The sequence below is a fragment of the Bradyrhizobium sp. 62B genome, from assembly GCF_030272265.2.
Lineage (GTDB): Bacteria > Pseudomonadota > Alphaproteobacteria > Rhizobiales > Xanthobacteraceae > Bradyrhizobium.
Window position 1 is genome coordinate 3,590,464 of record NZ_CP092841.2, and the last position, 226,455, is coordinate 3,816,918.

At 64.5% G+C, this 226,455-nt stretch carries 214 protein-coding genes, 5 tRNA genes and 2 pseudogenes (1 of these 221 only partly in view); 106 read left to right on the forward strand and 115 right to left on the reverse strand.

The genetic code is table 11. The features are described from left to right. Positions 1-661: the 3' portion of a ribonuclease activity regulator RraA gene (locus ML401_RS16850; RefSeq protein WP_008564879.1), read on the forward strand. Its footprint begins 38 nt before the window's first position; the window shows 661 of its 699 coding nt (coding positions 39-699); the start codon falls outside the window, past its left edge; it ends in the stop codon at positions 659-661. Positions 662-685: 24 nt separating this feature from the next. After that, the gene (locus ML401_RS16855) at positions 686-1,090 is read left to right on the forward strand and encodes a cupin domain-containing protein (protein ID WP_028144578.1); all 405 of its coding nucleotides are present in this window, start codon (positions 686-688) and stop codon (positions 1,088-1,090) included. A gap of 139 nt (positions 1,091-1,229) precedes the next feature. On the opposite strand, the gene ML401_RS16860 is transcribed toward ML401_RS16855, so the two are convergent. The 6 genes from ML401_RS16860 to ML401_RS16885 form a co-directional block, all read right to left on the reverse strand. Continuing rightward, a complete protein-coding gene (locus ML401_RS16860) occupies positions 1,230-1,586 on the reverse strand; it encodes a hypothetical protein (RefSeq protein WP_212068629.1) in 357 nt (118 codons plus the stop codon). Between the two features lie 148 nt (positions 1,587-1,734). Continuing rightward, positions 1,735-2,976, reverse strand: coding sequence for a hypothetical protein (locus tag ML401_RS16865; RefSeq protein ID WP_285812501.1), 1,242 nt, complete (start codon positions 2,974-2,976; stop codon positions 1,735-1,737). Between the two features lie 23 nt (positions 2,977-2,999). Continuing rightward, complete coding sequence (locus ML401_RS16870) at positions 3,000-4,577, reverse strand: CHAT domain-containing protein (RefSeq protein ID WP_212068631.1); 1,578 nt, start codon at positions 4,575-4,577, stop codon at positions 3,000-3,002. After that, entirely contained in the window at positions 4,574-7,429 is a 2,856-nt protein-coding gene (locus tag ML401_RS16875) for a PAS domain-containing protein (protein WP_285812502.1), read from the reverse strand. Before ML401_RS16875 ends, ML401_RS16870 begins: the two co-directional genes overlap by 4 nt. A gap of 380 nt (positions 7,430-7,809) precedes the next feature. After that, positions 7,810-8,661, reverse strand: a complete 852-nt coding sequence (locus ML401_RS16880) for a DUF2147 domain-containing protein (RefSeq protein WP_285812503.1) — start codon at positions 8,659-8,661, stop codon at positions 7,810-7,812. Between the two features lie 259 nt (positions 8,662-8,920). After that, the gene (locus ML401_RS16885) at positions 8,921-9,700 is read right to left on the reverse strand and encodes a transporter substrate-binding domain-containing protein (protein ID WP_285812504.1); all 780 of its coding nucleotides are present in this window, start codon (positions 9,698-9,700) and stop codon (positions 8,921-8,923) included. 115 nt (positions 9,701-9,815) lie between these two features. On the opposite strand from ML401_RS16885, the gene ML401_RS16890 reads away from it, so the two are divergent. Beyond that, positions 9,816-10,313 carry a DUF1993 family protein gene (locus ML401_RS16890; protein WP_285812691.1) on the forward strand — a complete coding sequence of 166 codons (498 nt, stop codon included), beginning with the start codon at positions 9,816-9,818 and terminating at the stop codon, positions 10,311-10,313. 55 nt (positions 10,314-10,368) lie between these two features. Here the strand turns inward: ML401_RS16890 and ML401_RS16895 are convergent, their stop codons facing one another. The 6 genes from ML401_RS16895 to ML401_RS16920 all read right to left on the reverse strand — a co-directional run bounded on the left by ML401_RS16895 (position 10,369) and on the right by ML401_RS16920 (position 16,531). After that, positions 10,369-10,884 carry a hypothetical protein gene (locus tag ML401_RS16895; protein ID WP_285812505.1) on the reverse strand — a complete coding sequence of 172 codons (516 nt, stop codon included), beginning with the start codon at positions 10,882-10,884 and terminating at the stop codon, positions 10,369-10,371. Between the two features lie 170 nt (positions 10,885-11,054). Continuing rightward, positions 11,055-12,044: a hydroxyacid dehydrogenase gene (locus tag ML401_RS16900; RefSeq protein WP_285812506.1), complete on the reverse strand. Its 990-nt coding sequence runs from the start codon at positions 12,042-12,044 to the stop codon at positions 11,055-11,057. A 34-nt stretch (positions 12,045-12,078) separates the two neighbouring features. Beyond that, positions 12,079-13,179: an ABC transporter ATP-binding protein gene (locus ML401_RS16905; RefSeq protein WP_211417004.1), complete on the reverse strand. Its 1,101-nt coding sequence runs from the start codon at positions 13,177-13,179 to the stop codon at positions 12,079-12,081. Positions 13,180-13,185: 6 nt separating this feature from the next. Continuing rightward, complete coding sequence (locus ML401_RS16910) at positions 13,186-14,097, reverse strand: carbohydrate ABC transporter permease (RefSeq protein WP_025036339.1); 912 nt, start codon at positions 14,095-14,097, stop codon at positions 13,186-13,188. Continuing rightward, on the reverse strand, positions 14,097-15,035 hold the full coding sequence (locus tag ML401_RS16915) for a carbohydrate ABC transporter permease (protein ID WP_211417005.1): 939 nt from the start codon (positions 15,033-15,035) through the stop codon (positions 14,097-14,099). The genes ML401_RS16910 and ML401_RS16915 overlap by 1 nt, the downstream gene beginning before the upstream one ends. 155 nt (positions 15,036-15,190) lie before the next feature. Beyond that, the gene (locus ML401_RS16920) at positions 15,191-16,531 is read right to left on the reverse strand and encodes an ABC transporter substrate-binding protein (protein WP_212068636.1); all 1,341 of its coding nucleotides are present in this window, start codon (positions 16,529-16,531) and stop codon (positions 15,191-15,193) included. A gap of 465 nt (positions 16,532-16,996) precedes the next feature. On the opposite strand from ML401_RS16920, the gene ML401_RS16925 reads away from it, so the two are divergent. After that, positions 16,997-17,803: a Spy/CpxP family protein refolding chaperone gene (locus tag ML401_RS16925; RefSeq protein ID WP_211417007.1), complete on the forward strand. Its 807-nt coding sequence runs from the start codon at positions 16,997-16,999 to the stop codon at positions 17,801-17,803. Positions 17,804-17,915: 112 nt separating this feature from the next. Next, complete coding sequence (locus ML401_RS16930; RefSeq protein ID WP_285812507.1) at positions 17,916-18,293, forward strand: response regulator; 378 nt, start codon at positions 17,916-17,918, stop codon at positions 18,291-18,293. A 75-nt stretch (positions 18,294-18,368) separates the two neighbouring features. Here the strand turns inward: ML401_RS16930 and ML401_RS16935 are convergent, their stop codons facing one another. The 3 genes from ML401_RS16935 to glk form a co-directional block, all read right to left on the reverse strand. Further along, positions 18,369-18,524, reverse strand: coding sequence for a hypothetical protein (locus ML401_RS16935; RefSeq protein WP_211417009.1), 156 nt, complete (start codon positions 18,522-18,524; stop codon positions 18,369-18,371). Between the two features lie 143 nt (positions 18,525-18,667). Continuing rightward, on the reverse strand, positions 18,668-18,871 hold the full coding sequence (locus tag ML401_RS16940) for a hypothetical protein (protein WP_285812508.1): 204 nt from the start codon (positions 18,869-18,871) through the stop codon (positions 18,668-18,670). A gap of 147 nt (positions 18,872-19,018) precedes the next feature. Then, the gene (glk, locus tag ML401_RS16945) at positions 19,019-20,005 is read right to left on the reverse strand and encodes a glucokinase (RefSeq protein ID WP_194408296.1); all 987 of its coding nucleotides are present in this window, start codon (positions 20,003-20,005) and stop codon (positions 19,019-19,021) included. A 260-nt stretch (positions 20,006-20,265) separates the two neighbouring features. On the opposite strand from glk, the gene pncA reads away from it, so the two are divergent. The 15 genes from pncA to ML401_RS17020 all read left to right on the forward strand — a co-directional run bounded on the left by pncA (position 20,266) and on the right by ML401_RS17020 (position 36,562). Continuing rightward, entirely contained in the window at positions 20,266-20,904 is a 639-nt protein-coding gene (pncA, locus tag ML401_RS16950) for a bifunctional nicotinamidase/pyrazinamidase (protein ID WP_285812509.1), read from the forward strand. 16 nt (positions 20,905-20,920) lie between these two features. Beyond that, a complete protein-coding gene (locus tag ML401_RS16955) occupies positions 20,921-22,036 on the forward strand; it encodes an alpha/beta fold hydrolase (RefSeq protein ID WP_285812510.1) in 1,116 nt (371 codons plus the stop codon). A gap of 140 nt (positions 22,037-22,176) precedes the next feature. Beyond that, positions 22,177-24,210, forward strand: coding sequence for an NAD(+) synthase (locus ML401_RS16960; protein ID WP_285812511.1), 2,034 nt, complete (start codon positions 22,177-22,179; stop codon positions 24,208-24,210). A 33-nt stretch (positions 24,211-24,243) separates the two neighbouring features. After that, on the forward strand, positions 24,244-24,627 hold the full coding sequence (locus ML401_RS16965; RefSeq protein WP_211417014.1) for a GrlR family regulatory protein: 384 nt from the start codon (positions 24,244-24,246) through the stop codon (positions 24,625-24,627). 87 nt (positions 24,628-24,714) lie between these two features. Next, entirely contained in the window at positions 24,715-25,995 is a 1,281-nt protein-coding gene (locus ML401_RS16970; protein ID WP_285812512.1) for a DUF1236 domain-containing protein, read from the forward strand. 446 nt (positions 25,996-26,441) lie between these two features. Beyond that, positions 26,442-27,257, forward strand: coding sequence for a sugar phosphate isomerase/epimerase (locus ML401_RS16975; protein WP_285812513.1), 816 nt, complete (start codon positions 26,442-26,444; stop codon positions 27,255-27,257). Between the two features lie 29 nt (positions 27,258-27,286). Beyond that, a complete protein-coding gene (locus ML401_RS16980; protein WP_285812514.1) occupies positions 27,287-28,924 on the forward strand; it encodes an ABC transporter substrate-binding protein in 1,638 nt (545 codons plus the stop codon). A 3-nt stretch (positions 28,925-28,927) separates the two neighbouring features. Further along, a complete protein-coding gene (locus ML401_RS16985; protein ID WP_285812515.1) occupies positions 28,928-29,911 on the forward strand; it encodes an ABC transporter ATP-binding protein in 984 nt (327 codons plus the stop codon). Further along, positions 29,908-30,894 (forward strand): ABC transporter ATP-binding protein, encoded by a 987-nt coding sequence (locus ML401_RS16990; protein ID WP_285812516.1) that lies wholly within the window; start codon positions 29,908-29,910, stop codon positions 30,892-30,894. The genes ML401_RS16985 and ML401_RS16990 overlap by 4 nt, the downstream gene beginning before the upstream one ends. Further along, a complete protein-coding gene (locus ML401_RS16995) occupies positions 30,894-31,823 on the forward strand; it encodes an ABC transporter permease (RefSeq protein ID WP_285812517.1) in 930 nt (309 codons plus the stop codon). The genes ML401_RS16990 and ML401_RS16995 overlap by 1 nt, the downstream gene beginning before the upstream one ends. Then, complete coding sequence (locus ML401_RS17000) at positions 31,820-32,680, forward strand: ABC transporter permease (RefSeq protein ID WP_211417021.1); 861 nt, start codon at positions 31,820-31,822, stop codon at positions 32,678-32,680. The genes ML401_RS16995 and ML401_RS17000 overlap by 4 nt, the downstream gene beginning before the upstream one ends. A 275-nt stretch (positions 32,681-32,955) precedes the next feature. Continuing rightward, complete coding sequence (gene ilvD / locus ML401_RS17005) at positions 32,956-34,806, forward strand: dihydroxy-acid dehydratase (protein ID WP_285812518.1); 1,851 nt, start codon at positions 32,956-32,958, stop codon at positions 34,804-34,806. A 222-nt stretch (positions 34,807-35,028) separates the two neighbouring features. Next, positions 35,029-35,352, forward strand: a complete 324-nt coding sequence (locus ML401_RS17010) for a hypothetical protein (RefSeq protein ID WP_194408298.1) — start codon at positions 35,029-35,031, stop codon at positions 35,350-35,352. 157 nt (positions 35,353-35,509) lie between these two features. Further along, a tRNA-Ser gene (locus ML401_RS17015) sits at positions 35,510-35,599 on the forward strand. 507 nt (positions 35,600-36,106) lie between these two features. Beyond that, a complete protein-coding gene (locus ML401_RS17020) occupies positions 36,107-36,562 on the forward strand; it encodes a potassium channel family protein (protein ID WP_285812519.1) in 456 nt (151 codons plus the stop codon). 29 nt (positions 36,563-36,591) lie between these two features. Here the strand turns inward: ML401_RS17020 and ML401_RS17025 are convergent, their stop codons facing one another. Further along, positions 36,592-37,275, reverse strand: coding sequence for a helix-turn-helix domain-containing protein (locus ML401_RS17025; protein WP_194402043.1), 684 nt, complete (start codon positions 37,273-37,275; stop codon positions 36,592-36,594). Positions 37,276-37,580: 305 nt separating this feature from the next. Here ML401_RS17025 and ML401_RS17030 point away from each other — a divergent pair, with 305 nt between their 5' ends. Next, a complete protein-coding gene (locus tag ML401_RS17030) occupies positions 37,581-38,204 on the forward strand; it encodes a response regulator transcription factor (RefSeq protein ID WP_285812520.1) in 624 nt (207 codons plus the stop codon). 230 nt (positions 38,205-38,434) lie between these two features. Beyond that, complete coding sequence (locus ML401_RS17035; RefSeq protein ID WP_376717366.1) at positions 38,435-38,758, forward strand: response regulator; 324 nt, start codon at positions 38,435-38,437, stop codon at positions 38,756-38,758. A 12-nt stretch (positions 38,759-38,770) separates the two neighbouring features. Here the strand turns inward: ML401_RS17035 and ML401_RS17040 are convergent, their stop codons facing one another. From ML401_RS17040 to ML401_RS17050, 3 genes are read right to left on the reverse strand one after another with little or no spacing between them, the layout of a single operon-like run. After that, positions 38,771-39,355, reverse strand: a complete 585-nt coding sequence (locus ML401_RS17040) for an invasion associated locus B family protein (RefSeq protein WP_285812522.1) — start codon at positions 39,353-39,355, stop codon at positions 38,771-38,773. Positions 39,356-39,378: 23 nt separating this feature from the next. Beyond that, positions 39,379-40,266: a S9 family peptidase gene (locus ML401_RS17045; protein WP_285812523.1), complete on the reverse strand. Its 888-nt coding sequence runs from the start codon at positions 40,264-40,266 to the stop codon at positions 39,379-39,381. A 10-nt stretch (positions 40,267-40,276) separates the two neighbouring features. Further along, on the reverse strand, positions 40,277-41,965 hold the full coding sequence (locus ML401_RS17050; protein ID WP_285812524.1) for an aspartate:alanine exchanger family transporter: 1,689 nt from the start codon (positions 41,963-41,965) through the stop codon (positions 40,277-40,279). Positions 41,966-42,102: 137 nt separating this feature from the next. On the opposite strand from ML401_RS17050, the gene ML401_RS17055 reads away from it, so the two are divergent. From ML401_RS17055 to ML401_RS17075, 5 genes are all read left to right on the forward strand, one after another. Continuing rightward, the gene (locus ML401_RS17055; RefSeq protein ID WP_285812692.1) at positions 42,103-42,783 is read left to right on the forward strand and encodes a YoaK family protein; all 681 of its coding nucleotides are present in this window, start codon (positions 42,103-42,105) and stop codon (positions 42,781-42,783) included. After that, a complete protein-coding gene (locus tag ML401_RS17060; RefSeq protein ID WP_285812525.1) occupies positions 42,780-44,483 on the forward strand; it encodes a SulP family inorganic anion transporter in 1,704 nt (567 codons plus the stop codon). The genes ML401_RS17055 and ML401_RS17060 overlap by 4 nt, the downstream gene beginning before the upstream one ends. Before the next feature lie 135 nt (positions 44,484-44,618). Then, the gene (locus ML401_RS17065; RefSeq protein ID WP_285812526.1) at positions 44,619-47,372 is read left to right on the forward strand and encodes a decarboxylase; all 2,754 of its coding nucleotides are present in this window, start codon (positions 44,619-44,621) and stop codon (positions 47,370-47,372) included. A gap of 18 nt (positions 47,373-47,390) precedes the next feature. Continuing rightward, on the forward strand, positions 47,391-49,091 hold the full coding sequence (locus ML401_RS17070; protein WP_212066595.1) for an aspartate:alanine exchanger family transporter: 1,701 nt from the start codon (positions 47,391-47,393) through the stop codon (positions 49,089-49,091). A gap of 20 nt (positions 49,092-49,111) precedes the next feature. Beyond that, positions 49,112-49,546 carry a hypothetical protein gene (locus ML401_RS17075; RefSeq protein WP_194402052.1) on the forward strand — a complete coding sequence of 145 codons (435 nt, stop codon included), beginning with the start codon at positions 49,112-49,114 and terminating at the stop codon, positions 49,544-49,546. A gap of 71 nt (positions 49,547-49,617) precedes the next feature. Here the strand turns inward: ML401_RS17075 and ppk2 are convergent, their stop codons facing one another. Continuing rightward, positions 49,618-50,418, reverse strand: a complete 801-nt coding sequence (gene ppk2, locus ML401_RS17080; protein WP_194402053.1) for a polyphosphate kinase 2 — start codon at positions 50,416-50,418, stop codon at positions 49,618-49,620. Positions 50,419-50,439: 21 nt separating this feature from the next. After that, positions 50,440-50,892 carry a hypothetical protein gene (locus ML401_RS17085; RefSeq protein ID WP_211417032.1) on the reverse strand — a complete coding sequence of 151 codons (453 nt, stop codon included), beginning with the start codon at positions 50,890-50,892 and terminating at the stop codon, positions 50,440-50,442. A gap of 166 nt (positions 50,893-51,058) precedes the next feature. On the opposite strand from ML401_RS17085, the gene ML401_RS17090 reads away from it, so the two are divergent. The 6 genes from ML401_RS17090 (at position 51,059) to ML401_RS17115 (ending at position 57,983) form a co-directional block, all read left to right on the forward strand. Then, a complete protein-coding gene (locus tag ML401_RS17090; protein WP_285812693.1) occupies positions 51,059-51,484 on the forward strand; it encodes a hypothetical protein in 426 nt (141 codons plus the stop codon). After that, entirely contained in the window at positions 51,477-52,709 is a 1,233-nt protein-coding gene (locus tag ML401_RS17095) for an HlyD family secretion protein (RefSeq protein WP_285812527.1), read from the forward strand. Before ML401_RS17090 ends, ML401_RS17095 begins: the two co-directional genes overlap by 8 nt. A gap of 104 nt (positions 52,710-52,813) precedes the next feature. Continuing rightward, positions 52,814-54,697, forward strand: coding sequence for a HAMP domain-containing sensor histidine kinase (locus tag ML401_RS17100; RefSeq protein WP_285812528.1), 1,884 nt, complete (start codon positions 52,814-52,816; stop codon positions 54,695-54,697). A 250-nt stretch (positions 54,698-54,947) separates the two neighbouring features. Further along, complete coding sequence (locus ML401_RS17105) at positions 54,948-56,621, forward strand: DUF3300 domain-containing protein (protein ID WP_285812529.1); 1,674 nt, start codon at positions 54,948-54,950, stop codon at positions 56,619-56,621. Then, positions 56,618-57,535 carry a DUF2950 domain-containing protein gene (locus ML401_RS17110; RefSeq protein ID WP_285812530.1) on the forward strand — a complete coding sequence of 306 codons (918 nt, stop codon included), beginning with the start codon at positions 56,618-56,620 and terminating at the stop codon, positions 57,533-57,535. The genes ML401_RS17105 and ML401_RS17110 overlap by 4 nt, the downstream gene beginning before the upstream one ends. After that, on the forward strand, positions 57,519-57,983 hold the full coding sequence (locus tag ML401_RS17115) for a hypothetical protein (RefSeq protein ID WP_285812531.1): 465 nt from the start codon (positions 57,519-57,521) through the stop codon (positions 57,981-57,983). The genes ML401_RS17110 and ML401_RS17115 overlap by 17 nt, the downstream gene beginning before the upstream one ends. Before the next feature lie 245 nt (positions 57,984-58,228). On the opposite strand, the gene ML401_RS17120 is transcribed toward ML401_RS17115, so the two are convergent. Then, the gene (locus ML401_RS17120) at positions 58,229-58,645 is read right to left on the reverse strand and encodes a hypothetical protein (RefSeq protein ID WP_285812532.1); all 417 of its coding nucleotides are present in this window, start codon (positions 58,643-58,645) and stop codon (positions 58,229-58,231) included. A gap of 1 nt (position 58,646) precedes the next feature. Beyond that, positions 58,647-58,952 carry a hypothetical protein gene (locus ML401_RS17125; protein ID WP_285812533.1) on the reverse strand — a complete coding sequence of 102 codons (306 nt, stop codon included), beginning with the start codon at positions 58,950-58,952 and terminating at the stop codon, positions 58,647-58,649. 298 nt (positions 58,953-59,250) lie between these two features. Here ML401_RS17125 and ML401_RS17130 point away from each other — a divergent pair, with 298 nt between their 5' ends. The 3 genes from ML401_RS17130 (at position 59,251) to ML401_RS17140 (ending at position 62,266) form a co-directional block, all read left to right on the forward strand. Beyond that, positions 59,251-61,284, forward strand: coding sequence for a VTT domain-containing protein (locus ML401_RS17130; protein WP_285812534.1), 2,034 nt, complete (start codon positions 59,251-59,253; stop codon positions 61,282-61,284). Then, on the forward strand, positions 61,284-61,949 hold the full coding sequence (locus tag ML401_RS17135) for an endonuclease/exonuclease/phosphatase family protein (protein WP_285812535.1): 666 nt from the start codon (positions 61,284-61,286) through the stop codon (positions 61,947-61,949). The genes ML401_RS17130 and ML401_RS17135 overlap by 1 nt, the downstream gene beginning before the upstream one ends. 125 nt (positions 61,950-62,074) lie before the next feature. Then, positions 62,075-62,266: a hypothetical protein gene (locus tag ML401_RS17140; RefSeq protein ID WP_194402062.1), complete on the forward strand. Its 192-nt coding sequence runs from the start codon at positions 62,075-62,077 to the stop codon at positions 62,264-62,266. Between the two features lie 54 nt (positions 62,267-62,320). Here the strand turns inward: ML401_RS17140 and ML401_RS17145 are convergent, their stop codons facing one another. Next, complete coding sequence (locus ML401_RS17145) at positions 62,321-62,545, reverse strand: hypothetical protein (protein ID WP_212066579.1); 225 nt, start codon at positions 62,543-62,545, stop codon at positions 62,321-62,323. Between the two features lie 253 nt (positions 62,546-62,798). On the opposite strand from ML401_RS17145, the gene ML401_RS17150 reads away from it, so the two are divergent. Beyond that, positions 62,799-63,116, forward strand: a complete 318-nt coding sequence (locus ML401_RS17150) for a DUF1476 domain-containing protein (RefSeq protein WP_285812536.1) — start codon at positions 62,799-62,801, stop codon at positions 63,114-63,116. A 15-nt stretch (positions 63,117-63,131) separates the two neighbouring features. Here ML401_RS17150 and ML401_RS17155 read toward each other — a convergent pair whose 3' ends face one another. Next, positions 63,132-63,710 carry a TIGR00645 family protein gene (locus tag ML401_RS17155; protein ID WP_211417044.1) on the reverse strand — a complete coding sequence of 193 codons (579 nt, stop codon included), beginning with the start codon at positions 63,708-63,710 and terminating at the stop codon, positions 63,132-63,134. A 188-nt stretch (positions 63,711-63,898) separates the two neighbouring features. On the opposite strand from ML401_RS17155, the gene ML401_RS17160 reads away from it, so the two are divergent. Next, entirely contained in the window at positions 63,899-64,153 is a 255-nt protein-coding gene (locus ML401_RS17160) for a hypothetical protein (protein WP_211417497.1), read from the forward strand. A gap of 752 nt (positions 64,154-64,905) precedes the next feature. Further along, a complete protein-coding gene (locus ML401_RS17165) occupies positions 64,906-65,832 on the forward strand; it encodes a septal ring lytic transglycosylase RlpA family protein (protein ID WP_211417045.1) in 927 nt (308 codons plus the stop codon). Here ML401_RS17165 and ML401_RS17170 read toward each other — a convergent pair. Next, a complete protein-coding gene (locus ML401_RS17170) occupies positions 65,829-66,782 on the reverse strand; it encodes an alpha/beta fold hydrolase (protein WP_285812537.1) in 954 nt (317 codons plus the stop codon). The genes ML401_RS17165 and ML401_RS17170 overlap by 4 nt on opposite strands. A gap of 153 nt (positions 66,783-66,935) precedes the next feature. Here ML401_RS17170 and ML401_RS17175 point away from each other — a divergent pair, with 153 nt between their 5' ends. The 9 genes from ML401_RS17175 (at position 66,936) to ML401_RS17215 (ending at position 76,760) form a co-directional block, all read left to right on the forward strand. Next, a complete protein-coding gene (locus ML401_RS17175; protein WP_285812538.1) occupies positions 66,936-68,198 on the forward strand; it encodes a D-alanyl-D-alanine carboxypeptidase family protein in 1,263 nt (420 codons plus the stop codon). A 2-nt stretch (positions 68,199-68,200) separates the two neighbouring features. After that, positions 68,201-68,887: a dTMP kinase gene (gene tmk, locus ML401_RS17180; protein ID WP_194402070.1), complete on the forward strand. Its 687-nt coding sequence runs from the start codon at positions 68,201-68,203 to the stop codon at positions 68,885-68,887. Next, positions 68,884-69,930: a DNA polymerase III subunit delta' gene (locus ML401_RS17185; protein WP_212066573.1), complete on the forward strand. Its 1,047-nt coding sequence runs from the start codon at positions 68,884-68,886 to the stop codon at positions 69,928-69,930. Before tmk ends, ML401_RS17185 begins: the two co-directional genes overlap by 4 nt. Positions 69,931-70,037: 107 nt before the next feature. Beyond that, complete coding sequence (gene metG / locus ML401_RS17190) at positions 70,038-72,068, forward strand: methionine--tRNA ligase (RefSeq protein ID WP_285812539.1); 2,031 nt, start codon at positions 70,038-70,040, stop codon at positions 72,066-72,068. 11 nt (positions 72,069-72,079) lie between these two features. Continuing rightward, positions 72,080-72,856, forward strand: coding sequence for a TatD family hydrolase (locus ML401_RS17195; protein WP_285812540.1), 777 nt, complete (start codon positions 72,080-72,082; stop codon positions 72,854-72,856). Positions 72,857-72,869: 13 nt separating this feature from the next. Further along, positions 72,870-73,667, forward strand: coding sequence for an MBL fold metallo-hydrolase (locus ML401_RS17200; protein WP_194402074.1), 798 nt, complete (start codon positions 72,870-72,872; stop codon positions 73,665-73,667). A 178-nt stretch (positions 73,668-73,845) separates the two neighbouring features. Next, a complete protein-coding gene (locus tag ML401_RS17205) occupies positions 73,846-74,427 on the forward strand; it encodes a TRAP transporter small permease (RefSeq protein WP_194402075.1) in 582 nt (193 codons plus the stop codon). A 2-nt stretch (positions 74,428-74,429) separates the two neighbouring features. Then, positions 74,430-75,743: a TRAP transporter large permease gene (locus ML401_RS17210; RefSeq protein ID WP_211417051.1), complete on the forward strand. Its 1,314-nt coding sequence runs from the start codon at positions 74,430-74,432 to the stop codon at positions 75,741-75,743. Positions 75,744-75,782: 39 nt separating this feature from the next. Further along, positions 75,783-76,760, forward strand: coding sequence for a TRAP transporter substrate-binding protein (locus ML401_RS17215; RefSeq protein WP_285812541.1), 978 nt, complete (start codon positions 75,783-75,785; stop codon positions 76,758-76,760). A 69-nt stretch (positions 76,761-76,829) separates the two neighbouring features. Here ML401_RS17215 and ML401_RS17220 read toward each other — a convergent pair whose 3' ends face one another. The 4 genes from ML401_RS17220 to ML401_RS17235 all read right to left on the reverse strand — a co-directional run bounded on the left by ML401_RS17220 (position 76,830) and on the right by ML401_RS17235 (position 83,045). Continuing rightward, positions 76,830-78,188, reverse strand: a complete 1,359-nt coding sequence (locus tag ML401_RS17220; RefSeq protein ID WP_285812542.1) for an autotransporter outer membrane beta-barrel domain-containing protein — start codon at positions 78,186-78,188, stop codon at positions 76,830-76,832. A gap of 249 nt (positions 78,189-78,437) precedes the next feature. Beyond that, entirely contained in the window at positions 78,438-80,087 is a 1,650-nt protein-coding gene (locus ML401_RS17225; protein WP_285812543.1) for an acyl-CoA synthetase, read from the reverse strand. 21 nt (positions 80,088-80,108) lie between these two features. Continuing rightward, the gene (locus ML401_RS17230; protein ID WP_285812544.1) at positions 80,109-81,998 is read right to left on the reverse strand and encodes a TRAP transporter large permease subunit; all 1,890 of its coding nucleotides are present in this window, start codon (positions 81,996-81,998) and stop codon (positions 80,109-80,111) included. 15 nt (positions 81,999-82,013) lie between these two features. After that, on the reverse strand, positions 82,014-83,045 hold the full coding sequence (locus ML401_RS17235) for a TRAP transporter substrate-binding protein (RefSeq protein WP_285812545.1): 1,032 nt from the start codon (positions 83,043-83,045) through the stop codon (positions 82,014-82,016). Positions 83,046-83,524: 479 nt separating this feature from the next. Between ML401_RS17235 and ML401_RS17240 the strand changes: the two genes are divergently transcribed. Beyond that, on the forward strand, positions 83,525-84,721 hold the full coding sequence (locus tag ML401_RS17240) for a Xaa-Pro peptidase family protein (protein WP_285812546.1): 1,197 nt from the start codon (positions 83,525-83,527) through the stop codon (positions 84,719-84,721). A gap of 38 nt (positions 84,722-84,759) precedes the next feature. Here the strand turns inward: ML401_RS17240 and ML401_RS17245 are convergent, their stop codons facing one another. After that, complete coding sequence (locus tag ML401_RS17245; RefSeq protein WP_259210060.1) at positions 84,760-85,635, reverse strand: ferritin family protein; 876 nt, start codon at positions 85,633-85,635, stop codon at positions 84,760-84,762. 179 nt (positions 85,636-85,814) lie between these two features. Here ML401_RS17245 and ML401_RS17250 point away from each other — a divergent pair, with 179 nt between their 5' ends. Genes ML401_RS17250 through ML401_RS17280 form a run of 7 tightly spaced genes read left to right on the forward strand, consistent with a single transcriptional unit; the run spans position 85,815 to position 94,752 of the window. Then, positions 85,815-88,109 (forward strand): NosR/NirI family protein, encoded by a 2,295-nt coding sequence (locus ML401_RS17250; RefSeq protein WP_285812547.1) that lies wholly within the window; start codon positions 85,815-85,817, stop codon positions 88,107-88,109. A 22-nt stretch (positions 88,110-88,131) separates the two neighbouring features. After that, positions 88,132-90,078 (forward strand): TAT-dependent nitrous-oxide reductase, encoded by a 1,947-nt coding sequence (gene nosZ, locus ML401_RS17255; RefSeq protein WP_212066555.1) that lies wholly within the window; start codon positions 88,132-88,134, stop codon positions 90,076-90,078. Positions 90,079-90,109: 31 nt separating this feature from the next. After that, positions 90,110-91,450, forward strand: a complete 1,341-nt coding sequence (locus tag ML401_RS17260) for a nitrous oxide reductase family maturation protein NosD (RefSeq protein WP_376717372.1) — start codon at positions 90,110-90,112, stop codon at positions 91,448-91,450. Further along, positions 91,447-92,367 (forward strand): ABC transporter ATP-binding protein, encoded by a 921-nt coding sequence (locus ML401_RS17265; RefSeq protein WP_285812549.1) that lies wholly within the window; start codon positions 91,447-91,449, stop codon positions 92,365-92,367. The genes ML401_RS17260 and ML401_RS17265 overlap by 4 nt, the downstream gene beginning before the upstream one ends. After that, positions 92,364-93,191: an ABC transporter permease gene (locus ML401_RS17270; protein ID WP_194402087.1), complete on the forward strand. Its 828-nt coding sequence runs from the start codon at positions 92,364-92,366 to the stop codon at positions 93,189-93,191. The genes ML401_RS17265 and ML401_RS17270 overlap by 4 nt, the downstream gene beginning before the upstream one ends. Beyond that, the gene (locus tag ML401_RS17275; RefSeq protein ID WP_285812550.1) at positions 93,188-93,760 is read left to right on the forward strand and encodes a nitrous oxide reductase accessory protein NosL; all 573 of its coding nucleotides are present in this window, start codon (positions 93,188-93,190) and stop codon (positions 93,758-93,760) included. The genes ML401_RS17270 and ML401_RS17275 overlap by 4 nt, the downstream gene beginning before the upstream one ends. Next, a complete protein-coding gene (locus ML401_RS17280) occupies positions 93,757-94,752 on the forward strand; it encodes an FAD:protein FMN transferase (RefSeq protein WP_285812551.1) in 996 nt (331 codons plus the stop codon). The genes ML401_RS17275 and ML401_RS17280 overlap by 4 nt, the downstream gene beginning before the upstream one ends. A 17-nt stretch (positions 94,753-94,769) precedes the next feature. Here the strand turns inward: ML401_RS17280 and ML401_RS17285 are convergent, their stop codons facing one another. The 5 genes from ML401_RS17285 to ML401_RS17305 all read right to left on the reverse strand — a co-directional run bounded on the left by ML401_RS17285 (position 94,770) and on the right by ML401_RS17305 (position 102,796). Then, positions 94,770-95,585, reverse strand: coding sequence for a hypothetical protein (locus ML401_RS17285; RefSeq protein WP_285812552.1), 816 nt, complete (start codon positions 95,583-95,585; stop codon positions 94,770-94,772). Between the two features lie 82 nt (positions 95,586-95,667). After that, positions 95,668-96,957 (reverse strand): siderophore utilization protein FsrB, encoded by a 1,290-nt coding sequence (fsrB, locus tag ML401_RS17290; protein WP_285812553.1) that lies wholly within the window; start codon positions 96,955-96,957, stop codon positions 95,668-95,670. Between the two features lie 54 nt (positions 96,958-97,011). After that, complete coding sequence (locus ML401_RS17295) at positions 97,012-99,006, reverse strand: TonB-dependent siderophore receptor (protein ID WP_285812694.1); 1,995 nt, start codon at positions 99,004-99,006, stop codon at positions 97,012-97,014. Between the two features lie 583 nt (positions 99,007-99,589). Then, positions 99,590-101,584, reverse strand: coding sequence for a primary-amine oxidase (locus ML401_RS17300; RefSeq protein WP_285812695.1), 1,995 nt, complete (start codon positions 101,582-101,584; stop codon positions 99,590-99,592). A 15-nt stretch (positions 101,585-101,599) separates the two neighbouring features. Then, positions 101,600-102,796, reverse strand: coding sequence for a serine hydrolase (locus ML401_RS17305; protein ID WP_285812554.1), 1,197 nt, complete (start codon positions 102,794-102,796; stop codon positions 101,600-101,602). A gap of 180 nt (positions 102,797-102,976) precedes the next feature. On the opposite strand from ML401_RS17305, the gene ML401_RS17310 reads away from it, so the two are divergent. Next, positions 102,977-103,966 carry a helix-turn-helix domain-containing protein gene (locus ML401_RS17310; RefSeq protein WP_285812555.1) on the forward strand — a complete coding sequence of 330 codons (990 nt, stop codon included), beginning with the start codon at positions 102,977-102,979 and terminating at the stop codon, positions 103,964-103,966. Positions 103,967-103,972: 6 nt separating this feature from the next. Here ML401_RS17310 and ML401_RS17315 read toward each other — a convergent pair whose 3' ends face one another. The 5 genes and pseudogenes from ML401_RS17315 to ML401_RS17335 all read right to left on the reverse strand — a co-directional run bounded on the left by ML401_RS17315 (position 103,973) and on the right by ML401_RS17335 (position 109,195). Further along, positions 103,973-104,638 (reverse strand): methionine ABC transporter permease, encoded by a 666-nt coding sequence (locus tag ML401_RS17315; RefSeq protein ID WP_285812556.1) that lies wholly within the window; start codon positions 104,636-104,638, stop codon positions 103,973-103,975. Next, positions 104,628-105,779, reverse strand: coding sequence for a methionine ABC transporter ATP-binding protein (locus ML401_RS17320; RefSeq protein ID WP_285812557.1), 1,152 nt, complete (start codon positions 105,777-105,779; stop codon positions 104,628-104,630). The genes ML401_RS17315 and ML401_RS17320 overlap by 11 nt, the downstream gene beginning before the upstream one ends. 237 nt (positions 105,780-106,016) lie before the next feature. After that, positions 106,017-107,488: pseudogene (locus tag ML401_RS17325) on the reverse strand (DASS family sodium-coupled anion symporter). A gap of 111 nt (positions 107,489-107,599) precedes the next feature. Then, entirely contained in the window at positions 107,600-108,406 is an 807-nt protein-coding gene (locus ML401_RS17330; protein ID WP_194402097.1) for an enoyl-CoA hydratase/isomerase family protein, read from the reverse strand. Between the two features lie 30 nt (positions 108,407-108,436). After that, on the reverse strand, positions 108,437-109,195 hold the full coding sequence (locus ML401_RS17335) for a hypothetical protein (RefSeq protein ID WP_376717277.1): 759 nt from the start codon (positions 109,193-109,195) through the stop codon (positions 108,437-108,439). A 62-nt stretch (positions 109,196-109,257) separates the two neighbouring features. On the opposite strand from ML401_RS17335, the gene nthA reads away from it, so the two are divergent. The 3 genes from nthA to ML401_RS17350 are packed head-to-tail and all read left to right on the forward strand — an operon-like array spanning position 109,258 to position 110,917. After that, complete coding sequence (gene nthA / locus ML401_RS17340; protein ID WP_285812559.1) at positions 109,258-109,884, forward strand: nitrile hydratase subunit alpha; 627 nt, start codon at positions 109,258-109,260, stop codon at positions 109,882-109,884. Next, positions 109,881-110,540, forward strand: a complete 660-nt coding sequence (gene nthB, locus ML401_RS17345; RefSeq protein WP_285812560.1) for a nitrile hydratase subunit beta — start codon at positions 109,881-109,883, stop codon at positions 110,538-110,540. The genes nthA and nthB overlap by 4 nt, the downstream gene beginning before the upstream one ends. Then, positions 110,540-110,917, forward strand: coding sequence for a nitrile hydratase accessory protein (locus ML401_RS17350; protein ID WP_285812561.1), 378 nt, complete (start codon positions 110,540-110,542; stop codon positions 110,915-110,917). Before nthB ends, ML401_RS17350 begins: the two co-directional genes overlap by 1 nt. A gap of 115 nt (positions 110,918-111,032) precedes the next feature. On the opposite strand, the gene queC is transcribed toward ML401_RS17350, so the two are convergent. Further along, positions 111,033-111,746, reverse strand: a complete 714-nt coding sequence (gene queC / locus ML401_RS17355) for a 7-cyano-7-deazaguanine synthase QueC (RefSeq protein WP_285812562.1) — start codon at positions 111,744-111,746, stop codon at positions 111,033-111,035. 127 nt (positions 111,747-111,873) lie between these two features. Here queC and mazG point away from each other — a divergent pair, with 127 nt between their 5' ends. Both mazG and ML401_RS17365 read left to right on the forward strand, forming a co-directional pair. After that, a complete protein-coding gene (gene mazG, locus ML401_RS17360; RefSeq protein ID WP_285812563.1) occupies positions 111,874-112,692 on the forward strand; it encodes a nucleoside triphosphate pyrophosphohydrolase in 819 nt (272 codons plus the stop codon). Beyond that, positions 112,658-113,164: a GNAT family N-acetyltransferase gene (locus tag ML401_RS17365; RefSeq protein ID WP_285812564.1), complete on the forward strand. Its 507-nt coding sequence runs from the start codon at positions 112,658-112,660 to the stop codon at positions 113,162-113,164. Before mazG ends, ML401_RS17365 begins: the two co-directional genes overlap by 35 nt. Before the next feature lie 12 nt (positions 113,165-113,176). On the opposite strand, the gene hflX is transcribed toward ML401_RS17365, so the two are convergent. The 4 genes from hflX to ML401_RS17385 all read right to left on the reverse strand — a co-directional run bounded on the left by hflX (position 113,177) and on the right by ML401_RS17385 (position 118,844). Continuing rightward, positions 113,177-114,559, reverse strand: coding sequence for a GTPase HflX (hflX, locus tag ML401_RS17370; protein ID WP_285812565.1), 1,383 nt, complete (start codon positions 114,557-114,559; stop codon positions 113,177-113,179). A gap of 11 nt (positions 114,560-114,570) precedes the next feature. After that, positions 114,571-114,819 carry an RNA chaperone Hfq gene (hfq, locus tag ML401_RS17375; RefSeq protein ID WP_007591126.1) on the reverse strand — a complete coding sequence of 83 codons (249 nt, stop codon included), beginning with the start codon at positions 114,817-114,819 and terminating at the stop codon, positions 114,571-114,573. Positions 114,820-115,068: 249 nt separating this feature from the next. After that, positions 115,069-116,439, reverse strand: coding sequence for a sigma-54 dependent transcriptional regulator (locus ML401_RS17380; protein WP_194402106.1), 1,371 nt, complete (start codon positions 116,437-116,439; stop codon positions 115,069-115,071). A 17-nt stretch (positions 116,440-116,456) separates the two neighbouring features. Next, entirely contained in the window at positions 116,457-118,844 is a 2,388-nt protein-coding gene (locus ML401_RS17385; RefSeq protein ID WP_285812566.1) for a PAS domain-containing sensor histidine kinase, read from the reverse strand. A gap of 177 nt (positions 118,845-119,021) precedes the next feature. Between ML401_RS17385 and ML401_RS17390 the strand changes: the two genes are divergently transcribed. Next, positions 119,022-119,168, forward strand: a complete 147-nt coding sequence (locus tag ML401_RS17390; protein ID WP_211417520.1) for a hypothetical protein — start codon at positions 119,022-119,024, stop codon at positions 119,166-119,168. 170 nt (positions 119,169-119,338) lie between these two features. Here the strand turns inward: ML401_RS17390 and ntrC are convergent, their stop codons facing one another. From ntrC to dusB, 3 genes are read right to left on the reverse strand one after another with little or no spacing between them, the layout of a single operon-like run. Next, positions 119,339-120,781, reverse strand: coding sequence for a nitrogen regulation protein NR(I) (gene ntrC, locus ML401_RS17395; protein ID WP_097662565.1), 1,443 nt, complete (start codon positions 120,779-120,781; stop codon positions 119,339-119,341). Positions 120,782-120,790: 9 nt separating this feature from the next. Next, positions 120,791-121,960: a nitrogen regulation protein NR(II) gene (locus tag ML401_RS17400; RefSeq protein ID WP_194402108.1), complete on the reverse strand. Its 1,170-nt coding sequence runs from the start codon at positions 121,958-121,960 to the stop codon at positions 120,791-120,793. Then, entirely contained in the window at positions 121,957-122,958 is a 1,002-nt protein-coding gene (gene dusB, locus ML401_RS17405; RefSeq protein WP_285812567.1) for a tRNA dihydrouridine synthase DusB, read from the reverse strand. Before dusB ends, ML401_RS17400 begins: the two co-directional genes overlap by 4 nt. A 280-nt stretch (positions 122,959-123,238) precedes the next feature. Here dusB and ML401_RS17410 point away from each other — a divergent pair, with 280 nt between their 5' ends. After that, positions 123,239-124,420 (forward strand): bifunctional 2-C-methyl-D-erythritol 4-phosphate cytidylyltransferase/2-C-methyl-D-erythritol 2,4-cyclodiphosphate synthase, encoded by a 1,182-nt coding sequence (locus tag ML401_RS17410; protein ID WP_285812568.1) that lies wholly within the window; start codon positions 123,239-123,241, stop codon positions 124,418-124,420. A 3-nt stretch (positions 124,421-124,423) separates the two neighbouring features. Further along, positions 124,424-125,029: a CinA family protein gene (locus ML401_RS17415; protein WP_194402110.1), complete on the forward strand. Its 606-nt coding sequence runs from the start codon at positions 124,424-124,426 to the stop codon at positions 125,027-125,029. A 6-nt stretch (positions 125,030-125,035) separates the two neighbouring features. Here the strand turns inward: ML401_RS17415 and ML401_RS17420 are convergent, their stop codons facing one another. Beyond that, entirely contained in the window at positions 125,036-125,815 is a 780-nt protein-coding gene (locus ML401_RS17420; RefSeq protein WP_212066534.1) for a mechanosensitive ion channel family protein, read from the reverse strand. A gap of 940 nt (positions 125,816-126,755) precedes the next feature. Between ML401_RS17420 and ML401_RS17425 the strand changes: the two genes are divergently transcribed. From ML401_RS17425 to ML401_RS17450, 6 genes are read left to right on the forward strand one after another with little or no spacing between them, the layout of a single operon-like run. After that, complete coding sequence (locus ML401_RS17425) at positions 126,756-127,463, forward strand: c-type cytochrome (protein ID WP_211417082.1); 708 nt, start codon at positions 126,756-126,758, stop codon at positions 127,461-127,463. 11 nt (positions 127,464-127,474) lie between these two features. Then, positions 127,475-128,713, forward strand: a complete 1,239-nt coding sequence (locus ML401_RS17430; RefSeq protein WP_211417501.1) for a cytochrome c — start codon at positions 127,475-127,477, stop codon at positions 128,711-128,713. A gap of 8 nt (positions 128,714-128,721) precedes the next feature. Further along, on the forward strand, positions 128,722-128,898 hold the full coding sequence (locus tag ML401_RS17435; protein ID WP_194402114.1) for a hypothetical protein: 177 nt from the start codon (positions 128,722-128,724) through the stop codon (positions 128,896-128,898). After that, a complete protein-coding gene (locus ML401_RS17440; protein WP_285812569.1) occupies positions 128,895-129,464 on the forward strand; it encodes a cytochrome C oxidase subunit II in 570 nt (189 codons plus the stop codon). The genes ML401_RS17435 and ML401_RS17440 overlap by 4 nt, the downstream gene beginning before the upstream one ends. Continuing rightward, positions 129,451-131,073, forward strand: a complete 1,623-nt coding sequence (locus tag ML401_RS17445; protein WP_259210274.1) for a b(o/a)3-type cytochrome-c oxidase subunit 1 — start codon at positions 129,451-129,453, stop codon at positions 131,071-131,073. The genes ML401_RS17440 and ML401_RS17445 overlap by 14 nt, the downstream gene beginning before the upstream one ends. After that, positions 131,073-131,888 (forward strand): cytochrome c, encoded by an 816-nt coding sequence (locus ML401_RS17450; RefSeq protein ID WP_211417085.1) that lies wholly within the window; start codon positions 131,073-131,075, stop codon positions 131,886-131,888. Before ML401_RS17445 ends, ML401_RS17450 begins: the two co-directional genes overlap by 1 nt. 183 nt (positions 131,889-132,071) lie before the next feature. On the opposite strand, the gene ML401_RS17455 is transcribed toward ML401_RS17450, so the two are convergent. Both ML401_RS17455 and lipA read right to left on the reverse strand, forming a co-directional pair. Continuing rightward, entirely contained in the window at positions 132,072-132,542 is a 471-nt protein-coding gene (locus ML401_RS17455) for a type II toxin-antitoxin system RatA family toxin (RefSeq protein ID WP_211417086.1), read from the reverse strand. An 18-nt stretch (positions 132,543-132,560) separates the two neighbouring features. Further along, a complete protein-coding gene (gene lipA, locus ML401_RS17460; protein ID WP_211417087.1) occupies positions 132,561-133,517 on the reverse strand; it encodes a lipoyl synthase in 957 nt (318 codons plus the stop codon). 130 nt (positions 133,518-133,647) lie between these two features. Here lipA and ML401_RS17465 point away from each other — a divergent pair, with 130 nt between their 5' ends. Beyond that, on the forward strand, positions 133,648-134,250 hold the full coding sequence (locus ML401_RS17465; RefSeq protein WP_212066525.1) for a DNA-3-methyladenine glycosylase: 603 nt from the start codon (positions 133,648-133,650) through the stop codon (positions 134,248-134,250). Positions 134,251-134,252: 2 nt separating this feature from the next. Here ML401_RS17465 and ML401_RS17470 read toward each other — a convergent pair whose 3' ends face one another. The 11 genes from ML401_RS17470 to ML401_RS17520 form a co-directional block, all read right to left on the reverse strand. Next, a complete protein-coding gene (locus ML401_RS17470; protein WP_285812570.1) occupies positions 134,253-137,129 on the reverse strand; it encodes a valine--tRNA ligase in 2,877 nt (958 codons plus the stop codon). Positions 137,130-137,255: 126 nt separating this feature from the next. Then, complete coding sequence (locus ML401_RS17475) at positions 137,256-138,029, reverse strand: PopZ family protein (protein ID WP_212066521.1); 774 nt, start codon at positions 138,027-138,029, stop codon at positions 137,256-137,258. 303 nt (positions 138,030-138,332) lie between these two features. Then, on the reverse strand, positions 138,333-139,718 hold the full coding sequence (locus ML401_RS17480; protein WP_194402123.1) for a TolC family outer membrane protein: 1,386 nt from the start codon (positions 139,716-139,718) through the stop codon (positions 138,333-138,335). A gap of 204 nt (positions 139,719-139,922) precedes the next feature. Beyond that, positions 139,923-140,555: a protein-L-isoaspartate O-methyltransferase gene (locus tag ML401_RS17485; RefSeq protein WP_212066658.1), complete on the reverse strand. Its 633-nt coding sequence runs from the start codon at positions 140,553-140,555 to the stop codon at positions 139,923-139,925. Positions 140,556-140,843: 288 nt separating this feature from the next. Next, positions 140,844-141,023 carry a hypothetical protein gene (locus tag ML401_RS17490; protein WP_211417091.1) on the reverse strand — a complete coding sequence of 60 codons (180 nt, stop codon included), beginning with the start codon at positions 141,021-141,023 and terminating at the stop codon, positions 140,844-140,846. A 214-nt stretch (positions 141,024-141,237) separates the two neighbouring features. Next, positions 141,238-141,312: transfer RNA gene (locus ML401_RS17495), tRNA-Asn, on the reverse strand. Between the two features lie 136 nt (positions 141,313-141,448). Then, positions 141,449-141,817, reverse strand: coding sequence for a hypothetical protein (locus tag ML401_RS17500; RefSeq protein WP_194402125.1), 369 nt, complete (start codon positions 141,815-141,817; stop codon positions 141,449-141,451). A gap of 208 nt (positions 141,818-142,025) precedes the next feature. Further along, the gene (locus ML401_RS17505) at positions 142,026-143,732 is read right to left on the reverse strand and encodes a flotillin family protein (protein ID WP_212066517.1); all 1,707 of its coding nucleotides are present in this window, start codon (positions 143,730-143,732) and stop codon (positions 142,026-142,028) included. 20 nt (positions 143,733-143,752) lie between these two features. Further along, on the reverse strand, positions 143,753-144,415 hold the full coding sequence (locus ML401_RS17510) for an OB-fold-containig protein (protein ID WP_194402127.1): 663 nt from the start codon (positions 144,413-144,415) through the stop codon (positions 143,753-143,755). A gap of 10 nt (positions 144,416-144,425) precedes the next feature. Further along, positions 144,426-145,589, reverse strand: a complete 1,164-nt coding sequence (locus ML401_RS17515; RefSeq protein ID WP_285812571.1) for a PspA/IM30 family protein — start codon at positions 145,587-145,589, stop codon at positions 144,426-144,428. A 405-nt stretch (positions 145,590-145,994) separates the two neighbouring features. Further along, positions 145,995-146,255 (reverse strand): hypothetical protein, encoded by a 261-nt coding sequence (locus tag ML401_RS17520; RefSeq protein WP_194402129.1) that lies wholly within the window; start codon positions 146,253-146,255, stop codon positions 145,995-145,997. A gap of 263 nt (positions 146,256-146,518) precedes the next feature. Between ML401_RS17520 and ML401_RS17525 the strand changes: the two genes are divergently transcribed. Further along, positions 146,519-146,716 (forward strand): hypothetical protein, encoded by a 198-nt coding sequence (locus ML401_RS17525; protein ID WP_259210345.1) that lies wholly within the window; start codon positions 146,519-146,521, stop codon positions 146,714-146,716. Between the two features lie 85 nt (positions 146,717-146,801). On the opposite strand, the gene ML401_RS17530 is transcribed toward ML401_RS17525, so the two are convergent. The 7 genes from ML401_RS17530 to ML401_RS17560 all read right to left on the reverse strand — a co-directional run bounded on the left by ML401_RS17530 (position 146,802) and on the right by ML401_RS17560 (position 157,268). After that, complete coding sequence (locus ML401_RS17530; protein WP_194402131.1) at positions 146,802-146,948, reverse strand: hypothetical protein; 147 nt, start codon at positions 146,946-146,948, stop codon at positions 146,802-146,804. A 204-nt stretch (positions 146,949-147,152) separates the two neighbouring features. Continuing rightward, positions 147,153-147,226, reverse strand: a tRNA-Cys gene (locus ML401_RS17535). A gap of 98 nt (positions 147,227-147,324) precedes the next feature. Next, positions 147,325-148,056, reverse strand: a complete 732-nt coding sequence (locus ML401_RS17540; protein WP_194402132.1) for a tRNA-uridine aminocarboxypropyltransferase — start codon at positions 148,054-148,056, stop codon at positions 147,325-147,327. Between the two features lie 37 nt (positions 148,057-148,093). Next, entirely contained in the window at positions 148,094-151,198 is a 3,105-nt protein-coding gene (locus tag ML401_RS17545) for an efflux RND transporter permease subunit (protein ID WP_285812572.1), read from the reverse strand. Beyond that, the gene (locus ML401_RS17550) at positions 151,198-154,347 is read right to left on the reverse strand and encodes an efflux RND transporter permease subunit (RefSeq protein ID WP_212066505.1); all 3,150 of its coding nucleotides are present in this window, start codon (positions 154,345-154,347) and stop codon (positions 151,198-151,200) included. The genes ML401_RS17545 and ML401_RS17550 overlap by 1 nt, the downstream gene beginning before the upstream one ends. A gap of 37 nt (positions 154,348-154,384) precedes the next feature. Beyond that, positions 154,385-155,794 carry an efflux RND transporter periplasmic adaptor subunit gene (locus ML401_RS17555; protein WP_285812573.1) on the reverse strand — a complete coding sequence of 470 codons (1,410 nt, stop codon included), beginning with the start codon at positions 155,792-155,794 and terminating at the stop codon, positions 154,385-154,387. Then, on the reverse strand, positions 155,784-157,268 hold the full coding sequence (locus ML401_RS17560; RefSeq protein ID WP_285812574.1) for an efflux transporter outer membrane subunit: 1,485 nt from the start codon (positions 157,266-157,268) through the stop codon (positions 155,784-155,786). Before ML401_RS17560 ends, ML401_RS17555 begins: the two co-directional genes overlap by 11 nt. Positions 157,269-157,990: 722 nt before the next feature. Between ML401_RS17560 and ML401_RS17565 the strand changes: the two genes are divergently transcribed. After that, a complete protein-coding gene (locus ML401_RS17565; protein WP_285812575.1) occupies positions 157,991-159,025 on the forward strand; it encodes a cysteine synthase A in 1,035 nt (344 codons plus the stop codon). A gap of 61 nt (positions 159,026-159,086) precedes the next feature. Here ML401_RS17565 and ML401_RS17570 read toward each other — a convergent pair whose 3' ends face one another. The 7 genes from ML401_RS17570 to ML401_RS17600 form a co-directional block, all read right to left on the reverse strand. Next, positions 159,087-161,324 (reverse strand): tetratricopeptide repeat protein, encoded by a 2,238-nt coding sequence (locus tag ML401_RS17570; RefSeq protein ID WP_285812696.1) that lies wholly within the window; start codon positions 161,322-161,324, stop codon positions 159,087-159,089. Positions 161,325-161,460: 136 nt separating this feature from the next. Continuing rightward, positions 161,461-163,704: a glycosyltransferase family 41 protein gene (locus ML401_RS17575; RefSeq protein WP_285812576.1), complete on the reverse strand. Its 2,244-nt coding sequence runs from the start codon at positions 163,702-163,704 to the stop codon at positions 161,461-161,463. 115 nt (positions 163,705-163,819) lie between these two features. After that, positions 163,820-166,060 (reverse strand): tetratricopeptide repeat protein, encoded by a 2,241-nt coding sequence (locus tag ML401_RS17580; protein WP_285812577.1) that lies wholly within the window; start codon positions 166,058-166,060, stop codon positions 163,820-163,822. Positions 166,061-166,160: 100 nt separating this feature from the next. Then, positions 166,161-166,898: an amino acid ABC transporter ATP-binding protein gene (locus ML401_RS17585; RefSeq protein WP_194402140.1), complete on the reverse strand. Its 738-nt coding sequence runs from the start codon at positions 166,896-166,898 to the stop codon at positions 166,161-166,163. Positions 166,899-166,909: 11 nt separating this feature from the next. Beyond that, on the reverse strand, positions 166,910-168,430 hold the full coding sequence (locus ML401_RS17590) for an amino acid ABC transporter permease (RefSeq protein ID WP_285812578.1): 1,521 nt from the start codon (positions 168,428-168,430) through the stop codon (positions 166,910-166,912). Beyond that, a complete protein-coding gene (locus tag ML401_RS17595) occupies positions 168,427-169,632 on the reverse strand; it encodes an amino acid ABC transporter permease (RefSeq protein WP_285812579.1) in 1,206 nt (401 codons plus the stop codon). The genes ML401_RS17590 and ML401_RS17595 overlap by 4 nt, the downstream gene beginning before the upstream one ends. Before the next feature lie 24 nt (positions 169,633-169,656). Then, on the reverse strand, positions 169,657-170,673 hold the full coding sequence (locus ML401_RS17600) for an amino acid ABC transporter substrate-binding protein (protein ID WP_211417106.1): 1,017 nt from the start codon (positions 170,671-170,673) through the stop codon (positions 169,657-169,659). A 392-nt stretch (positions 170,674-171,065) separates the two neighbouring features. Here ML401_RS17600 and metC point away from each other — a divergent pair, with 392 nt between their 5' ends. Together metC and ML401_RS17610 are read left to right on the forward strand one after the other, a co-directional pair. Continuing rightward, entirely contained in the window at positions 171,066-172,250 is a 1,185-nt protein-coding gene (metC, locus tag ML401_RS17605) for a cystathionine beta-lyase (protein WP_211417107.1), read from the forward strand. Positions 172,251-172,452: 202 nt separating this feature from the next. Then, on the forward strand, positions 172,453-174,144 hold the full coding sequence (locus ML401_RS17610) for a Na/Pi cotransporter family protein (RefSeq protein ID WP_194402145.1): 1,692 nt from the start codon (positions 172,453-172,455) through the stop codon (positions 174,142-174,144). Between the two features lie 9 nt (positions 174,145-174,153). On the opposite strand, the gene ML401_RS17615 is transcribed toward ML401_RS17610, so the two are convergent. From ML401_RS17615 to ML401_RS17645, 7 genes are all read right to left on the reverse strand, one after another. Next, complete coding sequence (locus tag ML401_RS17615) at positions 174,154-174,492, reverse strand: lipid-A-disaccharide synthase N-terminal domain-containing protein (protein ID WP_038957186.1); 339 nt, start codon at positions 174,490-174,492, stop codon at positions 174,154-174,156. After that, complete coding sequence (locus ML401_RS17620; protein ID WP_211417108.1) at positions 174,489-175,226, reverse strand: glycosyltransferase family 2 protein; 738 nt, start codon at positions 175,224-175,226, stop codon at positions 174,489-174,491. Before ML401_RS17620 ends, ML401_RS17615 begins: the two co-directional genes overlap by 4 nt. A 66-nt stretch (positions 175,227-175,292) precedes the next feature. Further along, the gene (locus ML401_RS17625) at positions 175,293-176,138 is read right to left on the reverse strand and encodes a phosphatase PAP2 family protein (RefSeq protein ID WP_211417109.1); all 846 of its coding nucleotides are present in this window, start codon (positions 176,136-176,138) and stop codon (positions 175,293-175,295) included. Between the two features lies 1 nt (position 176,139). Continuing rightward, a complete protein-coding gene (locus ML401_RS17630) occupies positions 176,140-177,882 on the reverse strand; it encodes a glycosyltransferase family 39 protein (RefSeq protein ID WP_194402148.1) in 1,743 nt (580 codons plus the stop codon). 50 nt (positions 177,883-177,932) lie between these two features. Next, entirely contained in the window at positions 177,933-180,155 is a 2,223-nt protein-coding gene (pbpC, locus tag ML401_RS17635; RefSeq protein ID WP_376717278.1) for a penicillin-binding protein 1C, read from the reverse strand. Positions 180,156-180,182: 27 nt separating this feature from the next. Continuing rightward, positions 180,183-185,387 (reverse strand): alpha-2-macroglobulin, encoded by a 5,205-nt coding sequence (locus ML401_RS17640; protein WP_285812581.1) that lies wholly within the window; start codon positions 185,385-185,387, stop codon positions 180,183-180,185. Next, complete coding sequence (locus ML401_RS17645) at positions 185,384-185,629, reverse strand: hypothetical protein (RefSeq protein ID WP_211417111.1); 246 nt, start codon at positions 185,627-185,629, stop codon at positions 185,384-185,386. Before ML401_RS17645 ends, ML401_RS17640 begins: the two co-directional genes overlap by 4 nt. Positions 185,630-185,786: 157 nt before the next feature. On the opposite strand from ML401_RS17645, the gene ML401_RS17650 reads away from it, so the two are divergent. Together ML401_RS17650 and ML401_RS17655 are read left to right on the forward strand one after the other, a co-directional pair. Next, a tRNA-Arg gene (locus ML401_RS17650) sits at positions 185,787-185,863 on the forward strand. A 140-nt stretch (positions 185,864-186,003) separates the two neighbouring features. Next, complete coding sequence (locus tag ML401_RS17655; protein WP_285812582.1) at positions 186,004-186,240, forward strand: hypothetical protein; 237 nt, start codon at positions 186,004-186,006, stop codon at positions 186,238-186,240. Between the two features lie 34 nt (positions 186,241-186,274). On the opposite strand, the gene ML401_RS17660 is transcribed toward ML401_RS17655, so the two are convergent. After that, positions 186,275-187,558 (reverse strand): hypothetical protein, encoded by a 1,284-nt coding sequence (locus tag ML401_RS17660; RefSeq protein WP_285812583.1) that lies wholly within the window; start codon positions 187,556-187,558, stop codon positions 186,275-186,277. A 116-nt stretch (positions 187,559-187,674) separates the two neighbouring features. Between ML401_RS17660 and ML401_RS17665 the strand changes: the two genes are divergently transcribed. Beyond that, positions 187,675-187,902 (forward strand): DUF2171 domain-containing protein, encoded by a 228-nt coding sequence (locus tag ML401_RS17665; RefSeq protein WP_028136547.1) that lies wholly within the window; start codon positions 187,675-187,677, stop codon positions 187,900-187,902. A 131-nt stretch (positions 187,903-188,033) separates the two neighbouring features. On the opposite strand, the gene ML401_RS17670 is transcribed toward ML401_RS17665, so the two are convergent. Both ML401_RS17670 and ML401_RS17675 read right to left on the reverse strand, forming a co-directional pair. Next, positions 188,034-188,252, reverse strand: coding sequence for a hypothetical protein (locus ML401_RS17670; RefSeq protein WP_285812584.1), 219 nt, complete (start codon positions 188,250-188,252; stop codon positions 188,034-188,036). Positions 188,253-188,528: 276 nt separating this feature from the next. Next, the gene (locus ML401_RS17675; protein WP_376717279.1) at positions 188,529-188,714 is read right to left on the reverse strand and encodes a hypothetical protein; all 186 of its coding nucleotides are present in this window, start codon (positions 188,712-188,714) and stop codon (positions 188,529-188,531) included. A gap of 222 nt (positions 188,715-188,936) precedes the next feature. On the opposite strand from ML401_RS17675, the gene ML401_RS17680 reads away from it, so the two are divergent. Beyond that, positions 188,937-189,098 (forward strand): hypothetical protein, encoded by a 162-nt coding sequence (locus ML401_RS17680; protein ID WP_211417116.1) that lies wholly within the window; start codon positions 188,937-188,939, stop codon positions 189,096-189,098. 386 nt (positions 189,099-189,484) lie between these two features. Here the strand turns inward: ML401_RS17680 and ML401_RS17685 are convergent, their stop codons facing one another. The 3 genes from ML401_RS17685 to ML401_RS17695 all read right to left on the reverse strand — a co-directional run bounded on the left by ML401_RS17685 (position 189,485) and on the right by ML401_RS17695 (position 190,995). Further along, positions 189,485-190,255, reverse strand: a complete 771-nt coding sequence (locus ML401_RS17685) for a hypothetical protein (RefSeq protein ID WP_259210380.1) — start codon at positions 190,253-190,255, stop codon at positions 189,485-189,487. 197 nt (positions 190,256-190,452) lie between these two features. Further along, positions 190,453-190,671: a DUF2273 domain-containing protein gene (locus tag ML401_RS17690; RefSeq protein WP_212066480.1), complete on the reverse strand. Its 219-nt coding sequence runs from the start codon at positions 190,669-190,671 to the stop codon at positions 190,453-190,455. Positions 190,672-190,758: 87 nt separating this feature from the next. Next, the gene (locus ML401_RS17695; protein ID WP_194402156.1) at positions 190,759-190,995 is read right to left on the reverse strand and encodes a hypothetical protein; all 237 of its coding nucleotides are present in this window, start codon (positions 190,993-190,995) and stop codon (positions 190,759-190,761) included. 259 nt (positions 190,996-191,254) lie between these two features. Here ML401_RS17695 and ML401_RS17700 point away from each other — a divergent pair, with 259 nt between their 5' ends. Then, on the forward strand, positions 191,255-191,602 hold the full coding sequence (locus ML401_RS17700; RefSeq protein ID WP_194402157.1) for a DUF6481 family protein: 348 nt from the start codon (positions 191,255-191,257) through the stop codon (positions 191,600-191,602). A 136-nt stretch (positions 191,603-191,738) separates the two neighbouring features. Here the strand turns inward: ML401_RS17700 and ML401_RS17705 are convergent, their stop codons facing one another. Further along, positions 191,739-191,984: a pentapeptide MXKDX repeat protein gene (locus tag ML401_RS17705; RefSeq protein ID WP_097662615.1), complete on the reverse strand. Its 246-nt coding sequence runs from the start codon at positions 191,982-191,984 to the stop codon at positions 191,739-191,741. A 332-nt stretch (positions 191,985-192,316) separates the two neighbouring features. Between ML401_RS17705 and dctP the strand changes: the two genes are divergently transcribed. Genes dctP through ML401_RS17720 form a run of 3 tightly spaced genes read left to right on the forward strand, consistent with a single transcriptional unit; the run spans position 192,317 to position 195,245 of the window. Further along, positions 192,317-193,339, forward strand: a complete 1,023-nt coding sequence (gene dctP / locus ML401_RS17710; RefSeq protein WP_285812586.1) for a TRAP transporter substrate-binding protein DctP — start codon at positions 192,317-192,319, stop codon at positions 193,337-193,339. Then, on the forward strand, positions 193,336-193,890 hold the full coding sequence (locus ML401_RS17715) for a TRAP transporter small permease (RefSeq protein ID WP_194402162.1): 555 nt from the start codon (positions 193,336-193,338) through the stop codon (positions 193,888-193,890). Before dctP ends, ML401_RS17715 begins: the two co-directional genes overlap by 4 nt. Further along, positions 193,887-195,245 carry a TRAP transporter large permease gene (locus ML401_RS17720; protein ID WP_194402163.1) on the forward strand — a complete coding sequence of 453 codons (1,359 nt, stop codon included), beginning with the start codon at positions 193,887-193,889 and terminating at the stop codon, positions 195,243-195,245. Before ML401_RS17715 ends, ML401_RS17720 begins: the two co-directional genes overlap by 4 nt. Positions 195,246-195,375: 130 nt before the next feature. Here ML401_RS17720 and ML401_RS17725 read toward each other — a convergent pair whose 3' ends face one another. Beyond that, positions 195,376-196,059 (reverse strand): GntR family transcriptional regulator, encoded by a 684-nt coding sequence (locus ML401_RS17725; protein ID WP_285812587.1) that lies wholly within the window; start codon positions 196,057-196,059, stop codon positions 195,376-195,378. Positions 196,060-196,292: 233 nt separating this feature from the next. On the opposite strand from ML401_RS17725, the gene ML401_RS17730 reads away from it, so the two are divergent. The 4 genes from ML401_RS17730 to ML401_RS17745 all read left to right on the forward strand — a co-directional run bounded on the left by ML401_RS17730 (position 196,293) and on the right by ML401_RS17745 (position 200,174). Beyond that, positions 196,293-196,901 carry a TRAP transporter small permease gene (locus tag ML401_RS17730; protein WP_285812697.1) on the forward strand — a complete coding sequence of 203 codons (609 nt, stop codon included), beginning with the start codon at positions 196,293-196,295 and terminating at the stop codon, positions 196,899-196,901. Further along, positions 196,901-198,166 carry a TRAP transporter large permease gene (locus ML401_RS17735; RefSeq protein WP_285812588.1) on the forward strand — a complete coding sequence of 422 codons (1,266 nt, stop codon included), beginning with the start codon at positions 196,901-196,903 and terminating at the stop codon, positions 198,164-198,166. Before ML401_RS17730 ends, ML401_RS17735 begins: the two co-directional genes overlap by 1 nt. A gap of 24 nt (positions 198,167-198,190) precedes the next feature. Next, positions 198,191-199,174, forward strand: a complete 984-nt coding sequence (locus ML401_RS17740; RefSeq protein ID WP_285812589.1) for a TRAP transporter substrate-binding protein — start codon at positions 198,191-198,193, stop codon at positions 199,172-199,174. A 73-nt stretch (positions 199,175-199,247) separates the two neighbouring features. Beyond that, a complete protein-coding gene (locus ML401_RS17745) occupies positions 199,248-200,174 on the forward strand; it encodes a dihydrodipicolinate synthase family protein (protein WP_211417124.1) in 927 nt (308 codons plus the stop codon). A gap of 159 nt (positions 200,175-200,333) precedes the next feature. On the opposite strand, the gene ML401_RS17750 is transcribed toward ML401_RS17745, so the two are convergent. From ML401_RS17750 to ML401_RS17765, 4 genes are read right to left on the reverse strand one after another with little or no spacing between them, the layout of a single operon-like run. After that, entirely contained in the window at positions 200,334-201,245 is a 912-nt protein-coding gene (locus ML401_RS17750) for a hydroxymethylglutaryl-CoA lyase (RefSeq protein WP_285812590.1), read from the reverse strand. Position 201,246: 1 nt separating this feature from the next. Next, a complete protein-coding gene (locus tag ML401_RS17755; RefSeq protein WP_285812591.1) occupies positions 201,247-203,250 on the reverse strand; it encodes an acetyl/propionyl/methylcrotonyl-CoA carboxylase subunit alpha in 2,004 nt (667 codons plus the stop codon). A 4-nt stretch (positions 203,251-203,254) separates the two neighbouring features. Then, entirely contained in the window at positions 203,255-204,859 is a 1,605-nt protein-coding gene (locus ML401_RS17760) for a carboxyl transferase domain-containing protein (protein ID WP_285812592.1), read from the reverse strand. Between the two features lie 24 nt (positions 204,860-204,883). Beyond that, complete coding sequence (locus ML401_RS17765; RefSeq protein ID WP_174719194.1) at positions 204,884-206,056, reverse strand: isovaleryl-CoA dehydrogenase; 1,173 nt, start codon at positions 206,054-206,056, stop codon at positions 204,884-204,886. Between the two features lie 100 nt (positions 206,057-206,156). Here ML401_RS17765 and ML401_RS17770 point away from each other — a divergent pair, with 100 nt between their 5' ends. After that, on the forward strand, positions 206,157-207,185 hold the full coding sequence (locus ML401_RS17770; protein ID WP_285812593.1) for an AraC family transcriptional regulator: 1,029 nt from the start codon (positions 206,157-206,159) through the stop codon (positions 207,183-207,185). Positions 207,186-207,331: 146 nt separating this feature from the next. Here ML401_RS17770 and ML401_RS17775 read toward each other — a convergent pair whose 3' ends face one another. The 3 genes from ML401_RS17775 to ML401_RS17785 all read right to left on the reverse strand — a co-directional run bounded on the left by ML401_RS17775 (position 207,332) and on the right by ML401_RS17785 (position 208,958). After that, positions 207,332-207,625 (reverse strand): DUF3551 domain-containing protein, encoded by a 294-nt coding sequence (locus ML401_RS17775; protein WP_211417129.1) that lies wholly within the window; start codon positions 207,623-207,625, stop codon positions 207,332-207,334. 277 nt (positions 207,626-207,902) lie between these two features. After that, positions 207,903-208,394 (reverse strand): Lrp/AsnC family transcriptional regulator, encoded by a 492-nt coding sequence (locus tag ML401_RS17780; RefSeq protein ID WP_194402174.1) that lies wholly within the window; start codon positions 208,392-208,394, stop codon positions 207,903-207,905. A gap of 258 nt (positions 208,395-208,652) precedes the next feature. Beyond that, a complete protein-coding gene (locus tag ML401_RS17785) occupies positions 208,653-208,958 on the reverse strand; it encodes an ETC complex I subunit (RefSeq protein ID WP_014495449.1) in 306 nt (101 codons plus the stop codon). Positions 208,959-209,214: 256 nt separating this feature from the next. Between ML401_RS17785 and ML401_RS17790 the strand changes: the two genes are divergently transcribed. Both ML401_RS17790 and ML401_RS17795 read left to right on the forward strand, forming a co-directional pair. Then, positions 209,215-210,378, forward strand: a complete 1,164-nt coding sequence (locus ML401_RS17790) for an OpgC domain-containing protein (RefSeq protein ID WP_259210401.1) — start codon at positions 209,215-209,217, stop codon at positions 210,376-210,378. Between the two features lie 190 nt (positions 210,379-210,568). Next, positions 210,569-210,946: a translational machinery protein gene (locus ML401_RS17795; RefSeq protein ID WP_285812594.1), complete on the forward strand. Its 378-nt coding sequence runs from the start codon at positions 210,569-210,571 to the stop codon at positions 210,944-210,946. Positions 210,947-211,030: 84 nt separating this feature from the next. Here ML401_RS17795 and ML401_RS17800 read toward each other — a convergent pair whose 3' ends face one another. From ML401_RS17800 to ML401_RS17820, 5 genes are all read right to left on the reverse strand, one after another. Further along, the gene (locus tag ML401_RS17800; protein WP_194402177.1) at positions 211,031-211,225 is read right to left on the reverse strand and encodes a hypothetical protein; all 195 of its coding nucleotides are present in this window, start codon (positions 211,223-211,225) and stop codon (positions 211,031-211,033) included. A gap of 787 nt (positions 211,226-212,012) precedes the next feature. Then, positions 212,013-212,089, reverse strand: a tRNA-Pro gene (locus ML401_RS17805). 97 nt (positions 212,090-212,186) lie between these two features. After that, the gene (locus ML401_RS17810) at positions 212,187-212,672 is read right to left on the reverse strand and encodes a DUF192 domain-containing protein (protein WP_259210404.1); all 486 of its coding nucleotides are present in this window, start codon (positions 212,670-212,672) and stop codon (positions 212,187-212,189) included. A gap of 145 nt (positions 212,673-212,817) precedes the next feature. Then, positions 212,818-213,480 carry a cold-shock protein gene (locus ML401_RS17815; RefSeq protein ID WP_194402179.1) on the reverse strand — a complete coding sequence of 221 codons (663 nt, stop codon included), beginning with the start codon at positions 213,478-213,480 and terminating at the stop codon, positions 212,818-212,820. 197 nt (positions 213,481-213,677) lie between these two features. Then, positions 213,678-214,439, reverse strand: coding sequence for an NAD-dependent protein deacetylase (locus ML401_RS17820; protein WP_212066443.1), 762 nt, complete (start codon positions 214,437-214,439; stop codon positions 213,678-213,680). A gap of 242 nt (positions 214,440-214,681) precedes the next feature. Here ML401_RS17820 and ML401_RS17825 point away from each other — a divergent pair, with 242 nt between their 5' ends. Beyond that, positions 214,682-214,846, forward strand: coding sequence for a hypothetical protein (locus ML401_RS17825; RefSeq protein ID WP_194402181.1), 165 nt, complete (start codon positions 214,682-214,684; stop codon positions 214,844-214,846). 81 nt (positions 214,847-214,927) lie between these two features. Here the strand turns inward: ML401_RS17825 and ML401_RS17830 are convergent, their stop codons facing one another. After that, positions 214,928-215,218, reverse strand: coding sequence for a hypothetical protein (locus ML401_RS17830; protein WP_038946706.1), 291 nt, complete (start codon positions 215,216-215,218; stop codon positions 214,928-214,930). Between the two features lie 147 nt (positions 215,219-215,365). Here ML401_RS17830 and ML401_RS17835 point away from each other — a divergent pair, with 147 nt between their 5' ends. Together ML401_RS17835 and ML401_RS17840 are read left to right on the forward strand one after the other, a co-directional pair. Then, positions 215,366-215,722 carry a hypothetical protein gene (locus ML401_RS17835; RefSeq protein ID WP_285812595.1) on the forward strand — a complete coding sequence of 119 codons (357 nt, stop codon included), beginning with the start codon at positions 215,366-215,368 and terminating at the stop codon, positions 215,720-215,722. Positions 215,723-215,809: 87 nt separating this feature from the next. Next, the gene (locus tag ML401_RS17840) at positions 215,810-215,935 is read left to right on the forward strand and encodes a hypothetical protein (RefSeq protein WP_256438845.1); all 126 of its coding nucleotides are present in this window, start codon (positions 215,810-215,812) and stop codon (positions 215,933-215,935) included. 15 nt (positions 215,936-215,950) lie between these two features. Here the strand turns inward: ML401_RS17840 and ML401_RS17845 are convergent, their stop codons facing one another. Continuing rightward, complete coding sequence (locus ML401_RS17845; RefSeq protein ID WP_194402182.1) at positions 215,951-216,148, reverse strand: hypothetical protein; 198 nt, start codon at positions 216,146-216,148, stop codon at positions 215,951-215,953. Positions 216,149-216,475: 327 nt separating this feature from the next. Further along, positions 216,476-216,658, reverse strand: a complete 183-nt coding sequence (locus ML401_RS17850; protein ID WP_285812596.1) for a hypothetical protein — start codon at positions 216,656-216,658, stop codon at positions 216,476-216,478. 193 nt (positions 216,659-216,851) lie between these two features. Here ML401_RS17850 and ML401_RS17855 point away from each other — a divergent pair, with 193 nt between their 5' ends. Continuing rightward, positions 216,852-217,040, forward strand: coding sequence for a hypothetical protein (locus tag ML401_RS17855; protein ID WP_285812597.1), 189 nt, complete (start codon positions 216,852-216,854; stop codon positions 217,038-217,040). Positions 217,041-217,101: 61 nt separating this feature from the next. Here ML401_RS17855 and ML401_RS17860 read toward each other — a convergent pair whose 3' ends face one another. Further along, positions 217,102-217,239 (reverse strand): hypothetical protein, encoded by a 138-nt coding sequence (locus ML401_RS17860; RefSeq protein ID WP_194402184.1) that lies wholly within the window; start codon positions 217,237-217,239, stop codon positions 217,102-217,104. Between the two features lie 491 nt (positions 217,240-217,730). Between ML401_RS17860 and ML401_RS17865 the strand changes: the two genes are divergently transcribed. After that, positions 217,731-217,907: a hypothetical protein gene (locus ML401_RS17865; RefSeq protein ID WP_285812598.1), complete on the forward strand. Its 177-nt coding sequence runs from the start codon at positions 217,731-217,733 to the stop codon at positions 217,905-217,907. Positions 217,908-217,957: 50 nt separating this feature from the next. Here the strand turns inward: ML401_RS17865 and ML401_RS17870 are convergent, their stop codons facing one another. Then, on the reverse strand, positions 217,958-218,254 hold the full coding sequence (locus ML401_RS17870; RefSeq protein ID WP_018323108.1) for an HU family DNA-binding protein: 297 nt from the start codon (positions 218,252-218,254) through the stop codon (positions 217,958-217,960). Positions 218,255-218,611: 357 nt separating this feature from the next. Here ML401_RS17870 and ML401_RS17875 point away from each other — a divergent pair, with 357 nt between their 5' ends. Together ML401_RS17875 and ML401_RS17880 are read left to right on the forward strand one after the other, a co-directional pair. Next, complete coding sequence (locus ML401_RS17875; RefSeq protein ID WP_211417136.1) at positions 218,612-219,103, forward strand: hypothetical protein; 492 nt, start codon at positions 218,612-218,614, stop codon at positions 219,101-219,103. 112 nt (positions 219,104-219,215) lie between these two features. Beyond that, positions 219,216-219,518 (forward strand): hypothetical protein, encoded by a 303-nt coding sequence (locus ML401_RS17880; protein ID WP_194402187.1) that lies wholly within the window; start codon positions 219,216-219,218, stop codon positions 219,516-219,518. A gap of 148 nt (positions 219,519-219,666) precedes the next feature. Here the strand turns inward: ML401_RS17880 and ML401_RS17885 are convergent, their stop codons facing one another. The 6 genes from ML401_RS17885 to ML401_RS17910 form a co-directional block, all read right to left on the reverse strand. Beyond that, positions 219,667-220,044: a hypothetical protein gene (locus ML401_RS17885; protein WP_212066437.1), complete on the reverse strand. Its 378-nt coding sequence runs from the start codon at positions 220,042-220,044 to the stop codon at positions 219,667-219,669. 10 nt (positions 220,045-220,054) lie between these two features. Further along, positions 220,055-220,222: a hypothetical protein gene (locus tag ML401_RS17890; protein ID WP_285812599.1), complete on the reverse strand. Its 168-nt coding sequence runs from the start codon at positions 220,220-220,222 to the stop codon at positions 220,055-220,057. Positions 220,223-220,363: 141 nt separating this feature from the next. Then, positions 220,364-220,489: a hypothetical protein gene (locus tag ML401_RS17895; RefSeq protein WP_285812600.1), complete on the reverse strand. Its 126-nt coding sequence runs from the start codon at positions 220,487-220,489 to the stop codon at positions 220,364-220,366. Next, positions 220,489-220,623 carry a hypothetical protein gene (locus ML401_RS17900; protein WP_285812601.1) on the reverse strand — a complete coding sequence of 45 codons (135 nt, stop codon included), beginning with the start codon at positions 220,621-220,623 and terminating at the stop codon, positions 220,489-220,491. Before ML401_RS17900 ends, ML401_RS17895 begins: the two co-directional genes overlap by 1 nt. A gap of 108 nt (positions 220,624-220,731) precedes the next feature. Next, positions 220,732-220,956, reverse strand: coding sequence for a hypothetical protein (locus ML401_RS17905; protein ID WP_194402190.1), 225 nt, complete (start codon positions 220,954-220,956; stop codon positions 220,732-220,734). Beyond that, positions 220,953-221,147 (reverse strand): hypothetical protein, encoded by a 195-nt coding sequence (locus ML401_RS17910; RefSeq protein ID WP_376717280.1) that lies wholly within the window; start codon positions 221,145-221,147, stop codon positions 220,953-220,955. Before ML401_RS17910 ends, ML401_RS17905 begins: the two co-directional genes overlap by 4 nt. Positions 221,148-221,283: 136 nt before the next feature. On the opposite strand from ML401_RS17910, the gene ML401_RS17915 reads away from it, so the two are divergent. From ML401_RS17915 to ML401_RS17950, 8 genes and pseudogenes are all read left to right on the forward strand, one after another. Next, on the forward strand, positions 221,284-221,475 hold the full coding sequence (locus tag ML401_RS17915) for a DUF3072 domain-containing protein (protein ID WP_194402192.1): 192 nt from the start codon (positions 221,284-221,286) through the stop codon (positions 221,473-221,475). Between the two features lie 58 nt (positions 221,476-221,533). Then, entirely contained in the window at positions 221,534-221,686 is a 153-nt protein-coding gene (locus tag ML401_RS17920) for a hypothetical protein (RefSeq protein ID WP_165935832.1), read from the forward strand. Positions 221,687-221,721: 35 nt separating this feature from the next. Then, a complete protein-coding gene (locus ML401_RS17925) occupies positions 221,722-221,871 on the forward strand; it encodes a hypothetical protein (RefSeq protein ID WP_285812602.1) in 150 nt (49 codons plus the stop codon). 724 nt (positions 221,872-222,595) lie between these two features. Next, positions 222,596-223,477 (forward strand): annotated as a pseudogene (locus ML401_RS17930) (tannase/feruloyl esterase family alpha/beta hydrolase); the annotation flags it as partial. Positions 223,478-223,711: 234 nt separating this feature from the next. Further along, positions 223,712-224,062, forward strand: coding sequence for a tannase/feruloyl esterase family alpha/beta hydrolase (locus ML401_RS17935; RefSeq protein ID WP_376717373.1), 351 nt, complete (start codon positions 223,712-223,714; stop codon positions 224,060-224,062). A gap of 142 nt (positions 224,063-224,204) precedes the next feature. Continuing rightward, entirely contained in the window at positions 224,205-224,861 is a 657-nt protein-coding gene (locus ML401_RS17940) for a hypothetical protein (protein WP_285812604.1), read from the forward strand. Positions 224,862-225,177: 316 nt separating this feature from the next. Continuing rightward, the gene (locus ML401_RS17945) at positions 225,178-225,837 is read left to right on the forward strand and encodes an oxidoreductase (RefSeq protein WP_285812605.1); all 660 of its coding nucleotides are present in this window, start codon (positions 225,178-225,180) and stop codon (positions 225,835-225,837) included. Positions 225,838-225,971: 134 nt separating this feature from the next. Then, positions 225,972-226,424 carry a VOC family protein gene (locus ML401_RS17950; protein WP_106950805.1) on the forward strand — a complete coding sequence of 151 codons (453 nt, stop codon included), beginning with the start codon at positions 225,972-225,974 and terminating at the stop codon, positions 226,422-226,424. The last annotated feature ends 31 nt before the right edge of the window (positions 226,425-226,455 follow it).

Genomic DNA, 226,455 nt, shown 5'->3' on the forward strand with positions numbered 1-226,455 from the left:
CATCACCACTGCCACCATCACCACGGTCCTGCTGAAGAAGGGCCTGCGCAATGTGTGGATGCGCGGCGCGCGGCCGCTGCGCCCCGGGCTGCCGCGGCTGGTGGGACCGGCCTTCACGCTGCGCTTCGTACCGGCGCGCGAGGACCTGGCGACGCCGGAATCCTGGTCCTCGCCGATCTCCACCCGCACCGCGATCGAGGCGATGCCCGACGGCTGCATCGCCGTGGTCGACGCCATGGGCATCACCGATGCCGGCATCTTCGGCGACATCCTCTGCGCCCGCATGGTCAAGCGCGGCGTCACTGCGCTCGTCACCGACGGCGTGGTGCGTGACGTCGAGGGCGTGCTCGGCACCAATCTGCCGGTGTGGTGCGACGGCTATGCCGCGCCGCCGTCAGTTGCGGGCCTGACTTTCGTCGGCTGGGGCGAGCCGATCGGCTGCGGCGGCGTTGCCGTGTTTCCCAACGACATCGTGGTCGCCGACCAGGACGGCTGCGTGCTGATCCCGCAGGCAATGCTCGACCACGTGCTCAACGAGGGCGTCGAGCAGGAGCGCATGGAAGCCTGGATCGTCAACGAGGTGAACAACGGCGCGGTGCTGCCGGGCCTCTATCCCATGAACGCCGAGACCAAGGCGCGCTACGCCGCCAGCAAGAAGTAACCGTGAAGCAAGCGAGGTAATCCCATGGAGATCACTGTTGCAGGCACGCGGCCGACCCGCCGCGCGCCCAAGGAAAACTTCACCGGCACCGTATGGCAGGACCCCGTGATCATGGCGCCCGCGCCGGCACGGCTGAACTGCTCGCGCGTTGCGTTCGAGCCGGGCGCCCGCACCAATTGGCACCATCATCCGCTGGGGCAGACGCTCTACGTGATTTCGGGCGTCGGCCGCGTCCAGACCAAGGGCGGTCCGGTCAGGGAGATCCGCCCCGGCGACACCGTCTGGATTCCGCCGGGCGAATTGCACTGGCACGGCGCCTCGCCGACCAACGGCATGTGCCACATTGCCATGCAGGAAGCGCTCGACGGCGTGTACTCGACCTGGCTGGAGCCTGTCACCGACGCGGAGTATGGCGCGGCGCTGGGCTAATTCGGGTGCCCCGGACAAGACGCATCGCCCGAAGGCGATGCGTCGCTGAGCCGGGCCCAGAGATTTTAGTGACCAAGATGCTGGGTCCCGGCTCTGCGCAGCAGCGCCAACGCGCTGAAGCACGTCCGGGACGCAGCGACTACATCCTCTCCGCCGTCCACGTGCCCGTGCACAGCGCGCCGCGCCACGTGCCGGAGCCCGAGGTGCCGCTGAGGCGGCCGAAGCCGACGGCGCGCTTGATGCCCGTGCTCAAGGTGACGTTGATGCTGCCGGCATCGGCCACGCGGCCCGATGCCGTCACCGCCGCGCTCGTCGATGCGATCTGCCCATTGTTGATACCGATCGCGACGGTGGCGCCGTTGCCGCAGGTCTCGCTCGAGGACGAGATCCGCACATTCCAGGCGCCGTCGAAGCTGGTCGATGCCGCATTCGCTTGGCCGCAGAGCAGGGGGACGGCGCAGATCGTGGCGAAGATACCCTTGTAGAGATGTCTCATGACACGCCCCATTGGCTGAACCTGCCGGGCATCGTGTCACGACACGGAAGGGACCGATGTGAGGGGGGTCACGCATGCGGACGGTGCCAGCGCCCGCGTCCGGACGCCGTCTCATCGGCCAGGCAGAGCCTCGAAAGGCTCGTGCACCTCACTGTCTTGCTGTCACGGCACGATTGATCACGCGCGCCAGTGAGATGGCGGAGTCCGTACCGACCGGGGCGGCCTTGCCGACCGTCTTTCGCAGTGCGAAGGCCTCGGACGCAAACAGCCTGTCCGGGTCCTCCGGGGCGTCCTTGATGCCGGTCAGCAGGCGGATCTGCATGCCCTTCAGAAGCTCCGTCACGGCCGGTTTGGCGGTCGCCTTGTCGGCTGCGTCGGCCAGAAGAGCCTCCTGCCAGCCGCGGTGGGCATTCTTCGGCGTCACGCGCTCCACGAGCTTGTCGTAGCTGGTCTGGTAGGCGCCGATGGCGACGAGACGATCGTTCTCGGCAAGTTCCGGCGATGTGATCACCTCGGAGCGCAGAGCCAGCATCTGCTCGTCCGCATGCTCCAACTCACGCTTCATGATGCTGCCTGCAACACCTTGCCAGTGTCGATGAAATCCGAGCTGGGTGAGGGGATTGATCGTATCAGGCCCCTCGGGCAGCAGGCTGGCCGTGAACTCGATGGCCAGGAGGCAATAGTCCAATCCGGAGACACGTTGGCCGTCGAGCAGCAACCTGTCGTCGGTCACCACCAGCCGCTTGGCAACCGCCTCGTCGAGATCCGAGCCGGCAACCAGGAGATAGCCGCTGCGGCCGAGCGCATTGCCGTCGGCATACGAGAACAAGGGCGTGACGATGTTGAGCGCGAACAGGCCGGCGACTCGGTCGTAGATCTTTTCAGCCACGCGCAACCCCTCGGAAACCCCAGGCGCGAGCCCGGTCTGCGTGGTCAGGTCGGCGGCCAATTGCAGGACCTGCTGAGCGACGTCGTGAAAGGGAAGGCGGAACAGGCCGACGAACAGCGACAGATTGTCCTGCTTCATGGGCGCGCGCCTGACGGCGTAGATGTTCTTGAAATCGACATAGCCAGGAGCGGCGCCGGCCGCCTTCAGCTGGGCGGCGATCTCGTCATTGCTCAAGATCGTGGGCCGGCGCTGGCGCCCGTCGCCGAAGCTGAACTCGGTGAGCACGACGCCGAGCGGAAGGAACGAGCTGAAGAACTTGCCGCCTTCCCGCAAGCCCATTTCGACCATGCGCACCCCGAAGTAACTCGCTTCGGGCACGAAGGTCTGTCCAGCCGTCATTGCATTGCCGCCGCCCGAAGCGACGTAGCCGACATAGGGGCGCCGCAGCTCGCGGCTCGCCCAATGCTCCACGACGTTCTTGAGTGTGGTCCAGACGGTCATGACAATCATCCACTACGAGCGGTTCACAGGCAGCGTGCTGCCCAATCGGTCGACTGCGCCAGCAGGATCGGCGAGAGCCAGATCGGGCTTTCCTCGTCGTAGTTCAGGCTTTCCCACGATGCGCGGCACGCCTTCCGGAACGCGACGCAAACCGACCGCGTCTTGTGGAGTTCGTCATAGAACTCCTTGGCGAACTGCGGCGCGCGTTCGTCCTCGACATTCCATCGAAAGCCCAACGCATAGGGGATTCCGTTCATCACCAATTGCTGAACGCAGCCCTTCGAGATGCCACGGCAGGCCGAGAGGTAGACCAGCGTCGTCGCTGACAGGCCGTCGGAGGCCGCCACCCTATCGAGTTTCAGGCCGATCGCCTGCTCCGGCTGCATCCCGGGAAGGACCAGGGTCGCGGTCTGCTGGCCATCGCTGAAGGCGTGACCGGCATAGTGCAGAATGGTCGGCCGGAATGCGTCGAGCTGCTTCAGCAAATAGGCGGCCGCCTCGCCCGGAGGGGCATCCGACAGGTTGACGACCTTCAAATCGAAGCAGCCCGCGGCGCCCAGCTCTTCCACGTGCTTCAGCTCGATGTCGATATTGCCGAGCTTGTCGAATCTCTTGCCGGCGCAAATCGCGCTGTCGAGTTTCATATCGGGATGCTCGCCGATCTGCGAACGCACGAACATCAGTTTTGCGCCCGGCTTGATCCGCGCTCGCTCGCTGGCCCTTCCACGGACGAACGAGGGAATGCGCCGGACAATCGGCGCATAGAGAAGCACGAATGGTCCGTTTTCCTCCGAAAGATATCGGACGCTCGCCTCGAAGGGCACCGGGTAGAAGCCTGCGTCGCTGATGACAAATCGGAACGACAATCCCACCAGTCCACCCGCGGACTTCTCGATCTGCGAGAACAGATGTTCGCCGATCGCTTTGACGACGAAGCTCTTGAACAGGCGTGTTCCGACGTCGCGCGTCTGGCCGAGCCAATTGTTCGGCGGCATCTCATCGCGCGCATAGGCCAGAGCTGCAGACTTGAGGTCATCGAGATCGCTGATGGTGTTCCAGCGAAGCATCGAGCAGCCGTCCTCACCCGTTCCGAGCCGGCATTCCACCTTGGCGCTGTGGATTTCGATCTCGACCACCCGGAATGCGCCCGGAATGGCGTTCGTCTCGTCGGGGTGACCAGTGAGCATCGCAATGAACGGGCGCAGGATCCGGTGCCGGTGCAGCTGCAGCGCGTCCATCGGCAGGATCAACGCATTGCCGGCGGCTCTGCACTCTTCCTCCAGGTCCGCGCAGGTCCCGAACGAGGGGGCGACCACCAGCACGGAGGTGTGCGGGTCCTGTGCCAAAACCACGGTGTTGAGCAAGTGCTTTGCACCGAGAGTCGTGCGGGTGTCGTAGCCTGCGCTCGGGTCGATCGGCAACCGGGCATCGAGCACGAGCAGTTCGGTCTCGTTCGCGATGAGCCACTCGCTCGTCTGCGCCGGGGTCATCAAGGGCTTGTCGTACAAGTCCTCCGGGGCCACGCCTGCCGCGAGCAGATGTCCCCGCAGGGTTTCGAACATGTTTGGCTCGGCGGTGGCGATCGCAATCTTGGCTGTCATACCGGTGCCTCCTGCGCGCACAATGGCAGTTCGAACTCGAATCCCGTGCCGTCCAGCTCGGCCAGGGTGCCGTCGTGCTGCTCGACGGTCTTGCGTATCGCCTCGACTGCGATGCTGGCCATCTGCCGTGCCCGGTGCTGGCTCTGCTCGATCGGGTCCACAGCCGACGGAGCGACGGTGTCGGCAATCGTCGCGGGCAAGCGCATGGATACCGAGAGGCGATGCGGCTGCCGTTCTGAGATCGTGACGGTCAGCTTGTCGTTCGGCGTGATGCGCAACGACAAGAGGGAGCTGAGGGCGGAGCGAAACGCAAAGCTCAACCGCTTCGTCCAGCCCCTGACCAATAGGGCGCGTCGGATCGCAATCTCGTCGACGAGGTGGATGGCCTCACGATCCTCGACGGGAAGGCCCTCGACCTCGTGATAGAGGACTTCCAGGACGTCGAACTGTTCGGGCGCTTCCTGCGGGGTCTGCTGAACGACAAGACGCTCGGCCAGGCGCTCGAAGGTCAGATCGGCCCGAAGCAAATGGTTGGCCGCCTGCTCGAGCAGACCGGAGCAGTTTCTCATGAGGTCCGGCTTGCCGAGGAGCGAGGCGGCGCTGCGCAGCAGGCCATCGGCCATCAACAGCGGAGCGCGGGTCTCGCGCGCGACAGCCGTGACGGTTTCCTCCAGATAGCCCCAGTCGCTCTCCCGGCTTTGGTCGGCGAGGCTGGTGAATAGCCAGAGCTGATGACCATAGTCGTCGTTCAACGGCTCGCGATTGGCGAGAACCGTCAGCTCGGTGCGCGGCGCATCTCCAATCGCCAAATGGACCCGCAGCCGGTGCTGGATGCCGGTTTCCGCCAGTTGGACGGAGTCTTCGTCCCGAGCGCCAAATGACGAGAGCTTCTTGTCACGTGCCTGGCCGAAGATGTTCGCCGCGGCACCATTCATGTGGCAGATCGTGCCGACGGCATCCACGATGACGGCTGCCTGCTCGATCCTGTTCATGAGCGCATACTCGATCGCTTCGTGCCAGCGAGCCGCAAAGATCTGTTCGCAGTCGGCGGCAAGCCCGCTTGCCGCGTCCCGATCAGGTCCGCGGAACGCGTTCAGCTCCGACGATTCCATGTCCAGAATGAGCTCGATCTTGCCGTTCACGAACAGAGGCACCGTCATGGCCGATCGTTGATCGGGGGCGGTCTGGATGAAGCCGTAATTCCGCTCGGTGTCGCTGATATCAGGAACGACAAGAATGTCCCGCGCGGTCAGGCAGCTGCCGAGCATGCCGCTGGACAGCTCCTGAGTGTATTCGGCCTTGCGGTCGGCCGATTTCACCAAAAGGTTTCTGTCGTTCTTGACGTGCTCGGAAACCAGCACGAACCTGCTGCGCAGGCGATCGACCCGGAACACGCCGACATATTCCCAGCCCAGGCATTTCGTGGTGCCGGTAGCCAGCAGTTCGGCGATGGCGCGCGCACTCGGCGCCTTGTTCAAGTCATCCTTGAGCTTGCGCAAGGCGTGCGCCTGAGCATGTTCCATGGCCGCGTTTGCGGCCTGCAAGATCTCCTCGACGCCGAGATTTTGCAGCGTGCGCAGGTCAGCGGCGGTGTATTTGTGCTTGCGGGACAGCAGAGCCAGCGAGCTTCCGAACCGGCCTCCCGCCTTGCGTATCGGCAGCACGAGCATCGACTCGAACTTGTCGTCGATGATGGCCTTGCTCACCGGATTGTCTTTTTCCTCCGGATTGCGGCTCTCGACGAACCCGGCCAGATCATTGTCCCACGTCTTGCCCTGCTCGAGCCACTCGATCACGCCAGGCGGCACCTTGAACCAACGCGTGCTCCACTCCCAGCTGGGTCGTGGAGAGATAGTGACGGCTCGCCAATAATCGTTGAGATCGTTGTAGACCCCGAACGTGCTCATCTCGAATGGGATGACCTTGCCGATGGCCTGAAGCGTCGCCTCGATGATCTCTTGCGGATCATCGTGCCCGGCGAGAATCGTCTTAAGCTCTTGACGCGCGCGATCCTCGGCAAGAGGAGCGAACAGCACCAACAGCCCTGCCGAGCTGTTGGGTGCTTCCATGTAGGGCGTTCCGCTGACCCTTGCCAGAACGGAACGACCGTCTTTTGGACGGAGCCGGACGAAGCTGGAGAAGCCGGTCTGCTTGGTGATCCATTCGGCGAACAGCTTTGTCGTTCCGTCGTCGTCTGGCCCGAAAACGTGAGAGAGCGACATCTCCTTGAGCTCTGATTCCGAGAACCCCAGGACCTGCGCGGCTCGCTCGTTCGCGAACCGGATCTTGCCGGTGAGGTCGGTGCGCAGCACGCCATCCTGCAAGGCATCGAGGCGGCTCTGTTCCGCGCTCTGATCGAGCAGGAGGGCGTAATTGCCCGGCTTGCCGTCTTCGTCGCGCAACGGGCCGATCTCGACTCTAACCTGACGAACCGTTTCGCCGGTCTGGATGTCGGCCCGCAAGCTCGTGTTGTGATTTGCCCGGAGCGCCATGTACACATCGGCCGCACGGGATCCGAACAAGCCGGAGAAGGGAGCGCCGCGTTTGCCGGGAATAAGCTTGTCGAATGCCGCATTGGAATAGACGATGCGACCGTCATTCGCCAGTTCGACGAAGGGAATCTCGCTGTAATGCGCGGCTTCATCAAGCGCGTCATACCGCTCCGACAATACGTTCAGCACGGTGTTTTGCGATTGCAGGATTTTGCCGACGGTGTGAGCGTCGAAGCCGAATTCCGAGACGAGCATTCGCGCTTGCTCGTTGACCAGAGGCTGCAGCGCGGTGGTCAGGCTGGTCTGCCGATTTCGGAGCGCGCCGATGACATGGCGCCTGATGACTTCCTCCGACGTCAATGAGCGAGGGCCCCAGTCACCTGAGACTAGCGATGGCGTCGCACGGAGTTCCTCCATAACAACCTCGCTCGCTTACGCATACCGGCGCCGACAGAGCGTCGAGAAACGGCTCTTTTCGGTCTACTCATCTCGGCGAAACGGTGCCTACTGCGTAGTATGAAAGTCGCAAATAGTCTGGCTATCAATCCAGACTAGAAGCAACGACCGCGTGCGGAGTATGAAATGGTTCACAATGGAGCCCTTGAATCGAGCAAGCGCACGACATCGGGCTCCGGCTCATGGGCGGGAGATCGCGACTGACATCTGACAGTCGCGTCATCCATTGCAGCGAGAATCGAAAGAAGGTCAGCCGAGCTGTGCCATATTGACTTCGGCGCCGCCTAGTTGACCCGTGTCCAGGTCTGGCCGCCGCAGAACATGCCGCCGAAGGCGCAGCCCTGCACGCGCAGGCGATCGGTGCCTTTCATCGCGATCGTCGAATCATAGGTCGAGCCGGAGTTCGGATCGAGGATGCGCCCGGACCACTTCTGGTCCTTGCCGGGCTTCATGTTGATCAGAACCTGCTCGCCGTTCTGGTTCGATTTGCCGTCGACCGAATAGCCGCACAGATTGGTGCCGCATTGCTCGATGCGGACCTTGCCTTCCTTCTCCTCGGTGAGCCAGACGCCGAGCGGTGAATTGAGATCCCGCGTGGGCGCGGCTGCTGGAGCGGGCGGGGCGACGGCAGCGGCCTGAACGGGGGCAGGGGCCGGCGCGGGCGGCGGAGGCGGAGCCGGTGGCGCCGCAGCAACTGCCGGGGCCGGCGGCGGCGCGGCGGGCGCTGCCTGCTGCTCGACTGGCGCAGGTGCCGGAGGAGGCGCGGGCGGCGGCAACACGGCCGTCTCGGCCGGCGCGTTGCTCGCCGTTGCCGCCGCAGGCGGAGCCGGCGGTGGGGCTGCGGCAGCGGGTGCGGGCGCCTGCACGGCGGCGGCGGGCGGTGTGGTGACGGGCGCGGGGGCTGGCGCTTGCGGCTCGACCGTGGCTTGCTGCGGCGGCTGCTGGCCCGGAGACGCCTCGTTCTTCTTGGCCTTCTTGGCCTTGGGCTGGCTGGTGTTGTCGTACACGCCGGGGATTTGCACCGTGCCGCGGTCCGGGTCGATGCGAATGGTGCGCCCGCCATATTCGAAAGTGTACTGCGCCTGCGCGGCGGTGCTCGCCAAAAGGAATGCGGCCGTGGCCAACAGCTTCCTCATTTCCATCTCCTGAACAGGTGGTCCCCGTACCGACGGCTTACGCACCGACGGCATTCCAAAACGTGATCTAGATCACTGTCACGGTATGAGTCGCCGTCCTGCGGTGTCGGGTTCAATAGGCCAGCGGTCGGTCCAAAGTTGGGCCGGGGCAAGCGACAGGAGGACGCGGCCTGAAGCGCCGTTCCACCGCAGTCGGAACGGGATTCCGGCTCCTCGCGTCACCGCGTCTGTCCTGACGCGACCGGTCCTTGAGATCGCTCTAGTCGAACCAGGCGGCGTAAATCTTCCTGTAGCTGCCGTCTTCCATGGAAATGTGCAGCCACTGGTCGACGAAGGCCTTCAGCGCCATGTCGCGCTGCAGCCAATAGGCCTTCTCGGAAAAATCGAAGGGCTTTTCCGGATGCACGGCGCACAGCACGCCCTGATGCTGCTTCTGCTGGTAGCGCGTCTCCGAGGCGTCCGTCATCATGAGATCGGCATTGCCCTTGGCGATCTCGTCGAAGATCACGGTGTTGTCGGGGAAGACGGTGATGTCGGCATCCTTGATGTTGGCGCGTGCGAAGCGCTCGTTGGTGCCGCCGGGATTGACGATGACGCGAGTGCCCTTCTTGTCGATGTCGGCGATGCTCTGGTACTTGCCGACGTCGGCGCAGCGGGCGATCGGCGTTTTGCCCTCGCGCATGGTCGGCGTCGAGAAGAAGCCCTTCTTCTGTCGGTCGAGCGTGACCGAGACGCCGCCCATCGCGATGTCGAACTGGTCGGCCTCGAAATCCTTCATCAGCTTCGGCCAGGCGGTCGGCACGAACTCGACCTTGACCCCGAGCGCCTTGCCGAGCGCCTCCGCCATGTCGACGTCGAAGCCGCTGAATTTCTGCGTCGCCTTGTCCAGATAGGTGAAGGGCTTGTAGTCGCCGGTCATGCCGACGCGCAAGGTGCCGCGCTTGACGATCTCATCCAGGCGCGAGGGCGCCTGCTGCGCATGGGCCGAAAGGGTTGCCAGCAGTGCGACGGCCATAGCCAATGCGATTCGAACGATCATCTCTTCTCCACCCCTGCGCAAGCTGTCATGGTGCAGCTCATTACGGCGTGGATTTAGACCAGATGGGAGCTTCTGGCGAGGCGGAATTGAAAGGAATCTCGACGTGACAATCTCGATGTACGAGGCCTCGGTCGGCCTCTTCGTGCCGTACTTGCGTAACCTGTCGGTTCTGCTCGACAAGGGTGTCGCGTATGCGGAGGCCCGCAAGTTCAACCCGGCGGTCTTGCTCGGCAGGCGCCTTGCGCCGAACATGTACGATTTGGCGCAGCAGGTCGGCGAGGCCTGCCGCCACGCCACTGTCGCGCCGGCCTTGCTGGCAGAGTGCGAGCCGGTGGCGCTGCCGGCACTGGAGCACGACATGGCCGGGCTTCAGGCGCGCATCGCGACCTCGCTCGAGTTCATTGGAAGCCTGCCCCGCGCGGAGATCGAGGCGGCGGCGGAGCGCAATGTCTTCTTCAAACTGAAGAACGGGACCGAGCTGCCCTTTACCGGGCGGACGCTGCTGCTGACGTTCAGCATCCCGCAGTTCTTCTTTCACGTCACGACCGCCTACGACCTGTTGCGGCACGCCGGCGTCGAACTCGTGAAGAAGGATTATCTCGGAAGAAAATAGAGGCTTGGCGTGCACTCTCCCAGCGGGGAGAGGTGCACGGAGAAAGGCGGCAGCGCTAGGCTTCGCCCTTCCGCTCGTAATCGGCAAGTGAGCTGCGGCCAGCGATCTCGCTGCGCAGCAGCTCGAAGCGCCGCTGCGCCTCATCTTCCTGGGTGTCGACGAAATGCACCGCGGCCTCGCTCGTCATGGGGCCGCTGACCACGGGGGCGGATTGTTCGCCGATGGTCTCGTGGACGTAATACTGGCCGTCATGGCCGCGATGGACCGTCCATTTGAGACGGATCGCCACCATCGGGCCGGGTCCCACCTTGCTGTAGCCGTCGGCATCGGTGTGCTCCGGCACCAGCGGCTGCTCCTCGACAACAGGATGTTGTTCGAGAGCCGGCTGCTCGTCGATCACTGCCTGCTCATCGGAAGCCAGATGCCCACGGTCTCCAGCGACCACGATTTCGGTCTCGGTGTGACGGACCACTTCGGTCTCGGTCTGGCGGACCACGAGGACGGGCTCGGGGTTCTCCAAAATGCTGGCGATGGTCGCCAGCGCGTGGTCGGTCGGGTCGATCTCTGACAAGGGTCCATCCTCCAGCTCGACGCGGCCGGCTAGTTTTGTCCCACTGCCGCCGCGGCCTCGCTTATTACGCGCGTTTGATTAAGGCTGAGTTGGGGCTCGATCTGCACCAAAATGGGACGCTTTCTGGCGTTCCGAAGGCGGGCCCTTGCTTCGCCCGGCCGGAGCTCGGCTCAGCCCAGCACGTCCTGATTGATCACGTTCTGCCGGATCGGATCGCCGTCCAGCACACTCAGGATGTTGCGCGCGGTCTGCTCGCTCATGCGCTGGACCGCCTCGACCGTGACGCCCGCGACATGTGGGGCGATGATGACGTTGGGCAGGGCGAACAGCGCGTTGCTAACCGGCGGCGGCTCCACCTCGAAAACGTCGATGCCGGCGCCGGCGAGCTTGCCGGAGACCAGGGCGTCGTAGAGCGCCGCTTCCTTCACGATACCGCCGCGTGCGGTGTTGATGAGATAGGATCTCGGCTTCATCCGGCCGATCCTGTCAGCATCGAACAGGCCGATCGTCTCCGGCGTCTTCGGGCAGTGGATGGTGACGAAATCGGCATGAGGCAGCGCGGCATCGAGGTCGGCGACGGGCTCGCAGCCCGCGGCCTTGATCTCCGCGGCAGGCTTGTAGGGATCGTAGACCTGCACCTTCATTTCCAATGCCAGGCAGCGCTTGGCGGTACGGCTGCCGATGCGGCCGAAGCCGATGACCAGCAGGGTCTTGCCGTAGAGATCGAATGGCAGCATGCCGAGCCGGTCGGCCCATTTGCCGTCCTTGACGCAGGCATGCAGCTCCTGTGCGCGCTTGGCCAGCGTCAGCATCATGAACAGCGCCGCCTCCGCAACCGAGGGCGAGTTTGCGCTGCCCGCGACCATAAGCGGCACCTTGCGGCGGGAGAGGGCGGGCACGTCGACGGCGTCGTAGCCGACACCGATGCGGGTCACCACCTTCATGTCTTTCGACGCTTCGAGCTCGGTCTCGCCGAAGGCGGTGGCGCCGAGGGCGACACCGTGGACCGGCGCATGGCTCTTGAGCAAGGCCTCGAAGTCTTTCGCCGAGATCAGGTTCGGAAACTCGACGAGCTCGATATCGTCGCGCTGGGTGAGGAGGGCGCGTGCCCCTTGCGACAAAGTTTGCGTAACGAAAATTTTCTTCTTGTTGGTCGCCATCGTCCCCTGCCTGCGTGAGTTTCTTGAACCGGCGTCACAACACGACGCCGGTCGCCTCGTTTAGCAGGTGCATATTGTTGAGGTCCATCGCCAAACGCATGGGTGCCCCGTCCTTGGCGCCGGCATTGGGATTGACACGGCCGCAAACCGGCGTGCCCTCGAGCCCGAAATAGACCAGCGTCTCCATTCCCATCGGCTCGGTGACGTCGAGCACGGTGTCGAAGGTCTCGACGCCAGGCTCGAGATGCGCGTGCGCCTCGGTGAGATGCTCGGGCCGGAGGCCGAGCAGCAGCTTCTCGGTGCGCGGCAGCGCGTTATAGCGCGCGGCCCGGGCCGGCGGCAGCGCGAAGGCGATGCGGTCGGTGAGGCGGATCTGCAGCGTGCCGGCGACATCCTCGAGCCGGCACGGGATGAAGTTCATCGCGGGCGAGCCGATGAAGCCGGCGACGAAGCGTGTGGCTGGCTTGTGATAGAGCTCGTTAGGCGTGCCGATCTGCTCGATCCGTCCCTTGTTCATCACGACGACGCGGTCGGCCAGCGTCATCGCCTCGACCTGGTCGTGGGTGACGTAGACCGTGGTGGTGCGCACCTTTTGATGCACTTTCTTGATCTCGATCCGCATCTGCACGCGCAGCTTGGCGTCGAGATTGGACAGCGGCTCGTCGAACAAGAAGACTTTTGGGTTGCGCACGATGGCCCGGCCCATCGCGACGCGCTGGCGCTGGCCGCCGGAGAGCTGCTTCGGCTTGCGGTCGATCAGGTCGGTGATGTCGAGGAGGCGAGCGGCCTCCGTCACCCGCGCCGTGATCTCGGCCTTGGGATAATGCTTCAGGCGCAGCCCGAAGGACATGTTCTCCGCGACCGTCATGTGCGGATAGAGTGCGTAGTTCTGGAACACCATCGCGATGTCGCGGTCCTTCGGCGGCACGTCGTTGACGACGTCGCCGCCGATCATGATGTCGCCGTCGCTGATGTCCTCGAGCCCCGCGATCATGCGCAGCGTCGTCGACTTGCCGCAGCCGGAGGGACCGACCAGCACGATGAACTCATGGTCTGCGATGTCGAGATCGATGCCGCGCACGGCTTCGACGTCGTCGTAACGCTTAACTACCTTCCGCAAAGCAACGTCAGCCATGAGATATCAACCCTTTGTCGCACCGGCGGTCAGGCCGGCAATGTAGTAATCCATCAGGAATGCGTAGATGATTAGCGGCGGCGCCGCGCCGAGCAGCGCCCCGGTCATGATCTGTCCCCAGTTGAACACGTCGCCCTTGATCAGCGTCGTGATGATGCCGACCGGCAGCACGAGTTGGTCCGTGGAGGTCGTGAACACGAGCGGATAGAGGAATTGCGCCCACGACACCGTAAAGGCGAAGATGGTCGCGGCGATCAACCCAGGGAGCGCCACCGGAATGAAGATGCGCGTCAGCGTCTGGAACCAGGACGCGCCGTCGATGATGGCGGCCTCGTCAAGCTCCTTGGGAATCGAGGCGAAGTACCCGATCATGATCCAGGTGCAGAACGGCACCGTCAGAGTCGGATAGATGAAGAGCAGCACGTACCAGCGATTGATGAGCTGGATGCCGGTCCAGTCGCCGAACAGGGCAAACACCTTGAACAACGGTATGAACAACAGGCTGTCCGGAATGAGGTAGGTCAGGAACACTCCGGTCGCGAGCGTAGCCGAACCCCAGAACCGCATCCGCGCCAGCGCAAATGCCGCCGGCACGCTGATCAGCATCGTGATGGTGACGACGAAAATCGAGACCAGCGCGGAATTCCAGAAGAATCGCAGGAATTGGTTCGACGTCAGCAGGCCGACATAGTTCTCAAGAGTCGGGTGGAAAACCCACCATGGATTGGTCGCCGCCGAGATTTCGGCGCTGCTCTTGAGCGAGGTGATCAGCATGTAGATCGGCGGCAGCAGCGAGAAGATCGCAAACAGCGTCAGAAAGAAATACGACCATCGCAGCGCCCATTTGCGGTCGCGGCTCATGCTTCCATATTTGACCGTACGCGTCGGCGCGGCCTTGTCTATCGTGACTGAGCTCATCAGGCTTCATTCCCGCGCTTGTTGACATCCCGCAGGATGAATATCGCTGCGACCGCCAGTATGGGCACCATGAACAGGGAGACGCTGGCGCCAAGCGGAATATCGCTTCCTTCGATGCCGATCCTGAAGGCCCAGGTGGCAAAGATATGGGTGTGGTCGAGAGGGCCACCGGCGGTCAGGATTCGTACGATGTCGAAATTGGCGAAGGTCACGATCAGCGAGAACAGTGTCGTGATCGCGATGATGTTGCGCATCATCGGCAGTGTGACGTACCAGATGCGCTGCCACCAATTGGCGCCGTCGATCGCCGCGGCTTCATAGAGCTGGTCGGGCACCGATTTGAGGGACGCCAGATACATGATCATGAAGAACGGTGCGCCGTACCAGACGTTGACCAGAATGACGGAGAAGCGCGCCCAGGCGGCGTCGCCCGTCCACGGGATCGGTCCGATTCCGAAAAACGACAGCGTATAGTTGAACGCCGAGTAGGAGGGATCGAACAACCACAGCCATGCGAGCGTGCTCATCGCGGGCGGGATCACCCAAGGCACCAGCAGCATGCCGCGCCATTTGCGCTGGCCTTTGGCCGGAATGTTATGGACGAAGTGGGCGACAATGAACCCGATCAGCGCCTTGAACAGAACAGCGGTGATCGCGAAGATGCAAGATTGCTTGACGACCAGCCAGAACGTGTCGCGCTTGAACAGGAACTCGAAGTTGCCAAGCCCGACGAACCTCTGCATCGACTTGTTGAGGGTCGCCAGATGAAGCGAGTAGAACGCAGGATAAAGCACCAGAAGCGTGATGAGGATGATCAGCGGCAGCGTCATCAGGAACGCCGCAGTCGATTTGCGTTTGAGCGCTTTTTGCAGACTGGATCGTTTTCGCGCCGGTTGCGCTACGCCAACCCTGTCCGGCTGCAATGCGACATCCGCCATGATGCATTTCCTTGCGCGGTTTGGTCAGTGAACCCGACTTTTTGGAAGGTTCGAGAGCCGAAGCTGTCGGCTCTCGCCAGTGAGTGAGCCGGAGGCTCCGCCGCAAACAGCCTAAGGCGTCGCGGCGAGCCTTCCGCCTAGCTCCGCTTTCCGGCCTAGCTCCGCATGAAGCCTTCGCACTCGCCTTCGGCCCAGGCGAGCGTTTTTTCCATCGCTTCGCCCTGATGATACCGCAGGCACATCTTGGTGAGTGTGGCCTGCGCATAGATCTGCTGGGCGATCTTCGGCGGCGCGGGAGAGGCTGCGATCGACAGCGTCTGATGCTTGTAGGGATTTGGATAGTGGAAGAGTGTCCCTTTCGGCGGGCCCTCTTCCTGCCAAACCTTCAGCGTGGTCAGCTTCTCATACGCCGGCAAATCGTAACCGCCGCTGGCCGTGACCATCTTTTCGATGGATGCCGGCTTCGACAATGCGATGAGGAGGCTCTTCGCTGCCTCCTTGTTCTTGGAGAAGTTCCATATGCTCCAGAAATACGGCAGGTAGGGTGCAAAGCGCCCCTTCGGCCCAGCCGGGAATCCGTGAGTCCAGCACTGCTCCGCGACCTGCGGCGCGTCGCGTTTGGCGACGGCCCAGGCGCTCGGCGGGTTCATGATCATGGCGCCCCTGCCGGAGACCAGCCATTTGTTGTTGGACGCGTCGTCCCAGGCCGCGACGTCGGGCGGCAGGAAGCCGATCAGCTTCTTGTAGAAGTCGAGTGCTTGGCGAACCGCGTCGGTCTTGACGGTGAGATTGCCCTTGGCGTCGACGAGCTGGGCGCCGAACGAAAGGAAAATCGCGCCCGCGGTATCGACGTTGTCGGTGGTCTCGCCGAGGCCGATGCCGAACGGGAAGCCGGCCTTGTGACAGGCTTCGGCAGCCTTCAGGAATGTTTCCAGCGTCCAGTTGTCGGCCTTTGGTTCAGAACCGGCCGGATACATCTCCTGGACGTCGATTCCCGCGTGCTTCTTCATCAGATCGATGCGAGAGCAGGGACCCTTGATCTGACTGCCGACGCAGGCCGGAACCCCGAGCCATTTGCTCCCGGCAGTGCCCAGATACTTGGCTGTGCCGTTCACCTCGCCGTTCTCAGCGATGATCGGCCCCATGATGTCGGCAACGTCCTCCAATTGGTCGGCATTGGAATGCGCCCACCACGTTGGCATCGCGAAAATATCATGGCCAGACTTTGCCTGCGCTTCGGCGGCAATGGTCAGCAGGTTCTTGTTGCCCTGGCTTGGGATGTAGTCGATCGTAACTTCGACCTTCTCTTTCGCAGCCCATTCATTGACCAGATCGGTCGAGGCCTTGTTGGCGCCTGGCACCCAATGGTCCCAGAAGCCGATCGAGAGTTTGCCGGCGGCGTTGGCGCGCCGGACATAGGGCGCTGTGATCAGCGCCGCGGAGGACATTGCAGTGGCAGCCACAAATTGACGTCGCGTCAGTCTCTTGCGTGACATCTCGTTTCCTCGCCTGGGTGTTTGTTGTTGGAGTTTCCTCTAAAACTTCTTTTCCGAGTTTCTTGCTGTTCGATTTTCTTATTGATGCCGTCGGCCCACATGGCAATTCACGAAGGCCGCAGCAAATTGGTAGCGCGATCAGATCATGATTGATCGCGTCTGTCGAGAAAGCCGAACGGCTCGCGCCTAGAACTAACGTTGTGTCCCGGAAGGTCGGCGTGCTGTGCCGGTCGTGAGCTGCGCGCATGTTTTTGCGACGCACACTTGGCATGAACCGGCCAGGACCGCGCCGTGCGCAATTACGCCGCAGTTTCGAATAAGCCTGCATAAACGCTTCGCGCGAAAGACTTTTCCAGCGTGGACAGCAATTGGCTGCGGCTGGACCGCGAAGCGGCGGAAACGATAGAGTTGCGGCGGGCGGCCCGGCTGCCCAACAGGCGAGTCAGATCGAGGATGGAGACGAGAATGATCAACCCGGCGCCGTCAGCGCGGCTTCACATGCGGCGATGCTTCGCGCTGGGGGCTGTGCTCGCGCTGCTGCTCGGTGCCTCCGCGGTGTCCAATGCCCAAGGTTTGGTCAAGGGCGTTCAGGATGGTGCGGCGGCCGGCAACAAGGCGGCGGGTCCGGTCGGTGGCGTGCTGGGCGGCGCAATTGGCGGCGTGGTTGGCGTTTTCACCGGTGTGCTCGGCGTCGGCAACAACAATGGCAATCAGGCCCCGGCCGCCAAGGACGCCAGCAAGGATGCGGGCAAGGACGCCAAGCAGGGCGCCGCCAAGGACAAGGATGCCAAGGGGGCCAAAGCGGGCAAGGGCTCCAAGGCGAGCAAGGAGGCGAAGAACGCACCGCAAGGCAAGGACAATCAAGGCAAAGACAATAAGGACGTCACGGTCCTCACCCAGCCTGGCGCGCCGCAGCAGACCGCCGAACAGATCGTCGCCAACAGCGATGCCTATATCGAGCGGATCAAGACCGAGCTGAATCTCACGCCCGATCAGGAGAAGCACTGGTACGGCTTTTCGAGCGCTATGCACTACCTGGGGCATAATGGCGCGGAGCGGCTCAACTTGCGGGTCGCGCGCGCCAAGCGGGATCCGCCCGACGACATCATCGAGCAGATGCGCAACGAGTCGCAATTCCTGATCGACCGGGCCGCCGATCAGCGCAATGTCGCGGATGCCGCCGAGCCGCTGTTTTCGAGCCTCGACGACAAGCAGAAGCAGGTCTTCATTCAGGAGATGGTGCGCCTGAGCCACGAGCGCGGATTGGATTGATCAAGTTGAATCGGATCGGGCGCGTCTGAATTAACGGCGCCCGCCACGATTTCGTGAATCCTTTCCGCAATTGATGTATGGTTAGCTTCGCAAGGCTGACTGCGGGGTTGATATGGCGGACGGACTCTCCGTTTTCCTGGTCGAAGACGAGGCGTTGATCCGGATGATGATCGCCGAAATGGTGGTGGAACTCGGCCATCACGTCGTCGCGGAGGCGGACAATGTACGGGACGCGAGCGCGTTCGCCATGACCGCGCAATACGATCTGGCGATCCTCGACATCAATCTCATGGGCGTCTACGTCGATCCCGTCGCCGATCTGATCGAACGTCGCGGAAAGCCGTTTCTGTTCGCCACCGGTTACGGACCTGAATTGCTGCCGTCCTTGCTCCGGCGCCGGCCGATCCTGCGCAAGCCGATCGCCATGGATCAGCTCAAGGCGATGATCGATTCGATGTTTCCGGGAGCGCCGGTCAACGCGCCGCATTAAGTTATGGCGAGAACGCCGCCAACGAAAATGGCCGCCCTTTTGGGCGGCCATTTGGCGACGGATCTTGTCGCAATTTCACATCAGGCCGGCACCGAGGTCGATGCCATGTGCCATCAGGCCGAACGAGGCGACCAGGCCCGTGCAGCAAAACAGCAAGATGGTCTTGAAGGACGAATCGGCGAAACGCGTTTCGACGACGGCCGGCATCGCGGCGATCGAAATCATGCTCATGTTCATTGCCCCCTTGTTGATCCTGAATTGCATCAGGTGAGGGAACTTCTAGAGCAAAAAGTTTGACGTGAGATTGCGAGGCGTCGTTAACGGAGTCGCAATCCAATCCCGCGTTCTCATCGGCCCCGGCCGGACTGCAAGTCTCAGTTGCGGCCGTTCTTCAGCACCGTGGCAATGGTGTGGGCCGTCATGGCCGCGCGGTCCGAAGCGCGCTGGGCGGCCAGCCGGTCTCGCGCCTTTTCCTCGATCAGGAGGTCGATCAGCGCCAGCCGCTTGTTTTCGTCATCCGCCTCGCTCAGCAGGCGATGATAGCGGTGATAGTCGAAACGAAGATCCTGCTTACGCATGTTACGCCCCCGCAACCACGCCACACACAAGGCAGGATTGTTTCTCATCTGGAACACGCACGCAAGCAGGATCCCGTGGGGAACCACGCGTGCACCGCATTCAACTGTGAATTGCTTGGAACCGGAAGCAGGACCGATAACCTGATCTTAATCCAGATTGGACTCGGCAAACATCTTCAGGCCGACGAAGCTGGCATCGGGCTTGGTCACCAGCCTGGTCGGGATGTTGCGCAAATAGTCCTGGAACCGGCCTTTGGCTTCGAAACGCGCCCGGAACGGGGAGTCCATCAGAAACTCGGGAAAGCGCGGGACGATTCCCCCGGCGATATAGACGCCACCACGGGCGCCGAACGTCACCGCGAGATTGCCGGCGACCGAGCCGAGGATGGCGCAGAACATATCGAGCGTTGCGCGGCTGACGGGACAACTGCCTTCGAGGGCGGCTTTGGTGATGGCGGCAGCGTCGCGATGCGGCACCTGAGCGCCGTCGACCTCCGCCAAGGCTTCGTAGAGATTCTGTAGTCCGGAACCCGAGAGCGCGCCACGCTCGATCGAGACGTGGCCGAGACGTCGGCGCAAGCACGCGATCACGCGTTCCTCGCGCTCGTTCTCCGCCGGCAGGGTCGCGTGTCCGGCTTCGGTGACAACGGCAAGGCGCGCGCCATGGCGTTCGACCAGACAGGAGACGCCAAAGCCGGTTCCAGGTCCGACCACCAGCAAGGGCTCTCCGGGCAGGCCCTCCTGGCCGCCGAGCGAGATCAGATCGGCAGGCTGCAAGGCGGGCAGGGACCACGCCACCACCTCGAAATCGTTGAGCACGTGGACGCTCTCGAAGCCCAAGGCCGGTTGCAGCTCGTTGCCGTCGATGACCCAGGGACTGTTGGTCATGACGCAGCGGTTGTTGGTGACGGGACCCGCCACGGCCAGCACGGCCCTGCGGGGCTGCTCGCCACCGGCCCGGCGCGCCAGGACGTCCGCGATGGCCTCCCGGACGGTCGGGAAGTCGGCAACCTTCACATACTCGATCGGTCCGTCTTGATCGCCTTGAGCCAATTCGCTCCGGCTCAGCGCGAAGCGCGCATTGGTGCCGCCGATATCGGCGAGAAGAATCTGTCCTGTCTTGCCGATATTCATGCCGCCCTCGTGGCTGCCCCCGCCTTGCGGCCGCGGCACCCCTGTCCTCCACTTTTCGACCCGATCCGCCTGCGCGAACAGTGCGAGAATCCGCCCTCGGGTGCGCCTAGTCAACACGGACGAGGCCAAAGCGTTGCATCCTTGCGGTCCTCCGGTGACCAATTCGCGCAGGCTTTGCACGGTGCCGGCGGTTGCGAAGCTGCGCGGGAAGACCGACACTCAGGCAGCTTGTCCTGGCGCAGGCGCGCCGGGCACATCGAATGAGACAGGCGATGAAGATTTCCGACCGCGACGTGCTGCTGGCGATCGACGTGCAGAACGACTTCTGCTCCGGCGGAGCGCTTGCCGTTCCCGGCGGTGAGAAGGTCGTCCCCGCCATCAACCGGATCGCCCAAAAATTCGCCAATGTGGCGCTGACCCAGGACTGGCATCCGCGCGACCACGTTTCGTTCGCGTCGAACCATGCGGGCAAGCAGCCGTTCCAGACGATCGAGCTCGACTACGGCACCCAGGTGCTCTGGCCGGCGCATTGCGTGCAGGGCACTTCGGGCGCCGAATTCCATCGCGATCTCGACGTCGTCAAAGCGAGCCTGGTGGTGCGCAAGGGATTTCGCCGCGGCATCGATTCCTATTCGGCATTGTTCGAGAACGACCATCAGACGCCGACGGGCCTGCTCGGCTATTTGCGCGAACGTGAGCTGAAGACCGTCTTCCTCGCCGGTCTCGCGCTGGATTTCTGCGTCCGCTTCTCGGCGGAGGATGCGCGCAAGGCTGGGTTGCAGGTGGCCGTGATCGAGGATGCCTGCCGCGGCATCGATCTCGACGGTTCGGTGGCCGCGGCCCATCGCAGCTTTCGCGACCTCGGCATGTCCGTCGTCAGCCTCGAGGCGTTTCTATAAGGATCTTGAGAACGTCATGGTGGACAAGATCGGCAAACAGCCGGGCGGACCGGATCACGCTCCTGATGAGCCGCTGCTCTGGCCCTTCACGGCAGCCCGGCTGGCCATGGACGCTTGTTTCTGGTGGGTCGAGCGCGGCCGGGCCGAGCAGGATGAGAGCAACCTGCCGTGGACGACGCCCAACCGCGTTGCGCTGGAGCTCGCGACGATGCACCTGCGCGATTGCTCGCGAGAGCACTCCGGTCAGCCAGTGCTGGTCTGTGCGCCCTATGCGCTGCATCGGGCCTTGATCGCCGATTTCGCGCCGGGCCACAGTGTGGTGGGGTCCCTGCAGGACGGCGGCATCGGCCGGATCTACCTCACCGATTGGCGGTCAGCCAAACCTGACATGCGCTATCTCTCGATCGACAGCTATCTCGGCGATCTCAACGTCGCCGTCGACGAGATCGGCGCGCCGGTCGATCTGGTCGGCCTGTGCCAGGGCGGCTGGCTGTCGCTGCTCTATGCGGCGCGCTTCCCGGCCAAGGTGCGGCGGCTGGTGCTGGTCGGCGCGCCCGTCGACCTCTCGATCGAGTCCTCGCTCTCCCGGCTCACCCGTAACGCGCCGGACGTGGTCTACGACCAGCTCGTCGCGCGCGGCGGCGGCAATGTCAGCGGCGGGGAGATGCTTCGCTTGTGGTCCAAAGCGCCGAACCGCGACGACATCGCGGCAGCGTTGCAGAGAGACCTGTCGGACGAGGAGGGCGCGGCGCTGCTCGCGCGCTTCGAGCGCTGGAACGCGGAGACGCTCGATCTGCCGGGCACCTATTATCTGGAGATCGTCAACCGGATCTTCCGGGAGAACCAGATCGCCGGCGGCAGCTTCAAGGCTCTTGGCCGCACGGTCGATCTGAAGGATGTCAAGGTGCCGGTGTTCCTGCTTGCCGGGCTCGACGACGACGTCGTGCCGGCTGCGCAGGCGCTCGCCACAGCCGGTCTCCTCGGCACACCGCCGGCCTTCATTGCTGCGGCTTCCGAGCCGAGCAATCACCTCGGCCTGTTCATGGGCGCGCGCACCCACGCGCATGCCTGGCCGCGGATCGCCAAATGGCTGCGCGACGACCTGTCGGGCGTGCTGGCCCGCAGCGCCTGAGCTCGGCGGGCGCAGAACCGGCGGCCCTGCAAATCCGTTATGCATGACGGCGGATGGCCTGCACGGGACCCGGCCAATGGGCTACATATGATCCGGAGCTGACGGCTTCGGCAGCGAAGAGATCAAAGGTACTGCGCTCGATGACTTTCCACTCGATCTACGCCCACGGATTTGCGCGCGTGGCCGCCTGTGTCACCACGTCCCACGTCGCCGACCCCTCGGCCAACGCCAAGGCCGTGCTGGCGGCGGCCTATGCCTGCCACGAGCAGTCGGTGGCGGTCGCCGTGTTTCCCGAGCTGTGCCTGTCCGGTTATGCGATCGAGGATCTGGTCAAGCAGGATCCGCTGCTCGATGCGGTCGAGCGCGGCCTCGCGGGCCTCGTTGAGGCCTCCGCGGGTCTGATGCCGGTCCTAGTCGTCGGCGCGCCGCTGCGCTTTGGCCATCGCATCTACAATTGCGCCGTCGTCATCCATCGCGGCAACGTTCTCGGCGTGGTGCCGAAGTCTTACCTGCCGACCTACCGCGAATTCTACGAGGGCCGGCATTTCGCCTCCGGGGCCGGCATGGTCGGAGAGACGATCTCATTTGGCGGGGGGCATGCGCCGTTCGGCGTCGACTTGCTGTTTTCGGCCGAAGACGTCCCGGGCCTCACCATCGGCGTCGAGATCTGCGAGGACATGTGGATCCCGGTGACGCCGTCCGCCGAGCTCGCGCTTGCGGGCGCGAGCGTGCTGATCAATCTCTCGGGCAGTCCGATCACGATTGGCCGGGCGCGCTCGCGCGCGCTGCTGTGCCAGTCGACATCGGCGCGCTGTCTCGCGGCTTACGTCTACGCGGCCGCTGGCGCCGGGGAATCGACCACGGATCTGTCCTGGGACGGTCAGACCTCGATCTACGAAAACGGCGTGCTGCTGGCCGAGGGCGAGCGGTTCCGCCAGGGCGGCCAGATCACCACTGCCGATGTCGATCTCGATCTGCTCAGGCAGGAACGTGTGCTGATGGGCACGTTCGACGACAACCGCAGGCAGCGCGAGTCGTTCTATCGCAAGGTGACGTTCGCGCTGAAGCCGCCGGCCGCCGACATCGGCTTCCTGCGCAAGATCGAGCGCTTTCCATTCGTACCGAGCGACGAAAGCCTGCTCGAGCAGGATTGCTACGAGGCCTACAACATCCAGGTCGCCGGCCTCGTGCAGCGTATGCGCGCCACCGGCACCAAGCGCGTGGTGATCGGCGTCTCGGGCGGGCTCGATTCCACCCACGCCCTGATCGTCGCCGCAAAGGCGGTCGATCTGCTCGGCCTGCCGCGCGAGAACATCCTGGCCTACACCATGCCGGGCTTTGCCACCGGCAGCGAGAGCAAGACCCATGCGCTGGCGCTGATGCAGGCGTTGCAGACGAGCTGGCAGGAGCTCGACATCCGCACCACCGCGACGCAGATGCTGAAGGACATCGGCCATCCCTTCGGCAAGGGCGAGAAGGTCTACGACGTCACCTTCGAGAACGTGCAGGCGGGCCTGCGCACGGACTATCTGTTCCGGCTCGCCAACCATCACGGCGGCATCGTGATCGGAACGGGTGACCTCTCAGAGCTCGCGCTCGGCTGGTGCACCTATGGCGTCGGCGACCAGATGGCGCATTACAACGTCAATGCCGGCGTGCCGAAGACGCTGATCCAGCATTTGATCCGCTGGGTGATCTCCTCGAAGCAGTTCAGCGACAACGTCAACCGCACGCTCGGCGCGATCCTCGTCGCCGAGATCTCGCCCGAGCTGGTGCCGGTGGAGCCCGGCCAGAAGCCGCAGAGCACGGAAGCGTCGGTCGGGCCGTACGAGCTGCAGGATTTCAACCTGTTCTACACGCTGCGCTTCGGCATGCGGCCGTCCAAGATCGCCTTCATGGCGCAGCACGCCTGGAAGGACGTGGCCAAGGGCGAATGGCCACCGGCGTTCCCGAACGACCGGCGCAAGGCCTATGACCTCAAGGATATCAGGCGCTGGCTCGAGGTGTTCCTGCGCCGCTTTTTCGCCTTCAGTCAGTTCAAGCGCTCGGCGATGCCGAACGGCCCCAAGGTCTCGGCGGGGGGCTCGTTGTCGCCCCGCGGCGATTGGCGTGCGCCGTCGGATTCGAGCGCGGCGGCATGGCTAGAAGATCTCGAGCGGAACGTGCCGAACTGATCGAGGCGGCGGAGCGGTGGGGGAGATAATCGGATGGCGGCGGGGACCGGAGCACAAGCGGAGGGAGAGGCCCGCGTCGTCAACGGCCTCTACATCTTCGACATCGAGATGCGCGACGGCAAACGCGGGCAGGCGCGGGGAGTCGTCGTGCTCTGCGACGGGCGCATCATGGGCGGCGACAGCTATTTCTACTACACCGGCAGCTACACGTTCCGGAACGGCAAGTGGCGCGGCGACATGATCGTCAATCAGCATACCGAAGCCGTCGGCAGGACGCTCGCATTCGGCGGCCGGGAGGTCACCTGCGGTTTCTCGGGCGATTATTCCGCCGGCGGCGCCGAGGTCGAAGGCATGGCGCTGGTCGGCAAGACCAGCGTGACATTCACGGCACGCCTCACACTCAAGGACGCGATGTAATCCCATCCTCCTTCGTTCCTTCTGAGGAACCTTCGTCGCGACAGAGCGTTCGCGTCTGTTGCTGCGACATTGTCGAGGAGAGGGATCATGCGTAAACACTTGATGTTATCGACTGCGGCCGTCGGGCTTATGCTCGCGTCCGGCTTGGCCTATGCCCAGGCCCCCGGTGAGCGCCGAGATGAGCCGCGCCGGACCGAAGAACCGGCGAAGGGCGCTGCCCAGCGCGGCGGCGCCCAAGAACGAGTTCAAGAACGCGTTCAGGAACGAGTCCCGGAGCGCGCACAAGGTGCCCAGGAGCGCCTGCAGGGCGCGGGCCGCGAGGAGAAGGGCGGCGCTGCCAAGCAGGAAGCGGCCGACGACAAGCGCCAGCCGGCCAATTCCGCCGAGCGCAACCAGCCCAAGACGAAGGATCAGGCACAAGAATCCCGCGAGCCTGCGCGTGATCGCAACCGCGAGGCCGAGAGCGCCAAGCCGAGCCGCGACAGCGGCAAGAGCAGCGCCGAGACCAAGCAGGACAAGTCTGCGCCGCAGAAATCGACGGCCGAGTCCGAGAAATCCAAGACCGGTCCTGCTGCTCAACAGAACGAGCGGACTGGCGCTGCAGCCAACCAGAAAGAGCAGAACCAGCCGCCGCGCAATGCAGCCGAGCAACAGCCGGCGCAGCAGAACAACCGGCCGGCGACCGCGACCGACACCAACCGGACGGCTCCGACCAACAATGCGCAGACCGCGCCCGCCACCTCGGGCACGCAGACCAATCAAGCCAATCAGACCACGCAGACCAACACGCAGGTCAATCAGCAGACCCAGGTGACGTCCGAGAAGCAGGTGCGGATCTCCGAAACGGTGAGCCGTACACGCCTGGCGCAGCCGGAGCGCAACCTGAACATCTCGATCCGGATCGGCGAGACGATCCCGCCACGCGTCCGTCTCTACCGGGTTCCGCCGGAGATCGTCTCGATCGAGCCGGAATATCGGGACTACGAATATTTCGCCACGGAGGACGAGGTCGTCATCGTGGAGCCGCGCACGCATCGCATCGTCAGCCAGGTGCCGCGCGATCCGTCGCGGGCCCGGGCGCAGATGAGCGGCGGCGCTGCCTCGTCGAGTGTGGCCGCCGCCGGCAGCGCGACGGGCAACAACGTGAACTGTCAGGTCATGCGGCGTGACCCGTCGGGCAATGTCGCCCAGGCAGAACCGTCGACCGTCGGCTCGACCGCGCGCACGGATTCGCTGAGCGTGATTGTCCAGATGCCCGGCGGCGGCTCGTCAGCCCCGATCGCCCTCGGTGCCCCCGCAGGCAACATCGTCGTCGCGACGCAAGGGCAGGGCGATTGCACCGTGACGCTCGAGCCGCAGACGCGCTGATCGAACAACCAGGCCGAAACGACAACGCGCCGCCCGGATGCCCCACCGGACGGCGCGTTGCTGCGTTCGATTAGAAAGTTTCGAGGTCCGGAGTGCCTAGGAGTCCGGACCTCGTCACCTTGCCCCAGCCTTCAATCCCCCGCCCCATGTGGTCCCCCAACCCCATGTAGCGCGATCAGAGGGTGATGCCCGTGGAAGTGGCCGCCGATCGATGTCCCGCGATGTACGCGAAGGCTGGTTAGGATTCCATTCCGGATCACTACGGACACGAATACCGATTGCCATGTCGTTCGACATTGGCATCGCGGCGCGGTCGTCTAAATCCAGAGCGCGCGACCGGCAGGATGTCCACATCTCATAGTGCTACCAGAACCCAGGTTTCACCGGCCTGTCATTGAATTGGTCTAGCGCTGCTCCCGTCATCGCTGACGGCCAAGGAGCAAGCCATGTCGAAGCCGGTGCTGGGCGCCGCATTGTCCATCAAATCGATCCCTGCGCATCGCGACTGGCTTCTGGAGCGGCAGCGCGATCTCGAAATCCAGGACTTCTTCCGCGCGGATCTTCTGGACAGCGACTGGCGCAGTACGGCCGGGGAGATCAAGCAGATGCTGTCGGGCCATACCGGACGGCTCGGCATCCACGGCCCGTTCTGGGGCTTCAAGATCGACAGCCACGATCCCATGATCCGCCAGGCGGTGACCAAGCGCCTGCTTCAAGGCCTGGATGCCGCAGAATTCCTTGGCGCGACCCAGATGGTGATCCATTCGCCGTTCACGACCTGGGACCACAACAATCTCGATCTTTATCCCGATAACCGCGCCAACATCGTGGAACGCGTGAAGGCGACGCTGGCGGAGGTGATCGCGCGCGCGGAGACCATCGGTTGCGAAATCGTCATCGAGAACATCGAGGACAAGGATCCGCGCGACCGCGTGCGTCTCGCCAAGGCGCTCGAAAGCGCCAAGGTCCGCGTCTCGCTCGATACGGGTCACGCCAATTACGCCCACATTTCCACCGGCGCGCCGCCTGTCGACTATTACGTCGAGACCGCCGGCGACATGCTGGCCCACGTGCATCTGCAGGACACTGACGGCTTTGCTGACCGGCACTGGGCGCCGGGCGAGGGCAACATCCCCTGGGTCGCCGTATTCCGCGCGCTGGGACGGCTGACGTCGAACCCGCGCCTGATCCTCGAGCTTCGCAATCACGACGACGTCCGCGCCGGCGCAGCCCATCTCGCCGCGCTCGGCCTCGCTGAATAACCGCAACATCCAGGGCAGGGATCACCGCCATGAGCAGACTTACCCGTCGTATCATCCTGAAATCCGGCGGCGCGGCCGCCAGCACATTCCTGCTGCCGCGCTTTGCCATCGCGCAAGGAGACAACCGTCCGACGGTGACGATCGCCGTGCAGAAGGTCACCAACGCGAATGTGCTCGACGTGCTGCGCGAGCAGTCCAATGTCGGCGAGCGCGTGTTCTTTTCCTCGATCTGGGAAGGCCTGATCTCGAAGAACTGGCGCGGCAACCTCGAAGCCGTGCCGGGCCTTGCCACCGAATGGCGCCGTATCGACGACCAGACCGTCGAGGTGAAGCTGCGCCAGGGCGTCAAATTCCACAATGGCGATGAGCTCACGGCCGAAGACGTCGTCTTCACCTTCAGCCGCGAGCGCATGTTCGGCGAGACCGAGGCCAAGAGCCGCTCCACCATCCAGGCCTTCGAGAAGATTCCGACGCCGCGGCCCGGCAAGGAGCTGCCGCCTGACGTGCCCGCCGTCGCGCGCCGCATCTGGCCGGACCTCGTGCGCGTCGATGCCGTCGATAAATACACCGTGCGCTTCTACAACGCGACGCCCGACGTCACGATCGAAGGCCGGTTGTCGCGCTACGGCTCCGACATCATGAACCGCCGCGCCTGGGACGAGTCTGCGAGCTATCTCGACTGGGCGCGCAAGCCGGTCACGACTGGTCCCTACAGGGTCGTCGAGCTCAAGCCCGACGTGTCGCTGACCCTGGAAGCGCACGACGAATATTGGGGCGGCCGTCCGCCGCTCAAGCGCATCCGCTTCCTCGAAGTGCCTGAGGTCGCGAGCCGCATCAACGGGCTCTTGTCGGGCGAATACCAGTTCGCCTGCGACATCCCGCCGGACCAGATCGCCGGCATTGAGAAGAATGCCGCGTTCGAAGTGCGGGGCGGCACCATCCTCAATCACCGCCTGACCGTGTTCGACAAGAACCACGCCGTGCTCGCCAACCCGCTGGTGCGCCGCGCCTTCACCCACGCGATCGACCGCCAGGCCATCGTGGACAGCCTGTGGGCCGGCCGAACCCGCGTGCCGAAAGGGCTGCAATGGGAGTTCTACGGCGACATGTTCAATGCCGACTGGAGCGTGCCGGCTTACGATCCGAAGCTCGCGCAGGATCTGTTGAAGCAGGCCAATTACAAGGGTGATCCGATTCCGTATCGCCTGCTCAACAACTACTACACCAACCAGGTCGCGACTGCGCAGGTGCTGGTCGAGATGTGGAAATCGGTCGGCCTCAACGTCCAGATCGAGACCAAGGAAAACTGGTCGCAGATCATGGAGCGTGCGCCGACCCGCGCCGTGCGCGACTGGTCGAACTCGGCGGCCTTCAACGATCCGGTCTCCTCGCTGGTCGCCCAGCACGGCCCGAACGGCCAGCAGCAGCAGATCGGCGAATGGACCAATGCCGAGCTGAACAAGCTCTCGGAGTTCCTGGAGACCTCGACCGACCGCGCGGCGCGCAAGAAGGCGTTCCGCCGCATGCTGGAGATCGCCGAGCGCGAGGACCCCGCCTACACGGTGCTGCACCAGAACGCGACCTTCACGGCCAAGCCGAAATCGATCAAGTGGAAGGCATCGCCGGCCTTCGCGATGGATTTCCGCGCCGGCAATTTCGAGGCCTAGGCCGTGACGTCGCTGGTCAGCATTCAGGATCTGCGCGTCGCCTTTGGCGGCGTGCCGGTCCTGCGCGGGATCGATCTCGCGCTTGGCAAAGGCGAGGCCGTCGGCCTCGTCGGCGAGTCCGGCTCCGGCAAGTCGGTCACTTGGCTTGCCGCCCTCGGGCTTCTGCCACGGCATGCGCAGGTCTCCGGCTCGGTGCGGCTCGAGGGGCGCGAGATCCTCGGCGCGCCCGCGGCTGCGCTTGACGAGGTCAGGGGCGGGCGCATGGCCATGATCTTCCAGGATCCGGCGAGCGCGCTCAACCCGGTGCTGACCATCCGCAGGCAGCTTTGCGAGGCGCTGGCCTTGCATCGCGATCTCCAAGGCAATGCCGTGAAGGCGGAAGCGCGGCGGCTGCTCGATCTCGTCGGCATCCCCGATGCAGGCCGGAGGCTGGAAGCCTATCCGCACGAATTCTCCGGCGGCCAGGTCCAGCGCATCATGATCGCGATGGCCCTCGCCGGAAATCCGGACCTCTTGATCGCGGACGAGCCGACCACCGCCCTCGATGCCACCATCCAGGCGCAAATCCTGGAGCTGCTCTCGACAGTCCGCCGCGAGTTCGGCATGGCAATGGTCCTGATCAGCCACGATCTCGGCGTCGTCGCGGAAAACTGCGACCGCGTCGCGGTGATGTATGCCGGCCGCATCGTCGAGGAAGCTCCCAGCAACCAGCTCTTTGCCGATCCCTTCCATCCCTATGCGCAGGGCCTGATCGGCGCGCTGCCGCCGCTCGACGGACCCCGCCGGCGCCTCACCGCCATTCCCGGTACGGTGCCTGATCCTGCGAAGATGCCGTCCGGTTGCGCCTTTGCGCCGCGTTGCACGTTGGCCGCAGAGTCGTGCGGCCTTGCGGCACCAACCCTTGCACCGATCGCGAATGACCGCAGCGTTGCCTGCATCCGCGCCGAGGCCTCGCGCCGTGCACTGCTCGGGATCGCTGCCGAATGAGCGCGCCGCTCGTTGAGGTGTCTGCGATCTCGCGCAGCTACGCGATGCGCTCCGGCATGTTCGGCCGCGCTACGGCCGTGCACGCCGTCGACGGCGTATCGCTGACGATTGCCAGGGGCGAGACGCTGGGTCTCGTGGGCGAGTCCGGCTCGGGCAAGTCGACCACCGGCCGCATCGTGCTCGGCCTCGAGCCGCCCGATCGCGGCGAGGTGCACTTCGACGGCAAGCCGATGGCCGTGCAGGGAACGGCCGCGTGGCGTGCGCAGCGGGCAAGCATGCAGATGATCTTTCAGGACCCGCTCGGCGCGCTGGACCGGCGCCTGCCGGTCGCGGCGCAAATCTGCGAGCCCCTCGACATTCACGGCGTCGGCACGCCGGCGATGCGCGACGAGCGTGTCCGCGAGCTCCTGCGCGCGGTCGAGCTGACGCCCGCGCATGGCGCGCGCTATCCCGGCGCGCTGTCCGGCGGCCAGCGTCAGCGCATCGTGCTGGCGCGGGCGCTCGCCACGAAGCCCGATTTCCTGGTCTGCGACGAGCCGGTCAGCGCGCTCGACGTCTCGATCCAGGCCCAGGTGGTGAACCTGCTCTGCGATCTCCAGGCCGAGCTGTCGCTGACGCTGCTGTTCATCAGCCACGATCTGCGCGTCGTCAGGCAAATCAGCGATGTCGTCGCCGTGATGTATCTCGGCCGCATCGTCGAGATCGGCAGCGCCGATGATCTCTTTGCTCGTCCCGAGCACCCCTACACCCAGGCGCTCGTCTCGGCATCGCCGGCGCCGGGCCGCCGCAGCGCCGGCCGCGTCGTGCTTTCAGGCGATCCGCCGAATCCGGCGGCGCGCCCACACGGCTGCGCTTTCCATCCGCGCTGCCCGCGCGCCATCGCGCGCTGCGCAAGCGAGGTGCCGGCGCTGTCTGCCGTCGGCGGTGACAGGCAGGTGGCCTGCCATCTCGTGAAAGGCGCCCAAACGCAGGACGCCGCGTGATGGGACGCTATGTCGCCATTCGCATTGGACGGGCCGCGCTCACGATCGTGCTTGTCGTCACCTTCGCCTTCGTCGTGCTGCGGCTGTCAGGCGATCCCGCGCTGATGATCCTGGGGCCCGAGGCGCCGCCCGAGGTGCTCGCTGCGTTCCGCAAGGCCTGGGGCCTCGACGATCCCATCTGGTTTCAATATCTCGATTATTTCGGCGCCATCGCCAAGGGCGAGCTTGGCCGCTCCATGCGTGATGGCCGGCCCGCGATCGAGCTGGTGCTGGAGCGGATCCCGGCGACGCTGGCGCTGACGCTGCCGGCGTTCTTTTTAAAGGTCGCGCTCGGCGTTCCCGCCGGCATCTACGCCGCGCTGCACCGGGGCTCCGCCATCGACCGAGCCGTGATGACGACGGCGGTTGCGGGCTTTACCGTGCCGAGCTTCGTGCTCGCGCTGATCCTGGTGCTCGTCTTCGCCGTGCAACTCGGCTGGCTGCCCTCGGGCGGGCAGGACAGCTGGCGTCACGCCATCCTGCCGATCGCGACACTGAGCCTGGGGGGCGCCGCCGTGCTGGCGCGCTTTACCCGCAGCGCGATGCTGGAGGTGCTGGGCCAGCCCTATATCCGCACCGCATCTGCCAAGGGCGTGCCGTGGCGCAACGTGGTGACGTCGCACTCGTTGCCGAATGCAGCGATCCCGACCGTGACCATTTTGGGATTCATGGTGGGCACCCTGATCGCGGGCGCGGTGGTGGTGGAGAGCGTGTTTTCCTGGCCGGGAGTAGGGCGCCTGCTCGTCGTTGCCGTTGCCAACCGCGACCTCGCTGTCGTGCAATGCATCCTCTTGCTGGTCGCGATGACCATGGTCACCTCGAACCTGGTCGTCGATTTCCTCTATGGCTTCCTCGATCCGCGCCTGCGCGCCAAGGGGGCGCACGCATGACCGACGCCACGTTGAAGGACGCAGGCGTACGTCGCCGCATCAGCCTGCCGGCGATCCCGGTCTCGGTTGCGCTCGCCATCACCTGGATCGTCGCGATGCTGGTGATCGCGGCCTTCGCCGAGAAGATCGCGCCCTACGGCTATACCCAGCTCGATTTGCGCAACCGGCTGGCGGCGCCCGGCAATTTCGCGCATTGGCTCGGCACCGACGAGCTCGGCCGGGACGTGCTGTCGCGTCTGCTTGTCTCGATCCGCATCTCGCTGCTGATCGCCTTCGGCGCAACCGCGATCTCGGCCGTCGTCGGCACCATGCTTGGCTTCCTCGCCGCGCATTTCCGCGGGGGTGTCGAGCAGCTCGTGCTGATGCTGACCGACTTCCAGGCCAGCATGCCCTTTCTGATCATGGCGCTGGCCGTGCTCGCCTTCTTCGGCAATTCGCTGCCGCTCTTGATCGGCCTGATGGGATTGTTCGGCTGGGAGCGCTACGCCCGCATCGCGCGCGGCCTTGCCATCTCCGCCAACGCGCAAGGCTACGCCGCCGCGGTCCGCCAACTGGGCGCGACACCGCCGCGGATTTACCTTCGCCACATCCTGCCCAACATCGCCTCCACCCTGATCGTCTCGACGACGCTGGTCTTTCCCGAGGTGATCCTGATGGAATCGGGCCTGTCCTTCCTCGGCCTCGGCGTGCAACCGCCGATGACCAGCCTCGGCAACATGGTCGGCTATGGCCGGGAATACTTGACGAGGGCGCCCTGGATCATGCTGGCCCCGGCGACCACGATCGTGGTCACGACGCTGGCGGTCTCCGTCATCGGCGACTGGCTGCGCGACCGGCTGGACCCGACCTTGCAGTAGGTCTGGTCTCCCGGACGCGGTGCGGCGCGTAGTGCCGCTCCGCTGGGCCGGGACCCATGCCTCCGCGAGTTTCTGGGCCCCGGCTCAGCAGCGCACCGTCGAAGTGACGCTGCGCTGCGTCCGGGGCACGACAGAGAGCCCGCGCCGGGAGCAGGGGAGCCCTGTCATGCCCAAGTTCCCGTTGCGCGCGTTCCCCGGCTGCGCTATCCGGCCACAAAGGCCTGAGGCGGCTTCCATTTTCCCGCTCAGGCACCAACCCGAGGACGGAAACCGCCATGCCAGCCTATCGCTCCCGCACCACCACCCACGGCCGCAACATGGCGGGCGCCCGCGGCCTCTGGCGCGCGACCGGCATGAAGGACGCGGATTTCGGCAAGCCGATCATCGCCGTCGTCAACTCCTTCACCCAGTTCGTGCCCGGCCACGTCCATCTGAAGGACCTCGGCCAGCTCGTCGCCCGCGAGATCGAGCAGGCCGGCGGCGTCGCCAAGGAGTTCAACACCATCGCGGTCGACGACGGTATCGCCATGGGTCATGACGGCATGCTCTACAGCCTGCCGTCGCGCGAGCTGATCGCCGACAGCGTCGAGTACATGGCCAATGCGCATTGCGCCGACGGTCTCGTCTGCATCTCCAATTGCGACAAGATCACGCCGGGCATGCTGATGGCAGCGCTGCGGCTCAACATCCCCGCCGTGTTCGTCTCGGGCGGCCCGATGGAGGCCGGCAAGGTCAAGCTGGCCGGCAAGACCAAGGCCGTCGATCTCATCGACGCCATGGTCGCCGCCGCGGACTCCAAGGTCAGCGACGAGGACGTCAAGGTTATCGAGCGCTCGGCGTGCCCGACCTGCGGCTCCTGTTCGGGCATGTTCACCGCCAATTCGATGAACTGCCTGACCGAAGCGCTCGGCTTGGCGCTCCCCGGCAACGGCACGGTCGTCGCGACCCATGCGGACCGCAAGCGCCTGTTCGTCGAGGCCGGCCACACCATCGTCGATCTGGTCCGCCGCTATTACGAGCAGGACGACGCATCCGTGCTGCCGCGCAACGTCGCGAACTTCAGGGCGTTCGAGAACGCGATGACGCTCGACATCGCGATGGGCGGCTCGACCAACACCGTGCTGCATCTGCTCGCCGCCGCCCACGAAGGCGAGGTGAAGTTCTCCATGCAGGACATCGATCGTCTCTCGCGCCGCGTGCCCGTGCTCTGCAAGGTCGCGCCCTCGGTCGCCGACGTGCATGTCGAGGACGTGCATCGCGCCGGCGGCATCATGGGTATACTGGGCGAGCTCGATCGCGCCGGCCTGATCGACACCTCGGTCTCGACCGTGCACGCGCCGACCATGAACGAGGCGCTGGAGCGCTGGGACATCAAGCGCACCAAGAGCGATGCGGTGCGCACCTTCTTCCGCGCCTCGCCCGGCGGCATCCCGACCCAGGTCGCCTTCAGCCAGGAGCGCCGCTACGACGAGCTCGATGCCGACCGCGAGAAGGGCGTCGTGCGCGATCTCGAGCACGCCTTCAGCAAGGACGGCGGTCTCGCCGTGCTTTACGGCAACCTCGCGCAGGACGGCTGCATCGTGAAGACCGCGGGCGTCGACGCCTCGATCCTGAAGTTTTCCGGCCCCGCGCGCGTATTCGAAAGCCAGGACGCAGCGGTGGAGGGCATTCTCGGCGGCAAGGTCGTCGCCGGCGAGGTCGTGGTCATCATCTATGAGGGGCCGCGCGGCGGTCCCGGCATGCAGGAGATGCTCTATCCCACGAGCTACCTGAAATCGATGGGCCTCGGCAAAGCCTGCGCGCTCGTCACTGACGGCCGTTTCTCCGGCGGCTCGTCGGGCCTCTCAATCGGCCATCTGTCGCCGGAAGCGGCCGAAGGCGGCAACATCGGTCTCGTCCGCACCGGCGACATCATCGCGATCGACATCCCGAACCGCAGCATCAGCCTGGAGGTCTCCGACGAGGAGCTCGCCGAGCGCCGCGTGGCGGAAGAGGCGAAGGGCGATGCGGCCTGGCAGGCGCAGGGGCGCAAGCGCAACGTCTCGACCGCGCTGCAGGCTTACGCCGCGCTCACCACCAGCGCCGCGCGCGGCGCGGTGCGGGAGGTAAAGCGTCGCTCGAAGTAAGCTTCGCATCATCCGCGCAGGGCTGCGGATGGTCAACAAGTCCTGAACGGCCGGCGCAAGCCGGCCGTTCGCGTTAAGGATGCCCCGATGAACTTCGGCGGCCCTGGATTTTGCGGCGTATAATGCGGCCACCTTCGCAAATCCATTTCGGGCAACTGGGGCACCATCGCAATGTCTCGTACTCTCGCCGTTGTTTTCTCGACCGCCGTCGCAGCAATTTCCATGACGGGCGCGGCTTCCGCCGGCTGCTACAATTGCTACGCGCCGCCGCCGTGCCAGACCTGCTATCAGCAGCAATACGTCGCGCCGCAATACCGCACCGTCGACGAGACCGTGATGGTCTCGCCGGGCTCCGTCGTCGCGCACCGCACGCCCGCGCAATACCGCACCGTGATGGTGCCGCAGACCGTGATGGTCGCGCCGCCCAGCGTCCAGTATCAGCGCATCCCGCCGCAATACGCCACGCGCCAGCGCGTCGAGATGGTCTCGCCCGGCTATTCCTATTACGCCCCGGTGCAGATGAACTGCGCGTCCTGCGGGTACTGAGCCCGTCGCAACGACTTACGGATTTTGCGTGGCGCTCCCCACGGGGCGCCGCGTTTCCTTTTGCCAAACCGATACCGGTCCGGGCAGGGGTGCCATCCCGCCAACTTCGCGTTGCCTTGCGCGCCCGATTGCGTTAAGCGACAGCCGTTCCGGACTTGGAAGGGTGGCCGAGTGGTTTAAGGCACCGGTCTTGAAAACCGGCGTGCCCGCAAGGGTACCGTGGGTTCGAATCCCACCCCTTCCGCCAATACGGTCCCCCTCCAAGCGGGAAGGGCTAAGCCATTGAGTTGACGCCAATTTGCGCCAGCTTGCCCAAGAACAACGTGAGCAGCCACGGCGAGAAGCTTCAGATCGGGGCGCGGCGAATTCCGACATTGCACGGAATTGAAGGAGAGTTGGGCGCTTTGGTCCGCCTGAGCTTGGGCGCTCGCGTCCGATGCAGCGGTGCAACAGCGATGATGGTCGTGCGGTAACTGTCGATCCTGCAGATCGGAGTTGCCATCGTTCTCCTGCCTGAGGTCGTCTGGATCTTGATCGACAAGCAAGTCGTCGTGGCCTTGCTCTTCATCATATCTCGTGGTCGTAGGCCTTCTCGACAACATTCTGGAACCGCTCGTCATGGAGCGCTGGCTGACGACGCCGACGCTCGTTATCCTGATTGACGTGATTGGCGGAGCACTGGCGACCGCCGCATTCGCCGGTTGGCAGGCGTTGCTATCCAAGACATCGATCGTCAGGCCACAAGGGCTGAGCTATGCTCCTACAGTTGCTGGTCGGCACGCTTGTCAGCGTCATCAATATCGGCCTTCATGCACTCGTTACGGTTCTGGCGGTGGCAATTGCCCGCCGTGCCGGTCTGCGGCCGAGCAGACGGCCGAGGCTACATCTGATGGGTGTGATGATTGCGACTGCGGTCGTCCTGATGATCTCGCATGCGTTCGAAATCCTGGTGTGGGCCGCGACATACCTCGCTCTGCGCGCTGTCGCGGCCGATAGCGATATTCTCTACTTCGCCTTCGTCAATTACACGACGCTCGGCTACGGCGATATCACGCCTGTACCTGAATGGCGGCTGATTGGGCCCATGACAGCCATGAACGGCGTTCTGCTGTTCGGCTGGTCCGCCGCGATCCTGTTCGAGGTGCTGCGCAAGACACTGGAGCACCTCGGGATCACCGAAGTTCACGGATATCGGTCCCCGAAGGCCTAAACGAGCACCATCGCCGCGAGCCCGGCCATTCACGACTGCAGATCGAGAGTGGCGAGCTGTTGTCGATCGAGCAGCACGATCTGGCGCTGGGTGTTGCCCACGAAGCCGAGAACGCCGAGTTCATGCAGGCGTGACAGCGCGCGCGAGACGGTTTCGAGCGTCAGGCCGAGATAGTCGGCGATATCGCGCCGCGACATCGGCAGCGCCAGCACACCCGCCGCCGTCAATCGCTTGTCCATTTCCAGCAGGAAGGCCGCAACTCGCTCCAGCGAGGTTTTGCGTCCCAAGAGCAGCATGTGGTCTTCGGCATGTTGGAGATTGTTGGTGGTCATGCTCAACAGATTCTTGGCAACCATTGCGTCGCTGTCGGCGACCGTCTCCAGACTCTGCCGCTTCACGAGGCGCACGGTGGTGTTGACGATCGCCTCGGTCGTGAAACGGTGTTCGCTGCCATTTTCGAGCCCGAAGATGTCGCCTGCAAGGTGGAATGCTCCGATCTGCCGCCGGCCGTCCGTTAGCAGCTTGTAACTTCGTACGGCTCCGGACTTGACCTGGTAGACATATTCCGCCGGCTCTTTCTCGCCGTAGATCTCGGTGCCCTTCCGATAGGAAAATTCGCTTAAACTGACCCGCGCATTTGATTCACTATCCATGCCAAAGACGCGAAGAGAATGAGGGCGGAGCGGGGAATCCGTTGTGATGCGAACAAACATAGGCCAACTCCTCAGCTCATCGCCGAATTGGTCCGTAAGACGAAAATATCCCAAGCGCGAAACGCGCCGGGCAGTCCCACTCCCGCCGAAGTTGATTTACGCCGTCGGTAGTGGTTCAATCCATTGTTCCAAGGTTCATCGTACCAAGGGACAGGAAGAGATTTTGATGCGCAGGATGAGAAGGCGCTGCCCCTGCGAGATATTGGCTCATTGCCAGGCAGGAATTTTATCCTCCAATCTGTTGGAAATGACTGCTCCAAGATGAGAGGACCTCAACGGTCCCATTGGAAGGCTGGAGGTGGAAGGTGCCGGGCCTCGTTCACGTTGTTGATGACGACGAGTCCTTTCGTACGGCGATCGAACGCCGCCTGAAGCTTGCGGGCTACGACGTCGTCACTTACGCGTCGTCACAAGCGTTGCTGGAGATGACACCGAACGACGAACAGGCGGGCTGCATCCTGCTCGACGTACGGATACCGGGACTGAGCGGCCCCGAATTGCAGACCCGGTTGATCGAGTCGGGCTCGCATTTGCCGATCATCTTCCTGACGGGGCATGCAGACACGCCGACCACCGTGCGAGCGATCAAGGCAGGTGCGGAAGACTTCCTGACCAAACCGATAAGCTCCGAGCAATTGATCGATGCAATCGAGCGCGCGTTGGCAACCCAACGGGCGGCGCGGGTTCGCCGCAACAGGCTCGATGCACTTCGCGGTGATCTGGCCAGGCTGACGCACCGTGAGCGACAGGTATTCGATCTCATCGTGCGCGGCCGGATCAACAAGCAGGCCGCGCATGAGCTTGGGACAACCGAACGTACAGTGAAGGCGCATCGCCAGCAGGTGATGGAGAAGATGCAGGTTCATTCACTTGCGGAACTCGTTTCGATCGCGGAGCGGCTTGGAATGCTTGATCCGAACGAGAATTAACTGGCGCGTTGGCCAGGTTCCCACCACACAAACCTGCACCAAAGGACAATCCTGAGGCGCGTTGACAGCGTTGGGCCTGCCGTGTGCAATAGTGCACAGATGGTGCGCTCGGAATGCGAAGCCTTCAAAGTTGATGTCTCGTAACCGCCGCCGCTTTTCATTGATTTGACGAAAGGCAGCTTGCCTTGCCCCTGCGAAAGTCCGTCTTTATCGTTGATGACGATCCGTCCGTGCGTGCCAGCATGGACCGGCTTTTGCGTGGCCGCGGCTTCGACACCAAGTTGTTCGGCAATGCGGCGGCCTTGCTCGATCATGGCAGGTTCAACACCGCGGTCTGCATCATCCTCGACGTCAATCTTGGTGAAAAGTCCGGCATCGACTTGCGGCGAACATTGGCCGAGAAGGGCGTCGAAGCGCCTGTGATCTATGTGACCGGCAACGAGTGCCCCGCAAACCGCGCGGCGGCCCTTGCGTCCGGCTGCGTTGCCTATCTGACCAAACCATTTGCCGCGCAGTCGTTGATCGATTCCGTCGAGCGCGCTCGCGTCTCGTAGCTGCTCGAGCCGTCATTCGTCGATATATTGCTCGAGAGTCCTGGCCGGCGCACCCCGGTGGACGGAGGCGAATTGCGCCAACGGGATCGAGGTCGTCAGAGCGAGAAGATTTGAATCGACGACTTCCAGCACAAGCGCCTTGCCGGTTTCCATCTCCTTGATCATTGTTGGCGTTGCGATGTCAGCAGCGACACACAGATTGGCGAGACACCAGGTATAGGGCAGGCGGACGACCCCGCCGTTGTCGACGCTCAATTTCGGCACGTGTTGCAGATACATGCCGGCAGGTACGAACAGTTGCAGGCGGGCCGTGGGGGCGTCCTCACGCTGGATCAGATCGAGGCGAACGGCCGTCTGTCCGGTCGCGAATTGGCCGGTGATGGAGGTCCGGCACAGGATGGGCGCACCGCCCGCCCTGAAGCAGAGTTTCTCCCAACTGCCGTAGGTAATGTCCTTTGCTTCGCGCTGGCCGCGCGTTGCGACTTCGCCGGGTTTGCCGGCTTGCGCCGTCTTCGGCGCGGCGGCGCCCGAACTCGTCGCAGCTCCGGCGATTGCAGCCATCAGGAGGCCAGAGAGACAATCAAGCGGGCGGGGCATCGGCGTATCTCCGGGGTCTGAACTCATTTCGGCGCATCGAGGAATGTCGTGACCAGCGGCGACCAGAGCGGGATCGCATCAGGCGAGCCGATGAAGAAGTGGCCTTCATTGCCGAACGGCGGCATCAGATGGTATTCGGCCCGGCCGCCCGCGGCGGTGAATGCGTCATGCATGCGCTTTGACAGGTCGGGCCCGAAAAACGTGTCGTTCTCGATGTAGATCCACAGCATCGGCACGCGCGAGGTGCGGCCGAAATCCGCAGTGGCTTCAACGAGCTTGTCCGGCGCGCAATTGTTGTTCGGCTTGCCGCCGACGCGCCCCCCACGGCCGGCGGCGAAGGTGATGATCGCCTTCACCTGGGGCGGGTTCACGCTCGATAACGCGATCGACGCCCAGCCGCCGGCGGACTGTCCGACCACGATCACGTCCTTTGGGATGATCCGCTTTTCCGCATCCAAATAATCGATGATCCAGAGATCGACCTGGGCGACGGCCATGCCTGCATCACGGAAGTTCGGATTGCTGCACTTGCCGATCTTGGAGAAGAACGGACCGAAGATCGCACGCTCTGGAATGTCGATGGCGGCTGCGCCATAGCCGCTACCGACCGGCGCCACCACGAGATAGCCGCGCCTTGCGAACCACGTGGCGGCATCGCGAAACTCCACCAGCGGAAAGAAGCTGCGATCGGTCGGATTGAGCGAGACGCCATGGTTCATGATCACCAGCGGGAAGGGACCGTCACCGACCGGGCGGACCAGATAGGCGAACATCGGCAGCGGCAGCGGCAGGGCCCAGATCTCCTCCTGGATGCGGATCTCGTCCTCCGCATGCGCCGGTGCCGCAAGCGCGCCGAGAAGGGACAGGATGACTGCAAGGACTTGTCCGATTGCGGGGAGAGGGGAGTGCATGCCGGCCTCGTCACCCGTTGAACGTGGCGGCCACGACGATCGGGCCCAGCACAGTGAGGACGACATTGCCGACCGCATAGGGCACGGCGACGCCGAGCACCGGCGTCTGGCTCTCGGCAACGTCACATGCGCCGGTGACGGCGGCATCGACGGTCATGGCACCGGCCAGCGCACCGCAGGTCACCACAGGGTTCATGCGCAGCAGATGATAGGCGACGAGCGTCCCGATCGTCATCGGGACGAGCGTGACGACGGTGCCCATCCCGACCAGCAGCAGACCGTGCGCCTGGATCGCAGACCAGGCGGCAAGCCCGTTGCCGAGTCCGATCGCCGCGATGAAGCCGCCAAGCCCGAGATCGCTCAAGGTTTGCTGCGCCGCCGGCGGAATGGCGCCGATACCGGGCCTGCGCGTCCGCAGCCAGCCGCAGACGAGCCCCGCGATCAATGCACCACCACCGCCGCCGAGCGTCAGAGCGACAGTGCCGACCTTGAAGCTGGCAAGTCCGGCCAGCAGGCCCACCGCGATGCCCGCGGCAACGAAGGCGATGTCGGTCCGGTCGCTGGTATTGAGGGCATGTCCGACCTTCGCCGTGGCCCGCGCGATGTTGCCGGTGCTGCCAACCAGCGTCATGACATCGCCGATATAGACCCGCGTATCGGGACCGAGCGGGACCTCCCGACCCATCCGCGTGAGCGCTCGCAGGAAGACGCCACGCGCATTGTCGCCAAGCCGCTCAACGATGTCGCGGAGCGAGCGGCCGTGCAGGTGGCGACTTTCCACGAGCACCTCGATCACATTGCCCGGGAGGCTGCGCAGCAATTCCCCCGCGTCGATTTCGTCCCCGATGACGGGTTCGGCGGCGACGATCGCGGCGGTTGGACCGGTAATGACGAGGTCGTCGCCGGCCTCGAGCAAGGTGTCATGCTGCGGCTTGAGGTCAGCTCCGCGGCGCACGATGCGTTCCACGACCGTGCGGCTGCCGATCTCGTCCTCGATCTCAGCAATGCTACGGCCCGCCCCCGCCGAGACGCGATAGGCGCGCGCCTGGAATTTGCGATAGGAAAGGTTTTCCGTCTTCGGCGGCGCGCCGCCGGCGAGCTCGGCTTCGAGCTTCTTCGCCTCCGCCTTCAGATCGATGCCCATCAGCCGGGGGGCAACGAACGGGACGAACAGCAGCGTCAGGATGTAGCCGAGCACGTAGGTCACGGCGTAGCCGGCGGCGATATTGGCTTCCTGCTGCTTCAGCACGTCGGGGGGCAGTCCGAGCTGGGACAGCGCGCCCGAGGCCGTCCCGATCACGGAGGACTGTGTCAGCGCGCCGGCGGTCAAGCCTGCGGCCGTCCCGGTATCCAGCGCGAAGACGCGCGCGAAGATAAGGACAATGACGAGACCGGTCCCTCCGATCACCAGCGTCAGCACGACCTGCGCCAGGGTCCGCACGCTCAGGGAGGCGAAGAACTCCGGCCCGGAACGGTAGCCAATCGTGAACACGAACAGGCTGAACAGGAGCGCTCTGAGGATCGGCGGGAATGAGAAACTCCCGAGCTGGCCGATCAGCACCGCGACGACCAAGATGCAGGCGGTGGTCCCGATCGAGAAGCCGCGCACCTTGATCCGGCCGAGGAGGGTACCGATCGCGATGGCGAGCAGCAGGAAAATTTCCGGTGCGGCGGAGATGATCCACCTGACGGTATCCATGGTCGCAGTTCCCCCGGCGCTCTGCTGCGATTTGATTGCTCGCGCACGGAACATTGCTTGATCCAGATCAAGCTTTAGGCAGCACGGGGCGATCCCTATGACTTGATGATGCGTTTGCGACAGCCCTCATGACGGACATGACGACGTTGGACGCCGCTGCCGACGCGATCCGTCGCGATGAGACGGTCGAGATCGTGCTGCTGCTCGCCTTCGCCGGCGGCTTCATCGACGCCTATACTTGGATCATCCATGGCGTGTTGGCCAATGCGCAGACCGCCAATCTGATCTTCCTCTGGGTCTATGCGATGGCCGGCAATTGGGTGAAGGCCTTGCACTTCGTGCCGCCGATCCTGGCCTTCGCAGTCGGCATCGTGATCGCGGCCTGGCTGCGCCGTGTCGCCGGCCAGCGTGCCGGGGCCATTAGTACCGTCGTCGAGATCGTGCTCTTGATCGCGATCGCCGTTCTGCACAACCGGTTGCCGGACCTCGCGGGAACGCTTGGCATTTCCGTGGTCGCAGCCATGCAATCGGCGATGTTCGCAAGGGTCGAAGGCACTCTTTGCAGCACGGTGATGATTACGGGAAACATGCGTCAAGCCATCGAGAACGTTTTCTCGGTTGTGCATGGCGGTGCACCGCTCGGGACGTTGCGCAAGTCGGCAATCTTTTTTGCGTTGTGTGCGGTTTTCGGTTTCGGCGCGGCGGCCGGCGCATACGCGACAAAGATCATTCCTGATCTCGCACTCGGGATTCCCGTGGTCGCGCTGTTGATCGTTCTGTTGCGTTGCGAAGCGACCCCGCAGGAGGTGACCAGATGAACTCGCCTTCGGAGCCGACCGGGATGCGATTCTTTCCACCGGCTCAGTGGCTTGCAGCATATCGAAGCGAATGGTTGCGGTCCGACGCGATCGCCGGCATCACGCTCGCCGCTTACGCGATCCCGGTCTCGCTCGCCTATGCCGCGCTCGCCGGCTTGCCGCCGCAGATCGGCGTCTACGGCTACATGCTCGGCGGCATCGGCTACGCCTTGCTCGGGACGTCGCGCCAACTCGCGATCGGTCCGACGTCGGCGATTTCCCTGATGATCGCGGGGACCGTGGGCGCGCTCGCGGGGGGCGATGCGGTCCGCTATGCGCAGATCGCGAGCCTTGCGGCGTTTGCCGTGGCGGTGCTGTGCCTCATCGCCTGGCTGTTCAAGCTCAGCGTCCTCGTCCGGCTGGTCAGCGACAGTATTCTGGTCGGCTTCAAGGCGGGGGCGGGGCTCACCATCATCATGAGCCAGTTGCCGAGCCTGCTCGGAGTTGCCGGTGGCGGCCACAATTTTTTCGATCGCGCCGTCAAGCTGGCCGGGCAGCTCGGCGGCATTGACCCGCTTGTGCTCGCCATTGGGGCCGTCGCGCTGATGTTGCTGCTACTCGGCGAGCGGCTCCTGCCCGGCAAGCCGGTTGGCATCACCGTCGTTGCGCTCGCGATCCTTCTGGCAACGCTGCTGGGCCTCCCGGCCTTGGGTGTGCCCGTTACGGGGAAGATACCGGAAGGGCTGCCAGCGCTGGGAATTCCGACGTTCGGTTTGCTGGAATTCAACGATCTGTTTCCGCTCGCAGCCGGTTGCGTCCTGCTGGCTTATATCGAGGGCGTATCGGCGGCCCGCAGCTTTGCTGCCAAGCACGGTTATCCGCTCGATGTTCGCCAGGAGTTTCTGGGCTTGGGCGCGGCAAACCTCGCCGCTGCGTTCGGCCATGGTTATCCCGTCGCCGGGGGCTTATCGCAATCGGCCGTCAACGACAACGCGGGAGCGCGGACGCCGCTCGCGCTGGTCATCTGCTCGGTGACGCTCGGGCTGTGCCTGTTGTTCTTCACGGGGCTGCTGACCAATCTGCCCAAGGCGGTGCTCGCGGCAATCGTCTTCGCCGCCGTCTACAGGCTGGTCGACGTTCGTGCGCTGCTCCGAATGTGGCGTGTCAGCCGGATCGATTTCCACGCGGCAGCGATCGCGCTGATCGCCGTGCTGCTGCTCGGCATTCTCCAGGGCGTCCTGCTGGCGTCGATCGCGTCGATTTTCCTGCTGCTGGCGCGCGCTTCGCGACCGAACGTCGCGTTCCTGGGCCGGTTGCCGGGCAGCGGCCGCTATTCGGACAGCGCCAGACATGAGGACGTGGAGCCCTTGGAGGGCGTCATCGCATTCCGGCCCGAAGCCTCGCTGCTCTACATCAACGCCGAGACGATCCTGGACACCGTCCTGACGGCGTTGCGGACCTCACCGGCCGTGCGCCTGGTCGCCTGCGACCTCTCGGCCTCACCCTATATCGATTTGGCTGGCGCCCGCATGCTGCGTGATCTCCACGACGAACTTGCGTCACGCAAGGTGACGTTCTGCATCGTCGGCGCCCACGCGCAGCTGCGCGACCTCCTGCGCGCCGAAGGACTTGCGGACAGGACCGACAGCACCCAGTGGCTGCGGTCGCTCGACACGCTGCTTGCCGATGATCGGGCAAGGAGCGGGCAAGGAACAGCCTGACGCCTCGTATTGCGTCGCGAGCGGCATGGCATCGTCCGTCAGAATGCACGGGACCGTTGACTTGGATCAATGGAACGACCGGTGCCGCACTCACGATCCGGCATCACCTTCGCCTTCATGGATCGGGAGAGATACATGTCCAAAGAGCCCAAGGCCGCGCTGAAGCGCATTGACCAGTTCTTCTCCGGACCCGGCGCACGGGCAGACGACTGGCGCGATCTGGTCGAAGCCGCCAAGACCTGGGCTCGGGTCGGCAATCGCGCGGCCTACGACGCAGCGCTGGCCGATCTCTCAGTGACCGAGGAGTTTCACGGCTATCCCGGCCTGCAACTGATGGCAACGCTGCGGGAGGCCGCGTCCGCGGGCGACGGCGCAGCCTCGTTCGCCCTTGCAACGCGGATCGCCCAGGCGCTGGCGACGCGATCCTTTCGCCAGCATGCCGGCGACTGGAGCGCCAAGGACGACGGCAATGGCGATACGCCCGAGCTGGTGCCGCCGTCTTTTGGCGCGCACAGCGCGCGTCGCCCCTATTTCGAGACGCTGATCGTCACCGGCCTGTCGCCCGGCCAATGGCCTGCGCTCGCGGCCGAATGGCGCAAGCTGCGGCGCCCGGTCGATGCCTTCATCTATGAACCGGTCATCGTCGGAAGCTTGGAGGACGCCTTCTGCGCGACGATGCTCAATCCCAACCTCGGCGCTGTGATCATCAACGAAGGCTTCGGGCTGCGCTCACGCCACGATGCGCCGGTCCTGCGTTCGATCATGGCTGGGGCAGGGCTCAACGACGAAACCGACGCCTCGGCGCTGCGGCTCGCCCAGATCATCAAGCGCGTCCGGCCCGAGCTCGATCTCTACATGATCTCGAATCGCGACGTCGAGGAACTGGCAGGCAATCCCGAGGCGGCCGTGGTGCGCCGCATCTTCTACTCGGTGGAAGAGCTCCTGGAGCTGCACCTGTCGATCCTCGAGGGCATCCAGGATCGATACGACACGCCATTTTTCGACAATCTCAAGAAATACGCGCAACGCCCGATCGGCACGTTCCACGCGTTGCCGATCGCGCGCGGCAAGTCGATCTTCAAGTCCGACTGGATCCGCGACATGGGCGAGTTCTACGGCCCGAACCTGTTCCTGGCCGAGAGCAGTGCCACCACGGGCGGCCTCGACAGCATGCTCGAGCCGACCGGCAACATCAAGAAGGCGCAGGAGAAGGCGGCGAGGGCGCTCGGCGCCGACCGCGTCTTCTTCGTCACCAACGGCACCTCGACCTCGAACAAGATGGCGGTGCAGGCGCTGCTCGCGCCGGGCGACATCGCGATCGTCGACCGCAACTGCCACAAGTCGCATCACTACGGCATGGTGCTGGCCGGTGCGCAGCCGCTCTATGTCGAGGCCTTCCCGATGACGGAATATTCGATGTACGGCGCGGTACCGCTGAAGACCATCAAGCAGGCGCTCCTGAGCGCCAAGGCCGACGGCCGGCTCGACCGCGTCAAGATGGTCGATCTCACCAATTGCACGTTCGACGGCCACATCTACAACACCCGCCGGGTCATGGAGGAATGTCTCGCCATCAAGCCCGACCTGATCTTCCTGTGGGACGAGGCCTGGTTCGGCTTCGCGCGTTTCTCGCCCTTCCTGCGCCGACGCACCGCCATGGGTGCCGCCAACGAGATCGAGTCGTGGATGCGGGATCCGAAGTCGGTCGCGACTTATGAGAAGCAGCAGGCCGAGCTTGGCAAGACCCCGTCCAACGAGGTGCTGCTCAAGACCCGGCTGATCCCGGATCCGCGACAGATTCGGCTGCGCGTCTACCAGACCAATTCGACCCATAAGTCGATGTCGGCGATCCGCCAGGGCTCAATGCTGTCGGTCAAGGACGTCGAATTCCACACCGTCGAGCAGCAGTTCAAGGAGGCGGTGTTCACCCATGCCTCGACCAGCCCGAACCAGCAGCTGATCGCGAGCCTCGACATCTCGCGGCGGCAGATGGAGCTCGAAGGCTATGGCCTTGTCGCCAATGCCATCGAGATTGCGTTCGCGATCCGCCAGGCGGTCAACAACAATCCGCTGATCTCGAAATACTTCCGCATTCTCGGCGCCGATGCCATGGTGCCGGCGCAATACCGCCAGAGCGGCTTCACCGATTTTCTGGCACCCGGCGTCAACTGGGCCAATACGCTCAAGAGCCTGGACGAGGACGAGTTCTGCCTCGATCCGACCCGCATGACGCTGGTGTGCGGCACGGCCGGCTATGACGGGACGCAGTTCAAGGGCATTCTCGCCAACGATTACAACATCCAGGTCAACAAGACGTCGCGCAACTCGGTCCTGGTCCAGTCCAACATCAACAATACCCGCAGTGACGTCGCGCATCTCATCCGCGTACTCGCCGAGATCGCGGGCGAGATCGACCGCGGCCTTACCCAGGGCGGTGCCAATGCCAGGAAGACGTTCGAAGCTCGGGTCACGAGCCTGATGAAAGATGTGCCGGATCTGCCGAACTTCTCGCATTTCCACCCGAGCTTCCGCGGCGATGCCGGCACCAAGACCAACGAGGGCGATATTCGCACCGGCTTCTATGCGGCCTACGACGCCGCGGGCTGCGAGCACATCCGCCTCAGCGATCCCGAGATCGACCGGCGGCTGAAGGCCGGCCCCGAACTCGTCTCCGCCAACTTCGTGATCCCGTATCCGCCGGGCTTCCCGATCATGGTGCCGGGCCAAGTGATCACTCAGGAGACCATCGACTTCATGCGCAAGCTCGATGTGAAGGAGATCCATGGCTACGACGCCAAGGAAGGGTTGAAGCTCGTGCGCAGCGAAGCTTTGGCGAAGCTCGGCCGGCCGAAGGCCGACGCGAAGCCGAAGCTCAAGGCCGCATCTTAGCGCTTGGAGGGGACCAACATGCAGGCATTTTTCGAGTTTCTGCGGCAGTATCCGTATCTGCTGCTGTTCTTTGTCGTCGGTCTCGCCGTCTATATCGGCCGGGCCAGCATCAAGGGTTATGGCCTCGGCATGGTTGCCGGAGCCATCGTGGTGGGGGCGGGCCTGTCGGTTTGGGCCTCGACTTACGGCGTGAAGCTCGAGCTCAACAACTTCGCCAAGAGCCTGTTTTACTATCTGTTCATGTACGGTGTGGGCTTGCGCGTCGGCCCCTCCTTTATCAACAGCCTGAAGGGCGATGGCCTCAAGTTCTGCATCCTCGCCCTCGTATCGAGCGTGCTCGGCCTGGCGCTTGTGGTCATCGGCGCCAAGCTGTTTGCGCTTCCGCCCGGCGCTGCCGGCGGCATGCTGGCGGGTTCCCAGACCATGTCGGCGGCGATCGGCTCCGCCGAGCAGGCCGTCACGTCCGGCGTCGTAAAGCTGCCCGCTGGCATGAAGCCTGAGGACGCATCCGGCATGATCGCGCTGTCCTACGGCATCACCTATATCTGGGGCACCGTCGGCATCATCCTGATCTGCAAATATCTGCCGCGCTGGTGGGGCGTCGACGCCAAGGCCGCCGCGAAACAGTATGAGCAGGAGTTCGGCGTCAAGGATCTCGAAGGTGGCGGCCTGACCGGCTATCGCCAGTTCGGCCTGCGCGCGTACCGGCTGGAGAACCCGGCAACCGTCGGGATGAGCATCGCAAAATTCCGGACGGTCAATCCCGAGTACCGGATCGTCAATGTGGGGCGGAACGGCGAGCCCCAAGGCGCCGATCCCGACTTTGTGCTGCAAAAGGGCGATATCGTCGCCCTTGGTGGATCGACCGAGCACCTCACGGAAAAGATGGGCATTATCGGCCCGGAGGTCGCTGACGCCAAGACGCTGGGCATTCCCATGGACCAGGCGGACATCCTCGTCATTAACAAGGACATGGTGGGGCGGACGTTCGAGTCCTTCCGCGACACGGCGATCGCCGGCCAGCTGCAGGTCACCAAGGTCGAACGCGGTGGTGTGCAGATTCCGGCTGGTCTCAAGACCAAGCTGGAACGCATGGACATCGTCTCGGTGGTCGGCCTGAAGTCGGCCGTCAACGAGCTCGGGGAGATGTGGGGCCGCATCGCGCGCGCCAATACGTCGACCGATCTTTTGACCCTGTCCCTCGGCATGATCATCGGCTTCCTGATCGGCATGATCGAGTTTCCGGCTTTCGGCGCCAAGGTCGGCCTTGGCAACGCAGGTGGCTTGCTCCTCTCGGGCGTGATCGTGTCCTCGGTCGTGTCGCGGCTGCGCTTCTTCGGCAACACGCCGAATGCGGCGCGGAACGTCCTCGAGGATCTCGGCCTCGTCGTCTTCGTCGCCATCGTCGGCGTCAATGCGGGCGCAGGACTGTTGTCGCAGTTGACGGGCGCCATCGCCTTGAAGATCTTCATCGTCGGCTTCATCGCCTGCACCATCCCGCCGTTCATCGTCTGGGCGATCGGCTTCCACGTCTTCAAGATCAACCCGGCCGTCTTGATGGGCGGCGTTGCCGGCGCGCGATCGCATTCCGGTCCGTGCCGCGAAGCTGCGGTCGAGATCCAGAGCTCGGTGCCATGGATCGGATTCCCGGTCGGCTATGCCGTCTCGGGCATCCTCCTGACGATCTTCGGCTACTTCGCGATGCTCCTGGCGCAATGATGAAATGGGAAAACAGACTCATGAGAAAAGTCAGCTTCGGTGCGGTTGCGGCCGCCATGCTCGTAACGGCCATCACCGTGAGTACGCCGGCGCGTGCCGATACCGGCCAGGTCGCGGTCGTCTTCACCAAAGGCGGTTTCATCGTCGGCGTCGGCGGAGGGGAAGGCGTGCTGCTCTACAGGGGCAAGAAGTATCCGTTCACCGTCTCCGGCATGAGCGTCGGCCTCACGGTCGGCGCCTCGACGACGAAGTTCGTCGGCAAGGCCATCGGTTTGAAGGGGCCCGCGTCGATCGAAGGATCGTATGCGGTTGGAGGCGCCGGCGGTGCGGTCGCGGCCGGCGCGGGCGCGGTTCAGCTGCAGAACGCCAATGGCGTGATCCTTCAGCTCAGCGGACCCAGGGTCGGCGCGGAAGTGTCGGCCGCGGTTGGCGGCGTCACGATAAAGCTCAAATAGTCCCAGCCGGAGGTCGCAAATAGAACGGGCTGCGTCGTCGCAGCCCGTTTCGTATTTCATCATGCTGCGTTTCAGTAACGCTCTTCCACGAACTTGAGACCGCGCAGGCTTGCCTGGTCGTTGTAGCGTCCCTTGTGAGACCGCGGCGGCAGCTTGACCTTGTCCCGCTTGACTTTCTTGTAGGGGATCGTCCTCAAGACGTGCGAGATGCCGTTGAGCCGCGCGCGGCGCTTGTCGTCGGAGCGGATCAATCGCCACGGCGCATGCTTGGTGTCGGTCGCCTCGAACATCATGTCGCGCGCGCGCGAATAATCGTACCAGCGCCCGAACGATTCGGTGTCCATCGGGCTCAGCTTCCACTGCCGCAGCGGGTCCTCGATCCGTGCCATGAAGCGGCGTTCCTGCTCCTCCATCCCGACCTCCAGCCAGAGCTTGATCAGGATGATGCCGGCGTCGACGGCGAATTTCTCCACCAGCGGGCACAATTCCAGGAAACGCTTGTGCTCGGTCGGCGAGCAGAAGCCCATGACGTATTCGACCCCGGCGCGATTGTACCAACTGCGATCAAAGATCACGATTTCGCCGCCGGCGGGAAATTGCTCGATATAGCGCTGCATGAACAGCTGGGACTTCTGCCGGTCCGAGGGGGCGGGCAGGGCGCAGACACGGAAGACGCGCGGTGACACCTTCTCGGTCAGGGCCTTGATGGTGCCGCCCTTGCCGGCGGCGTCGCGCCCTTCGAAGATGATGATCACTTTCAGCTTCTGGACCTTGACCCATTCCTGCAGGTGACAAAGCTCGACCTGGAGTTTGCCGAGCTCCTTCTCGTAGTCCTTGCGCTTCATCCGCTCCGCAGGCGCGTCCTTGGCCATGCCGTTGCCTCCTGTTGCGCGTCATTCGTCCCAGGAGATGGTCACGCCGATATCGCCGGGCACGCCGCCGGGAAAATCGATGACCTGATAGGAAATGCGATAGCCGCGCGGTTTGAGATAGTCGACCCACAGCTGGAATATTTCCTTTGGAATTCCGGTCAGGGTGTTCTCCCAGCCTTTTTCCATCTGATTGATGGCGCGGCCCTTGTCCGTGCAGAGCGAGTTGGGGAAGCGATAGACCAGCACTTCGGTCAGGCCATTTCGCACCGCACGCTTGATGATGGTGGAGGCGAGCTGGATCTTCTCCTCCTCGCTCTTGCCCGAGGGCTTGCTCAGACGCTCGATCAGAGCGCGCTTCTCCGCATCGGCCGCCGCAGCGAGGCGGACATATTCGTCAGCCTTCTCCGCCTCCTTGAGAGCGGCTTCTTGTCGAATCTGGGCGGCGTTGGGGATGAGATCGTCGAGACCCGGCATGGCTGGCGGCTCCTGATGATTATCCAATCAGCATCGGGAAGACGCTAGGTCGGGCGAAAGGCGTTCCCTTGATTCAAATCAAGCAAACAGCGAGACTACCTGAACAGGGTACCAGAAGTGCCGTTTCACTGACCGGGAGAGACGTTTGAGCGACCAACTTCACCCGATGGCTCCGCACCATTTGCCGTTTTTTCTCGCGCCGGGAAGCGGGATCGACACGCTCATGGTCGTCATGGGAATTTTCCTGCTCGGTACCGTGTTCTGGGTCGGTACGCTCTATTGGAAGCTGCACAGCCTGCCGGAGCGGATGGCGCACAAGTCGCAGAAGCTGCAATTCGAGTTCGTCGCCGTGCTCGGTCTGATCTCGCTGTTCACGCATATGCACATCTTCTGGATCGCAGGACTCTTGCTCGCAATGATCGATCTGCCCGATTTTGGCACGCCGCTGCGCAGCATTGCCGGCTCTGTCGAGCGGATCGCGGACGCCACGCCGGCCGGCGAGGACGTTGAGCCGGAGAGGGAGGCTGTGACCACGCCGCCTCCGGCAGACAAGCCGGTGCCGGCCAAGGCGAAGGAGCCCGGCCATGCTTGAGCTCCTGATCTGCTCCCTGGTCACGATCCTGCCGGACTACCTCTACCGCCGCTATGCTCAGGGCAAACGGTTCGGCAAGGAGATCACCTTCTTCTCCATCTGGTACGAACTGCGCTGGGGCATCACCGGCTGCCTGATGCTGACGGTGTCGCTGATCACCATGATCTTCTATTTCCATCCGGCGACGTCGTCGGCGACGCTGTATTTCCGCACGGTTCCAATCCTGCCTGAAGGCTCCGGGCGCGTGGCCGAGGTCAAGGTCGGCTTCAGCGCGCCGGTCAAGAAGGGGGACGTGCTGTTCACCCTGGACAGCTCGAAGCAGCAGGCCGCGCTCGAAACCGCCAAACGGAAGGTTGCGGAGGTCGATGCGACCATGCAGACGGCGCAAGCCGATGTGGCCAAGGCCGAGGCGCAGGTCGGGGAGGCGAGAGCCAACTATCAGCAGGCCAGGGACGAGTTGGAGACCAAGAGCGAACTCCAGCGCCGCAATCCCGGAATCGTTCCGCAGCGCGACATCGACAAGCTCCAGGTCCTGGTCGACCAGCGTCAGTCTGGCATCGATGCGGCGACGGCCGCGAAACAATCGGCGTCGCTGCAGATCTCGATTCTGCTGCCGGCGCAGAAGGCGAGTGCGGAGGCTGCGCTGGCCCAGGCTCAGGTCGATCTCGACAAGACGCTCGTCCGCGCCGGCGTGGATGGGCGCGTCGAGCAGTTCCTGGTTCGACCGGGCGACGTCGTCAACCAACTGATGCGGCCGGCCGGCGTGCTCGTTCCGGAAGGCGCCGGCCGCAAGGCGCTGCAAGCGGGTTTCGGCCAGATCGAGGCCCAGGTGATGAAGGAAGGTATGGTGGCGGAGGTAACCTGTATTTCGAAGCCATGGGTGATCATCCCCATGGTGATCACGACAGTGCAGGACTACATCGCGGCCGGGCAGTTTCGATCCGGCGAGCAACTGATCGATCCGCAGAACGCCGTGCGTCCCGGCACCATCCTTGTGTTCCTCGAGCCGCTCTACAAAGGGGGCCTGGACGGGGTCACACCGGGCTCGAGCTGCATCGTCAATGCCTATACCAGCAATCATGAGGAGATCTCCGCCAAGGGCACGTCGACCAGCCGGAAGATCGCGCTCCACGTCGTGGATGGCGTCGGCCTCGTCCACGCGCTGCTGCTGCGTATCCAGGCGCTGCTGCTGCCCATCCAGACGCTGGTACTGAGCGGGCATTGAACGGAGCGCATCGCACTTTCAAGCCTGTCCGCGTGCCGCAATACTCGCTAGACTTGCCTGAAAAGCAGCCGTCGGAAGCTGCGGCAATGGAGCTGAGCAGGCGCATGAGCGGTGTTTCCGTCAGGCCGTGGCCAGCCGTGGCCGCACTGCTGTATCTCGGCCTGTTCGTCGCCGTGAGCCTGCTGTCCTGGCGCGCGGAAGCCGGCGAGCGAAGCCGGCGCGGCGAGCTCAAGCGCGTGCTGGTGTTGCACTCTTTCGGCCGCGAGTTTCGGCCGTGGAGCGAATATGCCCGCGACATCAAGAATGAACTCGAGCGACAGTCGCCCTGGCCGCTGGATATCCAGGAGCACGCGCTGCTCACAGCGCGCTTCAACAATCCTGGCCCCGAGGCGCCATTCGTCGAATATCTGCAGTCGCTGTATCAGGGCGCGAAGCCCGACGTGGTGTTGAGCATCGGCGCGCCTGCCGCCCGGTTTGCGCAGAGATACCGAGCAAGACTGTTCCCAGATGCGCCGCTCATTCTCACCGCGGTCGAGAATCGGCTGATTGATCGCGCAGGTCTCGGCTCCAACGATGTGGTCGTGGCAATTCGCAACGATTTTATGGCCTCATTTGAGAACATCCTGCAGCTTCTGCCGGGCACCAAGTCCGTTGCCGTCGTGGTTGGAGCCTCGCCACTCGAGAAGTTCTGGGTCGAGGAGGTCAAGCGGGAGCTGAAACCTCTCGACGGGCGAGTCGAGCTGGTCTGGTATTCGGATCTGTCATTCGAGGAGATCCTGAGGCGCGCATCGAAGCTCCCGCCGGAGACCGTGCTGTTCTGGGGGCTGATGTCGGTCGATGCGGCCGGCGTCGTCCACGAGAGCGACATTGCCCTGCGCAGCCTTCATGCAGTCGCGAATGCTCCGATCTTCTCCTACCAGGAGCCTTTTTTCGGTGACGGTCCCGTCGGAGGACCGATGCATTTGATCGCGGAAACGAGTTCAAGGACTGTTCGCGCCGCGATCGGCATCCTCGGCGGCGCGAAACCTGCGAACATCAATTACGAGACGATCGGCTTCTCCGCGCCCCGATACGACTGGCGGGAATTGCAGCGCTGGGGCATCAGCGAGAGCCGTTTGCCTCCTGACAGTCAGATCCTGTTTCGCGAGCCGAACATCTGGGAGCGCTATCGCTGGGAGATGTTGATGATCGCTGCTGCGTTCCTCGTGCAGGGCGGTCTCATCAGCGGGCTGCTGCACGAGCGGCGACGACGGAGGGTTGCCGAGGTCGAATCGCGCCAGCGTCTCGCCGAGCTCGCTCACGCCAATCGCTATTCCGCCGTCGGCGAGTTGACCACGTCCATCGCCCACGAACTGAACCAGCCACTCGGCTCCATCCTGACCAATGCCGAGACGGCAGAACTCATGCTGAGCGCCAAGGCGCCCGACATCAACGAGGTTCGTCAGATTCTCGCCGACATCAGGCGCGACGACCAACGGGCAAGCGAGGTGATCCGCCGGCTGCGCTCCATCCTGAAAAAGACGCCGTTCGAAATCAAGGACATCGAGCTCAATGGTACCGTTCGCGAAGCGCTCGACCTTCTGAAGGCCGTCGCCGACGGACGCCGCATCGCCTTGACCTACGCGCCTGTCCTGAGCGATCTCCATGTCAAGGGCGATCCAGTCCAGCTTCAGCAGGTCATCCTCAACCTGGTCATCAACGCGATGGATGCGGTGTCGGATGCGAACGCCGGAAGGCGGGAGATCTGCGTCTCGACCCTTCGGGCCGGCAATCAGGCCGAGATCAGGATCGCCGATACCGGACCCGGAATAGCCCCGGCCGACCTCGCTCAGGTTTTCGATCCGTTTTTCACGACCAAGCCGCAAGGCATGGGAATGGGACTGGCGATCGTCAAAACCATCATCGAGGCCCATCACGGCGAAATTGTCGCGGCAAACCGCGCCGCTGGCGGCGCCTTGTTCACGATGCGGCTCCCGATTGCGGGCTGAAGAGGCGATACCCTTGATCTTGATCGAGCCTCCGGGGCGCCGCGGCCGTTCCTCTTCCGCGGTCGCGGAAGTGACGATTACCCTGTTGGCGCAGCGCCGCGTGCCGGCTCATGATGGATGCCGAACTGATCGAATGAGGGTTTGGTCTTGCGCTGCAGCAGTCCCGAGGATCTCGTTTCGTTGATCTCGATCAACGAACGCCTCCGATCCGGCTCGATCTTCCCCAGTTGGAAGTACGAAGGAGGGTGTGATGTTTCGCTGCGGCAAGATCCTGATGGCGCTTGCGTTCATAATTGCGACCTCGTTCGCTGCAATGGCGCAGACCCCAACGACGCCTGCGGCCCCGGCTCCGCAGGCGCAGCCGGCAAGTCCCGCGGCGCCGTCGGCCGAGCTTCTGAAACCCGAGCAGCTCGAGGCCCTCGTTGCGCCGATTGCGCTCTATCCGGATGAACTCCTCGCCAACGTTCTGGCCGCCTCGACCTATCCGCTCGAGGTGGTGCAGGCTGACCGCTGGCTGAAGGAGCGCAAGACCCTCAAGGGTGACGCAGTGAAGGCGGAGGTGGACAAGCAGGCCTGGGACGACAGCGTCAAGGCGCTCGCCAGCACCGCCGACGTCCTGACCATGATGAGCGACCAGCTCGAGTGGACCAAGAAGCTCGGCGATGCCTTTCTCGCGCAGCAGCCCGATGTGATGGATGCGATCCAGCGCCTGCGCACCAAGGCCTATGACAACAAGAAGCTGGTTACCACCAAGCAGCAGAAGGTCACCGTTCAGTCTCAGGAAGGCAAGCAGGTCGTCGTGATCCAGCAGGCCAATCCCTCGGAGATGTATGTGCCGTACTACGATCCGGCCACGGTCTATGGCGGCTGGCCCTATGCGGAATATCCGCCCTATTACTGGGGCTATCCGTCCTATATCGGCGCGGGCGTGGTCGCGGCGGGGCTTGCTTTCGGCACCGCATGGGCGATCGGGCGGTGGGGCAATTACTGGGGCGGCGGCTGCAACTGGGGCAATCGCAACGTATACGTCAACCACCGCACCACCAACATCGGCAATGGCTGGCAGCACAATCCGGCGCATCGCGGCGGCGTCCGCTACAACAACAGCAACGTTCAGCAGCGCTTCGGCAACAACAATTTGAAGGCCGGCGTGTCGGACCGCATGGATTTCCGCGGTCGTGATGGCAACCAGGTGCTGCGTCCCAATCAGGGCGCGGGAGATCGGGCAGGCGACCGTGCCGGCGATCGTGCTGGTGATCGCGGTGACCGGGCAGGAGACCGCGCGGGCGATCGTGCCGGCAACCGCGGTGATCGGCCCGGCGGAGGTGATCGTGCTGGAGCTGCGGATCGCGCCAAGGGCGGCGGCGACCGCGCCAAGGCCGCAAACAAGGGTGGTGGAGATCGCGCAAAGGCTGCTAACCGCGCCGGCGGCGCTGCGGCCAATCGTGGCAGCGGCGGCAATCGTGGCGGTGCCATGAACGTCTCCTCCGGCCGCTCGGCAGCTGCAGCATCCGCCCGTGGACGGTCGAGCATGGCGAGCATGCCGCGCGGTGGCGGCGGCGGCCCGAGCTTTGCTGGCCGCGGCGGCGGTGGCGGAGCGGCGATGCGTGGAGGCGGTGGCGGGGGCGGCTTCCGTGGCGGTGGCGGCGGTGGTCGGCGCTCCGATATCGCGCTGAAGCACGACATCACGCTCCTCGGCCATCTCTCGAGCGGCATCGGCTACTATCGCTTCAGCTACATCGGCAGCGACAAGGCCTATGTCGGCGTCATGGCGCAGGAGGTCGAGCAGGTGATGCCTGCCGCCGTGACGCGCGGCAGCGATGGCTATCTGCGGGTCCATTACGAAAAGCTCGGGCTGACATTCCGCACCTACCGCGACTGGCTCGCCGGCGGCGCGAAGGTCCCTGCGGAGGTGACGCCATGACTGTCCTAGACTCATTCCGTCGCGCAATGTTGCCGGGCATCATTACGCTGGTGTTGCTCGGCTCTGCATCGCAGGCGCAGCAATCGTTCAAAACGCCGGAGGATGCGGCGGCTGCGCTCGCCGCCGCGGTCAAGAGCGGACCGGACGACATCCTGAAAGTGCTTGGGCGTGCCGCCGACGACATCGTGTCCTCCGGCGACGAGATCGCCGACAACGACATCCGAGCGCGCTTCACGTCGATGTATGACGCCAGTCATGCCATCAAGGCCGAAGGCAACAAGACCGCGACGTTGGTGCTGGGTCCGGATGACTTCCCGTTCCCCATTCCGCTGGTCAACACCAAGGCCGGCTGGGAATTCGACACCGACGAGGGACGCATCGAAGTGCTGCGCCGGCGTATCGGCCGCAACGAACTCGATGCGATCCAGACCGCGCTCGCCTTTGTCGACGCGCAGAATGAATATGCCGACAAGGACCGCGGCGAGGGCGCCGGCGTCTATGCGCAGCGCATCGTCTCCTCGCCGGGCAAGAAGGACGGCCTGTTCTGGCGCGACGACAACGACCCGAGCCCGCTCGGCGCGCTGGCGGCCGAGGCATCGAAGGAGGGCTACCGCGCCGGCGATGTCGGACCTGCGCCCTATCACGGCTACTACTTCCGGATTCTCAAAGGGCAGGGCCGGGATGCTCCCGGCGGTGCGCTCAATTACGTCGTCAAGGGCAAGATGATCGGGGGCTTCGCCTTGATCGCCTGGCCTGCCGAATACGGCAATTCGGGCATCATGACCTTCCTGGTCAATCACGCGGGCACCGTCTACCAGAAGGATCTCGGCAAGCGCACGGCCTTCGTCGCCGAGCGCACCTCGCTGTTCGATCCTGATGAGACCTGGAAGAAGGTCGATGCCCCGGCAAAGTGAGGTGAGAGCAGCCCTTCTGTCGATCGCGCGTTATCTTGCTGCGGGCGCGCTGCTCGCCTTTGCCGCGCCTGCCACCCCGTCGTTCGCCCAAGCAGCGGGTCATGTGCGCGTCAAGATTGCGAAGGCCGGCCTGCTGATCGGAGGCGGCGCCGGCAACGGCGTTCTGACCTATCGCGGCCGCAATTATCCATTCCGCGTAACGGGAGCGAGCCTTGGTATCACGGCGGGGGCAAGTGTCGCACGGCTGGAGGGCTGGGCCTCTGGCATAAAGGATGTGAGCGACTTCGCCGGCGTCTATAGCTCGGTCGGCGGTGGTGCGGCTGTTGTCGGGGGCATCAACGGCGCTCACCTGCGGAACGACAAAGGGGTGACAATGGTCCTGCAAGGAGGAAAGCTGGGCGCAGAATTCGCCGCCAATCTGAGCGCGATCATGATTTCCATGAGATGAGGAAGTATTCGTCGTCATGGCGGTACGAGAGCCGCCGGGGAACATGGTGACGCAACGCCGGGCTTCGCCCGGCCAGTGCGACCCAGCCTCGTCTGCGCCGAAGAAGCTCGACAGCGCCGCCGGTCTGCCGCCGCTCCCCAGCATCAGGCGGACTTTTTGGCCCTCGATCAGCGGAGGTGGAAACGCGACAGGGGCGCGTGAAACCGTTCGCCTGCAGTGCCGGTTCAGAACACAAAGCGCTGGCTCTAGACCCCGGCTGGTCCTTGCGAAATATCAATTACGTGCCGATCGCTCCCGACCGTTATCACGATCGTGTACGTCTTGGGACCACCGCCTTGGTCGGTCGGTGGTGCAATGTGGAGCTGTCCACCATACCATTCCCCCGGCATCATGGTGTTGTCCTTGATCACCGCTTGCTCCAGCACCGCCATGTTTCGCTGCCCTGTCTCGACAGTGGTTGCAATCATGGCTTCGTTTTGAGCGGCCGCGTTGTTCTGGGCTATCGCAGCTGCTGTGGGACTATAAAACGTTCCGGTACGCCCGCCGGGCGTAGTGTAGTGGCCGTAACCGGCTCGGGAAGCGCTATACGCGTTGCCGGCGGCGGCAACACCCGTAAGGAGTGCGGCCGCGACCTGGCGGTTCTTTTCCTCCTGCACCAGCATCTCAGGTCACCACCTTCATCTCGAAATCCGACCCGGCTGCGTGCTGCACGGCCTCAACCTGGGAGACTCGGAAGTCGACGGGCTGCTTGCCAAGATTATTGATGCCGACAACGAAGACTGGCCGGCCATTTGCCTGCATTTGACGGGCTGCTGGACGGACCAGCACCAGTGATGTCTTCTGCCGCGATACCAGGGCGGGCTGGCCATCGCGCATCAGCGCCTGTTGTTGCGGATTGGAAGCCTTGAATTGCACGGTCTCGGCGGTGACACAGCCGCCCAATAACGCGCAAAGCGCGAGTATGCTCAAACAACGCATTTTGGCCCCCCAGCCGTAAAGCCATCATCCAAGCGCAACCCTTGCGGGACATCAATAGAACTCGCGCGTTATCGACTTCCGTGAGAATACGGGGCGGCGGAATTTCGGCTGTGCAGTGCTGCTGCGCTTGCAGGTCGCGGCCCCACCGAACCGCCCCTCGCAAGCTCTGGAACCCCTTGAGCGTTCAGTGCGTTTAGACGCGAACGCGAATTGCGAGGTCAACCTGCTTCAGAGCTCATCGACCCTGATCCCCGGCGATACCGTCTGGCGACGGTGCAAGACGCGGCGCGTGGCGGTTTTGAACGATGCTGCCGCATATTTTGCGGCCCTGCGCGAGGCGCTGCTCGATGCGCAGGATCTCGTCTACATCGTCGGGTGGGACATCCATAGCGAGACGACGTTGGTCGGGGCCGCCGGACGTGCGGATGACGGCTTGCCCGAGCAGTTGGGTCCATTTCTGCGCGCGCTCGTGCATCGCCGCCGCGAGTTGCGGATCAACATTCTGGTCTGGGATTTCGTCTCGTTCTACGCCTCCGAAAGGGAATGGAATTCCGCGGCGAAATTCACCGCCGACACCGACGGCCGCGTCCAATTCCAGCTGGATTCCACGCTTCCGTTCGGCTCGGCGCAGCACCAGAAGATCGTCTGCATCGACGGTTCACTGGCGTTCGTCGGCGGGCTCGATCTGACGATCAGGCGCTGGGACACGAGCGAGCATTGCGCCGATCAACCGTTGCGCTGCGATCCGCAAGGCAAGCCATATCCGCCGTTTCATGATGTTCAATGCCTGGTCGACGGCGATGCCGCCGCCTCGCTGTTCGAACTGGCGGAGGAGCGCTGGCGTGCGGCAGGCCAACTGACGCATGAGCGGCGCGGGCGGAGTCGTGCGCGCTGGCCGTCGCATGTGCCGGTCGAGGCCGAGCACATGCCCGTGGGCATCGCCAGGACCGATGTCGTCTGCCCCATCGACTCGACCATCAGGGAGGTCGAGCGTTCGCTGATCGCAGCGATCAGGTCCGCGACGAGCTTCATCTACATCGAAAATCAGTTCACCAGCGCCAACAAGATTGCTCAGGAATTGGCCGCGCAGATGCAGCGCGTGCCGGCGCTGCGGGTCTTGGTCGTTGCGCCGAAACTGCATTCCTCGTGGCTGGAATCCCAGGCCATGCAGAACGGCCGCGGCGCCTTCATCGCCTGTTTCAGCGAGGCCGGGATCGCCGATCGTATCCGCTTCGTCTACCCGGTCTCGCGCGATGGGGAGACGGAGGCGGCCGTCATGGTGCACAGCAAGCTCATGATCGTCGACGACAGGATCTTGCGGATCGGATCGGCCAATCTCAACAACCGGTCGATGGGGGCCGATAGCGAATGTGACCTGATCTTTGAAGCCGCGTCCGATGAGCATCGGGATTTCGTCGCTTCAGTTCGCCATCGCCTGGTCGCCCATTTCTGTGGCGTCGACGAACACACCATCGCGCAAAACGACGATCGTCTCCTTGCTCTCCTGGACGAGGTCTCGGGAACCGATAGAGCGAAGACGCTGCGGGACGTGGAGGCCTCGGTCCTCAACAGCACGCTGGCCACGATGGTCCAGCCGGTGGCGGATCCCGAGCGGCCCCTTCACCTCGAGCGGGCGGCCTCTCGCATGTGGAGCACCAAGACCATCATCGGGATCGTCTCGATCGCCGTGGCGCTCCTTGGCCTCGCCATGGCGTGGTCATACACGTCCTTGAGCGGCTTCGCCGACACGGGACGCATCTCGAATTTGCTGTCCGCCTATTCGCACTCGGTCTGGGGGCCTCCACTTGCGGTCGTGGCTTTTGTCGTCGGCGGCCTGGTGGTGTTTCCGGTGCTCGTGCTCATTGCGGCCACGGCGGCCGCGCTTGGGCCATGGCTGGGCTTCGTCACGGCGATCGCCGGGGTCTTGCTCAGCGCCTTCATCCTGTTCGTGATCGGACGGGCACTCGGACGACAGCGGCTCCAGCAACTGCTCGGACGGCGTGCGGCGCGGATCCAGGACCGCGTTGTCGGCAAGGGCATCCTGGCTGTCGTCGTAATCCGGATGATTCCCATCGCACCGTTCTCGGTGGTGAATGTCGTGGCCGGTGCGAGCACGCTGCCTCTGCGTGACTTCCTGGTCGGAACCCTGCTGGGCATGACCCCTGGCATCCTTGCCATGGCGGTTCTCGGGGCGCAGATCGCGGATGTGGCCCGCAATGCGTCCTGGAGCAGCATGTTGCTGCTCGTGCTGGCGTTCCTGGGCTGGCTCGGCATCTGCGCCGGCGCGCAATTCGTCGCGACCTGGCTCGCCGGGAGGCGCTGATGCGCTTCATGACCTGGAACGTGCATGGCACGTTCAACCTCAATCCGAAGTTCGATCTGGAGGGCGTGTGCTCCATTATTCGCAAATGGGCTCCCGATGTCGTCGCGCTCCAGGAGGTGGATTCGCGATCGAGGTCGGACGATCCGTTTTCGAAGCTCGCAAGTGTCGTCGGCGATCACCGCGTTCACGCCAAGTCGATCGTCACTGCGGATGGCGATTACGGTCAGATGCTCCTAAGCCGCTTTCCGTTCTCCGGTGCGCCCGAGATCGCCGACGTGTCGTATCGAGAGCGTGAGCCGCGCAGAGCCATTGCGACAAGCCTGCTGACCCCCTCCGGCGATGTGCGGGTGGTCGCCACGCATCTGGGCTTGAGCATCCACGAGCGCTATGCGCAGGCTCAGGCCTTGGTGAGCCTCGTCAAGCCGGCGAGGACCGTCGTCCTCGGCGACTTCAACGACTGGTTTTGGGTCAAGTCAGTGCGGCGCGTGCTCGCACAGGTCTGCCCGAACCGTACGCGGTTGCGGACTTTCCCGTCGCGTTTGCCGCTCCTGCGGCTTGACCGGATCTATGCGACGTCCGACAGCGAAATCGTGAAAGTTTGGACCGACGAGGAGGCACGAGCTTTCTCGGACCATCTGCCCGTCATTGCCGAAATCGAGCTTTAGGGCATGTAGAAAGGCTTTATTTTACAACAGCATAGCTACTGTGCATGGGGTTGTTTTTCCACATTTGCGTCAGGCGCGTTCAGAGGGGGTAAGGAACTCTTTCCTCACAGCGGCGTTATCTTCCCATGGCTGAAGATCTTTCCTTCCGACGCAAACCCCTGACCCCCGAGCAGCGCCAGGCGCGCGATGCGACTCGCCGGATCGAGGCCGAAAAGGCCATGCGCGATCATGAAGAGGCGCAAAAGGCGTTTTACGCCAACAAGGAGCGGCTGAAAGCCGAACGACTGGCGCGTGAAGCCGCGGCGGCAAAGGACTGAGCTCGCGCGGGCTCTCGTCCGCAATCCTCCGACACGATCGTCCGGACGGCGGCGCTAGTGCCGGGGGGAGATCCGCGCGGTGCTCAGAACCAGCATGAGCGCCTGGACGGCCCCTGTGAAGGCGCGGCGCGGCATTTGCGCTTCGATCGCCTCGGCTGCGATGCGACAATCGTCGGCGACCTTGAGCAGCCCGCTTCGCGTGAGATCCATGTTGGAGAGGGCAGCCTGCTCAAGGCAGACCCGTTCAAGCCGTCGAAATTCCCGAAGCTCTCTGTTCATGCGCCAGCTCCCGGTGTGCCCAAGGCCATGCGGCGCTGAGTCTGCTTAACGAACGGTAAACGACCTCGACTTCCGGGCTGGCTGGCGCTGAGCTTGTGCAGCCATGCGCACGCCGGGCCAAGGGGCATTGGTAGGCTTGACGGCGTCTTCCTTCCGCCGGAAGCTTCAAATGATCTTAAACCAGCGTGAACCGCGGAGACGTTCGTCCCCAGCCAGTCCGACCCTCATCAGCGAAAGCGCAATGGAGCTGACCATGACCACGTTCGACAAGCGCGAGCAGGGCTTTGAGGCCAAATTCGTCCACGACGAGGAACTCATGTTCAGGGCCACGGCCCGGTCCAACAAGCTGCTCGGTCTCTGGGCCGCAAGCCGGCTCGGTCTGAACGGCGATGCCGCGACGAGCTACGCAACGACGCTGGTGACGGACCATCTGCAAGACAGGACGATGGACGAGGTGCTCGACAAGGTGTCGGGCGATCTTGCCGGCACGGGCCTTGGGCGCGAGCAGATCGCGGTCAAGCTGCAGGAATGCCTGCATCGGGCCATGCAGCAGCTCGAGACAGATAGGTAAGGCGGTCGTCAGGCGCTATTCGGCCTGCTTGCGCGCGCCGGAATCGCCGAGCTTGTCGACATAGGCAATGCCGATCGCCGAGACCACGAAGGTGAGGTGGATCAGCACCTGCCACATCACGCCGGTCTCGGTGTAGCCGGCGCGGTTCGAGCCGAGATTGCCGGCCTCGATGAAGGTGCGCAGCAGCGCGATCGAGGAGATGCCGATGATGGCCATGGCGAGCTTGATCTTGAGGACGCTCGCGTTGACGTGGCCGAGCCATTCCGGCTCGTCGGGATGGCCCTGCAGGTCGAGCCGCGAGACGAAGGTCTCGTAGCCGCCGACGATCACCATCACGAGCAAATTGGAGATCATCACGACGTCGATCAGCGCAAGCACGCTCATCATGATCTGCTGCTCGGTGAGATCGATCGCGTGCCACGAGAGGTGCCAAAGCTCCTTCAGGAACAGAACGATGTAGACGCATTGCGCCACGATCAGTCCGAGATAGAGCGGGAGCTGCAGCCAGCGCGAGCCGAAGATGATCATCGGCAGCACGCCGAGGCGCGGCAAGGGCGGGCGCGGTTCGGATTGGGGTGAAGGCTCAACCGACATTCAGGCCGCATCCTCGCAATCGAGACGATCGCTTTCTAACCCGGCAAGATGGCCGGCGGAAGACGCGGCGCCAGCCGCCTTCGGCGGATCGCGCCATCCGTGATAGCGTGCCGCGCGGCTGTCGTGCGACGGCCCGGATTGGGAGGCGGGGAGTGAGGGGAAGTGGCTTGGGCAGATGGGCCAGTGGGATGGCGCTCGCCGGCGCGATCATGGTGGGCGCTGGCTCTGCGGAGGTGTCGGCGACACCGCTGACGCCGTTTCGCTACGAGGCGCAGGCGCAGCGTCATTGTCCGCACGACAAGGTGGTCTGGCTCGATTTCAGGAAGGGCGTCTACTACCGCAAGGGTCAGAAGCGGTACGGCCAGGGCTTCGACGGCAGCTTCGTCTGCCAGAACGAAGCCCGCGGCGGCCTCTATCGCCGCTCCCTGCTGGGCCTGCGCTGAACGGCGCCTGGGCAGTCCAAATTCAAGTGGAGGTGAGATCGGCAACGTTGCGAGCTGAGCCGCGGCGGTGCCGCGGATGGAAAATGCCGAGGAGAGGAGGGGCTCAGGCGAAGGCCAGGGCCACGAGGCTCGAGCACAGCAGGACCAAACCGCCGGCGGTCAATGCCAGGAAGCCGTCAGATACCAGGTCATGGTTGCGCATGGGACACCTGCCGCTCTCGTCTTCGATGCTCGGTCGGATCGATTAAAATTGTCCGAACATGCCGTCTTGAAAGAGGTGATGCTTGTCTCCCGCGCGAGTGCCCTCAGGCCCGCGTGCGGTAGCCTTCAAACGCATGGGCCAGGAAGATCCCCGCGCTTACCAGACCCATCAGTGCCGAAACCGTCTCGATCATCGTTAAATTCCAAATCCCGCCCTTGCATCCGAGAGAACGCGTGCGGCCTTGCACAGTCAAAAGAATTCCAGTGAAGGCAGCGACAATGGGGGTGGAGTGAGGATTTGGCGCAACAGAATGTCCAGCCCTGAGACAGCGCGGGCGCCATCGCTCCGTAGAACAACGGAAAAATGCGAACGTCTCGTTTACCATCCCGGCGGGATCGCTGAGGCCTCCCCATTTCCGCCGCGTTCGGGTTGCGTTATCGTTACCGCTTCCGAGACGGTGGTGGGCCGCCTTGGATCAGATGACCGGACGGCGCTCCCCGTAGCCAAAGCGGGGTTGGGTTCGTCTCCGGCAAAGTGGTATTTGGGGCGAATGGGGATCCGACGGTCAGATTCGGTTTTGCGGGCCGCGCGCGGTGTTGCGGCGGTCGCGGCCTGCGTTGCGCTTGCCAATTGCGCCTCCTCCAACAAATTCGCCAGCCGCGTCGATCCCAAATACGGCGTGTCATCGAGCCCCCGGGTTGTGGCGTTCGGGGAGCCGGTCCCGAAGGGCGGCGGCACCTACCGCGTCGGCAAGCCCTATGTCGTGGCAGGCAGGACCTACGTGCCGGAGGAGGACGTCAATTATCGCGCCGAGGGCATGGCGTCATGGTATGGCGATGATTTCCACGGTCGCCTGACCGCCAATGGCGAGGTGTTCGACATGACGTCGCTGACCGCGGCGCATCCGACCCTGCCAATGCCGTCCTACGCGCGGGTGACCAACGTCTCGAACGGCAAGTCGCTGATCGTCCGCGTCAATGACCGCGGACCCTATCACGGCAACCGCCTCATCGACGTCTCGAACAAGGCCGCCGAACTCCTTGAATTCAAAGGAAATGGTGTCGCCAAGGTCCGCGTCGAATATGTCGGCCGGGCGCCGTTGGAAGGCTCCGACGACCGCCAGCTCCTGGCGACCCTGCGCACCGGCGTTCCGGCGCCGTCGCCCTCGATGGTCAGGGTCGCTTCGGCAAAGCCGTTCGTGCCGGAATTGCCGGGATCGAGCCGCGGCGCCATTCGCGGCGACGTGCCGATGCCGGAGGGGCGGCCCTATAATCTCGGCAACACCTCGGCCGACATGGCCTCGCTCAATGCGACCTCGGAAATGTCGGCCTCGAGCCGTAGCCGGGGCCGGGCGGTGCAGAACGCCCGCGCGGTGTCCTATGACGAGGACGGCCGTTACGCGCCGGAGCGCGCTGCTTCGTCGACCGACGGCGCCGCCGAGGCTCGCAGCATCCTGAGCGGCCGCGGGCTCTACTAGGCCGCGCCGGCCTTCAGGAACGCTACCAGCGCCGCGTTCACCTCGTCGGGCCGTTCCTGCTGGATCCAATGGCCGGCACCCTCGATGATCAGCTTTTGCTTCAGGTTGGGCAGGACGCGCTCGAGCTCGTTGACGCGCTTGGCGCCGATCAGGCCGGTGATGACGGCGTCCTTGGAGCCGGCGATGAACAGCGAGGGCTGACGGATCTGCGCGTCCTGCCAGGGCGCCGTCAGCTCCCAATTGCGGTCGATGTTGCGGTACCAGTTCAGCCCGCCGCGAAAGCCGGACTTGCGGAAGCTTTCGGTGAAGTAGGCGAGATCAGCCTCGCTGAGCCAGTCGGGCAGTGGTTCCTCTGTCGTCGCGTGGCTGAGAAAGCCCTTGCCCTCCTGCACGAACATGGCGGCGGTGGGGTCGGCAAGGCCTCGTCCCCCGAGCACGATGCGCATGGTGCGGGCGACGTCGCGCTCCAGCTCGGCCTCGGCGACACCAGGGGCCTGGAAATACTGCCAGTAGAAATTGGTGACGCCCCCCTGCCGCAGCAGGTCGAGCGGCTTGCCGCGGCCGCGGAACGGCGGCGGCACGCTCAGGCCAGCGACCGCCGTGAAGATGTCGGGCCGGAACAGCGCCGCATGCCAGGCGACCGGGGCGCCCCAATCGTGGCCGACCACCATCGCCTTGCTCTCGCCCAGCGCCTGCACCAGGCCGACCACGTCGCCGACCGTGTCGAAGATCGAATAGGCGGCAGCGTCAGGCGGCGCCGCGCTCTGGCCGTAGCCGCGCATGTCGGGGGCGACGACGTGAAACCCGGCCGCGGCGAGAGCGGAGATCTGGTGGCGCCAGGAATAGGACAGCTCCGGCCAGCCATGGCACAGCACGACCAGTGGACCCTGGCCGGCTTCGCGGATGAAGAGATCGATGCCGTTGGCCTTGATCACGCGGGTGGATGACATCGCTTTTCCGCCTTGTTTCAGGGGTTTGGTCGAAAAACATAAGACGCCACGATAGGGGCGCGGCGAGAATCGTGCAATCTCGGGGACAGGTATCGAACCGCGTGTTGTTCGCATCTGTTCCAACTGTTAGAACGCCTCTCTCAGGGCTTCGCCATGGCATTTCGTCTTCCTTCGCTTTGTCGCAACCGGCTCACCGCCGGAACGCTGGCGCGCGGGCTGGTCGCTGCGGTTCTGGTTGTCGGCATCGGCTGGAGCGGGGCGCTTCTGGCCGCCAACCAGAGCATCCAGGGCGCCAAGAAAACGGAAGATGCCGGCTTCGACGGCGATGCTCCGACCGCGATCCTGATCGAAGCCTCCTCGGGCAGCGTGCTGTTCGAGAAGAACGCCGACGAACTGCGCGCGCCTTCCAGCATGATGAAGCTGATGACGGCAGAGGTCGTCTTCAACGCCATCAAGAAGGGCGACATCAAGCTGACCGACGAGTACCGCATCAGCGAGAACGCGTGGCGGCGGGGCGGTGCGCCCTCGGGCGGCTCGACCATGTTCGCCGCCATCAACAGCAAGGTCTCGGTCGACGACCTCCTGCACGGCGCGATCATCCAGAGCGGCAACGACGCCTGCATCGCGCTCGCCGAGGCCATGGCCGGCAACGAGAAGATCTTCGCGGCCGACTTCATGACCAAGCGCGCCCGCGAGCTCGGCATGACCAGGTCGACCTTCGGCAATTCGAACGGGCTGCCCGACCCCGCCAACAAGATGACCGTCCGCGAGCTCGGCATCCTCGCCCGGCACATCATCCTGGACTTCCCGGAGTTCTACAAACTGTTCGGCGAGAAGGAGTACACCTGGAACAAGATCCGCCAGCCCAACCGCAATCCGCTGCTCAATTCGATGGAAGGCGCCGACGGCCTCAAGACCGGCTACACCAAGGAAGGCGGCTACGGCATGGTTGGCTCGGCCGTGCAGAACGGCACGCGGCTGATCGTCGTCGTCAACGGGCTGGAAGACCCCGAGGATCGCGCCACGGAAGCCAAGAAGATGCTGGAATGGGGTTTTCGCAATTTCGAGACGCGCACGCTGATCGCGGCCGACCAGGCTGTCGGTTACGCCAAGGTGTTCGGCGGCGAGAGCCGCTCGGTCAAGCTCGTCGCCAAGACGCCGGTGAAGGTGATGGTGCACAAGAACGGCAGCGACAAGCTGATCGCGCGCGTCGTCTATAGCGGTCCGGTACGAGCGCCGGTCGAGGCCGGCCAGCAGGTCGGCGTGGTCAGGGTCTGGCGCAGCGGCAACATCGCGGTGGAGACGCCGGTCTACGCGGCCGAAGCGATCGGTACCGGCTCGACCGTGCGACGCGCGATCGACGGCGCCAGCGAGCTCGTGATCGGCATGTTCCGCGCAGGCGCCGAGAAGCTCTGATCATGAGTGAGAGCGCGGGACAGCGGCCGTCCGGACGCGGACGCTTCATCACCTTTGAAGGCGGCGAGGGCACCGGCAAGTCGACCCAGATCAAGAAGCTTGCCGACCGCCTCAAGGCCGCCAAGCTCCGCATCCGCGTCACCCGTGAGCCGGGCGGCTCGCCGGGCGCCGAGATCATGCGTCATCTGGTGCTGTCGGGCATGGGCAGGCTGCTCGGTCCCGAGGCGGAGACGCTGCTGTTCGCCGCCGCGCGCGATGACCATGTCCGTACCGTGATCCTGCCTGCGCTGAACCAGGGCACCTGGGTGCTGTGCGACCGTTTCGCGGATTCGACGCGGGCCTATCAGGGCAGCCTCGGCCGCGTGCCCGAAGGACTGATCAACGCGATGCAGCGGGTCACGATCGGCGATCTCAAGCCGGATCTCACCATCATCCTCGATTTGCCGGTCGAGATCGGCCTGCAGCGCGCCGCCGCGCGCCGCGGCAACGGCACGCCCGACAGGTTCGAGGGCGAGAAGCTCAGCTTCCACCAGGGCCTGCGCGAGGCTTATCGCAAGATCGCCGCGCAGGACCCAGCGCGCTGCGTGCTGATCGACGCCAATTCCGACCCTGACACGGTCGCGGCCCGGGTTTGGGCGGCGCTGCGCGATCGTCTCCTGCCCACACCGGCCTCGGTGGTTTCCGCATGAGCCGGCGTCCGACCGAGCGCGAAAGCGCCATTCCGCATCCGCGCGAGACCAGCCGTCTGTTCGGCCATCGCGAGGCCGAGACGGCACTGCTGACGGCCTATCGCAGTGGGCGGATCCCGCATGCCTGGCTGATCGGCGGGCCGCAAGGGATCGGCAAGGCGACGCTGGCCTATCGCATGGCGCGCTTCGTGCTCGCCCACGGCCAGCCGCTCGCAAATGCCGTGCAGCGGGCCGAAGACCTTGCGATCGATCCTGATGACGCCGTGGCGCGCCAGGTCGCGGCGAGTTCGCATGGCGGCCTCTTGACGCTGGAGCGTACCGCCAACGACCGCGGCGTGATGCGCACCGTGATCACCGTGGACGAGACGCGCGAGACGATCGGTTTCTTCGGCTCGACCGCGGCGGCCGAAGGCTGGCGCGTCTGCATCGTCGACACCGTCGACGAACTCAATCCGAACGCCGCCAACGCGCTTCTGAAGATTCTCGAGGAGCCGCCGCAGCAATCGCTGTTCCTGCTGGTGAGCCACGCGCCCGCGCGCGTGCTCGCCACCATCCAGTCGCGTTGCCGCAAGCTGCGCCTGCGGCCGCTCGCGACGGACGACGTGATCAGCGCCGCGGCTTCGGCCGCCGAGCTCGATCCGAAAGACCCCGCGCTGCGCGAGGCGGCGGAGGCCTCCGAGGGCAGCGTTGCACGGGCCCTGACGCTGCTCGGCGGCGACGCGCTGAAGCTTCAGCAACGCACGGCCGCACTGCTGGCGCGCCTGCCGCAAGTCGATCCGCGCGAATTGCACACGCTCGGCGATTCGCTCGGCAGCAGCGACCGCGTCGCGCTCGCCGCCTTCATCGACGGCATCGATCGCTGGATCGCGGAACGCCTGCACGCGGACGAGGCCAATGCCAACCAGAACCTGCCGCGCCTTGCGCGGCTAGCTGAGGTATGGGAAAAGATCGTCCGCGCCGCGCGCGACACCGAAACCTACAATCTGGAGCGCAAGCCCTTGGTTTTCTCGGTGTTCGGCTGGCTGGCGGACGCAACGCGCTAAAGCATGATCCGGAAAGGTGCGCAGCGGTTTTCCGACGGGATCATGTGCAAACAACGGCCTGACGCAGGCTCGTTTCCAATTTTGAGAAGCCGGTAAAGGAATTCGTCGTGGCAACGCGAGCTAAGAAAACAGCTAAAGGCAAGAGCCGCAAGAGGGCTGCGAAGAAGGCCGCAAAGACGGCGGTGAAGGCGCGTGCGCGCAAAGCTGCCAAGGCCGTCAAGAAGGCCGCGAAGCCGAAGAAGGCTGCCGCCAGGAAGGGCGTGAAGAAGAGCGCCGCCAAGGCGTCAAAGAAGGCAGGCAAGAAGTCCGCGAAGAAGCAGGCCGTCGCCTCGAAGGCGGTTAAGAAAGCGGTCAAAACGCCAACCAAGAAACCAGCCAAGAAACCAGCCAAGAAGCCGACCAAGACTCCGGCAAGGAAAGTGGCCGAGAAGGCCAGAGTGACGCCGCCCGCTGCGATCGCAGCGCCGGCGCCCGTCGTCGCACCGCCGAAGGCTGCCAAGCGGAAGGCGCCGCGCGCGCCGAAGCCCGCGGCGGCTCCGCAAGCCTCAGCGCCCGTAGCTGCACCGAAGCCTGCCGCGCCCGTTGCCGCCCCCGCGCGCGACAACGTCTTCTACGTCACGACCGCGATCGCCTATCCCAACGGCAGCCCGCATATCGGTCACGCCTACGAGGCGATCGCGACCGACGTGCTGGCGCGCTTTGCGCGGCTCGACGGCAAGGACGTGTTCTTCCTGACCGGCACCGACGAGCACGGCCAGAAGATGGTGCAGACGGCGGCCGGCGAGGGCATGTCCGCAGCAGCCCTCGCAACCCGCAATGCCGGCCGCTTCAAGGAGATGGACGAGCGTCTGAACGTATCGTTCGATCGCTTCATCCGCACCACCGAAGAGCAGCATCATCGCTCCAGCCAGGAGATCTGGCGGCGCATGGAGGCGAATGGCGACATCTATGCCGACACCTATGCCGGCTGGTATTCGGTGCGCGATGAGGCCTATTACGCCGAGGACGAGACGCGCCTGAATGACGACGGCGTGCGGCTCGGACCGCAGGGCACGCCGGTCGAATGGGTGGAGGAGAAGAGCTATTTCTTCCGCCTGTCGGCGTACCAGGACAAGCTGCTCGAGCTGTACGCGGATCACCCCGATTTCATCGGCCCGGACTCGCGCCGCAACGAGGTGGTGAGCTTCGTAAAGGGTGGCCTGCGCGACCTCTCGATCTCGCGCACCACGTTCGACTGGGGCGTGAAGGTGCCCGGCGACGAAGACCATGTGATGTATGTCTGGGTCGATGCGCTGACCAACTACATCACCGGCGTCGGCTTCCCCGACGAGAGCGACAAGAACTGGCGCTATTGGCCGGCCGACGTGCACATCATCGGCAAGGACATCATCCGTTTCCACGCGGTGTATTGGCCGGCTTTCCTGCTGTCGGCCGGGATTCCGCTGCCGAAGCGGGTCTATGCCCACGGCTTCCTGTTCAACAGGGGCGAGAAGATGTCGAAGTCGGTCGGCAACGTCGTCGATCCCTTCAACCTTGCCGACCAGTACGGCGTCGACCAGATGCGCTATTTCTTCCTGCGCGAAGTGCCGTTCGGGCAGGATGGCAATTACAACCACGAGGCCATCGTCGCGCGCATCAATGCCGACCTCGCCAATGATCTCGGTAACCTCGCGCAACGCTCGCTGTCGATGATCGCCAAGCAGCTCGGCGGTGTGTTGCCCGAGCCCGGCGAATTCAGCGACAGCGACAAGGCGATCCTGGCGATGGCCGACGGCATGATCGCGGCGTCACGTGAGGCGATGGCGACGCAGCAGATCCATCATTGGCTCAACGCCGTCTGGGCCGTGGTCGCGGAGGCGAACCGTTATTTCGCGGGCGAGGCGCCGTGGGCGCTCGCCAAGACCGATCCGGCCAGGCAGAAGACAGTGCTCTACGTCACCGCTGAAGTCGTGCGCCAGATTGCGATCCTGGCTCAGCCCGCGATGCCCGTCGCGTCCAACAAGCTGCTCGACTCTCTTGGTATCCCCGAGGGCGAGCGCAGCTTTGCCATGCTCGGCGGGGCCAAGCGGATCGCGCCGGGCTCGACGCTGCCGGCGCCGACGCCGGCGTTCCCGCGCTACATCGAGCCGGCGGCCTGAAGGCGCTCGCGATGCTGGTCGACAGCCACTGCCATCTGGATTTTCCGGACTTTGCGGAAGATCTCGACGGGATCGTGTCGCGGGCACGCGCGGCCGGCATCGGGCGCATGGTCACGATCTCGACGCGGGTGCGAAAGCTGGAGGGCCTGCTCGCGATCGCGGAGCGCTATGACGACGTCTACTGCTCGGTCGGCACTCACCCGCACAACGCGGACGAGGAGGACGGCATCGCACCGGAGGAGCTGATCGCGCTCACGGAGCATCCCAAGGTCGTCGCGCTCGGCGAGGCCGGGCTCGACTATTTCTACGACAACGGCTCGCCGGAGGCGCAGGCGAGGGGCTTTCGCGCCCACATCGCCGCGGCCCGCGCCACCGGCCTGCCGCTCGTGATCCACACCCGCGAAGCCGACGAGGACTGCGCCCGTATCCTGGAAGAGGAGGCGGGACGCGGATCGTTTCGCGCCGTGCTGCATTGTTACACAGGCGGGCGCGAGCTGGCGCTGAAGGCGGTGTCGCTCGGGCTCTATATCGGTTTCACGGGCATCCTGACCTTCAAGAAGTCGGAAGCGTTGCGCGCGCTCGCGGCCGAACTGGCGGCCGATCGTATCCTGGTCGAAACGGACTCGCCCTATCTTGCGCCAGGCAAGTTCCGCGGCAAACGCAACGAGCCTGCCTATGTGGTGGAGGTCGCAAAGGTGCTGGCAGAGACGCGCGGGGTGTCGTTCGACGAGATCTCGCGCCAGACCAGCGAAAACTTCTTCCGCCTGTTCTCGAAGGTGAAGGCTTGAAACTGGAAACCGCATGACGCTGACGCTGACGATCCTGGGCTGCGGCTCCTCTGCCGGCGTGCCGCGTCCGGCGCTCGGCTGGGGCGCCTGCGATCCCGACAATCCCAAAAACCGCCGCCGGCGCTGCTCGCTGCTGGTCGAACGGATCTCCGAGCATGGCACCACGCGCATCCTGATCGACACCTCGCCGGACCTGCGCGAGCAATTGCTCTCGACCAATGTCGATCACATCGACGCGGTGTTCCTGACGCATGAGCACGCCGATCAGACCCACGGCATGGACGATCTGCGCCCGGTCGTGATGCACATGCGCCGGCGGATCCCGACCTATCTCAACCAGTCGACGGCCAAGGATATCCTGGCGCGCTTCTCCTACTGCTTCATTTCGCCGGAGGGCAGCGACTACCCGCCGATCCTGACGCGGCATTCGATCGAGGCGGGCGAAAGCCAGACCATCCTGGGGAAGGGAGGCGCCGTGACGATGACGGCCTTCCTGGTGCAGCATGGCGCCATTCCCGCGCTGGGCTATCGGATCGGGGATGCCGCCTACACACCCGATCTCAACGACATCCCGCGCGAGAGCTGGGGCGCCCTGGAAAACCTCGACCTCTGGATCGTCGACGGCCTGCGCTACACCAGCCATGTCAGCCATTTCAGCATCAACGACGCGCTGTCCTGGATCGAGCGGTTCAAACCGAAGCGCGCGGTCATCACCAACATGACGGCCGACGTCGACTACGAGGTGATCCGGCAATCGTTGCCTGCGGGCGTCGTGCCCGCCTTTGACGGGCTGCGGCTGGAGACGCATTGAACCTGCGGTAGAAATTCCGCTGCGAGCAGGCATAGTCCTTGCTTGCACCGGCTGCATCATGTTGATCTAACGTCTGAAAGACAGGCGGTTGGCCAGGGGCGATATTGAGGCGGATCGGCGGCGAGCGACATGCGATCGCCGGGCCGGCTGAATCGCCTCGTGCGATGATGGGGATGGTGTGGCAGGGAACGACGTAAAGGCCGGGGGACCAGTGCGCCGCGCGCTCGACCTCCTTTATCTCGGGGCAGGCTACGCCGCCGGCGTCTTCCTGGTTGCGATCTTTGCAATCATGATGATCATGTCGGTCGGGCGCCAATTTGCGATCAACATCCCCGCAGGTGATGATTTCGCCTCCTGGTGCATGGCCGCGCTGGCTTTCCTCGGCCTTGCGCATACCTTCAAGCGCGGAGAGATGATCCGTGTCGGCCTTCTGCTCGAACGGCTGCGCGGGCGGACCAAGTGGATCGCGGAGATCGTGGCGCTCGGGATCGCGACCGCTTTCGTCCTCTATTTCACCCGCTATGCCGTGCAGATGACGTACGATTCCTGGCGCTTCAACGATGTGGCGCAGGGCGTCGTCGCGCTTCCGCTCTGGATTCCGCAGCTCGGTTTTGCCGGCGGTCTTGCGATCCTGTCGATCGCGCTGATCGACGAGATGGTCAATGTCATCGGCGGTAACCGGCCGACCTACGAGAGGGGCTCGCCGGACGAGACGCCGGAAGAATTCGTCGAACGCATCTCGCAAGGCGGCGGAGGTTGACCATGGCCAATCTCGGCATGATCGAGCTGTCATTCGTCCTGCTCGGCGTCATGATCCTGCTGCTGGGAAGCGGCGTCTGGATCGCCGTCTCGCTCGGGCTCGTCGGCTTCGTCGCGATGGCGCTGACCACCAGCCTGCCACTCGGCGCCGTGCTCGCGACCACCACCTGGAGCGCCAGCTCGTCGTGGACACTGGCCGCGCTGCCGCTGTTCATCTGGATGGGTGAGATCCTCTTCCGCACCAAATTGTCAGAAGAGATGTTCCGTGGCCTGTCGCCCTGGGTTCAGTGGCTGCCCGGGCGCCTGACCCATGTCAATGTGATCGGCTGCGGAATCTTCGCGGCGGTCTCGGGCTCGTCGGCCGCGACCTGCGCAACGATCGGCAAGATCGCGCTGCCCGAACTCGACAAGCGCGGCTATGACAAGGGCCTGAGCCTGGGCTCGCTGGCGGGCTCCGGCACCCTCGGCCTGCTGATTCCGCCATCAATTCCGATGGTCGTCTATGCCGTCACGGCCAACGTCTCGGTGCTTCAGGTCTTCCTCGGCGGCTTCCTGCCGGGCCTGCTCGTGATCGTGCTCTATTCGGGCTACATCATCATCTGGTCGCTGCTGAACCCGACGAAGATCCCGCCGCGCGACCCGCCGATGCCGTTCCGGGAGAAGCTGCGGCAATCCGCCAAGCTCGCACCGTGTCTGCTGCTGATCCTCGGGGTCTTTCTGTCACTCGTGCTGGGCTTCGCGACGGCGACGGAATGCGCTGCATGGGGTGTGTCGGGCGCTTTGCTGCTGGCGTGGTGGAGCGGCACGCTGACGCGCAAGACCCTGTTTGAGAGCATCATGAGCGCAACGCGCTTGACGTGCATGATCATGCTGATCCTGGCCGGCGCGGCCTACACCACTGCGGCGATGGCCTATACCGGCATCCCCGCGGCGCTCGCCACCTGGGTACAGGGGCAGGAGCTGACGCCCGGCATGCTCGCGCTGTATCTAAGCATCATGTACATCATCCTCGGATGCCTGATCGACGGCATCTCGATGATCGTCCTCACTGCCGTCATCGTGCTGCCGATGGTCAAGCAGGCCGGGCTCGATCTGGTCTGGTTCGGCGTCTATCTCATCATCCATGTCGAGATGGCGCAGATCACGCCGCCCGTCGGGTTCAATCTCTTCGTGCTGCAGAACATGAGCGGTCGCGATACGTTGACGGTCGCGCGGGCGGCGTTTCCGTTCTTCGTGCTGCTGCTGGCCGCCGTATTCATCATCACCGAGTATCCGCAGATCGTGATGTTCCTGCCGAAGCTTGCCTTTCCAGATTGATCACGCCACGCTTTCAATTCGACCGTGAGGAGAAGTCCGATGAAGTCTCGTTTAGTTCGCGCAGGTCTGATTGCCGGCGCCATGCTGGCCGCAACGCCCGCTTTGGCCCAAACCAAATGGAATCTGCCGGCCGCGTATCCTGCGGATAATCCGCACTCCGAAAACCTGGTCGCCTTCGCCAAGGACGTGGAAGCCGCCACGTCCGGAAGACTTCAGATCACGGTTCATCCCGGCGCCTCGCTGTTCAAGGCACCCGACATCAAGCGCGCGGTGGTGACCGGGCAGGCGCAGATGGGCGAGGTGCTGCTCTCGATCCACGAGAACGAGGATCCGCTGTTCGGCGTCGACGTCGTGCCGTTCCTCGCGACCAGCTTCCCGGACGCGATGAAGCTGTATCAGGCATCCAAGCCCGCGATCGCCAAGAAGCTCGATGCGCAGGGTCTCAAGCTGCTGTTCGTAGTGCCGTGGGCGCCGCAAGGCGTCTATGTCAACAAGCCGCTCGCCTCCATCGATGACATGAAGGGCCTGAAATGGCGGGCCTATAACGTCGGGACGGCGCGCATCGGCGAGCTGGTCGGGGCGCAATCGGTCACGATCCAGGCCGCCGAACTGCCGCAGGCGCTTGCGACCGGCGTCGTGAATTCCTTCATGTCGTCGGGCGGCACCGGCTACGACGCGAAGGCCTGGGAGTCGCTGAAGTATTTCTACGACGTGCAGGCCTGGATCCCCAAGGACTACACCTTCGTCAACAAGGCCGCGTTCGACGCGCTCGACAAGCCGACCCAGGAGGCCATCCTCAAGGCGGCGGCAACGGCGGAAACCCGCGGCTGGAAGGCCTGGCAGGACAAGAGCACCTGGTACCTCGACCAGCTCAAGGCGAAAGGCATGAACGTCGAGCCGCCGAGCCCGGCGCTCAAGGCCGGCTTCCAGAAGATCGGCGAACAGCTCACGGCCGACTGGCTCAAGAAGGCCGGCGCCGACGGTCAGGCCATCGTCGACGCCTACAAGAAGATGTGAGGACGAGCCGCTTTTCGTCCGGCATGTTCCGGCACCGGCGGACATCGGTCACTTGATCGCAGGGCAGGGTCACCAGGCGTAACGCAGCGTGGCCCTGCCGGTGTAAGAGCGCACCAGGTCCGACACTTCGCTGTCGAAGTTCGCAACGGCAGACCAGCCGTTCAAATCGCGTAGCTCGACCGCAACGCCTGCCAGCGCTGCGTTGGGCGCCAATGACACGCCGCCCGCGACAAGCCGCTGGCCCGGCAACGACTGGAACGCCGCTGGAATCGACTGTCCCGCGCTGAAATCATGGGCCCAGGCGAGCCGTCCGCGCAGGCCAATCAGGCTGCCGAACAGCGCAACGGAGGTGCTCACGCGCAGACCGAGCTCGGTGCGGCTGTCGGTGAAGCTGTTGCCGCCGGCGGTCGTCGGGAATCTGTCGGCCACGGAGGCGGGCTGCGGCGTGTCGGAGGGCAGGCGGAAATTGGTGATCTGCGCAGCCGCATAGGGCGTGATGCCAAGCCAGCGCGTGGCCAAACGATAACCGCCTTCGAGGCGGCCGGAATAGGCATGGGCGTTGACCGCCGTGTTGAGCTGGTCGGTGCCGGCCGGCGTGACCTGATAGTCGCCGGTGATGGCCTGCCAGCCGTAAGCGAGCGCGGTCGTGACATAGGTCGACCCAGCCGAGTGCCTGACGAAGCCGCCGGCCTGGAACAGGTCGGAGCGACCGCTCGAGAAATTGCTGGCAAAGCCGGTGCCGCCGCCGGCGAGGGCAAAGCCGATCCGCGTCTGCGGCGAGAGCGAATAATCCGCGCCGGCCACCGTGCCAAAACTCCGAGTGGCCGATCCGTTGCCGCCGGTCGACATCTGCGAACCGCCAAAGCCGGCAGCCCAGACACGCCATTGCGGGGCCGCGAGCGAGGGCTTGCCGTAGAGCGCCCCAGAGGCCTCGCGGCCGATGCCGCCATGCGTCCGCTCGTTTCCGATATCGGCGTAGGCCGTGAGCTCCGCATCGACCTCGGCGGGCCCGATGTCGCGCCCGTCGATGGCAGGATCGAGCAGGGTCTGCGTGAACTGCGTCATCGCAAGAAATGTCGCCTGTGCCGTCTCGGCCTGCGGGACGCGATCGGCGCGGCCGCCGAAGGCCTGCCGCATGTCGAAGCGTGCCGCGCTGGCAAGTCCGGGCGGTTCGGCATTCCAGCCATAGGCCGACTGCACGCCGCCTCCGCTGCCATTGCCGAACGAAGCTCCCGGGAAACCTGCCGGCTGCGGTCCGCCAAATGCTCCGACCGAGAAACTGTTGAACCCTGCTGGGGCATTCGGACTGCCGGGGCCAAACCCTTGCGTGCCCGCGAATGCGCCGAACTCGCGCGTGGCTTGCGCAGCGGCCGCGTCCGGCAGCAGCAGCCAGGCCGCCGATAGCAGCAGCGCCAGACGCACACGCACGTCCGTGCTCACGACACCAACCGCATGAAGCGCCCCAACCGCGCCGGTCGCCAGCCGCGCAGCCCGCACGGCGAATCATCTGGAATCAGCGAATCCGGTGAAGTGGAATCGTAAATGCGTCTCTAACGCTTTCCAATCTTTTCCTGGCGTGTCGCGATGTCGTCGAAGCCGCACAATCGATGTCGGACGACGCATGCTTGCCGCGAACACGCGGCTTATGTTTCCAAATGTTTCTACGACCGAACGACCTCAGGCCGTAATCGCCTTCGCGGATCCCACTTCGTTGCGCAGCAGGAATTTCTGGATCTTGCCCGTGGACGTCTTCGGGATCGGTCCGAACACGACGGCCTTCGGCGTCTTGAAACCACTCATGTGCGAGCGGCAGAACGCGATGATGTCGGCTTCGCTGGCGTTGGCGCCGTCCTTCAGCTCGACGAAGGCGCAGGGCACTTCGCCCCATTTCGGATCGGGCTTTGCGACCACGGCGGCGAACAGCACGGCCGGGTGCTTGTAGAGAATGTCCTCGACCTCGACGGAGGAGATGTTCTCGCCGCCGGAGATGATGATGTCCTTGGAACGATCCTTGATGATGACGTAGCCATGCTCGTCGAGCACGCCGAGATCGCCGGTGTGAAACCAGCCGCCCTCGAACGCTTCCTTGGTCGCCTTCTCGTTCTTGAGATAGCCCTTCATCACGATGTTGCCGCGGAACATGACCTCGCCGATGGTCTCGCCGTCGCGCGGCACCTCCTGCATGGTCTGCGGGTTGATGACGGTGACGCCTTCCTCGAGCGGGTAGGGTACGCCCTGCCGGCGCTTCATGCGCGCGCGCTCGGCGGGCGGAAGCTCGTCCCAGCCGGGCTGCTCGGCGCAGACGGAGGCGGGGCCGTAGACCTCGGTCAGGCCATAGACGTGTGTCAGCTTGATGCCGATGCTCTCGGCGCCTTCCAGCACCGCGACCGGCGGCGCGGCGCCGGCGATCAGGCCGACGACGCGGCGGGCCGCATTGCCTTTGGGCGCGTCCGGCGCGTTGATCAGCGTGTTGTAGACGATCGGCGCACCACACATGTGGGTGACGCCGTGGCGCTTGATCAGCTCGAAGATCCTGGTCGGCTCGACCTTGCGCAGGCAGACATTGATGCCGGCCGCGGCCGCGATGGTCCAGGGGAAGCACCAGCCGTTGCAGTGGAACATCGGCAGCGTCCAGAGATAGACCGGATGCTGGCCGAGATTGCCGGCGAGGATGTTGCTGACGGCGTTGAGATACGCGCCTCGATGATGGGTGACGACACCCTTGGGATTGCCCGTGGTGCCCGAGGTGTAGCTCAGCGCGATCGCGTCCCATTCATCGCTCGGCGGGATCGCCGTGAAAGCGGGATCGCCTTCCGCGACCGCCGCCTCATACTCGATCTCACCGATGCGGCTGCCGCCCTTGAACGATGCGTCGTCGACGTCGACCACGAACGGCCTGGGGCCTGTCATCTGCGCCAGCGCGTCGGTGATCACACCCGAAAACTCGGGATCGACCAGGATGATTTTCGCGCCGCCATGGTCGAGCTGAAACGCGATCGATGGCGCATCGAGGCGGATGTTGAGCGCGTTGAGCACGGCGCCGGTCATGGGCACCGCGAAATGCGCCTCGTTCATCGCCGGGATGTTCGGCAGCATCGCTGCTACGGTGTCGCCGACGCCGATGCCCTTGCGCGCAAGCCAGGACGCAAAGCGCCTGCAGCGCTCATAGGTCTGCGCCCACGTGAAGCTGCGGCCCTCATAGACCGTGCTGACATGATCGGGATAGACGGCGGCGCTGCGCGCGAGGAAGCTTAGGGGGCTCAGCGGCACGTAGTTGGCGGGCGTCTTGTCGAGGCCGATATTGTACTGGTTCTGCCGCTCACTCATCGACACCCTCCGTCAAACGTCTCAAAGGAATCCGATCGAGATCCAGGGGAAGATCGCGACGATGATCAATCCCACCAGCAGCGCCAGCAGATAACCCCAGATCGGCCGGATACCCTCTGCCGGATCGACGCGTCCGATGGCGCAGGCGGCATAATAGCCGACGCCGAAGGGCGGCGCGAATAGTCCGATGCCCATGGCGAGGATGATCACCATGGCGTAGTGCACCTCGTGCACCCCGACAGCGCGGGCGATCGGAAACAGCAGCGGTCCGAACAGCACGATCGCCGGGATGCCTTCCAGCACGCTGCCGAGAATGGTGAAGGCCAGGATCGAGACGGCGATGAAGGTCGCGGATCCCCCGGGCAATCCGGTCATGGCCGCAGCCAGCGAGCGCGAGAAGCCGGATTGGGTCAACCCCCAGGCCATGCCGGTCGCCGTGCCGATGATCAGCAGGATGGCGCCCGACAGCGCGGCCGTCTCGACCAGCATCGGAAGCAGCCGCCGCCAGTCGAAGCGGCGATAGACGAGGAGGCCGACGATCGCGCCATAGACGATGCCGATGGTGGAAACCTCGGTCGCGGTGGCGATGCCCTCGACCACGGCGTAGCGGATCACGAAGGGTAGCGCGAGCGCGGGCAGGGCGACGATGAAGGTCTTGCCGATCTCGCCACCCGTGGCGCGGCGGACATGGCTCATGTCCTCGTGGCGGTAGCGCCACCATACCAGCATGCAAAGCGTGAACGCGAGCACGACGCCGGGCAGAAGACCGCCGGTGAACAGGGCGGCGATCGACACGCCGGTGACCGAGCCGATCGTGATCAGCACGAGGCTCGGCGGAATCGTCTCGGTCTGGGCGCCGGTCGCCGCCAGCAGCGCGACGAGATCGCCGGGCTTGGCGCCGCGCTGCTTCATCTCCGGAAACAGCACGGGCGCGACGGCCGCCATGTCCGCGGCCTTGGCGCCTGATATGCCCGAGACCAGGTACATGGCGCCGACCAGCACGTAATGCAGGCCGCCGCGGACATGGCCGAGCAGGCTCGCCAGGAACGCCACCATGGCGCGCGCCATGCCGGTCATCTCGATCAGCAGCCCGAGGAAGACGAACAGCGGCACCGAGAGCAGGATGAGGTGGCTCATGCCCTCGTCCATCCGCCCGACCAGCACCATGACAGGCGTGCGCGTGGTCAGTGCGAGATAGCCGAAGATCGCAAGGCCAAAGCCGAACGCAATGGGAACGCCGGCGAAGACGCAGAAGCCGGCGACGCCGACGAAGAAGATGACGAGGTTGAGATTGCCGAGCGGCCGCAGCGACGGTTCCGCCAGCCAGAACAGGCCGATCACGACGGCAACGGTGGCGACGGCCGTCGCGACCATCCGCCAATCGGCGGCGCGCATCAGCCGCAGCAAGGCAAAGGCCGCCATCAAGCCGATGCCGGCCGGCAGCGCGGCGGCGCGCCACATGTTGGAGATCTGCAGCGCCGGCGTCGTGATGTAGCTTTCCTCATAGGCGTAGTCGCAGGCGGGCCAGACGATCAGGGCCAGGAACGCCAGGGCCGCACAGGTTGCGACCAGATCGAGATAGGCCCGCATGGCTGGCCGCGCGCTGGCGACGACCGCGGTCATGCGCATGTGCTCGGAGCGGCGGAACGCAACCGCCGCGCCCAGCATGGCGAGCCAGAGGAACAGGATCGAGGCGAGCTCGTCCGACCAGATCAGCGGCCGGTGCAGGCCGTAGCGCGCGACCACGCCGGCAAACAGGATCACGATCTCGGCGACGACCAGGATCGCCGCCGGGATTTCGACGAGGAGACCGAGCGCGCGCTCGACCGAAGTCAGCAACGAAGGTCGGCGAGGGGACTGCAACGCCGCCTCGCCCACCACTGCGGTCACCTCGACCTCGACATGAGCCATGATGGCCCCAACGCGTTACGACAGCTTGCCGACGGCCTTCTCCAGGAGGTCCCAGGCCTGATCGCCATACTTGCTCTTCCACTCGGCATAGAAGCCGGCGGTGCGCAGCTTGTCGCGGAACGGCGCCACGGCGGGCTGGTTGAAGGTCAGGCCTTTGCCCGCGAGCTCCTGCTGCAAATTGGCATTGAGCTTGGCGGTATCCTCACGCTCCTTGACCGCGGCGGCGTTGATGTTCTTGGCAACGATGGTGCGCACGTCCTGCGGCAGCTTTTCCCAGGCTCTGCGGTTCGCCAGGAACCAGAAGCCGTCCCACATGTGGTTGGTCAGCGAGCAGTATTTCTGGACCTCGTAGAGCTTGGCGGTCGAGATGATCGCCAGCGGGTTCTCCTGGCCTTCGACGATCTTGGTCTGCAGCGCCGAATACACTTCGCTGAAATTGATCGAGGCGGGCGCCGCGTCGAACGCCTTGAACATCGAGGTCCACAGCGGCGACACCGGCACGCGGATCTTGAAACCCTTGAGGTCGTCGGGACCGGTGATGGGCTTGCTCGACGACGTGGTCTGGCGGAAGCCGTTGTCCCAGATCTTGTCCATGACCTCGAGGCCGGCCTTCTTGATCTCGCCGCGGACATGGGCGCCGAGGTCGCCGTCCATGGCCTTCCAGACCGTGTCGTAGTCCGGGAACGCGAAGCCGATGCCGTTGATGGACGCGGCCGGCACCAGGGTCGACAGGATCAGACCGGACAGCGTGAAGAACTCGACGCCGCCGGAGCGGATCTGGCTCAGCATGTCGGTGTCGGACCCGAGCTGGTTGTTCGGGAAGATCTGGAGGTCGAACTTGCCGTTGGTCTCGCTCTTGATCGCCGCCGCCATCTCCTTGGCGCGGACGTTCAGCGGATGGGTGTCGGGCAGGTTATTGGCGTATTTGTAGGTGAACTCGGCGCTCTGGGCGAGGGCCACATGGGGCGCGCCGAGGCCGCCCAGGACCGCGGTCGCGGCGGAGGCCTTGAGAAGCGTGCGTCGGGAAAAGCGCGTCGAAAAGACCATGGGTCTGCTTCCTCGGAAAGTTTGTTGTTGTTCTGAGATGCAAACCTATACGGACGTCAGGTCAGAAGGTCATCTGCGATCTCGCGGAAGCCTCGCTTATTGCAGCCGGACAAGGTCACGGCAATATCGGCTTTCGGAGGCATTCGGGCCGATTCAAAATCTGGAAAACAACCCCATGCACAGTAGCCGCCGACGACCGGGACGAGGCGCGAGGCGCGGTGCGATAAACCAGCGGAAAAGCGAAGGCGCCATGGCAGGAAATACGCCTAAATATCTGATCTGATTGTGTATAAATATATTCCATAATATACCTTATGCGAATTACAGATTGGGCGTAGAATGAATCGATCGGCCGGCTGCCTGGGTCTCCAGCATCCCTCCTTCCAGCCACATCAGGAGCTAACGGACCATCCGGCAGTTAACTCCGAGGTCGCAGACATCCAGGACAGATCAGATCAGCGGCGACCCGGAGGTCCGTCATGCAGGAAGCTGTTGCTCGTGCCGCCTCGCGCGCCATTCCGTTCGATACCGCCAAGCTCGACCGTCTCATGGAGGCGGCAGGCCTCGACGTCCTGATCGCGACGTCCAAGCACAACGTGCAATACCTGCTGGGGGCCGAACGGGCGATCTTCTTCGACTACATGGATGCCTTGGGCGTCAGCCGCTATCTGCCAGTGCTGGTCTATGCCAAGGGCGCTCCGGAGAAGTCGATCTATGTCGGGCATCGGCTGGAAACCCACCAGCGCACTGTCGCGCCGCCTTGGGTGCCGCTGGTCCGGACCGAATCGAATGGTTCGATGGACGCCGTCCAGCGCGCCTCAGAGCTGATCCGTCAGGCGGGCGTGCCCTGGAAGCGGGTCGGGGTGGAGATGCCGTTTATGCCGATGGATGCAGGAAAGGCGCTGGCCGACGCCCTGCCCGGCGCCGAGCTCGGGGACGCAGTGTTGGTCCTGGAGCGGCTGCGGGCAGTCAAATCGGGGGAGGAATTGGCGAAGTTGAAGACGGCGTCCGAGCTCGTCATTGCATCCATGTTGGCAGTGATCTGCGGTCACGGTCGGGGTACGACCAAACAGCAATTGTCGGATGCGTTGCGCCTTGCCGAAGTCAACCGCGGCCTGACCTTCGAGTATTGTCTGCTTGCCTGCGGCAGCAGCCATAATCGGGCGCCGTCATCGCAGCGCTGGGGGCAAGGCGAGGTGTTGTCGCTGGATTCGGGTGGCAATTACCTCGGCTATATCGGCGACGTCGCGCGCATGGCGGTCCTGGGCGAGCCGGATGCCGAGTTGAAGGACTATCTGGCCGAGATCGAGGCGGTCCAGCAAGCCGCCTTTGCTGCTGTCAGGCCAGGCGCGATGGGCGGCGACATCTATGTTGCGGCCGAGCGCCAGCTTGCGCAGATCACCCAACGCGACTGCACGGATTTCCTCGCCCACGGTATGGGCCTCGTCAGCCATGAGGCCCCTCGCCTGACCGCAACGGGTCCGGTTCCCTATGACGACAGCGACGCCCGCCGCCCTCTCGAAGCCGGCATGGTGATCTCAATCGAGACCACGATGAAGCATCCAAAGCGCGGCTTCATCAAGCTTGAGGATACGGTTGCTGTGACGAATAGCGGCTACCAGATTTTCGGCGAAGATGGACGCGGGTGGAATTTGGGCCGGAACGCTGCCGCCTAGACGGCGCAGCGAAACCCGCCGTAAGCGGCAGGCTGCCTTTAATTCATCGCGAGTGATCGCAGCCAGGCCAGTCGCGAGATCGCGCGTTCGGCGAGCTGCTGCAAACGTTCGAGATCGGCAGCGTCGTTCGACCGCTCGGCGCCTTCGAGATAACCATCGACGAGCGCCTCGGCGATCTCCAATGGGCCTTTATTCTCCATCGACGCTGGAAAGCTCCCGAGGCCGGTGGCGGCGTCGGCCATCCCGATGGCCTGTTGGCGGATGTCCCGGATGCGGATCGCCTCTGGTCCGCTCAGGCTTTGTTCCATCTCGGCGAGCTGCGCGACCAGGCGCAGCTCGAGTTCTCGCGCATCAATTTGCCGCACCGGCGCTGACGATGCCTCGGCACCGCTGCGGTCGTGCTCGTGGTGATAGGCGCGACGTCTCTCCTTGCGCAGGGTGGCGACATGGCCCAGTTCCTCCCGGGCCATCGCCTCGGATGCCTTCTTGACCTCGGGATCATGCGAGTAGGCTGCCAGATATGACCAGAAGGCGAAGGCCCGCTCCTCGTTGCGGACCGCCATGGCGAGTGCGCGGTACGGCGTCATCAGCCGCGATGTCTTCATCTCGGCTGCAGCTTCCGGGGCGAGTGTTTCCGGCGCCTCCCAGCGCACCAAGGCGGGATCCGGGTTCTTGCCTCGGCGCGATTGCGACCACTGCGTCACACTGTCCACGTGCTCGCGCTCGGCGGCGGCGAGCCGCGTGAACACTTCCGCCAGATCATCCTTGCCCTGCCCGCGCATCTCTTGGGCAAGGGAATCGTATTTTTTGGCCGCTTCCTGCTCCATTGCATGACCTAGCGCAAAGAGCTCGTCGATCGACTCCAATACACCCGCGGGCTCAGCACTGAGCAATGAAGTGCGCAGGAATGGCATGGCGAGGGTTTCCCGATGCAAATGTGTGACTTGGTTGTGCGAATGCGCAATCATTCTACTTTAGCTTGACAGATGTAGTCGCGCACGACGACTGTGGCACGTCAGCGGCGACAAATCATCGACGAAGAGTCTCAAGGCACGCGCGACCCGGTTGGTCGCGCAGATGGCATTTGACCGACATGTCGAAGCGACCGCATGAAGAGTCTACCTTCGCAAGGCGTGCAGCGCTGGCGCTCGCAGGCTTGCTGCTGGTGTGTCTGACTTATATTTCGCCCGCCTGCGCTGCGGCTGACTTACCGACATACCTGCCGAAGATCGCGCCTGCGGAATTTTTCCCGGGCGCTGATCGTTTCGGACCGCCACAAGGTGATCCGCCGATTGTACCTGTATACCGCGGCGATCAGCTGCAGGGATTTGTCTTCCTCAACTCCGACTTCGCGAATTCCGTCGGTTACTCCGGCAAACCGATTCACCTGCTGGCCGGCATCGATCCCAAGGGCGTTATCACCGGTATCAAGCTGGTCGATCACAAGGAGCCGATCGTGCTGGTCGGCATTCCGGAAGCGCGCATCGTCGCGGCCGTGAATGGGCTGATCGGCAAGGACATGAAGCCTGTCGCAAGTGGCGCCGAGAAGCCGCCGCAGGTCGACATCGTGAGCGGCGCAACCGTCACCGTGCTGGTGATGGGCGACAGTATCGTTCGCGCGGCGTCCAAGCTCATCCGAAGCGGTCGCGTAGGCGGTGGCGACGGCGCGGCGGCTTCGGCAGCCCTGCCCCCAGTCATCAAGACGCTCGATCTCGAACGCAGTGAGGTGCGCGACTGGGAAAGCCTCGTCGGCGACGGCTCGATACGCCGGCTTCATCTTGGCATCGGCGACATCAACGATGCCTTTGCAAAATCCGGCAGCGCGGCGGCAAGCCAGTATCCCGAGCCAGGTGACGCCGGCGACACCTTCATCGACCTCTATGTCGCGCTCGTGAGCGCGCCCACGATCGGCCGCAGCCTGCTCGGCGATGACGGCTATCGGCGGCTGAAGGACGGCCTGAAGCCCGGGCAGCAGGCGATTGTCGTCGCAGGCAACGGTCCCTACTCCTTCAAGGGCTCGGCCTACGTCCGCGGCGGCATCTTCGATCGCATCGAGATTCTGCAGGACGGCAACAGCACCCGCTTCCGCGACCGTAACCACACCCGTCTTGGCGCATTGGAGGCGGTCGGCACGCCCGAGTTCAAGGAAATCGGCCTGTTCGTCACCCCGCCCGAGTTCACCTTGGATCCCACCCAGCCGTGGCAGCTTCAGCTGCTGGTGCAGCGGAGCCTCGGCGGCCGCGACAAGGCATTCCTGACCTTCGACCTCGGCTACGCCCTACCCGACAGCTACATTCGCCGCGAGCAACGCACGGTGACGGTGCCGGAGAGCGCGGCGCCTCCGGTCTCGCAGGCAAAGGCTGCGGCCACACCGCCGGCGGAGGAAGACGAGCCTCTCTGGATGCGGATCTGGCGGTCGAGCACCGTGTCGATCGGCATCACCGCATTCATGCTGGCCGCCCTCACCGGCATCTTCTTCTTTCAGAACCTGCTCGTGCGTCGGCCGGTATTCTACACCTGGGTGCGACGAGGCTATCTCGCTTTCGTCCTGGTCTGGCTTGGCTGGTACGCCAACGCGCAGCTGTCCGTCGTCAACGTCGTCACCTTCAGCAATGCGCTGGTGACGGGCTTCCGCTGGGAATTCTTCCTCGCCGCTCCCCTGATCTTCATCCTGTGGGCCGCGACGGCCGGCGGGCTCCTGTTCTGGGGCCGCGGCCCGTTCTGCGGCTGGCTTTGTCCCTTCGGCGCGCTCCAGGAGCTCACCAACACGGCCGCGAAATGGCTGAAGGTGCCGCAAATCACCGTGCCGTGGGGACTCCACGAGCGGCTGTGGCCGATCAAGTACATCATCTTCCTCGGACTGTTCGGCCTGTCGCTCTATTCGGTCGACATGGCTGAACGGTTCGCCGAGGTCGAACCGTTCAAGACCGCGATCATCCTGAAGTTTTCGCGGAGCTGGCCGTTCGTCGCCTATGCCGTCGCCCTGCTCGTCATCGGCCTCTTCATCGAGCGCTTCTTCTGCCGCTACCTCTGCCCGCTCGGCGCTGCGCTCGCCATTCCCGGCCGCATCCGGACCTTCGAATGGCTGCGCCGCTGGGAAGAGTGCGGCTCGCCCTGTCAGCGCTGCGCCAAGGAATGCCCAGTGCAATCGATCCATCCCGAGGGTCACATCAACGTCAATGAGTGCATCTACTGCATGCACTGTCAGGAACTCTATTACGACGACCACCGCTGCCCGCACATGATCCAGGTGCGGCTCAAGCGCGAGAAGTTCGCGGCGATGTCCTCGCCCACGATGCGCTCGGGCGGCAAGGGTCCCGCGACCGTCATCACCGCCGGCGGCAAGACTGTCGGCGCGTCACCCGCCATCTCTCCACCACCGAACTGAACCGAAAGCCGAGGAGGCAATCATGAGCGAGAACGATAAGGCAAAGGGCGTCAGCCGACGAACAGTGCTGGGAACGACGGCGGCCGCAGCGGGCGTGGGCCTTGCCGGCGGAGTAGCGCTGACGGACGGCGGCTTCGTCTCCTCCGCGGACGCGCAGACCAAGAATGCCGCGCCGAAAGCGCCGGCGGCGAGGCCGGCCGTTCAGAAGACCGAGGTCGCGCCCGGCGAGCTCGACGAATATTATGTGTTCTTCTCGAGCGGACAGTCCGGCGAGATGCGTATCATCGGCCTTCCCTCGATGCGCGAGCTGATGCGCGTCCCGGTCTTCAACCGCTGCAGCGCGACCGGCTGGGGCCAGACCAACGAGAGCATCAAGGTCCTGACCGAAGGCATGCAGCCCGCGACCCGCGAGTTCCTCAAGAACCGCGGCGGCACGTACCTGAACGGCGACCTCCACCACCCGCACATCTCGTTCACGGACGGCACCTATGACGGTCGCTATGCCTTCATGAACGACAAGGCCAACAGCCGCGTCGCACGGGTGCGGCTCGACATCATGAAATGCGACAAGATCGTCGAGCTGCCGAACCAGCACACGGTCCACGGACTGCGGGTGCAGAAATACCCGCGCACGGGGTATGTGTTTGCCAATGGCGAGGATGGCGTGCCGCTGCCCAATGACGGCAAGGTCCTCGACGATGCCAAGCAGTATCGCTCCATCTTCAGCGCGATTGACGGCGACACGATGAAGGTGGCCTGGCAGGTGATCGTCAGCGGCAACCTCGACAACGTCGATGCCGACTATCAGGGCAAATACTGCTTCGCGACCTGCTACAACGGCGAGGAAGGCGTCACGCTCGCGGAGATGACTGCCAGCGAACAGGACTGGGTCGTCATCTTCAACATCAAGCGGATCGAGGAAGCCCTGAAGAAGGGCGACTTCAAGGAAATGAACGGCGTGCCCGTCATCGACGGCCGCAAGGGCTCGGCCTACACCCGCTACGTTCCGGTCTCGAACAATCCGCACGGCATGAACACGGCGCCGGACGGCATTCACATCGTGGCGGCCGGAAAACTCTCGCCCACCGTGACCGTGATGGACGTCCGCAAATTCGACGATCTGTTCGACGATAAGATCAAGCCGCGCGACGTCGTGGTCGCGGAGCCCGAGCTCGGCCTCGGCCCGCTGCATACCGCCTACGACGGCAAGGGCAACGCCTACACGACGCTGTTCCTCGACAGCCAGGTCTGCAAGTGGAGCATCGATCTCGCCAAGCGGGCGTTCAAGGGCGAGAAGGTCAATCCCATCCTGCAGAAGATCGACGTGCACTATCAGCCCGGTCACAACCATTCTTCGATGGGCCAGACCAAGGAGGCGGATGGAAAATGGCTCATCTCGCTGAACAAGTTCTCGAAGGACCGTTTCCTGAACGTCGGCCCGCTCAAGCCCGAGAACGATCAGCTGATCGACATCTCCGGCGATCAGATGAAGCTGGTGCATGACGGCCCGAGCTTCGCCGAGCCGCATGACGCGACCATCGTTCACCGCTCCAAGATCAACCCGATCTCGATCTACGATCGCGCGGATCCGATGTTTGCGGACGCGGTCAAGCAGGCCAAGGCGGACGGCATCAACCTCGAGGCGGATTCGAAGGTCATTCGCGACGGCAACAAGGTGCGCGTCTACATGACGTCCACCGCCCCAGCCTTTGGTCTCGAGCAGTTCCAGGTCAAGCAAGGTGACGAAGTGACGGTATTCGTCACCAATATCGATGCGGTGGAAGACCTGACGCACGGGTTCTGCATCGTGAACTACGGCATCCAGATGGAGATCGGGCCGATGGCGACGGCGTCCGTGAGTTTCACGGCCGACAGGCCGGGTGTCTACTGGTACTATTGCTCCTGGTTCTGCCACGCCATGCACATGGAGATGAAGGGCCGGATGTTTGTCGAGCCGAAATCGGTCTGATCGGAGCGACCTCGTGGGTCCATTGTTACGCATGTTTCCGGCGGCGCTGGTCGCCGCCGGATTGTCCGGCTTCGCCAGTGCGGAGACGTTGACGGCTGCGCCTGGCCAGTCACTGCAAGCCGTGCTGGACAGCGCGCGCGCCGACGACATCGTCGCGCTTGCGGCCGGCGAATATCACGGCGCGATCCGCATCGACCGTCCTTTACAGCTGGTCGGCAACCGCGAGGCCGTGCTCGATGGCGACGGCGCCGGCAACGTCATCACCGTCAGCGCACCCGACGTCACTGTCCGCGGCTTGACCATCCGGGGATCGGGCCGCGATCTTCAGGCGATGAATTCCGGGATCTTCCTGCAGAAGACGGCCGAGCGCGCGACGATCGAGGGCAACCGGCTGGTGGGAAACCTGTTCGGCGTCTATGTGCATGGCGCCAGGGGCTCCCGCGTCGTCCGCAACGAGATCGAGGGACTGCGCGGCGGACGTCTCAGCGAGGCGGGCAACGGCGTTTCGCTTTGGAATGCGCCTGACGTCACCATCGCCAACAACAATTTCCGTTACGGCCGCGACGGCATCTTCTCGATCTCCAGCAACAAGGACCGTTTCCTCGACAATCGCTTCGAGCAGGTTCGCTTCGCCGTCCACTACATGTACACCAACGACAGCGAGATCAGCGGGAACGTTTCAGTTGGCAACCATGTCGGCTACGCCATCATGTATTCGAACCGTCTCGTGATCCGCGGCAATTCCTCCGATCGCGATCGCGACTATGGCATGCTCTTCAACTACGCGAACTATGCCCAGATCGAAGACAATCGGGTCATCGGTGGCCCGCTCGGCTCGACTGTACAGAAAGCGGACGAAGGTCCCGACGACGAGCGAGGCATGCTGCCGCAAGCCAAACGGGAGAGCACGCTGCGGAGCGGCCCCGAGAAATGCGTGTTCATCTACAACACCAATCACAACAAATTCCGCAACAACTGGTTCGAGCGCTGCGCCATCGGCGTGCACTTCACGGCCGGCTCCGAAGGCAACGAGATCACCGGCAACGCCTTCGTCAGCAACGCCAACCAGGTGAAATATGTCGGCACACGGCATCTCGACTGGTCGACCGGGGGGCGCGGCAATTACTGGAGCGATAATCCGGCCTTCGACCTCAACGGCGACGGTATCGCCGACACGGCGTACCGGCCGAACGACCTCATCGATCGCGTGCTGTGGACGGCGCCCGCTGCGAAGGTCCTGATCAACAGCCCCGCCGTCCAGGTGATCCGCTGGGCGCAGGCGCAGTTTCCGGCGTTGTTGCCCGGCGGCGTGGTCGACAGCCATCCGCTGGTATCGCCCCCACAGGGCGCGGCGCGGAAGGAGACGCGATGACCAGCACGGTACGCGTCAGCGACGTCACCAAGACCTATGGCCGGGTCGAGGCCGTGCGCGGCGCCTCGTTCACGCTTGGCCAGGGCGAGCTGGTGGCCTTGATCGGCCACAACGGCGCCGGCAAGACCACGCTCATGAAGCTCATGCTGGGGCTGATCCGGCCGACCAGCGGCGCCATCGAGGTTCTCGGAGACAATCCCGCCGTCGGCGAATTCGCGGGCCGGCGCCAGCTCGGCTACCTCCCGGAAAACGTCTCCTTCGACCCTGCCCTCACCGGCCGCGAGACGCAGGCCTTCTATGCCAGGCTAAAGCGGGAGCCGGTGGCCAAGGCGCTCGATCTGCTCGAAGCCGTCGGGCTGGGCGCGGCGAGCCGCCGCCGGGTCAGCACCTATTCGAAAGGCATGCGCCAGCGGCTCGGGCTCGCGCAGGCGCTGCTCGGTCAGCCGCGCGTGCTGCTGCTCGACGAGCCGACCACCGGCCTCGATCCTGAGCTGCGGCAGACCTTCTACGACATCATCGCGCGGCTGGCGGCCAGCGGCGCGACCGTGCTGCTGTCGTCGCATGCGCTGACCGAACTCGAGGAACGTGCGGGCCGGGTCATCATCATGAACCGCGGCATCAAGGTCGCGGACGGATCGATCGACGAGCTGCGTCGTCTCGCCAGGCTGCCCACCAGGATCCGCCTCAAGGTGGCGGGCCTCGCTCCGAGCGAGATGCCGGGCTGGGCGCCGCAAGATGCGACCTGCCGCCGCCTGAACGGCCACATCGTCGAGATCGACGCCGCGCCGGAGCGCAAGATCGAGCTGCTGCATCGCGCCACGGCCGCCGGCAATGCCGTCGAGGATGTCGATGTGGTTCCGCCGACCCTCGACGAGCTCTATGCTCATTTCCTCCGGCAATCGGAGCAGGCGCCATGAATGTCATGATCATCGCCGCCAAGGAGATCCATCAGGCCATCCGCAATCGCTGGGTGCTTGCCGCAACGCTCCTGCTCGCTGGGCTTGCTTTGTCGCTGACCTTTCTCGGCAGCGCGCCGACCGGGAATGTGGGCGTTCGCACGCTGGACGTGGTCGTCGTCAGCCTGTCGAGCCTGACGATCTTTCTCGTTCCGCTCATCGCGCTTCTGATCTCTCATGACGCCATCGTCGGCGAGATGGAACGCGGGACGATGCTGTTGCTGCTGAGCTATCCGGTCGCGCGATGGCAGGTTCTGCTCGGCAAGTTCCTGGGCCATCTCGCCGTCCTCGCTTTTGCGACGTGCCTCGGCTACGGCGCGGCGGTTGGGGCGCTGGCGGCGACGGGCAGCCAGATCGACGGCGATAGTCTGCTGGCGTTCGGGGCCATGGTGGGCTCCTCGGTGCTCCTCGGCGCCGTTTTCGTCGCGATCGGATATCTGGTCAGCGCGCTCGTGCGGGACCGCGGGACGGCAGCCGGCATCTGCATCGGATTGTGGCTGCTGCTGGTGCTGATCTACGACATGGCGCTGCTCGGCGTGCTCGCGCTCGATCAGGGACGCAGCATCTCGGCCGCCGTGCTCAACGCCATGCTGCTGGCGAACCCGACCGACGCCTATCGTCTGATCAACCTCACCGGATTTGCCAATGTCAGCACCTTCGCCGGCATGGCCGGCCTTGCCCAGACGACGTCCCTGACGATACCGGTGCTGCTGACCGCCCTGCTCGGCTGGACCTCGGTGCCGCTGGCGCTGGCCGCGCTCGCATTCTCGCGGAGGGAGTTATGAGGCGCCGAACGATCCTGCTCGCCTTGCTCGTGCCGCTGGCGCTCGCAGGCTGCAACGACAAGCAGGCGGCGAAGGTCCCGCCGCCGCATCGGATGACCGCGGAAGATATCGGCCATTACTGCGGCATGAACGTGCTCGAGCATCCGGGACCGAAGGGCCATATCTTTGCCGCGAGCCTCATTGAGCCCGTGTGGTTCTCGTCGGTGCGGGACACCATCGCCTTCACCATGCTGCCCGACGAGCCCAAGGACATTTTGGCGATCTACGTGTCCGACATGGGCAAGACCCCCGACTGGGACAAGCCGGGCGCCGACAATTGGATCGAGGCGCGCAAGGCGCTGTTCGTGATCGAGAGCCGGGTCAAGAGCGGCATGGGCGGCGACGAGGCCGTTCCGTTCTCGGACAAGGCGGCGGCGGAGAAGTTCGCCGCTGAAAACGGCGGCAGGATCGTCGGCTTCAACGATGTGCCGCGGGACTATGTCCTGGCGTCGGCGACTGTCCCCGGCACTGCGGCGGCCGACGAGGCAGCGGAAGGCCCGTCGAGCGAACGACCGAGGAGGACGCCATGACGCCAACCCTGACGCGGCGACGCTTCATCCGGATCAGCGCGGCGGCCGCTAGCCTCGGCGCGCTGTCTTCAGGTCATCCCGCTCGTGCAGCGATCGCGCCGGTCACCTGGCGCGGCACGATGCTGGGCGCGGTTGCGACGTTGGAGATCCACGACGAGGATCGCAGCCGGGCGGAGCGGCTGATCGCACTGGCCTGCGCCGAGGCGCGGCGGCTCGAGCGACAGTTCAGTCTCTACCTCCCCGATTCCGCCCTGGTCGTCCTGAACCGGACGGGTGTCCTGATCGATCCCGCCGCCGAAATGGTCGAGCTGCTCTCGATTTCGCAGCACTATTCCATGGTCACGGGCGGTGTGTTCGACGTCACGGTGCAGCCGCTGTGGGAGCTCTATGCCAGCCACTTCGCGCGCGATGACGCCGATCCGGCGGGTCCTGCGGCAACCGAGATCGAGGCGGCGCTGGCGCGCATCGGTAGCCAACGGCTGTCAGTCAGCCGCGACCGGATCGTGATGCCCAAGGGCATGGCCGTCACCCTGAACGGGATCGCGCAAGGCTACGTCACCGACAAAGTGGTCGACCTGCTGCGGGCGCACGGCGTCTCGCACAGCCTGGTCGACATGGGCGAAGCCCGCGCGATCGGCGCGCGTCCGGACGGACATCCCTGGGAGGTCGGCATCGCCGATCCCGACATTGTCGGCCAGACGAAGACGGTCTTGCCGGTCGTCGATCGCGCCGTGTCCACCTCGGGCGGCTACGGCTGCCAGTTCGATTCCAGGGCGCGCTTCAACCATTTGTTCGATCCCCGATCGGGCGGCTGCGCCCTGCGCTATCGCAGCGTGACGACCGTGTCCCGCAGCGCGACTGCCGCTGACGCCCTGTCGACGGCGTTCAGCCTGATGCCGACGGAGCAGATCCGATCATTGCTGCCGCGCGTCGATATCGATCGCGTGCACCTGATCGATGAGGCCGGCAAGCCGGTCGAATTGTCCGCGTAGCAGAGCAGTCGGGACGGCTATCGCGACAGCAACAGATCCAACTGGCCCTGTGCCTTTTTGACGGCCGCTGCGTACCAGCTCTGGCTTGGTGCTTCCTTGGCGAAGCATTTGGTGTAGGCGTCCATCGCCTGGTCTTCTTTGGCCATGGCGTCTTGCGGCGTTTTCCGGGCCATCATCTGCTTCCAGACTTTCTCGCAGGCCGGAATCTCGGACGTCTTCACGGCGTCGCTGTCGGCGAGGAAGAAGACCTTGTCACCCTGGATCGCGACGACGTCGATCTCACGCGGCGGCGCTTTCAGATCGCCATTGCCGCGCACGCCCAGCACCGCGGCGGCGACGCTCGCAGACGCCGGCTTGATGATCGGCAGCTCCGCATATTTGGCGAAGGCCGAGTCCTGAATTGCTTGATAGTAGAAGCGGTCGGACTTGAAGGCCCCACCGATCTCTTGCGGCATGCCGTCCTCCCGGTGCTCACCCAGCCAGTGCTTGAGCAGCCCCGTTGTGGTCACCACAGCCTGTCTCTTGTCGCCTTCGGAGGCGAAACCGAGACCGTCGAGATGGCCGAAGCCCGAGTCACCTTTGAACAGCGTGTCGGCGTTCGATTTGCCGTCCGCGGGCAGCCCCTTGATCGCGACCGGTCCGATAAGGCCGCGCAGCACGCCCGCCAGCTCCTTCAGGGCGGCCTCGTGCTGCTTGTAGATCTCCTCACTCTCCTTGGCTTTGGAGAACGTTGCGATGTAGCGATCGCGCAGGTCGAGATAGCGTTGCTCGGGAGTCGCTGCATGAACGGGCGTCGCCAGGACGAGCAGGCAGAGCAAGGCAAGCGATTTCATTCGGCGTCCGGGGACTTGGGAGCGGTCCCCCATTGGTGGCGGCGCCAGGCCGGAAGGTTCATCCTCGGTCGCCGGGCGCGCCCTACTCCGCCGGCGTGAGTTGCCGATCGAGCCGCACCGCCGCGGTCTCACGAACCCGGACGCGGGCGCGGCGCTTGCGCCACCAGATCACGACGCCGGTGACCGAGAGCGCGGCGACAACGAGCCCCATGATCGAGATCAGGATGCGGCCGAACAGTCCGACGATACGGCCCGAATGCAGCGGGAACTGGGCCTGGACGAAGATGTCGGCGGCGGTGCCGACCCAGGGCAGCCGTTCGCCGATGGGGCGGCCATCCTCGCTGTCGTAATAGAGCTGCGCCGGGCCGACGCCGCCGGCGCCGTGATCGTCGCCGGGGTGGAAGAAGGCGGCGGCATAAACACCATGAGCCGGGCCGTAATTGACCGAGCCGACCGGGATGGTCCAGCCTCGCGCCTTGCCGTCGGCCGCCGCGCGCGCAGCGATCTCGGCGAAGGTAACCTTGGGCTCGATGGGATTGTCGAGATCGCGATAGGGCCGCTGCTCATAGGGCGTCGGCGTGTAGTTCGACACCATCTTCATCATCGGCGAGAACACCTCGAAATAGAGGTTCAGCGAGAACGCCGTGAAGGCGATGACGAAGAGCACGCCCCAGGTCCACAGGCTGAAGGCGCGATGGATGTCGAAATTGATCCGGTAGGCGCTGCCCGAGGTCTTGATGGTCCAGGCCGGCGCCCAGCGCGCCCAGAAGCCGCGCTCGAGCTGGCGCGTGACTTCAGGTGCCCGCACCACCTTGGTCCGGCGCCGCGAAGGCAGCGTCAGATAGAAGCCGACGAAGCAGTCGATGGTCCAGATGATGGCGATCACGCCGAGCAGGCGCATGCCCCAGCGATCGCTGCCCCAGAACTCCGGGATGTGCATCGTGTAGTGCAGCTTGTAGAGGAAGGAGACGAAATTCTCCCGCGTCACCGGCCACACCGCGCCCCAATAGCGCCGGCCGAGTTCGGCGCCGGTGTTGGGATCGAGGAATATCTGATTATAGTCGAGCGCGTAACGCTTGCCGGTCGCGGGATCGATCCTGGGCATGACGAAGAACCACAGCGAATGGCCCTCCTCCGGCGTCATGAAGAGATAGACGACGCGCGCGCGGGGATCGCGTTGCTCGATCATCCTGGCGAGCTCGATCGAGGGGATGGCGGGCCCCTTGCTGGTGACGTCGAATAAATGGCTGTTCAGGACGTCGTCGATCTCATGGTCCCACGAGATTATCGCGCCCGTGATGCCGGAGAAGAACAGGAATCCGGCCGTGAGCAGTCCCGCCCAGCGATGCAGCTTGCCGAATATCGCTCTCATCGTCTTGCACTCTCATCCGGCAGGTCCGGCTCGCTTTGCCGGACCGTCTTCGGTTCACCAGCGGTAAGTCAGCTTGCCGATGGCTTTCCGTCCCTCGGCATACATGCAGCCCGACAGGCCGTAGCAGGCGGCGACATAGCGCGTATCCGCCAGATTGGTGACGTTCACCGACAGACGCCAATTGTCCCTGGTGTAGGCGAGGAGCGCATCCAGCACGGTGGCCGATCCCACCTTGAACGTGTTGGCATCGTCACCCCAGGTCGCGCCGACATAGCGAACGCCGCCGCCGAACTGCAGGCCCGCCAGCAGTCCGTTCTGAAGCGTGTAGTCGCTCCACAACGAGGCGCGGTTGAGCGGCACGGTGACGGGGGCCTTGCCGACATTGACCGGATCCTGCGTGACCATGGCATCGACATAGGCATAGGCCGCCCGCAGGTTCCAGCCGTCGGCGAGCGACATCGAGCCTTCAAGCTCGATGCCGCGCGACTTCACCTGCCCGATCTGTTCGTAAAAGGTCGTCGCAGGCACGTACACAGCGACGTTGTCACGCGTCAGGTCGAAGGCAGCGAGGGTGAACAGCGCGTTCCAGCCGAGCGGCTGATACTTGACGCCCACCTCGTACTGCACGCCGGTCTCGGGATTGAGCATCTGTCCGGACGGACTTGTCGCGAGCTGCGGCAGGAACGACTCGGAATAGCTGAGATAGGGGGCGATGCCGTTGTCGAAATTGTACATCATTGCGGCGCGGCCGGTGAAGGCCGAGGCGTCCTTCGTGACTGATGTATCGGCAGGAGGCAGATTGGTGTCGAGCTGCGTCGTCACGAAATCCTGACGGCCCGCGAGCTGGAACGACAGCCGGCCAAGCTTGATCTGGTCCTGCGCATAGAGGCCGAGCTGCGACTGCTTCACGCCCTTGTTGTCGTAGAGGCCGCCCATGGCCCAATCGTTGCTGTAGACCGGATTGAAGACGTTGATCTCCGGCGACGACGTCGTGACGGCAAAGGCGGTGTCGCGGAACGTGGTGTTGCGATAGTCGAGCCCGACCAGCGTGGTGTGGCTGAGAATGCCGGTGTTGAACTTGCCCTGGAGCTGGTTGTCCACCGCAAGGGAATTGATATACGAGTTGCTGTAGCTGCCGAAACGCCCCAGCTGCCCCGCCGCCTCGTCGGTGTATCCGGTACCGTAGAAGGTCTTTTCCTCGTTGTGCTGGTAGGCGTAGCGCAGGTTCTGCCGGAACGTGATGTTGTCGGTGAAATTGTGCGACAGCTGATACCCGGCGGTTGCGATCTCGGTGTTGAACGCGTTGAAACCAGGCACGCCCGCGAAGAACGAGACCGGAATGGTGCGGCCGTTGTTCGGCCATACCGTGCCCGAGGCCGGCAGGAATTGCAGGCCCCACCCTGCCCGGTCGCGCTGGTAGTTGGCGAGCAGGGTGATGGTGGTGTCCTCGTTCGGCTTGAAGGTGACGGCCGGTGCGATGAAGACGCGATTGTCCTTGGTGAAGTCGACCTGGGTTTCGCCGTCGCGAACGACGCCAGTCAGGCGCCACAGCACCGTGCCTTCCTTGTTGGCGGGTCCGCCCATGTCGAACTGGCCCTGGTAGCGGTTGAAGCTGCCGCCGGAGATCGAGACCTCGCCGAACTGCTGCGCGGTCGGCAGCTTGGTCACGTAGTTGAGGATGCCGCCGGTGCCGCTGCCGCCATACATCGCCGACGACGGACCCTTCAGCACTTCCAGACGCTCGGCGCCGTAGGGATCGAGGCCGTTGAAATGCACGTAATTGCTCGAAGGGATTCGCAGGCCATCGATGTAGAGGCCGGACATGGTCGTGTCGAAGCCGCGGATCTGGAGCGCGCCGAAGCGGGTATCGGAACCGCCATTGACGTCGCCGCTGACGCCGGCGGTGTACCGCAGCGCCTCGCCGATCGAGACCGCGCCCTGATTGCGGACCTGATCGGTGGTGACGACGGACACCGACTGCGGGGTTTCGATCAGCGGCGTATCCGTCTTGCTGGCGGTACCGCTGCGCGTGGCGACGAAGCCGCGCACAGGACCGTTGGCGCGTTCGCCCGTCGCGTCGTTCGATGGTGCCGATTGCGTTGGCGCGGACTGCTGCGCGGGAGAGCGGCGATTGGCGCGCGAGGTCCGTGTTGCCGCCCTCTTCGACGACGCGATCGCCGCAGGACGGGCGCGCTGGGCCGGCGCATCGACAGTGACGGCGGGAATCTGCGTCTGCGCTTCCACGGAACTGACGGGAATAACGACGGAGAAGGTACTGACCGCTCCAAGCAAGAGCATCTGAATTTGTCGCCGACGCGTATCCTCACGCGAAGAAAAGTGGAAGTCGGTCACGTCTTTCGAAGCCCCACGCACTGCCGGCTTTGCCGGTATCATTCTTGATGTCCCGCCCTAACTCAGGCGGTTTGCGAGTGCGATAGGAACAGCGTTAGAATCTCTCCAGAGATGTCCGTAGCATGTGCGACCAATGCGCTCACGCGCGCTGCGGCGTCGCTTCTTTAGAATTGGAATATTTCCAGACTGGCGGCGGCAATCTGCACGAGACGGGCCGCACGCATGGCTGCATCGCGGTCAACGTTGCGGCCGAAGCCAATGGCGCGCGAGTTACTGAATGTTACCCCGGGTCCGCGCGGCAACAGTTTGCGGCGGCGCCCTTTGCGCCCGCCAGCAAGCTGCGGCTATTGCGGTCCGGCGGGATGTCGCCCGCCGCATTCGCCGCGAAAAATCCGGTCGGCTTCAGCATGAAGCCGGCATATTCGACCGGCATGATCGGAAAATCCTCGGGCTTGCAGACATGGGTGTGGCCGAACGAATGCCACACCACGATGTCGGCGTTCTCGATGTTGCGGTTCTGCGCCGCATAGCGCGGCAGGCCGTCGCCGCCGGCATGGACGTTGGGATAGTCGCCGCTGGCGTATTTCTCGTCCTTGTCGAACGCGGTGACCCAGACATGCTTGGTGGCAAAGCCGCCGCGCCCGCGCACATAGCTGCCCTCTTGTGCCAGCATCAGCGGGCTCGGGTTGACCACGAGCTTGTAGGCGGGAGCATTGCCGACCGAGTTGGTCTCGTTGGGATTGCTGATCTTCCAGAACCGGCCGGTCTCGCCGTTGGCGATGGCCGCGGCGTCGCGCTCGCGCGACAGCACGCGCGTCGTGACGTCGAAGACATTGCCGTGTGGATTGTCGTGGCCCCAGGACCGCGGCACGAATTCGTGCTCCGTCACCGTGTTGCCGCCGCCATCGAGATCCATGTGCAGCCGAACGTTGAAGAAGTGTTGGTGCGTCGGCCCGCCCAGATTGTCGTCGACCATGCCGCCCCATTTATACGTCTCGCCCGACGGCACGGCGGCGGTCTGAATGATGCCGGTGAGCTTGGTCTCCAACTGGATGGTGCCGTCCTGGTAGAGGTACCAATAGAAGCCGTAGTCGTAATTGCCGACGGTCGCGAAGAACGAGATCACGAGTCGTCGGGATCTGCGGACCTCGAACAGGCCATTGCGGAACTCATAGTGCTTCCAGGCAATTCCATAATCTTCTTCGTGCATGCAGATGGCGTTCCGCATGACGAAGGGCTCGCCCTTGCTGTCGGCAGCCGGCACGTCGAAATAGTGGATGTTACCGAGGCAATCGCAGCCGAGCTCGAGCGCATTGGCGAGCATGCCGAGGCCGTATTCGCCGGCATCGAACGCCGACTTCCAGAAATGATTGGCAGTCGGGTCGGCATAGGGCACCACCATCTCGGTGACGCTGGCGCGATGAATCAAGGAGCGTTTGCGCTCACCGTCCTGGTAAGCGAGCTGATGCAGCACCAGCCCTTCGCGCGGAGTGAAACCGACGCGGAAACTCCATTTCTGCCAGTCGACCTTCCAGCCCTCGACCTCAAAGCTCGCGCCTTCCGGCTGTTCGATGTTGAGCGGCTTGATGCCGATGCGCGGTTTTTCGAGGTCATGCGCGCCGTAATTTCGCTTCTTGCGCGGGATCGGCACGATCGGATCTTCGTCGGTGAGATCAATGACCTTACCGCCGATCAGGTCGACCACGGCGACCACCCCTTCGATCGGATGCGCATAGCCGTTGTCCTGGAGATGCTCGCGGAAATAGCTGACGGCGCGCACGATGCGGGCGCCGCGCTCGAACTCCTTGTCGAAGAAACCCGACGAGAATGGATCGACCTGGACCAGCTCGATATCCTTGTCGGAGAGTCCGCGCCGGACCATCGCCGCACGCCAGGCGGGATCGGCCTTCACCACGGCCTCGCATTTGAAGAACTCTTCCAGCATCACCGGCGGCTGTCCGTACGGCGCTGCTCGGTTGGGAACGATATTGCGGTCGACGATCGCGCTGCGGCCGAGATCGATGATGTGCTCGATCGCCTCGCCCGTGGTGATGTCCAGGGTCAGCACGAAGGCGCAGCGTCCAGCTCCCCCGGTAGCCAGCTCCTGCTTGGTCGGCTCTTCCAGCCGCACCATCGGGAAGCGGCAGTTCTCCGGCGAAACTGCGGCGGCGCGCGCGAGCGTGCAGGCCGCGGTGATCTCTTCGGCCGTCAGCGGATCCAGCGGATGTGGCGCGACAGCTTGGGCTGACGGTTTGGACTTGACGGTGCCGAGCATGAGGACGTCCATGATTCAGCGCGGGGCGAGATGCGCAGTGATGGCGTTGAAGGCGGCAAACCAGCGCTGGTCGATCGGAACGTCCATCGCTTTCGGCTGCGTGGCGAGCTTGGCGATGACGGTGTCCGAGTCCAGGTCGACATAGAGCAACTGGCCATGAATGCCGATCGCAGTGATCGCGTTGCGGGTCGGATCGATCGTGAACCATTTGCTACGGTAGCGCGCGCCCGGGAAGAATTCGGCGAGGTCGCCGTCGGCCCAGGCCTTGGGATCGCCGTTCTCTCTGATGTCGTCGATCCACCAGCCCGGCACCACCTGCCGTCCCTCGACCACGCCGCGGCAGCGGATCATCTCGCCGAAGCGGATGAGATCGCGGGCCGTGACCGACAGGCCGCCCGCGATGCGGCCCATGCCGTGGCTGTCGAGAGTCAGCGAGCCGTCCTCCTCCGCGCCCAGGGGCTGCCAGAGATATTCGGAGAGGATGGACTGGTAGGGCATGCCGCAGGCACGTTCATAGACCCAGCCGAGCACTTCGGTATTGGGCGAGACATAGTGGAACACCTTGCCGTGCGGCTTGCCGGTGCCGCGCAAGGTCGTGAGATAGGCGCGCTGATGACCTGGCTCGACGCCCGGCGGCGGCACGTCCCAGCCGGAGGAGAATCGGTAGCGCGCGACGTCGCCGGCGGGATCCTCGTAATCCTCCTCGAACTTGATGGCGACGGCCATGTCGAGCAGGTTGCGGACAGTGCAGCCCGCATAGACCGAGGTCTCCAGCTCCGGCACATAGCGCACCACCCTCGCCTCGGGATCGAGCAATCCGCGCGCGGCCAAAATGCCGCCGAGGGTGCCGGCGACCGCCTTGCTGATCGAGCAGATCAGATGCGGTGTGGTCGCGCTCATGCCATCGCCATACCATTCGTGAACCAGCGTGCCCCGGTGCATCACGAGCAGCGTGTCGGCGAAAGTTTCGCGTAATGTCGCCGCGATCGTGGTCGGCGTGCCGTCGGGCGAGGTGAAGCCGATCATGCTCAGCTCGCGCGGCGCGCTGGTGATCGGGCTCGGGTGGGCCGAGCGGCGAACCTCGGCCGTCGGCAACACTTCGCGGGTGTGGGTGAAACCCCAGCGGATCGCCGGGAAGCTGCGCCAGTTGGCGCGCGTCACCTGGGCCTCTGGCGCTGGCGGGCTGCCACGCATGATCTCGGTCGGCCGCATGTCGATCCTCCGCGAAGCCTCGCCCCGCGATGGTGTTGGGACGGTGAGCGAGAAGACTGCACCGGGGCGGTATCGGACGTTATCGAGATCCGGCAATATTTTGCTGGACACGGGCGATGGTCATGCCAGTCTTGCCCTAGGTCCTTGCCGGACTTTGCCGCCAAATTTCGAAATTCTGTCATGACCTTGCGCGCAACTCTTCCGATTCAAGACTCGGCTGTCAGCCTGTTCCAGGCCAGCAGCACGGACGTCGATGAGCATTGCGCCAGCCTCGGCCGCTGGCGGTTGAGCTACGACCAGATCAGTGCCGGGGCGTTTCGCGGCAGCTTCACTCAGCTCTCCCTGCCCCATGTCGAAGTATTCCGCGAAATCACCAGCCAGCAGGTCCGTCAGTACGGTCAGCTGGGCGCTGACAGCTTTGGTATCGGCCTGCCCTGGCACGGCGACGGCGAAGTCAATTGCAACGGCGCCAGCGTTGCAGGCGCCCAGGTCATCGCCTGCGTCGACGCCGAAGTCGATATGTGCACGCCGAAGGCGTTCGAGCTGCGTGGCATCGTTGCCAGCGCGGCGCTGATCTCGGAGCTTGCCGCCCGGCTCGAGATCGAGCTGCCGCGCACTGTCTGGCACCAATTGCAGATGGTCGAAATGGCGGAAGCTCCGGTCGTGCGGCTGCGCTCGCACCTCGCCGCCATTCAAGAGACGATCGCGACCGCTCCGGAAAGGTTCAGCGATCCGGCAGCCAGGCAGGCGCTTGAAGACGCCCTTCTCGTCGAGATCATGGACATGCTGCCAACGGCGCGAACCAGCGATCCCGGACGCGGCGCGGCCGCGCGGCGGCGAACCGTCGATCGCGCCCGCGAGCTGATGCATGGCAGCGGTGCTCGTTCACTTTCGCTGCTGGAGGTCTGCAAGGCCGTCGGCGCCAGCCCGCGCAAGCTCGGTTATTCCTTCCAAGAGGTGCTGGGCACGAGTCCGATGCATTACTGGCGCGCGATGCGGCTGAACCGCGTGCGGCGCGAGCTGAAGCGCGCCGGCGGCGCTGGGAGATCCATCTACGACGTTGCCGTGCAGCACGGATTCTGGCACTTCAGCCAGTTCTCGCTCGACTATAAGCGCCATTTCTCCGAGCTGCCCTCGGAGACGCTGCGGCGGACAAGACGAGCCGTGTGATCCGGCTCAGTGATGCCGCAGCCGGCGGTTGACCCGGCGCGCCAGATAGTCGCCCGCGCTCTGCACGAGCTGCACCAATGCGATCAGCACGACGACGACGGCGAGCATCATCTCGGGCATGAAGCGCTGATAACCGTAGCGGATGCCGAGATCCCCCAAGCCCCCGCCGCCGACCGCGCCGACCATGGCGGAATAGCCGAGCAGGCTGACCACTGCGAGAGTCAGGGCCAACAGAAGTCCCGGCAGCGCCTCGGGGATCAGCACCTTGAACACGATCTGCATCGGCGAGGCGCCGAACGAAGACGCGGTCTCGATCAGGCCGCCATCGACTTCGCGGATCGCAGCTTCCACGAGGCGCGCGATGAACGGCGCCGACGCGATGGTCAGCGGCACGATCGCTGCGGTCGATCCGATCGAGGTTCCGGCAACGAGGCGCGTGAACGGGATGATGGCGACGACCAGGATGATGAAAGGCGTCGACCGCGTCGCGTTGACGATGATGCCGAGCGCGCGATTGACGATCGGAGCCGCGAATAGCTCCCCTTTCCGGCTGGTCGCGAGGAAGACGCCGAGCGGCAGGCCGAAGACGGTGCCGAGCAGCGCGGCGATGCCGACCATGTACAGGCTCTCGAAGGTCGCCTGGATGATCAGGTTGATGAGTTCAGGCGACATAGCCGAGATGCTCCGCCGGGAATTGATGTTGAGAGAGCCAGGCAAGAACTCGCGCCTGCACGTCGTCGCGGCTAGGACTACCGAGAGGTATGCCGAGAACGAGCGAACCGACATGCTGGCCGCCGATCTCGTCGATGCGCGCCGACAGCAGCGACATGTCGAGGCCGAGCTCGCGGGCGAGCCGCGCCACCAGCGTGTCGCCGGCCCCTGCCCCGCGCACCTGGACGCGGATCACGGCCTGCCCGCCGGCAGGCGGCTCCGCCACGATCCGGCTCGCTAGCGAGACCGGCAGGCTGTCGCCGACCACCTCGGCCAGGAAGGACTGCGTGATCGGATGTTTCGGATGGGTGAAGATGTCGGCGACGTGGCCGCTCTCGACGACATGGCCGGCGTCGAGCACCACGACGTCCCTGGCGAGCTGGCGCACCACGGACATTTCGTGGGTGATCAGCACGATGGTCACGCCGAGCTCGCGGTTGATGTTCGCGAGCAGGTCGAGGATCGCACGCGTCGTCTGCGGATCGAGCGCGGAGGTCGCCTCGTCCGACAAGAGCACGCTCGGCCGCGTCGCCAGCGCGCGGGCGATGCCGATGCGCTGCTTCTGGCCGCCGGAAAGCTCGGAAGGATAGCGGTCATGCTTGTCTGCGATGCCAACCAGCGCGAGCAGCTCGGTCACGCGCGCCTTGATGTCGGCCTTGGCCCAGCCGGCGATCTCCAGCGGCAGCGCGATGTTGTCGGCGGCGGTGCGCGACGACAGCAGGTTGAAATGCTGGAAGATCATGCCGATCGAGCGCTGCGCCAGCCGCAGCTCGCGGCCCGTCAGCGCCGAGATATCGCGGCCATCCACGATCACGCGGCCCGCGGTCGGCTTCTCCAGCCCGTTGATGAGCCGGACAAGGCTCGACTTGCCGGCGCCGGAGCGGCCGATCACGCCGGTAATGGAACCGCGTGGAATGGCGAAATCGATGTTTTGTAGTGCGTTGACGCCAGGCTTGCCGCGATAGGCCGGATAGGTCTTCGAGATGCCGGCGAAACGAACCATCGCGTCCGGCTCAGGCGCGGGATGCGATATCGCTTGAGCTGGCGCAATCGGCTGTCCGACGGCGAGCGATTGGTGAGCGTTCATGGAGACGGCCTTCATGCACAATAGTTCTTTCGCTTGCCGGAAAAGGCAAACGAAAGCCGGGTCGCATCAGCGACGAGGGGGTGGAACAGCAGCAAACGCCTCAAAGGGGCACGCGCTGCACCGCAGCACGTACCATCGCTTTTTCCAGTCTTTCTTGCAATGTCAGATATTTGCGAGGGGATGGACGAAGATTCCCCAATCCCTCCCCGGAGAAGAATATTCCTCCGCCCCGGAGGCTGCCTCCAGCCCGGCTCACCCCATCCGCAGCCACGGCAACACGATCAGCAAGAGCCCGGCGAAATAGAGCAGCCCGAAGATCAGGCCAAAGCCCCAGAACTGGCCCTTCCCGATATAGCCGCTGCCGAAATACATCGGCGCGGTCCGGTCGCATAAGGCGAGATCACGCCCATCAGGCCGAGCGAGTACATGCAGAGCATGGCAAGTGTCGTGACTGGCAGATCGGGAATGCCCGATCCGACCGCGAGCACCACGGGCAGCACGGCGGCGGCGTGCGAGGTGATGCTCGAGAAGAAATAGTGGATCCAGAAGAACAGCGCGACCAGCAGCAGCATCGCGGTCGACGGCGATAGTCCGGCGAGCGGTTTTGCGTATTCGGTCGCGAACCATTTGATGAAGCCGATCTCGTTGAGGCCGGAGGCCAACGTCAGCAGCGAGGTGAAATAGAAGAACACCTCCCAGGCGCTCTTCTCGCTGACGATGTCGGCAAATTCGATCACGCCGGTCACCAGCATCAGGGAGATCACGATGAACACGACGGTGGTGGCGTTGACGAAGTTCGAGCCGAGCACGGGCACGTGGATGTCCGGGCTCGATCCCGCGATCCACAGGAACATCGCGAGCACGATCAGGCCAAGCATGATCCACTCGTTGCGCGACATCGGGCCCATCGTCTGGAGCTCTTTCGCCGCCCATTCGGAAATCTCCGGGCTGCGCTTCACCTCGGGCCGGCAAACGAGATAGCTGAGCAGCGGCACGAGCACCATCAGGAGGATGCCGAGCGGCGCGAAGCCGAGGAACCACTGGCCCCAGCTGACCTCGACCCCGACCGTCTTCTTGGCGATCGCCAACGCCGCTGCGTTCGGCGCGAGCGCTGTGAAGAACAGAGAGCTCGTGACGGCGGTCGCGGCAAAGGCCGTCCACATCACATAGGTGCCGATCCTGCCGGCGGTCGGCCCCGGTTCGGAGCCATAGATGCGCGGGATGTTGCTGATGATGGGATAGACGATGCCGCCGCTGCGCGCGGTGTTCGACGGCGTTGCCGGCGCCAGCAGGAAATCCGACATCGCCACGGCATAACCGAGGCCGAGCGTATTGCGGCCGAGCTTTTGCACCAGCACCAATGCGATGCGTCGGCCGAGCTGGCTCTTGCGATAGCCGATCGAGAACACGAAGGCGCCGACGATCAACCAGACCGTGCTCTCGGCAAAGCCCGCCAGCATCCAGCGCAGCGATTTGCCCGGATCGGGATCGATATAGCCGGCGACGCCCGCGACCGTCAGGCCGATGAAGCCGACTGCGCCGACCGGCATCGATTCCAGGATGAGCCCGGTGATGACTGCCGCGAACACCGCGAAATAGTGCCACTGATTGACGTTGAGCCCGGTAGGCGCCGGCCACAGATAGATCACCAGCCACACCGCGAGCGGTGCGACCAGTTTCCAGCGAAATCCTGTTGCCTCAGGCGCCTGCGAATTGGCGGTCATGGGCCCTCCCCTCGATTGTCGTCACCCGTGCGGCTCGTTGGCCGAGCCTGCTCTTGTCCCAATGCGGCGTATACGGACTGTCGGGGATGCGATCAATGGCCTGGCAAAGATCTATCGCCCCTTGAAGCGCGGCTTGCGGCGGCCCAGGAACGCCTCGACGCCCTCCTTGTGATCCTCGCTGAGACTGGCGAGCGCGAACTGGTCGACGTCCATATGGCTGGCGAGATCGTCCAGCGCATGCGCGAGCCGGTTGACGGTGAGCTTCGTCATCGCGACCGAGAGCGGCGGCTGCGCGGCGACCTTGCGGGCGAGCTCCATGGCGGAATCGAAGGCATGGCCGGGATCGGTCACCTGTTCCACCAGGCCCCACTCATAGGCCTCGTCCGCCGAGATGCGCTGATCGGCAAGGATCACCGCCTGCTTGGTGCGGGCGGGCCCCATCAGATGCAGCATGCGCGGAATGCTCTGCCAGCTCATATTCATGCCGAGCCCGATCTCAGGCACGCGCAAGTGCGCATCGCGTCCCATGATGCGGAAGTCGAGCGCCACGGCCAGCGCGACACCGCCGCCGACACAAAAGCCCTCGATCGCCGCGATCGTGATCTGCTCCATCTCCTGCCAGGCGTGGGTGAGGCGCGGCCCGAGCTTGAGATGCCGCCGCAGCGCGCCGAGATCCATGTCCTTGCGCGAGCGTCCCTCGGCATCCTTGAGGTCGAAGCCGGCGCTGAATGCGCCCGAGCTGCCGGTCAGGACCACGACGGAGGTTGTCGCGTCGTCTTCAAAACTGCGCGCGGCCGCCGTAAGCTGCCGCAACGCTTCGGGCGACAGCGCGTTGATGCCGTCATGGCGGTCGAACCGCACGATAGCGATCCGCCCCTCCGGCCCATGCCCCTTCTCGATCGTCACATAATTGGTCAACGGAAGTTCCCCTTTTCTTGTTGCTCTTGATCACAGATGTCCGGTGCGCCGGTGCTCCGGCTCACTGCCCTTGACCGGAAACCGGATCGTCGTTCCGATGGTGATCCAATTGGCGTTCTCGCCGCTGATGTTGCGGCCGCAGATCACGTCGAGGGAAAATATCTCGTTCGGCCGGTAGCGGACACCGGTCTGCAGCCGCGGTTGCACGACGCTCGCGACCTCGGACGCGCCGGCCTGGCCATACGCCTCGATCGTCCATTGCAACGTGTCGGTGAACTTCCAGTCGAAGCCGACGCCATAGGTGAAGTAATGGCGATCTGCGATGCGATCCCAGAGCCAGCCGCCATTGACGTTGATGCGCATGGTCTCCGACAGGCGGAAGGTCGCGGGGATGACCGCAAAGGCGCTCAGCGCCTCGCCGGTCGCCGCGTCGAACGATCCGCCGCCATAGGCCGACAACCCCCACCGTCCGATTCCCGTGGGGATGAAATTCGTCTTGGCTTTGGGCGCTCTGGTCGTGCTCCAGTCGCCGTCGCTGCGGGCGCGGATGGTCTGGAGGCTCAGCTCGATCGGCCTGAAGGGGTCGACCACACAGGAGGGATTGGCGACCGCCGAAAAATCGGTGTTCGTCGCAGCCGACATCCAGCTCTCGACCTTGCAGGAGCCGACCTCGGAGATGTCGGCGGCATCGACCGCATAAGCGCCATTCGCAGCACGCGCATCATGCGCCGCGCATGTCATGAGAGCCGCGATTGCGGCGGTTATTGCGGTCCGTACGGCCCAGCCCATGGGGCGATGTTAGCAGAGTCTTCGCCTCGACAAGGCCCGGATTCTGGGACTATCTTTGCGCCATGAGCGAGCATCATCACGACCACGATCACGACCATTCCGAGCTGTCGGAGACCGAGCTGCGCGTCCGCGCGCTCGAGACGATCCTGACCGAAAAGGGCTATGTGGAGCCGGCCGCGCTCGACGCCATCATCCAGGCCTACGAGACCAAGATCGGCCCGCACAACGGTGCGCGCGTCGTCGCCAAGGCCTGGAGCGATCCGGCGTTCAAGAAGGCGCTGCTGGAGGACGGCTCGAAGGCGATCGGCACGCTCGGCCATGTCAGCCGCGTCGGCGATCATCTCGTCGTGGTCGAGAACACGCCTGGGCGACACAACATGGTCGTGTGCACGCTGTGCTCCTGCTATCCCTGGGAAATGCTGGGGCTGCCGCCGGTCTGGTACAAGGCCGCGCCCTACCGCTCGCGCGCCGTGAAGGACCCGCGCGGCGTGCTCGCCGATTTCGACGTCACCCTGCCCAAGGACATGGAGATCCGGGTCTGGGATTCCACCGCCGAGACGCGCTTCCTGGTGCTGCCGATGCGCCCCGAGGGCACCGAGGGCTGGAGCGAAGAACAACTCGCCGAGCTCGTCACGCGCGATTCCATGATCGGCACGGGCTTTCCCAGGACGCCGGGAGCGCCGTCGTGAACGGCGTGCACGACATGGGCGGCATGGACGGCTTCGGCAAGGTCGAGGCTGAGCCGAACGAGCCTGTCTTCCACGAGGAATGGGAGTCCCGCGTCCTCGCCATGGTGCGCGCGATGGGCGCTGCCGGCGCCTTCAACATCGACACCTCGCGCTTCTACCGCGAGACGCTGCCGCCAGACGTGTATCTGTCGAGCTCCTATTACAAGAAATGGTTTCTCGGGCTCGAGGAGATGCTGATCGAGAAGGGCTACCTCACGAGGGAGGAAGTCGCCGCCGGCCATGCGATGCAGCCCGCAAAGGCGCTCAAGCACGGCAAGTTCGACCTCACGCAGGTCGAGCGCATCATGGTCCGCGGCAAGTTCGCCCGCCCTGCCCCAGCGCCCGCGAAATTCGAGATCGGCGATCGCGTGCGCGCCAAGAACATCCATCCGGCCACGCACACGCGGCTGCCGCGCTATGTGCGCGGCCATGTCGGAATCGTCGAGCTGAACCATGGCTGCCACGTGTTTCCGGATACCGCGGCGATGGAGCGCGGCGAGCATCCGCAATGGCTTTACACGGTCGTGTTCGAAGGCCGCGACCTCTGGGGCGATGACGGCGATCCCACGCTGAAGGTCTCGATCGACGCCTTCGAGCCCTATCTGGACCCGGCGTGATGAGCAGTACGGCAGCGGCGGCCGCAACGGCAGCCATTCCGAGCATTCCGCGCGATGACGACGGCCCGGTGTTCCGCGCTCCCTGGGAGGCGCATGCGTTCGCCATGGCGTTGACACTGCACGAGCGCGGCGTGTTCACCTGGCCGGAATGGGCAGCCGCCTTGGCTTCCGAGATCAAGCGCGCGCAGGCGGCCGGCGATCCCGATACGGGCGAGACCTATTATCTGCACTGGCTCGCCACGCTAGAGGGCCTCGTCTCAAGCAAAGGCGTCGCATCCGTGGAGACGCTGCACCGCTATCGCGATGCCTGGGACCACGCGGCGGACCGCACGCCGCACGGCAAGCCGATCGAGCTCAGGCCGGAGGATTTCGGCTAGCTCTCGCCACGCCCGTCATGGCGAGCGAAGCGACGCAATCCGGAATCTTTCCGCGGCGGCAGCCTGGATTGCTTCGCAGCAAGAGCTCCTCGCAAGGACGACGGTGAGAGACGCGCTACCTCCCCGCCGCAAACTCCCGCCACCCCTTCGCCCGCAGGCTGCACGCCGGGCACTCGCCGCAGCCGTAGCCCCAATCGTGCTGCGCGCCGCGCGTCCCGAGATAGCAGGTGTGGGAGTGCTCGCGGATGAGGTCGACCAGCCCGTCGCCGCCGAGATCCTGCGCCAGTTGCCACGTTGCAGCCTTGTCGATCCACATCAGCGGCGTATGCAGCTCGAACTTGCGCGCCATGCCCAGTGACAGCGCCGCCTGCATGGCGCGGATGGTGTCGTCGCGGCAATCGGGATAGCCGGAATAATCCGTCTCGCACATGCCGCCGACGATGTGGGTGATGCCCCGGCGATACGCCAGCGCAGCAGCAAACGTCAGAAACACCAAATTGCGGCCCGGCACAAACGTGTTCGGCAACCCGTCGGCGCCCATCGCGATCGCGACATCGCGCGTCAGCGCGGTCTCGGACACCGCCGCCAACGTCGGGATCGACAGCGTGTGGCTCTCGCCGAGCTTTGCGGCCCAGTCCGCGCGGAGCGCCTTCACGCCGTCGAATAGCCGTTCGCGGCAATCGAGCTCGACGGCGTGGCGCTGGCCGTAGTCGAACCCCAGCGTCTCCACCCGCGCAAAGCGACTCAGCGCCCAGGCGAGGCAGGTGGTGGAATCCTGGCCGCCGGAGAACAGCACCAAAGCGGTTTGTGATGAAAATGCGTCGCTCATGGCCCGCGCTTTAGCACTGTGGAACGTCTCAGCCAATCGGTGGAAATCGGCCTGTTCCGCCGCGGCCGGCTGGGAACGGCGCCCTGCTTTTGGCATAAGGTTTCGGAGCCAGGAGAGACGCCCCGCAATGACCCCTTCCCGCGACATTTCCCGCCTGATCGAGATCATGGCGGCGCTGCGCACTCCGGTGACCGGCTGCCCCTGGGACCTCGAGCAGAATTTTGCGACGATTGCGCCCTACACGATCGAGGAAGCCTATGAGGTGGTGGAGGCCATCACCCGCGGCGATCTCGACGATTTGCGCGAGGAGCTCGGCGATCTGCTGCTGCAGGTCGTGTTCCACGCCCAGATGGCTGAGGAGCAGAATGCGTTTTCTTTTGGAGACGTCGTCGAGGCCATCACGCGAAAAATGATCCGGCGTCACCCGCACGTCTTCGCCGACAAGGATGGCAATCTCGCCTCGCACCACGTCAAGGAAGTCTGGGACCGCATCAAGGCCGAGGAGAAAGCCGAGCGCGCCGCGCGCCGCCCCCCGGAGGACGTGCCGGCGCACAAATCGCTGCTGTCGGGCGTCAAGGCCGGCCAGCCGGCGCTGACCCGCGCCATGGAGCTGCAGCGCAAGGCCTCCACCGTCGGCTTCGACTGGAATGACCCGCGCGCGGTGCTGGCGAAGATCCGTGAGGAAGCCGACGAGATCGAGGCCGCGCTCGACCGTGGCGACAGGCAGGAGATCGCGGAGGAGACCGGCGATCTGATGTTCGCGCTGGTCAACCTCGCCCGCCATGTCGACGCGGACCCGGAAAGCGCCCTGCGCGCGACCAACGCCAAGTTCGAAAGGCGCTTTGCCTATATCGAGCGCGCGCTGCAGACGCAGGGACGCACCCTCGAGCAGGCATCGCTGACGGAGATGGATGCGCTATGGAATGAAGCGAAGACGGCGACGTGATGGAAGGCATGCCATGGAAATCAGGCAAGACGATCCGAAGGCGCGACACGTGGCCGATTTGTTGGCGCATCACCTGGAAGAGCTCCGCAGCGTCATGGGCGAGCATGCGCAGGCGCTCGATGCAAGCGGCTTGTCGGCTCCGACTGTGACGTTCTGGACGGCCTGGCAGAACGATGCGCTGGCTGGCTTCGGTGCGCTGAAGCAATTGGATGAGACGCATGGCGAAGTGAAGTCGATGCGGGCCGCGCCCGCCACGCGCGGGACCGGGGTCGGTCGCGCGATCCTGCTCCACATCGTTGCAGAGGCTCGAAAGCGAGGCTATGCGCGTCTCAGCCTGGAAACGGGCACGGCGTCGCTTCATGCGCCGGCCGTTTCACTCTATCGTAGCGTCGGCTTCGCAAATTGCGGACCGTTTGCCGATTATCAGGCGAGCCCGCATAACCAGTTCATGAGCCTCGACCTCGCAAATTGATCGCATCGTAGCTCAGGCCGACAGGCGCGGCACCGCGTCGAACCTGTGCACGACGATGTCCCGCTTGGTCTCATCCACCCGCACCGTCATGTCGAAGCGGCCGTCGTGCAGCTCTTTCGACAGCACCTCGGAATTGCGATGCAGCCAGCTGATGCCGGCGCCGTCGGCGGCGTCGATGGAGAGGTCGAGCGTGGTGCGCTTTGCGGCAAGGCGTTCCTCGATCGCGGCGAGCAATGCGTCGACGCCCTCGCCCGACACCGCCGAGACCAGCATGGCCGGATGATCCTCCGGCCGGCGTGCGGCGATGTTCAAGAGCTCTTCGCGCTGCTCGGCAGCGTAACGGTCGATCTTGTTCCAGACTTCGATGATGCGGCCGGAGTCGTCTGGGTTGATGCCGAGTTGGCGCAGCACCGCGTCGACGTCACTCTGCTGGGCCTCGGCATCTTCATGCGAGATGTCGCGCACGTGGAGAATGACGTCGGCTTCCAGCACCTCCTCCAGCGTGGCACGGAAGGCGGCAACGAGTTGCGTCGGCAGATTGGAGATGAAACCGACCGTATCCGACAGCATCGCCTTGCCGCCATGCGGCAGGTTGAGCGCGCGCAAGGTGGGATCGAGCGTCGCGAACAGCATGTCGGCCGCCTGCACGTCGGCGCGGGTCAGGCGATTGAACAGCGTCGACTTGCCGGCATTGGTGTAGCCCACCAGCGCAACGACGCGGTACGGCACGCGCTGACGGCCCGCGCGATGCAACCGCCGCGTCGCCTGCACCTTCTTCAGTTCGCTCTCGAGCTTGGAGATGCGCTCCTGGATCAGGCGGCGGTCCGCTTCGATCTGCGTCTCGCCGGGGCCGCCCATGAAACCGAAGCCGCCGCGCTGGCGCTCCAGATGGGTCCATGAGCGCACCAGGCGCGAGCGCTGATAGTTGAGATGGGCGAGCTCGACTTGGAGCGAGCCCTCCTTGGTCTTGGCGCGGCGGCCGAAGATTTCCAGAATGAGCCCGGTGCGGTCCAGCACCTTGGCGTGCAGTTCCTTTTCGAGATTGCGCTGCTGGATCGGCGCCAGCGCGCAATCCATCACAACCAGCTCGACATCGAGGGTCTTGATCAGGCCGGCGATCTCCTCGACCTTGCCCTTGCCGATATAGGTGGCGGGGCGGATCTGGCTGACCGGCGCGATGATGGCGTCGGCAACGACGAGATCGATCGCACGCGCGAGGCCCGCGGCTTCATCGAGCCGGGCCTCGGCGTCGCGTTGAACATGACTCTCCGATTGTGCGTCGGCACCGCCAGCGCGCACACGCAAGTAGGGGCCGATGACAAGCACCCGCCCCGTTTGCTTAGCCCCTGCCGACCGCGGACGGTCGGCATCCCCGTCGAAATTCCGGGGTTCCAATCAGATCACTCTCAAGCCGGCTGATCCTCGCCGCCTTCGAACAGCTGGATCGGAGCACCCGGCATGATGGTCGAGATCGCATGCTTGTAGACGAGCTGCGAATGACCGTCGCGCCGAAGCAGCAAACAGAAATTGTCGAACCAGGTCACGATGCCCTGGAGCTTCACTCCGTTGACCAGAAAGATCGTCAGTGGCGTCTTAGTTTTGCGAACGTGATTAAGGAAGGTGTCCTGCAGGTTTTGTGCGCGGTCTGCCGCCATTGTTTTTTTCTCGCTTTGAGTTTCTTTTTATTGCGCCGGTTGCGACCCTCTTTGTGAGGTTCGGGGCCTCTCCCGGTTGCCGTTCCCTCATGAGATCCCCCTCGGAAGGAACAGCTGTGCGATTAGAGGACAGGTGGACCTATTAGGCAAGCCGCTTCACGCGGCAAGGCACGTCCGATTGCCCCGAAAAACTACGGAAATCGATGATTTTCCTGACATATCCCAGCGCCGCAAACACAGCACTCGGCGTTAGCCGACACCGAGGGCCTTCAGCTTTCGATGCAGCGCCGACCGTTCCATGCCAACGAACTCGGCCGTGCGAGAAATATTTCCTGAAAAACGGCTGATCTGTGCAATCAAATAGTCGCGCTCGAATACTTCGCGTGCCTCACGCAGCGGCAGGCCCATGATGTGCTCGCCATTGTTGCTGGTCGGCATCGCCGGCACCATGGAGCCGACGTCCTGCGGCAGCATGTCGGCCGTGATGATGACCTCGGGCCCGCCCGCCGCCAGAATCATGACTCTCTCAACGTTGTTGCGGAGCTGGCGCACATTGCCCGGCCAGACATGCGATTGCAGCACCGCCATCGCGTCCTGCCCGATCTGCCGCTTGGGCAGACCGCTGCCGGCCGAGATCTGCTCCATGAAATAGTCGATCAATTCCGGGATGTCCTCGCGCCGTTCTGAGAGCGCGGGCACGCGGATCGGCACCACCGAGAGCCGATGATAGAGATCCTCGCGGAAATGGCCGGCCGCGATCTCTTCTTCGAGATTGCGCGCGGTCGACGAGATGATGCGCACGTCGACCTGCACCTTGGCCGTGCCGCCGACGCGCTGGAACGACTGCTCCACCAGCACGCGCAGGATCTTGTTCTGGGTCTCGCGCGGCATGTCCGCGATCTCGTCGATGAACAGCGTGCCGCCATGGGCCTCTTCGAGCGCGCCCGGCTTGCGCGCGTGCTCGCCGTTGGACTGCTCGACGCCGAACAGCTCGTGCTCCATCCGCTCGGGCGTGATCGCAGCGGCGTTGATGACGACGAACGGGCCGTCGGCGCGGCCCGAGGCCGTGTGCAGCGTGCGTGCGGTCAGCTCCTTGCCGGCGCCGGCGGGGCCGACGATCAGGATGCGGCTGTTCGCCTTGGCCGCGCGCTCGATGGTCTGGCGCAGCTGGTTCATGCTGGGCGAGCGGCCGACGAGCTGGCTGGCGCTCGGCGCGAGCTGCTTGAGCTCCTTGACCTCACGCTTGAGCCGCGAGTTCTCGAGCGCTCTGGTCGCGACCAAGATCAAACGGTCGGCCTTGAACGGCTTCTCTATGAAGTCGTAGGCGCCGCGCTTGATCGCCGCGACCGCGGTCTCGATGTTGCCGTGGCCCGAGATCATCACGACCGGCAAATCGGCATTGTCCTTCTTGACCTGCTCCAGCAGCTGCAAGCCATCAAGCTTGGAGCCCTGCAGCCAGATGTCGAGGAACACCAGATGCGGCCTGCGGTTGGCAATTTCAGCCAGCGCGGAGTCGCTGTCGCGCGCAGTTCGCGTGACGAAACCCTCGTCCTCGAGAATGCCCGCAACGAGATCCCGAATATCGGCCTCATCATCGACAATCAGAATTTCACTTGCCATGGGTCGCGCCTGTCTTGTCAGCTGCCTGTGGGGGCTACGATTTTCGGTGAATCATTGGTCTTTTCAGCGGGCTCTTTGGTTTCGAGCGCCGGCTCTTTTGTTTCCGGCGCCGCGTCTTTCGCCGGCTCCGTCGCAGCTTTGGCGATTTCCGTGGCCGCGCGCGCCTGCTCGGCTCCGTCGGCCTTCGCCGGCTGCCCGGAGATCGCAAAGCGCATCCGCATCCAGGCACCGCGCTGGCCCTCGCGGAATTCGGAGGCATCTTTCAGCTCGATGCGTCCGCCATGGTCTTCTAGCACGCGGCCGACGATCGCAAGGCCAAGGCCGGTGCCCTTGGCCCGGGTCGTGACGTAGGGTTCGAGCAGCCGCGAGCGCGCGACCTTGGGCAGGCCGATGCCGTTGTCGATCACGTCGATCAGCACGTCATCGCCCTCGCGGGAGACCACGACGTCGATACGGCCTTTGCCAAGCTCTTCCGCCGGAACCTGCTCGATCGCCTCGGTGGCGTTCTTGACGATGTTGGTGACCGCCTGGGAGATCAGCCGCCGGTCAAACTGGGCCCGGAGCGGGTCCTGCTTGAAATCGGCCTCGATATCGATCTCGGGATGGGCGACCTTCATCAGGAACACCGCCTGCCGCACGGCGTCGGCGACGTCCTCGCCCTCCATCACCGGTTTCGGCATGCGGGCGAAGCGCGAGAACTCGTCGACCATGCGCCTGATGTCGTCGACCTGGCGCACGATGGTGTCGGTGCACTGTTCGAAGATCTGCTTGTCCTTGGCCTCGGTGATGTCCTTGCCGAACTTGCGGCGGATGCGTTCGGCCGAGAGCTGGATCGGCGTCAGCGGGTTCTTGATCTCGTGGGCGATGCGGCGCGCCACGTCTCCCCAAGCCGAGGTGCGCTGCGCCGAGACCAGCTCTGTGATGTCGTCGAGCGTGATGATGTAACTGTCGTGCGGCTGGTTCTTCTCGGCGCTGACGCGGACCGACAGATTGCGCTCCTGCCCGTCGCGCGTGATCGTGATCTGGCCCTGCACCAGGCGCTGGGTGCCTTCCCGCGCCGCCTTCATCATCTCGTCGAGCTCGGGCAGCACGTCGGAGAGCGGGTGGCCGAGCGTCTCGGATTCGGCGTGACCGATCAGCTTCTCGGCCGAGCGGTTCAATATGCCGACGCTGCCGGAGGCATCGACGCCTATGATGCCTGCGCTCGCCGAGGACAGCACCGCCTCGATGAAGCGGCGGCGGCTGTCGATGAGATCGCTGGCATTGACGAGCTCGTCACGCTGGCTACGCAATTCCTGCGTCATCTTGTTGAAGGTCTGGCCAAGCTGGGCGAGATCGCCTTCCGACTGGTGCACGGGCACCTGGACGTGGAGATCGCCCGTCGAGACCGTGTGGGCCGCGTTCATCAGCCGCCGGATCGGCGAGACCAGCGAGTTGGCGAAGTTGAGGCCGATCAGCACCGAGGCCATCAGGATGGTCAGAGCGATCACGGCAAACATCAGCGCGAAGGCGACCTGGATACCGAGCCGGCGCGACTCGATCTGGGCGTATTCGGCGACGCTGACCTCGGTCTGCTTGAGCTGATTGACGACATTCGGATCGAGGGGGCGGGCGACATAGAGGAAGGTGTCGTTGAACGCGCGCAACCGGATCACCGCAGCGACGAAGCTCGCGTCCGGCAGCACCGCGATCTCAGGCTCGTTCTCGTTGACGTTGCTGAGGAAGTCGGGCGCGGGCGGCGAATAAGCGAGCCGCATGCCGGTGTCGGCGGATTCCAGGATGTTGGTGTTCTTGTCGATGATCATCGCGCCCGGCAGATTGCGCGAGCCGGCGCTGGCGGTGAGCAGCTCACGGAACGAGCGGCGATCCTGGTCGTAGAGCGGCCTTGCATGCGCGATGTCGTTCGCCATGCCGAGAATGTCGCCACGGATCAGCTGGGCATGATCCTGCATATAGGCCCGCGCGATCGTCAGCGAGTTCTGGATCACCTCCCTGGTCGGCCCGGAGAACAGCCGGTCGAGACCGCGCTCGATGGTGACGTTGGCGACCACGGCGACCAGCACCGCCGGCAGCACCGCCACGATCGAGAACAGGCTGACGATCTGGACATGGAGGCGCGCCGCTGCCCTGCCCCGCCGCCGCGCCAGGATCAGTTGCCAGAGCTCGCGGATGATGATGCCGACCAGCAGCAGGATCGTGGCCGCGTTGGTCAGGTAGATCGAGCGGACCACCGCCGGCGTCGGCTCAATCGTGGTAAGGCCGGTCAGAACCAGGAAGGTCAGGAACGCCGAGAGCAGCGCCAGCACCACGGCAAACGGCGCCAGCCAGCGCCGTGCCGACCAACGCCGGGGCTCATCCGCTGGGGCCGTGTCAAAGTGTGCGGCCGAGGTATCTGCGCTGGTCATTCCGGCAATGGTGGTGCTGAAAACGGGTCCGCGGGCGCGCGGATACTGATGTATTCGTACCACATTGTTGCCGAATTGCGACAATTGCGAGGCGTCTGCAGAGGGGCGGAGCGCCGCATCCACAGGTCGATGGCGGATTAGGGGGAACGGACTCCCGCCGTCCCGGCTTGACCCGGCATGGATAGATTTTTTCTCGCGATCATGGTCTCGGCCGTCCTGCTGCTGATCGTGGCCTCTGACCTGCTGGTCAATGGCCCGGGCCTGCAGGAGCCGCCGGCGAATGTCGCCAGCCTGATGCCGGCATCGGGCCGCCTGGTCCGCTAGATGCGACGCCGCGCCATGCGGCCCGTCGATCAATTGGATGGATCTGGCGGAACATTTGCGCCCCGTCCCGACTTCTGCTCACCGCGTCAGCCACAACGGCCAGCGCGATCCGGACAGGCTCAGCTCCGCTTTGGTAGGGGGAGCTGAGCCACCGCCGGTGTCCGCGAAGACTAGCCCCCGCTCCTGTAGACTTGGATGTCGAGATCCCGGATCTTCTTCCGCAACGTGTTGCGGTTGAGGCCGAGCAGGTCGGCGGCGCGGATCTGGTTGCCGCGGGTGGCCGCCAGCGCGGCCGTGAGCAGCGGCACCTCGATCTCCTTGAGGATGCGGTGATAGAGGCCCGGCGGCGGCACGCCGTTCGGGAAGCCCTGGAAGTGTGAGGACAGATACGCTTCCACCGCGCCGCCGAGATTGTCGACGCCCTGCTGGACCGCGGCGCCTGGGCTGACCGAGGGCGGAGCGAGCTCGCCGTCGATGACGGATGCCGTGATGACGTCCTGCGGATAGAGCGCGGCGAGACGCCGGGCGAGGTTTTCCAGCTCGCGCACATTGCCGGGCCAGCGGTGCTGCTTCAGCCGCTCCAACGCCAGCGCGTCGAGCTTCTTCGGCGGCAGCCCGTCCTTCTCTGCCAGCGCAAAGAAGTGGCGGATCAGATCGGGAAGGTCCTCGATGCGTTCGCGAAGTGGCGGCAGCCGCAGCGGCACGACGTTGAGGCGGAAGAACAGGTCTTCCCGGAACAGGCCCTGCTGGATCAGGACGCGCAGATCCTTGTTGGAGGCCGCGACGATGCGCACGTCCGTCTTGATCGGGGTGCGGCCGCCGACGGTGGTGTACTCGCCCTGCTGCAGCACGCGAAGCAAGCGCGTCTGCGCCTCCATCGGCATGTCGCCGATCTCGTCCAGGAACAGCGTGCCGCCCTCGGCCTGCTCGAACCGGCCGGAGGCGCGAGTGTTGGCGCCGGTGAAGGCGCCGCGCTCATGGCCGAACAATTCGGACTCGATGAGGTCTCGCGGGATCGCCGCCATGTTGACGGCGACGAACGGGCCGTTGCGGCGCTTGCCGTAATCGTGCAGCGCGCGCGCCACCAGCTCCTTGCCGGTACCGGACTCGCCCGTGATCATCACGGTGAGATCGGTCTGCATCAGACGCGCCAGCACGCGGTAGATTTCCTGCATCGCCGGCGAGCGGCCGACCAGCGGGATCGCCTCCATCTCGGCGTCCTCGTCAGGCGTCGAGACGCGCTCCTTCGGCTCGGCGAGCGCGCGGCCGACGATGGCGATCAGCTCCTTCAGGTCGAACGGCTTTGGCAGATATTCATAAGCCCCGCGCTCGGAGGCGCGGATCGCCGTCATGAAGGTGTTCTGCGCGCTCATGACGATGACCGGCAGGTTCGGCCGCATCTTCTTGATCCGCGGCAGCAGGTCGAACGCGTTCTCGTCGGGCATCACCACGTCGGTGATGACGAGATCGCCCTCCCCCTGGCTGACCCAGCGCCACAGCGTCGCGGCATTGCCGGTCAGCCGCACTTCGTAACCCGCGCGGGACAGTGCCTGATTGAGAACAGTGCGGATGGCGGTGTCGTCATCAGCTACGAGAATGCTACCTGCGGGCATCGTTAATCCTCATTTCGCCCCCTGTGACACAGGCGACGACTTCCCGGCAGAGTCGGCGCGACTGCTTTGATCGGCATGTTTCACCGATGTGGAATACATCGGCATCAGCACGCGGAAGGTGGTCTTGCGCGGCTGAGATTCGCATTCGATGATGCCCCCGTGATCGCCGACGATCTTGGCGACCAGCGCAAGACCCAGGCCCGAGCCGGTCTGCTTGGTGGTCACGAAGGGATCGAACAGGTTGGGCAGAAGATCGTCCGGCACGCCTGGTCCGTTGTCCTTCACGCAGAATTCGAGAGGCAACGATACCCGGGATTTTTGACCAGGGACTGACAGGCGCACGCCTGGGCGGAACGCGGTGGTAAGCTGGATCTCCGCGTCGGGCACGTCGATCAGGGCTTCGGCGGCGTTCTTCACCAGATTGAGGAACACCTGGATCAACTGATCCTGGTTCGCCAGCACCGGCGGCAGCGAGGGATCGTAATCCTCGATGAAGCGGATGTTGCGGGCAAAGCCGGACTGCGCCAGCCGCTTCACGTGGTCGAGCACCGAATGGATGTTGACGGGACCACGCACCACGGGACGCTCGTCGCCGAACACCTCCATGCGGTCGACCAGCGTCACGATGCGGTCGGCCTCGTCGCAGATCAGGCGCGTCAGCATGCGGTCTTCCGAGGAGGCCTGCTGCTCCAGCAGTTGCGCGGCGCCGCGGATGCCGGAGAGCGGGTTCTTGATCTCGTGCGCCAGCATCGCGGCGAGCGCGATCACCGAGCGCGCCGCGCTGCGATGGGTGAGCTGGCGGTCCATCTTGTCGGCGATGGAGCGCTCCTGCAGCATCACCACGATATGCCCGGGCCGCTCGGTGAGCGGGGCGACGTGCAGATCGACCTGGCGGTCGCCGCCCATGCGCGGCGTGCCGAGATCGACCTTGTATTCGTTGACCGGCGAGTTCGACGAGCGCACCTGGTCGATCAGCGCCAGCAAGGGGCTGCCGAACGGCACCAGCTCCTTCAGCGACTGCCGCTTCAGGAATTGCGTCGAGATCTCGAAGAAGGCTTCGGTGGCGATGTTGGCGGCGACGATCTTGCCGTCGGGCCCGATCATCAGCACGGGATTGGGAAGCGCATCCAGGATCGCGTCGCTGTCGGCGGGCTGGCGATGGTCAGCGGCTGAGCTCATGCAGCAGCGCTCCATGCGAAGTCGTCGAAGGCATCCTCTAGCGACTGGTGGACGAGGCGCGGATCCTCCGAGGTGAGGATCTTCTGGCGCCAGGACTTCAGCTTCTCGACGGAAGCCCCGCTCGCCTCTGCCGCGACATCGAGCGCCCAGCCGAGATGCTTGCGGGCATGCTTCAGCCCGACGCGGAGACCATAGAGCGCGCAGACGCCCTCATAGAGCGTGCGGACATAATGCAGCTGGGTTTCGAGCGAGGGCACAGCCTCTTCGGCCCCGCCCTTGAGGCGTCGGCCGATCTGGCCGGGCAGCCAGGGCTGGCCGTTCGCGCCGCGGCCGATCATCACGGCGTCGGCGCCGGAGGCCTCGAGCGCCGCAAGCGCCCGCTCGTAGGAGGTGATGTCGCCGTTGACGACGAGTGGGATTGCGATGGCCTCGCGCACGGCGCGGATCGCATCCCAATCGGCCTCGCCCTTGTAGAACTGGCTGCGCGTGCGGCCATGGACCGTGACGAGCTTGACGCCGGCTGCCTCTGCGCGACGCGCCAGTTCCGGCGCGTTGCGGCTGCGGTCGTCCCAGCCGAGCCGCATCTTCAGCGTCACCGGCACCTTCACCGCGGCGATGGTGGCATCGATCAGGCTGACGGCGTGGTCGAGGTCGCGCATCAGGGCCGAGCCGGACTGGCCGCCGGTGACGTGGCGGGCCGGACAGCCCATGTTGATGTCGATGATGTCAGCGCCTTCGGCCTCGGCGATCCTTGCGCCTTCGGCCATCCAATGCGCCTCGCAGCCGGCGAGCTGGACCACGTGCGGGCCAATTCCAGTGGCTTCGCAGCGCAACCGGGACATCCGGTGGCCGTTGGCGAGCTCATCGCTGGCGGTCATTTCCGAGACGACGAGACCCGCCCCGAGCTCCGCGGCCAGCTTGCGGACAGGCGAGTCAGTCACCCCCGACATCGGCGCCAGGAAGACCGGGTTGGCGACATCAATATCGCCTATTTTCAACGGCTTAGAGCCGGATACTGTCGAACCGGTCACAGGGGTCTCGTCGACTGGGCAGGGCCTCATCGCGCCTGCCATGACCTATCTTGCGCACAATTCTTGTGCAGTCAAGCGCCATGCCTACAGTTTAGACAATTCTGCAAATCTTTCAAGTGCAGTGCAGCAAAATGCTGTTTCCAACAATCCGGGGAAACCCCCTTTTTTTGCGGGCCTGCCGTGCTAGAGGCATGCGGCAATCACCCCACTCCCCGACTCTCCATCACCAATCGAGTATTCGAGTCCTATGGCGAAATCACAGCGCACCGCAGTCGTTCTCGTCGCAGCCGGGCGTGGACTGCGTGCAGGCGCCGGAGGGCCGAAGCAATATCGCGAGATCGGCGGCGTGCCAGTGATCTATCGCGCCATGGAAGCCTTCAGCCGCCACGCGGATGTGTTTGCGGTGCAGCCGGTGGTGAACCCCGACGACAGCGCCATGTTCACGGCCGCGGTCGCCGGATTGAAGCATGAGCCGCCGACCAGCGGCGGCGCCACCCGTCAGGCCTCCGTGCTCGCCGGCCTCGAGGCGCTCGCCAAACACAAGCCGGACATCGTGCTGATCCACGACGCGGCCCGTCCCTTCGTCTCGGCCGGCGTGATCTCGCGCGCGATCGAGGCGGCGAGCCGCACCGGCGCCGCGATCCCCGTCGTCCCCGTCACCGACACCATCAAGGTCACCGGCGCGAGCGGCAATGTCGAGGATACGCCGGACCGGGCAAGCTTGCGGATCGCGCAGACGCCGCAATCCTTTCGTTTCGACGTCATCCTCGAGGCGCATCGTCGCGCGGCGAAGGACGGGCGCTCAGATTTCACCGACGATGCCGCGATTGCCGAATGGGCGGGATTGACGGTCGCAACCTTTGAAGGCGATGTTGCCAACATGAAGCTCACCACTCCCGAGGATTTCGTGCGCGAGGAAGCACGCCTGGCTGCCCAGCTCGGCGATATCAGGACCGGCACCGGCTACGACGTGCACGCCTTCGGCGAAGGCGACCATCTCATGCTCTGCGGCGTGCGCGTGCCGCACACCAAGGGGTTTCTCGCCCATTCCGACGGGGATGTCGGCCTGCATGCGCTGGTCGACGCCATCCTCGGTGCGCTCGCCGACGGCGACATCGGATCGCACTTCCCGCCGAGCGATGCGAAGTGGAAGGGCGCCTCCTCCGACCAGTTCCTGAAATACGCCATCGAGCGCGTCACGGCGCGCGGCGGCCGCGTCGCCAATCTCGAGGTCACCATGATCTGCGAGCGGCCGAAGATCGGCCCGCTCCGCGACGTGATGCGCGCGCGAATCGCCGAGATCTCCGGCGTCGACATCTCGCGCGTCGCGGTCAAGGCGACGACCAGCGAGCGGCTCGGCTTCACCGGCCGCGAGGAAGGCATCGCGGCCACCGCGAGCGCCACCATCCGTCTTCCCTGGGGCGTCTAGGCCATGGGCGGCAGCGACGCACGCGCCCTCTCCCGCTCGCTGCTCGATCTGTGCCGGATGCGCAAGCTGACGATCGCGACCGCTGAATCCTGCACCGGCGGCCTCGTCGCCGGCGCGCTGACCGACATCCCCGGCTCGTCCGACGTGATCGATCGCGGCTTCGTCACCTATTCCAACGATGCCAAGCGCGCGATGCTCGGCGTCGAAGCCGGCACGCTCGCCCATTTCGGCGCCGTCAGCAAGGAAACCGCAACCGCGATGGCGATCGGCGCACTGGAGCGCGCCGGCGTCGATCTCGCCGTCGCCATCACAGGCATTGCCGGCCCCGGCGGCGCGACGCCGGGCAAGCCGGTCGGTCTCGTCCACTTCGCCGCCGCGGCCCGCGACGGCCGGATCATCCACCGCGAGCACCGCTTCGGCGCGATCGGCCGCACCGCCGTGCGTCAGCGCTCCGTCGTCGAGGCGCTGCGCATGCTGATGGATCTCGCCCGTGGTCCGCAAGCCCAGACCAAGCCGCGTGCCGCCGCAACCCGCCTGCGCCCGCGCGCGACCCGCTCGCCGCGCCGGCATGTGGTGAAGCGCAGGCCGCCGCGGTCGCCGCGGGGCTGAAGCACCTCATGCGGCTGCGAGCAGCGCGCTTGCGTGATCGAGCACGCACTGCTTGACCGCGTCAGCTTGCGACGGCTTTGCTTTCGCACTGACCGTCAACTCCAGGATCGGCGCCGCAGGATTGGCGACATCGAGAACCTTGGTGACGGAAACGGCAGGTTGCGCGTGATCGTCGATGCGCGAGTCGTTGCGCAATTCCTTCAGGATGCGATCGGCCATCGCATTGGCCGCGCCCGCCGGGACCGGAAACGCCACCTTGATCTCGCCCGTGCCGGGGTAAGCACTGTGATTGACGATGGCCGCGCCCCACACCTGTCCGTTCGGCAACAGGATCTGCGTGTTGTCGGGCGCAACCAGCTCGGTCATGAACAGCGACAGCGACTTCACCTTCCCCGCCTTGCCGGCCACCTCGACGTCGTCGCCGACGTGAAAGGGCCGGAACAACAGCAGCATCACGCCGGCGGCGAGATTGGAGAGCGTGCCCTGCAAGGCGAGACCGATGGCGAGCGATGTCGCGCCCAGCACGGCAACGAGGCTCGCGGTCTGGATGCCGAACAGCTGAAGCACGGCGATGCCGACCACGGCCAGGACGCCGTAGCGCGCCAGACTGCCCACGAACAAGGTGACGAGCGGGTCGACGCGGTGCGTGACGCTCAACAGGCGCGTGACGAAACGCTGCATGGCGCCGGACAGATACCAGCCGATCGCGAGCAGCAGGATCGCGTAGATCCCGTTCAGGCCATACAGGACGAGCGAGGCTTTCAGCGTGTCGAAATTGACGGTCATGACGGCTCCAACCCGGACAATCCGTACCAAACTCGCGGCAGCCCGAAATGATCCGAAGGGAACACCGCCCCGTAGGGCGGATTAGCGAAGCGTAATCCGCCGCATCACTAGCTGGAACGACCGGGACGGCGGATGACGCCTTCGGCTGATCCGCCCTACGGTGCACAATCTCTTGCGTTGCCCGACGGGCAAAACACACCAGCCGTTGGGCAAAGGCGCGCCCGCAAAATATTCGCCTTTACAGAATTTCGACTTTGCCGCATCCTCCGGCCACCTCACCCCGGTCAGAGGGGCGTATCGCGATCGTCACGAAACGTGGGGTGAGCTGCGGTGGACGCGAGTCACATCGGCGCGAGAGGCATCGCAGGGCGGCAAAACCGTGAGCGAGGCGCCTTCGCGCACACGACCGGTGTGACATGCGTACGGCAAAACCGTGTGGTCCTGACGCCCGGGGTCTGTGCGTCAAGTCTTGCGGTGATGTGGCGGCCCGACCGGGCACGCGCATCAGCGATCTGCAAGGCGACGGGGGCAATAGTGCATCGCTCCCCGGGGAGAGCTCGGCATAAGCCGTCAAACCACTGCGCAGGGAAGGCCGGCTGTTGGGCTTCACCTGTATGCCGCTGTGCAGTTTCTTGACACGCAGGTTTCGCACAGTGGACCGCGGGTGCCAGTCGGCATCCGGTCTTCCCTGCGCCCTCTGACAAAGAGGGTGATATGATTATGCAAGACTCGGACAGGAACTGCCGCGAGGCTGCTGCGTTATGTGCAGTTTTCAAAAAACACGCAAATCTTGTCGAATCCGATCGGATCGCGAATGCCGACGACGCGACCAAACGTCATTGCTCACGTCCGAGCTTGCGCGAGAATATACTGGCGCAATAAAGTCGCTTTACCGTGTGGTCCGGAATCAACCGGACCAGCCTTATGGAGGGCGACGAAAGTGTTCGCTCGCACCGCGGCGTCAGTCGCTGTGATCATCACCTTGGCCGCCATTGATGGCGCGGCCGCGCAAACGGTCAATCAGCCGCCCGACACGATGGCGGCGCGGGTCGAGGCCTGCACGCCCTGTCACGGCAACAAGGGCGAAGGCACCAGTGATGTCTATTTCCCGCGCCTCGCCGGCAAACCGGCCGGCTATCTCTACAACCAGCTCCTCGCCTTTCGCAGCGGCCGGCGCAAATATCCGCCGATGAACTATCTGCTGGAGTTTCTGCCTGATCCCTATCTGGAGGCGATGGCGGAATATTTCGCCGGCGAGCATCCGCCGCTGCCGCAGCCGGCGCCGAGCGACGTCAGCAAGGACATCCTCGCGCAGGGCGAGCTGCTCGCCACAAGCGGCGATGCCAGCCGCAACATTCCGGCCTGCGTCAGCTGTCACGGCCCGGCGCTGGCAGGCATGCAGCCCGGCATCCCCGGCCTGCTCGGCTTGCGCGCCAATTATATCAGCGCCCAGCTCGGCGCCTGGCGCTATGGCACGCGCACGGCGAAATCGCCTGACTGCATGCAGCTCGTCGCCGGGCATCTGACCGAGGCCGATGTCACGGCTGTCTCTGCCTGGCTCGCGACGCGACCCGCGCCCACGAATCCGGCCCCCGTCCCGAAAGGCAGCTACGCACTGCCATTCGCGTGCGGCAGCCAGCCCAACTGACGAGGCGGATGATGGGCTCGAAACTGTCGATCACACTCCTTGTCCTGATTGCTCTGACGACGGTCGCGCAGGCTCAGGACAAAAGCAGCGATATCATCGCGCGCGGCGAGTATCTCGCCCGTGCCGGGGACTGCACCGCCTGCCACACCGCGCCGGAGGGTCGCCTGTTCGCCGGCGGCCGCGCCATGCCGACGCCGTTCGGCACGCTCTACACCTCCAACATCACGCCCGATGCGGAGACCGGGATCGGTAAATGGAGCGCGGATGATTTCTACAAGACGATGCACAGCGGCCGCTTCCCGGACGGCGGGCTGATCTATCCGGCGATGCCGTTCGCGTCCTACACCAAGGTCACGCGCGCCGACAGCGACGCGATCTACGCGTATCTGCGCTCGATCCCGCAGGTGAGCCAGAAGAACAAACCGCATGAGCTGCGCTTTCCCTATGACAACCGCCAGCTCATTCTCGGCTGGCGCACGCTGTTCTTCAGTGAGGGCGAGTTCAAGCCCGATCCCAAGAAATCCGCCGAATGGAATCGCGGCGCCTACCTTGTCGAGGGCCTCGGCCATTGTGGCATGTGCCATTCGCCGATCAACGCGCTCGGTGGCACCTCACAATCGGACGCCTTCAAGGGCGGCCTGATCCCGATGCAGAACTGGTACGCGCCGTCGCTGACGTCAAACCGCGAGGCCGGGCTTGGCGACTGGAGCATCAAGGACATCACCGACCTGCTCCAGACCGGCGTCTCCATGCGTGGCGTGGTCTACGGCCCGATGGCCGAAGTGGTTCACAACAGCCTGCAATATCTCAACGACGAGGACACGCGCGCCATGGCGGTGTACCTCAAGGGCATTGCGGAGCCCTCGCCTCCGCCGCCGGCAAGCTCGACGCTGCCGACCAGCGAGAGCAGCCTGCTGATCAGCCTCGGCAAGACCGTCTACGACAAGCACTGCGCGAGCTGTCACGGCACGCAGGGCGAAGGCAAGCCGCCGCATTGGCCGCCGCTGGCCAACAACCAGTCGATCGAGATGCAGTCGGCGGTCAATCCGATCCGCATGGTGCTCAATGGCGGCTATCCGCCGGGGACCAAGGGCAATCCGATGCCCTATGGCATGCCACCCTTCGCAGGCCTGTTGTCGGACAATGAGATCGCCGCCGTCGTCTCCTATATCCGCACGGCCTGGGGCAATCGCGGCACGCCGGTCTCGGCGCGCGAGGCCAACGAGCTGCGTTCCGCGCCGCTGAACTGAGACATCGCATGATCAATTCCGATCCCCCCACCAGCCCAGCGGCCGCCGACCAGGCCGTCGAGGAGGTCGTGGCCCAAGGGCCGTCCGGCGCGATCGTGCTCGCGGGCATCGCCACGGCCTGCGTCGTCGCGATGTGGTTCGCCTTCTATCTGTTTGTCTTCCTGCCGCGCGGACCGCTGCAATGAGCGTACACGAAACCCACAGCGGCGCCAGCGTCGAGGTCGCAGCCCGCGTCGAGCGGCGCTGGGCCACCATTGCCGTGATTATGATCGTGATGATGGCCGGGCTTGCGGCTTTCGCCGGCATCCATCGCGCGACCATGCCGCAGCCGCGCGTCGAGATCACCGATCCCTCACGGCTGCATCTGTCCGGCGAATTCGTCGAGAGCAATCTCGGCAGCGTGCTGGAAACCAACGGCAATGTCACGGTGCGCGCGATCGGCCAGCAATACTCCTTTACGCCGGCCTGCATTCTAGTTCCCGCCGACACGCCGATCACGCTGCGCGCCACCAGTGCCGACGTCGTGCACGGCATCCTGATCCAGGGCACCAACGTCAACACCATGTTGGTGCCCGGCTACATTTCCGAGCAGCTGATGCGCTTTACCAGGACCGGCGACTATCTGATGCCCTGCCAGGAGTTCTGCTCTTTCGGCCACGAGGGCATGTGGGGTAAGGTCAAGGTGATCGGCAAAGCCGAATTTGCGAACCGCGCAAAGGGTGGCGGGAGGCTGAGCTGTGTTGGTCAATAGAAAGCTCATCCTCGCCCATTTCTGGTTGGCCTTTGTCGTGTTCGGCATCGCGCTGACGCTCGGCGCCTGGCAGATGTTCATCCGCAGCCCGATCGGCACATGGCTGTCCAATCCTGAGCTCTACTACCGCTCGCTGACCGCGCACGGCACCGTGATGGGATACGTGTTCCCGACGCTGGTCGCGATGGGATTTGGCTACGCCATCAGCGAGTCCGCGCTGCAGCAGCGCCTGGTCGGCGTGCGCTGGGCCTGGGCCGGCTTCTGGCTGATCGTCGCCGGCAGCATCATGGCGGTGATCCCGATCGCGCTCGGCCGCGCCTCGGTCCTCTACACCTTCTATCCGCCGCTGATCGGCAACGTCTTCTACTATCTCGGCGTGGTCCTGGTCGTGGTCGGCTCCTGGATCTGGGTCGCGCTGATGTCGATCAATTTGCGGGTCTGGCGCAAGGCCAATCCCGGCGCACCGGTGCCGCTCGCGATGTTCGCCAATGTCGCGGGCTCTTATCTGTGGGCCTGGACTGCGGTCGGCGCCGCGCTCGAGCTGCTGCTGCAGATCATCCCGGTGGCGGCCGGTCTGAAGACGACCATCGATGCCGGCTTGGCGCGCGTGTTCTTCTCCTGGACGCTGCACGCCATCGTCTATTTCTGGCTGATGCCGACCTACATAGCCTATTACACCATCGTGCCGCGCGCGATCGGCGGCCGGGTCTATTCCGACTCTATGGCGCGGATCTCCTTCATCCTGTTCCTGGTGGTGGCGATGCCGATCGGCATGCATCATACCTTCGCCGATCCGCAGGTCGGTGCCGGCTTCAAGTTCATCCATTCGGCCTTCACCGCGCTGGTGGCGCTACCGACGCTGCTGACCGTGTTCACGATCTGCGCCTCGGTCGAGATCGCGGCGCGGCTGCGCGGCGGGCGCGGGATGTTCGGCTGGATCAAGGCCCTGCCCTGGGACAATCCGATGATGCTGGCGCTGGCGTTCTCCTTCGTCATGCTGGGCTTCGGAGGTGCCGGCGGCCTCATCAACATGAGCTACCAACTCGATGCCTCCATTCACAACACGCAGTGGATCACCGGCCATTTCCACCTGATCTTCGGCGGCGCCATCGTGATCATGTATTTCGCGATCGCCTATGATTTGTGGCCGCATCTGACCGGGCGCGAGCTGATCGACCTCCGCCTGATCCGCACCCAGCTCTGGCTGTGGTTCGTCGGCATGATCATCACCACTTTCCCCTGGCACTGGGTCGGCATCTTGGGCATGCCGCGCCGCATGGCCTATTTCGACTTCGGCGATCCCGCGATCGCGCCGCAGGCGCTTTCGGTGACTCTCTCGGCGATCGGCGGCTTCATCCTGTTGGCCTCGGGCATCATGTTCATCGTCATCCTGGCGCGCGGCATGCGTGCGCCGCAGGCTGACGCGGGCCCGTACCGCTTTGCGCTGGCCGTGCATCAGCCCGCGACCGTGCCGGTCGCGCTCAACACCCACGCGCTGTGGGTGGCGCTGATGATCGGCCTCACGCTGACGAATTACGGCTATCCGATCCTGAACCTGGCACTGAGCTCGGGCACCTCGGTGCCGGCCGTCTATGTGGGAGCGCAGTGATGAGCACGCGCGACCTCTTCACCCTCCGCAACAGCCATTTCAGGATCGGCGTCGGAGTCACCGCGGCGATCCTGATCGTGACCGCGATTGCCGGCTTCCTCGTGCTGCCCTACGCGCAGCCCTGGGTGCAGTTCGCGGGCGTCTGGGACGCGATCTGCAGCGCGGCCGGCGTGCTGCAGCGTGCGCCCGATGTCACCGCCCCCGAGCAGACCAAGCGTCTGTCCGAGGTCGTGCTGACCTCGAACACACTGTCGCGCCCGAGCCAGGAGGCGATCGGCCGCGGCGCGACCCTGGCGCAGCGTTGCGCGATCTGCCACGGCCCGACCGGCGTCAGCCGCGCGGACTCGCCCAATCTCGCCGGCCAGTATGCCGCCGTGATCTACAAGCAGCTGCACGACTTCCGCTCGGCTGCGCGCACCAATGCCGTGATGTCGCCGTTCGCGGTCAACCTGACCGACCAGGAGATCGCCGATCTTGCGAACTATTACGCCTATCTGCCCCGGCTGCCGGCCTATCATCCGACACCGCAACTGCCGAAGCCGAACATCGTCATCTACGGCGCGCCGATGCGCGGCATCGCGCCCTGCGGCTCCTGCCATGGCAGCCTCGACAACAAGACCGGCAGTCCATGGCTGGAAGGCCAGTCGGAAGCGTACATGAAGGCGCAGCTCCAGGCCTTCGCCTCCGGTGAGCGCCGCAACGACATCAGCCAGCAGATGCGCAACATCGCGCGCGCGATGACACCGCAGGAGATCGAGCAGGCCGCGGCATATTATGCCTCGCAGCCACCCGATGTGGTGAAGGCGGTGGATTGAGGACGGTCTCGTGCCCCGGACGCAGCGCAGCTCTCTAGGCGATGCGAAGCATCGTCCGGGAGCGGTGCGCTGCAGAGCCGGGGCCCATCTCACCTCGTCTTGCCGTGTTGCTTTCTGGGTCCCGGCTCTGCGCAGCAACGCTTGCGCGTTGCAGCGCGTCCTGGACACGAGAGTTGCAACAGCTTACGTCGACGCCAGCTTCGGTCGACCGTAAATGGCATCCGCACGCTTTTCGAACGCGGCCGAGAACCGCGCGAAGGCGGCATCGAACATCGAGCCCATCAGGAGCGCCAGCATGCGGCTCTTGAATTCGTAGGACAGGAAGAAACCGACGTCGCAGACGCCCTCACCCTTGGGCTCGAACGTCCAGCGGTTTTCCAGATTACTGAAGGGACCTTGCAGATACTCGACGAGAATCTTCAAATTGGCGTGGTCGAGCGTCACGCGGCTGGTGAAGGATTCCTTGACCAGCTTGAACGACACCGTCATGTCGGCCACCAGCACCTCGGTGCCGTCGGGCTTGGCCATCCGCTGGCGCACCTTCAGCGCGCTGCAGAGCGGCACGAATTCCGGATAGCGCTCGACGTCGGCGACCAGGTCGAACATCTCGGATGCGCTGTGATTGACACGGCGCTTGCTCGAAAATTTGGGCATGGTGACTCAGATGGCGGTTCAGCGGGCGCTAGCTGCCCGCGCGGCCTTCAGTCTCGCAAAATCCTCGCCGGCATGATGCGACGACCGGGTCAGCGGGCTCGCGGACACCATCAGGAAACCCTTGGTGTAGGCGATCTTCTCATAGGACGAAAACTCGTCCGGCGGCACATAGCGCATCACCGCGTGGTGCTTGCGGGTCGGCTGAAGATACTGGCCGATGGTCAGGAAATCGACGTCGGCGGAGCGCAGATCGTCCATCACCTGCTGCACCTCGTGGCGCTCCTCGCCGAGGCCGACCATGATGCCGGATTTGGTGAAGATGGTGGAATCGAGTTCCTTGACCCGCTGCAACAGCCGGATCGAATGGAAATAGCGCGCGCCGGGCCGCACTGTCAGATAGCGCGACGGCACGGTCTCGAGATTGTGGTTGAAGACGTCGGGCTTGGCGGCGACGACGATTTCGAGGGCGCCCTCCTTGCGCAGGAAGTCGGGCGTCAGGATCTCGATCGTCGTCGTGGGACAGGCGGAGCGGATCGCACGGATGGTCTGGGCAAAATGCTCGGCGCCGCCATCAGCGAGGTCGTCGCGATCGACCGAGGTGACGACGACATGAGCAAGGCCGAGCTTGGCCGTCGCCTCGGCCACATGCTGCGGCTCGGCCGCATCCAGCGCATTCGGCAGGCCCGTCTTGACGTTGCAGAAGGCGCAGGCCCGGGTGCAGGTGTCACCCATGATCATGAAGGTCGCGTGCTTCTTGTCCCAGCACTCGCCGATATTCGGGCAGCCCGCTTCCTCGCACACGGTGTGCAAGCCGTTGGATTGCACGATGTTGCGGGTGTCGGCATAGCCGCGGGTGGTCGGCGCACGCACGCGGATCCAGTCCGGCTTCGGCGGGGAAACGGAATCAGGCCGGTTCACCTTTTCGGGGTGGCGCGGGCGCAACGGGTTCGTGATGGTATCGACAATAACGACCATGGGGTGTCCGGTCTGTTCAGGTCCTACCTAGTCGGTCTGGCCGTGCATCGCAACCCGGCTCGCCCCGCTTCAGGGAACATGGCAGATATGGGCAATATCCTGCTCTGTTCTCAAGCGATTCTCACCTCGAATGGCTCCAACCTCCAAGACGTCCACACCCCGGCTCGGCAAAGTCCTGAAGCGCGGCTTTTTCGATCGCAGCGTCCACGAGGTCGCGCCCGACCTGATCGGCGCGACCCTACTGGTCGGCGGCGTCGGCGGGATCATCGTCGAGGTCGAGGCCTATCATCATACCGAGCCCGCGGCGCACTCCTACAACGGCCCGACACCGCGGAACCAGATCATGTTCGGCCCGCCGGGCTTTGCCTATGTCTACCGCTCCTACGGCATCCACTGGTGCGTGAACTTCGTCTGCGAGGAGGAAGGCTCGGCCAGCGCCGTGCTGATCCGCGCGCTGGAGCCGACGCATGGCATCGGGGCCATGCGTCGCCGCCGTCATCTCCAGGATCTGCACGCGCTGTGCTCGGGCCCGGGCAAGTTGACCGAGGCGCTCGGCATCACCATCGCCCACAACACTCTGCCGCTGGACCGCCCGCCGATCGCACTGCACGCGCGGACGGAGGATGTCGAGGTCGCCACCGGCATCCGGATCGGCATCACCAAGGCGGTCGAGCTGCCCTGGCGCTATGGCGTCAGAGGCTCGAAGTTTCTCAGCAAGCCGTTCCCGAAATAGGCTTACGTCGCCTGCTTCAACCGCTCCAGCGCCTCGAGCAGCTTGGCCTTGCGGGCCAGCGCGGCCTCGCGCTTCTCGCGCTCCTCCTCTACGACCTCCTCGGCCGCGTTGGCGACGAATTTCTCGTTCGCGAGCTTCGACTCGGCGCGCTTGATGTCGGCGTCGGCCTTGGCGATCTCCTTGTCGAGGCGCGTGCGCTCGGCGGCGACGTCGATCACGCCCTTGAGCGGCAGCGCGGCCACTTCGCCGCGCACGAGCAGCTGGACCGCACCATCGGGCGCACGGTCGGCGAAGGAGATGTCCGACAGCCGGGCCATGCGCTTGATGACGTCAGTCCAGCGCGGCGCGCGCTCCCTGGTTTCGGCCGAGGCGCCGGCGAGCACCAGCGCCGTCAGCGTTGCCGGCGGGATATTCATCTCGGCGCGCACTGAGCGGATCTGCGTGACGAGGTCGATCACCCAGCCGATCTCGGCTTCCGCCTTGGGATCGGTGAAGTCGGCATGGTCGAAGATCGGCAGCACCCAGGCCGGCGAGACGAGCGGATCGGTCGTCCCCGTCGTCGCAGCCAGCATCGCAAGCTGCTCGGGCGTCGGCTCGGCCCGCTTCAGCGGCCATTGCGCCAATGCGAGCAGGCCGTCACGCTTGGCCGTCACCTCCCAAAGCTCCTCGGTGATGAAGGGCATGAAGGGGTGCAGCAGCTTCAGGATCTCGTCGCGCGCCCAGGCGACCATGGCGCGGGTCTCGTCCTTGGCGGGACTGTCCGGGCCAAGCAGCACGGGCTTGGCGAGCTCGACATACCAGTCGCAATAGACGTTCCAGACAAAGCGGTAGATCGCGCCGGCCGCATCGTTGAAGCGATAGGCTTCAATGGCCTCGGTCACCTCGCGCGTGGTGTGCGCGCTCTCATGTGCGATCCAGCGGTTCAGCGTCTCCTTCGCCTTCGCCGGCTCGAAACCGTCGGGCACGGCGCAGTGGTTCATTTCCGCGAAGCGGCAGGCGTTCCAGAGCTTGGTCGCGAAATTGCGGTAGCCCTCGACGCGGCTGGTGGCGAGCTTGATGTCGCGCCCCTGCGCCGCCATCGCGGCCAGGGTAAAGCGCAGCGCGTCCGCGCCGTATTCGTCGATCAGGTTGAGCGGATCGATGACGTTGCCCTTCGACTTCGACATCTTGGCGCCCTTCTCGTCGCGGACGAGGGCGTGGATGTAGATCGTCGAGAACGGCACCTCCTTCATGAAGTGCAGGCCCATCATCATCATGCGGGCGACCCAGAAGAAGATGATGTCGAAGCCGGTCACCAGCGCATTGGTCGGGTAGTAGCGCTGCACCTCGGGGGCGTCTTCGGGCCAGCCGAGCGTCGAGAACGGCCACAGCGCCGAGGAGAACCAGGTGTCGAGCACGTCCTCGTCGCGCGTGATGAAGCCTTCGCGCTTGTTGCGGTCGAGCGCCATCTCGCGGCCCTGCTCGGCCGTGATGACCTCCTGCTCGACGTAATAGCCGAGGGCGTGGCTGATCGCCTCCTCCTCGGTCTCGGCGACGAACACCTTGCCGTCAGGCCCGTACCAGGCCGGGATCTGGTGGCCCCACCAGAGCTGGCGCGAGATGCACCAGGGCTGGATGTTCTCCATCCAGTCGAAATAGGTCTTCTCCCAGTTTTTCGGCACGAACGAGGTTTCGCCCGAACGCACCGCCGCGATCGCCGGTTTCGCGAGCGTCTTGGCGTCGACATACCATTGGTCGGTCAGGTACGGCTCGATCACGCTGCCCGAGCGGTCGCCATGCGGCACCATGTGGGTGTGCGGCTCGATCCGCTCGACGAAGCCGAAGCTCTCCAGGCGCTCGACGATGCGCTTGCGCGCGGCGAAGCGGTCGACCCGGTGGAATTCCTCGGCGAATTGCGAGGCGCCTTCCGGCAGGTCGCGCAGATAGTCCTCGTTGCCGACGAGATCGAGACAACCTTCCCGGTCGATCACGCTGATGCGGCGCAGGCCGTGGCGATTGCCGACCTCGAAGTCGTTGAAGTCGTGCGCCGGCGTCACCTTGACCGCGCCCGAGCCCTTCTCCGGATCGGAATAATCGTCGGCGACGATCGCAATCTTGCGGCCGACCAGCGGCAGGATGACGTTTTTGCCGACCAGCTTCTGATAGCGCTCATCCTCGGGATGCACGGCCACGCCGGTGTCGCCGAGCATGGTCTCGGGGCGCGTGGTGGCGACGACGATGAAGCTCGAGGGATCCTCGGGGTTGAAGGTCTTGCCTTCGATCGGGTAGCGCAGATACCAGAGGTGACCCTTCACCTCGGTCTGCTGCACTTCGAGATCGGAGATCGCGGTGAGCAGCTTGGTGTCCCAGTTCACCAGCCGCTTGTCCTTGTAGATCAGGCCGTCGCGGTGCAGCTCGACGAACACCTTGACGACGGCCTTCGAGAGGCCCTCGTCCATGGTGAAGCGTTCGCGCGACCAGTCGCAGGAAGCGCCGAGGCGCTTGAGCTGGTTGATGATGGTGTCGCCGCTCTCGGCCTTCCACTGCCAGACCCGCTCCAGGAATTTCTCGCGGCCCATCTCGCGGCGGCCGGGCTGCTGCCGTTCCATCAGCTGCCGCTCGACCACCATCTGGGTGGCGATGCCGGCATGATCGGTGCCGGGCTGCCACAGCACGTCGCGGCCGCGCATGCGCTCGAACCGGCAGAGGATGTCCTGCAGCGTGTTGTTGAGGGCGTGGCCCATGTGCAGCGAGCCCGTCACGTTCGGCGGCGGGATCACGATGGTAAACGGCACGGCGTCGCGGCGGTCAGGGCGTCCGGCCTTGAAGGCAAGGCTGTCCTCCCACACCACGGACATGCGGGCTTCGATATCGGCGGGCTGGTAATTTTTCTCGATCATGGGGCTGTAGAAAGCCGCGTGTGCGGGTCAAGTCAACGGGAAGCTCAGCGGCTAAGGGCATTCGGCCCGCTCCGCAGGCCGAATATGCCCTGAGAGCAGGGCTTTATCGGGGCCGGACCGCCGGTCTCAGCGGCCGCCGCGCGAGACCCGCTCGATTTCGGCCTTCACGATGCGTTCCACGAGGCCCGGCAAATTGTCGTCGAGCCAGGATTTCAGCATCGGACGCAGCATCTCCTTGACCAGATCTTCCAGCGTCCGTGCGTTGCTGCTGAGCACCGTATGGGCCAGGGAATTGAACGCGGATTCGACCGCCGAGACCGTCGACTGCGCGAGCATGGGCTGCTGCGGCGGCAACGGCGGGGCATCGAAATCGACCGGCGCGTAGGACGGTGGCGGCGTTGGGCGCGGCGGCGGCGCTTCGGCGAATTCGAGATCGTCCCGCGGCTCGACCTTGCGGAAGCTCGGTGGCGGCGGAGCCGGTGTCGGGTCCATCGCCATCTCGTCGGTCAATTCGAGCACGTCGGGCTCAGGCTCGGGTTCGGGCTCCGGCTCGGGCGTGCGGACCTCGGGCGCAGGTGTGGCCGCATCGAGCCCCGCCAGCAGCGCGTCGATGTCGTCCTGGCTGTTTGGCGATGCATCCGCCGCAGGTGCGGGAGCTGGAGCCGGCTTTGCGGCCGGAGGTGGCGCGGGCTTCTCGGCGGCCGGCTTGGGCGGTGCGACCTTGGAGGGCGGAATGTCGTTCATCACCTGCGGCTTCGGCGGGGCTGCGGGGGCCGCGGCTTTCTCGGGCTTAGCGGTCTCGGCCGGCGGCGGCTTGGCCTCATCGTCGGCAATGATGCGCCGGATCGAGGCCAGAATCTCCTCCATCGAGGGTTCTGTAACCTTTGCAGGCTGCGTCATCTCCGACTCCACATCATCAACGCCCTCGCATGCGTTGTTTTACACCAAGCAGGACAGGATTGGCCGGTTCCGCACCAAGTGGCCCGACATTTTCGTCGCGGCAGCCCGACTTGTCCCCAGATCACGGCTCAACGTGCGGCGGTGCGCCCCTGCCCCCGGCACTCAAGCTTTACGCACACAGCATCAGTGCGAGGCGAATCGACCCGCATTCTCTTGGCAAGGCTATGTCAGGGATTTTGACGATTGCAAGCAAAGCGCCGGTCGGCCTCGGCTATTCGCGTGGCCGACCGGACGATTACGGGATCAGCGCCCGTCAGGCGTGCGCACACCGCCCCAGCTGTCGCGGACTTGATGGTAGTGAACGCTGGGATCGTAAACATTGGTCGCAAGGCCCAGGACCTGCGGCGCCAGACGGCCGACGGCGGCGAGGACGTTGTACGATGCGACGACACGGTCGTGCTGCGCGGTCACGAGCGCGACGCGCGCATTGACCAGCGCCTGCTGCGCGTTGAGCACGTCGAGCGTGGTGCGCTGCCCGGCCTTGGCTTCCTCGCGTACGCCGTTCAGCGCGATCTCGGACGCCGCCACCTGCGCCTGCGCCGACTGCACCTGCGCCTTGCCGGCCTGCAGCGAGCCCCACCATTGCACGACGGTCGCGCGGGTCTGATCGCGCGTGTTTTCGAGGTTGAGACGTTGCTGAGCCAGGTTTTCCTTGGATTGACGGATCAGCGAATATTCACTGCCACCCTGATAGATCGGCACCGAGATCTGCGCGAGCGCTGTGGCACTGAGCGAACGGTATTGAATCAAAGATTGTTCGTAGGCTTGGGTCACCCCCGCCTGCAGTGTGACTGTCGGCAGCAGAGCGCCCTCGGCGACCTTGACCTGCAGGTAATTGACGTCGATGCCGAACATCGCAGCCGTGACGTTCGGATGCTCGACGAGGCCGAGCTCGACCGCGGCAGCGAGCGTCGCGGGCAGGAAACGGTCCACGGGCGAGCCGGGCGCCAAGTTCGTCGGCTCGTTGCCGATGATGCGGCGGAAGTTCGCGCGCGTCGTGGTGAGATTCGCCTCGGCGGTCAGGGCCTGCGTCCTGCCGGCCGCCAGCTGTGCTTCCGATTGCGCAACGTCGGTGCGGGTCACTTCGCCGACGTTGAAACGATCACGGGTCTGCTTGAGGGTCTGCTCGAGGACCCGCACGTTGCTGCGCTGAACTTCGAGCGTCGCCGCGTCGCGCAGATAGTCCATGTAGGTCGTAGCAGCCTGGAGCAGCACGGTTTGATCGAGGCTGCGCAGCGCTTCGCGAGAGCCGGAAACCTGGCTCTCCGCGGCGCGCGTCCTGTTAGCCGTCTGGTTGCCGTTGTAAAGCGTCTGCGAAGCCGTCAGTCCCACGCTCCGGGGATAGCCTTTGCCGTTGACCGGATCGCTGGTGGAAGAACTCTTGAAGTCCGAGTACTGAATGCCCCCGCTCGCCGTCAGATTGACCTTCGGGCGATAGCCGGACAAAGCCTGCGGCACGTTTTCGTCAGTCGAGCGCACCTGGGCACGCTGTGCGTTGAGCTGCGGATTGTTCTGATAGGCGCGCACCAGTGCGGCGTTGATCGTGTCCGCCAAGGCAGGCGTCGGCCCGGCAAGCGCCAGCAACAGGACCGAAACCGCAGCTCCGGTGGAGAGCTTCACCCCATGCATCCCAAAATTTCCGTTCATTCTAACGCCCGGCTCGTGCCCGCGAGCTGGGTTACCGTCTACCGAGTGGAGTCGTTGCCCCGCCGCAACATAGGCTGCGGATTGGCGCGACGGAACTACCTGAGGGTAGTTCCCGGTGGAAACTCTTCACGTGCAGCATCCCGGCCACACTTCTGATTCAGAACGGGATTTTAATGGGCTTTGCCGTCAGAAGACGAAGCCGGCCGCCCGCGCCAGCCCGGGAAGGACCGGGGCGGCGGCGTCGAACAGGGCCCGATGGCCGAATTCACCGTGGGTATGGGTCACGATCACGGCCCGCGGCGGCCTGGATTCGGCGGACACGCCCACCAGGCGCCCGCCCTCCTTCAGCTGCCCGAGCAGGGGTTCCGGCATCACCTCGGCAGCGCCATTGAGGATGATCACGTCATAGGGAGCGGCGGACGGATCGCCCTCGCCGCAGGCGGCGGCCTTGCAGGCGACATTGGCAAGCTTCAGGGCAGCGAAGGCATTCGTGGCCTTCGCGGCCAGCGCCGAATCGCATTCCGTCGCGGTGACCTGGCGCGCCAGCTTGGCTGCCAGCGCGGCGAAATATCCCGTCGCACAGCCGACCACCAGCACGTTGTCGCCCTCGCCGATCTCGGCGGCCTGTAGCAGCTTGCCGGTCAGCTGCGGCTTGATGAGGAAGCGCTTGGCTCCACCCTCGCTGACGTCAAGATCGAGGTCGAGGTAAGCCAGTGCCTGCCTGTCGGCCGGCACGAAGGCCTCGCGCGGAACCGTGAGCATGGCATCGAGAACACGACGGTCGGTGACGTCATTGGTGCGCACCTGGCCATCGACCATTTTGAGGCGCCGCTTCTCGCTCTCCGCAGCCTGCTTCTTGCGTTCTGCAGCCTGATGGATCTCCAGGGCGTCCGTCCGGTACCCGGATTCGGTCTTGGGAAGCGTGTCATTCTGCGGCATGTCGGGTCTCGCGGTGCCTTGTCGAGGCGGTGCGATCGACAGCTCCAGCCGTCGGTCGCGAGCCAAAATTCGCGGCATCTTTGGAACATGCCCGACGAAAACGCAACATGACACTCGCCCCTAGACCCGGGGCTTTCCGCAACCTCCCGATCGCAGGGGCAACCAGCCCTACTCGATTGCCACCGCGAGGCGGCCGATCAGAGCTGCGACCTCATCCAGCCGCGCCGAATTGGGCGTTTCGACCGCACGCGCCAGACAGGCGAGGCATTCATCGTCGCTGAGCTCGGGAATCTCGGCCGGCAGAATCGAGGGGGCCATCTGAGAACGGTCGACCTGGATGTCTGGCATGGGAATCAGCTCCGTAAAATTCCGGCAGCTGTCGAAGCTCGATTTCAATTGAGTCGATTTGGCGCCGCCCGCATGGCGTGACGACGCCCATCCACACATCTGCTTGAATGCGATTCCAGGCAGGAATCGCGAAGGCGCTGCTTAGAAACCAACGCAACGAGGTCGCCCGCAGCGTGAGGACACGGTCGCAACTCATTGAATTTACGGTAAGATTTGGCTCCCCGGGCTGGATTCGAACCAGCGACCATCCGATTAACAGTCGGATGCTCTACCGCTGAGCTACCGAGGAAAAGGCGAACCAGTCGTTCGCGCGGGGCTGCGTATAACAAAGCCGCTTGCGCTTGCAAAGGACGAATTCGTCATCATCCGAACGTAGCTGAGGAAGGGCCTGAAAGGTCCCTCCTCCAGGCCGTGACGGCCGATCGCTATTCCGCGAGAAACGAGGTGGTCTTGGTGCCGGGGTCGTAGCGCAGCCGAAGCGCGGTCATCTTGCAGAGATTGACGTTCTTCCACAGCACCGCTTCGTCGTAGTTCTGCCAGTCGACGCGGATGTTCCAGACGCAGCCCTCGTCGTCCTCGTCGAACTCGACATAGGTGCTGGCCTGGTTCTGCAGCACCTTCTCGAGCTCGTTCTCCCACTCGTCCAGTCCATCGTCCGGCGCGTTGAAGCCGAGGAATTTGATGGCATAGCCGGTCTCGTTGACGACGGTGACGTTGCGGGCGTCAGCCGCGAACGCAGGCATGGCGGCGACCGATAAACCGATCGCGATCAATCCAGACAGAAAATACTTCATGTGAAAATCCTCCGATCGAAACAGGCCTCGGCGCCCGGCGTCGATCGGCGCAGCCGCCGCGGCAACAAAAAGCGTTGCCTCGAGACATGTCCGGAGCGCGATCGAAGGGTTCAACACGCCGTCGATCTGCACTCCGGAACGTTGCGCGACGCGAGACGCGCAGACTTGCTTCTATCGTTTCGAATTCTCCGCAGCAATGAACGGGCATTCATAGATCGGCGGCGTTTGTCTTCGCCGGCGCAGGCGCAGGCGCAGGCGCCGGCACAGCCGCGCCATTACTCTTCCCGGTCACCGCGCCGACCAGCGCCTGCACGGGATCGTCGCCCGGCGCAAAGCCGCTCTGGCGCAGGATCTCGTCGATCATCGGACGCAACGCGTGGACCTTGAGCAGCTCGCCGGCGAGCCCTTCGCCGAAACCGACATTGCCTCCACCTGAGCCATTGCCGCCGAACGCACCACCGGTGTGCAGGATACGGACGTCCTTGAGGTTTGCGATCGGCTTGACCATCTCGGCCAGCGCCAAGGGCATCGTCTCGATCCGCTTCTTGGCGATCTCGAAGTCGATGACGTTGCTGCCGAGCTTGTTCTGCGCCTCGTTCTTCATGGTGATGACGGCGGCCTCGGCCTCACCGATGTTGCGAACGCCGACGGCCTTGATCTTGTTGGATTCGGCTTCCGCGGTGGCCAGCGTCTTCACGGCTTCGGCGCGATCGAGCGAGGCCTTCTTCTCGGCCTCGGCCGCGACGATCAGCTCGGTCGATTTGCGTTCGGCCTCGGTGCGCGCGGCCAGCACCTGGGTGAGACGGGCACGATCGGCGACCTCGACGGCGCGCGCCGTGACGACCTTTTCCTCCGCGGAGACGGCGATCGCTTCGGCGGTCTTGGCTTCCGCGACAGCTTCCGATGTCTGCTTGCTCTTGGCCGCGATCTGGATCTCGTTCTCCTGCGTGGCGATCTGGATCTCGCGCTGGGCGTCGGTCTTGCGCTTGTTGATCGCCAGATCCGACTCGATCACCGCGGTTTCCTTGACCTGCTTGGCGCCGGCCTCCTTCTCGGCAACCGCCCTATCGGTATCGATGCGGGCGTTCTCCTCGGTCAGGCGCGCGGTCTGGGTTGCAGTCGCGACCTCGGCGCGGGTGCTTGCGGTCTTGTTGGCGATGTCGCGCTCCTGGGAGAGCTCGGCCTCTTTCTTGGTCCGCTCGATGCCGAGGGTCTGCTGCCGCGCCTCGAGGTCCTTCTGCGCAATCGCCACCTCGTTGTCGCGCACGATGGCGTTGCGGTCGCGGCGACGGGTCTCGGTGACGGTCTTCAATTGGGTCAGGCCTTCGGCGTCGAAGAAGTTCTCCGGGTTGAAGAACTTGACGTCGGTCTGGTCCAGCTTGGTCAGCGACACCGACTCCAGTTCGAGACCGTTCGACTTCACGTCGGACTCGACCGTGGACTGCACGTGCTTGACGAAGTCCGATCGCTTCTCCTGAAGCTCCAGGATGCTCATGGTCGCGGCGACCGAGCGCAGGCCGTCGACGAACTTCGCCTCGACCTGGTTGCGCAGCGCCTCGGCGTCGTTGGTCAGGGCGCCCAGCGTCTGGCTTGCCAGCGCGATGCTCTCCTCGTCCGGACGGACGCGGACGTAGAACTCGGCGACGATGTCGACACGCAAACGGTCCTTGGTGATGAGGGATTCCCGCTCCTTGCGTTCGACGGTGAGCCGCAGCGTCTTCAGATTGACGCTGGCATAGGAGTGGAAGATCGGCAGGATCATGGCGCCGCCGTCGAGCACGACTTTCTTGCCGCCGAGGCCGGTGCGCACGAAGGCCTCGTCGCGTGTGGCGCGCTTGTAGAGGATGGTGAAGACGATCCCGAGGACGACGATCAGCGCGACGCCGATCATGGCCGGGACTGCGATGTCGAACATGATATTCTCCAATGAATGACCTAGCTGCTGCTTAGAGGTGGCTTCGACGGCTTAAGTTCATCCTCGGCCTTCACCGCAACGAAGCGGGTGCCGTCGCGATCGACCAGCAGGACCATGGTTCCCTGCGGCAGCGGCGAGGACGACGGCGCGGCGACCGCCCAGACGAAATGGCGGTTGCCATGGATATCGGCCACGCTGACCTTGCCGGGCGGGCCCTGATCGAGCGGGCCGATGACGACCTCCCCGACACGGCCGACGAGGTCGCCGAGGCCGACGACATAGCTTTCATCCTTGGGAATGACCCGCGCGATGGCCCTGCTCGCGGAGCGCACCAGCGGCACCGAGACCGCAACCGCTCCGACCGAGGCGAGCGTCGCCGGCAAGGGACCGGCCACCATTCGTGCGATGTCCTGGATCAGGAAGCCGGTAATGGAGAAAGCGCCGAGCAGCAGCAACAGAAAGATCAAGAGCGGCACGCCGCCGACATTGATCCAGGAGATGGCGTTGATCACGCCATTGTCGCTGGGATGACCAAAGTCGATGTTGGTGCCGAGCATCTCGCTCAAGGAGGCGCCGACCAGCATCGAGACCACCTCGATCGAGCCGACGATGACGATCATGGCCGCCGCGATCGCGAACGGCCTGACCTCCGGCGACATGACGTGTTCGAGCAGAGCGCTCATGACACGGCACTCAGGAGCGCGACTTCAGCCGCGCCAGCCTCGCCGCAATTTCCTTGTCGCGATGGAGCGTGCTGAGCTCGTCGATGTCGCTCGAATACGGGATGCCCGGCGGCACGCCGGTGGCCCGCGCTACCGCCCTGCCCGCACGCAAGGCCTTGGCTGCAGCGGACGTGCCGCCCTGCTTGCGGGGCGACGTCAAGCCCTGCTGGCTCGCGGCCGCCTCGCTCTTTTCGAGATCGGCGCGGCGCTGCTCGGCGTCCTGGAGTGCCGACAGCACCGCACGCAGCGAGGTGACACATTGCTCGATCTTCTCGTTGTTCTCGTCGATGGCGCGGGAGAGCACCTCGAACTGCGCCTCCAGATCCATCTGCCGTGCGATGCCGGCACGAGCGAGGTCGTCGCGGCTATCAGCGATCGCCCCTTCGATCTTGGGCGCGAGATCGGCCATCTCGCGCTCGATCTCGGTGCGGCGCGCGCTGAGGCGGTATTCCTCGGCACGCGCAGCGGCGAGCGCGTCGCGCGCTTCGCTCTCGGCGCGCTCGATCTCGCGGATGGCCTGGCCGACCACCTTGAGCTTGTTCTTGCCTTCCGCCTGCTCGATCGCGTCGTAAGCGATGCCGGCGATCAGGCGCCCGACCCGGGACAGGAAATTGTCGGGGGCGGCAGCGATGGTATCCATAGCGTTCTCCTCCTCTGGCAGAGTGTTCGGCGTGACGCCGTAGTGAACTTCGAAACCGTCATCGGTACGGACCAGGCGCGCGGGCACGCTGTGTCCCCAGCCCTCGGCATAGCCGGCGTAGTCGAAGGGCACGCTGAAGCGTCCCTCGACGGTCGCAATCGAAATGGTCGCGGGGCCCTTGATCTTGGCGAGCTTGTCGTCGAGCGGCAGACGGCGGCCCTGCGCCGCGCGGTATTCGGCCCGGTCGCGCAGGCCCAACGTCACCAGGCGCGAGGGCAGCGCGGTCGCCTTGCGGATCGGGTCATAGGCGTGAGCATGCAGCAGCACGACGTTGGAGCCGACATTGTGGCTCCGCGCGACCTCGTCGAGGATCTCCATCATGCGGTCGTAAGCCCTGAACGTCGCCTCCAGCGCGGCCTTGGCGACCGGGTCAGGGGCAAGCCTGTAACGCAGCGCGGACGGCGCGTTTCGGGGCGACTGGCTCATGGAAAGCACTAAAGCACCATTTTGGTGCTTTAGAAAGATGAGGCCTGATCACGTTTCCCTGATCCTCATGCACGCTAACCTGTTAGTCGTCCTGCCCCGGAGCCGCGTTCAAGACCGCCACTCACCTGTAGGTCACGGCCGATCAAGACTTCTTGCATCCGCGGGTTGCAATTTGAGACGAAATGCCGGGAGCGTTCGGCACGACCTTTTGCGTCTCGCTCCGGTCTCGTGTCCCGGACGCGTGCACCGTAAAGCGCTCGGGGCACGAGACCTACGTTCACCTACCGCTCTCTCAGGGCGACCGGCACCTGCCACCGGTCCACAGCCTGTCCGCAGCATATCCACAGGACCGGTAGCGCGGATTCGTCAGCCAACCGGACGACTTGCTGCGCACAAACCCACAGCCCCGCTAAATCAACCGCCCGCCTGGTCGAACACGCTTCGGCAAGCCTCGCTCAAGCTGGAGCGGTTACGGCGCAGGCAGGCCGTGATGGCGCGGACATTGGGAATTTCACCGGCGCAAAGCCGGTAGACATCGGGCGTACAGGCCCGGCGCTGCTCCGCCGTCCCTTGCGCGTGGGCAGCGGGGGCGAACAGCGCCAGGAACAGCCCGACGGTCGAGGCGCGGCGCGCCCGGCACTTCACACCCGCAAACCGCAAGAACCTCGCCTTCATGACCAGTCTCCTGTCTGCCCTGCCCGCCTCCCGGCCTTGCTGGCCGGCGTCGTGCGAAGGGGTAGGAGAATTAAATCGCGGAGGATGTGATCTCTTTCACACTGGGGATGCTGGGGTGGAACGTAGGTTCCCGACGGGACTTCTTTAGAAATCGCTAACCAATCGGGGCCAGATCGCCGGATCGTTAAAATGCGAACGATCGGCTCAATCGGGTAACAAACCGGCTTTGCGACATTGCGCCATCCGCGTTTTGCGAGGGTGCGATGAGAAGCGAAGCCGAATTCAACTTGCTGCTGGATGCCGTCCGGGACGCCATGCTCATTGAAGATTTCGCTCCCGCGCCGGAGGAGGAATTCGTGCCCCGCTCGTGGAGTTTCGACGCGACGCCCAAAGCCGCCAATGACAATGAGGGCGCCTGGCCCCTCCTGCCGTTTCCCGACGGCTGGTACGCGGCCTGCTGAGGGCTACTCTTCGCGGTGAATCGAACGCCCGCCTCGCGGGCGTTTTGCTGTGGGGGCCTACACCGGAAGCCCGGCTCGGCAACGATCAATTCTTGACGCGATCCTCGCCATCCTGCGGCGCCCGGTCCGGTGCGGCCGATGGGAAGATGCTGTCATAGATCGCGCGGGCCTCACGGATGAGGCGCGCCCGCTCCAGCTCGGATTTCGGGACAAATCGGACGATGTCGCCCATTTGTGGCTCCAGTGCTCGGGTGACGAGACGCATCACTTTGCAGATGCGAACTCTATGCCAGCCGGCCTGAATCGGAGGTTTCCAGCAGGGCTCCGGGCAAACCCGGTGATCGTGCCACCGCGCAGCTTGGCGGAGCGCGGGCGCGCGGCATCGGCGGGATCCGCGCCGAGCTTCTAATTATGCCGAGAGATCAGAGGGTTGTGATGGAGGCCACGACCAGAATTGAACTGGTGTACACGGTTTTGCAGACCGTTGCGTAACCACTCCGCCACGTGGCCCCGTAAGGCCGGAGCAATATAGGGGATCAATGGGTTAGGCAACTGCCTTCGTCCGACTTTGACCGGAGGCTGTGCCGTACAGGGGATGCGACCCGAAGTCAGGCTCGTTTGCGTCGCCGGAAGTCGCGCCGGGCCTTCGGGACAGGCTTGGGGGCCAATTCCGGCATCTCGGCCTGGACCTCGCGGTAGCGCGTCAACAGCCGTTCAAAGCTCGCATGCAGCGTGTCGGCGATATCGGGCCGCCGCTCGAGGCCCGCGAGAATCGTCGCCGCGGCCTCGATGGTCGAGAGCCCGTCCTTGCGCGGCTCCTTGCGCAGGCGCCCGTAGCGGGAGGGATGCGCCGGATTCAGGATCACGCGCTGGCACTTGAGCATCCAGGGATTGCGCCACCACAGCGCCTTGGCCTGGCTCCAGGTGCCGTCGAGCAGCACGACACCTTCGAGCTTGCCGAGGATCGCGCGCTGGTTCTCCGCGATCTCGCCCTTGCGGTTGAGTGCGAGAATCTCGCCTTCCGCTTCGAGATCGGCGGCGCGTGCCGAGCCGAGGTAGAGCACGGCCCAGCGCGCGGCGTTCTCGACCGGCCGTCCCAGTGCCTTGGACAGGCTCGGCCAGGACAGGCCGACCCGCACCGTGGCATCGGCGAAATGCTTCGCCAGCAGGCGCGCGGTGCCGAGCGCCCTGTCCTGCTCCTGCGGATGTTGCAGGATCAGGAGCGACAGTCGGTTTTCAATCGGCGTGACGCTGTCGCAGATGCACAGCGGCATCGGCTTCTGGCAATGCGGGCATTCGGGAATCGGATCGGCGCTGGCCGTATCGGGTGGGTTCGACATGGGCGCCGCTATACGCTTGAAGCGCGGCATCAACAACCTATTCCGCGGGCGCAGGCAGCGGGTGCGACGCGGACCGCCGCCGCAGGCGGTCGATCAAGAGGTAGATCACGGGCGTCGTGTAGAGCGTCAGGATCTGCGAGACGAACAGGCCGCCGATGATGGTGATGCCGAGAGGCCGGCGCAGCTCCGTGCCGGGACCGGTCGCGACCACGAGCGGAATGCCGGCAAACAGCGCCGCCATGGTCGTCATCAGGATCGGGCGGAAGCGCGCCTGGCAGGCCTCGAAGATCGCCTCCGCCGACGACAGGCCGCGCTGGCGTTCGGCGTCGAGCGCGAAGTCAACCATCATGATGCCGTTCTTCTTGACGATACCGATCAACAGGATGATGCCGACGAAAGCGATCACCGTCAGCGGCGTGTTGGTGAGCTGCAGGGCGAGCAGTGCGCCGAGCCCGGCCGAAGGCAGCGTCGAGATGATCGTGAGCGGATGGGCAAGGCTCTCATAGAGCACCCCGAGCACGATATACATCGCCACCAGCGCGCCGAGGATGAGCAGCGGCTGGCGGCCGCTGGTCTTGGCGAAGTCGCCGGCATTGCCGTCGAAGCTGCCGCGGATGCCTTCGGGCATGTGCAGTTCCTCGACCGCCCGCTGGATGTTCTGGGTCGCCGCCTGAAGCTGGACGTTCGGCAGGAGGTTGAACGACACCGTGGTCGAGGGGAACGACTGCGAATGATAGACCGCGAGCGCGGCAAGGCCGCGCGTCGCGTGCACCACGGCCGACAGCGGCACCTGCGCATCGCCCGCGCCCGCGACATAGATCCGCTCGAGGTTGGAAGGATCGACCTGGAATTTCGGATCGATCTCCAGCACGGTCATGTACTGGTTGCGCTGGGTGTAGATGATCGAAATCTGCCGCTGCGAGAAGGCATTGTTCAGCGCGTTGTCGATGTCTTGAACCCTGACGCCGAGCGCCGAGGCCTTCTGGCGATCGATGCTCAGGGTCAATTGAAGCCCGCCGGGATCGCGGTCGCTGGAGATGTCGGTGATGCCCTCGACGCTCTCCATGCGCTTGGCGACGATGGGCGCCCATTTCTGCAGCAGACTGAGGTCGGTGCTGGTCAGCGTGTATTGGTAGTCGGAATCGCTCTGTCGCCCGCCGGCACGAACGTCCTGGGCGGCGAACATGAAGAGACGGATGCCGGCCACGGGATACAGCGCGCGTCTCAGACGTTCGATCACGACCTCCGTCGAGACGTGGTCTCGCTCCGCCGGCGGTTTCAGGCTGATATACATGATGCCGCGGTTCGAGGTCGCTCCCCCCGGCCCGCCTCCGGCGCCGACGGTCGAGCCGATGCCGGCCACGGCCGGATCCTTCATCACGATTTCGGCGAGCCGCTGCTGCAGACTGAGCATCGACTGGAACGAGATATCGGCCGAGGCGCGCGTTGCCCCGATCACGAAACCGGAATCGTCGGTCGGGAAATAGCCCTTGGGCACCTTGATGTAGAGCGTCACGGTGAGGCCGATGGTGGCGAAGAACACCAGCAGCGTCGCCAGCGGGTAGTCCAGCACGGTGCGCAAGGTTTTGGCGTAGAAGGCGACGATGCGCGACAGCGAGCCCTCGATGATGCGATCGAACAGCGTCGCCGTGCCGGACGTGGGCTGCCGGATGTAATGCGCGCAAATCATCGGCGTGACCGTGAGCGAGACCAGCGTCGAGACCAGAATGGCAAAGGTCAGCGTCAGCGAGAATTCGCGCAAGAGGCGGCCAACGATGCCGTCCATGAAGATCAGCGGCGTGAACGCCGCGACCAGCGACAGGCTGATCGAGACCACCGTGAAGCCGATCTGCCTGGCGCCCTCCTGCGCCGCCCGGAACGGCCGCATGCCGTGCTCGAGATTGCGATACATGTTCTCGATCATGACGATGGCGTCGTCGACCACGAAGCCGACGGAGATCGCGAGCGCCATCAGCGACAGATTGTCGATCGAGAAGCCCGCGATCCACATGCCGGCGCAGGTGCCGGCCAGCGCCAGCGGCACCGAGATGCCGGCCGCGATCGTCGGCGTCATGCGCCGCAGGAACACGAACACCACGACCATCACGAGGATCGCGGTCGCCAGCAACGTCCATTGCATGTCGAGCACGCTGGCGCGGATCGTGCCGGTGCGGTCGACCAGGGTGGATATCTCGACCCCGGCCGGAATCCATTGCCTGAGCTCGGGGATCAGCGCCTTCACCCGGTCGACGGTATCGATGACGTTGGCATCGCCCTGCTTGGTGATCTGGATCAGCACCGCCGGCTGCTTGTTGAACCAGGCGATCGAGCGCGCGTTGCGGACGGAATCCTCGATGTCGGCGACGTCGGACAGCCGCACGAAATTGCCATTGGCACTCTTGATGACGATGTCGCGGAACTCTTTCGCCGTGCGCATCTGCTTGTTGAGCGCCAGTGTCTCGCTCTGGCGCTCGCCGTTGAAAATGCCGACAGGACCGAGCGGATTGGCGTTGATGATCGCGGTGCGGACGTCGTCGGTGGCGATGCCTGCGTTCGAGAGGGCCACCGGATTGAGCTGGACCCGGACCGCCGGTTGATCGGCGCCGCTGATGGCCACGTTGCCGACGCCCGGAACCTGCGAGATGCGCTGCGCCAGGACCGTGTCGGCGACGTCGTAAATTGCGCTGGCGGACAGCGTGTTCGAGGTCAGTGCCAGCACGAAGACGGGTGCGCCGGCCGTGTTGGCCTTGCGAAAACGCGGCAGCGTCGGCAGGTCGCTCGGCAGGTCGACCATGGCGGCGTTGATCGCCGCCTGCACGTCGCGCGCGGCCTTGTCGATGCTGCGGCCGATGTCGAACTGGAGCTGGATGCTGGTGTTGCCGAGCGTCGAGGTCGAGGTGATCTGGTTGATGCCCGCGATCTCACCCAGCCGCCGCTCCAATGGCGAGGCTACCGTTGCCGCCATCACGGCCGGGTCGGCGCCCGGCCGGCTTGCCGAGACGAAGATTGCGGGGAAGTCGACGTTCGGGACCGAGGCGACGGGAAGGAACTCGTAGGCGACCACACCCAGCAGGAACAACCCGATCGACAGCAGCGTGGTCGCGACCGGGCGGCGAATGAAGGGCTCCGAGATCGATGCCATCACTGCATCCCCTCGGTCGCCCCCGCCACGGGCGGCCCGCCGGACTCGGCCGGCGGCAGCGCCTGCTCGAGGCGGCGGTTGATGCGGTCGAGCGCGAGGTAGATCACGGGCGTCGTGTAGAGTGTCAGCAGCTGGCTGAGCAGCAGGCCGCCGATGATGGAGATGCCGAGCGGGAAACGCAGCTCGGCGCCGGTGCCACTCTCGATAGCCAGCGGCAGCGCGCCGAACAGCGCCGCCAGCGTCGTCATCATGATCGGGCGGAAGCGCAACAGGCAGGCCTGCACGATCGCCTCGTTCGGCGACATGCCCTGCCCGCGCTCGGCCTCGAGCGCGAAGTCGATCATCATGATCGCGTTCTTCTTGACGATGCCCATCAAGAGGATGATGCCGATCAGGCCGATCACCGAGAGGTCCTGCCCGCACAGCACCAGCGCCAGGATCGCCCCGACCCCGGCCGAGGGCAGCGTCGACAGGATCGTGATCGGGTGGATGTAGCTCTCATAGAGCACCCCGAGCACGATGTAGATCGTGATCACGGCGGCGAGCAGCAGCCATGGCTGGCCGGCAAGCGCCTTGGCGAATTCGGCGGCGTCGCCCGCGTAGACGCCGACGATGCTATTGGGCATGCCGATCCGGGTCTCGATCGTCTTCACGGCGTCGACGGCATCGCCGAGCGCGGCTCCCGGCGCGAGGTTGAAGCTGAGCGACACCGAGGGGAACTGGGCCTGGTGCGAGATCGCCAGCGGCGCGGTGGTGCGCTTCAGCGTCGCCACGGCCGACAGCGGCACCTGGGCGTTCGGTGCGCCGGCGGTCGCGCTCGCGGCGCCCGGCAGGTAGAGCTTCGACAGGATCGAGGGATCGCGCTGGTACATCGGCAGCGCCTCCAGTACCACGCGGTACTGGTTGGCCTGGCCGTAAATGGTCGATATCTGCCGCTGCGCGAAGGCATCGTTGAGCGTATCCGTGATTCCTTGCAGGCTCACGCCGAGCTGGCCCGCGCGGGTGCGATCTACGTCGAGCTGCGCCCGCAATCCGCCCTCCTGCGCCTCCGAGGAGACGTCGCGGAACAAGGGATCGCGCCGCATCTCCGTCACCAGCTTACGCGCCCATTCCGACACCAGCGTCGCATCGGTGCCGGTCAGCGTGTACTGGTATTGCGAGCGGCTCGACTGGGTCGAGATCTGCACGTCCTGCACCGGCTGAAAATACACGGTCATGCCCGGGATGCCCGCGACCCTCTCCTTCAACCGGGTTATCACGACCGCGACGTCATCACGCCGCTCGCCGCGCGGCCTCAAGCCCATGACGAGCCGGCCGACATTGGTGGTCGGATTGACCGAGCCCGCCCCGATCACCGAGACCACGCCGACCACATCGGGATCCGCCTTGATGGCATCGGCCGCCTCGGCCTGCCGCTTCTGCATCTCCGCGAACGAGACATCGGGCCCGGCTTCCGTCACCGCCGTGATCGAGGCGGTGTCTTGCAACGGCAAGAAGCCCTTTGGCGCGACGACGTAGAGGACCAGGGTGGCGATCAGCGTGGCGAAGGTCACGACCAGCGTGGCGCGCTGGCGCTCCAGCACCCAGAGCAGCGTCCGGTGATAGGCCTCGACGGTGCGGTCGATGAAGCGGCTGATCGCGGCCAATCCCGGCACCGCCACCTCCTCATGGGCGTGCTTGAGCAGGCGCGAGCACATCATCGGCGTCAGCGTCAGCGAAACCACGGCCGAGGTCACGACCGCGATTGTCAGGGTCAGCGCGAACTCCCGGAACATGCGTCCGACCAGGCCCGACATGAACAGCAGCGGGATGAACACCGCGATCAGCGACACCGTCAGCGAGATCACGGTGAAGCCGATCTCGCTGGCACCCTTGAGCGAGGCCTCCATCGCGCTGTCGCCGTTCTCCATGTGGCGGACGATGTTCTCGATCATGACGATGGCATCGTCGACGACGAATCCGGTGCCGATCGTCAGCGCCATCAGCGACAGATTGTCGAGGCTGAAGCCGGCGAAATACATGATGCCGAAGCTCGTGATCAGCGACAGCGGCAGCGCCACGCCCGCGATCACGGTTGCGCGCAGCGAGCGCAGGAACAGCAGCACCACCAGGGTCACCAGCACGACGGCGAGGACGAGCGTGAACTGCACATCGCGCACCGAGGCGCGGATGGTGACGGTGCGATCGGAAACGATGGTGAGGTTCACCCCGGCCGGGATCGCACGCTGCACCTTGGGGATCTCGGCGCGGATCTGGCCGACGACGTCGATCACGTTGGCGCCGGGCTGGCGCTGGATGTCGATGATGACGGCCGGAGTGCCCTGGTACCAGCCGCCGGTGCGGTCGTTCTCGAGGCCATCGACGATCTGCGCGACGTCGGCGATGGTGACCGGCGAGCCGTTGCGATAGGCGATGATGACGGGCCTGTAGGCGTCGGCTGCGGCGATCTGGTCGTTGGCCGCGATGATGTAGGATTGCTGGGCGCCGTCGAGCGAGCCTTTCGGCCCCGAGACGTTGGCGTTGGCAATCGCGGTGCGCAGATCCTCCATGGCGATGCCGTAAGCGGCGAGCCGCGCCAGATCGGCCTGGATGCGCACGGCCGGTTTCAGCCCGCCGAGCACCGAGACCCGTCCGACACCGGAGATCTGGCTCAACCGTTGCGCCAGAATGGTGTCGGCAATGTCGCTCATCGCCCGCAGCGAGATGGTGTCCGAGCGCAGCGCCAGCGTCATGACAGGCGCGTCCGCGGGGTTCACCTTGGCGTAGGTCGGCGGATAAGGCAGCGTCTTCGGCAGCACGCCCGCCGCGGCGTTGATCGCCGCCTGCACGTCCTGGGTCGCGCCATCGATGTCGCGGTTGAGATCGAACTGCAGCGAGATCTGGCTGACGCCGAACGAACTCGTCGAGTTCATCGCCGACAGCGACGGGATCTGGCCGAGCTGCCGCTCCAGGGGCGCGGTGATCAGCGAGGCGATCACGTCGGGGCTCGCGCCGGGAAGCTGCGTCGTCACCTGCACGGTCGGGAAGTCGACCTGCGGCAGCGCCGAGACCGGCAGCGCGAAATAGCCCAGCAACCCGCCGATCAGAAGCGCGATGCCGAGCAGCGAGGTCGCGATCGGCCGGCGGATGAAGGGTTCGGAGACACCCATGGGTTCTGCCTGCCGCCTCAGGCGGCCGTTGTCGGGATCATGGCTGCTTGGCTCCAGATCCTGATGCCCCAGGACTTGATGTAGGCCCCGGAGCCGGCCCCGTCTGTCCCTTCTGGTCGCCCTCGCTGCTGTTGCGCTTGGCGCGGAACTCGCCGGCCTTGCCCTGCCCGTCCTTCTGGCCTTCCTTGGCCCCATCCTTCTTTTGCGCGTCCGGCCCGCGCGCTCGCTTGCGCGGGGCGAGATCGGCCGACGGGGTCTGGTCGTCGCGGCCGATGATCACCTTGGAGCCATCGGACAGATTGGCAAAGCCTGTGGTGACGACCCGGTCGTTCGCCGACAGGCCGCTGGCGATCACGGCGTCATGCTCGTTCTGCTGGGTCACCACGACCGGCTTGGCCGAGACGATATTGTCCTCGCCGATGACATAGCTGAATGTCCCGATCGGGCCGCGCTGCACGGCCGACGTCGGGATCACCAGCGCCTGCATCAGCGTCTCGACCTTGAGGCGGACATTGACGAACTGGCCCGGCCAAAGCTGGTAATTGGCGTTCGGAAACTCCGCCTTGAGCTTGAGCGTGCCGGTGGTCTGGTCGACCTGATTGTCGATGCCGGTCAGCTTGCCGGTGTCGATCACCGTGATGCCGTCATTTCCGAACACGTCGACCGCGAGCGTGCCTTTCGCCGCGGCCGCGTTGACGCGCATGATCTGCTGCTGCGGCAGGCTGAACCACACCGCGATCGGCTGCAATTGCGTGATCACCACGAGACCCGTGGTGTCGGACGCATGGATGATGTTGCCCTGGTCGACCTGACGCAAGCCGGCACGGCCCGAGATCGGCGCCACGATCTTGGTGTAGCTGAGTGTTGCCGCCGCATTGTCGATCGCGGCCTGGTCGGCCTTCACCAGGGCCTCGGTCTGCGCGACCAGCGCGCGCTGGGTGTCGGCCTGCTGCTTGGAGCCGGCATTGGAGGCAGCGAGCTGCTCGTAGCGCGTCAGGTCGATGCGCTGGTTGGCAAGCTGGGCCTGGTCCTGCGCCTTCTTGGCGACGGCCTGGTCGTACTGCGCCTGGTAGATCGCCGGATCAATCTCGCCGACCACGTCGCCCTTCTTGACGTCCTGGCCTTCGGTGAAGTTCACCGCAACCAGCTTGCCGTCGACCTGCGAGCGCACGGTCACGGTGTTGAGCGCGCGGATCGCGCCGACGCCGTCGAGATAGACCGGCACGTCCTGGATGCGGGGCGTCGCCGCCAGCACCGGCACCGGCAGATCGGGCCGCTGGTTGCGGCCGTTCGCCTGCTGCGGCTGCTGATGCCAGATAGTCCAGCCGAGATAACCGAGCCCACTGAGGATCGCGAGCGTGATCAGGGTCATGACGAAGCCGCGGCCGCGCGACCGTCTCGCCGTCCCCTCCTCTGCGCCTTGCTTGCTATCCGGCTTAAAGAGCATTGACCGGTTTCTCCATTCGCGGCTCCCAGCCGCCGCCGAGCGCCTGATACAGGCTGACGATGGCGAGCAAGCGGGCCAGTTGCGCCTGTGACAGCGCGTCTTCCGCCTGGAACAGGGTCAGTTGGGTGTTGAGCACGGTCACGATGTCGGCGGTGCCGGCGCGCAATTGCTGCTCGGAGAGATCGAAGGCGCGGCGCGAGGCGACGACGACGTCGCGCTGCAATTGCAGCTTGATCGTGGTCTGCTTGATCGAGAACAGCGCATTGTCGACGTCGGCAAACGCCTGAACGATGGTCTTGCGGTAGGTCTGCAGCAGCTCGTCCTGCCGCGCCTTGGCAAGCTCGAAATTGCCGAGGATCTTGCCGCCGTCGAAGATCGGCTGCGTGGCGCTGCCGACGAGCTGGAAGAAAGCCGCATGCGGTTGGAACAGCGAGACCAGCGCCGAACTCTGATAGCCGCCATTGCCGGTGAGCTGGATGGTCGGAAAGAACTGGGCGCGGGCGTTGCCGATATTGGCGGTCGCGGACGCAAGCTGCGCCTCCTGCCGACGGATGTCCGGCCGCTGCGTCAGCAGCTCCGACGGCAGGCCGGGCGTCACGCGCGGGATCGCGACCCGGTCGAGCGAGCCGCCGAGCACGCGCACGCTCTCCGGCGGGCGCGAGACCAGCACGGCGAGCGCGTTGACGTTCTGGTCCAGCGTCTGGCGCAGCGGCGGCACCAGGGCCTTCTGGTTGGCAAGCACGCTCTCCTGCTGAGCGACATCGAGATCCGTGCCGGTGCCGGCCTTGCGCCGCTCCCTGACTGCGTCGAGAATGCGCTGCGCGCTTGCGATGTTGCGCTGTGAGGTCCTGATGCGGTCCTGCGAGGCCAGCACCTGGAAATAGGCGTTGGCGACGGCTGCCAGCGTCGTCAGCGCGACGGTGTCGCGATCGAAGCGGTTGGCATTCGCCGTCTCCTGGGCCGTCTGCAGCGCATCACGGTTCTGGCCCCAGAAGTCGAGCTGATAGCTGGCGCTCAGGGAGGCTGAATAGTTGACGACTTCGCGGCCCCCGATGGACAGGCCCGAGGAGCTTGCGCCCGAGGTGCGCGAATAGGTTTCCGATCCGCCCGTCGACACGCTGGGCAGCAGCGCCGCGCCCGCCTGCCGCGCCTGGGCGTCGGCCTGAACGATGCGCGCAACCGCCGCGGCGATGTCGAGGTTGACGGTCTGCGCCTCTTCCATCAGCTGCGTCAGCTCGGCGGAGCGGAAGCCGCGCCACCAATCCAACGACGGCGGCACATCGCCCTTGCCCGCGTATTTGTAGTGCGTGGGAACATCGAGGGCGGGATCGGGCAGATCCTGGGTCAGAACGCAGGCGCCAGATGTGGCGGCAAGGCACAGCACCGCAAGCCAGCGCGCGGCGCGCCGCGTCCGGGATGGAGACCCTTCGGACCGCCATATGGCGATCGCCGGAACATCCTGTGTCACATCCACCCCCCGCCGGGCAGATCGAGCCGCCGCGCAACCGGATTAACCGATTCGCGGCGGGACGGTCGGGGGGCTTTGGACAACTCGTTCACAGGGGTGATGCTTTCTGCGGAACCTGGGCTCCATACTAGCCGGGCGCGGAACGGCGGGACAGTGCCGCGGTTGCGAAAGGCACCGGCCGATGAACACGGATCCAACATACGAAAATGCAAGATGTCGTTGTCTCGCAGCCATTTCTGGTACGGCGAAACATCTGGAAATGCGAGCAAGCTTACTAAGATTTCATGTGATATTGCTGCCACACCGGCTGCTGAGCCCCTTGAGGCGAGGCCCCCTCGCACCTTGAGCTCGATCGTGCCTGCTCGCCACCTCACAACATCGTCAGTGGGCGCCAAAGAGAATCCCTCCTCGTGTCGAGATTTTCTTCGACCTTCCACCCTGTCGACGCGTCTGGAACGCGAGCCGCTCGCCCGTGGCAAAAACTGTTCGCTAGACCGCTCATCGCGAGCGTATCGTTTCGTGCTCCTTCGGGACCTCAGTCATTTCCTCCTAGCGATATCCCACCGCGCGCCCCGGCGCACCGGCAGCGATCCCGCCTCAACAGAATATCGTTGTTGGGACAGGAGCTTCAGCTGGTTTCGCCGCAGCGCAAAAGCCTTCCCCTTTGGCCTGCCAAGCACTACGTTCTCGCCAACCCGATCAACCCCCTTGGTAGCGATTTCCCTGACATGACCATTCGAAACGACGTTGTCGAAGCCATCGGCAACACCCCGCTGATCAAGCTGAAGCGCGCCTCGGAGCTGACCGGCTGCACCATTCTCGGCAAGGCCGAGTTCATGAATCCCGGCCAGTCGGTCAAGGACCGCGCCGGCAAATGGATGATCCTGGAGGCCGAGAAGCGCGGCGAGCTCAAGCCCGGCGGTCTCGTGGTGGAATCGACCGCCGGCAACACCGGCATCGGACTCGCAGTCGTCGCGAGTGCGCGCGGCTACCGCACGCTGATCGTGATTCCGGAAACGCAGAGCCAGGAGAAAAAGGACTTTCTCAAGCTGTGCGGCGCCGAGCTGATCGAGGTCCCGGCCCTTCCCTACGCCAATCCCAACAACTACCAGCATGTCGGCCGCCGTCTCGCCGATGAGCTGCGCAAGACCGAGCCCAACGGCGTGCTGTTCGCAGACCAGTGGAACAACCTCGACAACGCCAAGGCGCATTACGAGTCCACAGGACCCGAGATCTGGGAGCAGACCGGCGGCAAGGTCGACGGCTTCGTCTGCTCGGTCGGCAGCGGCGGTACGCTCGCGGGCACCAGCCGCTATCTGAAAGAGAAGAACAAGAATGTGCGGATCGCCTGCGCCGATCCTCACGGCGCCGGCATGTATGAATACTTCAGGACCGGCGATGCCAAGGCGACCCCGGGCGGCTCGATCACCGAGGGCATCGGCCTCAACCGCGCGACCGCCATCGTCGAGAGCGCGAAGGTGGATGATGCCTATCTCATTCCCGACGCGGAAGCCGTCACGGCAATCTACGAACTGCTGCAGCATGAAGGCCTCTGCCTCGGCGGCTCGACCGGCGTCAACATCGTCGGCGCGATGCGGCTCGCCAAGCAGCTCGGGCCCGGCAAGACGATCGTCACGGTGCTGTGCGATTCCGGCAGCCGCTATCAGTCGAAACTGTTCAACGCGGACTTCATGCGCGCCAAGAACCTGCCCGTTCCGGAATGGCTGGAGAAGCGCAGCAACATCAAGCCGCCCTTCGTGTGATCGTCACGCCCCCCTCGGGTCGGGGCGCGCGCGTTCGCAAACCGGGCGCTGTTCGGCCGGCTTACGCGACCTCGCCGCGTTCCGCGGCCGCGGCACAATAGTCGCGCCAGAACCCGCGGTAGCCCTCCTCGACCTTGCGCGTGTAGATCTCGACATTGCCGGCAGGCGAGGCTGCGATCCGGGCCGGCAACTCCGCGCGCAACTTCGCCAGATGCTCGGGCTGCGAGGCAAATCTGCGGGCGATCTCGACATAGCCCTCGTCATCCTCGGCAACCCAATCACCAAGGCCAACGGCGGTCACGATCGAGGCGCCGGCACGCGAGGAGGCCCCGATGCCGAGCTTGGCGATAACGGGAACGCCCGCATAGAGGGATTCCCAGGTGCTCACGCCGCCGTTCTGCGGAAATGGATCCAGCGAAATATCGACTAGCGCGAAGGCCCGCAGATGCTCGGCGCGATCCGACGAGCCGAGGCAGATGATCTGCTCCTCGGCAACCCCGTGCGCCACAAATCGTGCGAGGAGGCCATCGCGCACCAACGGATCGTCGAGCAGGGTATGCTTGATGATGATTTTCGATCCGGTCACCTCGCGCATCACCTTCGACCAGACGCGGATGGCGTCGTCGGAGATCTTGTTGACGCGGTTGAACACGCCGAACGTGACATAGCCGTTGCGGAGCATGGGAAGCTCCGAAGGCGCCACATCCAGGATCGGATCGGTCGTGATCAGGCATGGCAGGTCAAAAACCTTTTCGACCAGCAGAGGCCGTGCCGGTTGCGGAATGAAGACGGGGTCCGCTAGCACGTAGTCCATGGTCCGAAGGCCCGTTCCCGTCGCGTGTCCGAAGCCCGTGACCTGGATGGGAGCCGGCTTGCGGGCGAAGACCTGGAGCCTGTTGCCCGACGAATGCCCGGACACGTCGATCAGGATATCGACCTTGTCGGCCTGAATACGATCAGCCAGTTCGTCGTCGAACATCTGCCAGGCATCGACCCAGACGTCCGCCGCCGCCCTGAACTCGGCTGCCACGGCGTCGCGTGTCGGCGAACACGAATAACAGACGATCTCGAAATTGGCATGATCATGATGGCGCAGCACTGGCAGCAGGCCGAAGGCCGCCGAGTGGTACCAGAATTCGGACGAAACATAGCCGATCACGATCCGCCTGTCGGGGTCGATCTGCCGGGGTGCGAGCTTCCTTGGCGGCACCCGGGCGCCGATCGCTTCGCCCCAGGACTTTCGCGCTGCCTGCTGGATCGTGAAATCGGCCTCAGGGAGAAAGTCCAGAAAGTAGATCTTCCGCGCCATCAAGTCCGGGTCCGGCGCGATCGCCAGCGCCGCGTCGAGATGCTCGATTGCGGAGGCGATCTCTCCCTGATTGGCGAAACAGGAGCTCAGCAGCGCCATTGCGATCGTGGAACGTGGATTTTGCTCGAGCAAGGTCGTGCAGGCCAGGATCGCCTGCGCGGTGTTTCCGATGCTGAGCGAGGCCTCCGCCTTTCCGCGCAAGGCCACTTCAAAGCGCGGCGAAAGTGCAAGTGCCGCATCGAAATCCGCAGCGGCCTGTTCCGGCCGCGACAGTGCCGCGTTGAGGCGCCCGCGTTGCGCCAGACTCTTCGCCGAATCCGGCTTGATCGCGAGCGCGGCTGCGAGCGCGGCTTCCGCCTCGTCGTAGCGCCTCAGCTCGATACTGACCATGCCTTTGCCGATGAGCGCCTCGACGTGGCGCGGCTGAAACAACAGCGCGCGATCAAAGCTCTCCCGGGCGCGGTCAAGCCGAAACAGCGCCAGCTCCGCGACGCCACGATTGCAGAGCGCGTCGGCATAGTCGGGCTTCAGCTTGATCGCACGCTCGTACATCTCGATCGCCTGCTCGGGCAGGCTCATCTGGAGCAAGGTGTTGCCGAGGCCGGCCAGGGCCGGCGTAAAGTTCGGCTTCAGCGCGATCGCCTTCTCCTGACAGGCTCGGGCCGCCTCCAGTTTCTGAAGGGCGAAGTAGACGGAGGCGAGATTGCTTTGCGCCTCGTGTGAACGAGGATCAATCGCGATCGCGCGTTCGAGCAGCTGTTGCGCCTCTTCGAGGCGCCCGCCCTGTTGCGCGCACACGCCGAGCAAATGCGTGGCGTCGAAATGATCCGGAATGGCTTGCAGGATCTGGCGGCAGAGTGCATCGGTTTCCGCGTACCTGCCCTGGCCATAGGCGCTCGCCGCGGCGGAGATGATGGCGTCGACCTGCTTCTTCAACTTCTTCTGCAACCGCGCATTCTGGAATGCGCGCGCGCCGGCGCTGCTCAAGATATCTCTCCGAAAGATGGTTCGTAGCGAGTCTAACTGATTCGTGTCCCGGGCCGGCCGGTCGGTACGACCGGGGGGCGGTCAGGATATCCGGGGCATGGCACCCCGGTTCCGGAACCGCGTGGCGCGTCCGGCCGGTCTATGCAGCGTCGCCGCTTTCGGAGGCCGCGGCGCAATAGTCGCGCCAGAACTTGCGGTAGCCCGCTTCGAGCTCGCGCGTGTAAATTTCGACATTGCCGGCGGGCGAGGCTGCGATCTGGGCCGGCAGGCCCGCACGCAATTTCGCCAGATGTTCGGGCTGCGAGGCAAACCTGCGGGCGATCTCGACATAGCCGTCGTCATCCTCGGCGACCCAGTCACCGAGGCCGACGGCCGCCACGATGGAGGCGCCGGCACGCGAGGACGCGCCGATGCCGAGCTTGGCGACCACGGGAACGCCCTTGTAGAGGGATTCCCAGGTGCTGATGCCGCCATTCTGCGGGAAGGTGTCGAGGGAAATGTCGATCTTGTCGAAAGCCATCAGGTGGTCGTCGCGTGAGGTGGTGCCGAGGCACGTGATGCTCTCCTCGGCAATACCCTGCGCGATGAAGCGTGCGACCAGGCTGTCGCGCAGCAGCGGATCATCGAGCAGACCATGCTTGAGGATGATCTTCGATCCCGGCACCTCCCGCATGATCCGCGACCACACACGGATCGCATCATCCGAGATCTTGTAGATGCGGTTGAACGCGCCGAAGGTGACGTAGCCGTTGCGCAGCATCGGCAGCTCGGAGGGCTGCAGGTTGGTGACCGGCTCCATCGTGATCAGGCACGGCAGATCGTGGATCTTCTCGGGAAACAAGTGCCGGGCCGATGGCGGAATGAAGATGGGATCCGCGAGCACATAGTCCATCGTCGGCATGCCCGTACCCGTCGCGTGACCGAAGCCCGTGGCCTGAATCGGAGCCGGCTTCCGTGCGAAGCATTGCAGCCTGTTGCCGGTCGTGTGTCCCGAAACATCGATCAGGATGTCGACATTGTCGGCCTGAATACGATCGGCGAACTCGTCGTCCGAAAGTCCCCAGACATCGACCCAGACGTCAGCCAATGATTTGAACTTGGCGGTGTACTCGTCCGCTCCCGGCCACGAATAGTAGCAGATGATCTTGAACCTGGCGTGATCATGATGGCGCAGCACTGGCAGCAGGGTGAGTCCCGCCGAGTGTTGCCGGAATTCGGCCGCGACATAGCCGACGGTAATCTGCTTGTCTGGATCGAGCGGCCGCTTCGGCAACTGCCGTCGCGCCACCTTGGATCCGATCTGATCCCACCAGGATTTTCGCACCGCCTGCTGGACCACGAAATCGGCCTCGGCGCGGTAGTCCTCCAGGAAGATCTTGCCTCTGATCGCATCTCCATAGTCCGGTCGGAGCGCCAGCGCGCGATCGAGATATTCGATCGCGGCGTCCATGTCGCCCTGGTTCGAATAAGCGAAGCCCATCAGCGCCATTCCCATTTCGGAGCGCGGATTTCGCTCGATCAGGGTCGTTGCGGCTGCCATCGCCTGCGCGGTCTTTCCCATCACGAGGCAGGTCTGGGCCTTGCCCCGGAGCGCCAGCTCGAGCTTGGACGAGATCGCGAGCGCCGCCTCGAAATCCGCAAGCGCGGGCTCCAGGCGCTGCAGTTCGTAACTGAGCCGCCCGCGTTGGGCCAGGATCCGAGGCGCGCCCGGCTTGATCGCAAGCGCCGTGGCAAACTTGGCGGCGGCCTCATCGTAGTGCCTGAGTTCCATGCTGACCATGCCGCTGCCGACGATGGCCTCAGCGTGACGCGGCTGAAACAGCAAGGCGCGATCGAAACTCTCCTTGGCGCGCATGACCTGCCCGAGCACGATCTCGACCATACCACGGTTGCAGAGCGCATCGGCATAATCCGGCTTCAGCTTGATGGCGCGCTCGTGCATTACGAGCGCCTGCTCGTACTGTCCCGTATGCATCAGCGTGTTGCCGAGATTGGTCAGCGCGACCACGAAATTCGGCTTCAGCGCGATCGCCTTCTCCTGGCAGCGCCGCGCCTCCTCGTAATTGCCGAGATCGAAGTGCACGGTCGCGAGGTTGTTGTGGGCATCGTGCAGGCGCGGATCGAGCGCGATCACGCGCTCCAGCAGCTCCTTCGCCTCCTCGAGGCGCCGGCCGTCATGGGCGCACATGCCGAGCAGGTGGATGGCATCGACGTGATCCGGAAGGGCTTTCAGAATCTCACGGCACAGCGCCTCGGTCTCGGCATATCGCCCCTGGCCATAGGCGTTCGCCGCAGCGGCGATGATGGCGTCGGCCTGCTTCATCAATTTCTTCTGCAATCGCGCATTCTGGAACGCGCGATTGCCGCCGCCGCTGTTCTGCAAGGTGTCTCTCCGGAGGATGCCCTGGGCCGAGTCTAGCTGATTCGCGCCCCTGGCCGGCCGGTCCAGCGGACCAACATCGCCCCCGGGATTTCCCGGGGCTCAGCGCAAGATCGGACTATGCCGTCTCGCCGCGTTTCGAGGCGCCGGCACAATGATCGCGCCAGAACCCGCGGTAGGCCGCTTCGACCTCTCGCGTGTAGAACTCGACGTTGCCGGCGGGCGAGGCTGCGATCCGCCTCGGAAGATCAGCGCGCAACCTCGCCAGGTGAGCGGGCTGCGCCGCGTATTTGCATGCGATCGCGGCATAGCCGTCGTCATCCCCGGCGACCCAATCGTCGAGGCCGACGGCCGCCACGATGGAGCCGCCGGCCCGCGCCGAAGCGCCCTTGCCGAGCTTGGCGACGACGGGAACGCCCGCATAGAGGGATTCCCAGGTGCTGATGCCGCCATTTTGCGGGAACGTGTCGAGGGAGATGTCGACCTTCGCAAAGGCCAACAGATGCTCGTGGCGCGAGGTCGAGCCGAGGCAAGTGATATTCTCTTCGGCTATGCCGTGGGCCACGAACCGCGCGATCAGGCCGTCGCGCAACAGCGGATCATCGAGCAGCCCGTGCTTGATGACGATCTTCGAACCCGTCACCTCGCGCATCACTTTCGACCACACCCGGATCGCCTCATCCGAGATCTTGTAGATGCGGTTGAATACGCCAAAGGTCACGTGGCCGTTGCGGAGCATGGGAAGCTCCGATGGCGGAACATCCAGGATCGGATCGATCGTGATCAGGCACGGCAGATCGTGGACTTTTTCGGCCAGCAGATGCCGGGCCGATTGCGGAATGAAGGTGGGATCCGCGAGCACGTAGTCCATGGTCTGAAGGCCCGTGCCTGTGGCGTGGCCGAAACCCGTCACCTGGATCGGTGCAGGCTTGCGGGCAAAGACGCCGAGCCTGTTGCCGGCCGTGTGCCCGGACACGTCGATCAGAATGTCGATCTGGTCGGCCTGGATGCGATCGGCCAGTTCCTCGTCCGAAAGCTGCGCGGCGTCGATCCAGACGTCTGCGAGCAACCTGAACCTCTCGGTGATCTCGTCCTGTAACGGCCAACAGGAATAGCAGACGATCTCGAACCTCGTGTGATCATGATGGCGCAGCACCGGCAACAGGGCGAACGCTGCCGAGTGGTTCCTGAACTCCGACGCGACATAGCCGACGACGATCCGCCGGTCCGGATCGAGCTGACGGGGCTGCAGTGTCCTTTGCGGCAGTCGGGCGCCGATCGCGTCCCACCAGGATTTTCGCACCGCTTGCTGGACCGTGAAATCGGCCTCCGACAGATAATCCAGGATGAAGATCTTGCGCGCGATGGCATCCGCATAATCCGGCGAGATCTCGAGCGCCGCGTCGAGATGCTCGAGCGCCGTCGCGACGTCGCCCTGGTTCGCATGGCAGGCGCCGAGAAGCACGATTGCGTAATCGGATCGCGGATTGTCTTCGAGCAAGGTCTTGACGGCCGCAATCGCCTGCGTCGTGTTCCCCAGCAGAAGGTTGACCTGCGCCTTCCCGCGCAGCGCAAGCTCGAGCCGCGGCGATTGCACCAGCGCCGCATCGAAGTCGGCCGCCGCCTGCTCCAGCCGGTACAGACCGAAGTTCAGCCGTCCGCGCTGCGCCAGAATCCGAGGTGAACCCGGCTTGATCGCCAGCCCTGCCGCGAGGGCGGCTTCCGCCTCCGCGTAGTGCCGGAGCTCGATGCACACCATGCCCTTCCCCGCGAGCGCTTCCGCATGGCGCGGCTGAAACACGAGCGCGCGGTCGAAGCTCTCTTTGGCGCGCGCGAAGCGGCCAATCATCAGCTCCGCCATACCACGGTTGCAGAATGCATCGGCATAGTCCGGTCGCAGCCTGACCGCGCGTTCGTGCAATCCGATCGCCTGTTCGCCGAGGCCGAGGTTCAGCAGCGTATTGCCGAGATTGGTCAGGGCGATCGGGCAATTCGGCTTCAGCGCAATGGCTTTCTCCTGGCAGGCGCGGGCGCCTTCGAATTTGTCGAGCGCGAAATACACGGCCCCGAGATTGCCATGGGCATCTGGCGAGCGCGGATCGAGCTCGACCGCGCGCTCGAGCAGCCGCTGCGCCTCCTCGAGCCGCCCGCCCTCATAGGCGCGCAGGCCGAGCAGGTGCGTGGCGTGGAAGTGGTCCGGAACCTCTTTCACGATCTCGCGGCAGAGCGTCTCGGCTTCCGTAAATCTGCCCTGCCCGAGCGCCTCCACCGCCAAGGACATCACGGCGTCCGCCTGCTTCCTCAACTTCTTTGCCAATCGCGCATTCTGGTAGGCGCGCGCGCCGACACTGCTCTGCAAGGTCTCTCTCCGGGGATGGCCCGAAAGGACGCAAAGCTGATTCGGATGGTGCCAAGCTTGTGGGGCGGCTAGACCTGCGAGGCCTGGGAATGCAGGGCGTTCACCGCAGAATTTGGCTCAGGAACAGTTTCGTGCGGGCGTGCTGAGGCGCCGCGAAGAACTCGTTGGGCGTGTTGGCCTCGATGATCTGGCCGGCATCCATGAACACCACGCGGTTGGCGACCTCGCGGGCAAAACCCATCTCGTGGGTGACGACCAGCATGGTCATGCCCTCCCCGGCGAGGTCCACCATGGTGTCCAGCACCTCCTTGACCATTTCAGGGTCGAGCGCCGAGGTCGGCTCGTCGAACAGCATGACCTTCGGATTCATCGTGAGGGCGCGGGCGATGGCGACGCGCTGCTGCTGGCCGCCGGACATCTGTCCCGGAAACTTGTTGGCCTGATGCGGGATCTTGACCCGCTCCAGGAACTTCATCGCGGTCGCCTCGGCGTCCTTCTTCGGGATGTTGCGCACCCAGATCGGCGCCAACGTGCAATTGTCGAGAACCGTGAGGTGTGGGAATAGATTGAAGCTCTGGAACACCATGCCGACTTCGCGGCGCACGGCGTCGACGTGCTTGAGGTTGGGCCCGAGCTCGATGCCGTCGACGACGATCTCGCCCTCCTGGAATTCCTCGAGCGCGTTGATGCAGCGGATCAGCGTCGACTTGCCGGAGCCCGAGGGCCCGCAGATCACGATGCGCTCGCCCTTGCGGACATCGAGGTCGACGTCGCGCAGCACGTGAAAGTCGCCGTACCATTTGTTGAGACCGGAAATCTTGACGATGGGGTCTGACATGGGGACCTCGATCAGTTGCGACGGTGAGCGTTGAGGCGATGCTCGACGAACAGCGAGTAGCGCGACATTCCAAAGCAGAAGATGAAGTAGATGATCCCGGCGAAGGCAAAGCCCGTGAACGCGGTCGAGGGCGTCGACCATTTCGGATCCGAGAACGAGGCGCGAAGCGAGCCCAACAGGTCGAACAGCGCGACGATCGAGACCAGCGAAGTGTCCTTGAACAGGGAGATGAAGCTGTTGACGAGGTTCGGAATGACGTGACGCAGCGCCTGCGGCAGTACGATCAGCGAGGTCGTCTTCCACCAGGACAGTCCCAGGGCCGCCGCGGCCTCGCCCTGCCCGCGCGGGATCGCAGCGAGCCCGCCGCGGACGTTCTCGGCCTGGTAGGCGCCCGTGAACAGCGCGATGCCGATCAGCGCGCGGACGAGGCCGTCGACGGTGAAGTTGCCCGGCAGGAACAGCGGCAGCATGTAGGTGGCGAAGAACAGCACGGTGATCAGCGGCACGCCGCGCCAGAACTCAATGAAGGCGATCGAGAAGATCCGGATCAGCGGAATCGTGGAACGCCGGCCGAGCGCCAGCGCGATGCCGATCGGCAGCGAGGTGACGATGCCGGTGACGGAGACCACCAGCGTCACCAGCAGGCCGCCCCACAGATTTGTCGCCACGACCGGCAATCCGCCGTGGTCGAGCCCCATCAGCTTGATGACGGCGGCGATGGCGATGAAGGTGGCGATGCTCGATCCGAGCGCGTTCCATCCCGTCCGCAGGCCGCCGCCGAGGACAAACGCGATCAGCGACACGACCAGGGACGTGACGACGAAATCGGTCCAGACTGACTGGCCCGTGCCCTGGATCTCGTCGCGCAGCCAGGTCAGCGGAAAGATCAGCCAGGAAATCACCGTGCCGACCAGCACGACGAGTTGGCCGACGACCCACAGCAGCGGGGCGACGGCGGACGTCTTGCTGAGATTGAGCAGGGCCTGGCCGGCATTGACGATGCTCTCGTCGAACAGCTGCAGCACGTCAGCCGTCCAGCTGAGGCCAAAGCCCTTGATGCCGCCGCCGTGCAGCAGGAAGAACGCGACCACCGGAAAGGCGAGGAAGAACAGGCTGGCGTTGAGCCCCTTTGCCGGCAGACGCGGCACGAGCAGCGGCACCAGCAGGATCACCGCAAGCACGAATGTGAGGTTCACCCGCCAGCGCTCGGCCTCGGGATAGAAGCCGTAGATCAATTGCGGCAGCTTCGCCTGGATGTAGGGCCAGCACGCGCCGACCGCAAAGCCGGCGTTCTCCGTGAGGCAGGCCGCGCGGTCCTTGCCGCTCCACACCGCATCGACCATCAGGAACTTGACCGAGGGAACGATGGTGAGCCACAGCAGCAGCGCGCCCACGATGGTGAGCAGGATGTTGGTCGGCGAGTTGAACAGGCGCGTCCGCATCAGCCCGACGAAGCCCGTGGTCTTCACCGGCGCAGGACGCTCGGTGAGCAGGTCCTGACGGACGAAGCTGCTCGAGGCGATATCGCTCATGCGCCCAAACTCCGGCTGACGCGCCAACCGTAGACGCTCATGATCGCGCTGGTGAGCAGCGAGATCAGCAGATAGATGCCCATCGTCATGGCGATGATCTCGATCGCCTGCCCGGTCTGGCTCAGCGATGTGCCGGCGAACACGGAGACGAGGTCAGGATAGCCGATCGCGACCGCCAGCGACGAGTTCTTGGTGAGATTGAGGTACTGGTTGGTCAGCGGCGGCACGATCACGCGCATGGCCTGCGGCACGACGATCAGCCGGAGCGTGGTGCCGCGGCTGAGGCCCAGAGACGATCCCGCCTCCATCTGCCCCTTGTGGACCGACAGGATGCCGGCGCGCACGATCTCGGCGATGAAGGCGGCGGTATAGGTCGACAGCGCCAGCGTCAGCGCCACGAACTCCGGAATGATGCGCGAGCCGCCGGCGAAATTGAAACCCTTCAGCTGCGGCAGCTCGAACGTGAACGGCAAACCCGACACCAGCATGGTGGCAAGCGGCAAACCGACCAGCAAACCCAGCACATAGGGCCAGATGCGGATCATCCGCCCTTCCTGGAATAAGGCGCGCCGGGCATAGAAGCGCAAGGCCAATGACGCGACGATGCCGAGCGCCAGCACCGCCAGGAACGGCTCGAGGCCCCTCTCCCCGATCGGGCTGGGGACGACGAGGCCACGATTGCTGACAAAGGAAATGCCGAACAGCGAGATGCTCTGCCGCGGATTGGGCAGGGCCGCGAGCACCGCGAGGTACCAGAACAGGATCTGGAACAGCAGCGGCAGGTTCCGGATGATCTCGACATAGATCTCGCCGACGCGCGACAACAGCCAATTGGGCGAGAGCCGGCACAGCGCGACGATGAAGCCGATCAAGGTGGCGAAGAAAATACCCACCACCGAGACGATGAGCGTGTTCAAAAGTCCGACCACGAACACGCGCAGGAACGTGTCCGAGCCGGTATAGGAGATCAGGGTCTGGTTGACGTCGAAGCCGGCATTGTTGCGCAAGAAGCCGAAACCGGCGGCAATGTGCTGGTTTTCGAGGTTGGCGCGGGCGTTGGAGACGATCTCATAGCCGATCCAGCCCAGGATCGCCGCAAAGGCAAACTGGACGGCGATGCCGTTCCAGCCTGCCTTGCCGCCCAGAAGGCGCCTGATCTTCAGCGCGATCTGGGGCGGCGGTTTTCGGGCCTCGGTGGTCATGCTGCCGCTGCCAGCGGAGGGCGGTCAGCGGATCGGCGGCGCGTACTGAAGACCGCCCTTGTTCCAGAGATTGTTGAGGCCACGATTGATGCCGAGCGGCGAGCCTGCGCCGACATTGCGATCGAACACCTCGCCGTAATTGCCGACCGCCTTCACGATGCGCACCACCCAGTCCTTGGTCAGGCCGAGCTGTTCGCCGAAATTGCCGTCGGTGCCGAGCACTCGCTTCATCTCGGGATTTTCCAGCTTGGCCTTCTCGTCGACGTTCTTCGAGGTCACGCCGAGCTCTTCGGCGGTGAGCATCGCGAAAAGAGACCACTTCACAATGTCGAACCATTGGTCGTCGCCGTGGCGCACCATCGGACCGAGCGGCTCCTTCGAGATGATCTCGGGGAGCACCATGTGCTCATTGGGATTGGCCAGCTTCAGGCGATTGGCGTAGAGGCCGGACTGGTCGGTGGTGAAGACGTCGCAGCGCCCGGCCTCATAGGCCTTGACCGTTTCGTCGTTGGTGCCGAACGCGATCACCTCATACTTCATGTTGTTGGCCTTGAAGTAGTCGGCGAGATTCTGCTCGGTGGTGGTGCCGGTCTGCACGCAGACCGAGGCGCTGTTGAGCTCGAGCGCCGAATTCACCTTGAGCGACTTCTTCACCATGAAGCCCTGCCCGTCATAATAAGTCACGCCGGTAAAGTTGGCGCCGAGCGAGGTGTCACGCGAGATGGTCCAGGTGGTGTTGCGCGACAGCACGTCGATTTCGCCGGATTGCAGCGCGGTGAAACGGTCCTTGGCGGACAGCGGCACGTACTTGACCTTGCTGGCATCGTTGAAGATCGCCCCGGCGATCGCCTTGCAGACGTCGACGTCGAGGCCGGTCCAGTTGCCCTTGTCGTCGGGCGAGGAGAAGCCCGGCAGGCCCTGGCTGACGCCACAGGACAGCATGCCCCGGTCCTTGACGGTCTTGAGCGTTTGCGCATCAGCGGTTTGGGCGGACAGACCGGCGGCGAGAGCAAGGGTGATAGCCAGGGTTACGCGTTTCATGGGCTTTGGGCCTTTCAAAGTCGTCTCAAGGAACGTTGTCTCAGGATCAACCCTGCCGGGCCGGGCGTATCAAGACCAGCCCTGCAAGAGTCATGCTGGAAAACCTTGCCGAACACTCGCCGATCCCGGGAGGCCATACCTTAATCCCCGCCGCTGGCGCCCGCCCTGTTGTTCGGCTGTGGCGCAAGGTTCGGTCAGACGATGGATCGAAGGTCGCGGCAGGCCCCTCAACATGCGGCGACTGAATAGCACCTGCGCATCTCAGAACGACTGGCGTGCCGGGTCAAGGGGTTGACGGGACTCTTCTGTGTTCTGTTATTAACGTCAGCGGCCTTTCGGCCGGCCCCTCAGGCGCCACGCCCGAGCGGAAACGCGGTTTTGAAAGCAGACGCATGGATTCCTCGCACCCCCAAGAGCAGCAGGCCGAGACCCGGCTGGTCACCTCCGGCCGCGACACCAAGGCGCAGAAGGGGTTCGTCAATCCGCCGGTTTTCCACGGCTCGACCGTGCTCTATCCGACCGCCGAGGATCTGCACGCCCATCGCGGCGAGTTCACCTATGGCCGGCACGGTTCCCCCACCACCAAGGCGTTCCAGGAGACGCTGATGGCGCTGGAGGGGCCGCAATGCGCCGGCGTCGGCATCGTCCCGTCCGGGCTGTCGGCGATCTCCACCACCCTGCTCTCGGTGCTGAAGGCCGGCGACCACGTTCTGGTCGTCGACAACGTCTACCGGCCCTCGCGCAATTTCTGCAACGGCATGCTGGTCCGCTACGGCGTCGAGACCACCTACTTCGATCCGCTGATCGGCGCCGGCATCGAGAAGCTGTTCAAGCCGAACACCCGTGCGGTGCTGGTGGAGGCGCCGGGCTCGCAATCGTTCGAGATGCCGGACATTCGCGCCATCGCCGAGGTGGCGCATGCCCGCGGCGCGCTCGTCATCGACGACAACACCTGGGCGACGCCGCTCTATCACCGCTCGCTGGACCAGGGCGTCGACATCAGCATGCAGGCCGCGACCAAATATATCGGCGGTCATTCCGACATCATGTTCGGGACGATCTCGGCCAATGCCAAGGCATGGCCGATAGTCTCCGAAGGCATCCGCCTGCTCGGGGTCTGCGCGGGACCCGACGACGTCTTCCTCGCGCTGCGCGGCCTGCGCACGCTGTCGGTACGCCTGGCGCAGCATCATCGCTCCGGCCTCGACATGGCGCGTTGGCTCGCCGGCCGACCCGAGGTCGGGCGCGTGCTGCATCCGGGCCTGGAGACCGATCCCGGTCACGCCATCTGGAAGCGCGACTTCACCGGCGCATCCGGCCTGTTCAGCATCGTGCTGAAGCCGGCGCCGCAGAAGGCGGTCGACACCATGCTCAACACGCTCAAGCTGTTCGGCATGGGCTTTTCCTGGGGCGGCTTCGAGAGCCTTGCGATTCCGTTCGACTGCGACGCCTATCGCACCGCGACCAAATGGTCGCCGGGCGGTCCGACCCTGCGCCTGCACATCGGGCTCGAGAGCGTCGACGATCTCAAGGCCGATCTCGATCGCGGCTTTGCTGCCCTCAAAGCAGCAATGTGAGCCTGCTCGCAGGGCATTGCGCCTGCGCACGCGGCAACGGAGGGAAGCGGACGCACTGCGTGCGCCGCGGGCGGACGCACTGACGTGCGCCGCGGGAGCGTCAGCCACCTGTAAACGTTAACGCCGACGCGCAACAAATGGTTTGATCCCCAGGCATTTGGCGCTAGCCTCATCAATCGACTCTCATCCGGACAGACGGAGCATGGGAACGTTGGTTCTGCTCGATCTTATGGGCGGCGTGGCGCTGTTGTTGTGGGGCCTGCATATGGTCCACAGCGGCATTCTGCGCGCTTTCGGCCCTGACCTGCGGCGCCTGCTCGGCAAGGCGCTGAGCAATCGCGTCAGCGCCTTTGCCGCCGGCCTCGGGCTCACCGCGCTGCTCCAGAGCAGCACGGCGACCGCCCTGATCACGAGCTCGTTCGCGGCCGAAGGCCTTGTCAGCCTCGCCGCCGCGCTCGCCATCATGCTGGGCGCCAATGTCGGCACGACGCTGATCGTGCAGGTGCTGTCGTTCAACATCGCAGCCGTTGCGCCGGTCCTGTTCGTGCTCGGCCTCGTCGCGTTCCGCTCCGGCCCGCGCTCGCGGATCAAGGACATCGGCCGCGTCTGCATCGGCCTCGGCCTGATGCTGCTCTCGCTGCACATCCTGCTCGACACGCTGGCGCCGGCCGAGAACGCGCCTGGCGTCCGCGTCGTGATGTCGGCCATCACAGGCGATCCCATTTTGTGCATCGTCATCGCCGCCCTCGTCACCTGGGCGGTGCATTCGAGCGTCGCCAGCGTGCTCCTAATCATGTCGCTGGCCTATTCGCAATTCATCACGCCCTACGCAGCGCTGGCGCTGGTGCTCGGGGCCAATCTCGGCAGCGCGATCAATCCCGTGTTCGAGGGCGCCAAGCGCGACGATCCCGCGAGCTACCGCCTGCCGGTCGGCAATCTCGTCAACCGCGTGGTCGGCATCGCGCTCGTCCTGCCGTTCCTCGGCCCGATCGCCGAGCACATGCACGCCTGGCAGCCCGATCTGGCCAAGATGACGGCGGCCTTCCACATCGCCTTCAATGTCGGTACGGCCGTCCTCTTCATCGGCCTGCTCGACGCCATGTCGCGCCTGCTCACCCGCCTCTTGCCGGATCGCGTGCAGGAGGCCGACCCGGCCAAGCCGCGCTATCTCGACGAGACCGCGCTGGAGACGCCGTCGCTGGCACTCGCCGACGCCGCCCGCGAGACGTTGCGCATGGGCGATCTCGTCGAGGTCATGCTGCGCAAGGTGATGGCCGCGATGATGACGGGCGATCGTGCGCTGGTCGACCAGGTCTCGAAGATGGACAATTTCGTCGACGGTCTCGACGAGGCCATCAAGCTCTATGTGACCAAGCTGATGCGGGGCAGCCTCGACGAGAGCGAAGGACGGCGCGCGATGGAGATCATCTCCTTCGCCATCAACCTCGAGCATATCGGCGACATCATCGACAAGAGCCTGAGCGAGCTCGCGACCAAGAAGATCAAGCGGCGCTTCCAGTTCTCGGCGGAAGGGGCCGACGAGCTCGCCGCCTTCCACAAGCGCACGATGGATTCGCTGCGGATCGCGTTCGGCGTCTTCATGTCGGGCGACGCCAACGAGGCGCGCAAGCTGCTGGTGGAGAAAACCGCGCTGCGCAACACCGAGCTTGCCGCGGTCGAGCGCCATCTCGACCGCCTGCGCGAGGGCCGCCCTGAAACCATCGAAACGACGTCGCTGCATCTCGACGTGCTGCGCGACCTCAGGCGCATCCATTCGCATATCTGCTCGGTCGCCTACCCCGTGCTGGACGCGGCGGGCGTGCCCTATCGCAGGACCGAGGCGGAGACGGCCGCCCTGCCCGCCTCGGGCGCGGCCTCGGCGTTGCCGCGCTAGCGCCTCTGCTCAGCGCTCCAGCGTCTTCGAGGCCCTGCCGCGGTTCTTGATGATCAGCATGATGTTGCGGATATAGATGATCGTCGCCAAGGCTTGTCCGAGGATGATGACCGGCTCGCGCTTCACGACGCCGTAAACCAGCGTCATCAGCCCGCCGCCCATCGAGCAGAACCAGAACGCCATCGGCACCACGCTGTTGCCGGCGCGCTCGCTCGCGATCCACTGCACCAGAAAGCGCGCGGTGAAGAACAGCTGCGCGACGAGGCCGAATGCCAGCCAGAAATCGAACTTGGCGACGAAGACGTCGTAGAGATAATTGCTCAGCGCCTGACCGTATTGGATGATCATGCGTTCACCTCAGTTACATCTGGTGTCGGCTTCTTGCGGCGGATCAGCCACCACACGCCGGCGAGATCCATGATGCCGATCCACAGCCGGTCGAAGAAGCCGTAGTTCGACACGCCGGAATGGCGCGGCCGGTCGATCACGTCGACATAGGCGATGTCGTAGCCTTCGCGGCGGACCAAGGCCGGCAGGAAGCGATGCAGCCCATCGAAATAGGGCATCATCAGGAAAACCTCGCGCCGGAATGCCTTCAACCCGCAGCCGGTATCGCGCGTGCCGTCCTTCAGGATGGCGTTGCGGACGCCGTTGGCCACGCGCGACTGGAATTTCTTGAAACCGGTGTCCTTGCGTCCGACGCGCTGTCCGGCAGCGAGGCCGACGCGCCCTGCGCCCTTCTCGACCGCCGCGATCAGATCGGGCAGGAAGGCCGGATTGTTCTGGCCGTCGCCGTCGAGCGTCGCCACGATCGTCCCACGCGCCGCGCGCACGCCGCTGCGCACGGCCGCGGATTGGCCGCCCGATCTGGCATGGCGGAGCTGGCGCAGGTTGCCTCGCTGCGCCATCAGCGCCGCGATCCGTTCGCCAGTCGCATCGGTCGAGCCGTCGTTGACATAGATGATCTCGTAGGCCCAGCGACCGTCGAGCGCCGCGCCGATCTCCGCGATCAGCGGCGCGATGTTGTCGGCTTCGTTGCGCACGGGAACGACGATGGAGACCGAAGGCTGGGACGTCGACAAATCGAGACTCGTGGTTGGAATTGGCCTGCCCTTCGGGGAACCGGCGGCCCCGGCAGGCAGCCGCTTTTATGGGGCGGATGCCCCGTGGGCAACCCTTTTGAGGCGTCCCGAGACCGCTCCCGCAAGCGGCACGATGGTGCCATCGGCGCGGATGGCAAAGCCCAGCCTTCGGGCCGCGAACCAGTAGCGGACTGCCATGGCGCCGACCGTGCCGATCAGGGCGCCGGCCACGACGTCGCTCGGGTGATGCGCGACCAGCACCAGCCGCGTCAGCAAGATCACGATTGCGTAAGTGAACATGAACACGCGCAGGCGTGGCCACAATGCCGATACCGCAAAGGCCAGCGCGAACGCGGCCACGGCATGGCCTGACGGCAAGCTGGCATAAGCCCCCGTCCCCTCGAACGGGACGAAGTTGAACGGATTGGCCTTGCCGCCGACAAACGGACGTCCGCGGCCGACGATGTATTTCAGAATCTCGGCAACGAATGCCGACACGGCAATCGACAGAAACACAAATTGCAGCCGCGTGCCGAGACCGAGCAGCAGCGCGCGGCGAGTCCCGTGCAGTCCTGCCGCAACGAGCGCCAACACCACCAGCGCGGCCCCCAGCACCGAGAGCAGATACTCGTCCTTGCCGAAATCGGTGAGGATGCGGATCGGCCACAGGCTGGGCGTGCCGCGCGCGGGCATCAACTGGATCTCGGTCTGGTCGAAGGCGACCATCAGCACGATGACCAGGGCTGCGCCTGCCGCGCTGAGCCACAGCGAATGCCGCGCCAGTTTTCGCGCGGCCTCCGCGCGGCGTGAATGTGAGGGCGTGCGAACAAGCTGCGCCAGCGCTTGCTTCGAGACGGCGAGCAATTGCGCGGGATAGCCCGGACGCGGCGCGGGGCTGGGCGTAACAGGCATCCTATTCGGTGCCTTCGGAACGGAAGATCGCGATCGAGATCGCGCGGCCTTGCGAGAAATTATAGCCGTCGATGCGGGTCCCGACCTTGTAGCGCAACCCGATCGCCTCGGCACGCTGCACGAAGCTGCGCTCCGAGCGCTGCTCGATCAGTGCGAACCGGCAGCTTCCCTGCCGCAGGAAATCCGCCGCGCCCGAGCCGTCGGTGAGCAGCGTCTGGGTACCCGTCAGGAACACGAGGCTCGGCTCGTGATAGCCCGCCGCAGCCGCCTTGGGCCCGACGCAGGTGACGTTGCGGAGCGCGCGCGCGACCTCGATGCTGGGAAACAGCGGCACCAGCGAGGGCAGCACGATGCCATACACCGTCACCGCCAGCATCAAAGCCGCAACCAGTGCGTTGAGCAGCGAGCGCTCGGCGTGATTGTTATCGTAGAGCCACCAGGCAAGCAGGCCGAAGATCAGGGACGCCGCGATGAACGGCCAGGCCACGAAGGCCGGCTGCCGCGTCAGCATCACAGCGCCGACCACCGCGATGATCGATGCGGCCGCGGGGATCGCGAACCACCAGGCCGAACCTCGCATCAGCCAGGAGCGCGACAGCACGCGCCGCTCCACGGCGCCTGCGGTGAGAATGGCGATCGCCGGATAGAGCGGCAGCACGTAATGGGGCAGCTTGGTCAGCACCGCCTCGAACACGATCCAGGACGGGATCAGCCAGGCCAGTAGAAACTGCGCGCCGGGCTCACGCCGCGCCCGCCACACCGCGGGCGCCGCCATCGCCGCCAGCGGCGCGCCGGGCCAGAACGTGATCCAGAACAGCGCCAGGTAAAGCCCGGGCGGCGCGCCGTGGGATTCCTGGGCGCCTAGCTTGCTGAGCATGTCGCCGCCGACGGAATCGGCGAAGAAGGCATCGCCCGCGCGCCAGAAGATCGCGACGAACCAGGGCAGCACCAGCACCAGCATCCACATCAGGCCCCAGACCGGGCGCAGCTTCCACAGCCAGGAGGCGTCGCGGTCCTGGATCGCCAGCGCGACGATGGTCAGCCCTGCGAACATCAGGATCAGCGGACCCTTGATCAGGATGCCAACGGCAAGCGCGGTCCAGAAGATCGCGGGCCAGCTCCAGGGCGGATGCGTTTCGTCCTCGGCGCGCTGCCAGGACAGATAGGCCCGCGCCATCGCCCCCATCGCGGCGACCACACAGAGCAGCAGCATCGCATCGGTCTTGGCGAGCCGCGCCTCGACGCCTAACAGCACCGAAGCGCACATCATCAGCGCCGCCAGCACCGCGGCGCGCCGCGTGACGAAGCCCAGCGCGGCCCAATAGGTCATGAGCACGGCGCCGATCGCCCCGAACAGCGACGGCAACCGGTAGACCCAGATCCGCAATTCGGCTTTCGGCAGCTTGAGCATCGAGGCCGCTTCCACCGTCGCCGATTGCAACCAGTAGATGCCGACCGGCTTCTTGTAGCGGACGTCCTCCTGGAAGCGGATATCGACATAGTCGCCGCTCTCGACCATCTGCTTGGTGGCTTGGGCGAACCGCGCCTCGTCGCGATCGATCGGCGGGATCGTGAAGAAGCCCGGCAGGAACAACAGCAGTGCGCAAAGCAGCAGGAAGGCGACGGCGCGGGCGTGGCTGACTGTCACGACATCGAGCATGCGCACGAGCCGGCTGCCCGGATTTGCGGGCGATTTCGGCTCGCGGGGCGCTCCAAAACGGGGGGCTGGATAGGTCTCGGCCATTGGTTCCGCTTACGCTGAAACCGTCATCGCCACAACCGCTTGAGCCAGGTTCATTGAATTCGAATGACGACTGTGTCTGCGGCGCCAGTGGCATCGATCACGGTGAGCCGCGCAAAGCCGGGACCGGGTGGATCGATCAGCCGCTGGCGGCGGCCGTCGATCTCGCCGAGCGCCGTGCCGTTAACCATGACGGTCATGGGCAGAACGCCGCCGGCGACCTTGACCGGCATTGCCGCACTCTCCTGCCCCCCGGAGCGATCGACATCGATCCGCGAACCATTCAGCGGAAACTGGATGTGCAGCGCCTGCTCGCGGCCGGTCCGCACCAGCTCTCCGACGGGGCGGAACCGCTTCAGCGGCAGCGGCAGCTTGGCGTTGCTGGCAACAAGGGTTCCCCTAGGCGGCTTCGGCAACGGGACCAGCGTCCTGCCGGTGCGGGCAAAGGCATCGAACAGGATCGGGGCCGCGGCGACGCGTCCGATCAGGCCCGGAACCGGCGCGCCGTCGGGCCGCCCGACCCAGACGCCGATGGTCATCCGGCCGTCGAACCCGACCGACCAGGCGTCACGATAGCCGTAAGAGGTGCCGGTCTTGAAGGCGATGCGGTTGTGCGCGGCGTTCTCCGGCGGGGGCGTTCCCAACAGCACGTTGCCGACCTGCCAGGCCGCGACCTGATCCAAGAGCCGGAGCGGCTCGCGGTCGTCCTTGTCAGCCATGACCTCGCGCAGCGGCTTGGTGGTGCCAAGACGGGCGAAGCCCGCATAGAGCTGGGCGAGATCCTGCAGCGTCACGCCGACGCCGCCGAGCCCCATGGCAAGCCCCGGCGCTTCGTCCTTGGGCAACACGAGATTGCCGCCGGCCTGGCGCAGCCGCGAAGCGAGCCGGCTCGAGCCGACGCGGTCGAGCAGCACGATCGCCGGCACGTTCAGCGACAATTGCAGCGCCTTCCGCACGGGCACCGTGCCCTGGAAGGTCATGTCGAAATTTTCCGGCGCGTAGGAGCCGAAGCGGACGGGACGATCGTCGATCAGGCTTTCCGGATGAACGAAGCCGTCCTCGAAGGCGAGCCCGTAGATGAAGGGTTTCAGCGTCGAGCCCGGCGAACGGATCGCGCGGGTCATGTCGACCTGCCCTGCCCGGCTCTCATCGAAATAATCGGCCGAACCGACGCGGGCGAGCACGTCGCCGCTCTCATTGTCGATCACGATGATGCCGACCGAGATGTTCGCGCCCAGTGCAAGGGCGCGGTCGCGCGCCAGCGGCTCCAGCACCTTCTGCAAGTTCGCATCGAGCGTGAGCTTGATGACCGGCTTGTCCTTGACCGTCGATAGCGCAGTGTCAGACGCATGCGGCGCCAGGATCGGCATCGGTTTGCGCAGTTTCGGTACAGGCACGGCCTTGGCCTGCCGTGCGTCGTCTGCGCTGACCACCTGCTCCTCGACCATGCGGTCGAGCACGCGGTCGCGGGCCTTGCGCGCGGCCTCGGGATGGCGGTCGAGCCGGCGCGTCTCCGGCGATTGCGGCAGCGCCACCAGCAGCGCGGCTTCGGCCAGCGACAGACGCTTCGGCTCCTTGCCGAGATAGCCGATCGAGGCGGCGCGGATGCCCTCGAGATTGCCGCCATAAGGCGCGAGCGCGAGATAGAGATCGAGGATCTGTTCCTTACTCAGGGTTCGCTCGATCTCGATCGCACGCACCATCTGCCGCAGCTTGGCATAGAGCGAGCGCTGCCGTCGCGGCTCCATCAGCCGGGCGAGTTGCATGCTGATGGTCGAGCCGCCCGAGACGATGTGGCCGCGCGTCGTGAGCTGGAGCGCAGCACGCCCCAGCGCCAGCGGGTCGATGCCGTCATGGGCGTAGAAGCGCTGGTCTTCATAGGCGAGCAGCAATTTCAGGAAGGTCGGGTCGACATTGGCCTTGGCATCGACCGGCAGCCGCCAGCGGCCATCCGCCATCGCATAGGCGCGCAGCAGCTTGCCATTGCGATCGACGATCGTGGTGGAGACTTGTCGCGCTTCTTCGAGGGGCAGAGGGCCAAGAGAGTAGACCCAGCCGACGAAGCCGATGATGGCGAGGATGAAGGTGAACGCAGCGACCGACAGGACCCGAAAGGCAAACCGCCCTCTCTGACCGTCATGGCCGGGCTTGACCCGGCCATCCACGCCGTCGCCCACCGCCCGTGCAGCCGTGGATGCCCGGGGCATCTGCGCGAAGACGCGCTTCGCGCTTTTGCCCGGGCATGACGACTGTCTATGCGGCTCCGCTGTGCTCATTCACTTCACTCGGATTCGAGCCCACACTCACTTCGCCGCCCGCACCTCGACACTGCCCGTGCTCGTCCGGCCATAGCGCGAGGGGTTGTACATGTCCTCGACATAGGCCTGCGGCAGCACGTATTTGCCGGGTGACACCACGCTGACGACATAGGCCACGGTGAACACCGCCTTGGAATCCGAGGCACGGTCCACCGCGGCGGTGAAGCGGTCGTCGCGGAACTCGGTGTTTTCAGGCTCCTCGCCGTCCTCGATCCAGTCCAGCGTGCCGCTGTCGCCCGACGAGACCAGCTTCGGGTTGTCGATCTCGAGGCCGGCCGGCAGATAGTCGGACACCATGATGTGGCCGTACTCGGGCTTCGCCTCGGTGATCTTGAGCACCACCGCGAAGCGCTGGTTCTGCTTCACCTTGCTGATATCGGCGGGCTTGCCGTCGAGCGTGAAGTAATTGCGCTCGATCTTGAAGCCGTTCGAGGCCGCCGGCTCCGGCGTCACCGGCGAGCCCGACACCGAGACCACCGCCTGCACCGGCGCATCGCCGGTGTTGGTGATCTTGAGCGGCTTGCCGCTCAGCGTATCCGCCTTGTAGCTGCGATAGAGCGCAGTCTTGACCGGCTGGCCGTCCACTTCCATGGACAGGTTCTCCTTGGCGAGAGCGCGCGCCGCCAGCACCAGCCACGCATTCTCCTGCGTGGAGGTGTAGGGCGTCAGCCCGCGCGCGGTCTCGACCCGCGACACAGCCTGCGTCAGCGTCGCCTTCGGCGCGTTGCCTTCGCTCGCAAGCGACACCAGGGCCGCGGCGTCGCGCAGCTGCGAGCCGTAGTCGGTGCGGCCGAACTCCAGCACCGGCTTTGGCGCGAGGCTGTCGAGCGCGGCACCATAGACCCGTTCGGCGCGGTTGCGGTCGCCGACCAGAGCGAGCGCCGCTGCAAGCTGCGACTTCGCGATCGGCGTCGCGAGGTTGGCGAGCTTGGTGTCGGCGAGATAGCGGAGGTCGCCGATCGGCGCCGCGCCGTTGCGGGCGAGCACGTAGAGGCCGTAAGCGAGATCGCGCCCGCCGTCCTTCTCCGGCTCGTTGCCGTTGACCACGGAGTTTCTGACACGGTCGAGCGCGTTCTTGAACAGCACGTCCGGCACCGTAAAGCCCTTCTCGCGGGCACGGGTCAGGAAATCCGTCACGTACGCATCGAGCCAGGCATCGTCGCCGCCCGCCGACCACAGGCCGAACGAGCCATTGGAGCCCTGACGGGCCAGGAGCCGCTCGATCGCGTCGCGGATGCGCTGGTCGACCTCGGTGTCCATCGCGAGATGCGCGCCGGCAGCCAGGTCGTTGACATAGAGCAACGGCATGGCGCGGCTCGTGATCTGCTCCGAGCAGCCATAGGGATAGCGGTCGAGCGCCTTCAGGATCGTCGCCGCATCGAGCGCGGTGGACAGGCTCGCCGAGACCGAGACGCTGCCGGTGCCCGGCACGAGGTCGGAGAACATGTCCGAGGTCAGCGTCAGGCTCTCGCCCTTTGCGAGCGTCCGGATCGAACGCCGCGCCAGCACCTGCGTCGCCGCCTTGACGTCGAACGCATAATGGCGCGCCAGCGTCAGGCCGCTCGGCCCCTTGATGTCGACGTCGAGCGTCGCCTGCCCCGCCGCGGTCGCGTCGACCGCGAGCGAGAACGAATTGCGCTGCTTGGCGGCGAGCTTCACCGTGGTTGCGGGATTGCCTGACATCTTTACCGGCCCGCCCGTCTTCACGTTGATGACGTAGTCGCCGGCCTGGCCCTCGACATTGTCGATCTCGAGGTTGACCGTGCCGTGGTCGCCGTTGAGCAGGAAGCGCGGCAGGGTCGTGGTCAGCACGACGGGGTCGCGGATCACCACATCGGTGTTGGCGCGGCCGAGCTTGGTGGCTGTCCACGCCACCGCCATCACGCGCGCGGTGCCCGCGAACTCCGGAATGTCGAAGCTGACTTCCGCGGTACCATCAGCGGCGACGGTCACGATGCCCGAATAGAGCGCGAGCGGCTTTTGCGTGGGCGGCGAGCCCTGCAATTCGCCTGCACCGGCATCGCCGCCGGACTTGATCTGACCTCGCGTGCCGGACATGCCGTCGATCAATTGCCCATAGAGATCGCGGATCTCGGCGCTCAGGCGGCGCTGGCCAAGATAGTAATCGTCCGGCGCCGGCGGCTTGTAATTGGTGAGGTTGAGGATGCCGACATCGACCGCGGCGATCACGATCTTGGCGTCCTCGCCCGGATTGAGCCCGTCGAGCTTGACCGGAATCTTCAGTGCCGAATTCGGCCGGATCAAAGCCGGCGGCGACAGCTTTACCTGCAACGTGCGGGCCTGCTTGTCGATGCCGAACCATTTCAGCCCGATCGCTCGGCCGGGCATGCGCTGGGCGGCGGCATCCAGCGGACGACGCAACGTCGCCACGACATAGGCACCGGTGCCCCAGTCCTTGCCGACCGGCAACTTCACCTGTGCGGTGCCTTCCTTGACGTCAATGGTCTGCGTCGTGAGCAGGCGGTCGCCGAGCACGTTGATGGTCAGCTTACCGGCGCTGCGGACATTGACCGACACCGTCATGGTGTCACCGGAGGCGTATTGCGGCTTGTCGATCGAGGTCTCCAAGAGGTCCGGCGTGTCGGCGCTGCCGTCGGAATACCAGCCGACATCGAACTGCACCGAGGTGACAGGGCCATCGGCATCGTTCGACTTCACGTCGAGCCGGTAGCGGCCGGGTTGCGGGCTGAGCGAGATGCGCGCCGGCTTGTCGGCGGCAACGGCGACGTCACCGTCAGCGACGCGCGAGGTCGACTTGACCGGCTCGTACTCCCAGTAATTGTTCTGGCGATACCATTGGTAGCGCGACTCCATCTTCAGGAGCTCGTAACGCAGGCCGTCGCGGCGCAGTCGCTCACCCTCGGGCGAGACGAACACGACGTCGAACTCGGCCTTGTCGCCCTCGGCGACGTTCTTGTCGCCGAACAGTGGCTTGATGCCGATCTGCGCCACGCTGGGCGCAACCGGCAGCACGATCTTGCGTTCGACGGCGCGGCCGCCAGTCTCCACCATCCGCACGAAGATCTGGGCCTCTTGCGGGCGGGTCGAGGCCGGCTGCTTGTCCAGCGTCACCGGGAAGGTCGCAACGCCATTGGCGTCGGCCTCGGGCAGGTTCTCGAGCGGCGTGCGCTCGTTCGAATTGGTCTCCTCGTCGGCGACGCCGAACTGGTAGCCGGCAAAGCCGGGACGCTCGGAAGCGGGCGCGATCAGCATGTCGCCTTCGAGCGCGAGGCCCGAGGCCGGCGCGCCATAGAGGAAATGGCCGTCCGCCTTAAGCTCCACAGGAGTGTTAGCTTTGATCAGCTTGTCCTTGGCGGACAAGTCGAATTCGATCCGATCAGGAACGTAATCCTCGACCATGAAGGTGGTCTCGCCGACTGAAGAGCCCTTCGGGTCGGTGAACGCGCGCGCCCGCCAGGTCCCGGTCGGCACGGCCGAATTGAGCGGCACGGCCAGCGTCCGGCCGCCAGCGCCCTGGTCGGCCAGCACGGCCCGGCGGAATTCGACGCCGTCGGGGCGTTCGATCACCAGCGTCATCGGCCCGCCGGTCACGGCATTGCCCTGCCCGTCGCGGAGCAGCGCGGTAAGATAGACGGTTTCGCTGGAACGGTAGACGCCGCGCTCGGCATAGACGAAGGCATCGGCCCCCGCCGGCACCACGCGGCCGGAGACGCCGCGGTCGGACAGGTCGAAGGCGGAGGACTTCAGGCTGAGGAAGGCATAGTCGGCCTTCTCGCCGGTGACGGTCAGCATCGCCGGCGACAGACCGCCCTCGCCGCGCGCAAGGCCGGCCTCGAACATGACGTGGCCGCTGTCGTCGGTCTTGCGGGTCGCCAGGATCTCGTTGTTGCGGGCAACCAGTCGCACCTCGGCCTTCCCGACCGGATCGGTCGAAGCCAGCGAGTTGACGAACACGTGGATACCGTCGTTGCCGGAATAGGCGGACACGCCGAGATCGGAGACGATGAACCATTGCGTTGCGAGCTGGTATTCGTCGTCCGAGCCCGGGCCCTTGGCGGCGGCCGTCATCACGTAGACGCCGGGCTGGAGCTCGCCGAGCGCCTGGTCGACCGGGAACGCCGTGGTGACGTCCTGGTTCAGCGTCATCGCCGTCGCAAGCTCGCCGGTCCACACCTTCACGCCGCGCTCGTCGCCGAGATCGCTGAGCTGATACTTGGACAGCGTCTTCTGAAAGTCGCTGTCGACCACCGTGTTGATCAGGTTGCGGTCACCGATACGGAACACGTTGATGTTGACCGCGGGCGTGTTGACGCTGACCACGGGAATGCCGCGCTGGCCTGTTCGCGGCAGCACGTAGGCCCGGCTGGTGAAGCGCACGAAAGGCTTGCGGTCGCGCACATAGATATTGAATTCGGCCGATTTCGGCAGGCCTTCCTTCACCGTGGACGGCAGACCGGCGCGCAAATTGATGTTGTAGCGCTCGCCATGCTTCAGCCCGTCGACGCAGAGCTGCTTGCCCTCGGCCGACAGCGCCGGCTTGTCCTGGCCCGCCAGCGCCAGGAACGGCGCGAAGTCGGTGCGCTTGGCCAATTCCTCGGAGAACTGGAAGCAGGCGCGCGGGCTCGCCGAATCCGAGTCCACGGTGTAGTCGAGCAGCCGGAAGCCGTGCTCGTCGCGCATCTTCTCGTATTGGCCGCGGACGTCGGCGACCTCGCGCATGTCGAGCGACAATCGCAGCGCATCCAGCGCCGGCCGCCACAGCTTGCGTTCGGCCATCGCCTTGCCGAGCACCGCGAGCGCGTCGGCCTCCTCGCCCGGATTGCCGGCGCGCTGGTAGGCGATATAGGCCGCGGTCGAGGCGCGCTCCAGCAGGAAGGTCTGCTCGCTCGAGCTCTTCGGCGAGATCTGGAAGATGACCTTGGCGAGCCGCAGCCAGTTGCCGGTGTCTTCCGGCGTGGTGGCCGCGATCTGGCCGAGCACCGATAGCCCCGTGCGATAATCATTGCGCCGGAAAGCGGCGTCGGCGTCCGTCTTCAGCGTCGCATTGGTCTTGGCGACCGGCCCTGCCTCGCCCTTGATCTGGGCCTCCAGCTTGATCGCGGAATCGGCGAGGTCGTCGCGCTTGAACGCCTTGTCTGCGGCTTGCGCCGCGCAAAGGCCGAGCGCCAGCGTGGCGCAGAATGTGACGGCGCGAACAAGACCGATCATGATGGACTCCCGGAAATCGCGGACAGCCGCCCGCAGGCAGCATGAAATGCGCGGAAAGGTGACGGACTCAAGGCGATGGAACCAAAGGTGCAAATCGTCGCATTCGCCATGAAAAGGCAAGCCCAGAGGAGACCGATCGAGATAATGCCGTGCACGCCGTCCTGATGGCGCAGCAATACCTGACCCGTCGTCCGGCGGCCACATCCCGGAAGCTGGCCAGCGTTCCCGGCGATGTGATCCATCGTCCAGTCCGCTGCCGCTAAACCCGGCACCCTGACATGCCACCGTCTCGCTTTGTCGCGCCATTGAGGAAAACGGTTCGGTTCAGGCTTGGCGAAAGATGATATTTTTCATAATGGCATGGTAGATGAGCAGCCCCCCGCCGGGGCGGCTCGAGACGGTCCCGTAGCTCAACTGGATAGAGCATCAGATTTCTACTCTGAGGGTTGCAGGTTCGAATCCTGCCGGGATCGCCAGTCCATCATCGATCAACCGCCTTCACGAACGCGTGGGTAACCATACGCGGGCCTTTGAACGTCGCCGATCAGGCCTATGTATGCGCCGGGCGAGTTGCGCCCGGTTAAGGACTCCGATGCTTCCAACGGAATGGACGAGAATGGCGATCGCATCGGCGGTGGCGATCGTCGCGATGTCGTATCTGGCAATCGACGCAGGCGTCGTGAATACCAGCGTGGTCACAAGGCCCATCAAGGTGGCTCAGGCATCGATCGTCGGCGCTGCGATGGGCCAGCATCACCTGGCCTTCGCCGTTCAGGAGTGGGCACGACCCAGCCGCGCAAGCTACGATAGCCCCCAAAAGCCGGCCGTGGAGCATTGCCTGGCGATCGACTGATCGAGGCGCCCCTGCACGGGGCTATCGGCGAAATTCATCCTGCATCACCCGTTGACTGACGAGCCTGCCACCACCGCGCAATGGCCGCGGTAAGATCGCCCCACAATTCCGTCGGCAAATCCGAGACTGCCACCCGAACGCTGTAGCGGTCCGTGGTCGCGTCGTGAAACCACTCGGTCGCGGCGAAGTCGAAGCCGAAGCTGCCGGCGTGGCGGATCGGGAAGCCTTCTGCGCGAAGATCGTTGCTCATGTCCTCGGCGGCCTGCCGCGCGCTCGGCTCATCGAGGGGGCGGCTGCCCCGGAGGGTGACATAGAGACCGTGGGCGAAATGCAGTTCGGCCGCGAGCGCCGGGATATTAGCAGCAAAATGGCGGACCATGTGTCGGCCGTTGCGCAAGATCGCGGCGACGCGCCGCTTCGTGAGGGCCAGATAAGCCGCGCTGCCCACAAAGGGCGGAAAGTGCGCCGGCAACGCCGCACCGCCGAGCAGGCGCACCGCGTTCCGCGTTTCGGCCGAAAGACGGGGCCAGGGGAATTTCGTTCGCGGCTCGCGCTCATTGTCTTGCACGAAGACCGCCGAGCCGAGCCGGCCATATTCCGCCCCGAGCGAATCGAGCTTGTTGTGGCTGCGCACCAGCACCAGCGGAATTCCGTATCGCCGAGCCCAGCTCAGGACGCGCCGGATCCGGCCCGACCGGCCGGCGAAGCAGGTCGTATCGAAGATCAGAAGATCGACGCCGGAGCCGTCACAGCGTAGCACCGCTTCAAGCGCGCCAGCGACGGAGCAGGAGTCCAGGAGAAGAATCCGCGGCGAATCCGCCGGAGCAAGCGCATCGCGTAGCGGCAGATCCAAAGCCCGGAGTCGCAAGTGAGGAACAAGGCCCCGGATCAGCTCCTGCGTTTCACCGTACGAGCCCGGAAGCACCAGGATATCGGCCTTCGCGACGATTTGCGCGGAGGCCAGCAGCACGGCGGAGATCGCGGCCATGCCCGAGGCAGTATAGATCGCCGTGCTCGCAGAGCCGCAGTCGAGCTCGTAGAATGACGGACCGCGCACGGTCAGATCGGCCCGCTGATAATCGTAAGTGAACTCGAATGGCCCGCTCGCGGGAGCGGCCGTATGCGACCAGGCCGTCTCCGTCGCTTTCCATTCGTGCAGCTCGTGCTCCGCCCTCAGCGCCGCCGTAAGCTGGAATTTGGACGTGACGACATCGTCGACCGATCGCGGACGCGCCAAATCGAGCCGATGTCTCAGGCAGCCGTTCAACAGCCTGAGTTCCTCATGCTTCCGTTCGAGATAGGCCTGAATGGTCTCCATGCGCGTCTTGATTGATCCGATCGCATTTCAACGTGCGGAAAGCCTCACGGGTCCAACGCGCGCGCTGCAACGAACGCCGACGTCCGCAGTTGAGACCTAAACTCAGGGAGAACCACATGGCTGACATCAGAGAGCATATGAAAATCATCGGCAAGGACGGCGCACATGTCGGCACCGTCGACCGCGTCGAGGGCAACCGGATCAAGCTGACGCGGAAGGACAGCCCGGAAGGTCACAAGGACCATCACCACTATATCGACACGAAATATGTCGGTGCCGTCGAAGGCGATGTCGTCAAGCTTTCAGTGAATGCCGACGCAGTCCCGAAGTCGGAAGCCGCCTGAGACTTAAGCCCCTTCGGGGGCTTTTTGTTTGTTCACGATCCGACTCCGCTTCGTTCCCAAAGCACGAATCGCAACCGAAAAAAACCAGCGCGACGCATGTCTTAATGCCGCGTTTCATTCAACCAACTTGTTCAAGCATCCAGCGTCACGAGGTGCGGCCGCAAGCGGTACGCGTCGATCGCGGCATTCGACAGCAGCAGCCTGCGCCGCTCTCCTCGCAGCATCATGCGGTCGATCCTGTTCAGGATGAATTGGGCTGCCTCCCGGTGCTCACCCGTGAGCAGGCCGGATCGGTCGAGATATTTCCAGGCAATCTCGAAAGACTGAGCGCGTAACTCGAGGTCGGTCATAGCCGGCCAACGTCCACAAGGAAGGGACGTTCCTATTCGAACCGAAGCCAAGCAGGCCGTGCAGCGCCACGCGCATCGAACCTCGGTCGAATAAAATGTAAAAGTCGCGCGGAACGAGATCAGGACGAGCGCGTTGACGGCATGAAATCAGGTGGTGCCGATCTGCCAGCCCCGATCGGCTTTGAAGGGCCCCGTGCTTGTCCCCCGAGCACGGGGCTTTCTCATGCGGATCAAGAAGTGACCGGCCGCTCCGTCACCGCCAAATTCGAGAATACTTCAGTCCGCCCGCTCCTCGCGCCGCTCGCGCGCGAGCTCGTGCCAGGCCAAAGCGAGCTGGATCAGGCGTTGCCGGTCGGCACCTTCCGATGCCGCCGCCCGCTTCATCGCGGCCTCGGCCTCCTGCTTTGGGTCGTACTTGGTACACATGAGGCCGAGCCTAGCCGGCCATCTGGACAAGCGCATGGCAATTTCGTCCGTATGATTGCGGGGTAACGTCCCCTCTTCCGGACGGGCGAGTGCCCGGGCACCCTCACCTCGTGGCATGCTTGCGCTGATTACGAAGCCGTGAGCTGGGCTTCATTCCGACGATCTGTGAACGGTGTCACAGTCTTGGCGTGGCAGTTCGGCTAAACAATGTGTCGACGCTTCCAGGAGAGCGCGAAGGCATCAATGGTGTTTTCCGTCATGACACAAGAAGCAGCAACCTCAGCCAACGTTCCGACGCCGCGACAAAGGGGCGACCTGCTCGGCCTCGCCTATCTCGGGACCATCGGCATCGTGATGCTGGCCTGGATCTCCGGCCTGGTCTGGGGCCTGATCGCGTTCTTCAACTGGCTCGTGTCCTGACGCGAGGCGACACGTCGTTTTCACGAACAAGGCTCTTTCGCGAGCAGGCCTCTTTCATGAGAGGGATCGCGGCCGAGATCGCGATCTAGAATAGGCAGTGCAGCACCTGCCCTAGCTTGACCCCGCCACACACGATCATAGCCCAAAGCGCCAGGCTGATCTGAATTGCATCCAGCATGTCCACGTCCCCGCGAATCGATTCCCGCCGTTTCTTTTTCTTTTGAGAATCGCGTGAAGCGTCGAACGGAGCCAGTGCTATTTTGAGGCAGTTATTGTGCGCCGCCGAACGTCGCGCCGACACAGGCATCCAGACAACGGCCTGATCATGCAAAAATAAAAGAGGCGGGCTTTGCCCGCCTCTCGCAAATCAGGATGCGACCCGTGCCTTACCGACAGGCCCGCGGATCGGCCGGCACGTACTGTCCGTCCGGGTAACGGTAGTAGCAATTGCCCTGCGCCCAGTAGTAGCCGGGCTGCGATGCGGCCGCGGCGCCCGTGATCGCGCCGGTAGCACCACCGAGAACCGCGCCGGCTGCAGCCCCTGTTGCATTGCCCGAGATCAGTCCGCCCAGCACACCGCCGACGATGGCGCCGCCAAGCGCGCTCGCGCCGGGATCCGCCGGTGGCGGCGGGGGTGGCGGCGCATAGGTGACCGCAGGAGGCGGCGGAGCATAGGCCACCGGCACGTCGTCGTAGTACTCCTCCGAGATGTAGGCGGGCGGGCCAGCCATGCGCTGCGGATAATAATACCACACGCCACCAACGTCCCACCACCAGCCGGAGCGGCCGTTGTGAACCTCGTGGCGCCAGCGCCCGCCATCCCAGGCGCGGTTGCCGCGATAGGCATGCCCGCCCCAGTCGCGCGTCGGCGCGGGGCCCCTGGCGTAGTTACGTCCGGGCGGCGGGCCGCCCGCATTATGCGGACCGGGACTGGATTGAGGCCGGCTTTCCGGCTGCGGCGCGGGCCGGGCAGCCTGCTGCGGCGGGCTCCTGCGCATATTCTGATTGTTCGGAGACGGCGCCCCTGCGCTCGGGCCTGCCGGAGGCTGGCCGATTTCCCTCGAGGGCCTCGCGTCCTGGGCCTGCGCCGGCAGCGCGAGCAACGACATGGCCGAAACCAAGGGAATGACGATCTTCATGTGGTTGGACGCACTCATGCGTGCTTGCCCCCTGCTCTTTCGATTGCTCTCGCAGTTGCCGTGGTGCCTGGCGCGATAGACGATTCGGACCGCGCTGGGCTTGATGCCGGCTGACATAGCTGACCTGCTTTGATCAGCGAAGTCCCGTTACAAATGATTAAGATCACGGCAATTTTTGGCCCCACCGGGCTGCAAGGAATCACGCTGGAGCGCTTCTAGCGGGCCGGCTCGATCACGTTGCAGTTGCGGCGCCCGGACATCAGGCAGTCCTGCATCTTGCTGGCCGCGGTGAGGTCTCGGACAAGCCACCAGCCGATCCCGAGGATCACGATCGCAATGATCAGACCGGCGATGGCGCCGCGGCGGTTGTCGCCGGATGGAGGCTTCGGGCGGGATTTCGGCTTCTCGCCCGGTTCGGGCTTGGAGGTGGGCATGGCTACCTGATCGCGCGGGCACGCCAGCTTATCACCTCTGCGACGTCCCGTCACATGCCGATCGACCGCTTCGGTCCAGCTTCGGGGTCAGCCCCGGGTCGCCCGGATCGCATCCTTGCGGGAGGTTTCGACCGCCGGGGTCGCCTGCTCGCCCCGCGGTGCGCAGGTCGTGAGCACGAACGCGGTCTGGGTGCACTCCCAGCCGGCCCCCAGGACGGCGCTCTCGATAGGCTGCGGACGCGCGAGCAGCAGCATCGCACCGGCCACGGCGACCAGGGCGAAGGCAATTGCGAATGCCCGGAGGGTTAATCTTGAGATCGTCATACCCGTGCTCCGTATCGGGCGGACGCTAGGCGTCGCCCTCGTGTCCCATTATGAGGGACATCACAATTCGGCAGTTTTTCCGGGCTACGAGAGATCGTCGGGGATGGCGATTTCGTTGACCTGATCGGCTGCGATTATGGGTGGCTTCGCGACGCGCAGCGATGTACACGCTTCTGTGTCGCGCGGCGCCTGCTATGCCCAGCCGACGTACCAACAGGCAGTGATGTAGGATCGAAAGCGAGGAAGACAAGGCTCGTCGATGAGTGGATTCAGGGAACCCGGCTTCACAGACCGGCAAAAGGCGGCGCAGGAAGCCCGCAAAAACCTTTTGAACAAATTCAAATCCCAACCGGGGCCTGATGATCCCGCGGTTGCGGCGAAGCGTGCCGAACGCGAGGCCCTCGCGGCCAAGCGTGCCGAGGCAAAGGCCGCGCGCGAGGCTGAAAAGGCCGAGCAGAAGCGCCAGGAGGAAGAGGCAAAGGCCGCCGAAGCCGCGCGGATCGCCCGCGAAGCCGAGGAAGCTGCCGAGAAGGCCGCGGCCCTCGAAGCCGAGCAGAAGGCCAAGCGCGACGCGCGTTACGCAGCCCGCAAGGCCAAGCGCAAGTAATGTGACAAGTGACCTTCGCTGGTCACCTTCAATACAAGTTGAAGCAAACGATGATTTGGGGCGGTCCAGCTGACCGCCCCAAACATTCGAGCACGTGTTCGTTTTGCCGTACGCCTCGATCGCGAGCGGGTGAAGATCAGTTCTTCTTCATCATCCCGTCGTCCTTTTTCATGCCGTCCTTGGACATGTGATCCTTCTTCATGCCGTCGTCCTTTGACATGGTGTCCTTCTTCATCATGCCGTCCTTGGACATCGTGTCCTTTTTCATCATGCCGTCATCCTTGCCCATCTTGTCCTGGGCGAAAGCGGCCGGCGACAGCGCAAGGCCAAGCGAGAGAGCGGCAGCCGAGACGCCGAGCACGATGCGGGTGCGAATGGTCATGGATTATCTTCCCTTCGAGATGGTGTTGGTCAGCGACGGACGCCGCTAATCAAACTCGACGGATGGACCGTCTGCGTTGTTACGCCGCCGTCGCTAAATTTTAGCGAGCCGGCCTGCGATCCGCCGTTCGAAGGAGCCCGGAGCCTGTCGCGGGGACCGGAAGTGTGCAGCGCAGCACAGCCGACACTTGCCGCGGCATTCGGTCTCGAACTATCAGATGAGAGAATATCGGGTGAAAGACCGGCTAGGATGGGCCTACGCACCGGTCACACATGACCCGCCCAATCACGCCAACAAGAATCGTTCAAAGAAACGTTCAAGGGGATCACACCATGATCACGCGCCGCCATCTGATCGCGACCGCCGTCGCCGCACCGGCCATTATCCGCCTCGGCACCGGGACCGCGCAGGCCGCAACCACGCTGAAGATCTCGCACCAGTTCCCGGGCGGCACCATCGACAAGGGCGACTTCCGCGACCGCCTCTGCCGCATGTTCGCCGCTGAAGTCAGTAAGCGCAGCAATGGCGACATCGCGGCCGAGATCTATCCGAACTCCTCGCTGATCAAGACCAACGCGCAGTTCTCGGCGATGCGTAAGGGCGCGCTCGACATCTCGCTCTATCCGATGCCCTACGCCGGCGGCGAATTGCCGGAAACCAATATCGGCCTGATGCCCGGCCTCGTCACCACCTACGACCAGGGCATGCGCTGGAAGAAGGAGCCGGTCGGCAAGGCGCTGACCGACTTCCTCGCCGACAAGGGCATCATCCTGCTCACCTGGGTCTGGCAGGCCGGCGGTGTCGCCAGCCGCTCCAAGCCGATCGTCGCACCGGAAGATGCCAAGGGCCTGAAGGTGCGCGGCGGCTCGCGCGAAATGGACATGGTGCTCCAGACTGCCGGCGCCTCGGTGCTGTCGGTGCCTTCGAACGAAATCTACGCGGCGATGCAGACCGGCGCCTGCGATGCCGGGATCACCTCCTCGACCAGCCTGATCTCGTTCCGCCTCGAAGAGGTCGCGAAGTCGCTGACGTCAGGGGCCGGTGCCTCCTACTGGTTCATGCTCGAGCCGCTGATGATCTCGAAGGCCATCTTCGACAAGCTGCCGAAGAACCACCAGGACATCCTGCTCACGGTCGGCACCGAGCTCGAAGCCTTCGGCCGCAAGGGTGCGCAGGATGACGACGTCGAGGTCGCCAAGGTCTACGAGAAGGCCGGCGCCAAGGTCTCGGCGCTCGATGCCGCGACCGTCGGCAAGTGGCGCGACATCGCCCGCGACACCGCCTGGAAGGACTACAGCGCCAAGACCACGACCGCGGCCAACCTGCTCAAGCTCGCCACCGACGTCGCCGCATGAGCCACGGTCCGCTTCCGGATCGTGACGTCCGCACAACCGTTGCCGCAGGGACCGGCCCTGCGGCGACAATCGATCGCGGTCTTGCCATCCTCAACAGCATCATCGTCGTGTTCGCCGCGGTCGCATTGGTCGCGGCCTGCGCCATTCTGAGTTACAGCGTGCTCAGCCGCGCGCTGTTCAAGGCCGCCAATTATTGGCAGGACGAGGCTGCGGTGTTCCTGCTGGTCGGCGCGACCTTCATGACGGCGGCGTACGTGCAGCAGAACCGCGGCCATATCGGCATCGAGGCCTTCGTCGGCTTGTTGTCGCCGCTGGCGAACAAGGTCCGGCTCTGGCTGGTCGACCTCGCCACTTTCCTGTTTTGCGCCTTCTTCACCTGGAAGTCCTGGACACTGGCCCATGAAGCCTATGTCGACGGTCAGGTCTCGAACTCGATGTGGTCGCCGCCGCTCGCCATCCCCTATTCGCTGATGGCATTCGGCATGAGCCTGCTCTGCATCCAAATCCTCGTGCAGCTTGCGCTGCCCTTCACCGGAGCCAGGCGTTCATGAGCGTGTTCGGTATCGGCGTTGCCTACGGCGTTGCGACGCTGCTGGTGATGTTTTCAGGCATGCCGATCGCGTTCGCGCTCGGCGCCGTCGCGGTCGTGTTCATGGGCATCTACATGCCCTCGGCCTCTCTCGATACGGTGACGCAGAACGTCTACGAGGAAATGGCTTCGATCACGCTGTTGTCGATCCCGCTCTTCATCCTGAAGGGCGCCGCGATCGGCAAGTCGCGTGCCGGCCAGGATCTCTATTCGGCACTGCATGCCTGGCTGCACCGTGTGCCCGGCGGTCTCGGCGTTGCCAACGTGTTCGCCTGCGCGCTGTTCGCGGCGATGGCGGGCTCCTCGCCCGCCACCTGTTCGGCGATCGGCTCGGCCGGCATCCCCGAGATGCGCAAGCGCGGCTATTCCGGCGGCTTTGCGGCCGGCATCATCGCCGCCGGCGGTACGCTCGGCATCCTGCTGCCGCCCTCGATCACCATGATCCTGTTCGCGGTCGCCGCCGAAAAGTCGCTCGGGCGGCTGTTCCTCGCCGGCATCGGCCCCGGCCTGCTGCTGGTCTCGCTGTTCGGCTTCTATGCGGTGTACCGCTTCCGCCGCGAATATGCGGCGGCCGAAGCGATCTACAAGAACGGCGGCCCGGAGGCTCCGATCCTCGCCCGCGACGAGTACACGCTGGCCGAACGTTTCAGCGTGCTGCCGCGCGTGATCCCCTTCGTGCTGCTGCTCACCGGCGTCATGATCGCGCTCTATGGCGGCTACGCCACGCCGTCGGAAACCGCCGGCCTCGGCGGCCTCCTCGCACTCGCGCTGATCGCGGCGATCTACAGCGTGTGGCGGCCGAGCGACCTTGCGCCCATCATGAAATCGACGATCCGGGAATCGACCATGCTGATGATGATCATCGGCATGTCGCTGCTCTATTCCTACGTGATGAGCTATCTGCACATCTCGCAATCGGTCGCCGAATCCATCGTTGCCATGCACCTGCCGCGCTGGGAGCTGCTGTTCGCGATCCTCGTCATGGTGGTCGTACTCGGCTTCTTCCTGCCGCCGGTCTCGATCATCCTGATGACCGCGCCGATCATCCTGCCCCCCTTACGCGCCGCCAATTTCGACATCATCTGGTTCGGCGTGGTCATGACCATCGTGATGGAGATGGGCCTGATCCATCCCCCCGTCGGCCTCAACATCTTCGTCATCCGCAACGTGGCGCCCGACATTCCCCTGCGCGAGGTGATCTGGGGCACCCTGCCCTTCGTGCTGCTGATGATGCTCGCGGTGCTGCTGCTGTGCATCTTCCCGGGGATCTCAACCGGGCTGCCGGATCTCGTGATGGGGCCGGACGGGAGCAGGTAGCGGCGACCACAACTGCCGTAGGGTGGGTTAGACCGGCGGCTGCGCGAAGCGCAGTCGCTGGGCGTACCCACCTCTTCTCTCTCCTGAGAGATGAACAGTGGTGGGATACGCTTCGCTAATTTAACCCACCTTACGATTTCTCCTTCCGCCGCCCCTTCGGCGCGTTCGCCACAACCTGCAACAGATCCTTGCGCACGGCCTCGATGTGCCGCTCCAGGAAGCGGCAGGCGTCGTCGACCTTTCCGGCGCGGCAGAGCGCGATCAGCTCGGCGTGCTCTTTCTCGGCAGTGCCCATCGCCTTGGTGTTGGAGAGCTGGAGGCGGGTATAGCGGTCGCTGGTCTGGAGCAGCGACAGCACGATCGCGCGGGTCCGCGGCTGCGGGGCGTGGACGTAGAGCGCCATGTGGAAGTCGGCGTTGAGCTGGCCCCAATCGCTGACATTCTTGGCCTTGATCGCCTTCTCAAACTGCCTGTGGATGTCGTCGAGCGCGTCGAAATCGTCGGCGGAGAAATGCGGCGCCGACTGCGCCAGCAGGCGCGGCTCCAGAATGCAGCGGAGATCGAACACGTCGTTGATCTCGTCCAGCGACAGTTCCGAGACGATGGCGCCCTTCTGCGGCACGATCCGCACCAGGCCTTCGGCCTCGAGCTGGAACAGCGCTTCGCGGACCGGAATGCGGCTGACGCCATAGGCCTCGCCGAGCGCGTCCTGGCGCAGCTGCGATCCCGCCGGATAGGTGCCGTCGAGGATCGCCTGCCTGAGCTGGTCGACGATCGCGGCCGACAGGGTGCGATGCTTCAGAGGCTGCTTCATCTGACCTTCTGTTGTCCTTTTTCCGACTCGCTCAGTCGACGCGGTCCCTGTCTTGCATGGCGGGGTGCCCGGCAAAAGCCAAGCAGGCCACAAAAACGAGGTGCCCAGCAAAAGCGCGGGGTGACGCCGAAATGACCGCAATCTCCGTTTGACTCCCAACATGTATAAATTATACATTTGGTAATCGCACGACAAATCTTTCGGGGGTTGGGGCCTTCATGATCGAGCAGACGATGCCGGCCACGCGCGCGCTCAGCGTCCGACGTACGGTCGTCCGGCTGTCGAGCGCCCTCCTCGCCTTCGAGCGGCTGGCGCTGATGGGCCTGATGTATCTGCTCACCGGCCTGATCCTGGTGAACGTCGTCACCCGCTACTCGCATTTCCCGATCTACTGGATCGACGAATCAGCTGTCTATTGCGTGGTCTGGCTGACCTTCATCGGGGCATCCGCGATGACCCGGCTGCGGCTCGATTTCGCGGTGACCATGTTGACGGAGCGGCTTTCGCCGCAGCACCAGAAGCTCGCCAAGGTGATCTCGACCGGCCTCGTCGTCGTGTTCGGCCTCGCTTTGATCGTCACCTGCGTGCTCTGGATGGACCCGGTCGGCCTTGCCCGCGTCGGCTTCGACGGGCGCAAGCTGGCAGGTGAGACCTTCAACTTCCTCTACACCGAGCGCACCCAGACGCTGAACTGGCCGACCTGGGTGATGTACCTGACGCTCCCGATCTTCGCAGTGTCCATGACCATCCACGGCCTCGCCAATCTGCTGGAAGACCTTGGATTGGTGCCGCGCACGAAGCTGAGCGGTTTTCAGCTCTCCGAGCTCGACGGGGTCAATTGATGGTCACGTCAGCGGCCTTCATGGCATTCATGCTGGTCGGCGTGCCGATCGGCCTTTGCCTCTGCCTCGCCGGCCTCGTCTACATCGCGGCGTCTGGCAATCCGGTGCTGTTCCAGTCCTACCCGCTGCAGCTGTTCGGCGGCGTCGACAGCTATGGCCTGATCGCCATTCCGCTCTTCATCCTGATCGGCGAGATCATGAACGGCGGCGGCATCACAAGGCGCATCGTCGACATGGCGATGGCGTTCGTCGGCTCGCTCAAGGGCGGGCTCGCCTACGTCAACATCCTCGCCAACATGTTCATCTCCTCCATCCTGGGATCGGCGACAGCGCAGGTCGCGATCATGGCGCAGATCATGGTGCCGGAGATGGAGAAGAAGGGCTATGACAAGACCTTCGCGGCCGGCCTCACCGCCTATGGCGGCATGCTCGGCCCGATCATCCCGCCATCGGTGATGTTCGTGGTCTATAGCGTGCTGGCGCAGGTCTCGGTCAGCGACATGCTGATCGCCGGCATCGTGCCGGGCGTCATCCTTACCGTGATGTTCTGCCTCGTCATCGCGCTGATGGGCTACATCTACAACTATCCGCGCGCGGATTATCAGACGCCGCGCCAGCGCGTCATGACGATCCTGCGGACGTCACCGACGCTGCTGATCCCGATCGTCATCGTCGGCACCATTCTTGGCGGCCTCGCCAACGCGACCGAATCCGCCGCCGTCGGCGCGGTTGCCGCGGCGCTGGTCGGAAAGTTCTGGACCAAGGAATTCGAGTTCTCCCAGCTGCCGCAGATGATGCTGCGCAGCGCGATCTATTCGGCCATCGTGCTGTTTCTGGTCGCGGCCGCGGCCGTGTTCTCCTGGGTCCTGATCTTCGGCAAGGTGCCGCAGGAGACCGCCGCCTGGATCCAGACGGCAGCGAAAGACCCCGTCAGCTTCATGCTGATCTGCAACGTCATCCTGCTGGTGATCGGCACGGTGATCGACGGCATCCCCGGCCTGATCATGACGGTGCCGATCCTGCTGCCCGTTGCGACCGAGGTCTATCACATCGATCCCAGGCATTTTGGCGTGGTGGTGGTGATCAACCTGGTGCTCGGCTTGCTGTCGCCGCCGGTCGGGCTCTGCTTCTTCGTCGCGGCCGCCGTCACCGGCGCCAAGCCCGGCAAGATGTTCATGGTGACGCTGCCGTTCTTCATCATCTCCTGCGTCCTCCTGGTGCTGCTCTCGCTCTACCCCTCGCTCTCGCTGATCCTCGTCAAATAGGCTCGTTCAAAAGGAAGTCCGACCATGCCGTTGTCACGCGGCCGCTTTCTCGCCGCCAGTGCCGCCGCATCGGTGTTCGCACCGTCGCTGGCGCTGGCCCAGGCCAAGGAATTCCGCCTGGGACTGATCACGCCCAACGGTCACTCCTGGAACAAGGCCGCGCTCAAGTTCGGCGACGAGCTCAAGGCCGCCTCCAATGGTCGCCTGACCTTGACCGTGTTTCACTCCGGCCAGCTCGGCAACGAGACTGCGATGATGCAGCAATTGCAGTCCGGCGCGCTCGACATGGGCTTCATCCAGGCCGCCGAGCTCGGCTCGCGCGTGCCGCATATCGCTGCGATCAACGCGCCCTACATCGTGCGCTCGACGCCGGCGGTCGCGAAATTCGTGCGGCATCCGGCGGCGGTCAAACTGTTCGAGGTGCTGCCGCAGGAGACCGGTACGATCGGGCTCGGCTGGGGTATCACCGGCATGCGCGCGGTGTTCTCGTCCAGGGACCTGAATTCGCTCGCCGACATCAAGGGCATGAAGCTGCGCATCAATCCGACGCCGGTCTATCGCGATTTCTATTCCTCGCTGGGGGCGGCGCCCACCCCGATCCCGACGCCGCAGGTGTTCGACGCCATGGCCAACGGCCAGGTCGACGGCCTCGAGGCCGATCTCGAATTCTCCTGGAACCAGCGCTTCGACAAAGTCTCCAAGGTCATTCTGCAGATGAACGCCGTCTTCATGCCGATGGCGGCCGTCGTCTCCGGCCGGGTCTGGCAGTCGCTGCCGCCAGCCGATCGCGAGCTGATCACCAAGCTGGTGAAGTCGACGCTGGACGCGCAGATCGACGAGCTGGCCGGCAACGAGCCAACGCTGATCGAGAACTTCAAGAACGCCCCGATCCCGATCCGCCAGGTCCCGGCCGGCGACACCGAGGCCGTGATCGCCGAGTTCGACAAGCTCTGGCTGCCCAAGGCCCCCGTCCTCGCCGAGCTGCGCAAGGTCGGCGCGACGCTCTGAACCATCCGTCATCCCTATTTCGCCACGACCGGCGGCCCCAGCCCCCCGTCGGCAATACACTTGGAGTGAACTCATGAGCCGCCACGTTTCCTGGGAAGGCGTCTTCCCGGCCGTTACGACCCAATTCAACGACGACCTGTCGCTCAATATCGATGCAACTGCCAAGGTGATGGACGGGTTGATCCGCGACGGCGTCTCCGGCCTGATCGTCTGCGGCTCGGTCGGCGAGAACACCTCGCTCGAGCGCAAGGAGAAGGTCGCGATCATGGAGACCGCCAAATCGGTCGCGGCCGGCCGCGTGCCCGTGCTTTGCGGCATTGCCGAATTCACCACGGCCTTCGCGGTCGAGACCGCCAAGGAAGCCGCGCGCGTCGGCATCGACGGCGTCATGGTGATGCCGGCGCTGGTCTACTCCTCCAAGCCGCACGAGACCGCCGCGCATTTCCGCGCCGTCGCGAGCGCAACCGACCTGCCGGTGATGCTCTACAACAATCCGCCGATCTACAAGAACGATGTCACCCCCGACATCCTGGCCTCGCTGGCGGACGTCGAAACGGTCGTCTGCTTCAAGGACTCCTCCGGCGACACGCGGCGCTTCATCGACACCCGCAACATGGTCGGCGACCGCTTCGTGTTGTTCGCCGGCCTCGACGACGTCATCGTCGAGAGCGTCGCCATGGGCGCCGTGGGCTGGGTCTCCGGCATGTCGAATGCGTTTCCGCGTGAGGGCGAGACGCTGTTTCGCCTTGCCAAGGCCGGCCGCTTCGCCGAGGCCATGCCGCTCTACGAATGGTTCATGCCGCTCTTGCATCTCGACGCGCGCCCCGACCTCGTCCAGTGCATCAAGCTGTGCGAGCACATCATGGGCCGCGGCACCGCGCTGACCCGCCCGCCCCGCCTCGCGCTGCTGCCGCACGAGAAGGCCGAGGTCGAAGCCATGATGGCCAAGGCGCTGAAGAACCGGCCGCGCCTGCCGGATGTCGGCCTGAAGGCGGCGTGAGGGCAGGCCTCCTAGGGTGGGCAAAGCGACTTGTCCGCCGTAGCTCGAAGAGCGAAGGCGGAAGCGTGCCCACCACCCGGCTCCATCATGAAAAGATGGTGGGCACGGCGCTATGCGCCTTTGCCCACCCACGGCACCTACGCCCGCAATGACGGCGACCTAGGAAGCCGCCCGCTTCTTCTTCGCATTCAGTGCCGACGCCACGCGGCTCACCGGCGGCTTGCCCAGCACACCGGCCATCGCGTTCGTCGCCGCCAGCAGCTTGTCCATGTCGACGCCGGTCCTGATGCCCATGCCTTCGAGCATGTAGACGACGTCCTCGGTCGCGACGTTGCCGGTCGCGCCCGGCGCGTAGGGACAGCCGCCGAGACCGCCGGCCGCGGCATCGATGACGCGGACGCCCTCCTCCATCCCGGCATAGAGATTGGCGAGGGCCTGGCCGTAAGTGTCGTGGAAATGCATTGCCAGCTTTGCGGGGGGAACGTTGGCGGCAACCGCGCGCAGCATCTCCTTCGCCTTGGCTGGCGTGCCGACGCCGATGGTGTCGCCGAGCGAGATCTCGTAGCAGCCGAGGTCGAACAGCGTGCGCGCGAGATCGGCGACGGCCTTCGGCTTGATCTCCCCGTCGAACGGGCAGCCCAGCACGCAGGAGATATAGCCGCGCACCGGTATGCCGTCGGCCCTGGCGCGCGCCAGCACCGGCTTGAAGCGCTCGATGGATTCGGCGACGGTGCAATTGATGTTGGCCCGCGAAAAGCCTTCGGAGGCCGCCGCGAACACCGAGACCACTTTCGCGCCCGCGGCGCGCGCGGCATCGTAGCCCTTCTCGTTCGGGACCAGCACGTGGAATTCAGCGCCCGTCACGTGGGCGATACCGCGCAGCACGGAATCCGAGCTTGCCATTTGCGGGATCGCCTTGGGCGAGACGAAGGCGCCGACCTCGACCGTATCGAGGCCAGCCGCGACCAGGACCTCGATGAAGGCGATGCGGGCTTCGACGCTGACCGGAACCTTTTCGTTCTGAAGCCCGTCGCGCGGCCCCATTTCGACGATGCGGACCTGGTCGCTCATGTCACTCTCCCGCAGGCTCGACCACGGCAAGCTCGATGCCCTCCTGCACGATGTCGCCGACCTTGCACTTGACGGACTTCAGCACGCCGGCATAGGGCGCGCGCAGCGTCTGCTCCATCTTCATCACCTCGAGGGTGAGGATCGGTGCCCCCTTTTCGAGCGTCGCCCCCTCCTCGGCCAGCACGGCGACAACGGTCCCCGGCAGCGGCGCCGCAATCTTGTCCTCGCCGGTGTGCTCCTCGCTCTCGCCCCCGAACGGATCGACCCAATGCAGGTCGAAGCGGCCGTTGCGCGTGCGCAGATACAGCTCATGGCCGTCGATCACGGCCGCGACGGACGATTTCACGCCATCGAGTGTCAGATCGAAGCCGCCATCCTTCGCGGCAATCGTGAACGCCAGCTCGCGCTCCCCGATCACCAGCGTCGACGGCCCGCTGCCGTAGTTCAGGATGATCTTCTGCTCCTGGCCATGGCCGACACGAAAGGCAAAACTGCGCTGGCGACGGCCGACCGGCTGCCAGCCGAATGTTTGCCAGGGCGAATGCGCCTCCGCCTGCGCCGCCTGTCGCTCGTCGTTGATCACAGCGGCCACCGCGGCGCACAGCTCGAGTTCTCCGGGCGCCGGCGACGCAGACGTCAGAACGGCGAGCTCGCGCTCGATGAAGCCGGTGTCGATCGCATTGGTCCGCACCTTCGGGTGCGTCATCAGCGCCGACAGGAACGGGATGTTGGTGACGATGCCGCGAACGTCGGACTCTTCCAGCCCCCTGTTCAGCCGCTCGATCGCGACATCGCGCGTCGGCGCCCATGCGATCATCTTGGCGAGCATCGCGTCGTAATACGGAGAGACGCTGTCGCCCTCGCGATAGCCGGCATCGATGCGCAGGCCGCCGGTTTCCTCCGGCAGCCGCCAGGTCGAAATCCGGCCGACCGACGGCATGAAATTCTTGGTCGGATTTTCCGCGTAGACGCGTGCCTCGACGGCATGGCCGTTGAGCTTGATCTCGTCCTGCTTGAGCGGTAGCGCCTCGCCGAAGGCGACGCGCAATTGCCATTCGACGAGGTCGATCCCCGTGATCAGCTCGGTCACGGGATGCTCGACCTGCAGGCGCGTGTTCATCTCGATGAAGAAGACGTCCTTGCCGTCGGAGACGAACTCGATCGTGCCGGCGCCGACATAGTTCACCGCGCCTGCCGCCTTTCGCGCGGCGGCGCAGACGGTCTCGCGCTGGGCGGCGTTGAGCGTCGGCGAAGGCGCCTCCTCGATCACCTTCTGGTGCCGGCGCTGCAAGGTGCATTCGCGCTCGAACAGCGACAAGAGATTGCCGTGGCTGTCGCCGATCACCTGCACTTCGATATGCCGGGGATTGTCGACATATTTTTCGATCAGCATGCGGTCGTCGCCAAACGCGGCCTTTGCCTCGCGCTTGGCGCTGACGATTGCGGGCCCGAGTTCGTCTGCCGAACGCACGATGCGCATGCCGCGGCCACCGCCGCCGGCGGACGCCTTCACCAGGATGGGGAATCCGACCTTCTCGGCCGCCTTCGCCAGCGTCGCATCGTCCTGGGCCTCGCCGTGATAGCCGGGCACCAGCGGCACGCCGGCCTTCTCCATCAGCGCCTTGGAGCCCGATTTCGAGCCCATCGCATTCATCATCTCGGCGGTCGGGCCGACGAAGACGAGGCCGGATTCGTAGCAGGCCTGTGCGAACTCGGCATTCTCCGACAGGAAACCATAGCCGGGATGCACGGCTTCGGCGCCGGTCTTGCGCGCCGCCTCAATCAGCCGCTCGATATTGAGATAGCTGTCGCGAGCGCGCGCGGGCCCGAGCAGCACGGCCTCGTCCGCGAGCGCGACATGCATCGCATCGCGGTCGGCCTCGGAATAGACCGCGACCGTGCGCAGGCCCATGGCGCGGGCGGTGCGGATGACACGGCAGGCGATCTCGCCGCGGTTGGCGATCAGGAGCGTGCGAAAACGCCGGTAGAGCTTTGAGCGGTCCATCGCATCACATCCTGAACAGGCCGAATTTCGTCGGCTCGATCGGCGCATTCGACGCCGCCGAGAGGCCAAGGCCGAGCACGAGGCGCGTGTCGGCGGGATCGATCACGCCGTCGTCCCACAGCCGCGCAGTGGCGTAATACGGATGCCCCTGGCTCTCATACTGGTCTCGGATGGGCTTGCGGAATGTCTCTTCCTCGTCCTTCGACCAGCTATCGCCCTTGGCCTCGATATTGTCGCGGCGAACCTGGCTCAGCACCATCGAGGCTTGTTCGCCGCCCATCACCGAGATGCGCGCGTTCGGCCACATCCACAGGAAGCGCGGCGAGTAGGCGCGGCCGCACATGCCGTAATTGCCGGCGCCGTAGGAGCCGCCGATCACGACGGTGAATTTCGGCACCGAGGCGGTCGCAACCGCCGTCACCAGCTTGGCACCGTCGCGGGCGATGCCGCCGGCCTCGTATTTCTTGCCGACCATGAAGCCCGTGATGTTCTGCAGGAACACCAGGGGAATGCCGCGCTGGCAGCACAGCTCGATGAAATGCGCGCCCTTCAGCGAGCTCTCGCTGAACAGGATACCGTTGTTGGCGATGATGCCGACCGGATAGCCCCAGATATGGGCGAAGCCACACACCAACGTCGTGCCGTAGAGCTTCTTGAACTCGTCGAACTCGGAACCGTCGACGACACGCGCGATGATGTCGCGGACGTCGAACGGCTTGCGGCCGTCGACCGGCACCACGCCATAGATCTCCTCCGCGGCAAAAAGCGGATCGCGCGGCTTGTGCATGTTGAGGTTCGGCCGCGCGGATGGCTTCAGCGTCCCTACGATGCGCCGGGCGATACCGATCGCGTGGGCATCGTTCTGGGCGTAATGGTCAGTGACGCCCGATTGCCGCGAATGCACGTCGGCGCCTCCGAGCTCCTCGGCGCTGACGACCTCGCCGGTCGCGGCCTTCACCAGCGGCGGGCCGCCGAGGAAGATGGTGCCCTGGTTGCGTACGATGATGCTCTCGTCCGACATCGCGGGAACATAGGCGCCGCCGGCGGTGCAGGAGCCCATCACGATCGCGACCTGGGGAATGCCAGCTGAGGACATTTGCGCCTGATTGTAGAAGATGCGGCCGAAATGCCGCTCGTCCGGAAAGATCTCGTCCTGCAGCGGCAGGAAGGCGCCCCCGGAATCCACCATGTAGACGCATGGAAGGTTGTTCTGCCGCGCGATGTCCTGGGCGCGCAGATGCTTCTTCACCGTCATGGGGTAATAGGTGCCGCCCTTGATGGTGGCATCATTGGCGACGATGACGCATTCGCGCCCCGCGATGCGCCCCACCCCCGTCACGACGCTCGCCGAATGCACGTCGCCGCCGTAGAGCCCGTAGGCCGCGAGCGGCGACAGCTCCATGAACGCAGTGCCGGGATCGACCAGCAGGTCGACGCGCTGACGCGCCAGCATCTTGCCACGCGATGTGTGACGGTTGCGCGAAGCCTCGCCGCCGCCGCCAGCGACTTGGGCGAGCTTTTCGCGCAAGTCTGCGACGAGGCCGCGCATGGCCTCGGCATTGCGCGCAAAGTCAGATGAAGAGGTATCGATGCTGGAATGAAGCGGCATGATGATCCCAATTGTGTGGAGGTCTTAAGCCGTCTCGGCCATCAGTTCGCGGCCGATCAGCATGCGGCGCACTTCCGAAGTCCCGGCGCCGATCTCGTAGAGTTTTGCGTCACGCCACAGACGTCCCACGGGGAATTCGCTGGTGTAGCCGACGCCGCCGAGCGCCTGGATCGCCTCGCCCGCCATCCAGGTCGCCTTCTCCGCGGAATAGAGGATCGCGGCAGCCGCGTCCTTGCGCAGGGTTCGCGCGTGGTCGGCGCGGTCGCAGGCGCGCCCGACCGCATAGACATAGGCGCGCGTGGCCTGCCAGGTCGCATACATGTCCGCGAGCTTGCCCTGCATCAGCTGGAAATCGCCGATCGGCTGGCCGAACTGCTTGCGTTCGTGCATGTAGGGCACCACCGCATCCATGCAGGCCGCCATGATTCCGAGGGGGCCGCCGGACAGCACCGCACGCTCATAGTCGAGGCCGGACATCAGCACCTTGACGCCCTCGCCCACCTTGCCCATCACGTTCTCCTCCGGCACCTCGCACTCGTCGAAGAACAAGGGATAGGTGTTGGAGCCGCGCATGCCGAGCTTGTCGAGATGCTGGCCGTGAGTGAAGCCCTTGAAGCCCTTCTCGACGAGGAAAGCCGTCATGCCGCGCGGGCCGGCCTCCGGATCGGTCTTGGCGTAGACCACCAGCACGTCGGCGTCGCCGCCATTGGTGATCCACATCTTTGAGCCGTTGAGCACGTAGCGGTCGCCGCGCTTGTCGGCGCGCAGCTTCATCGAGACCACGTCGGAGCCGGCGCCGGGCTCCGACATCGCGAGCGCGCCGACATATTCGCCGGAGATCAGCTTCGGCAGATAGCGCTGGCGCTGCGCGTCGTTGCCGTTGCGGCGGATCTGGTTGACGCAGAGGTTGGAATGGGCGCCGTAGGACAGCCCGACCGCGGCCGAGCCGCGCGAAATCTCTTCCATCGCGACGATATGGGCGAGATAGCCCATGCTGGAGCCGCCATATTGCTCCGGCGCGGTCATTCCGAGCAGGCCGAGGTCGCCGAAACGCTTCCACAGGTCGGCCGGGAACAGATTGGCCTTCTCGATCTCGGCGGCGCGCGGGGTGATCTCCGCCTCCACGAACGCGCGCAGCGTGTCGCGCAGCATGCCGATGTCTTCGCCCAGATCGAAATCGATGCTCGGGATGTTCAAGACGATTCCTCCGTATTTTGGGGACCGAACCTAGCGGGGTCAGGGCCCTTCTGCGGTCGAAAAGGTTGCATTTTCCGCCAAACTTGGCGAGGATTTTCCAATGCCCTTTCAAGCCGCAACCGCGATCCCGCGCCGCGCCGTCACCCCTGCCGCCTTCGTCCGCGGCGTGGTTGCCGCCTACGAACGGTACGGCCGCGATCCGACCGAGGCGCTCAGCCGGGGTCAGGTAGCGCCAGACCTTGTCAATTCTCCGGACGGGCGGATCACGGCAGCCCAGTTCGAGGCCCTGGCGGGCCATGCCATGCGCGAGCTCGACGACGAAGCGCTCGGCTGGTTCTCGCGGCGCCTGCCGTTCGGCACGTACGGCATGCTGTGCCGCGCCTCGATCACGGCGCCGACGCTGGAGGTCGCGCTCAAGCGCTGGTGCCGGCATCATCGCCTGATCACCGAGGACGTGCTGCTCGACCTCGAGGTCGGCGAGGAGACCGGGGAGGTCTCCATCCGGGAGCTGCGCGATCTCGGGGCGTTGCGCGAATTCTGCCTGGTCACGCTGCTTCGCTACGTGCTCGGCTTCTCCTGTTGGGCCGTCGACTCCAGGATCGCGCTGCGCGCCGCGGAATTCCCGCACGCCGAGCCTGGCCATGTCTCGGTCTATCCGACCATCTTCTGCCGGAACATCCGTTTCGATGCCGACCGCGCCCGCATCGTCTTCGACAAGCACTATCTCTCGCTGCCGCTGACGCGCAGTCCGAGCGATCTCGACAACATGCTCAAGGGTGCGCTCAGGCTGACCGTGCTGCCCTATCGGCGCGACCGGCTGCTGGTCGAGCGTGTCCGCCGCGTGCTCCGTCATGCGCGCGGTCGCAGCCTCGGCGCCGAGGATGTCGCAAGCGAGCTTGCGCTCTCCACCCGCACCATGCATCGCCGCCTGCGCGAGGAGGCCACCTCGCTGCGCGATCTCAAGGAGGAGGCGAAATTCGAATTGGCAAAGCAGGAGCTGATGCGCGGCCGCACGCCGATCAAGCGGATCGCCGAGATCGCAGGCTTCCGCAACGAGAAGAGCTTTTCCCGCGCCTTCCGCAGCTGGACCGGCGCAAGCCCACGCGAGTTTCGCGGGCGGTATCGCTGAGAGGTCATCGGCAAGAGCGCATTGTGCCTTTCCGCACGATGCCGGGGGCGTGGGCGCTCTGCCGCAGCGACCTGCCCCTCAAACGTTTACGGCCTCCGGGACGATCCCGAAGGCCGTAAAGGTCGAAGCCACCAGTCCGAACCTGATCAGTTCGAGTTGGTCTGCGCGCCGGGCCGAAGCTTGGGATGCTTTGCCTGCTTCGGCTGGAAGGCCAGCGCGTCGTTGGTCTTCGCGCCACCGCTCTGCGCACACACGCCACCGATACCGCCGGCAGCGGCGCGGCAGGCCTCCATCGTCGGATAGCCGCAGCCGTGAGCGGCCTGGGCGCCATTCGTGATGCAATAATCTTCCGCTTTCGCAGCCGGTGCCGTCAGCACCAGAAACGCAGACGCAAACAGCGTCGCGGCGGAAACTGCGAACGTTTTCGAAACCGAGGTCATGTTGTCTTGTCCTAGTTAGGAAGTCCCACATAGAGCTCCCGACATGCGACGCGCGTCGATCGCTCATTCCCCGCATGTAGGCCAATCAACGGAACCATCAATCACGGCTCAGCGCATTGCAGGGATGTGATAATCACATTTCTCAGTTAGGTGATTTGATCAGCATTATAGTGCCGATCCAGCGCGCCTGTGCAGCCCGGCCAGGCCGAAGACGATCGCCTCCAACTTCTTCGCAATTGATCCAAATGCGATGCAGGTCGCCCGGTAGCGTGACCTGCTAACTCGCAGACGCTGCCGCGTCATCCTGCAACGGCAGCGGCACGTCCTTGGCAACACCCAGCACCGGGAAGCTGCGGACGTTCTTCACGTCGGGCATCGCCGCGAAATGCAGAAGCTGCTGGCGCATGCTCTCGACGCTCGGCGCGACACATTTCAGAAGATAGTCGGTGTCGCCGGAAATCCGCCAGCACTGCTGGATGCGCGGGATCGCCGATATCGAGCTCTCGAACGCCTCCAGCACCGGCTGCGCCTGGCTGCCCAGCTGGATCGAGACGAACGAGACCACCTCATAGCCAAGCCGCCGCTCGTCGAGGACGGCCCGCACCGCGCGGATCACGCCGCGGCTGAACAGCGATTTCAGCCGCCGCAGGCAGTTCGGCGCGGACACGCCGACGCGCAGCGCCAGCTCGTTGTTGCGCACCCGCCCGTCCTGCTGCAGCTCGGATAAGATCTTCAGATCGACGCCGTCGAGCTGCTCACGCCCCGCCATCCCCTGCCCTCGTCATGAGCTTGTCACGGCCGCCAGCGAAGCACGCGGGGGAATTGGTGCCAAGAGGCTGGAGCTGCGCATGGCGCGCCCGTGTTCGAGCAGCACACCTCTCAGCGTCATGGCCGGGCATAGCCGTCCGAAGGACAGCGTCGCTTTCCGCTCGCCTTTGTCCCGACCTTCGCCTCGCCGAAGCGGCTTCGGCCGCGCAGGCGGGCCAAGCCCGAGCATGACGAATTCGGCGTACGTGGATGCAGGTGGTTAGTGCGTCCAGGGCTCGCCGCGACGGAACGAGAAATTGTCGGCGTAGGCGACCGGGCGGCGGATCGAATCCTGCGGCTCGATGACCTGGTAGGCGATGCCCTTGCGCTCGCAATAGGCGACTGCCTCTTCCTTGCTGTGGAAGCGGAGCGTGATCTGCTGCTTCATGTCGCCCGACGAGGTCCAGCCCATCAGCGGCTCGACCGAGCGCGGTTGCTCCGGCTCGTAGTCCAGCTGCCATTCCTTCGTCTTGGACCGGCCGGATTGCATCGCGTTCTTGGCGGGCTTGAAAATGCGTGCGGTCATGGGTGGTCCGGGCCTCGCTTTTCGTCTTTCGTTCGATTTCGATGCGTCAGGGTGGCAGTTGGTGCAAACCTCAGGGATAGTATAGAGACACCGGTTGGGAACTGCTTGGTGATTCCGGCCCCCGTAGCCTCTGCGACGGTATAGTCATTATGCTGCACCGTGACAATTGCGTACCCGCCTTCCGCGCCGGGATCCCGCCCGGCGGTACCGTCTCCCCGACCTCAGCCTGTCCGCCCCCCTCGAGAGCTCCCCTCGCATGGCCTTCCTGAACATCAACGCCACGCTTCCCGACAAAGGCCGCGATCTCCGGCTCGACCTGTTTCGCGGCGTCGCGAACTGGGCGATCTTCCTCGACCACATCCCCGACAACGTCGTGAACTGGATCACGACGCGCAATTACGGCTTTTCCGACGCCGCCGATCTGTTCGTCTTCATCTCCGGCTACACCGCCTCCTTCGTCTACGCGCGGATGATGCTGGACCGCGGCTTCCTCGTCGGCGCCACCCGGCTGACCAAGCGGGTCTGGCAGCTCTACGTCGCCCACATCATCCTGTTCGTGATCTATATCGCCTCGATCAGCTATCTGGCGCTGCGCTTCGGCGACAGCGAGATGATCAACGAGTTCAACGTCGCCGGTCTCGTCGACAACGCCACCGAGACACTGCGCCAGGGCCTGTTCCTCCGTTTCAAGCCGCTCAATCTCGACGTGCTGCCGCTCTACATCGTGCTGATGGGGCTGTTTCCGCCGGTGCTGTGGTTCATGCTGCGCAAGCCCGACGTGACGATGGTGCTGTCGATCGTGCTGTGGCTGGTCGCGCGTCATTTCGGCTGGAATCTGAACGCGTATCCGGCCGGCCAGTGGTACTTCAACCCGTATTGCTGGCAGGTGCTGTTCGTGTTCGGCGCCTGGTGTGCGATGGGCGGCGCGCGGCGCTCGATGACGCTGATCAACGCGCCGGTGACGCTCTATCTCTGCCTCGGCTATCTCCTGTTCGCGCTGGTCATGACCATGGCGGGCCGCTTCCCCGCCTTCGGCGGCCTGTTCCCGGAATGGCTGTTCTCGGCCTTCAACCCGAACGACAAGACCAACCTTGCGCCCTATCGCTTCATCCACTTCGTCGTGATCGTGATCCTGGTGATCCGCTTCGTGCCGAAAGAATGGCCGGGGCTGGAATGGAAGGTGTTCGATCCCCTGATCGTCTGCGGCCAGCAGTCGCTCGCCGTGTTCTGCGTCGGCGTGTTCCTGTCCTTCGTCGGCCATTTCGAGCTGTCGATGAGCTCGGGCTCGCTGCTCGCGCAGATCTTCGTCAGCGTCGCCGGCATCGCGATCATGACGACGGTGGCCTATTACATCTCGTGGTCGAAGAAGCAGGACAAGCCGCTGAAGCCGCCACCGCCGAAGCCGGCCACCGCGGCCTGAGCCGGGAACGCTGCCGTTCGGAGCACGCCGTTTGGTCGGCTCGACGGCCGTCGACCGGGATCGATTGACCTGGGTCAACCGGGGGTGGCGCCAACCGGCCTAATGTCGTCGCGACAAGGCGCCGCCGCACCGATGTCGGCGGCCTTCCCTCGGACAAGGCTCAAAGCACATGCCCTCTCATTTTCACGCCGTGGTATGGATCGACCATTCGCAAGCAAGGATCTTCCATCTCGGCCTGAGCGGCTCCGACGAAATCACGTTGCACCCGCAGTTGGCGACGCGTCATCTTCATCACAAAGCGAACGCCGTCGGCAGCGGTCACGCCGCGCCCGACAAGGCGTTCTACGCTGAAGTGAGCAAAGCCCTCGCCGATGCCGGGGAGATTCTCATCATCGGCCCGGCGAGTGCAAAGACGGAGCTTGCCAACCACATTCGCGCCAACGCGCCCGATATCGCCAAGCGCATTGCTGCGGTGGAAGCGGCCGATCATCCCTCGGACGCCGAAATCATCGCCTACGCCAAACGACATTTCAAACTGCCGCTGCCGCGCGTGCAGGCACCGGGATAGTCCGGACGAGCGGCATTCGGCCCGGGCCGGACGGCCTCAGCAACAAGCCGGGGCGCGGTGATGGCTCATTGCGGGCTCATCGCGTCAGGCCGCTTCCTCGCCGTCGAACTCCGTGAATTTCTTGTAGATCCAGTCGCGGCCGTCGTGACGACGCCAGACCTTGCCGTACACCAGCTGCCCGTTGATCGAGCGGCGGGGCACGATCACCGTCCAGAGGTGCCAGATCTCGCTCCAGCTCGACTGCGGCCCGGCGGTTCGGAGATTGTGGTCGAAAGACATGGCATAGAACTCACTGACGCAGAACTCACTGGCGCAGACCTCAACTGATGCGAACGCCGCGACGAATTGTGGTCTTGTGAGAGCACGGTTTGCAGCCCCCGTCGGGAGCCCAGACCGATCTGATAATGATCGCCGGAGCGGCCGCAACAGCCGCTCGTCCTTAACCTAACCGGTCAACCTTACCTCCCGTGGCATGCAGCCACGAGCGGTTGAAAGCCGGCGCCGACTTAACTAGAGTGCGCGCACGATTTGAGAACGACCGTGCCGTCTTGGGCGCGTGGTTATTTGATTGAGCTGACGTCCAATTTTGCGATTGAATTTTCGAGAAGATCGTCAGGGCGACCACAATGAATTTGCAATGTGCACGTCTGCGCCTGGCGCTGCGATCGGCGCCGCCTGCGTCGATCGCGAGAACACCAGCGCAAGACCCGCCGACAGCCGCCAACGACAACCAGATGGTCTGGCCGTTCGTCCCGTTTCCGGCGGGCTGGCACGCATCGGGTTGATTGGCCGGATCTCACAGGAATGACGTCTGAAAAGCGCAACGCCGCGCAAGCGGAATATCATCGCTTGGCGGCGTCCGTTTAGATATTGGGCGCTGAAATCCCCAACACACATATGTCTACGGCGACAGCCAAAGGTTCGATGAGACGCCGGCAATTCCATGCCGGCCAGCGGCCCCAATTGCTTGAAACTTCGCACGGATGTCGCGGAGCGACATCAAGCACCGCCTGTCAGAATCAGGTCAAAGCCGCAGCGAAAAGTTCAGGAAAATCAACGACGGGACTGGTCGGGGCAGCTGGATTCGAACCAACGACCTGCAGTACCCAAAACTGCCGCGCTACCAGGCTGCGCTATACCCCGAATGTCCGGCGAGCCCCGTCGATACACGCTTCCAAAGGCGCCAGCAAGCTTACAAACCAGCGCCAGCACGGCTGCCAGTGCCGCTCGCCGGCCAGCGCTATTTGCTGCCGAACAGCGGGTGGCCGACGCGGTCGCCGGGGCGGATGCCGTATTTCTGCGCCGTTCCCGCCACCACCTCGAGGACGGCCCGGGCCGGCCCCTTGGACGAGATGATCCTGGTCGACAGCGGCTCGGTGTTCTCGGCGATGCGCAGGATGCGGCCGTTGGCGCCGATGAAGATCATGTCGAGCGAGACATAGGTGTTCTTCATCCACATCGAGATTTCTTGCTCGGGATTGAAGTCGAACAGCATGCCTTTGCCGTCCGCAAGCTCCTTGCGGTACATCAGGCCGGTCTGCTTCTCCTCCTCGGTCGTCGCCATTTCGACCGAGAACACCTGCACGCCGTTCTTGGTGACGATCTCCAGCGGCTGGAAGCTGGCGGCGCCGGCGGGCGCGCTGGCGACCGCACAGCCGGTGATGACGAGGATGGCGGCGAGCCAGCCCTTCAGAGCGGACCGGACAGCCTTTCGATCAAAATTCATGGGAGACACTCGAGGCGTGGGACTGGAACGAGTGCTTACGCGGCGGTCGCCGGAAAAGCCAGAGGCGCGCCGGCCTGCCGGCGCGCCTCTATTGCTCACGATTGCGGGATGAAAGCTCGCGTACAATCGAATGTGCGTCTCGCACCTAGTGCGACTGCAATCCCGGCGATCCGGTCTCGGGATGGATCTCGGCCGCCATCATGCCCTTGGAGCCGGGCCCGAAGCGGACCAGGACGTACTGGCCGGGCCTGAGCTCGGTCATGCCGAAGCGGCGCAGCGTCTCCATGTGCACGAAGATGTCGGGCGTGCCCTCGCCGCAGGTCAGGAAGCCGAAGCCGCGCAGCCGGTTGAACCATTTGACCTGGGCCCGCTCCAGCCCGCTGGTTGGGGTGACCGTGACATGGGTGCGCGGCGGCAGCATCTGCGCCGGATGGATCGCGGTCGACTCGTCCATCGAGACCACGCGGAACGCCTGGTAACCCTTGGCGCGCTGGATGCACTCGACGACGATGCGGGCGCCCTCATAGGCGGTCTGGAAGCCGTCGCGCCTAAGCACGGTAACGTGCAGGAGGACGTCCGGCCAGCCATTGTCGGGAACGATGAAGCCGTAACCTTTGGAGGCATCGAACCATTTGATGACGCCGTGGACTTCGACGAGGTTGGCGCTGGCTTCGCCCAACCCGCTGAAGGGATTGAGGCCGCTGTCGCGGCCGGCGCCGCCGTGCTCACCCGGCGTGATCCGCCCCGGCGATACTCCCTGCCCGGGAACCCCGAGCTTTTTGGACTCAAATCCGTCCGACGACCCCATAACCCCGGACCCCACACTGTCATGCGACCCGCCTCAGCAGCGGTGTCGAATCACGCGTCTTTCGAGAACCTTCTCAACTGGACGCGACGCGAATCTTTCGACTCAAAAGATAACACTCCCGGTTGCGAGGCATAGACAAAAAAGAGATTCGCCGGAACCTATGAACAGCTTGCACAGCCGCGAATCAAATTGATGCCTCAATTGCCGACAAAGGGCCCGAGCGTTTCGCCGATGTCGTGATGGATGACGAGGTCGGCGATGTCGTCCTGCTCGGTCGGCTCGCGATTGATGATCACCAAACGTGCACCGGCGTTCTTCGCCATCATCGGAAAGCCCGCCGCCGGCCACACCACGAGCGAGGAACCGATGGCGATGAAGAGGTCGCAGGCTTGCGACAGCGCGGTTGCGCGCTGCATTTCGTCATCAGGCATCATCTGGCCGAAAGAGATCGTGGCGGTCTTCACCGGTTCGTCGCAGGCGGCGCAGTTGGGTGCAGCGCCCTCCTCGTCGAAGCGACGCTTCACCCAGTCGAGCGGATAGGCCTGCCCGCATCCGATGCAGCGCGCATAAGTGGTATTGCCGTGAAGTTCAATCACGTGCTCGCCGGCGAAGCCGGAGGCCTGGTGCAGATTGTCGATGTTCTGGGTGATGACGGCGGGAACCTTGCCGGCGCGGTAGAGCGAAGCCAGCGCGCGATGGCCGCGGCCGGGCTTCGCTGCCGCGAACACCTCCTCCATCGCAAAACGCCGGCGCCAGGATTCGTCCCGGGCCTGCCGGCTTGCGACGAACTCGCCGAACTCGATCGGACGATAGCGCGTCCAAAGTCCGCCCGGCGAGCGGAAGTCCGGAATGCCGCATTCGGTCGAGATGCCGGCGCCGGTGAACGGCACGATGACCCTTGCCTCGGCGATCATGTCGCCGAGCCGTTCAACGCCGCTCTGAAGATCCGATGCAATCAATCGCGGCCTCCCCGATTCGTCTTGCCCTGGCAGCAACATGCGCAAGCGGCAAGATTGTTGACGCTCTTATCAAGCGCTAACGCGATGCGCTCGGCAATTTTTTCCGGCCCTCGCTTATCACAATCCTGCAATGCCTCCTCCCCATTGACGCCCCATTCAGGAGGATCAATGGATGCGTGAATGCGACTCAAGATGATGCGGCGGCGTACTTGAGTTCAGTTAGTAAACCCGAGGGGATGGCTATGACCGAAGACGAACAACGCAAAGCCCGTGAGCGCGATGAGATCGCCGCCCGTGTCGCCGCCTTCCGTGCCACGCAGGAAAAGTTCAAGCGCGAGCGCGAGGAGTATTTCGTGTCGACGCTCGAGAATGCCCGCAAGGTCGAACGGCCCTCGCTTTGGCCGTAAGACGTATCTGATCAATATAATGCGCATGAAAAAAGCCCGGAGCATCGCTCCGGGCTTTTCGCTTATTACGCTTGTCAGTCGTTACCAATGGCGCCAGTGGTGATGGTGCCGGTAGTACGGTCCGCCGCCGTAATAGGCGTAAGAGCCAGGCCCGTAATAATAGTCGGGGCCGTCATAATAGCCGTAGCGAGGGCCGTAATAGCCGTAGGGATGGGACGCTGCGACCGCGCCCGCGGTGATTGCGCCGGCGGCGAGGCCGAATGCGAGGCCCGGGCCGATGCCCCGCCCGCGTGCCTCGGCAGGCGCAGGGGCTGCAACCGCGGTCACGCCGACGGCCGCGACGGTGGCCAGAACTGCCAGTGTCTTCTTCATGCTCTCCTCCTTCGCGTCTTGCCGAGATAACGACGAGCGCCTGCGATAGTTGCGCACAGGGTGCCCCGCAAAAAAATCGGCTGCGGCCGGAACGAAACCGCCAGGTCCGCATTGCCTTCCCAAGTGCGGGAGCCTCCGCCATCCGGGTTGAGGCAACAGCACGAAGACCCCGTCGGCATCTCCGCGATGCCGGCGGGGTTTTTCCGTTTCACGGGAGCAGTTGGCAGCACACGGCATTGGCTGCCAGCGGGGCGGACGATCGAGGAGGAAGGTTTGCCATTATCCGCTTTGCTGGCCCGTATCCGCAAACTGGTTCCGAGATCCGACGATCGGCATTACGACGAGATCGTCCGCAACTTCGGTGTCGGCACACTTCACCCGCCGCCGACGCCAATGAGCGACCGCGAGCTGGCGCGGGCCATCGCCGAGTTCCTGAAAGACAAGCCGTCGAGCGAATCCGTTGCGGCCCTCGGCCGCCGCCTCGACCCCTCCTCTCCGGTTTGAGGTGCTTCGAAGTTTTTCGGCGGGAGCATGGAACCAGGAATACGCGCGGACGTTGAATCCTCTTCACGTAAAGTGGAAGTGGCCGACATGCCCGCCTGGCTCGAAGTCTTGCTCAACCTGTCCGGCTATGCCGGCTTCGTGGCGCTCGCTTCGCGCGGCACCGCGTGCCCGCGCGAGGCCGCCGACAATCGCAGCTACAGCGACGACCGCTAATTGGCGTGCGCCGCTCTAATTGGCGTGCGCCGCTTGGCCCGCCGTGCGCACCAACCGATCCGCCTTGACCGCGACGCGCGTGTCCTCGACCTGCGGCCGCAGTGAGAAGCTGACCACCACGAAAGCGAGACAGAACAGCGTGCCGACAATGGCGACGCGCCGGTAGGTGTGCCGGTCGCCCTGGTAAAAGGAAGGCTGTGAAAAAGGTGTCATGACAAAATTGCTTCTTGGCAAAGTCGTTTCTTGCTTGTCCTTGCCAGACACCTACCCCAAGCAGCGCCAAGCGCAACGCGATTGGGCTTTTAACCTAACCGAATAGGGTTATCGGCTTCCGCGCAAATGATCGTTAGGATTTGCGCGAAGCGCCGCTCGCGGCGAGCCGCTTTCGATCGCGAAGCCGAGGTTGCGCCAGCGCGACTTGCCGACCGGCTTTGTTCCAGCTTCGACACTCTTTCGTTCTCGAAGAACGAATCGGAATCGAAGAAACCGGCGCGCAGCAGGTCTTAATAAAACGTACCAGCGGCGCGCAGCACGACGCGATCACGGCGCATCGGGCGACGTCGTATCAGGAGACATCGTCTCGGGAAATGTCGCATCGGAAGACGCCGCATCAGCAGACGTCGGTGGCACCTGCGGCACCGACGGCCTGGCTTTGCGCGTGCGCGGGTGCCGATCATACCAGAACACTTTTGCGATCTCGGCGAGAAACCAGCACCCATCCATCTCGCTCTCCCTCGCCTCACTCCTTACGGAGCAGACGCCGAGAGAACTGTGCGAGACCTCAGGCTGTCCCGTTCTGATACGCGCGGCCGCATCGCTGCCAACAGGCGCAGCTTGTTCTGCATCCGACTCCATTTCGTTCTCGAAGAACGAATCGGAGTCGGAAAACTCAGCGCGAAGCGTTTCCTAACAATCGATGAAGGCGCGCGAAGCGACGTCTTCGGAGGCAGGACTCGTCGTCGGCACAATCTTCGGCGACAAGAATTTCGAGGCGACCGCAAACACGATGACGATCTCGCGGCACGGCTCGCATCGAAAGCTGTTGGCGGAAACCGCCGTCATCGGCTTGGCGCATCGCGGGCATGTCATGCGGGCCGAACGCTGACGGCGCAGGTTCGTTCCTGCGCCTCGGTTCCCGCATGTGCGAGAGTGTCCATCGGCGCAGATCAAGCCGCCCGCTTCGCTTTGCCCTTCTCCGAGAAGCATTCCAGGATCTGAATGCGGAGCTCTTCGGCCGCCGGACCTTCGAGCCTCCTGAGTTCGTTCCAGAGCCTGATCACTTCGCGCTGTTTTTCGACGGTCATGAGTCACCTCCCATCTGTCTACCTAAGGCGGCTCACTAGAACAAAATGAGAACAAAAAGTCCAGTCCCTCGCGCGATACCCCTGGCATGATGTCCCCTGGCATGTCGCGTTGAACCTTTTCGGTGCAGCGCGGACCCATGGGAGCTGGGGATTTCAGCGCCCAGTCATATGGCAGCGTCGCCGTGGACGAACATATTCCGTCACCGCGGCGCCGTTGCTTTTTGGATTTTCAATTTTAAGTTAGAGCTACGGCTGGCGGCCAGGCGCTGAAATCCCAACGCCGTCAGCCAAAAGAGCCCCGCGCGAAAGCGCGGGGTTTTCTTTTGACCAGGGCCTTCTTCTGACGTTGTGGCCGACGGCCGCCCACCGCAGCAACGGGAACGAATTTTCCGTCCTTCGCATTGACGGCCGAACCAAGCGGTGCCGCCCGCCGCGCGAGACAGCGCAGCTGCGGAAGACCCCGCACCGCGCCCGTCACTCTCGAGGCGCCGATGACCTGCGAGTTCTGCGAGGCCGAGATCCCGATCGGGCTTTCAGTCTGCCCGGCTTGCGGGAAACCGCAGAGCGCGCCCGGACAGGCCGACCGGCGCGCGCTGTGGCTTGTCCTGATCGTCATGGTGATGTTCGGCATCGCCGTCGCCGAGCACCATTTGTTCGTCAACAATTGATCGCTACGCCGTCTCGCGGACGAGCCGGCCGCAGCGACCTCGCCGGCGCCTCAGACGGCGTCCTTGGCGACCTTCAGCGGCGAGGCCTTGACCGACTTGCTCGCGGGCTTGGCCGCAAACTGCATCGGCTCCTTGGTGAAGGGATTGACGCCCATGCGGGCTTCGGTCGCCGGCTTGTTCACCACCGACATCTTCACGAAGCCGGGAATGACGAACTCACCGGACTCGTTGAGCTCCTTGTAGCCAACCGTCGCCATGTATTCGATCACCGACTTCACGTCGTTCTTCGAAAGCTGCGTGCCCTCGGCAATTGCATCAATCAATTGGGTCTTCGTCATCTTCGCCATGTCTGAATTCCTTTTGTGCGCGCGAGCAACTTTCGCTGTGGACGCGGCCTGAAGCGCGGGGGGGCGCGCTGCTGATTTCATGCCAGAGGTCATGAAGTGACGGGGCTTAGAACCCATCGAGGCCGAAAACGCAAGCAGGGGTTCTCCGGGGTTCCCGACTTCCTGTGCAAGATGTCGCAGGACCCGCCGCTTTCCCTTTTGAACCATTTTGCGGCTGGCGCGTCATATCATTGAAGTCCCTAAGCTTCACCCCACCAGAGAGCCCCGCTTCCCCCAGGCGGGGTTTTCGCTTTTGGGGAGGCATGGCAGATCGCCCCGGCTGCTATAAGAGCCTCGAGGGTTTCTCGTGGGGTGCTCATGAAGGTCGCTATCGTCATCGCAGGCTTGATCGTCGTTGCTGTCGCAGCTCTCGTCGCGATCCAGCCGAGCTTCCTGAAGCCCGCGTCCCTTGCCCTCGTGAAGAAGTCCGACATCTTCGGCTTCTCGCCCGGGATGACGTTCGAGGAGACCAGCAAGCTCGTCAATCAACGCCACTATCTCTGCCGCCCGGGCCGCAACGCCTCCACCCTCGAATGCGACATCAACGGCGCCAAGGTCACGGTTGAAAGCGACGAGGCGGACGCCAGGCGCCCGATCTGGCGCGTCAATGCGACGTTGAACAATCCGGGGGAGCAGGACGCCGCGGTCAAATCGATCTCCGACCAGTTCAACGCGCAGGCCATCAAGGACCGTGAGGGATGGACATGGATCGTCGGCCGCGGGCTCAAGCTGAGCTATGACGGCCTCGCCTTGAACCTCGTCGACGAGGCCGCGGAGGCCCGGCTCCGCAAGGCGGAAGCAAAGCGCTAGGGCGTGACGTCACCTCGTCGTGAAACTTGTGGCCCGGCACGCCTTGTTGACACTTCAGTAACCCAACGCCGCCAAGCTCCATTCAGTCTCGTTGCGTTGGAGTATCCTCACAGTGCTGGATTTTGAAGAGCTGCGTGAACTCGCAGCCGATGTTCGTGTTTTTGTCGAGCTCGCCGAGGACAAGGCCGAAGCGCTCAAAGCGGTCATCGCGGCCTATGACGTGGTGCTGGCGATCTTCCCCACCCACGAGGGCATGGGCCTCCATGTCATCAAGGGCAGCGAGATCCTGGACAGGATTGCAAAATCAGGCAGCCATGCGATCTACAGCCACACGGCGGTCGCGGTCCCCGACCTGCAACATGCGCAAGCGCTCAAGCTGCTGACGGCTCCGGTCGAACAGCGGATCGCGGCCTGAGCATCATCCCGACCCGGAGGGCCGCGTTAGCGCGAAGCGGTTTTCCGGGAAGGTCATGCGCAACAACAACCCAGGGCGCGATGATCTCATCGCGCTTTGGTTGCCGGCAGCCGGCCCGGCTGCCGTCGCCGGAGTCGCCGAGGTCCTGTCAGCGCAGCCGGTTCAAGACCTGGAGCGGGATCCATGATCCCAGCACCATGATGATCGCAACGGCCGCGACGACGACATATTTCAGCGGATTCTGCGACGAGGCGAGCGAACCTTCGAGGTGAAGGTACGGGAGCACGAGGTCCATCGCCATTCCGACGAGGGCTATCGCGACCAGGGCGCCAAAAGCGCAGACAAGGACGTTGACGATCCATCCGATCGCCCCGCGCCCGTTCGACCACGCCTCGTAAATCGCGACCGCCAGCATCACCACAACGAAGACCAGCATGAAGCTCATCGAGCCGCCGACGCTCGACGTCGGGCCGAAGACCTCCAGCAGCAGCATGGCCACCACGGCAAGCAATGTGATCGTCTTCACCGCGCTCCCCTCATCCGTGCTCCAGCAGCAACACCGCGGAGCCGACCACGATACAACCAAGGCCGAAGAGCGCCGTCGCGATTTCGACAGCATTTTCCAGGCCGAAGAACCTGACGGCGGCGCTCCATGCGGCCGACGGGAAAATATCCACGATCGCGCTGAGCAAGGCTTGAAACATAGCCATTGGTCGCGCCGGCGGCGCTGGGGTTCGGCGACGACGGTGGATTAAGTTTCGCCACCGCCGCCTCCCGTTAGACCAGGGCGATCGCACTTGAACATTCAGCAGAGGTCGTGAGCAGCGCCTCTCCCACACCGCCAATCAGCGTGGCGGCACCAAGGGCACGCTCGGCCGCCCGGCGACGGCAGGCTTTCTCGTGAGGCTCCGCCTGATCCAGAAAAACAGTTCGACCGCGATATCGAAGATGGCCGTGGCATAGAAATCCATCACGACCTCTTCAGCGCGATCGCGCCGCCGCAGCCGCCGACCGCCAGGAGAACGAAGATCGGAGCGCTCAGATACCCGCCGCGCACAGCCTGCAGGCTGGCGAGAACAAGCAAGGCGATGATCGCGTATCGCATGACACACTCCTTTCGTCGGAGCGTGCCGATATCGGCGCGCCTGCGCCGTGACGGGCATCACGGTTGTCTGCAACGCGTTGAAGCCCGCAACCTTCGAAGTCACAGCCCCTACGGAATGTCGCCGGTCTTCCGGCTGCTCCCAATCGAGACCGGCTTGTTCAGGAAATACTCGCGGTTGCCGGTCGCGGCTTCCGCATATTGGTCGATCGCCACGATGATGGCCTGGACATGGGCATAGCACCACCCTTCCCGCGTCGCCCTGCGGCGCACGTCCTCGAGCGCGATCAGGAACGGCGACAGCTCTCTCTCGTCGTCGAACCATCGTCTGCTCACCACGTCCTCCCGCCGAGCACCCTGCCCTTGGCCGAGCGCGGCTCTGCCGCCTTCAGCGCGTCACGCTCGGCGCAAAGCGTCTCGACCTTCGCCTCCATTCGCGACAGCAGCGCTTCAGCCGAGGCCGTGCCGATGCCGGCTCGCTGAAGCTGAAGTATCTCCTTCCTCTGCCTGCCCAGCTGGATACGCATCCGTTCGATCTCCCGCCTGAGATAGTCCAGGTCCGGCATTGTTCCGCCTCACGAATTTTGACTTTGGCTGATGAGAACAAAAACGGAACGAGAAGTCCAGTCCGACGTTGTACGGAGACGGAAAAGGAGACGAGCGATGGCCGAAAATACCCAGAAGGACCCGAAGGACTGGGTTTCCGGGGATGATCCGATGACCGGCGCCCAGGAATCCTACCTGAAGACCCTCGCCGAGCAGGCGCACGAGAGCCCGCCCAAGGACGAGCTGACCAAGGCCGAGGCCTCGGAGCTGATCGACGAGATGCGGCAAAAGGCCGGGCTCGACGAGTGACGCCTCCAATTGCGAAAGCCGGGCCTCGTGTGTATGCAAACGAAATTGGGAATCGAAAATGCCTTATTTCGTTTGCGCCCGCGACGGAGCGGGCCAGATCATTTTGAAGCGCGACACCCGGGAAGCGGCCGAGAAGAAAGCCGCCGAGCTCCGCGACATGGGCTATTTCGAAGTGGAGATCGTCGCCAAAGGTGTCGAGAAGGCGGCCTGAAGGAACCGGCGCGCCGGCGGCCGAGTTGGTCGGGCATGACCAAGGAATCACTCCAGCATCAAGCCGATCGCGCCGAAGCTCTCGCCGCGCAAACTGCGGATGGCGAAATCAGGGAAGCACTGTTGAAGGCTGCGGCGGAATACCGGGCGCAGCTCGAGCGTGGTGACGAAGCCGAGTCGAAGTGATGCGTTCGGGTCTCGGCACCGCGCCCCTTTAGGAACAACTCCGACAAACCGGAATTCATTCAACAACCGGTGCCGGCATTCTCCCCCTGCATGCCGACACCGACAGCCCCGTGGCGCCGCCGCCGCGGGGCCTTCCTTTAGCAGGTCATCATGAGCGACCGCACAGGCAACGAACCTGCACCCCTGGTGCTCTTCGGCATCGCCATTCTCCCGGTCATCGCGGTGCTGGCGTGGTTCGCGTTCTGATTATCATCGGCGATGTTTTGAAGCGCAGGGCGCGCATGGCTCTAAGCTCGTAGGATGAGAAGCCCTGTTGCGAGACCAAACATGATGGTTTCGCAAGTGCTCTCCCCATTCTACGAGCTGGAAAAATTGCAGCGTCCTTCTGTAGTCAACGTCTGCAGGCGGCGTAGTGATCGACTTCATCGGCGAGAGCGAGAGCGATCGAAGGCCTGCGCCGCTGGACTGCACCGCCCGAATGACCCAAGATAGTTTTGGTGTCAGTGCAGCAGATCGGCCGGCGCGAGTTACGTGCGCCGCAATAAAATTCAGAAAGCGGCAGGGAGCAACGATGCAGCGAAGAAGAAACGTGGCGCTTGATGGTGCAATGGCTGGCCTGGGTCTGGTGGCGGCCATCATGGTCATTGCGATCTCGCCTGCACGCGCCGACGATTCCGCCAACATACCGCCCGCGCTCAAATGCGCTGACCTGACCGGCTGGAAGATGCCGGGATCGACGGCAACAGTCACCAAGGCCGAGCTGGTGCCGGAGGCGCCGCCGGGGACCGTGCAGCCGTCGCCGCCGGCGCCGGCCACCGTATCGGTGGCGCTGCCGCCGAACTGCCGCGCGGATGGCGTGATCGATCAGCGCGTCGGTGTCGAGGGCAAGTCCTACGCGATCGGCTTTGCCGTTGCCCTGCCCGATCGCTGGAATGGACGGTTTTTGTTTCAGGGCGGCGGCGGTTTGAACGGCTCGATCCGGCCGCCGCTGGGTTACCAGGCGGCCGGCGAGGTGCCGGCGTTGGCGCGCGGCTTTGCCGTGGTCTCGACCGATAGCGGTCATCAAGGCGCGGTGTTCGATGCCTCGTTCCTGAAGGACCAGGAAGCCGCGCTCAACTTCGCCAATGCATCCGTCGGCAAGGTGACGATGGCCGCCAAGGCAATCGTCGCGCACTACTATGGCCAGCCCGCAAAACGGTCCTATTTCACGGGGTGCTCGACCGGGGGCCGTGAAGGCATGCTGGCGTCGGCGCGCTATCCCGAACAATTCGACGGCATCGTCGCCGGCGCGCCTGCGATGCGCACCGGCAACTCGAACATCGGTCTCGCCTGGGCCAACGCTGCCTTCAGCCAGATCGCGCCGAAAGATGCATCCGGAAAGCCGGAGCCCGCCAGGACTTTTTCCGCGGCCGAGCGCAAGCTGGTCACGAACGCGATCCTAGATGCCTGCGACGCCAAGGACGGCGTCAAGGATGGCCTGATCTTCGACGGCAAGGCCTGTCAATTCGATCCCGCGGTCCTCACCTGCAAGGGCGACAAGACCGATTCCTGCTTGGCGCCGCCGCAGGTTGATGCCCTGAACAAGGCTTTTGCCGGCCCAAAGAATTCACGCGGCACGCAGGTCTATCCGTCATTCCCGTGGGACAGCGGCGTGGCAGCCGAAGGCGTTGCCATTCCCGGCATCCTGACAACAGGCGCGCGCAGTCCGGTCGGACCGCCGGTTTGGGACAGCATCGACGTCGATCAACTCGAAGACCACATCAACGCGAGCGGGTTGGATCGCCTCACCAACACCGCCTACTGGACCAACCTTTCGAGCTACTTCGGCCATGGCGGCAAGATGCTGTTTTACCACGGCGTGAGCGATCCCTGGTTCTCGGCGCTCGACACCGTGAATTACTACGAGCGCATGGCGGCGGATTCCGGCGGCATGGAATTGGTGCGGGAGAAATCGAGCCGGGCCTTCCTGGTGCCCGGCATGGGTCACTGCTCGAGCGGCGCAGCGCTCGATCGTTTCGATCTCCTCAGCGCCGTCGTGAACTGGGTGGAAGACGGCAAGGCGCCCGATACGGTGATCGCGACGGGACCAGCCTTTCCCGGCCGCGCTCGGCCGCTTTGCGCCTATCCGCAACATGCGCAGTACAAGGGCCAAGGCGATCCGGAGAGCGCGGCGAGTTTTGAGTGCAAGTAGCGGGATGTGTGCGGGATTACGGTGACGGTGCATCAAACTCATTCGCCATCACCGCCCTTCTCCGCCATTCTACGGTCGGCCAATGGCGCCAATTTCGTGCACTGTCACCGTAATTCCGAATTCCCTTCTGAAAGGTGATGCCGTGAAGTTTTTATTTATTGTTGTAGCTATCAGTGCGACCGCTATGACGACTGTTGGCGCTCATGCAGCTGGAGGCACGGCAGCTTGCTATAACCGCAGTGCCGCGATGTCTGACAGGCAAGCTCAAGAGAGCGGAAAAGCTGAGGAGACTTGGCGAAAGCTCGAGAAGACAGATAGTGCCGGTGCGTGCCAATTCGGGCGCAAAAATATGATTCCACTACTTGAGCGGCACATTGTCGAACAGAAAGGTCGTATGGGCGAAATATGCTGGGATGACCTACACGAGAAATTACTCGCTGACTCTCAAAAATACCTCACGCAGTACAGAAACGATGTCGAGGCAGACTGCCAGAAAGCACAAACCGCACCCACAAGTGGAGACGATAGCTTGTGCGGAGGCGTACATACCAAATCTTACGAGGATGGCGGCATCAAGGGCGGCAACGTGCACGAGCGCATAAAGGTGCAGTGTATCCAGGCAGAGAATAAGTGCAGCTACCCGGTCTTTTTCAGCGTCACTCGGTTCAATACTCAGGGTAACGGCAGAACTGGTCAGACCGTGGAGCCGGGTCGGGTTGGTAAGATCTGTGCCGACAATGACACGCAGAGCCTCCAGTTTAACGGGGCGAAGCGATCAGGATATATTCCTCGTCGATGAGTAGCTTACCCTTGGCTCCCCCTTCAGAGCTCAAAAATTACGGTGACAGTGCACTCAAGTCGCCTATTTGCCATTGGAGTTGAGTGTACTGGTGTTCCCCGAGCCATGGTGGATGCGCACGTCCTCACTGTCAGCTCAAAAGCTTCCAAGTGAGCCCTTACGTTTTGCGCCTCGCTTTTCAGGGAAAAATGGCAAAATTGACGTAGGTAGCTCTATCGAAGGGATACAACCAACGCCGGACCATGAAAGAACCTTTCAAGCTGAACGATGTTTTTAAGCACATCGACGGGACCCGTTAAACGCCTGCGTGGCTTGAATGAAAACCGCACTTGTGTTCGGCGCAACCGGCTTCATCGGCTCGCATTTGCTGGGCGACCTGTTGGACAGTTCCGACTATTCGCGGGTTGTCGCGGTGGCCCGCAAGCCGCTGGCGGTGAGCCATCCGAAGCTCACGGTGCTGATCGGCGATCTCGCTTCCCTGCCCGCACTCAAGCCGCAATTGGTTGCGGACGAGATCTTCATCGCTCTGGGGACAACGCGCAAGCACACCCCTGACGAGGCCGAGTACTACAAGATCGATCACGATTATCCGGTGTTGGCGGCCGAGATCGCCAAGGCAAACGGCGCGCGGTCGGTGTTCCTGGTCACGGCCGTCGGCGCCAACGCCGCTTCCAGCGTGTTTTATCTCAGGACCAAGGGCGAGGTGGAGCGGGACATTCTCTCGCTCGATTTCGAGCACACGCATATTTTCCGCCCGTCGATGATCCTTGGCGCGCGCGACGAGGACCGCCCGCGTGAACGCCTCCTCATCACGATATGGGGCGTGCTCAATCCGCTGCTCGTCGGCCCCGCCGACCGGTATCGTGGCCTCACCGGGAACGACATCGCGCACGCGATCGCAAAAGCCGCGCGGCATCAGACCGAGAAGGTGCGCATCTATCATTGGAAGGAGATGGCGGCACTGCTTCGAACGTGATGCAGTCCGAACCGCACCGGCACCGCTCACGCACATTTGCCCCCGCCCCCTGCCGCTCCTCTCCTTTTCCTGCTATTTCCTACACCGCCGTCCCGGCCCAAGACAAAACCCTCCACCCCCAGGGAGCAACAACCATGCGATACCTCCACACCATGCTGCGCGTGCGCAATCTCGATGTCGCGCTGAAATTCTATGTCGATGCTTTCGGGCTGAAGGAGGTGCGGCGGATCGAGAACGACAAGGGGCGGTTCACGCTCGTGTTCCTGTGCTCGTCCGATGATCTCGAGGCGCTGAAGAAGCAGCCGCAGACGCGCGGCGCGCCGCTGGTCGAGCTGACCTGGAATTGGGACGAGGAGAAGTACGGCGAGGACCGCTTCTTCGGCCATCTCGCCTATGAGGTCGACGACATCTACGCCACGTGCGAGAAGCTGCAGAAGGCCGGCGTCACCATCAACCGGCCCCCGCGCGACGGCAACATGGCCTTCGTCCGCTCGCCGGACCTGCACTCGATCGAGCTGTTGCAGAAGGGCGAGCCGAAGCCGCCGCAGGAGCCGTGGGCCTCGATGCCCAACACCGGCCATTGGTAGGCTCGCGGGAAGGAACAAGCGCTTAGCCCCG

Coding starts and splice junctions, on each gene's coding strand:
- ML401_RS17185 (WP_212066573.1), top strand. CDS start 68,884: ATGAGCCGGCGTCCGACCGAGCGCGAAAGCGCCATTCCGCATCCGCGC.
- ML401_RS17110 (WP_285812530.1), top strand. CDS start 56,618: ATGACTGTCCTAGACTCATTCCGTCGCGCAATGTTGCCGGGCATCATT.
- glk (WP_194408296.1), bottom strand. CDS start 20,005: ATGAATATCGGCAAGACAGGACAGATTCTTCTCGCCGATATCGGCGGC.
- ML401_RS17505 (WP_212066517.1), bottom strand. CDS start 143,732: ATGTTCGACATCGCAGTCCCGGCCATGATCGGCGTCGCGCTGATCGTC.
- ML401_RS17530 (WP_194402131.1), bottom strand. CDS start 146,948: ATGGGCGACATCGTCCGATTTGTCCCGAAATCCGAGCTGGAGCGGGCG.
- ML401_RS17525 (WP_259210345.1), top strand. CDS start 146,519: ATGAGAAGCGAAGCCGAATTCAACTTGCTGCTGGATGCCGTCCGGGAC.
- ML401_RS17280 (WP_285812551.1), top strand. CDS start 93,757: ATGACGCCAACCCTGACGCGGCGACGCTTCATCCGGATCAGCGCGGCG.
- ML401_RS17840 (WP_256438845.1), top strand. CDS start 215,810: ATGCCCGCCTGGCTCGAAGTCTTGCTCAACCTGTCCGGCTATGCCGGC.
- ML401_RS17610 (WP_194402145.1), top strand. CDS start 172,453: ATGGGAACGTTGGTTCTGCTCGATCTTATGGGCGGCGTGGCGCTGTTG.
- ML401_RS17225 (WP_285812543.1), bottom strand. CDS start 80,087: ATGAGTGAGCGGCAGAACCAGTACAATATCGGCCTCGACAAGACGCCC.
- ML401_RS17285 (WP_285812552.1), bottom strand. CDS start 95,585: ATGAAATCGCTTGCCTTGCTCTGCCTGCTCGTCCTGGCGACGCCCGTT.
- ML401_RS17745 (WP_211417124.1), top strand. CDS start 199,248: ATGAGCCGCCACGTTTCCTGGGAAGGCGTCTTCCCGGCCGTTACGACC.
- ML401_RS17435 (WP_194402114.1), top strand. CDS start 128,722: ATGATCAATTCCGATCCCCCCACCAGCCCAGCGGCCGCCGACCAGGCC.
- ilvD (WP_285812518.1), top strand. CDS start 32,956: ATGCCAGCCTATCGCTCCCGCACCACCACCCACGGCCGCAACATGGCG.
- ML401_RS17235 (WP_285812545.1), bottom strand. CDS start 83,045: ATGGTCTTTTCGACGCGCTTTTCCCGACGCACGCTTCTCAAGGCCTCC.
- ML401_RS17215 (WP_285812541.1), top strand. CDS start 75,783: ATGAAGTCTCGTTTAGTTCGCGCAGGTCTGATTGCCGGCGCCATGCTG.
- ML401_RS16880 (WP_285812503.1), bottom strand. CDS start 8,661: ATGAGGAAGCTGTTGGCCACGGCCGCATTCCTTTTGGCGAGCACCGCC.
- ML401_RS16905 (WP_211417004.1), bottom strand. CDS start 13,179: ATGGCTGACGTTGCTTTGCGGAAGGTAGTTAAGCGTTACGACGACGTC.
- ML401_RS16965 (WP_211417014.1), top strand. CDS start 24,244: ATGGCGGCGGGGACCGGAGCACAAGCGGAGGGAGAGGCCCGCGTCGTC.
- ML401_RS17240 (WP_285812546.1), top strand. CDS start 83,525: ATGCAGGAAGCTGTTGCTCGTGCCGCCTCGCGCGCCATTCCGTTCGAT.
- ML401_RS17145 (WP_212066579.1), bottom strand. CDS start 62,545: ATGAACAGAGAGCTTCGGGAATTTCGACGGCTTGAACGGGTCTGCCTT.
- ML401_RS17845 (WP_194402182.1), bottom strand. CDS start 216,148: ATGACACCTTTTTCACAGCCTTCCTTTTACCAGGGCGACCGGCACACC.
- ML401_RS17060 (WP_285812525.1), top strand. CDS start 42,780: ATGAACTCGCCTTCGGAGCCGACCGGGATGCGATTCTTTCCACCGGCT.
- ML401_RS17510 (WP_194402127.1), bottom strand. CDS start 144,415: ATGAGCGCTCTGCTCGAACACGTCATGTCGCCGGAGGTCAGGCCGTTC.
- ntrC (WP_097662565.1), bottom strand. CDS start 120,781: ATGCCCGCAGGTAGCATTCTCGTAGCTGATGACGACACCGCCATCCGC.
- ML401_RS17555 (WP_285812573.1), bottom strand. CDS start 155,794: ATGCTCTTTAAGCCGGATAGCAAGCAAGGCGCAGAGGAGGGGACGGCG.
- ML401_RS17700 (WP_194402157.1), top strand. CDS start 191,255: ATGAGTGGATTCAGGGAACCCGGCTTCACAGACCGGCAAAAGGCGGCG.
- ML401_RS17275 (WP_285812550.1), top strand. CDS start 93,188: ATGAGGCGCCGAACGATCCTGCTCGCCTTGCTCGTGCCGCTGGCGCTC.
- ML401_RS17010 (WP_194408298.1), top strand. CDS start 35,029: ATGACGGGCGCGGCTTCCGCCGGCTGCTACAATTGCTACGCGCCGCCG.
- ML401_RS17075 (WP_194402052.1), top strand. CDS start 49,112: ATGAGAAAAGTCAGCTTCGGTGCGGTTGCGGCCGCCATGCTCGTAACG.
- ML401_RS17890 (WP_285812599.1), bottom strand. CDS start 220,222: ATGTTTCAAGCCTTGCTCAGCGCGATCGTGGATATTTTCCCGTCGGCC.
- ML401_RS17485 (WP_212066658.1), bottom strand. CDS start 140,555: ATGGTCGATGGCCAGGTGCGCACCAATGACGTCACCGACCGTCGTGTT.
- ML401_RS17785 (WP_014495449.1), bottom strand. CDS start 208,958: ATGACCGCACGCATTTTCAAGCCCGCCAAGAACGCGATGCAATCCGGC.
- ML401_RS17670 (WP_285812584.1), bottom strand. CDS start 188,252: ATGACCGACCTCGAGTTACGCGCTCAGTCTTTCGAGATTGCCTGGAAA.
- ML401_RS17665 (WP_028136547.1), top strand. CDS start 187,675: ATGGCTGACATCAGAGAGCATATGAAAATCATCGGCAAGGACGGCGCA.
- ML401_RS17775 (WP_211417129.1), bottom strand. CDS start 207,625: ATGACCTCGGTTTCGAAAACGTTCGCAGTTTCCGCCGCGACGCTGTTT.
- ML401_RS17250 (WP_285812547.1), top strand. CDS start 85,815: ATGTCGAAGCGACCGCATGAAGAGTCTACCTTCGCAAGGCGTGCAGCG.
- ML401_RS17260 (WP_376717372.1), top strand. CDS start 90,110: ATGTTTCCGGCGGCGCTGGTCGCCGCCGGATTGTCCGGCTTCGCCAGT.
- ML401_RS17385 (WP_285812566.1), bottom strand. CDS start 118,844: ATGACCAGCGCAGATACCTCGGCCGCACACTTTGACACGGCCCCAGCG.
- ML401_RS17390 (WP_211417520.1), top strand. CDS start 119,022: ATGGATAGATTTTTTCTCGCGATCATGGTCTCGGCCGTCCTGCTGCTG.
- ML401_RS17415 (WP_194402110.1), top strand. CDS start 124,424: ATGGGCGGCAGCGACGCACGCGCCCTCTCCCGCTCGCTGCTCGATCTG.
- ML401_RS17045 (WP_285812523.1), bottom strand. CDS start 40,266: ATGCACTCCCCTCTCCCCGCAATCGGACAAGTCCTTGCAGTCATCCTG.
- ML401_RS17935 (WP_376717373.1), top strand. CDS start 223,712: ATGCTGTTTTACCACGGCGTGAGCGATCCCTGGTTCTCGGCGCTCGAC.
- ML401_RS17090 (WP_285812693.1), top strand. CDS start 51,059: ATGGCTCCGCACCATTTGCCGTTTTTTCTCGCGCCGGGAAGCGGGATC.
- nthA (WP_285812559.1), top strand. CDS start 109,258: ATGAGCGAGCATCATCACGACCACGATCACGACCATTCCGAGCTGTCG.
- ML401_RS16975 (WP_285812513.1), top strand. CDS start 26,442: ATGTCGAAGCCGGTGCTGGGCGCCGCATTGTCCATCAAATCGATCCCT.
- ML401_RS17695 (WP_194402156.1), bottom strand. CDS start 190,995: ATGACGATCTCAAGATTAACCCTCCGGGCATTCGCAATTGCCTTCGCC.
- ML401_RS16940 (WP_285812508.1), bottom strand. CDS start 18,871: ATGCGTAAGCAGGATCTTCGTTTCGACTATCACCGCTATCATCGCCTG.
- ML401_RS17740 (WP_285812589.1), top strand. CDS start 198,191: ATGCCGTTGTCACGCGGCCGCTTTCTCGCCGCCAGTGCCGCCGCATCG.
- ML401_RS17680 (WP_211417116.1), top strand. CDS start 188,937: ATGACACAAGAAGCAGCAACCTCAGCCAACGTTCCGACGCCGCGACAA.
- ML401_RS16870 (WP_212068631.1), bottom strand. CDS start 4,577: ATGACAGCCAAGATTGCGATCGCCACCGCCGAGCCAAACATGTTCGAA.
- ML401_RS16885 (WP_285812504.1), bottom strand. CDS start 9,700: ATGATCGTTCGAATCGCATTGGCTATGGCCGTCGCACTGCTGGCAACC.
- ML401_RS17800 (WP_194402177.1), bottom strand. CDS start 211,225: ATGTCTTTCGACCACAATCTCCGAACCGCCGGGCCGCAGTCGAGCTGG.
- fsrB (WP_285812553.1), bottom strand. CDS start 96,957: ATGAGAGCGATATTCGGCAAGCTGCATCGCTGGGCGGGACTGCTCACG.
- mazG (WP_285812563.1), top strand. CDS start 111,874: ATGACCCCTTCCCGCGACATTTCCCGCCTGATCGAGATCATGGCGGCG.
- ML401_RS17790 (WP_259210401.1), top strand. CDS start 209,215: ATGGCCTTCCTGAACATCAACGCCACGCTTCCCGACAAAGGCCGCGAT.
- ML401_RS17825 (WP_194402181.1), top strand. CDS start 214,682: ATGACCGAAGACGAACAACGCAAAGCCCGTGAGCGCGATGAGATCGCC.
- ML401_RS17595 (WP_285812579.1), bottom strand. CDS start 169,632: ATGACCACCGAGGCCCGAAAACCGCCGCCCCAGATCGCGCTGAAGATC.
- ML401_RS17865 (WP_285812598.1), top strand. CDS start 217,731: ATGACCTGCGAGTTCTGCGAGGCCGAGATCCCGATCGGGCTTTCAGTC.
- ML401_RS16935 (WP_211417009.1), bottom strand. CDS start 18,524: ATGAGCATGATTTCGATCGCCGCGATGCCGGCCGTCGTCGAAACGCGT.
- ML401_RS16960 (WP_285812511.1), top strand. CDS start 22,177: ATGACTTTCCACTCGATCTACGCCCACGGATTTGCGCGCGTGGCCGCC.
- ML401_RS17320 (WP_285812557.1), bottom strand. CDS start 105,779: ATGAAGGCCGTCTCCATGAACGCTCACCAATCGCTCGCCGTCGGACAG.
- ML401_RS17480 (WP_194402123.1), bottom strand. CDS start 139,718: ATGCATGGGGTGAAGCTCTCCACCGGAGCTGCGGTTTCGGTCCTGTTG.
- ML401_RS17590 (WP_285812578.1), bottom strand. CDS start 168,430: ATGAGCGATATCGCCTCGAGCAGCTTCGTCCGTCAGGACCTGCTCACC.
- ML401_RS17520 (WP_194402129.1), bottom strand. CDS start 146,255: ATGAAGGCGAGGTTCTTGCGGTTTGCGGGTGTGAAGTGCCGGGCGCGC.
- ML401_RS16955 (WP_285812510.1), top strand. CDS start 20,921: ATGGTGGACAAGATCGGCAAACAGCCGGGCGGACCGGATCACGCTCCT.
- ML401_RS17545 (WP_285812572.1), bottom strand. CDS start 151,198: ATGGCATCGATCTCGGAGCCCTTCATTCGCCGCCCGGTCGCGACCACG.
- ML401_RS17730 (WP_285812697.1), top strand. CDS start 196,293: ATGCCGGCCACGCGCGCGCTCAGCGTCCGACGTACGGTCGTCCGGCTG.
- ML401_RS17925 (WP_285812602.1), top strand. CDS start 221,722: ATGACCAAGGAATCACTCCAGCATCAAGCCGATCGCGCCGAAGCTCTC.
- ML401_RS17195 (WP_285812540.1), top strand. CDS start 72,080: ATGCTGGTCGACAGCCACTGCCATCTGGATTTTCCGGACTTTGCGGAA.
- ML401_RS17410 (WP_285812568.1), top strand. CDS start 123,239: ATGGCGAAATCACAGCGCACCGCAGTCGTTCTCGTCGCAGCCGGGCGT.
- ML401_RS17725 (WP_285812587.1), bottom strand. CDS start 196,059: ATGAAGCAGCCTCTGAAGCATCGCACCCTGTCGGCCGCGATCGTCGAC.
- ML401_RS16910 (WP_025036339.1), bottom strand. CDS start 14,097: ATGAGCTCAGTCACGATAGACAAGGCCGCGCCGACGCGTACGGTCAAA.
- ML401_RS17875 (WP_211417136.1), top strand. CDS start 218,612: ATGAAGGTCGCTATCGTCATCGCAGGCTTGATCGTCGTTGCTGTCGCA.
- ML401_RS16925 (WP_211417007.1), top strand. CDS start 16,997: ATGATCAACCCGGCGCCGTCAGCGCGGCTTCACATGCGGCGATGCTTC.
- tmk (WP_194402070.1), top strand. CDS start 68,201: ATGAGTGAGAGCGCGGGACAGCGGCCGTCCGGACGCGGACGCTTCATC.
- ML401_RS17735 (WP_285812588.1), top strand. CDS start 196,901: ATGGTCACGTCAGCGGCCTTCATGGCATTCATGCTGGTCGGCGTGCCG.
- ML401_RS17055 (WP_285812692.1), top strand. CDS start 42,103: ATGACGACGTTGGACGCCGCTGCCGACGCGATCCGTCGCGATGAGACG.
- ML401_RS17120 (WP_285812532.1), bottom strand. CDS start 58,645: ATGCTGGTGCAGGAGGAAAAGAACCGCCAGGTCGCGGCCGCACTCCTT.
- ML401_RS17655 (WP_285812582.1), top strand. CDS start 186,004: ATGGCGATCGCATCGGCGGTGGCGATCGTCGCGATGTCGTATCTGGCA.
- ML401_RS17625 (WP_211417109.1), bottom strand. CDS start 176,138: ATGCCTGTTACGCCCAGCCCCGCGCCGCGTCCGGGCTATCCCGCGCAA.
- ML401_RS17755 (WP_285812591.1), bottom strand. CDS start 203,250: ATGGACCGCTCAAAGCTCTACCGGCGTTTTCGCACGCTCCTGATCGCC.
- ML401_RS17920 (WP_165935832.1), top strand. CDS start 221,534: ATGCCTTATTTCGTTTGCGCCCGCGACGGAGCGGGCCAGATCATTTTG.
- ML401_RS17860 (WP_194402184.1), bottom strand. CDS start 217,239: ATGACCGTCGAAAAACAGCGCGAAGTGATCAGGCTCTGGAACGAACTC.
- ML401_RS17645 (WP_211417111.1), bottom strand. CDS start 185,629: ATGGATCACATCGCCGGGAACGCTGGCCAGCTTCCGGGATGTGGCCGC.
- ML401_RS17640 (WP_285812581.1), bottom strand. CDS start 185,387: ATGATCGGTCTTGTTCGCGCCGTCACATTCTGCGCCACGCTGGCGCTC.
- ML401_RS17440 (WP_285812569.1), top strand. CDS start 128,895: ATGAGCGTACACGAAACCCACAGCGGCGCCAGCGTCGAGGTCGCAGCC.
- ML401_RS17040 (WP_285812522.1), bottom strand. CDS start 39,355: ATGCCCCGCCCGCTTGATTGTCTCTCTGGCCTCCTGATGGCTGCAATC.
- ML401_RS17830 (WP_038946706.1), bottom strand. CDS start 215,218: ATGAAGAAGACACTGGCAGTTCTGGCCACCGTCGCGGCCGTCGGCGTG.
- ML401_RS17100 (WP_285812528.1), top strand. CDS start 52,814: ATGAGCGGTGTTTCCGTCAGGCCGTGGCCAGCCGTGGCCGCACTGCTG.
- ML401_RS17715 (WP_194402162.1), top strand. CDS start 193,336: ATGAGCCACGGTCCGCTTCCGGATCGTGACGTCCGCACAACCGTTGCC.
- metC (WP_211417107.1), top strand. CDS start 171,066: ATGGATTCCTCGCACCCCCAAGAGCAGCAGGCCGAGACCCGGCTGGTC.
- ML401_RS17150 (WP_285812536.1), top strand. CDS start 62,799: ATGACCACGTTCGACAAGCGCGAGCAGGGCTTTGAGGCCAAATTCGTC.
- ML401_RS17430 (WP_211417501.1), top strand. CDS start 127,475: ATGGGCTCGAAACTGTCGATCACACTCCTTGTCCTGATTGCTCTGACG.
- ML401_RS16915 (WP_211417005.1), bottom strand. CDS start 15,035: ATGGCGGATGTCGCATTGCAGCCGGACAGGGTTGGCGTAGCGCAACCG.
- ML401_RS17155 (WP_211417044.1), bottom strand. CDS start 63,710: ATGTCGGTTGAGCCTTCACCCCAATCCGAACCGCGCCCGCCCTTGCCG.
- ML401_RS17780 (WP_194402174.1), bottom strand. CDS start 208,394: ATGGCGGGGCGTGAGCAGCTCGACGGCGTCGATCTGAAGATCTTATCC.
- ML401_RS17095 (WP_285812527.1), top strand. CDS start 51,477: ATGCTTGAGCTCCTGATCTGCTCCCTGGTCACGATCCTGCCGGACTAC.
- ML401_RS17455 (WP_211417086.1), bottom strand. CDS start 132,542: ATGCCCAAATTTTCGAGCAAGCGCCGTGTCAATCACAGCGCATCCGAG.
- ML401_RS16855 (WP_028144578.1), top strand. CDS start 686: ATGGAGATCACTGTTGCAGGCACGCGGCCGACCCGCCGCGCGCCCAAG.
- ML401_RS17465 (WP_212066525.1), top strand. CDS start 133,648: ATGGCTCCAACCTCCAAGACGTCCACACCCCGGCTCGGCAAAGTCCTG.
- ML401_RS17420 (WP_212066534.1), bottom strand. CDS start 125,815: ATGACCGTCAATTTCGACACGCTGAAAGCCTCGCTCGTCCTGTATGGC.
- ML401_RS17025 (WP_194402043.1), bottom strand. CDS start 37,275: ATGTTTGTTCGCATCACAACGGATTCCCCGCTCCGCCCTCATTCTCTT.
- ML401_RS17200 (WP_194402074.1), top strand. CDS start 72,870: ATGACGCTGACGCTGACGATCCTGGGCTGCGGCTCCTCTGCCGGCGTG.
- ML401_RS17450 (WP_211417085.1), top strand. CDS start 131,073: ATGAGCACGCGCGACCTCTTCACCCTCCGCAACAGCCATTTCAGGATC.
- ML401_RS17815 (WP_194402179.1), bottom strand. CDS start 213,480: ATGGGGTCGTCGGACGGATTTGAGTCCAAAAAGCTCGGGGTTCCCGGG.
- ML401_RS17900 (WP_285812601.1), bottom strand. CDS start 220,623: ATGCGATACGCGATCATCGCCTTGCTTGTTCTCGCCAGCCTGCAGGCT.
- ML401_RS17615 (WP_038957186.1), bottom strand. CDS start 174,492: ATGATCATCCAATACGGTCAGGCGCTGAGCAATTATCTCTACGACGTC.
- ML401_RS17855 (WP_285812597.1), top strand. CDS start 216,852: ATGAAGGCGCGCGAAGCGACGTCTTCGGAGGCAGGACTCGTCGTCGGC.
- nosZ (WP_212066555.1), top strand. CDS start 88,132: ATGAGCGAGAACGATAAGGCAAAGGGCGTCAGCCGACGAACAGTGCTG.
- ML401_RS17810 (WP_259210404.1), bottom strand. CDS start 212,672: ATGAATTTTGATCGAAAGGCTGTCCGGTCCGCTCTGAAGGGCTGGCTC.
- ML401_RS17000 (WP_211417021.1), top strand. CDS start 31,820: ATGACCGACGCCACGTTGAAGGACGCAGGCGTACGTCGCCGCATCAGC.
- ML401_RS17310 (WP_285812555.1), top strand. CDS start 102,977: ATGACCTTGCGCGCAACTCTTCCGATTCAAGACTCGGCTGTCAGCCTG.
- ML401_RS17870 (WP_018323108.1), bottom strand. CDS start 218,254: ATGGCGAAGATGACGAAGACCCAATTGATTGATGCAATTGCCGAGGGC.
- ML401_RS17335 (WP_376717277.1), bottom strand. CDS start 109,195: ATGGGCTGGGCCGTACGGACCGCAATAACCGCCGCAATCGCGGCTCTC.
- ML401_RS16980 (WP_285812514.1), top strand. CDS start 27,287: ATGAGCAGACTTACCCGTCGTATCATCCTGAAATCCGGCGGCGCGGCC.
- ML401_RS17105 (WP_285812529.1), top strand. CDS start 54,948: ATGTTTCGCTGCGGCAAGATCCTGATGGCGCTTGCGTTCATAATTGCG.
- ML401_RS17380 (WP_194402106.1), bottom strand. CDS start 116,439: ATGGCAAGTGAAATTCTGATTGTCGATGATGAGGCCGATATTCGGGAT.
- ML401_RS17365 (WP_285812564.1), top strand. CDS start 112,658: ATGCGCTATGGAATGAAGCGAAGACGGCGACGTGATGGAAGGCATGCC.
- ML401_RS17550 (WP_212066505.1), bottom strand. CDS start 154,347: ATGGGTGTCTCCGAACCCTTCATCCGCCGGCCGATCGCGACCTCGCTG.
- ML401_RS17750 (WP_285812590.1), bottom strand. CDS start 201,245: ATGAGCGACCAGGTCCGCATCGTCGAAATGGGGCCGCGCGACGGGCTT.
- ML401_RS17165 (WP_211417045.1), top strand. CDS start 64,906: ATGGGGATCCGACGGTCAGATTCGGTTTTGCGGGCCGCGCGCGGTGTT.
- pbpC (WP_376717278.1), bottom strand. CDS start 180,155: ATGAGCACAGCGGAGCCGCATAGACAGTCGTCATGCCCGGGCAAAAGC.
- ML401_RS16900 (WP_285812506.1), bottom strand. CDS start 12,044: ATGGCGACCAACAAGAAGAAAATTTTCGTTACGCAAACTTTGTCGCAA.
- ML401_RS17300 (WP_285812695.1), bottom strand. CDS start 101,584: ATGCTCGGCACCGTCAAGTCCAAACCGTCAGCCCAAGCTGTCGCGCCA.
- ML401_RS17950 (WP_106950805.1), top strand. CDS start 225,972: ATGCGATACCTCCACACCATGCTGCGCGTGCGCAATCTCGATGTCGCG.
- ML401_RS17540 (WP_194402132.1), bottom strand. CDS start 148,056: ATGTCGAACCCACCCGATACGGCCAGCGCCGATCCGATTCCCGAATGC.
- ML401_RS17585 (WP_194402140.1), bottom strand. CDS start 166,898: ATGTCAGACCCCATCGTCAAGATTTCCGGTCTCAACAAATGGTACGGC.
- ML401_RS17210 (WP_211417051.1), top strand. CDS start 74,430: ATGGCCAATCTCGGCATGATCGAGCTGTCATTCGTCCTGCTCGGCGTC.
- ML401_RS17770 (WP_285812593.1), top strand. CDS start 206,157: ATGCCCTTTCAAGCCGCAACCGCGATCCCGCGCCGCGCCGTCACCCCT.
- ML401_RS17720 (WP_194402163.1), top strand. CDS start 193,887: ATGAGCGTGTTCGGTATCGGCGTTGCCTACGGCGTTGCGACGCTGCTG.
- ML401_RS16970 (WP_285812512.1), top strand. CDS start 24,715: ATGCGTAAACACTTGATGTTATCGACTGCGGCCGTCGGGCTTATGCTC.
- ML401_RS17400 (WP_194402108.1), bottom strand. CDS start 121,960: ATGAGCTCAGCCGCTGACCATCGCCAGCCCGCCGACAGCGACGCGATC.
- ML401_RS17115 (WP_285812531.1), top strand. CDS start 57,519: ATGCCCCGGCAAAGTGAGGTGAGAGCAGCCCTTCTGTCGATCGCGCGT.
- ML401_RS17685 (WP_259210380.1), bottom strand. CDS start 190,255: ATGAGTGCGTCCAACCACATGAAGATCGTCATTCCCTTGGTTTCGGCC.
- ML401_RS17270 (WP_194402087.1), top strand. CDS start 92,364: ATGAATGTCATGATCATCGCCGCCAAGGAGATCCATCAGGCCATCCGC.
- ML401_RS17565 (WP_285812575.1), top strand. CDS start 157,991: ATGACCATTCGAAACGACGTTGTCGAAGCCATCGGCAACACCCCGCTG.
- ML401_RS17850 (WP_285812596.1), bottom strand. CDS start 216,658: ATGGATGGGTGCTGGTTTCTCGCCGAGATCGCAAAAGTGTTCTGGTAT.
- ML401_RS17895 (WP_285812600.1), bottom strand. CDS start 220,489: ATGGATTTCTATGCCACGGCCATCTTCGATATCGCGGTCGAACTGTTT.
- dctP (WP_285812586.1), top strand. CDS start 192,317: ATGATCACGCGCCGCCATCTGATCGCGACCGCCGTCGCCGCACCGGCC.
- ML401_RS17350 (WP_285812561.1), top strand. CDS start 110,540: ATGAGCAGTACGGCAGCGGCGGCCGCAACGGCAGCCATTCCGAGCATT.
- ML401_RS17705 (WP_097662615.1), bottom strand. CDS start 191,984: ATGACCATTCGCACCCGCATCGTGCTCGGCGTCTCGGCTGCCGCTCTC.
- ML401_RS17675 (WP_376717279.1), bottom strand. CDS start 188,714: ATGCGCTTGTCCAGATGGCCGGCTAGGCTCGGCCTCATGTGTACCAAG.
- pncA (WP_285812509.1), top strand. CDS start 20,266: ATGAGACAGGCGATGAAGATTTCCGACCGCGACGTGCTGCTGGCGATC.
- ML401_RS17135 (WP_285812535.1), top strand. CDS start 61,284: ATGCGCTTCATGACCTGGAACGTGCATGGCACGTTCAACCTCAATCCG.
- ML401_RS17305 (WP_285812554.1), bottom strand. CDS start 102,796: ATGCGGCCGACCGAGATCATGCGTGGCAGCCCGCCAGCGCCAGAGGCC.
- ML401_RS17500 (WP_194402125.1), bottom strand. CDS start 141,817: ATGAAGTATTTTCTGTCTGGATTGATCGCGATCGGTTTATCGGTCGCC.
- ML401_RS17475 (WP_212066521.1), bottom strand. CDS start 138,029: ATGACGCAGCCTGCAAAGGTTACAGAACCCTCGATGGAGGAGATTCTG.
- ML401_RS17915 (WP_194402192.1), top strand. CDS start 221,284: ATGGCCGAAAATACCCAGAAGGACCCGAAGGACTGGGTTTCCGGGGAT.
- ML401_RS17065 (WP_285812526.1), top strand. CDS start 44,619: ATGTCCAAAGAGCCCAAGGCCGCGCTGAAGCGCATTGACCAGTTCTTC.
- ML401_RS17245 (WP_259210060.1), bottom strand. CDS start 85,635: ATGCCATTCCTGCGCACTTCATTGCTCAGTGCTGAGCCCGCGGGTGTA.
- ML401_RS17160 (WP_211417497.1), top strand. CDS start 63,899: ATGGCGCTCGCCGGCGCGATCATGGTGGGCGCTGGCTCTGCGGAGGTG.
- ML401_RS17630 (WP_194402148.1), bottom strand. CDS start 177,882: ATGGCCGAGACCTATCCAGCCCCCCGTTTTGGAGCGCCCCGCGAGCCG.
- ML401_RS16860 (WP_212068629.1), bottom strand. CDS start 1,586: ATGAGACATCTCTACAAGGGTATCTTCGCCACGATCTGCGCCGTCCCC.
- ML401_RS17085 (WP_211417032.1), bottom strand. CDS start 50,892: ATGCCGGGTCTCGACGATCTCATCCCCAACGCCGCCCAGATTCGACAA.
- ML401_RS16890 (WP_285812691.1), top strand. CDS start 9,816: ATGTACGAGGCCTCGGTCGGCCTCTTCGTGCCGTACTTGCGTAACCTG.
- ML401_RS17660 (WP_285812583.1), bottom strand. CDS start 187,558: ATGGAGACCATTCAGGCCTATCTCGAACGGAAGCATGAGGAACTCAGG.
- ML401_RS17265 (WP_285812549.1), top strand. CDS start 91,447: ATGACCAGCACGGTACGCGTCAGCGACGTCACCAAGACCTATGGCCGG.
- ML401_RS16920 (WP_212068636.1), bottom strand. CDS start 16,531: ATGTCACGCAAGAGACTGACGCGACGTCAATTTGTGGCTGCCACTGCA.
- ML401_RS17470 (WP_285812570.1), bottom strand. CDS start 137,129: ATGATCGAGAAAAATTACCAGCCCGCCGATATCGAAGCCCGCATGTCC.
- queC (WP_285812562.1), bottom strand. CDS start 111,746: ATGAGCGACGCATTTTCATCACAAACCGCTTTGGTGCTGTTCTCCGGC.
- ML401_RS16865 (WP_285812501.1), bottom strand. CDS start 2,976: ATGACCGTCTGGACCACACTCAAGAACGTCGTGGAGCATTGGGCGAGC.
- hfq (WP_007591126.1), bottom strand. CDS start 114,819: ATGGCGGCAGACCGCGCACAAAACCTGCAGGACACCTTCCTTAATCAC.
- ML401_RS17230 (WP_285812544.1), bottom strand. CDS start 81,998: ATGGCTCATGTCGAGGTCGAGGTGACCGCAGTGGTGGGCGAGGCGGCG.
- ML401_RS17070 (WP_212066595.1), top strand. CDS start 47,391: ATGCAGGCATTTTTCGAGTTTCTGCGGCAGTATCCGTATCTGCTGCTG.
- ML401_RS17945 (WP_285812605.1), top strand. CDS start 225,178: ATGAAAACCGCACTTGTGTTCGGCGCAACCGGCTTCATCGGCTCGCAT.
- ML401_RS17315 (WP_285812556.1), bottom strand. CDS start 104,638: ATGTCGCCTGAACTCATCAACCTGATCATCCAGGCGACCTTCGAGAGC.
- ML401_RS17050 (WP_285812524.1), bottom strand. CDS start 41,965: ATGGATACCGTCAGGTGGATCATCTCCGCCGCACCGGAAATTTTCCTG.
- ML401_RS16930 (WP_285812507.1), top strand. CDS start 17,916: ATGGCGGACGGACTCTCCGTTTTCCTGGTCGAAGACGAGGCGTTGATC.
- ML401_RS16990 (WP_285812516.1), top strand. CDS start 29,908: ATGAGCGCGCCGCTCGTTGAGGTGTCTGCGATCTCGCGCAGCTACGCG.
- ML401_RS17170 (WP_285812537.1), bottom strand. CDS start 66,782: ATGTCATCCACCCGCGTGATCAAGGCCAACGGCATCGATCTCTTCATC.
- ML401_RS17490 (WP_211417091.1), bottom strand. CDS start 141,023: ATGCCAGACATCCAGGTCGACCGTTCTCAGATGGCCCCCTCGATTCTG.
- lipA (WP_211417087.1), bottom strand. CDS start 133,517: ATGGTCGTTATTGTCGATACCATCACGAACCCGTTGCGCCCGCGCCAC.
- ML401_RS17020 (WP_285812519.1), top strand. CDS start 36,107: ATGCTCCTACAGTTGCTGGTCGGCACGCTTGTCAGCGTCATCAATATC.
- ML401_RS16995 (WP_285812517.1), top strand. CDS start 30,894: ATGGGACGCTATGTCGCCATTCGCATTGGACGGGCCGCGCTCACGATC.
- ML401_RS17760 (WP_285812592.1), bottom strand. CDS start 204,859: ATGCCGCTTCATTCCAGCATCGATACCTCTTCATCTGACTTTGCGCGC.
- ML401_RS17690 (WP_212066480.1), bottom strand. CDS start 190,671: ATGCCCACCTCCAAGCCCGAACCGGGCGAGAAGCCGAAATCCCGCCCG.
- ML401_RS17600 (WP_211417106.1), bottom strand. CDS start 170,673: ATGAAACGCGTAACCCTGGCTATCACCCTTGCTCTCGCCGCCGGTCTG.
- ML401_RS17140 (WP_194402062.1), top strand. CDS start 62,075: ATGGCTGAAGATCTTTCCTTCCGACGCAAACCCCTGACCCCCGAGCAG.
- ML401_RS17175 (WP_285812538.1), top strand. CDS start 66,936: ATGGCATTTCGTCTTCCTTCGCTTTGTCGCAACCGGCTCACCGCCGGA.
- ppk2 (WP_194402053.1), bottom strand. CDS start 50,418: ATGGCCAAGGACGCGCCTGCGGAGCGGATGAAGCGCAAGGACTACGAG.
- ML401_RS17910 (WP_376717280.1), bottom strand. CDS start 221,147: ATGCGTATCCAGCTGGGCAGGCAGAGGAAGGAGATACTTCAGCTTCAG.